143 protein-coding genes and 1 pseudogene (1 of these 144 only partly in view) are annotated in these 170,949 nt (G+C 43.8%); 94 read left to right on the plus strand and 50 right to left on the minus strand.

Going from position 1 to position 170,949, the window contains the following annotated elements; all coding sequences use genetic code 11:
• The 5 genes from AC1DV1_RS01160 to AC1DV1_RS01180 all read left to right on the plus strand — a co-directional run.
• Nucleotides 1-51 carry the 3' portion of a 50S ribosomal protein L25/general stress protein Ctc gene (locus AC1DV1_RS01160; protein ID WP_477353989.1) on the plus strand. Its footprint begins 534 nt before the window's first position, so 51 of the gene's 585 nt are visible here — the last part of the coding sequence; the start codon falls outside the window, past its left edge; the stop codon is at nucleotides 49-51.
• Nucleotides 52-324: 273 nt separating this feature from the next.
• Nucleotides 325-1,332 (plus strand): aldo/keto reductase, encoded by a 1,008-nt coding sequence (locus tag AC1DV1_RS01165; RefSeq protein ID WP_477353991.1) that lies wholly within the window; start codon nucleotides 325-327, stop codon nucleotides 1,330-1,332.
• Nucleotides 1,333-1,372: 40 nt separating this feature from the next.
• Nucleotides 1,373-1,843: an OsmC family protein gene (locus AC1DV1_RS01170; RefSeq protein WP_477353993.1), complete on the plus strand. Its 471-nt coding sequence runs from the start codon at nucleotides 1,373-1,375 to the stop codon at nucleotides 1,841-1,843.
• Nucleotides 1,844-1,874: 31 nt separating this feature from the next.
• The gene (locus AC1DV1_RS01175; RefSeq protein WP_477353995.1) at nucleotides 1,875-2,063 is read left to right on the plus strand and encodes a DUF4172 domain-containing protein; all 189 of its coding nucleotides are present in this window, start codon (nucleotides 1,875-1,877) and stop codon (nucleotides 2,061-2,063) included.
• Between the two features lie 25 nt (nucleotides 2,064-2,088).
• The gene (locus tag AC1DV1_RS01180; RefSeq protein WP_477353997.1) at nucleotides 2,089-2,988 is read left to right on the plus strand and encodes a Fic family protein; all 900 of its coding nucleotides are present in this window, start codon (nucleotides 2,089-2,091) and stop codon (nucleotides 2,986-2,988) included.
• Nucleotides 2,989-3,093: 105 nt separating this feature from the next.
• Here AC1DV1_RS01180 and AC1DV1_RS01185 read toward each other — a convergent pair whose 3' ends face one another.
• The 5 genes from AC1DV1_RS01185 to AC1DV1_RS01205 form a co-directional block, all read right to left on the minus strand.
• A complete protein-coding gene (locus AC1DV1_RS01185; protein WP_477353999.1) occupies nucleotides 3,094-4,467 on the minus strand; it encodes an alpha-amylase family glycosyl hydrolase in 1,374 nt (457 codons plus the stop codon).
• Between the two features lie 42 nt (nucleotides 4,468-4,509).
• The gene (locus AC1DV1_RS01190; protein WP_477354001.1) at nucleotides 4,510-6,963 is read right to left on the minus strand and encodes a glycoside hydrolase family 31 protein; all 2,454 of its coding nucleotides are present in this window, start codon (nucleotides 6,961-6,963) and stop codon (nucleotides 4,510-4,512) included.
• A 177-nt stretch (nucleotides 6,964-7,140) separates the two neighbouring features.
• Nucleotides 7,141-8,229, minus strand: a complete 1,089-nt coding sequence (locus tag AC1DV1_RS01195; protein ID WP_477354003.1) for a SusE domain-containing protein — start codon at nucleotides 8,227-8,229, stop codon at nucleotides 7,141-7,143.
• A gap of 14 nt (nucleotides 8,230-8,243) precedes the next feature.
• Nucleotides 8,244-9,722: a RagB/SusD family nutrient uptake outer membrane protein gene (locus AC1DV1_RS01200; protein ID WP_477354005.1), complete on the minus strand. Its 1,479-nt coding sequence runs from the start codon at nucleotides 9,720-9,722 to the stop codon at nucleotides 8,244-8,246.
• A gap of 7 nt (nucleotides 9,723-9,729) precedes the next feature.
• Nucleotides 9,730-12,687 (minus strand): SusC/RagA family TonB-linked outer membrane protein, encoded by a 2,958-nt coding sequence (locus AC1DV1_RS01205; protein ID WP_477354007.1) that lies wholly within the window; start codon nucleotides 12,685-12,687, stop codon nucleotides 9,730-9,732.
• A gap of 316 nt (nucleotides 12,688-13,003) precedes the next feature.
• On the opposite strand from AC1DV1_RS01205, the gene AC1DV1_RS01210 reads away from it, so the two are divergent.
• Both AC1DV1_RS01210 and AC1DV1_RS01215 read left to right on the plus strand, forming a co-directional pair.
• Nucleotides 13,004-14,743 carry a tetratricopeptide repeat protein gene (locus AC1DV1_RS01210; RefSeq protein WP_477354009.1) on the plus strand — a complete coding sequence of 580 codons (1,740 nt, stop codon included), beginning with the start codon at nucleotides 13,004-13,006 and terminating at the stop codon, nucleotides 14,741-14,743.
• Nucleotides 14,744-14,753: 10 nt separating this feature from the next.
• Nucleotides 14,754-15,251 (plus strand): hypothetical protein, encoded by a 498-nt coding sequence (locus AC1DV1_RS01215; protein WP_477354011.1) that lies wholly within the window; start codon nucleotides 14,754-14,756, stop codon nucleotides 15,249-15,251.
• A 16-nt stretch (nucleotides 15,252-15,267) separates the two neighbouring features.
• Here AC1DV1_RS01215 and AC1DV1_RS01220 read toward each other — a convergent pair whose 3' ends face one another.
• Nucleotides 15,268-16,896, minus strand: a complete 1,629-nt coding sequence (locus tag AC1DV1_RS01220) for a DUF6377 domain-containing protein (RefSeq protein WP_477354013.1) — start codon at nucleotides 16,894-16,896, stop codon at nucleotides 15,268-15,270.
• A gap of 161 nt (nucleotides 16,897-17,057) precedes the next feature.
• Here AC1DV1_RS01220 and AC1DV1_RS01225 point away from each other — a divergent pair, with 161 nt between their 5' ends.
• Both AC1DV1_RS01225 and AC1DV1_RS01230 read left to right on the plus strand, forming a co-directional pair.
• Nucleotides 17,058-17,909, plus strand: coding sequence for a helix-turn-helix domain-containing protein (locus AC1DV1_RS01225; RefSeq protein ID WP_274209740.1), 852 nt, complete (start codon nucleotides 17,058-17,060; stop codon nucleotides 17,907-17,909).
• Between the two features lie 155 nt (nucleotides 17,910-18,064).
• Nucleotides 18,065-18,697, plus strand: coding sequence for an SIP domain-containing protein (locus tag AC1DV1_RS01230; protein WP_477354015.1), 633 nt, complete (start codon nucleotides 18,065-18,067; stop codon nucleotides 18,695-18,697).
• Here the strand turns inward: AC1DV1_RS01230 and pdxR are convergent.
• A complete protein-coding gene (pdxR, locus tag AC1DV1_RS01235; protein WP_477354017.1) occupies nucleotides 18,672-20,171 on the minus strand; it encodes a MocR-like pyridoxine biosynthesis transcription factor PdxR in 1,500 nt (499 codons plus the stop codon). The genes AC1DV1_RS01230 and pdxR overlap by 26 nt on opposite strands.
• Before the next feature lie 83 nt (nucleotides 20,172-20,254).
• On the opposite strand from pdxR, the gene AC1DV1_RS01240 reads away from it, so the two are divergent.
• Complete coding sequence (locus tag AC1DV1_RS01240; protein ID WP_477354019.1) at nucleotides 20,255-20,701, plus strand: DoxX family membrane protein; 447 nt, start codon at nucleotides 20,255-20,257, stop codon at nucleotides 20,699-20,701.
• Nucleotides 20,702-20,708: 7 nt separating this feature from the next.
• A complete protein-coding gene (locus tag AC1DV1_RS01245) occupies nucleotides 20,709-21,704 on the plus strand; it encodes an EamA family transporter (RefSeq protein WP_477354021.1) in 996 nt (331 codons plus the stop codon).
• A 140-nt stretch (nucleotides 21,705-21,844) separates the two neighbouring features.
• On the opposite strand, the gene pgi is transcribed toward AC1DV1_RS01245, so the two are convergent.
• Entirely contained in the window at nucleotides 21,845-23,491 is a 1,647-nt protein-coding gene (pgi, locus tag AC1DV1_RS01250) for a glucose-6-phosphate isomerase (protein WP_477354024.1), read from the minus strand.
• A gap of 252 nt (nucleotides 23,492-23,743) precedes the next feature.
• On the opposite strand from pgi, the gene AC1DV1_RS01255 reads away from it, so the two are divergent.
• The 10 genes and pseudogenes from AC1DV1_RS01255 (at nucleotide 23,744) to AC1DV1_RS01300 (ending at nucleotide 33,519) form a co-directional block, all read left to right on the plus strand.
• Nucleotides 23,744-24,181: a hypothetical protein gene (locus AC1DV1_RS01255; protein WP_477354026.1), complete on the plus strand. Its 438-nt coding sequence runs from the start codon at nucleotides 23,744-23,746 to the stop codon at nucleotides 24,179-24,181.
• 99 nt (nucleotides 24,182-24,280) lie between these two features.
• Nucleotides 24,281-25,373 (plus strand): peptide chain release factor 2 gene (gene prfB, locus AC1DV1_RS01260; protein WP_143065359.1). Its coding sequence is split into 2 segments (ribosomal slippage): nucleotides 24,281-24,340 and nucleotides 24,342-25,373, totalling 1,092 coding nucleotides; the frame shifts between segments, so codons are not numbered across the junction.
• 510 nt (nucleotides 25,374-25,883) lie between these two features.
• Nucleotides 25,884-26,000 (plus strand): annotated as a pseudogene (gene prfB / locus AC1DV1_RS01265) (peptide chain release factor 2); the annotation flags it as partial.
• A gap of 182 nt (nucleotides 26,001-26,182) precedes the next feature.
• Complete coding sequence (locus tag AC1DV1_RS01270; protein ID WP_477354028.1) at nucleotides 26,183-27,196, plus strand: sensor histidine kinase; 1,014 nt, start codon at nucleotides 26,183-26,185, stop codon at nucleotides 27,194-27,196.
• Complete coding sequence (locus AC1DV1_RS01275; protein ID WP_477354030.1) at nucleotides 27,186-27,863, plus strand: LytR/AlgR family response regulator transcription factor; 678 nt, start codon at nucleotides 27,186-27,188, stop codon at nucleotides 27,861-27,863. Before AC1DV1_RS01270 ends, AC1DV1_RS01275 begins: the two co-directional genes overlap by 11 nt.
• Before the next feature lie 125 nt (nucleotides 27,864-27,988).
• A complete protein-coding gene (locus AC1DV1_RS01280) occupies nucleotides 27,989-29,677 on the plus strand; it encodes a sensor histidine kinase (RefSeq protein ID WP_477354032.1) in 1,689 nt (562 codons plus the stop codon).
• An 11-nt stretch (nucleotides 29,678-29,688) separates the two neighbouring features.
• The gene (locus AC1DV1_RS01285) at nucleotides 29,689-30,444 is read left to right on the plus strand and encodes a LytR/AlgR family response regulator transcription factor (protein ID WP_477354035.1); all 756 of its coding nucleotides are present in this window, start codon (nucleotides 29,689-29,691) and stop codon (nucleotides 30,442-30,444) included.
• A gap of 34 nt (nucleotides 30,445-30,478) precedes the next feature.
• On the plus strand, nucleotides 30,479-31,390 hold the full coding sequence (locus AC1DV1_RS01290; protein ID WP_477354038.1) for an alpha/beta hydrolase: 912 nt from the start codon (nucleotides 30,479-30,481) through the stop codon (nucleotides 31,388-31,390).
• A gap of 36 nt (nucleotides 31,391-31,426) precedes the next feature.
• Nucleotides 31,427-31,882 (plus strand): ankyrin repeat domain-containing protein, encoded by a 456-nt coding sequence (locus tag AC1DV1_RS01295; RefSeq protein WP_477354041.1) that lies wholly within the window; start codon nucleotides 31,427-31,429, stop codon nucleotides 31,880-31,882.
• Between the two features lie 89 nt (nucleotides 31,883-31,971).
• On the plus strand, nucleotides 31,972-33,519 hold the full coding sequence (locus tag AC1DV1_RS01300; protein ID WP_477354044.1) for a glycoside hydrolase family 10-like protein: 1,548 nt from the start codon (nucleotides 31,972-31,974) through the stop codon (nucleotides 33,517-33,519).
• A gap of 261 nt (nucleotides 33,520-33,780) precedes the next feature.
• Here AC1DV1_RS01300 and AC1DV1_RS01305 read toward each other — a convergent pair whose 3' ends face one another.
• Nucleotides 33,781-34,671, minus strand: a complete 891-nt coding sequence (locus AC1DV1_RS01305) for a transglutaminase family protein (RefSeq protein ID WP_477354047.1) — start codon at nucleotides 34,669-34,671, stop codon at nucleotides 33,781-33,783.
• A gap of 43 nt (nucleotides 34,672-34,714) precedes the next feature.
• Between AC1DV1_RS01305 and AC1DV1_RS01310 the strand changes: the two genes are divergently transcribed.
• Nucleotides 34,715-35,329 carry a hypothetical protein gene (locus AC1DV1_RS01310; RefSeq protein ID WP_477354050.1) on the plus strand — a complete coding sequence of 205 codons (615 nt, stop codon included), beginning with the start codon at nucleotides 34,715-34,717 and terminating at the stop codon, nucleotides 35,327-35,329.
• Between the two features lie 179 nt (nucleotides 35,330-35,508).
• Here AC1DV1_RS01310 and AC1DV1_RS01315 read toward each other — a convergent pair whose 3' ends face one another.
• Nucleotides 35,509-36,642: a BamA/TamA family outer membrane protein gene (locus tag AC1DV1_RS01315; protein ID WP_477354053.1), complete on the minus strand. Its 1,134-nt coding sequence runs from the start codon at nucleotides 36,640-36,642 to the stop codon at nucleotides 35,509-35,511.
• Nucleotides 36,643-36,852: 210 nt separating this feature from the next.
• Here AC1DV1_RS01315 and AC1DV1_RS01320 point away from each other — a divergent pair, with 210 nt between their 5' ends.
• From AC1DV1_RS01320 to AC1DV1_RS01405, 18 genes are all read left to right on the plus strand, one after another.
• Nucleotides 36,853-37,833, plus strand: a complete 981-nt coding sequence (locus tag AC1DV1_RS01320) for a deoxyhypusine synthase family protein (RefSeq protein WP_477354056.1) — start codon at nucleotides 36,853-36,855, stop codon at nucleotides 37,831-37,833.
• 251 nt (nucleotides 37,834-38,084) lie between these two features.
• Complete coding sequence (locus tag AC1DV1_RS01325) at nucleotides 38,085-39,341, plus strand: c-type cytochrome (RefSeq protein ID WP_477354059.1); 1,257 nt, start codon at nucleotides 38,085-38,087, stop codon at nucleotides 39,339-39,341.
• Nucleotides 39,342-39,378: 37 nt separating this feature from the next.
• A complete protein-coding gene (locus tag AC1DV1_RS01330; protein ID WP_477354062.1) occupies nucleotides 39,379-42,435 on the plus strand; it encodes a TAT-variant-translocated molybdopterin oxidoreductase in 3,057 nt (1,018 codons plus the stop codon).
• Between the two features lie 27 nt (nucleotides 42,436-42,462).
• Nucleotides 42,463-43,935, plus strand: a complete 1,473-nt coding sequence (gene nrfD, locus AC1DV1_RS01335) for an NrfD/PsrC family molybdoenzyme membrane anchor subunit (RefSeq protein WP_477354065.1) — start codon at nucleotides 42,463-42,465, stop codon at nucleotides 43,933-43,935.
• Between the two features lie 2 nt (nucleotides 43,936-43,937).
• The gene (locus AC1DV1_RS01340) at nucleotides 43,938-44,474 is read left to right on the plus strand and encodes a DUF3341 domain-containing protein (protein WP_477354068.1); all 537 of its coding nucleotides are present in this window, start codon (nucleotides 43,938-43,940) and stop codon (nucleotides 44,472-44,474) included.
• Nucleotides 44,467-45,042: a c-type cytochrome gene (locus AC1DV1_RS01345; RefSeq protein ID WP_477354071.1), complete on the plus strand. Its 576-nt coding sequence runs from the start codon at nucleotides 44,467-44,469 to the stop codon at nucleotides 45,040-45,042. The genes AC1DV1_RS01340 and AC1DV1_RS01345 overlap by 8 nt, the downstream gene beginning before the upstream one ends.
• Before the next feature lie 11 nt (nucleotides 45,043-45,053).
• A complete protein-coding gene (locus AC1DV1_RS01350; RefSeq protein ID WP_477354074.1) occupies nucleotides 45,054-46,316 on the plus strand; it encodes a quinol:cytochrome C oxidoreductase in 1,263 nt (420 codons plus the stop codon).
• 47 nt (nucleotides 46,317-46,363) lie between these two features.
• Complete coding sequence (locus tag AC1DV1_RS01355) at nucleotides 46,364-47,557, plus strand: cytochrome c oxidase subunit II (RefSeq protein WP_477354077.1); 1,194 nt, start codon at nucleotides 46,364-46,366, stop codon at nucleotides 47,555-47,557.
• Between the two features lie 122 nt (nucleotides 47,558-47,679).
• A complete protein-coding gene (locus tag AC1DV1_RS01360; protein WP_477354382.1) occupies nucleotides 47,680-49,479 on the plus strand; it encodes a cytochrome c oxidase subunit I in 1,800 nt (599 codons plus the stop codon).
• 132 nt (nucleotides 49,480-49,611) lie between these two features.
• Nucleotides 49,612-50,673, plus strand: coding sequence for a COX15/CtaA family protein (locus AC1DV1_RS01365; protein ID WP_477354080.1), 1,062 nt, complete (start codon nucleotides 49,612-49,614; stop codon nucleotides 50,671-50,673).
• The gene (gene cyoE, locus AC1DV1_RS01370) at nucleotides 50,670-51,551 is read left to right on the plus strand and encodes a heme o synthase (RefSeq protein ID WP_477354083.1); all 882 of its coding nucleotides are present in this window, start codon (nucleotides 50,670-50,672) and stop codon (nucleotides 51,549-51,551) included. Before AC1DV1_RS01365 ends, cyoE begins: the two co-directional genes overlap by 4 nt.
• A gap of 4 nt (nucleotides 51,552-51,555) precedes the next feature.
• Nucleotides 51,556-52,140: a cytochrome c oxidase subunit 3 gene (locus AC1DV1_RS01375; protein ID WP_225976458.1), complete on the plus strand. Its 585-nt coding sequence runs from the start codon at nucleotides 51,556-51,558 to the stop codon at nucleotides 52,138-52,140.
• 21 nt (nucleotides 52,141-52,161) lie between these two features.
• A complete protein-coding gene (locus AC1DV1_RS01380; RefSeq protein ID WP_477354086.1) occupies nucleotides 52,162-52,884 on the plus strand; it encodes a cytochrome c oxidase subunit 3 in 723 nt (240 codons plus the stop codon).
• 13 nt (nucleotides 52,885-52,897) lie between these two features.
• Nucleotides 52,898-53,242, plus strand: coding sequence for a cytochrome C oxidase subunit IV family protein (locus tag AC1DV1_RS01385; RefSeq protein WP_147053243.1), 345 nt, complete (start codon nucleotides 52,898-52,900; stop codon nucleotides 53,240-53,242).
• Nucleotides 53,242-53,940: an SCO family protein gene (locus tag AC1DV1_RS01390; protein WP_477354089.1), complete on the plus strand. Its 699-nt coding sequence runs from the start codon at nucleotides 53,242-53,244 to the stop codon at nucleotides 53,938-53,940. The genes AC1DV1_RS01385 and AC1DV1_RS01390 overlap by 1 nt, the downstream gene beginning before the upstream one ends.
• Before the next feature lie 5 nt (nucleotides 53,941-53,945).
• Nucleotides 53,946-54,521 (plus strand): DUF420 domain-containing protein, encoded by a 576-nt coding sequence (locus AC1DV1_RS01395; protein WP_477354092.1) that lies wholly within the window; start codon nucleotides 53,946-53,948, stop codon nucleotides 54,519-54,521.
• Between the two features lie 316 nt (nucleotides 54,522-54,837).
• Nucleotides 54,838-55,602, plus strand: coding sequence for a tRNA pseudouridine(38-40) synthase TruA (truA, locus tag AC1DV1_RS01400; protein ID WP_477354095.1), 765 nt, complete (start codon nucleotides 54,838-54,840; stop codon nucleotides 55,600-55,602).
• 499 nt (nucleotides 55,603-56,101) lie between these two features.
• A complete protein-coding gene (locus AC1DV1_RS01405) occupies nucleotides 56,102-57,850 on the plus strand; it encodes an ABC transporter ATP-binding protein (protein ID WP_477354385.1) in 1,749 nt (582 codons plus the stop codon).
• 83 nt (nucleotides 57,851-57,933) lie between these two features.
• Here AC1DV1_RS01405 and AC1DV1_RS01410 read toward each other — a convergent pair whose 3' ends face one another.
• Nucleotides 57,934-58,137 carry a hypothetical protein gene (locus AC1DV1_RS01410; RefSeq protein ID WP_477354098.1) on the minus strand — a complete coding sequence of 68 codons (204 nt, stop codon included), beginning with the start codon at nucleotides 58,135-58,137 and terminating at the stop codon, nucleotides 57,934-57,936.
• 355 nt (nucleotides 58,138-58,492) lie between these two features.
• Between AC1DV1_RS01410 and AC1DV1_RS01415 the strand changes: the two genes are divergently transcribed.
• From AC1DV1_RS01415 to AC1DV1_RS01465, 11 genes are all read left to right on the plus strand, one after another.
• On the plus strand, nucleotides 58,493-59,371 hold the full coding sequence (locus AC1DV1_RS01415; RefSeq protein WP_147060935.1) for a cell division protein FtsX: 879 nt from the start codon (nucleotides 58,493-58,495) through the stop codon (nucleotides 59,369-59,371).
• 128 nt (nucleotides 59,372-59,499) lie between these two features.
• Nucleotides 59,500-59,787 carry a DUF3098 domain-containing protein gene (locus tag AC1DV1_RS01420; protein WP_477354101.1) on the plus strand — a complete coding sequence of 96 codons (288 nt, stop codon included), beginning with the start codon at nucleotides 59,500-59,502 and terminating at the stop codon, nucleotides 59,785-59,787.
• A 137-nt stretch (nucleotides 59,788-59,924) separates the two neighbouring features.
• Nucleotides 59,925-60,728: an undecaprenyl-diphosphate phosphatase gene (locus AC1DV1_RS01425; RefSeq protein WP_477354104.1), complete on the plus strand. Its 804-nt coding sequence runs from the start codon at nucleotides 59,925-59,927 to the stop codon at nucleotides 60,726-60,728.
• A 111-nt stretch (nucleotides 60,729-60,839) separates the two neighbouring features.
• Nucleotides 60,840-61,568 (plus strand): tRNA pseudouridine(55) synthase TruB, encoded by a 729-nt coding sequence (gene truB, locus AC1DV1_RS01430; RefSeq protein ID WP_477354107.1) that lies wholly within the window; start codon nucleotides 60,840-60,842, stop codon nucleotides 61,566-61,568.
• 78 nt (nucleotides 61,569-61,646) lie between these two features.
• Nucleotides 61,647-62,588: a bifunctional riboflavin kinase/FAD synthetase gene (locus tag AC1DV1_RS01435; protein WP_477354110.1), complete on the plus strand. Its 942-nt coding sequence runs from the start codon at nucleotides 61,647-61,649 to the stop codon at nucleotides 62,586-62,588.
• A gap of 235 nt (nucleotides 62,589-62,823) precedes the next feature.
• On the plus strand, nucleotides 62,824-66,135 hold the full coding sequence (gene secA, locus AC1DV1_RS01440; protein WP_477354112.1) for a preprotein translocase subunit SecA: 3,312 nt from the start codon (nucleotides 62,824-62,826) through the stop codon (nucleotides 66,133-66,135).
• A 343-nt stretch (nucleotides 66,136-66,478) separates the two neighbouring features.
• Nucleotides 66,479-66,943: an SPOR domain-containing protein gene (locus AC1DV1_RS01445; RefSeq protein WP_477354115.1), complete on the plus strand. Its 465-nt coding sequence runs from the start codon at nucleotides 66,479-66,481 to the stop codon at nucleotides 66,941-66,943.
• Nucleotides 66,936-68,120: a M20 metallopeptidase family protein gene (locus AC1DV1_RS01450; RefSeq protein ID WP_477354118.1), complete on the plus strand. Its 1,185-nt coding sequence runs from the start codon at nucleotides 66,936-66,938 to the stop codon at nucleotides 68,118-68,120. Before AC1DV1_RS01445 ends, AC1DV1_RS01450 begins: the two co-directional genes overlap by 8 nt.
• 165 nt (nucleotides 68,121-68,285) lie before the next feature.
• A complete protein-coding gene (locus AC1DV1_RS01455; protein WP_477354121.1) occupies nucleotides 68,286-69,212 on the plus strand; it encodes a hypothetical protein in 927 nt (308 codons plus the stop codon).
• 186 nt (nucleotides 69,213-69,398) lie between these two features.
• A complete protein-coding gene (locus AC1DV1_RS01460; RefSeq protein ID WP_477354124.1) occupies nucleotides 69,399-69,827 on the plus strand; it encodes a GIY-YIG nuclease family protein in 429 nt (142 codons plus the stop codon).
• A 162-nt stretch (nucleotides 69,828-69,989) separates the two neighbouring features.
• Entirely contained in the window at nucleotides 69,990-71,957 is a 1,968-nt protein-coding gene (locus tag AC1DV1_RS01465) for a gliding motility-associated C-terminal domain-containing protein (protein ID WP_477354127.1), read from the plus strand.
• A gap of 129 nt (nucleotides 71,958-72,086) precedes the next feature.
• Here the strand turns inward: AC1DV1_RS01465 and AC1DV1_RS01470 are convergent, their stop codons facing one another.
• Nucleotides 72,087-72,608: an NADPH-dependent FMN reductase gene (locus tag AC1DV1_RS01470; protein WP_477354130.1), complete on the minus strand. Its 522-nt coding sequence runs from the start codon at nucleotides 72,606-72,608 to the stop codon at nucleotides 72,087-72,089.
• 312 nt (nucleotides 72,609-72,920) lie between these two features.
• Here AC1DV1_RS01470 and AC1DV1_RS01475 point away from each other — a divergent pair, with 312 nt between their 5' ends.
• The 5 genes from AC1DV1_RS01475 to lepB all read left to right on the plus strand — a co-directional run bounded on the left by AC1DV1_RS01475 (nucleotide 72,921) and on the right by lepB (nucleotide 77,934).
• Entirely contained in the window at nucleotides 72,921-73,724 is an 804-nt protein-coding gene (locus AC1DV1_RS01475; protein ID WP_090641197.1) for a ParA family protein, read from the plus strand.
• Nucleotides 73,725-73,728: 4 nt separating this feature from the next.
• Nucleotides 73,729-74,652 carry a ParB/RepB/Spo0J family partition protein gene (locus AC1DV1_RS01480; protein ID WP_477354133.1) on the plus strand — a complete coding sequence of 308 codons (924 nt, stop codon included), beginning with the start codon at nucleotides 73,729-73,731 and terminating at the stop codon, nucleotides 74,650-74,652.
• A 332-nt stretch (nucleotides 74,653-74,984) separates the two neighbouring features.
• Nucleotides 74,985-75,665, plus strand: a complete 681-nt coding sequence (locus AC1DV1_RS01485; protein ID WP_147053341.1) for a DUF5683 domain-containing protein — start codon at nucleotides 74,985-74,987, stop codon at nucleotides 75,663-75,665.
• 46 nt (nucleotides 75,666-75,711) lie between these two features.
• Nucleotides 75,712-76,461, plus strand: a complete 750-nt coding sequence (gene dapB / locus AC1DV1_RS01490) for a 4-hydroxy-tetrahydrodipicolinate reductase (protein WP_477354136.1) — start codon at nucleotides 75,712-75,714, stop codon at nucleotides 76,459-76,461.
• Nucleotides 76,462-76,476: 15 nt separating this feature from the next.
• Entirely contained in the window at nucleotides 76,477-77,934 is a 1,458-nt protein-coding gene (lepB, locus tag AC1DV1_RS01495; RefSeq protein ID WP_477354139.1) for a signal peptidase I, read from the plus strand.
• Nucleotides 77,935-78,153: 219 nt separating this feature from the next.
• Here the strand turns inward: lepB and AC1DV1_RS01500 are convergent, their stop codons facing one another.
• The 4 genes from AC1DV1_RS01500 to AC1DV1_RS01515 form a co-directional block, all read right to left on the minus strand.
• A complete protein-coding gene (locus AC1DV1_RS01500) occupies nucleotides 78,154-78,702 on the minus strand; it encodes an RBBP9/YdeN family alpha/beta hydrolase (protein WP_477354142.1) in 549 nt (182 codons plus the stop codon).
• A gap of 88 nt (nucleotides 78,703-78,790) precedes the next feature.
• Complete coding sequence (locus tag AC1DV1_RS01505; protein ID WP_477354145.1) at nucleotides 78,791-79,306, minus strand: SRPBCC family protein; 516 nt, start codon at nucleotides 79,304-79,306, stop codon at nucleotides 78,791-78,793.
• A 124-nt stretch (nucleotides 79,307-79,430) separates the two neighbouring features.
• Nucleotides 79,431-80,867: an asparagine--tRNA ligase gene (gene asnS, locus AC1DV1_RS01510; protein ID WP_477354148.1), complete on the minus strand. Its 1,437-nt coding sequence runs from the start codon at nucleotides 80,865-80,867 to the stop codon at nucleotides 79,431-79,433.
• Nucleotides 80,868-80,919: 52 nt separating this feature from the next.
• Nucleotides 80,920-81,333 carry a hypothetical protein gene (locus tag AC1DV1_RS01515; RefSeq protein ID WP_477354151.1) on the minus strand — a complete coding sequence of 138 codons (414 nt, stop codon included), beginning with the start codon at nucleotides 81,331-81,333 and terminating at the stop codon, nucleotides 80,920-80,922.
• Between the two features lie 253 nt (nucleotides 81,334-81,586).
• Between AC1DV1_RS01515 and AC1DV1_RS01520 the strand changes: the two genes are divergently transcribed.
• The 5 genes from AC1DV1_RS01520 to AC1DV1_RS01540 all read left to right on the plus strand — a co-directional run bounded on the left by AC1DV1_RS01520 (nucleotide 81,587) and on the right by AC1DV1_RS01540 (nucleotide 86,462).
• Nucleotides 81,587-82,447, plus strand: a complete 861-nt coding sequence (locus AC1DV1_RS01520; protein ID WP_477354154.1) for a DMT family transporter — start codon at nucleotides 81,587-81,589, stop codon at nucleotides 82,445-82,447.
• A 30-nt stretch (nucleotides 82,448-82,477) separates the two neighbouring features.
• The gene (locus AC1DV1_RS01525) at nucleotides 82,478-82,963 is read left to right on the plus strand and encodes a hypothetical protein (protein ID WP_477354157.1); all 486 of its coding nucleotides are present in this window, start codon (nucleotides 82,478-82,480) and stop codon (nucleotides 82,961-82,963) included.
• A gap of 105 nt (nucleotides 82,964-83,068) precedes the next feature.
• Nucleotides 83,069-85,012 carry a DNA primase gene (gene dnaG / locus AC1DV1_RS01530; RefSeq protein WP_477354160.1) on the plus strand — a complete coding sequence of 648 codons (1,944 nt, stop codon included), beginning with the start codon at nucleotides 83,069-83,071 and terminating at the stop codon, nucleotides 85,010-85,012.
• On the plus strand, nucleotides 85,012-85,383 hold the full coding sequence (locus AC1DV1_RS01535) for a YraN family protein (protein WP_090641244.1): 372 nt from the start codon (nucleotides 85,012-85,014) through the stop codon (nucleotides 85,381-85,383). The genes dnaG and AC1DV1_RS01535 overlap by 1 nt, the downstream gene beginning before the upstream one ends.
• The gene (locus AC1DV1_RS01540; protein WP_477354163.1) at nucleotides 85,380-86,462 is read left to right on the plus strand and encodes a glutaminyl-peptide cyclotransferase; all 1,083 of its coding nucleotides are present in this window, start codon (nucleotides 85,380-85,382) and stop codon (nucleotides 86,460-86,462) included. Before AC1DV1_RS01535 ends, AC1DV1_RS01540 begins: the two co-directional genes overlap by 4 nt.
• 208 nt (nucleotides 86,463-86,670) lie before the next feature.
• Here the strand turns inward: AC1DV1_RS01540 and AC1DV1_RS01545 are convergent, their stop codons facing one another.
• From AC1DV1_RS01545 to AC1DV1_RS01560, 4 genes are all read right to left on the minus strand, one after another.
• The gene (locus tag AC1DV1_RS01545) at nucleotides 86,671-87,549 is read right to left on the minus strand and encodes an SMP-30/gluconolactonase/LRE family protein (protein ID WP_477354166.1); all 879 of its coding nucleotides are present in this window, start codon (nucleotides 87,547-87,549) and stop codon (nucleotides 86,671-86,673) included.
• A gap of 9 nt (nucleotides 87,550-87,558) precedes the next feature.
• On the minus strand, nucleotides 87,559-88,329 hold the full coding sequence (locus AC1DV1_RS01550; RefSeq protein ID WP_477354169.1) for an SDR family NAD(P)-dependent oxidoreductase: 771 nt from the start codon (nucleotides 88,327-88,329) through the stop codon (nucleotides 87,559-87,561).
• Nucleotides 88,330-88,338: 9 nt separating this feature from the next.
• On the minus strand, nucleotides 88,339-90,054 hold the full coding sequence (locus AC1DV1_RS01555) for an IlvD/Edd family dehydratase (RefSeq protein WP_477354172.1): 1,716 nt from the start codon (nucleotides 90,052-90,054) through the stop codon (nucleotides 88,339-88,341).
• Between the two features lie 215 nt (nucleotides 90,055-90,269).
• Nucleotides 90,270-91,709, minus strand: a complete 1,440-nt coding sequence (locus tag AC1DV1_RS01560; protein WP_477354175.1) for an aminotransferase-like domain-containing protein — start codon at nucleotides 91,707-91,709, stop codon at nucleotides 90,270-90,272.
• Nucleotides 91,710-91,801: 92 nt separating this feature from the next.
• Here AC1DV1_RS01560 and AC1DV1_RS01565 point away from each other — a divergent pair, with 92 nt between their 5' ends.
• The 3 genes from AC1DV1_RS01565 to AC1DV1_RS01575 all read left to right on the plus strand — a co-directional run bounded on the left by AC1DV1_RS01565 (nucleotide 91,802) and on the right by AC1DV1_RS01575 (nucleotide 95,486).
• The gene (locus tag AC1DV1_RS01565; RefSeq protein WP_477354178.1) at nucleotides 91,802-92,263 is read left to right on the plus strand and encodes a GNAT family N-acetyltransferase; all 462 of its coding nucleotides are present in this window, start codon (nucleotides 91,802-91,804) and stop codon (nucleotides 92,261-92,263) included.
• 90 nt (nucleotides 92,264-92,353) lie between these two features.
• Nucleotides 92,354-93,553 (plus strand): aminotransferase class V-fold PLP-dependent enzyme, encoded by a 1,200-nt coding sequence (locus AC1DV1_RS01570; protein ID WP_477354182.1) that lies wholly within the window; start codon nucleotides 92,354-92,356, stop codon nucleotides 93,551-93,553.
• A 139-nt stretch (nucleotides 93,554-93,692) separates the two neighbouring features.
• The gene (locus tag AC1DV1_RS01575; RefSeq protein ID WP_477354185.1) at nucleotides 93,693-95,486 is read left to right on the plus strand and encodes an LTA synthase family protein; all 1,794 of its coding nucleotides are present in this window, start codon (nucleotides 93,693-93,695) and stop codon (nucleotides 95,484-95,486) included.
• A 17-nt stretch (nucleotides 95,487-95,503) separates the two neighbouring features.
• Here the strand turns inward: AC1DV1_RS01575 and AC1DV1_RS01580 are convergent, their stop codons facing one another.
• The 3 genes from AC1DV1_RS01580 to AC1DV1_RS01590 form a co-directional block, all read right to left on the minus strand.
• On the minus strand, nucleotides 95,504-95,884 hold the full coding sequence (locus AC1DV1_RS01580) for a type II toxin-antitoxin system VapC family toxin (protein WP_477354188.1): 381 nt from the start codon (nucleotides 95,882-95,884) through the stop codon (nucleotides 95,504-95,506).
• Complete coding sequence (locus tag AC1DV1_RS01585) at nucleotides 95,869-96,105, minus strand: hypothetical protein (RefSeq protein WP_477354191.1); 237 nt, start codon at nucleotides 96,103-96,105, stop codon at nucleotides 95,869-95,871. The genes AC1DV1_RS01580 and AC1DV1_RS01585 overlap by 16 nt, the downstream gene beginning before the upstream one ends.
• A gap of 78 nt (nucleotides 96,106-96,183) precedes the next feature.
• Nucleotides 96,184-97,038: a LysR family transcriptional regulator gene (locus AC1DV1_RS01590; protein WP_477354194.1), complete on the minus strand. Its 855-nt coding sequence runs from the start codon at nucleotides 97,036-97,038 to the stop codon at nucleotides 96,184-96,186.
• An 87-nt stretch (nucleotides 97,039-97,125) separates the two neighbouring features.
• Here AC1DV1_RS01590 and AC1DV1_RS01595 point away from each other — a divergent pair, with 87 nt between their 5' ends.
• Nucleotides 97,126-98,097 (plus strand): alpha/beta fold hydrolase, encoded by a 972-nt coding sequence (locus tag AC1DV1_RS01595; RefSeq protein ID WP_477354197.1) that lies wholly within the window; start codon nucleotides 97,126-97,128, stop codon nucleotides 98,095-98,097.
• An 80-nt stretch (nucleotides 98,098-98,177) separates the two neighbouring features.
• Here AC1DV1_RS01595 and AC1DV1_RS01600 read toward each other — a convergent pair whose 3' ends face one another.
• The 5 genes from AC1DV1_RS01600 to AC1DV1_RS01620 all read right to left on the minus strand — a co-directional run bounded on the left by AC1DV1_RS01600 (nucleotide 98,178) and on the right by AC1DV1_RS01620 (nucleotide 108,192).
• Nucleotides 98,178-100,478, minus strand: coding sequence for a S9 family peptidase (locus AC1DV1_RS01600; protein ID WP_477354200.1), 2,301 nt, complete (start codon nucleotides 100,476-100,478; stop codon nucleotides 98,178-98,180).
• A 66-nt stretch (nucleotides 100,479-100,544) separates the two neighbouring features.
• The gene (locus AC1DV1_RS01605; RefSeq protein ID WP_477354204.1) at nucleotides 100,545-102,344 is read right to left on the minus strand and encodes a DUF885 family protein; all 1,800 of its coding nucleotides are present in this window, start codon (nucleotides 102,342-102,344) and stop codon (nucleotides 100,545-100,547) included.
• A gap of 112 nt (nucleotides 102,345-102,456) precedes the next feature.
• Entirely contained in the window at nucleotides 102,457-103,359 is a 903-nt protein-coding gene (locus tag AC1DV1_RS01610; RefSeq protein ID WP_477354207.1) for an AraC family transcriptional regulator, read from the minus strand.
• Nucleotides 103,360-103,757: 398 nt separating this feature from the next.
• Nucleotides 103,758-105,143: a SusD/RagB family nutrient-binding outer membrane lipoprotein gene (locus AC1DV1_RS01615; RefSeq protein WP_477354211.1), complete on the minus strand. Its 1,386-nt coding sequence runs from the start codon at nucleotides 105,141-105,143 to the stop codon at nucleotides 103,758-103,760.
• Between the two features lie 25 nt (nucleotides 105,144-105,168).
• A complete protein-coding gene (locus AC1DV1_RS01620) occupies nucleotides 105,169-108,192 on the minus strand; it encodes a SusC/RagA family TonB-linked outer membrane protein (RefSeq protein ID WP_477354214.1) in 3,024 nt (1,007 codons plus the stop codon).
• 331 nt (nucleotides 108,193-108,523) lie between these two features.
• Between AC1DV1_RS01620 and AC1DV1_RS01625 the strand changes: the two genes are divergently transcribed.
• The 5 genes from AC1DV1_RS01625 (at nucleotide 108,524) to AC1DV1_RS01645 (ending at nucleotide 115,983) form a co-directional block, all read left to right on the plus strand.
• Nucleotides 108,524-110,899, plus strand: a complete 2,376-nt coding sequence (locus AC1DV1_RS01625) for a beta-L-arabinofuranosidase domain-containing protein (protein ID WP_477354217.1) — start codon at nucleotides 108,524-108,526, stop codon at nucleotides 110,897-110,899.
• A gap of 3 nt (nucleotides 110,900-110,902) precedes the next feature.
• Nucleotides 110,903-113,308: a glycoside hydrolase family 127 protein gene (locus AC1DV1_RS01630; protein ID WP_477354220.1), complete on the plus strand. Its 2,406-nt coding sequence runs from the start codon at nucleotides 110,903-110,905 to the stop codon at nucleotides 113,306-113,308.
• A 202-nt stretch (nucleotides 113,309-113,510) separates the two neighbouring features.
• The gene (locus tag AC1DV1_RS01635) at nucleotides 113,511-114,113 is read left to right on the plus strand and encodes a hypothetical protein (protein WP_477354223.1); all 603 of its coding nucleotides are present in this window, start codon (nucleotides 113,511-113,513) and stop codon (nucleotides 114,111-114,113) included.
• An 83-nt stretch (nucleotides 114,114-114,196) separates the two neighbouring features.
• Nucleotides 114,197-114,799, plus strand: a complete 603-nt coding sequence (locus tag AC1DV1_RS01640; protein ID WP_477354226.1) for a DUF1684 domain-containing protein — start codon at nucleotides 114,197-114,199, stop codon at nucleotides 114,797-114,799.
• A gap of 23 nt (nucleotides 114,800-114,822) precedes the next feature.
• A complete protein-coding gene (locus tag AC1DV1_RS01645; protein ID WP_477354229.1) occupies nucleotides 114,823-115,983 on the plus strand; it encodes a M20 aminoacylase family protein in 1,161 nt (386 codons plus the stop codon).
• A 74-nt stretch (nucleotides 115,984-116,057) separates the two neighbouring features.
• On the opposite strand, the gene AC1DV1_RS01650 is transcribed toward AC1DV1_RS01645, so the two are convergent.
• Entirely contained in the window at nucleotides 116,058-116,687 is a 630-nt protein-coding gene (locus AC1DV1_RS01650; protein WP_477354232.1) for an alpha/beta hydrolase, read from the minus strand.
• Between the two features lie 2 nt (nucleotides 116,688-116,689).
• Nucleotides 116,690-117,625, minus strand: a complete 936-nt coding sequence (locus tag AC1DV1_RS01655; RefSeq protein ID WP_477354235.1) for a ring-cleaving dioxygenase — start codon at nucleotides 117,623-117,625, stop codon at nucleotides 116,690-116,692.
• Between the two features lie 301 nt (nucleotides 117,626-117,926).
• On the opposite strand from AC1DV1_RS01655, the gene AC1DV1_RS01660 reads away from it, so the two are divergent.
• On the plus strand, nucleotides 117,927-118,499 hold the full coding sequence (locus AC1DV1_RS01660) for a GNAT family N-acetyltransferase (protein ID WP_477354238.1): 573 nt from the start codon (nucleotides 117,927-117,929) through the stop codon (nucleotides 118,497-118,499).
• A 4-nt stretch (nucleotides 118,500-118,503) separates the two neighbouring features.
• On the opposite strand, the gene AC1DV1_RS01665 is transcribed toward AC1DV1_RS01660, so the two are convergent.
• The 4 genes from AC1DV1_RS01665 to AC1DV1_RS01680 are packed head-to-tail and all read right to left on the minus strand — an operon-like array spanning nucleotide 118,504 to nucleotide 121,224.
• Nucleotides 118,504-119,307: an MBL fold metallo-hydrolase gene (locus tag AC1DV1_RS01665; RefSeq protein WP_477354242.1), complete on the minus strand. Its 804-nt coding sequence runs from the start codon at nucleotides 119,305-119,307 to the stop codon at nucleotides 118,504-118,506.
• A gap of 5 nt (nucleotides 119,308-119,312) precedes the next feature.
• Entirely contained in the window at nucleotides 119,313-119,771 is a 459-nt protein-coding gene (locus tag AC1DV1_RS01670; RefSeq protein WP_477354245.1) for a DUF6438 domain-containing protein, read from the minus strand.
• 58 nt (nucleotides 119,772-119,829) lie between these two features.
• A complete protein-coding gene (locus AC1DV1_RS01675; RefSeq protein WP_477354248.1) occupies nucleotides 119,830-120,051 on the minus strand; it encodes a YdeI/OmpD-associated family protein in 222 nt (73 codons plus the stop codon).
• Between the two features lie 30 nt (nucleotides 120,052-120,081).
• Nucleotides 120,082-121,224 (minus strand): carboxypeptidase-like regulatory domain-containing protein, encoded by a 1,143-nt coding sequence (locus AC1DV1_RS01680; protein WP_477354251.1) that lies wholly within the window; start codon nucleotides 121,222-121,224, stop codon nucleotides 120,082-120,084.
• 174 nt (nucleotides 121,225-121,398) lie between these two features.
• Between AC1DV1_RS01680 and AC1DV1_RS01685 the strand changes: the two genes are divergently transcribed.
• The 4 genes from AC1DV1_RS01685 (at nucleotide 121,399) to AC1DV1_RS01700 (ending at nucleotide 126,417) form a co-directional block, all read left to right on the plus strand.
• A complete protein-coding gene (locus AC1DV1_RS01685) occupies nucleotides 121,399-123,828 on the plus strand; it encodes a TonB-dependent receptor domain-containing protein (protein WP_477354254.1) in 2,430 nt (809 codons plus the stop codon).
• 198 nt (nucleotides 123,829-124,026) lie between these two features.
• On the plus strand, nucleotides 124,027-125,223 hold the full coding sequence (locus tag AC1DV1_RS01690) for an MFS transporter (RefSeq protein WP_477354257.1): 1,197 nt from the start codon (nucleotides 124,027-124,029) through the stop codon (nucleotides 125,221-125,223).
• A gap of 407 nt (nucleotides 125,224-125,630) precedes the next feature.
• A complete protein-coding gene (locus AC1DV1_RS01695; protein WP_477354260.1) occupies nucleotides 125,631-125,972 on the plus strand; it encodes an ArsR/SmtB family transcription factor in 342 nt (113 codons plus the stop codon).
• Complete coding sequence (locus AC1DV1_RS01700) at nucleotides 125,953-126,417, plus strand: SRPBCC family protein (protein WP_477354263.1); 465 nt, start codon at nucleotides 125,953-125,955, stop codon at nucleotides 126,415-126,417. The genes AC1DV1_RS01695 and AC1DV1_RS01700 overlap by 20 nt, the downstream gene beginning before the upstream one ends.
• 139 nt (nucleotides 126,418-126,556) lie before the next feature.
• Here the strand turns inward: AC1DV1_RS01700 and AC1DV1_RS01705 are convergent, their stop codons facing one another.
• A complete protein-coding gene (locus AC1DV1_RS01705; RefSeq protein ID WP_477354266.1) occupies nucleotides 126,557-127,474 on the minus strand; it encodes a helix-turn-helix domain-containing protein in 918 nt (305 codons plus the stop codon).
• A 598-nt stretch (nucleotides 127,475-128,072) separates the two neighbouring features.
• Here AC1DV1_RS01705 and AC1DV1_RS01710 point away from each other — a divergent pair.
• Both AC1DV1_RS01710 and AC1DV1_RS01715 read left to right on the plus strand, forming a co-directional pair.
• Nucleotides 128,073-128,672, plus strand: coding sequence for a GIN domain-containing protein (locus tag AC1DV1_RS01710; protein WP_477354269.1), 600 nt, complete (start codon nucleotides 128,073-128,075; stop codon nucleotides 128,670-128,672).
• 186 nt (nucleotides 128,673-128,858) lie between these two features.
• Nucleotides 128,859-129,746: a universal stress protein gene (locus tag AC1DV1_RS01715; RefSeq protein ID WP_477354272.1), complete on the plus strand. Its 888-nt coding sequence runs from the start codon at nucleotides 128,859-128,861 to the stop codon at nucleotides 129,744-129,746.
• Nucleotides 129,747-129,920: 174 nt separating this feature from the next.
• Here AC1DV1_RS01715 and AC1DV1_RS01720 read toward each other — a convergent pair whose 3' ends face one another.
• Entirely contained in the window at nucleotides 129,921-130,082 is a 162-nt protein-coding gene (locus AC1DV1_RS01720) for a hypothetical protein (RefSeq protein ID WP_477354275.1), read from the minus strand.
• Between the two features lie 45 nt (nucleotides 130,083-130,127).
• On the opposite strand from AC1DV1_RS01720, the gene AC1DV1_RS01725 reads away from it, so the two are divergent.
• Both AC1DV1_RS01725 and AC1DV1_RS01730 read left to right on the plus strand, forming a co-directional pair.
• On the plus strand, nucleotides 130,128-131,147 hold the full coding sequence (locus tag AC1DV1_RS01725) for a sensor histidine kinase (protein WP_477354278.1): 1,020 nt from the start codon (nucleotides 130,128-130,130) through the stop codon (nucleotides 131,145-131,147).
• Entirely contained in the window at nucleotides 131,144-131,854 is a 711-nt protein-coding gene (locus AC1DV1_RS01730) for a LytR/AlgR family response regulator transcription factor (RefSeq protein ID WP_477354282.1), read from the plus strand. The genes AC1DV1_RS01725 and AC1DV1_RS01730 overlap by 4 nt, the downstream gene beginning before the upstream one ends.
• Before the next feature lie 69 nt (nucleotides 131,855-131,923).
• Here AC1DV1_RS01730 and AC1DV1_RS01735 read toward each other — a convergent pair whose 3' ends face one another.
• Genes AC1DV1_RS01735 through AC1DV1_RS01745 form a run of 3 tightly spaced genes read right to left on the minus strand, consistent with a single transcriptional unit; the run spans nucleotide 131,924 to nucleotide 137,927 of the window.
• Entirely contained in the window at nucleotides 131,924-133,615 is a 1,692-nt protein-coding gene (locus AC1DV1_RS01735; RefSeq protein WP_477354285.1) for a glycoside hydrolase family 26 protein, read from the minus strand.
• Between the two features lie 5 nt (nucleotides 133,616-133,620).
• Nucleotides 133,621-136,605, minus strand: a complete 2,985-nt coding sequence (locus tag AC1DV1_RS01740; RefSeq protein ID WP_477354288.1) for a glycosyltransferase family 2 protein — start codon at nucleotides 136,603-136,605, stop codon at nucleotides 133,621-133,623.
• On the minus strand, nucleotides 136,602-137,927 hold the full coding sequence (locus AC1DV1_RS01745; protein WP_477354291.1) for a glycoside hydrolase family 2 TIM barrel-domain containing protein: 1,326 nt from the start codon (nucleotides 137,925-137,927) through the stop codon (nucleotides 136,602-136,604). The genes AC1DV1_RS01740 and AC1DV1_RS01745 overlap by 4 nt, the downstream gene beginning before the upstream one ends.
• Before the next feature lie 269 nt (nucleotides 137,928-138,196).
• Here AC1DV1_RS01745 and upp point away from each other — a divergent pair, with 269 nt between their 5' ends.
• The 4 genes from upp (at nucleotide 138,197) to AC1DV1_RS01765 (ending at nucleotide 145,685) form a co-directional block, all read left to right on the plus strand.
• Nucleotides 138,197-138,841, plus strand: a complete 645-nt coding sequence (gene upp, locus AC1DV1_RS01750; RefSeq protein ID WP_477354294.1) for a uracil phosphoribosyltransferase — start codon at nucleotides 138,197-138,199, stop codon at nucleotides 138,839-138,841.
• A gap of 114 nt (nucleotides 138,842-138,955) precedes the next feature.
• The gene (locus AC1DV1_RS01755) at nucleotides 138,956-139,525 is read left to right on the plus strand and encodes a hypothetical protein (RefSeq protein ID WP_477354297.1); all 570 of its coding nucleotides are present in this window, start codon (nucleotides 138,956-138,958) and stop codon (nucleotides 139,523-139,525) included.
• A 120-nt stretch (nucleotides 139,526-139,645) separates the two neighbouring features.
• Nucleotides 139,646-141,220 (plus strand): Na+/H+ antiporter, encoded by a 1,575-nt coding sequence (locus AC1DV1_RS01760; protein WP_477354300.1) that lies wholly within the window; start codon nucleotides 139,646-139,648, stop codon nucleotides 141,218-141,220.
• Between the two features lie 325 nt (nucleotides 141,221-141,545).
• Complete coding sequence (locus AC1DV1_RS01765; protein ID WP_477354303.1) at nucleotides 141,546-145,685, plus strand: two-component regulator propeller domain-containing protein; 4,140 nt, start codon at nucleotides 141,546-141,548, stop codon at nucleotides 145,683-145,685.
• A gap of 5 nt (nucleotides 145,686-145,690) precedes the next feature.
• On the opposite strand, the gene AC1DV1_RS01770 is transcribed toward AC1DV1_RS01765, so the two are convergent.
• The 5 genes from AC1DV1_RS01770 to AC1DV1_RS01790 form a co-directional block, all read right to left on the minus strand.
• A complete protein-coding gene (locus tag AC1DV1_RS01770; RefSeq protein ID WP_477354306.1) occupies nucleotides 145,691-145,984 on the minus strand; it encodes a hypothetical protein in 294 nt (97 codons plus the stop codon).
• 453 nt (nucleotides 145,985-146,437) lie between these two features.
• On the minus strand, nucleotides 146,438-147,508 hold the full coding sequence (locus AC1DV1_RS01775; protein ID WP_477354309.1) for a DNA polymerase beta superfamily protein: 1,071 nt from the start codon (nucleotides 147,506-147,508) through the stop codon (nucleotides 146,438-146,440).
• The gene (locus AC1DV1_RS01780) at nucleotides 147,505-148,257 is read right to left on the minus strand and encodes a nucleotidyltransferase domain-containing protein (protein WP_477354312.1); all 753 of its coding nucleotides are present in this window, start codon (nucleotides 148,255-148,257) and stop codon (nucleotides 147,505-147,507) included. The genes AC1DV1_RS01775 and AC1DV1_RS01780 overlap by 4 nt, the downstream gene beginning before the upstream one ends.
• 113 nt (nucleotides 148,258-148,370) lie before the next feature.
• Nucleotides 148,371-150,932 (minus strand): polynucleotide kinase-phosphatase, encoded by a 2,562-nt coding sequence (locus tag AC1DV1_RS01785; RefSeq protein WP_477354315.1) that lies wholly within the window; start codon nucleotides 150,930-150,932, stop codon nucleotides 148,371-148,373.
• Between the two features lie 18 nt (nucleotides 150,933-150,950).
• Nucleotides 150,951-152,363 (minus strand): 3' terminal RNA ribose 2'-O-methyltransferase Hen1, encoded by a 1,413-nt coding sequence (locus tag AC1DV1_RS01790; protein WP_477354318.1) that lies wholly within the window; start codon nucleotides 152,361-152,363, stop codon nucleotides 150,951-150,953.
• A gap of 437 nt (nucleotides 152,364-152,800) precedes the next feature.
• On the opposite strand from AC1DV1_RS01790, the gene AC1DV1_RS01795 reads away from it, so the two are divergent.
• Nucleotides 152,801-153,958: a glycoside hydrolase family 130 protein gene (locus AC1DV1_RS01795; RefSeq protein ID WP_477354321.1), complete on the plus strand. Its 1,158-nt coding sequence runs from the start codon at nucleotides 152,801-152,803 to the stop codon at nucleotides 153,956-153,958.
• Nucleotides 153,959-154,208: 250 nt separating this feature from the next.
• Here AC1DV1_RS01795 and AC1DV1_RS01800 read toward each other — a convergent pair whose 3' ends face one another.
• The 3 genes from AC1DV1_RS01800 to AC1DV1_RS01810 all read right to left on the minus strand — a co-directional run bounded on the left by AC1DV1_RS01800 (nucleotide 154,209) and on the right by AC1DV1_RS01810 (nucleotide 156,576).
• Entirely contained in the window at nucleotides 154,209-154,388 is a 180-nt protein-coding gene (locus AC1DV1_RS01800; RefSeq protein ID WP_477354324.1) for a hypothetical protein, read from the minus strand.
• A 155-nt stretch (nucleotides 154,389-154,543) separates the two neighbouring features.
• The gene (locus tag AC1DV1_RS01805; protein WP_477354327.1) at nucleotides 154,544-155,041 is read right to left on the minus strand and encodes a hypothetical protein; all 498 of its coding nucleotides are present in this window, start codon (nucleotides 155,039-155,041) and stop codon (nucleotides 154,544-154,546) included.
• 80 nt (nucleotides 155,042-155,121) lie between these two features.
• Nucleotides 155,122-156,576: an RtcB family protein gene (locus tag AC1DV1_RS01810; RefSeq protein WP_477354330.1), complete on the minus strand. Its 1,455-nt coding sequence runs from the start codon at nucleotides 156,574-156,576 to the stop codon at nucleotides 155,122-155,124.
• Nucleotides 156,577-157,129: 553 nt separating this feature from the next.
• On the opposite strand from AC1DV1_RS01810, the gene AC1DV1_RS01815 reads away from it, so the two are divergent.
• Both AC1DV1_RS01815 and AC1DV1_RS01820 read left to right on the plus strand, forming a co-directional pair.
• On the plus strand, nucleotides 157,130-158,173 hold the full coding sequence (locus AC1DV1_RS01815) for a helix-turn-helix transcriptional regulator (protein ID WP_477354333.1): 1,044 nt from the start codon (nucleotides 157,130-157,132) through the stop codon (nucleotides 158,171-158,173).
• Nucleotides 158,174-158,474: 301 nt separating this feature from the next.
• A complete protein-coding gene (locus AC1DV1_RS01820) occupies nucleotides 158,475-160,415 on the plus strand; it encodes a M1 family metallopeptidase (RefSeq protein ID WP_477354336.1) in 1,941 nt (646 codons plus the stop codon).
• Between the two features lie 112 nt (nucleotides 160,416-160,527).
• Here the strand turns inward: AC1DV1_RS01820 and AC1DV1_RS01825 are convergent, their stop codons facing one another.
• The 3 genes from AC1DV1_RS01825 to AC1DV1_RS01835 form a co-directional block, all read right to left on the minus strand.
• The gene (locus tag AC1DV1_RS01825) at nucleotides 160,528-160,911 is read right to left on the minus strand and encodes a TfoX/Sxy family protein (RefSeq protein ID WP_477354339.1); all 384 of its coding nucleotides are present in this window, start codon (nucleotides 160,909-160,911) and stop codon (nucleotides 160,528-160,530) included.
• Nucleotides 160,912-161,071: 160 nt separating this feature from the next.
• Nucleotides 161,072-162,301, minus strand: a complete 1,230-nt coding sequence (locus AC1DV1_RS01830; RefSeq protein WP_477354342.1) for an RNA polymerase sigma factor — start codon at nucleotides 162,299-162,301, stop codon at nucleotides 161,072-161,074.
• A 47-nt stretch (nucleotides 162,302-162,348) separates the two neighbouring features.
• Entirely contained in the window at nucleotides 162,349-162,702 is a 354-nt protein-coding gene (locus AC1DV1_RS01835) for a YciI family protein (protein WP_477354345.1), read from the minus strand.
• A 181-nt stretch (nucleotides 162,703-162,883) separates the two neighbouring features.
• On the opposite strand from AC1DV1_RS01835, the gene AC1DV1_RS01840 reads away from it, so the two are divergent.
• The 8 genes from AC1DV1_RS01840 (at nucleotide 162,884) to AC1DV1_RS01875 (ending at nucleotide 170,710) form a co-directional block, all read left to right on the plus strand.
• A complete protein-coding gene (locus AC1DV1_RS01840) occupies nucleotides 162,884-163,360 on the plus strand; it encodes an RNA polymerase sigma factor (protein WP_477354348.1) in 477 nt (158 codons plus the stop codon).
• Nucleotides 163,344-163,952: a hypothetical protein gene (locus AC1DV1_RS01845; RefSeq protein ID WP_477354351.1), complete on the plus strand. Its 609-nt coding sequence runs from the start codon at nucleotides 163,344-163,346 to the stop codon at nucleotides 163,950-163,952. The genes AC1DV1_RS01840 and AC1DV1_RS01845 overlap by 17 nt, the downstream gene beginning before the upstream one ends.
• 74 nt (nucleotides 163,953-164,026) lie before the next feature.
• On the plus strand, nucleotides 164,027-165,013 hold the full coding sequence (locus AC1DV1_RS01850; RefSeq protein ID WP_477354354.1) for a DUF6427 family protein: 987 nt from the start codon (nucleotides 164,027-164,029) through the stop codon (nucleotides 165,011-165,013).
• 126 nt (nucleotides 165,014-165,139) lie between these two features.
• The gene (purQ, locus tag AC1DV1_RS01855) at nucleotides 165,140-165,832 is read left to right on the plus strand and encodes a phosphoribosylformylglycinamidine synthase subunit PurQ (RefSeq protein ID WP_147055617.1); all 693 of its coding nucleotides are present in this window, start codon (nucleotides 165,140-165,142) and stop codon (nucleotides 165,830-165,832) included.
• A complete protein-coding gene (locus AC1DV1_RS01860) occupies nucleotides 165,832-166,575 on the plus strand; it encodes a type III pantothenate kinase (RefSeq protein WP_477354357.1) in 744 nt (247 codons plus the stop codon). The genes purQ and AC1DV1_RS01860 overlap by 1 nt, the downstream gene beginning before the upstream one ends.
• Entirely contained in the window at nucleotides 166,568-167,884 is a 1,317-nt protein-coding gene (gene bamG / locus AC1DV1_RS01865; RefSeq protein WP_477354360.1) for a BamG family beta-barrel-assembly machinery protein, read from the plus strand. Before AC1DV1_RS01860 ends, bamG begins: the two co-directional genes overlap by 8 nt.
• A complete protein-coding gene (lptC, locus tag AC1DV1_RS01870; protein ID WP_477354363.1) occupies nucleotides 167,877-168,473 on the plus strand; it encodes an LPS export ABC transporter periplasmic protein LptC in 597 nt (198 codons plus the stop codon). The genes bamG and lptC overlap by 8 nt, the downstream gene beginning before the upstream one ends.
• A gap of 95 nt (nucleotides 168,474-168,568) precedes the next feature.
• On the plus strand, nucleotides 168,569-170,710 hold the full coding sequence (locus AC1DV1_RS01875) for a peptidylprolyl isomerase (RefSeq protein WP_477354366.1): 2,142 nt from the start codon (nucleotides 168,569-168,571) through the stop codon (nucleotides 170,708-170,710).
• The last annotated feature ends 239 nt before the right edge of the window (nucleotides 170,711-170,949 follow it).

Consider the following 170,949-nt stretch of genomic DNA (forward strand, 5'->3'; position numbering starts at 1 on the left):
TCACGTGCATTACGCCAGGCTGAGCAGGAAGCTGCTTCAGGTAAAAAATAATTTTTACCTCCTGGTAAAAAAGACGCGATCGGGCTTTGCCTGGTCGCGTCTTTTTTTGAGCAAGAATTTCTGTGGCAAAAGCAAGGGTTTTAAACGAGTGTTCTATCTGGACTTACCTTTGCATGTAAAGCAAACAAAAAATGACTTTATACTTCCGGCTAAAGACTTTTGACTTAACGTTAGCTGTTTGAATTTCGTAATATTTAGTTTGATACGTATAACCGCATCGCTTTGCAGGTTGTTTAAATTTGTATCAACAAAAATATAATACCTATGAAATACAGAAATTTAGGGAATACCGGCGAGAAACTATCGGCCATTGGCTTAGGCTGTATGGGCATGAGTTTCGCCTATGGGCCGATAGATAATGACGAATCATTGGCCACGTTAAACCTGGCGCTCGACCTCGGCATTAACTTTTGGGATACTGCCGATATGTATGCCAACGGCAAAAACGAAGAGCTGATAGCCAAAGTACTGAAACAAAACCGCGATAAAGTATTTATAGCTACCAAATTTGGTTTCAGGGTGCGGGATGTAAACGCCCCTTATGCAGGTAGTGGCACCTCGAATGTTTATTTCGATGCCTCGCCGACCTATATGAAAACAGCCGTTGAGCAAAGCCTCAAACGACTAAATATTGATACCATCGATTTATACTACGCGCATCGCATTGATCCCAATGTGCCTGTGGAGGAAATGGTAGGAGCCATGGCCGAATTAGTTAAGGAAGGCAAGGTACGTTACCTTGGTTTATCAGAAGCATCGGCTGCAAGTATCCGTAAAGCACACGCTGTGCATCCTATTGCTGCCCTGCAAAGCGAGTATTCATTGCTTACCCGCGATGTAGAGAACGAAATATTACCGGTACTGCGCGAACTAAATATTTCATTGGTGCCTTATAGCCCGCTATCGCGCGGCCTGGTAACCAATACCCTAAATAAAGAAGGACTTGCCGATGGCGATTTTCGCAAAACACTGCCCCGTTTTAACGAGGACAACTGGGACAATAACCAAAAACTTGCCCACGAATTTGCTGCCCTGGCACAGCAAAAAAATGTTGCACCTGCACAATTAGCTTTAGGTTGGGTGCTGGCACAGGGCGATGATATTATCCCTATTCCCGGCACTAAAAAACGCAAATACCTGCAGGAAAACGCAGGAGCTGTTGATGTGAAACTATCGGCTGCGGATTTGCAGGAGATTGATGATCTGTTAAAAAAATATCCTGATACCGGCCAACGTTACTATGAGGCATCTTTAAAGATGACCAATCTGTAATTTTATTTAGGGGTGTTTATTTTTATGGTGATATTAGATCATGAAAGATCATCACTATAAAACCACCATCACCTGGACAGGTAATACCGGTGCCGGAACCAAAGATTATAGATCATATGAACGTGCCCACACCATCAGCATTGATGGTAAGCAGGATATTTCAGGCTCCTCAGATCCAAGTTTCAGGGGGGATAAATCCCGTTATAGTCCAGAAGACCTGTTGCTTTCATCAGTAGCTGCCTGCCACATGCTGTGGTACCTGCACTTGTGTTCGGTGGCGGGCGTGGTGGTAATCGCGTATGAAGATAACGCAGAAGGTACTATGGTTGAAACCAGCGACGGCGGCGGCTATTTTACCGAAGTAATATTAAAGCCGGTGATTACCCTTAAAGAAGCCACCATGCAGGCCAGGGCGGATGAGTTGCACCACGAGGCTAACAAATTATGCTTTATAGCCAACTCGGTTAAATTCCCGGTTTTGCACCAGGCGGAGTATCGGATGGAGGACTGAAGGGTGCCTTGAAGAATCAAATGCGGCGAATATGTATATACATCAACTAAAGGCCTGGCCAGATTTTACCTGGGATGCGGAATTTGTGCTGCCTCAACTGGGGAATGTGCGACATCGGCAGGGCCTCATACTTGGCCAGATGAACGCTTTGGGCTTTAAGTTAAAGGAGCACGCGTTGTTGGATACTTTAACGCTTGATGTAAAAATCGAGCGAAATTGAAGGGGAACTGCTTAGCACCGACCAGGTGCGGTCATCAATAGCCCGCAGGCTTGGAATTAATTTAACTCACCCCGTTAATGCAAGCAGGGATGTTGAAGGCGTGGTAGAAATGATACTTAATGCCACACAGCATTATAACGAAATTTTAACAGACGACCGGTTATACGGGTGGCATGCAGCCCTGTTCCCTACCGGGAGGACCGGCATGCACAAAATAACAGTAGGAGCCTGGCGAACACCCGATGCCGGGCCGATGCAGGTAGTATCCGGGGCAATAGGAAAAGAGAAAATTCATTTTGAAGCCCCTGACGCAACATTGCTTCCACAAGAAATGATTTTGTTTTTGAATTGGTTTAACGGGCAAAATGACCTTGATCCGGTAATTAAAGCCGCTATAGCGCATTTATTGTTTGTTACTATTCATCCATTTGACGATGGCAATGGAAGGATTGCCAGGGCGTTAACCGATATGCAGTTGGCACGTGCCGATAATAGCCCGCAACGATTTTACAGCATGTCGGCGCAGATCTTAAAAGAAAAGTCTGTTTACTATAATCTATTGGAAAAAACGCAAAAGGGAGATTTGGATATCACTGAATGGATCAGTTGGTTCCTCGATTGCCTTGACCGTGCGATGGATAGTACTGTACAAACTTTATCGGGTGTTTTTAGCCGCTTTAACTTTTGGGAGCGTCACGGAAATACGGCTTTGAATAGTCGCCAGCGGCAAATGATCGGCACATTATTGGATGATTTTTTTGGCAAGTTAACAAGTTCCAAATGGGCGAAAATGGCCAAATGTTCGGCAGACACCGCTTTAAGGGATATACAGGATTTGGTTGAAAAAGGGATACTTGAAAAAGAAACAGGCGGAGGCAGAAGTACCAGTTATATATTGTTGTTATCAGATGTGGGGGAGCTATAATACCCTTCCCCCTTTAAAAGTAAATCACCGCATCGCGCGGTGATTTACAAAACCCAAAGGGATCAGAGACCAAGCTGCCCTTTGATATAAAAAGTAAACAAGAAGTTATCTTTTGAGCGCCAGGTATTGATATGGCTGTATGGTTAATTGAGTGCCTAATGTGATGTTGGCTTTGGTAAAACCATTTGTCCAGGTGGTGCCTTGTAAGGCAGCCGGAACGGCGTAGGTAATGCTGCTGTTTTTTGAATTTACCAGCACCAATACATCATCCGCTGCCGTCTTTTTCTCGAAGGATACAATATCATTATCGTTATAGGCGATTAATGTTCCTGTTTTAACAGCCTCGTGCGCCTGGCGGAAGGCTATAATCTTTTTGTATTCGGCAATCATATCCGGGTTGGCGGTATAATCTACCTTTACGTTGTTAAAAAAGTTGATGGAATTTGGATAGCCAACTTCCTGGCTGCTGTATATCAATGGCACACCATCCATATAGGCTGCCAAAACAAACGCGGCCAGTGCACCCTGCTTGCCTTTATACTCGCTGATGGTGCTGCCATCTGACGAGGCATTATCATGGTTGGTAATATATCTTAACTTAATACCATTGGCCGGTAGCGAAGCTTTTTCGGCAGTGTTTGTTGAGAATAGGGCCGATGGGTTGGATGTGCCTGCAAATAAGGTTTTAAGTGTACCGTAATAGCTGAACGCAAAATTCATCTGGAAACCCGCGCTTATTTCGGGGCCTTTGGTGCCCTCAGCTAAATAGATCAGTTTATGGGTGGTAATTTTATTTAAAGTATCTATTGCCTGTACCCAGAAATCATTAGGGATATTATCGGCAAAATCGCAGCGGTAGCCGTCGATATTGGCAGTATACACCCAGTATTTCATGGCCTTGGTCATGGCGGCACGCATGCTGGTGTTGTTGTAATTTAAAGCGGCAACATCAGCGTAGTTTGTGCCTGGCGGAATAATGATATTACCCGATGCATCCTGCTGGTACCAGTCTTTATTCTGGATCCAGGCATTATCCCACGAGGTATGGTTGGCTACCCAATCCAATATAACGGCTATACCCAGCGTATGCGCTTTGGCCACATAAGCCCGCAAGTCATCCAGTGTGCCAAAATCGGAATTTACAGCCGTGTAATCCTTAACCGCGTAGGGCGATCCTGAAGCTTTAAGCACCCCTACCGGGTAGGTTGGCATCAGCCATACCACGTTAACGCCAAGCGCTTTGATAGAATCTAAGCGGGCCATCGCGCTACTTAAGCCAACCGGCGAGTAGGTTTTTAAATTCACCTCGTACATCACAATATCCTTGGTTGCGGGCACGCCGGTAAAAGGGGTGCCGTATTGTGCAGGGTCGGTATTGGTTGGGGGTGGGGTGGTGCCGCCGTCATCTGTTGTTGGCGATTTTTTGCCGCAGCCCAGTAGCGAGCCTATCAGCATTATAAATAGAATTAAACTGTTCATCTGGTTTTTTTTGTTACTCTTGATCATACTCACACGTCCTTTTTAATAATTTATCTGGATGTTATTTGGTGCATTACTGATGGTTACCGTTTTAACAGGGCTGCTATCGGGCCTGTTTATGCTCCCTTGCGGGTCGGTATTTGCTGCGGCACCTAAAAACGCGATGCTGCTATCCTGTAGCTTTAAATTGCGGTTGCCTGCTTTAACTGATGTTGATTGTTCAAAGCCGTGCAGCACCAGCCTGATGTATTTAAAATTGGTTTTAAAGCTCCCTTCTGCCTTATCAAATGTGATGGTTTTTTTATCGGGATCAAAACTGATCATACGTTTATAAAAATCACCTTTCTGGTAGCTGAAGCTTTTGCCATCATCCTCGTAATACACAAAATGATTGGCTTTGCTTCCCTTGTATACATCCACGGCGAGCGTATCGGTAGGTAATTCGGCAGTTGATTGGGTAAGGGACTGCATGGGGATAATGCTACCGCCTTTTACGTAAACCGGCAGTTTGCTAACCGTTAGCGGGATAGTTACCTCCTGTGCGCCTTTTTGTTCGGCCCCGGTGTACAGATCATACCAGTTGCCTTCTGGGAAATATACCTTGCCAAAAGCCGCGGTACTTTCAAAAGGGGCAACCATAAAGCCGTTACCAAACTCGTACTGGTTTTGGTAGGTGGCGTCCATTACTTTCGGGTCAAAAGTATAATTGATAGCCAGCGAGCGCATTACCGGCAAACCGTTTTGCGTCGACTCATAAAAGCTGGAGTATAAATAAGGCATTAACTGGTAGCGTAAGCTGATATAGTTTCTTGCAATGTCCAGCACATCCTCGCCAAAAGCCCATGGCTCGGCTGCGCGGCTGTTGAGGGCGGTGTGGTTACGATAGTAGGGGATAAATGCGCCAAGCTCAATCCAACGGGTATATAAAGACGTGCTGGGATTGCCTGTAAACCCGCCAATATCCATCCCTGTAAATGATACGCCGCTTAGGCCAAGGCTGTTCATTAAACGTACGCCCAACAGCATGTGGTCTTCTTCGGCACGGTTATCGCCTGTCCATATGGCCGAGTAGCGCTGCAAACCTGCATATCCCGACCGGCTCAGGATAAAAGGGCGCTCTTTAAAGTGCTCCAAAGCGCCTTCGTAGCTTGAACGTACCATTTCTAATCCATACACGTTATGCGCCTGTAAATGGGTAGTTGGGTGGCCGTCATAATCAAACAAAACATTATCCGGCATTTTTTGGCCCCAGGTAGATATTTCGTTCATGTCATTCCAAATACCGCTTACGCCCGATTTGGCAAAAAAATCGACCTGGCTGCGCCACCATGCCCGGCCTTTATCGCTGGTAAAATCGGTAAAGTTGCACCAGCCCGGCCAAACCTGGCCTGTGTAAGGTGTACCATCGGGGTATTTAATATACACATCTTGTTTCAGGCCGCTTTCGTAAGCCGGTGCACCTTTTTCAACCTTAATTCCCGGGTCTACAATAACGGTAAGCTTCAGGTTCATTTTGTTGAGCGCATCGGTCATTTTTACAGGATCGGGGAAACGGCTTTTGTTCCAGGTGAATAGTTGGTACCTATCCATGTAATGAATATCAAGAGTAATACCATCAGCCGGGATTCGCTTTTCGCGCAGGGTTTGGGCTATACGCATTACCTCGGCTTCGGGGTAATAGCTGTAACGGTTTTGCTGGTAGCCTAAAGCCCATTTTGGGGGCAGAGGCATGCGGCCGGTAAGCCAGGTGTAGGAGGCAATAATATCTGCCATTTTTTTATGGTAGATAAAATAGTAGTTCATTTCGCCGCCATGCGCGCCGAATGATGAGAAGCGGTTATTGCTGGCACCAAAGTTAAAGTCGCTTTGGTAGGTGTTATCCATAAAAATACCATAGTTTAACCCATGGTGAATGCCGGCATAAAAAGGGATGGTGGAGTAAAGTGGATCGGCCATGGTACTGTAGCCATATACATCCGAGTTCCAGTTGGTATAGGCATTGCCCTTGCGGTCAAGGTTGCCGGTTTTTTCGCCAAGGCCTACAAAATGCTCATCATCCTGCATTTTTTTATAGGTAGTTACCGCATCGTTTACCCAGGATGTGGTTAAACCAGGTTCGTCCTGGTTAATTATCTTGCCATCGATTGTATAAAATGTTACGCTGAAAGGTTTCTTTTGGATTACCGCTTTTAATGAGTCGGTGCTGATATCAATCTCATTATCCGTTTGGCTGATCTGCACTTTTACAGCCTGCGCTTTGCCAACCACAGCGTACGAAAAATCGGCACCCAATACCTTTTTATCCAACCGCACCCGAATTATGGATGGGCTGTAAACAGATACGCTGCCGTAAGCATTGGTTGTTTTTAAAGAAACTTCCTGTTGCCCTATGGTAACGGTTTCGATATTGCCGGGCGTTACTACCGGCAATTGCGCCATAACACATGGCAAGTTTAAAACGCAGGCAAGTAAAAGTGTGATCGTAGTAAATTTCATGTATAAAAAGGGGTGGTGAATTGTTATCGGGAAGGTAACTGGCAGTAAAAAATCAGGAGCCCGGCAAACCCGGTTACTCCTGAAAATCAACTAATGCACACTTTTAAATCCCGTTAACATACTCAAAGTATAATAAAAAAGGTATGATGTAAGGCAGCAAACGCGCTGCCTTACCGGTTAATTTTTCTTTAACTTAAAGTTGTAATTGTTTGGATCATGCAAATCCAGTGTAATGGTATAATTACCATTTGACGGTACAGTTAAGTTACCTAACGAGCCGTTGTACGGTAATGCAGGGTTATCGGCGTATTGAATTTTGCCATCTGCTGTGATACCAAAATCAATAGCCCACTGGTTATTGGCCCTGAACTTAAACGAACCACTGGCAAGCATATTGGCTGTAACTGTCCATACCTGTTTAGCGGCATCGTAGGTCATTTGGGTATCATTGCTCCAGCCGCCTGGTGTGGCATCGCCAATTATTCCCCAGGTAACCAGGGTGTATGACCAGGTAAGGGTTTGCGGGTTGGCAACCAGTTCATAAACACCCGGGCCAGGCAAAACCAAATCGCCTTTGGTACCATCGGTGGTTAATAAGCCCGCGCCGCCATCGCCGTAATTGATGTGGTTCCAATCGGGCGCGCTGGTAAACTTAAAGTGGTAGCTGCCGCCTGCAGGCTCATAAATATAGCCCTCATAAATGTTAGGTACCGATGCCGCTACTGTTCCAGCAGTGCCCGGCGACCAGCCCTGGTAATCGCCCGGAAGGTATAATACCGGGTAATTGTTGCTTGGTGGCAGGATAATTTTATACGGGCTTATAGTTAATGTTACCGCTTTTGAATAAGCATTTCTATCCTGGTAGGCCTGCACCCTGAACACCATTTTACCCACTTCATTTGGCGTAACGCCTAACGCAAGGGCAAGGGTGTTTAAATCGCTGCCTTTGTAGGTTTTGGTTAGTACATCGTTTCCAATCAATACCGATGTAGCGTTTTGCCAAGCGGTTGCACCTACAGTATCGGCAGGCAAATCGGCTTGCAGGGTGTAGGTTACGTGCGATTTGTAAGGGTAAACTACCGCAGGCCAGGTAAAGGTAATTACCGACTGATCGTCGGTAGTAGCAGACAGGGTGACTGTGGTTGTTGAGGCTGTCATGTTACCCGTAAAGGCAACCGGTTTCAGCGTGGTCAACTCCGCCTGCTTATGGCAGGCAACGGTCACGAAGGCCATTGCTGCAAATGTTAAGTTGATTATTTTTTTCATCACTTTATGAATAATTAATAACCTGGATTTTGTTTCAACGTGGTATTGGCGTTAAGCGCGTCGGTCGGTATCGGGAACAGCATCCTGTAGGCAGGTGTAGTTTGAACAAAACCGTGCGGCAGCAAAAACTTGCCAAACCTGATCATATCCTGCCTGCGGTGGCCTTCCATGTTCAATTCAAATCCACGCTCATCGTAAATGTTATCTAACGTAGGCGCGGCAATATCACCTAAGCCTGCACGCTCCCTAACCAGGTTAAGGAATGGGGCAGCTGCGGCGGTGTTTCCTAAACGCACATTACATTCGGCTTGCATCAGCAATACATCAGCATAACGGTAAACCGGGAAATCATTTGATTCGCCACTGCCGTCTGATGGTTTTACCGGGAAAAATTTATCATCCCTGATGCCTTCATCGGCTCCGGCACCCGGATCGATTAATGAGGATACCTCTTTGGTGTAGGTAATGCCGCCTGCCTGCGCGCCAATGAGGAATTGTTTTTTCCTGATGTCGGCGTTATCAAACTTATCATAAAACTCAGATGGGATAATGGTGCCATTCCAACCTGCAAAACCAATAAGGGCTACGCCGTTGGGGCTGTTTAAGCTCCGGATGGTATAAATGTTACCGCTTATGATGTTTTGTGTAATGTACAATGCAAATATGGTTTCGTCATTAGGGCATACATCGCCAAAAAGGTCGTAGTATGAATTGCCTAAGGCGCTGCCTGTATTTGCACCGGCAGGGTGTAATGTATAACCACCCGATGCTACTTTGGTGGCAGCCGCCAGGGCCTCGGCCCAATGCGGGGTACCGGTATACACCTGCGCGTTTAAATAAACTTTAGCTAATACCATGTAGCCGGCCCATTTGTTAAAACGACCGTAGTAAGAACCGCCCCGTGTTTCAGAAAGCAGGTCGACATTGGCTTTAAGCTCGGTTACAATAAAATTGTAAATGTCGGCCCTTTTGGCTTGCGGAATTTTTGAAACGTTGGTGTTATTGTCTGTGTAAAAAGGTACATCACCAAAATCATCTATCAACAGGTAATAAATCCAGGCGCGCATCACCTTAGCTTCGGCAATTTTTGACGGATCGGCTTTGGCAGATGTAAGCTGGGCTATAGCCAGGTTTGCACTATAGATGGTTGAATAGGCCCAGTTCCAGGTATTGTTAATAATACCCAGGTTAGGCAGTTCGGTACGGGTATACAGCTGGGCAAAATCAAGTTGCCAGTCGCCAGATTTGCGGTGAGGTATCACCTGCTCATCAGATGAGAAACTGTTTAAATCGTACCAGCAATTATCGCGGCCGGCATAGTTTGAGCCCCAGCTGCCGGTAATTTTTGAGTACACATTGGCTAACGCGTCATCAGCACCCGCCGGGGTTGAATAAAACTGGTCAGCAGCATATTTGTCATACACATGCTCATTAACCTTGGTACAGCTGGCAGCAAGGCTAATAATACAAATACTGATTAATATTTTTTTCATGATCAAATTATTTTAGAATAACATTTAAACCTAAAGAAAAGGTCCTGGTGCGCGGATAGGTACCGTAGTCGCCGCCCGATGAGCTGTCGCCGCTCACGTTTACCTCGGGATCAAGTCCTTTGTATTTAGTTATAATGGCAAGGTTTTGGCCGGTTACAGATAAGCGCAAAGCGCTTACGTATTTAACTTTGGCCAGGTTAAACCTGTATCCTAATGATAGGTTTTCCCATCTTAAAAATGATCCGCTTTCTAACCAAAGGTCAGACCCGTAAGGCGACGATTGGATATTTAATGGTACCGCGCTGGTAACCACGTTTGATTTACCAAGGTTTTCTAATAAGCTTAAGCTTTGACGAAGGCCATTGTAAATTTTATTACCGCCCGATCCGCGCCAAACCATTGATGCATCAAAGTTTTTGTAAGTAAAGCTTGGGGTAAAGGCATAAGTATATTTAGGCTGTGCCTGTCCTTCTTCATACCTGTCTTTACTTTGCGAACCCTGGTCAATGGTGCCGTTTTTATCGCGGTCAACAACGGTTTCGGCATTGTTGGCATCTTTGCCCAGGTGTTTTAAAATAAGGAAAGTACCTACAGGTTTGCCCACAACAAGGTAAGCGTTTGGTCCCCAGCCAACATAGTTGGTAGGTACATCAAACCCTTGAATATTGCCGCCTAATTTAAGCACCTTGCTTTGCAGCAATGAGCCGTTTGCAGCAAGTGTAAGCGTCATATCCTGCTTTTTGATAACCATATAGCTTAATGAAAGTTCAACACCCTGCGAGCGTAAGCTACCTACGTTTGCCAGGATATTGTTTACAAAAAACTGGCCTACAACAGGTACTGTGTAATGGTATAACAGGTTATCGGTAGTAGCCCTGTACACATCAAAAGTACCGTTTAGCCTATCGTTAAACATCGCGAAATCGAAACCGGCGTTGGCCTGTTTACGTGTTTCCCACTTTAGGTTAGGGTTGGCATTTTGTGTATAAAAATAGTTAGGGATGGTTGTGCCGCCAAAAAATACCGAACCCGCCTGGCCTACTAAAGCAATAGAGTTTTGTGGTGAAATGCCTTGCTGGTTACCGGTAACACCATAGCCCACGCGCAGTTTAAAGCTGCTGAACAGGGTTTGGTTTTTCATGAAATCTTCCTGGTCAACACGCCATGCAAGCGCGGCCGAAGGGAAGTTACCCCATTTGTTATTAACCCCAAATACGGTTGAACCATCGCGCCTGATGCTGGCGGTTAGCAGGTATTTGTTGTTGTAAGAATAATGGATTTGGCCGATGTAAGAAATTAATCTCCTGTCGTTTTTGTATGACGAAATATCATTCTGCAAAAACTTAGAAAAATCGCCAAGTTGTAAAGCATTATAAGTAGCAAAATCGTTTACAAAGCCGCGGCCTTGCGCAAAGCTGCCGTTATAAGTTTGTGCCTGCCATTCGTAAATAGCCGATGCATCAAAATGGCTTAAGCCAAATTCGTGCTTGTAGCTTAAGCTGATATCCATCAGTTTTTCGTCAACATGGTTATTGCTGATATTGGCAATACCTTTATTATCAATAGCGGTTGATATGGTTGATGTTGCCGGGGCGTAATAGCCGGTGTTGGTGTCAGATTTTCTCCAGCTGCCAAACCATCCTGCCGATATCCCTTTATATATATCAAGATCGCCCTTTAAACTGGTAAACAGGTTGTTGGTGTTCACATCGTTTTTAACGGTTTTTGCAACCGCGTATGGGTTAATGTACTGGAACACGTTAGGATCTGAATAATAGGTTCCATCAGTGTTGTACACAGGGTCGGTTGGTCTTGATATGTAGGTATTACTAATCAGGTTTGATGTAAATGCTGCGCGACCAATGCCAATAGGGCTGTACACATCATTGTTAATCCCGCTGTTAACGTTCATGGTGATGGTTAATTTATCATCCAACGCTTTTTGGGTAGCGGTAATCCGGCCTATATATTTTTTATAGTTGGAATTGATAACAATACCTGTTTGGGTAATGGCGCTTACCGAAGCACGGTAATTAAAACCATTGGTACCACCGCCAAATGCAAGGTTGTGGTTTTGGGTAACACCATTTTGCGTAAGCAGGTTAAACCAATCGGTATTTGAACCATGATTGGCCGCTGCTTCTACACCTTGTTTTTCGGCCTGGGCAGTCCATTGCGCAGCTGATAATAGTTGCAATTTGTGAGATATCACATCCAGCGAACTGTTTTCATTATATTCAACGCTGCTTTTACCGGCGGCGGTTTTCCTGGTAGTAATCAGGATTACACCCGGCGCGCCACGCGAACCGTAAATAGCTGTGGCAGAAGCGTCTTTCAAGATGTCTATTGATGCAATTTCACTTGGCGGTACCTGGTTTAACAGGTCCATATTGCCCTGGATACCATCAACAACCACCAGCGGATCATTACCACCCTGTAACGATGTTAAACCACGGATGCGCACTGTTGGCGCAACACCTGGTTCGCTGCCTACCTGGGTAATAATTACGCCGGCCGCTTTACCTGCAATTTGCTGTAAAGGGTTGGTAACCGAACCCGGGTTGAGGTCTTTGGCGCTAATAGTAGCAACCGCACCGGTCAAATCAGATTTTTTAACGGTACCGTAACCCATAACCACCACTTCGGTTAAGGCTTTCGATGAGGGAACTAATTGAAAAGTGGGATTTTCGTTGGCTTTGATTACCCGCTCCAGCACATCGTAGCCAACAAAAGTAACCTGTACGGTTAATGCCTGTTGCGCATCGCCCGTAAGCGAAAACATACCATTAGCATCTGTTACCGTTGTTTGAGATGCGCCTTTAACGTGCACTGTGGCGCCAGGTAATGGCTGGTTAAGATCATCAACCACTTTGCCCCTGAAAGCGCCTTTTTGAGCAAAAGAAGCTATCGCCGAGATTAAAAGGAGCACAGTCAGGCCGTACTTAAATAAGTAAACTTTTTTCATGTAAAATTGGTTTTAAAAATTGGTTTTTGCAGATGTACCATAGCTGGCAAATCCGAATCAAATAAAAGGAGGGAATTTTGGCTAATCAATAGCCTGAAGGTTCAATATAGAAAATATAGACAGAATAATATTGTTAATTACTTGATTATTAGATATTTGTTTTGGTGTTTTAAAGGCTGTAATATAGATTTAATATGGGGCGATATAGATGGGTTTTGAGTAGATGATTGGGGCTGTTGGGGGAAATAGTTGCAAAGCTGCCAATTATTCATCACATAAAAACTTAAATTGCAGTATCTTCAGCAATCCACAACAGATGAAAATAAAAATAGCCCTGGTCATATGCCCCGCATTGGTCGTTATTTTTTTAACCGGTCAGTCTTTTTATCACCGGTATCAAAAAAAAATCACAAAAACCGCGTTTTTGTATAAGGCTATTACACGTCCCGTGGTACTTTGCAGCGGCGGGTACAACCTGGCAGATGATTTAAAAGAAATTCCTGCTTTAAATGGCTGCGGAAATTATAAATGGAAAATCACTACCTCGTCTGACAGCGCCCAGTTTTATTTTAACCAGGGCCTGAGCATGTATTACGCTTTTCATTCTATTGAAGCCATAGCGTCATTTACCAAGGCAACCCGGTTTGATCCGGAATGCGCCATGGCCTGGTACGGCCGGTCGCTGGCTATGGGGCCAACCATCAATTACCCTAATGGTTACGCCCCGCCCACCGATGCTTACGAGGCATCAGTAAACAGCCGCAACTTTGCCAATAAATGCACGCCGTTGGAGCAAGCACTTATTGCGGCAATGCAACAGCGGTATAGTAAAGATACCACCATCACCGTGTTACAGTTACGCAGCAATTATGCCAGTGCCATGCAAAAGGTTTATGCCAGCTACCCTAAAAATGCCGAGGTGATAACATTATATGCCGATGCCCTGCTATTGCTACATCCCTGGGATTTATACACCCATGATTTTAAACCCAAACCATGGACGCCGGAGATACGCGCATTATTGGAGCAGGCTATTGCAATAAGCCCCAAACATCCGGGAGCCAATCATTTTTATATCCATACCATGGAGGCATCGGCCACGCCGCAACTGGCTTTAAAAAGCGCGCATTTGCTGGATACCTTAATGCCGCTGGTATCACATATTACACACATGCCATCGCATATTTACATACGTACGGGTAATTACCAGCAAGGTATTACAAATAATAACGCAGCGATTGCCGGTTTTAATTATTACGCGGGCCTTTACAACCCGGTGGTTAACGGGGCAGTGTTGTATCAAACGCATAACATTCACCTTAAAGTAAATTGCGCGCAAATGGGCGGTAACTATAAGGCGGCCATTAACGGGGCCAATGAAGCAAAGGCTACCATTATACCTGATTACCTGGCCGCCAAAGGGGCTGATGGTAATTTTTTTCAATACGTTTATATGCAGCCTGCGCTAACAGATGTGCGCTTTGGCAAATGGGACGATATTTTAAACACCCAGGTAGGCGATACTCTTGCCTATGCATCGGTATTGCTTCATTTTGCAAAGGGCATGGCCTGGTGCGGTAAGGGCGATGTACAAAAAGCCGCCTCAGAACTAAAATTGATGGAAGCCGGTTTAACAGCTGCATTGTTAAAAGCACCTATAGATAATTTCAGTTCGGCATTTGAGGCCGCCGGCGTGGGCCACCTGATATTGCAAGGCAATGTTGCTGCCACGCAAAAAAACTATGGTGCAGCAATCACTACTTTACAACAAGCAGTTATAGCCGAGGATAAACTCATTTATAACGAACCCCGCGACTGGCCCTTACCCGCCCGGCATTACCTGGGCAATGTTTTGCTAAAAGCAGGCCGTTACAACGAGGCCGTGGCTGTGTTAAATAAAGACCTGCAAATAAACCCCAACAATGGCTGGGCGCTTACAGGTTTGCAGTGGGCCTATCAAAATGAGGGGAATGCGCTCGCTTTAAACAAAGTAAAACAACGTTTAAAAACCGCCTGGAAAATAAAGGATGTGGAGATAGACAGACCTGTTTTTTAATGCTTCTATAATGAAAATGCTTATCAATTTGACCTTTTTCCTCTTGTTAACCTCTGCGGGCTGTTTTGCACAATCAAAACAAGAGGTCGACAAATTATTGGGTGATATTTATAAAACAGGCAACTCAAAAAATATCATTACCAATGCTTCGGCAAAAAAGTTAAAAGCTTATGGGAGCAAATTGCTGCACACGATAACAGCCTATTTTGGCGACACCTCGACCACCGGTATTCGTTCCGATTGCCAGGACAGGTTTTTAAATAAGGGAGAGGTAGCGATTATTATGGCCGACCATATAGAGCCGATGCCATATTATACAGTAACAGGTATCCAGAATTGCATACTTGACTATTGTAAAGGCAATCCCAACCTGATAGAATATTATTTATGGGCTATAAAACGTGATGGGGTATTGTTATTTCAAAAACGCTATACTATCTGGCTAAGCAGTGCCGACAGGCAAACATGGCCGCCTTATACTCATAATAAGAAGCGAAATAAAGTTTGAATTTAACAGCTTAAAACTACACCGCCTCTATTGCCATAATATGATCTTCAAACTCATCATTAGCGATAAATGATTTGTTTTTAATTCGGTTTTTGTAGGAGTAAATGGTATTTACCGAGTAGCCCAGCAGTTTGGCAATCCGGTCGTTATCGTGGATGCCCATGCGGATAAGGGCAAAGATGCGGTGCTCGGTGCTCAACAGCTGCCCGTCGGCAATGGCAATTTTATCGTCTTTGTGAAACAGGGCTTCAAACTTTTCGATAAAATCGGGGAAAAGGGAAAGAAAAACCTTATCGAAGGTATGGAACAACTGGTGCCTCTCGTTTTCCAGGTTCAGGCTTTTAATTGCTGCCTGGGCATCTTCGTAGCGTTTGCTGCTCAATTTTTTATCCAGCGATTTCTGGAAGCTTTCCAGCTTATCAATGTAGATGGAATTGATGTTGAAGTAATAGCCAATGTATTCATTCTTGATTTTATTGGCCGTACTTAAATTTCGATTTAGTGCTTCCAATGCAACGTTGCTTTCCTGTAACGATACATTGGCCTCCTTGATGAGGTTATCGGCAATGCGTAGCTTTTTAAGCTGGCGGAAGATGATGAACGCAAACATTACCACAAAAAGCACCAACACCGTAATTATAGAAGCGTAAATAATCAGCGACTTGCGTTGCTGTTCTATCGTACTGATGCGTTGCGCCTCGATGATGGGCAATATACTGCTGATGGCAACCTGCCGGTGGCGTGCCCCATAAAAGGTGGCATCGTCCATAGCTTGTTTGATATAGACGAAGGCGCTGTTCAGGTCGCCTTTTTTATACAGGAAATCGGCCAGCTTATAAATGGCGACTGTTTCTTTAGTGGCCGACTGCAAGTCGGCAATGGCCGCCTGGATCAATAATTGGGTCGATTTGTCCTGCTCGCCGAGCACTTCGTAGATGTAACTTAAAGAGCAGGCGCTTATGGCAAACTGGTTGGGCGTTAAGTTTTTTAACTTAAGCAGGGCGGTATAATCTTTTACGGCACCGGTATTATCGGCCTTGCGTAAGGCTTGCAGCCCCCTTAATGCATAATAGTTGTAGGTTCCGGGTGAGGCTAATGAAAGGGCCGAATCGATAAACTGAATGCCTTTGGGATTATACATAGCCGAGTAATCAACATTACGGTCAAAATCGGATAAGTCGAAATAGCTGCGTGCTTTCAGGAAGTAATACTCCACCTTATCGTCGGTTGATAGATATTGCAGATTGATACTGTTCAGGGTTTCCAGCGTCTCTTTAAACATGCCCGATGAAATGAGTGTAAAGCCCAGTTCCATTTTAGCAAAAGCCATGCGGTTAGGGTCGTTTAGTTTGGCGGCGGTTTCCTGTAGCTTTTTGGCGTAGTTATAGGCCGAATCGTAGCTGAAGTTTTTATACTCGTTATACAGCTGCTGATAAATATTATATTTTTTATCCAGGTCGTTGGCCTGGCTTAGCTGTTTGCCCAGCTCATCAATGCGGTTTGTTTTTTGCCTTACGTATACATCCTTATCGGCCAGTACCGCGTTGAGCTTGTTGAGCAACGAATCGGTGGCAACTGACTGTGCATAGCCCGGCCGGCTTATCGAAACAAATAAGAAAAATAAAAGATATAAGCCTGGCCTCATTTAATTAAAGGTAGTAACTGGATGTTCACCCCTAAAGATAGGCAAACATATTAAAATATGGCGTATGGTTTTTGGGGCGCGGTGTATTTCGACCACGCCCACAATTTTTCCACTCCGTTCATACACCCAATCACAATAAGCCCTAACTTGCCATCCTGAACATGAAAGACATTCCCGTACATCTTTTAAAGGAACGTGCCTCATCGGGCCTGGAGATCAATCGCTTTTTTAAGGGCGATAAACCCAAGGCCGATGAACCCCTGGGTGCGCACCGCGATGATCATTATATATTTTTTGTAATCGAGGGGGGATGGGGATCGCTGATGGTGGATTTTAACGAGATTGTGATACAGGAATCCTGTCTTTATTATGTGCTACCCGGGCAGGTGCACCATCGTATCCAAAACGAAGGCGCTTATGGATGGTTCATAGCGGTGGATACCATGCTGATACCGCCCGATTACCGTAATGTGTTTGAAAATCAATTACTGTTGCAGCAGCCTTATACCTTAAACGATGTACAAAAGCGGCAGTGCGAAAGCTTGCTTAACCTGTTATTTGAGCGGTACCGCGAGGACGAGCAGGCTGTTTTTAATTTATCTGTTGTGCATTCGCTGCTGCAATCGTTCCTGGGGATAGCTGCAGGCTGCTTTAGCCAAACGGGAAAGCCGGGTATGCTGATGTCTCGGCCGGTGCAGTTGGCGCAGGATTTTAAGAAACTGCTGGTTGAGCATGTACGTACGCTCAAAAGCCCGTCGGCCTATGCCGCTAAGCTCAACGTATCTGAAACGTACCTGAATGAGGCTTTAAAAAAGGCTACAGGACTGTCGGTAAGTTACTGGATTCAACAGGAAGTTATTTTGGAGGCTAAACGTTTGCTGTACTATAGCCAGCTGAATGTTAAAGAAATTGCACATGCGCTGGGGTATGAAGACCATGCCTATTTCTCGCGCCTGTTTAAAAAAGCAGAAGGTGTAACGCCACTCGCCTTCAAAGCCGATTACCGCAAATAGTCCAATCATTACCGCAGGTATGCCATTTTATCGCGCATAGATAAGCCTTTTCTTTGTGATAATAATTCTACATCACATGGAAACATCCACTCTGCAAAAATTAAAACAAAAAAAACGGCAAGCTATTTGAAGGCCGCCTGCAAACGGGCAATGTTTTGGAAGTAAGGTATTGGGAGCCCTGCACTTTAATTGAGGTTGACCTGCACCTGCCGCAAATAGATATGACCGGCTGGACCGAAATTCCTTACATTAAATTTAAGGTAGATAGCCTTACTTTCAGAGATTACACCCCATCGGGCTGGGATGCCGAAACCCAAACCTGCACCATTTATGTTGATGCCGCTCATAACGGCCCCGGCAGCAATTGGGCACGGTTGTTAAAAAAGGGCGATAAGGTAAATTATCTTAAAACGGGTACTACTAATCAAAGTCCCGTGGCTACATCGGCAATAGTTGCCCTTGGCGACGAAAGCAGCATGGGGCATTTACTGGCACTGCAAAAAATGGTGCTGCCCCATACCCGTTTTTCGGGCGGAATAGTAATTGGCAACGAGCATCACCGTAAATTATTCCAGGAATACTTTTGGACACCGCTGGAGCCAATAGCCCGCCGCGATGTTTATGGACATCACAGCCTCATTGAATGGGTGCTCGATCAGCGTTATAGTTTAGAGAACACCGTATTTTATTTAGCCGGCAATAATACCATGGTAGCCCAGTTACGCAAACTGCTCAAAGGGCAGGGGTATCCTTCGGGACAAATTAAGGTTCAGGGCTTTTGGGATTAAGCTTTTTAAATACGTCGGCCAATATTTTTACGGCTGTTTCCAGTTCCTTAGGGTTTAGGGATGCAAAACCTATCCTGACGTAGGGATGGGTGCCAGTGTTATGGTAAAAATAATCGCGGCCGTTATTAATGGTAAGGCCCATAGCCGATGCTTTTTCGGCCACATCGGCAGGGTTAATGCCGTCGGCATATTTAAGCCAAACGGCAAAGCCGCCATCGGGAATTTTAAAGCTTAACCAACTGTCAAGGTGCTCATTCAGCAGGGCGCAAAGTATATCGCGCCTTTCATGGTACAATTTATTGGCCTTTTTAAGGTGACGGCCTATGTCGCCATTTTTAAGCAGGTTGGCTATGGCTTCTTCCAGCAGGTGCTCGCCCTGGCGGTCAATCATTTTACGCAGCCTGGTTGCTTGCACAATCAGGTTGGCCGGTGCAACCATAAACCCAATGCGGATGCCGGGGGCTATAGTTTTACAAAACGAACCTACATATATCACACTGCCATAATAATCGGCACTGGCTAGGGGCAGTATGGGGCTGCTGGCATAATGAAAGTCGTAATCGTAATCGTCCTCAATAATGGCAAAGCGGTATTTGTGGGCCAGTTCAAGCAGGCGCATCCGGCGGTCGGCGCTCAGCGTTACCGTAGTAGGGCGATGGTGATGGGGGATAACGTATACAAGCTTTACTTTTTTCTGCTGGCAAATTTCTTCCACAGCATCCAGGTTTATGCCGTGTTCATCTACCGGTACCAGTTTTAATTTGGCCCCGGTTTGTTCAAAAACCTCGTTGGCGCCCGGGTATCCGGGGTCGGCGGCAATTACAACATCATTTTTGCTTAGCAGGATCTGGGCTGCCAGGTAAATGGCCATTTGTGCGCCCTTGGTAATCAGGATATCATCGGCGCTAACCTGCAGGCCACGGGTTTCGCCCAGGAAACGCGCCAGTTCGGTACGCAGGTTTACCGAACCCTGCTCGGGGCCGTAGGTTAAATACTTTTGGGTGAAATGGTAGTTGGCAAACCTGCGGTATTCGCGTACCAGTAACTCTACCGGGGCTACGCGGGTATCGGGGAAGCCATCGTCAAATGTTAGCAGCCCTGGCTTACCATCAGTAAACAAATCGGAGTAGGGCACTTTCTCGGTAACATCAAAATGGGTTTTTAGGGGGTAAGCATTTTGTTTTAATGTGTTGTTGATTGGCCGGGGCGATACATCGGGCAGGTTTTTGGCTACAAAAAACCCTTTACGCGCGTAAACATCTACCCAGCTTTGGGCATACAATTCATCATAGGCAGCCACAACTGTTTTTCTGTGAACTTTTATAGCGGCGGCAAGCAGTCTGCTGCTGGGCAGGGGCGATGCCGGTTTTAATGTGCCCTGCCTGATGTGCCCGATAATACTATTGGTTATCTGCAGATAAACCGCTATCTGTGCATCCTTATCAATGCTGATTAATCCTATGCTGAATTTCATACTGGACTATCTTGTTTGTATTTTCTGGACTATAAAGATAGGCCAACTGATGCGTAATTTTATACCAGTTAACAAAAAATGATATGCAACTTATTAAAAATTATGCCCTTCCGTCTGTCGCTTTGCGTGGTGCTTTGGCTACCAGCTACCTGTGGGAGGTGGCAGATCGCCTTGGTTTTTTTGGCGCCCATGGGCAACCCCATGTAGGCTGGGGCGATTGGCAGCACTTTATGGATTATGCCCGGCAGGTAATGGGCTTTTTGCCTTCCGGAATTATCCCCCCACTGGCTGTGATAGCAACCATTGGCGAGGCCGGCGTAGGGTTGTTATTGCTCGCGGGCTTGTTTACCCGTACGGCTGCATCACTTAGCTGCCTGCTTAGCCTGGCGTTTGCTTTGGCCATGGCTATATCAGGCGGTATCGAATCGCCGGTAGGTTATTCAGTTTTTACGGTGAGCGCGGCAAGCCTGCTGCTGGCCACACTGCCCGATTATAAATGGAGCATAGATTCAATCATCAACAAAAACTAAAACTATCATGACAGCAGTTAACCAACAAAAAGCACCCGCATTATTGGTGATCATAGCATTCGCTACAGTTTATATCGTTTGGGGCTCTACATACTTTTTTATCGGGATGGCGGTACACGGTTTCCCGGCTATGCTGATGGGGGCGCTCAGGTATACTACCGCAGGCCTGCTCATGCTGGGCTGGTGCGCTTACAGGGGCGATAAAATATGGGTAAAGCGGGACATCATCAATTCGGCTGTTAGCGGTATGCTGATGTTGTTTGTAGCTACCGGCATGGTAATTTGGGTTGAGCAAACTTTGCCCAGCGCCATGGTAGCCATCACAGTATCGGCCAGCCCCATTTGGTTTGTGGTGTTAGACAGGCCCAACTGGCGTGTTAACTTCAAAAGCAGATCGACCATTATCGGGCTAATTGTGGGCTTTGCCGGTGTTGTGCTGCTATTTGGCGAACAGGTAGCCAAAGCCCTTGCCGATAAACACCATACAACCAGTTTTTTGGGCATGACTTTACTGATTTTAGGCCCAATAGTTTGGGCGGCCGGCTCATTATATTCAAAGCATAACGTAAACAGCGGCCCGGCAAGGTTAAATACAGCCTGGCAAATGGTTATTGCCGGACTGGCTTTTATCCCCGCAGGTGTACTGCATCATGAGTTTAACGGTTTTAGTTTGGCACAAGTGCCTGCTTCATCATGGATTGCCATTGCCTACCTCATTATATTCGGATCCATTGGGGCATTTAGCGCATATGTTTGGCTGTTGCAGATAAGGCCGGCTACACAGGTAAGCACACACTCGTATGTAAACCCGGTAATCGCGGTGCTTTTGGGTGTATTGTTTGCGGGCGAGCAGATATCCGTTTTACAAGTTGTTGGGTTGGTTATTATCCTCATCAGCGTATTACTCATCAACCTGGTTAAATACCGTAAAGCTATGCCCCAAAAAAAGGTAGTGCCCATGCCTGGCTTATCAACTGCCGAGTTGCTGGTGAAAGCCTGTTAGCAAAGCCCCCTAACCCCCTGAAGGGGGAACGAATGTGCGGATTTTTAAACAACAAATGCCGGTTTCGAAGAAACCGGCATTTGTTGTTTATGCTAATCAAAAGCTCCCCCTTCAGGGGGCCGGGGGGCTTGGCTGCGTTCTTACCTCCATGCCTTGTACAAATTAATCAACCCGTTAGTTGACGAATCATGGCTGCTTATTTCGCTGTCGTCCTTTAATTCCGGCAGAATTTTGCCGGCTAATTGCTTGCCTAATTCAACACCCCATTGGTCAAAGCTATAAATGTTCCAGATAATGCCTTGAACGAAGATTTTGTGCTCGTACATGGCAATTAATGAACCCAGGCTGTGCGGAGTTATTTTTTTAAGCAGGAATGAGTTAGTTGGGCGGTTGCCTTCAAACACTTTAAATGGTGCAATGGCCGCAATTTCTGCTTCGGTTCTACCGGCGGCTTTTAACTCTTCAATAACTACTTCTTCTGTTTTGCCATTCATCAACGCTTCTGTTTGGGCAAAAAAGTTTGATAGTAACATGTTATGGTGCTCGCCAAGCGGATTGTGCGATTGTGCCGGAGCTATAAAATCACAAGGGATAAGTTTAGTGCCCTGGTGAATCAGCTGGTAAAAAGCGTGCTGGCCGTTGGTGCCTGGCTCGCCCCAGATGATCGGGCCGGTTGAGTACTCCACATGTTTGCCGTTACGGTCAACATGTTTACCGTTACTCTCCATATCGCCTTGTTGAAAATAGGCGGCAAAACGGTGCATGTATTGGTCGTACGGTAAAATGGCATTGGTTTCGGCTTCAAAGAAATTGTTATACCAGATGCCTAAAAGGGCAAGGGTTACCGGTATATTTTCTTCAAACGGCGCTGTTTTAAAATGATTGTCGGTAGCATGTGCGCCATCAAGCAGCTCGGCAAAATTATCAAAGCCGATGCTTAGGGCAATTGAAAGGCCGATGGCACTCCATAACGAGTAGCGGCCACCAACCCAATCCCAAAACTCAAACATGTTTTTAGTATCGATACCAAATTTTTCTACTGCGGCAGCGTTGGTTGATAAGGCAGCAAAGTGTTTGGCTACATCAGCCTCGGTAGCACCGGCGGCTAAAAACCAATCGCGGGCGCTGTGCGCGTTCCCCATGGTTTCCTGGGTAGTAAAAGTTTTTGATGCTATCAGGAACAAAGTAGTTTCGGGATCAACAATCTTCAGCGTTTCGGCTATGTGTGTGCCATCCACATTACTCACAAAATGCAGGTTGAGGTGGTTTTTGTAGGCTTTTAAAGCTTCGGTAACCATTACCGGGCCTAAATCAGAGCCTCCTATACCTATGTTTACCACATCGGTAATAGGTTTGCCGGTATAGCCCTTCCATGTGCCAGATATGATAGCTTCGCTAAACTCCTTCATATGATCAAGCACCTTATTTACATCGGGCATAACATCTTTGCCATCTACGTAAATTGGGGTATTGCTGCGATTACGCAAAGCAATGTGCAGTACCGGGCGGCCTTCGGTAACGTTAATGGTTTCGCCCGCAAACATGGCTTCTATTGCCTTATTTACTGAACATTCTTTGGCCAGTTGTATCAATAAGGCTATAGTTTCATCGTCGATGCGGTTTTTGGAATAATCCAGCAAAATCTCCTCAAACTGGATAGAGAATTTATTAAATCGCTGATCATCAGCATCGAATAGTTCTTTCAGGCTTTTTGATACAATATCAATGTAATGGTCGGCTAAGTATTTATAGCTCTGGGTGGTGGTGAAATCGATATTTGGCAACATAGTTGATGTGTTTTTGACAAAAGTAACAAGTTAATTGTTAGGTGGATATAAATTATCAAACTTACTATTCTCTGTGTTGTTTTAACACTACACACATAGTGTTTGTTTTACACCTAAAAATTACGAAAATTCAAAAAATATTTGCAAATTATTTTGATATTTAAAATTATTATTTGATATCTTTGTATTGTTGGTAATCAAATGAGTGATTTATCATCAATTTGTAAATTTCAGTATAAAATTGTTGCTACTATGTTTGGAAAACTTTTTTTGCTTGTAAAAAATAACGCCGGGACGGCAGTTATTAACAACCCTTCAATTCCTGTAAAATACCATGAAAGTGTGCTTATTGAAGCATCGAGCGCTATCATTGAGGTATTAAAAGGACAAATGGAAAACGGTAAATTGAAAGATTTAGTGAAGTATTTTCGCTCGTCGGGTATTTACAATCAATCATTAGTATCCAGTATGGTTAGTAGGTTTGCCAACAGGCTCAATACTTTTTATCATATCGACCCTGAACAGGCCATGATCGCCTCAAAAGCATTGATCCCGGCTGTGATGACCGAACTGGTAAAAGCGTCAAAAAGCGAGCAGGTTAAAGAATTTGGCCTTAAAAATATGCTTACCAAGCTAAATGGTAACCGTGCCGACTTAAGTTTGTTGGTTGACCGCGCCATGGTTGCTTAATATATTCACCTACCTTGTAAAACGGGTCTGCAGATTGTTAATACAATTTGCAGGCCTTTTTTTATTTATGCCGATAATCTAATTGCATATATTTGCCACATGACTAAAGAACAGATTCAGGATTTAAGGGATAGAGCAGCTTCCCTGAGGAGGCATCTTTGACATCGACAAGAAATTAGAGCTACTAAAAGCTGAACAGGAAATAACTATTGGTCCGCATTTTTGGGACCACCCGAAAGAGGCCGAAAAGGTACTGGCATCTATCAAAGTAAAAAAAGTTTGGACAGATGAGTTTCAAAAAGTATTGGCGGTAATTGAAGATACCGGCGTGCTGTTTGAATTTTACCAGGGCGGTGATGCTACCGAGGCCGAAATGCTGGAGCAGTATAACATGGCTATAAAGGCTGTAGAAGAGCTTGAATTTAAAAACATGCTCTCGGCCGAGGAAGATCAGTTTAACGCCGTACTGCAAATAACAGCAGGTGCAGGGGGTACCGAAAGCTGCGACTGGGCCGGAATGCTGATGCGTATGTACATTATGTGGGGCGAAAAGAACGGCTACAAAGTTACCGAGCAGGATTACCAGCCCGGCGATGTGGCCGGAGTAAAAACCGTAACCCTGCAATTGGAAGGTGATTTTGCCTACGGATACCTTAAAGGCGAAAACGGCGTACACCGTTTGGTCCGCGTATCGCCATTTGATGCCAATGCCAAGCGCCATACTTCGTTTGCTTCGGTTTATGTTTATCCGCTGGTTGATGATACCATCGAAATTGACATTAACCCAGCCGATATTGAGTTTGAGACTTTCCGCTCGGGCGGTGCCGGCGGACAAAACGTGAACAAGGTAGAAACCGCCGTGCGTTTATATCACAAACCATCGGGCATTATTATCAAAAACCAGGAGTCGCGCTCGCAGTTGCAAAATAAGGATAACGCTATCCGCTTGCTGAAATCGCAGCTATATGAAATTGAAATGCGTAAGCGCATGGAAATAAGTAATGCTATTGAGGGCAACAAAAAGAAAATAGAGTGGGGATCGCAGATCCGCAACTATGTGTTACACCCTTACAAGCTGGTGAAAGATTTGCGAACCGATCATGAAACCTCGAATGCCGCCGCCGTACTTGATGGTGAACTTAACGAGTTTTTGAAGGCCTACCTGATGGAGTTTGGCGGGCCCAAGAGTTAAAAAAATGCAGATTACAGGCAGGCAGAAAAGAGATTTATTGCTGATAGGGTATCACTTGATTTCCGCATTTGCGGTTGTCTACTTTATAAAGTCGGGCAATTTTAAAAGCGGCCCCTGTACGCTAAACTTAGATATCTTTGGTTTTTTTCTGGCGATATTGATTTCGATTGTATTAACGCTTACAGGAGCCATAATGACGATCAAAAGCAGGCAAAACAAATATTTTTTGCTCGTCAATTTGATGGCAATGCTGATATGGCTTTCCATTTTATTTTGGAATAGTTAATCATCCAATATTTAAAACAACAATAGCCACGGAATTACTCCAATCGCTGTTAAAAGGTGAAACTGAAGAGGGGTAGAGGCCGTCTCAAAAGTCCGAGAACAGCCTCTTTTTCTTTAATTTATTCGGATAGGCGGTGGAGAACGTTTTGTTATACGCGATTCTCAGACCCTCAATTTTACTTTTGAGACTGCCTCAAAAAGAGTTGAACTATTTGTCTTATTCTACTGGTGAAAGATTTGCGAACCGATCATGAAACCTCGAATGCCGCCGCCGTACTTGATGGTGAACTTAACGAGTTTTTGAAGGCCTACCTAATGGAGTTTGGCGGGCCTAAGAGTTAATATTTGATATTTTTAAATTATACCGGGGTTGTGTTATTGGGTTTTTACCGGTAACACCATTTTTATTTAATGCGCATATTTAACCCATTTTGCAGATACAAACCGGCAACTGGCAGAGTTTATTGATAAACCACGATCCTAAAAATGATTTTTGAACCATGTTTAATTTAAATAACAACAACATGAAAAAAACAGTTTGGGCAATTTCACTAAATATTGCCTATTGGTTTCCAAAACTCCTGCAAGCCTATTTTATCTTAAATTTAAATCCAGGTAATCCCCCCGGCAATTATTTAATTGTACCTGTTAGTTACGCCGGGCAGATTGTCATTTTTTATTTATTTTATTTTTTGTTTTTCTCGGTTTATTTGTCCAATCGCAAAATTTTCCTTTTTGTTGTTGCTGGTTTGCTGACTGCGGCATTAATAACGGCTGCGGAGTATTTGGGCTTGCGCGCTTTAGCGCCGGCTTCTTTCAATAATGTGGGGCTGGGTTTGGTAATTGGCAATATGATTACAGGAGTAATTTATTCGGCAGTTGCAGCCTGTTTAATCAGGGGGTTTGTAAATTGGTATGCCGATATCAGGTATAAAAAAGAGTTAGAAAGAAAAAATATCGAAACCGAGCTTGCGCTATTAAAAGCCCGGATTAATCCGCACTTTTTGTTTAACACGCTTAATAATATTGATGTGCTGATTGAAAAAGATGCCAAACAAGCCTCCATCTACTTAAAAAAACTCTCGGATATTTTGAGGTTTACACTTTATGAAAGTCCGTTGGAGCAAATTGAACTAAAGCAGGAGGTGGATTATATTGAGCAATATATCGAGTTGCAAAAAATTCGCACCGCCAACCCCGATTTTGTGAAGCTTACAGTAAATGGTAACCTGGATAACCGGCAAATTGCCCCCATGCTATTTATCCCTTATATCGAAAACGCGTTTAAGCACTCCACCAATAAAAAAATAAGTAACGCTATTGAAATTGGTATCGGTGTATTGGGCAATACCATTACTTTTACCTGTAGCAACGCCTATAATCAATCAACCGAGCTAAAGCAGCCGCATAGCGGCCTTGGGCTCGAATTGATAAACAATCGCCTTAACCTGCTTTATAAAGGAGCCTACGTGCTTAATATTACGCAGACAGATGAGCGTTTTAACGTAACATTAGCTATTAACCTGCATGGTAATTAATTGTATAATAATTGAGGACGAACCCCTGGCTATGGACCGAATCAGGGATTTTGTGCTTAAAGTGCCGTTTTTAAATTTACTGCAAAGCTTTGACAATGGTGTAGAGGCCATAGCTTTTATGCAAGCTCAAAAAGTAGAACTGCTTTTTTTAGATATACAAATGGATGGCTTTACGGGTATACAACTGCTGGAATGTTTGATAAAAAAGCCCGAGGTTATAATTACCACAGCCTTTGATAAATATGCCCTGCGCGGGTTCGATCTTAACGTGTGCGACTATCTTTTAAAACCCTTCACCTTTGAGCGTTTTATGCAGGGCGTAAATAAGGTTTATGATAAACTATCGGGCAGGGAGGAGGGTAAAACATTCATTTTTATAAAAACAGAATACCGGCTCGAAAAAATTAAGTTAGATGACCTGCTTTTTATTGAAGGCATGCGCGATTATCGCCGCCTGCATTTAAACGAAAAAAATATAATGACGCTGCAAACCTTTAGCGAGCTGGAGCTCGAACTCCCCGCCAGGCAATTTTGCAGGGTACACAAATCATTCATTGTTGCGCTTGATAAAATTGAAAGTATTGAGCGCGACCGCATCCGCATTAAAAATGAATTGATACCCGTGTCTGATACTTATAAAGAGAATTTTTATAAACAAATCAGGTAAGCATATTAGCAGTATGCTGCCAAATTCTAAGTCCCGCCTGCCACATACTCATTGGGCGTTGTTAAGGCCCGCAGGTAAATACATTTTTGTGATGTAAATAATAATTGTAAACTTAAACACGCATCATGAAAAGTAAAATTTTTGTATTAATTGGCTGGTTACTACTTGGTATGGGCAACCTTTTTAAAGCACAGGCACAACAGGACAATGAACCACCCTTTGGCAATGTGATACAGGGCGACAACGTTGGATTTTTAGACGACCAGCTTTGGTTTGGGCAAAAGGAAATTCAAAAATATAAGGATAAAAGATTTGCCAAAAAAACACTGTTTTTGGCAATAAAGCTTAACCCGAAACTGAAGTACTTTTTTGGCAGCCGGGTATACTCTATCTCCAAACAATACCAAAGCTACATTATTGCCGATAGCACAGATGCCGAACTAATGGCCCTGGGCATTAATAAAGAAAATGTTGACGATTACCGGTATCATGTTGTTGAAAATGATAGCGTGGAAGTGGTGCCATGGACCAAACCCCGGCTCGAAAAAAAATATGGGGCAAAGTATCCATACGGTTTTATGGGTAAGTTTAACAGGCCCGGTAAACAATTGCTTGTAGAGGTTGTAAATATTCACGATTACAATATCAGGGATGGGGTAGTATTTGATTGGAGGGCCAATTTTACGCCGCAGGTTGGTGGAATATTTCTGGATGTGAAAGCCCCCGATGAACATATAGATGTTACTAATTTAAAAGCCAACAGGGGCTATGTAAAAAAGATTGACCCAAAAACAGGCTTGCCGCTTGATCTGAAGTTTTTTGCAGATAGTTTAGACGGCTTTGACGTTACTTTTATGCACCATGAAACCTATGCCTATGTAGCATACCTGGTTAAAAATATTGGCGGCAAAAGGGACACTGTGTTAATAAAAGACAGGATACTTGATAATTCGGTAACAATTACGCCGGATATGTTTAAAGTTCCGGGTAGGTACGAGGTGACTGTATGGAGTTTTGGGAAACGTGGAGGCGATAGCCAGTCTGTGAAAATTCCTTTCGAGGTTTTGGCCCCGCCCGAAAAAAAGGCATCCATCACCATAAAACAAGCCTTACCTTACATCATAGCAACACTCACGGGTGTTGTTTTGCTGTTTGGGGGCTATTACAGGCGCAACCAGGTAAAGTTGTTACGTGCGGCGCAGGAGAAGCAAACGGCCGGCTTAAAACTGCAATCCATCCGTGCTCAGCTTAACCCGCATTTTATGTTTAACGCTTTAACATCTATCCAAAACCTGGTAAATAAAAATGATATCGACGGTGCAAATCATTACCTCTCTAAATTTGCGGGCTTAACCCGACAAGTATTGGATACCGGCAACGAGGAATTAATAAGCCTGGAACAAGAGCTTGCTATTTTAGATGATTACCTGCAAATGGAGCAATTGCGCTTTGGCTTTAAGTATGAGATAACAACAGATCCTGATTTGAACCAAGCCAATATCGAAATTCCGGCCATGTTGCTGCAGCCCTTTGTAGAGAACGCGGTTAAGCACGGCGTAGCCATTTTAAAGGAGCAAGGCCGGATAATAGTATCGGTGAGCCGGCAGGGGCAGGACATTGTTTTTGCCATAAAAGACAACGGCAAATGGACAGCTACTGACAATCCTGTTGAAATAAGTGGTTACGGCTTAAAATTGAGCCAGGAACGTGTAGCTTTATTAAACCAGTTATATAAAGATCAGCCGCTGAGTTTACATATTGATAAGCAAGGGCAGGGTACTGTGGTAAGTATCCGTTTATCAAACTGGATATAAAATTTATGCCGATGAGTATCAAAAGTATTATTGTTGATGATGAGTCTAATAACATTGAAAACCTGCAACAGATCATCAAAACCTGGTGTCCGCAAATTGATGTTGTGGCAACAGCTTCAAATGCGGGCGATGCGATAGCCGCCATTAAAGCCAACCAGCCCGACTTGTTGTTTCTTGATATCCAGATGCCGGGACAATCGGGCTTTGATGTGTTGAGGGCTTTTGATAAAATAGATTTTGAAGTGATATTCATCACAGCCTATGATAAGTATGGCATCCAGGCCATTAAATTTTCGGCACTGGATTACCTGCTGAAACCGATAGATATTGCCGAATTTAAACTGGCCATTGAAAAGGCAACGCGAAAAATAAGCGGCAGGCAGCAAAATCACAGCATCGAAAACCTGTTGGAGTACATTAAGGCTGGCCAAAAAGAAACACCCAAAATAACCCTGCCCACGCTAACCGAGATCAGGTACGTAAAAATTACCGACATCGTCAGGTGCGAGGCATCAAACAACTATACCACTTTTTACCTGCAAAGCGGCGAGCAGGTATTGGTATGTAAAACACTAAAAGAGTTTGCTGATATTTTAAAACCTCATCATTTTGTACGTACCCATCAATCGCATTTAGTGAATGTTCAATTTGTAAAAAGTTATCTAAAAGAAGATGGCGGAACCTTATTGCTAAACGATCAAACCAAAATCCCCATCTCCCGCCAAAACCGCGAATTGGTAAAAGATACCTTGGGTAAAAGTTTATAATAAAAAACCTATAATTGCATATACCCAATAAATTATGAAAACCATTTTATCAGCCTTTATTTTCACCATGGCAACAACCATAGCCTATAGCCAGGAAAAACCGATGCCTTTGTATCCTAAGGGTGTACCAAATTCAAAACCTACCCCGGCAACATACGTAGAGAAAACCAATGGTGACTGGATTACCGGTGTAAGTATCCCAACGCTAACCGCCTATCTGCCCGAAAAGGGTAAATCTAATGGCGCGGCTATTGTGGTTTGCCCGGGCGGAGCTTACGCTGGTTTGGCTAATGCTCACGAGGGTATGGCCATATGCAAGGAATTTAATAAGATAGGCGTCACCGCCTTTTTACTGAAATATCGCTTGCCAAGTGATGAAATAATGGTTGATAGATCGATTGGCCCCCTGCAGGATGCGCAGATGGCTATATATACCGTTCGTAAAAATGCTAAGGAATGGGGCATTAACCCTGCAAAAATAGGTATCATCGGCTTTTCGGCGGGCGGGCACCTGGCATCAACGGAGGGGACACATTTTGATAAGCCGGTGATTGACGACAAAGACAACATTAGCCTGCGTCCCGATTTTATGATGCTGATATACCCGGTGATTAGCTTTGGCGAGCAGGCCCACGTTGGCTCGCGCGAAAATCTGATAGGTAAAACACCATCGCAGGCACAACTTGATCTGTACTCTAACGAAAAACAAATTACAGCCAACACCCCGCCCTCGTTTTTGGTGCATGCCGAAGATGATAATGTAGTACCTGTACAAAACAGCCTGATGTTTTACGATGCCTTATTGAAAAATAAAGTTAAAGCCGAGATGCACCTTTTCCAGGAAGGCGGCCATGGCTTTGGGATGAATAACTCAAAAAACAAAGGCAAATGGTTTGATTGGGCAACCAACTGGCTGGAAGAGAATGGGTTTTTGAATGGGAAGTAAATATCAACATGCTATAATTTAATCTACAACCATCTCGTGATAAAATATACGCTTATTATCGGTTTCCTGCTATTGTGCACCTGTGTAAAGGCTCAAACGTTAAATGATAAATTGGCTAAAGCCATTAGTGATAAGGACACCTCCATGGTTGAAACATTGCTTAAACAAGGAGCGGATGCTAATTACAAACAAAAACTTGGCAACGTGGAGATGAGTTTGTTGATATTAGCCGTAAATAAAAAAGATTATAAATCAGTTAAATTATTGGTGGATCATAAAGCCGAAGTTGACTGGAAGGATTGGTTTAGCACTACCGCCTTAATGTATGCTGCAAATTTAGGTAAAATCAATATTATTAGATACCTGCTTAAAAATGGTGCAGATATAAACGCGCATGATAACCAGGGTAATACGGTTCTATCTGCTGCAAAGGAAGGTAACCACCCCGAAGTCATAAAGCTGATAGAAGATAAATTAAACAAAACCAATTGATATAATCACCACGTTTTGAATTAAGATTGCCTAAATCAAAGGCAAACTTATATTGCATTCCGGTGCTTTATGTGCTGTAAATATATATCATGCTTGAAAAAATTTGCGTTTTAGCTTTTTTACTCGCCTTTTGCTTTTTTAATGTACAGGCTCAACAACTTGTTGATAGTAGTTCGGTTGCTCACCCTAAACGCGAGTTCCGCGGCGTTTGGGTAGCCACTGTCGAAAATATCGATTGGCCGGCTACGCCTAATGAAACTACAGCCCAACAGCAACAGGAATTATTAACCATTTTAAATGCCCATCAAAAAACGGGTATCAATGCTATTATGCTCCAGATTCGGCCGGCGGCTGATGCTTTTTATGCCAAAAGCCGCGAGCCCTGGTCCAAATGGCTTACCGGGAAGCAAGGCCTGGCGCCCAATCCTCTTTATGATCCCCTGGAGTTTGCAGTTATCGAGGCGCACAAACGCGGGATGGAGTTGCATGCCTGGATAAACCCATACAGGGCAACCAAGGATAGTGCCTATTCGCAGCTTAGCCCGCAGCATATTACCCGTATAAAACCCGAATGGTTTTTTACTTACGGCGGTATGAAGCTATTTAACCCCGGCCTGCCCGAAGTAAGGGAATACATAGTTCAGGTGGTGTTGGATATGATAACCAATTACGATATCGACGGCATCCATATGGACGATTATTTTTACCCTTACCATGTAGCAGGCCAGCAGATAAACGATCAGCAAGCCTATCAGCAATATGGTAAAGGTTTTACCAGTATTGACGATTGGCGACGCGATAATGTAAACACCCTGATAAAAATGCTGAACGATAGCATCCATCAGCACAACCCGCGCATGAAGTTTGGCATCAGTCCGTTTAGTATTTGGGCCAACAAAACCCAGTTAGCCGATGGTTCTGATACGCATGGCAGCGATTCGTACTTTGCTCTGTATGCCGATTCGCGCAAGTGGGTGCAGGAGGGCTGGGTAGATTATATTAACCCGCAGTTATACCGCCCCATTGATGATAAACTGGTGCCTTTTAAAACGATGATTGACTGGTGGGGCAACAATGCCTATGGCCGGCATTTGTACATTGGGCAGGCGCCATACCGTATTATCGAAAACAAACTGCCCGGTTTCAGATTGCCGGGCCAGTTTCCGGGCCAAATTCAATACCTGCGTAAAAATTTAAGGGTGCAGGGTAGTGTATATTTTAGTTCCAACTCATTAATGAATAATCCGCTGGGTTTTACAGATTCGTTGCGGGTTAACTATTACCATTACCCGGCCCTGCCGCCTGTGATGCTCTGGCGCGATTCAATAGCGCCCAATGCGCCGGTAGGGCTTATTGCGAAGCCGGAGCTCAATGGGGTTAAACTGATGTGGCAAACGCCATTGATGGCAAAAGATAATGAGCCTGTTTATGGCTATGTAGTTTATCGTTTTAGCACAGGTGCTAAACTAAACTTAGATAATGCCGAAAACATATTAAGCATCCAATATAACAACAATACCCTCTATTTGGATACCACCGCGCAGAAAGGTAAAACCTATACTTACATAGTAACGGCAATTGACCGGTTAAAAAACGAAAGTGAAAAGGCGTTGCCGGTAGATGGGGCGAGGTTGTAAATATGCCAATTGAAATTTAAGATTACGTACTTGAGCAGAAAACTAATATAACGCAATGTTATTTTGAATCCTTTTAAGGGCTGGCAGGTGTGGGGAAAAGGTTAGAAATCTTATACGCCTTGTATTTCACGGGAGCAAGGCTGTATAGCAAGTCTTCAACGCCATGTATTTCATGGGAGCGCGGTCATAGCAAATCGTATAAGATTTTTCGCTACGCTTAAGAGATAGTTTCTCACTCGTGCCCCGTTTCGAAATGACAATTTATTTCATTATACGCTGATTTATTCCAGGATTATTATCCAATATCGCCAGCAATTCATTCAACTCCACCACCTTCTCGGCCGACCCTAAGTTTTCATAGGCACTTATCAGGTTACGGATAACGCGTTTAATGATATCGGTGTTGGAGCAGGGCTCGTAAAACTGCTTATCAAATTTAAGGTTAAGCTGTTTTAAAAACATATCCACATCGCGGCGGCCAAAAATAAAACCTTTATTAAATGCATTGATGTAAAACAGCACACCACCTTCAAAGTTGTTCTCCATGCTTTCATCAACATAGGCCAAAATAAAATGCTGAGGCAGGTTTACGCCATATACGGGCACATCCAGCTTTTGGGCAATGATGGAGTAGATGATGGCCAATGATATCTGGTTGCCTTTTTTTGTTTCGAGCACCTGGCTCAGATAGCTGTTTTGCGGGTCGAGGTGGTTGGATATATTACCGCTAAATCCGTAAATATTGTAAAATACATGGTTGATGAGCTTGATCTGCTCCTTGGGGCTGGCCTCGTTCATCATGTGAATCCAGATGTCGCGTTTGATTGATTCTACCTGGTTAATTACCCTTTGCTCGTCCAGGTCGGGGTATTGATAGCGGTTGATGATCAGGATGCCCTGTAGTAGGTCAAAAGCGCCGCTTTGGTGCCACAGCTGCAGGTCGGTTTTTAATGATCTAAACTGAATTTCATGTACAAGGTTAGCTATCCGTTCTTGCTGTACAGCATCAAAAGCCTGCTCAAAAGCGGTTTCAAGGTAGGCAATTACCTCGCTGCCGTAGCCAAGCAGTTTTTCGTGAACGTGATCATATATCTCGTTATCGGGGTCGTCCAGCAATCGGATCAAAGAGTTTACTTCTGTCGGATTTATCATACGCTATCATGCTAAAATACTAAACTTTTTTACTTTTGCGGCGATGTGGAATCTCAGATTTGTGCAAGATTATTTAAAACACCGGTTTACGGCCAATAACCGCCATGGTATACACTCGCCATTTGTATATAAACTGATAGACCATGTAATTTATGATTACGCCAGCCAACAAGTATACCACGAGCCCGGATTTGTGCCAGAAAAAGGAGAGGGGAGGGCTGGACTTAAGCCGAAAGTTGCTCAATTGATTTACCGGGTAACAAAGCATTTTAACCCGGCAATAGTAGTCGAGTTGGGGACAAATAACCAGCAGACAAGCTCTTATCTGCAAAAAGCAGCACCCAAAGCTAAATTCTATCTCCCTCAAAATGAAAGCGAATTTATTACATTAAATAAAATACCATCGGGCCTGGTAGTTTTCCATGGCGAAAACCTCGAAGAAAAAACACTGCCTTACTTCAATCAATACCTGGACAAAATTAACCCGGATACCATCATGATTTTTACCGGTTTGCATACCGCTAAAAACCTGAAGCAAGCCTGGAGCCAAATCAAGCTAAACCCCAAAGTTACCCTCACCATTAACCTGTTTTGGATAGGCCTGGTGTTTTTTAAGCAAGACAGGAAAGAGCGGGAACATTTTAAGGTACGATATTGAGGATTTGCAGCGCGGTTAAATTAGGTTGTACGTTTGACGTTGTACGTTTGACGTCGTACGTTTTTATTAGTAATGTGCTAAGATGAGACGATGTAGCTTGATTATTTTGGATGATCGAAACGTATAACTTACGACGTCAAACGTACAACGTCAAACCTATAACCTACCCAATGTGCCACTCAAAACGCCTGTCCCAATGCTGCATAAAACCCGCTTTGGCGTTTTTCCCCGGGATTTTTTTGGCCTATGCCGTAGTCGGCACGGATGCTTAGGCCTTTTTCAATGTCGAAAAAGTAGCGTACACCGCCGCCATAGTTGGGTTTTAGTTGTGCCCAGCTAAAGCTTTTGTTAAATACTTCGCCGGTGCCTGCAAAGGCTACAAAACCAATACGCGGACTTAGGCGATAACGCAGCTCTGTTTGACCGGCAAGCATGTTACGATCTCGGTACCTGCCGTTATAATAGCCACGCATGAGCTCATCATTCCCCAGCGCAGGCAACCAATAAAAAGGCGAACTGCGGCCGGTAAGGCTCTGTTCCTGTATGTCTACTCCTAAAACCAGCTTTTTTGTCAATGCAAAAAACTGGGAGTACTCTGTATTTAAAAAGCCACCGTTATAACCCTTGTTGCCAAATCCCTTAATTATCTCAAACGAGCTGGTAATTATCATCCCTTTTGTAGTGTAGGTATTGTTATTGCGGCTATCAAATGTTATGCTGGGCCCAAGGTATATATTACTGCCCCCGCCGTGGTTTTCTACCCGCCGGTCGGTATAAAAAATAGTATTGGTTGGTTCGGGAGGAATTCTGTATCTAATAGCCCCAGCCACTATACCTGCGTAAAGCCTGTCAGATAATTTCTTTTCGACGCCAACATACAATTTAGTCCGTTTTTGCCCAATACGCACCGCATCGGCGCTGAGGGTATTATTACCAATACCATAAAAGTTAACCGGGAAATTGATAAAACTAATACCCGCGGTGTAATGGTACCCATTATCGGGTGTCCAATAACTGGTATTTAAACTTAAGCGGCTTTGGCCTTTGGTGGTTATTGTGGCATAACCAAAGACGCTTGATACCCGGGTGCTGCTTTTTAGCGAATCGCTGTAAAAGGAATACAGGCCTGCCCCGCCCACCTCGAGGCCGGTTTCCGGTGCTGAGCTAAGCACCGGTAAAATAACAAAACTGCTTTTTTTACTGGTATCCTTATTTAAATACATTTTGCGCAAAAACTTTGGGAGAATGTGCGATTGTGAAAAAGCGGATTGCAGGAAAAATATCAGCAACAACGAGGTAAAGAATGTTTTCATATAAATTCAGCTAATATAACCCCATTTTTGTGATAAGGTTGATAGCGTAGGGACATTTTAAAGTAAAAAGTAATAAAAGACCTTTTGCTTTATTGGTATTCAGGTGCCGCGTTAAAATGATAACAAACAAGTAACATCAATAAAATTTCATTTAAAAATCATAATCCCGCAAAATTCCTACTTTTACAGCTGAATTTTTATTGATATACTATGAGCATCACACGAGGACCAATTTCGCAGTTTATTGAACGCAACTACCTGCATTTTAACTCCGCAGCATTAATGGATGCCGCCAAGGGATATGAAACCCACCTTGATGAAGGCGGTAAAATGATGGTTACCCTTGCCGGCGCAATGAGCACCGCCGAACTGGGGATTTCATTGGCCGAGATGATTCGCCAGGATAAAATAGCCATTATCTCCTGTACAGGTGCCAACCTGGAAGAGGATATCATGAACCTGGTAGCGCACTCGCACTACAAAAGGGTGCCCAATTACCGCGATTTAAGCCCGCAGGAAGAGTGGGATTTGTTAGAGAATCACTACAATCGCGTTACCGATACCTGTATTCCCGAAGAGGAAGCTTTCCGCAGGCTACAAAAACACATCCATAAAATATGGAAAGATGCTGATAACAGCGGCGAACGTTATTTTCCGCACGAATACATGTACAAGATATTGTTAAGCGGCGAGCTGGAGCAATATTATGAGATAGATCCTAAAAACTCATGGATGCTGGCTGCTGCCGAAAAAAACCTGCCTATTGTGGTACCCGGATGGGAAGATAGCACCATGGGCAACATATTTGCATCATATCTTATCAAAGGCGAGCTGAAAGCATCGACCATGAAGAGTGGTATCGAATATATGGCCTGGCTTGCCGATTGGTATACCAAAAACTCATCGGGCAAAGGCATAGGCTTTTTCCAGATAGGTGGGGGTATTGCAGGCGATTTCCCGATATGCGTTGTGCCTATGCTTTACCAGGATATGGAGATGCATGATGTACCTTTCTGGAGCTATTTTTGCCAGATATCTGATTCAACAACATCATACGGATCATACTCAGGCGCTGTGCCAAACGAGAAGATAACCTGGGGCAAGCTGGATATTCATACGCCTAAGTTTATTGTTGAGAGTGATGCCACTATTGTAGCCCCGCTTATATTTGCCTGGATATTAAAACAATAAAAAGTTTATAATCGATATTGATGGTGAAACCATCAATAAATTTTCAAAATGGCATTAATATGCTTTAAAGAGTATTTAAATGACATTTTTGTGTTTATTTAGAACGATTATAAATTATAGGTTACTGTCATTTATGTGTCAGCGATACTGTAATAAATTTTACTTTTGTGGCTGTAAAAAGCAGATGGGTTACACATCTTTACAGCAGAATAAAACATTAATATAAAAATTATTTAGCATAAATACACTTTATGAGAAGTTTCTCATTGATTTTTAAACAATTCTCAAGGTCGGTTTTACTGATTGTTGGGTTTGCTTTTTGGGGTTTTTCTGCTGCTTACGCGCAAACAGACGCTGCTAAGGGCGAAACCATTTTTAAAGCCAATTGTACGGCCTGTCACAAGATTGCAGAGCGAATGACCGGCCCTGCACTGGGTCCGCAGCTTACCTCTGAAACCGATGATAAGTACCTTATCAGTTGGATTCAGAATAACCAGGCCTTAATTGCTGCCGGTAACCCTAAGGCTCTTAAAATTGTTAAGGAGTTTGATGGTAAGGCAATGACCACTTTTACCAATCTTTCTGACGCCGACGTAAGTAATGTAATTACTTACATCCGTGCAGATTGGAAAAGAATTCAGGACGAAAATGCAAAAAAACCGGTTGGCCCTGTTGAAGCAAAAGGCCCAAGTGAACTGGTTGTTTGGGGCTTAGTTGGCATTGTCATTATCGCTTTCATCTTAATACTTGTTTTAAACAAGGCTACCAATTCGTTGGAGCGCGTATTAGCCAGCAACCCAAACATTGTAGTTGAAGATGAGGTTGTTGCCGAAGCCGATAAAAACGTACTGCTTAAAAAGATCCTTAAAAACAAAAAACTGGTATTCTTTATACTGGTTTGCGGCACCATTGCGATGGGCAGCTGGGGATGGGTTACCTTGTGGAACACCAACGTGCACACAGGTTATCAACCGGTACAGCCAATCAAATACTCACATGAACTGCATGCCGGGCAAATGAAAATTGATTGCCAGTATTGCCACGGCGGTGCTTACAAATCAAAAAATGCTTCTATCCCATCACTAAACGTGTGTATGAACTGCCACAAGGTTGTTAAAACCGAATCGGCAGAGATTCACAAAATCTACGATGCTTTGGGTTACGATCCTAAAACTGATAAATACGATAGCACCGCAGCCAAGCCAATCCAATGGATTCGTGTTCATAACCTGCCCGATCTGGCTTACTTTAACCACTCGCAACACGTAAAGGTTGCCGGTATTAAATGCCAGGCTTGCCACGGTCCTGTTGAAACCATGAAAGAGGTTTACCAATACTCGCCGCTTACCATGAAATGGTGTATTCAGTGCCACAAACGCACCGAGGTTAACGCCAAAGGCAACGCTTATTACGACAGCATACTTGCAGCACATGATAAGATTAAAAAAGGCGAAAAAGTTACTGCCGCTGTTTTAGGTGGTATCGAATGCGGTAAGTGCCACTATTAATAAATAAGAATTTAGCATTACAGTTTATATAGCTTAAATGGACAGCAATAAAAAATACTGGAAAGGTTTAGAAGAACTAAACAAAACCCCAGAATTTGTTGAGAAAAATAAAAACGAGTTTGCAGAGCCTATCCCTATCGAGGATTTGCTGAGCGGATCTGGTTTATCGGCTAAAACCCCACGCCGCGACTTTTTAAAGGCGCTTGGCTTTGGTGTTGGTGCTGTTACGCTGGCTGCTTGTCAAAAAGTGCCTGTACACAAATCAATCCCTTACCTTATAAAACCTGAGGAAGTTACACCTGGTGTAGCTAACTACTACTCTTCATCATATGAAGGGCAGGCTATTTTGGTAAAAACCCGTGAAGGCCGCCCTATTAAAGTAGAAGGTAACCCTAACGATATTTTTGCAAAAGGTGGTTTAAGCGCGCAGGGCCAGGCTTCGGTGCTTGATCTGTACGATGCAAACCGCACCCAGGACCCTAAAATTAATGGCGCAGATGCAGCATGGCCCGAAGTTGATGCGTATGTATTACGTGAGCTTGCCGCTGTTGCAGCATCAGGTAAAGGCATCCGTATAGTTACATCAACTGTACACAGCCCGTCTACCTTAGGTGTTATTGCCGATTTTATTGCAAAATACCCAACTACAAAACATATCAATTACGATGCGGTATCATACACCGGTATTATCCAGGCTAATCAAAACAGCTTCGGTAAAGCGGTATTGCCACATTACAATTTTGATAAAGCAGAAGTGATTGTAAGCTTTGGTGCCGATTTCCTTGGTTCATGGATCTCGCCTGAAGAGTTTACCCGCCAGTACGTATCAAACCGTAACAGCAAATCGCTTGAGGCAAAGAAAATGTCTCGCCACATTCAGTTTGAGGCAGGAATGAGCTTAACCGGTACCAATGCCGATAACCGTTTCCCTGTTAAACCATCTGAAGAAGGCGTCGCTTTATTAAGCTTATACAATGCTATTGCCGGCACAAGCCTGGCAGGTGCAAAAAAATTAAGCAATAAGGCTGCTGATACAGCTATCACTTTAGTTGCTAAAGAATTGTTGGCAGCAAAAGGTAAAGCGCTGGTAGTTGCAGGTTCAAATGATGTTGCTACACAAACTTTAGTAAACGCCATCAACTCCTTATTAGGCAGCTATGGCAACACTATTGATTTGGATAACCCGTCAAAACAATACGCCGGTAACGATCAGGATTTTGTTGGCTTTGTAACCGAATTGGCTGCGGGCTCAATTGGCGCGGTTTTATTCCTGAATGCCAACCCTGCTTACGATTACTTTAAAGCAAAAGAATTTACAGAAGCACTTAAAAAAGCACGTTTAACTATATCATTCTCTGATCATGGCGACGAAACCGCTTTACTATCAAAAGTAGTAGCGCCAAATCACCATTATTTAGAGTCATGGGGTGATGCCAACGCTGTTGAAGGTTATTATACAGTAATACAGCCAACTATCAACCCTGTTTACAATACCCGCCAGGCCGAGCATAGCTTATTGGTTTGGGCCGAAAACCCGGTTAAAGATTACTACACTTATGTACGTAACACCTGGGATAAAGGCTTATTAGCTAAGGGCGGTTTATCTGGTCAAAAAGGATGGGAAAGCTTATTGCAGGCAGGTTTGGTAAAAGCCGCCCCTGCAACTGCCGGAACCTACACTTTCAGCCACGATTTAAATGCGGTAGCACAAACTATTGTTGACCATAGCAACAGCCTTGTATCTGGTGATAAATTTGAATTACAGGTTTATCAATCGGTAGCGATGGGCGATGGTAAACGTGCCAACAACCCATGGTTACAGGAGTTGCCAGACCCGGTATCTAAAGTTACCTGGGATAACTTCGCGGCCATGTCGATGACTGATATTCAGAAATTGGGTTTCGAAGAAGGTGATGTAATTAAAGTAGAAGCTAACGGGTACTCAGTTGAAGTTCCGGTATTGGCACAACCAGGCCAGGCACAGGGCACTATATCAATTGCTGTTGGTTACGGTCGCGTTAGCGCAGGCCTTGTAGGTAACAACGTTGGTAAAAACGCTTTCCCTTTCTACAGTTACCGTAACGGTACTTTCCAAACTACCGCGGTTATTACCGATTTCAAAAAAACAGGTATTATATCGCCGCTTGCGCAAACACAAACCCACCATTCCTACGAAGGCAGGAGCGTTATTCGTGAAGCTTCATTCACCGCATACAAAAAGAACCCTGCTGCCGGTAGCGGTAACGAGGGCGAACATAAAGATTATAACAAAACATCGCTTTGGGATGATCATGACCGCCCTGTTTACAACTGGGTTATGGCTATTGACCTTAACGCCTGTACCGGTTGCGGCGCCTGCGTTGTAGCTTGTAGCGCCGAAAACAACATCCCGGTTGTAGGTAAAGACGAGGTAAAACGTCGTCGTGAGATGCACTGGATCCGTATTGACCGTTATTACAGCTTTAACGATCATGGCGATAGCGAAGAGGCGATAACCAAAGAGAAAGATATTGCTAAACTTACCAATTTTGATAACGTATCGGTTGTTCACCAACCAATGCTTTGCCAGCACTGCGATCACGCACCTTGCGAAACAGTTTGCCCGGTATTAGCAACCGTTCACTCATCAGAAGGGTTAAACCAAATGGCTTACAACCGTTGTATAGGTACACGTTATTGCGCAAATAACTGCCCTTACAAAGTACGCCGCTTTAACTGGTTTAATTACTGGAACGACTCGCGTTTTGATAACTACCTGAATAATGAGCACACACAATTAGTATTAAACCCTGATGTTACTACACGTTTCCGTGGGGTAATGGAAAAATGCTCCATGTGCGTTCAACGTATCCAGGCTGGTAAGTTAAAAGCCAAAATCGAAAAACGTCCGCTTAAAGATGGCGAGATCAAGGTTGCCTGTCAGCAAACCTGTTCTGCAAACGCTATTGTTTTCGGTAACGCAAATGACCCTGAGTCTGAAGTTTCAAAAGCATTGAAGAGCGAAAGAACTTATTACGTGCTTGAAGAGTTAAACGTACAGCCAGGTATTGGTTACCAGGTTAAGGTTAGAAATTTATCAGAATTAGAGGCTTAAATTTTTTATATACAGATAACAAAATATATGTCATCTCATAGTGAATCAATAATAAGGGAACCGTTAATTACGGGTGAAAACATCACCTACGGTCAGATTACTGACGATGTATTACGCCCCGTAGAAAATATGCCAGGTAAGGCCTGGTGGATCGGTTTTAGTGTAGCATCATTGGGCGCCCTGCTTTGGGTTGTTGCCATCAGCTACACATTCTGGTTTGGAATCGGCGCCTGGGGCTTAAACAAAACAGTGGGATGGGCATGGGATATTACCGGCTTCGTTTGGTGGGTAGGTATTGGTCACGCCGGTACGCTTATCTCGGCAGTATTGCTGTTGTTCCGTCAAAACTGGCGTAACTCTATCAACCGCTCGGCCGAGGCGATGACCATCTTCGCGGTAATTTGCGCCGCCACCTATATCGGTGCGCACATGGGCCGCCCATGGATGGCTGTTTATTCATTACCATTGCCAAACCAATATGGCTCATTATGGGTAAACTGGAACTCTCCGCTTATCTGGGACGTATTCGCGATATCAACTTACTTCTCGGTTTCATTGGTGTTCTGGTACACAGGTTTATTGCCTGATATCGCTACCATCCGCGACCGTGCAACCGGTTTACGCCGCCGTATATATTCTGTAATGTCATTCGGTTGGACAGGTTCGGTTAAAACCTGGCAACGTTTCGAGACCGTGTCACTAATCCTGGCCGGTATCTCAACACCACTGGTACTTTCGGTACACACCATTGTATCTATGGACTTTGCAACTTCACTGGAACCAGGATGGCACACCACCATCTTCCCTCCATACTTCGTTGCGGGTGCTATCTTCTCGGGTTTCGCCATGGTACAAACGCTGTTATTAGTAGCACGTAAAGTATTAGGGTTAGAAAACTACATCACCATGTTCCACATCGAATCGATGAATAAAATCATCCTTTTAACCGGTTCAATAGTGGGTGTGGCTTATTTAACCGAGCTTTTCATCGCATTTTACTCTCAGGCAGAATACGAGCAATACGCGTTTATGAACCGTATCTCGGGTCCGTACTGGTGGGCATACTGGAGCATGATGACTTGTAACGTAATTACGCCGCAGTTATTCTGGTTCAAAAAAATCCGTACTAATATTCCATTGGCCTGGACACTGTCAATCGTAGTAAACATCGGTATGTGGTTTGAGCGTTTCGTAATTATCGTAACCTCGCTGCACCGCGATTATATCCCTTCAAGCTGGGCTATGTTTTATCCAACCTGGGTTGATGTAAGCATCTTTATCGGGTCTATCGGTTTATTCTTTACCATGTTCCTATTGTTTGTGAGGGTGCTGCCTTCAGTGGCAATGGCCGAGGTGAAACTGATCCTGAAAAGCTCAAGCGAGCAAGCTAAGAGAAAATTACTTGAAAGTGGCCATGTTGAACCTGCCGAGGCTGAGTTCTACATCGGTTCATTAGGCAAGTTTGATAGTGTTGACCAATCATCATACGAAAAAGTATAAAAATGAGTAGCACCAAATATATATTAGGAATTTTTGATGATCCCGATGATCTGATGCACGGTATCGACAAATTACAAAAGAATAGTGTCCCTATTTACGATGTTTATTCGCCATGCCCCATTCACGGTATTGATGCTAAATTAGGCATTAAGGATTCGCGCTTAGGTTATGCAGCCTTCATGTTTGGCTGTTTAGGTGGCACCATCATGTTCAGCATGGTTTATTATATGCTTGTACACGATTGGCCAATCAACATCGGCGGTAAAAACTTTTTTGCCATCCCCGATTTTATACCGGTAACCTTTGAGTGGACCGTATTGTGGACGGCCTTTGGTATGACATTTACTTTCTTTTTTGCCACCCACCTTTTCCCGGGCCGTGCACCAAGAGTAATGGACCTGCGTGCCACCAATGATAAATTTGTTATCGCCATTGATGCAAAAGGTAATACACCACACGCAGATATTGATAGTATATTAAAAGAAGCAGGAGCTGTAGAAGTTAAGCATAACGACAGAAAATATGTTAGCTATGAATAAGATTAAAATAATAGGAACATTAGTTATGATTATCGCTGCTTCGATAGTTATAACATCATGTAAGGATAAAAGAAGTACAGGTTGGGAATATGCGCCTAACATGTACGAGCATACCGCTTACGATCCAGATCAAAAGAACAGTCAATTTAAAGATGGTAAAACCGCACAGTTACCACCGGCCGGAACGATCCCGGTAGGTTTTACAAAGTTTGATTATCCTAATACCAAAGAAGGCTATGAGCTGGCAAGTGTTGAGGTTAAAACTGTAATTGCGCAAACCCAGGCAAATTATGCTGATGGAAAATTGCTTTTTGCACACTACTGCTCGCCATGCCATGGTTTAAGTGGCCAGGGTGATGGTTTAGTGGTTGCGCATGGTTACCCGCCGCCACCATCTTATTCAAAAGGACAATCATCACGCGGTGGCGCTATGAAGGATTTAACAGACGGTAAAATTTATCATACTATTACTTACGGTGTAAACGCGATGGGCTCTTATGCTTCGCAGCTAAACCCTGAAGAACGCTGGAAAGTGATCATGTATGTTCACCATTTACAAACTTTATAAGAATATATTGAATGAGCACTCATAATAGTTTTGACGAGCAATTTCATTTTACCGGTAAGGTAAAAACACTAAGCCTGGCTGCAATAGCGGTGGGGCTGATAGTAACAGTTGCCGGGTTTTTCATTGATGGCGAGCGTACGTTTGCAAACTTATTGCTGATGGCTTATTACTTTGCCTGTGTATGTATGGCCGGTGTATTTTTCTGCGCTTTACAATATGTGGCGCAGGCAGGCTGGTCGGCATCATTGCTTCGCATCCCGCAGGCATTTGCTAAAACATTGCCAATTGCCGCTACCATATTAGTAGGTATTATAGCCGCGGGTTTATTTATAACCCATACTACAGAAATTGAAGGTAAACAAGTTGTTGCCCCTTATTTATATAAATTATGGGCCATTGCTGGTGTAGAAATTAAAGGCAATGCCAATTTCGACCCTATCATTGCAGGGAAACACGTTTTTTTAAATAAAGGTTTCTTTTTTGCCAGGTTATTTGTGTTTTTAGGTAGCTACACTATTTTTGGCCGGATGCTGGTGAGATATTCTGAAGGGGAAGACGAACTAGGTGGTATGTTCTACTACAAAAAGAGCTTTGCCATGTCGTGCCTGTTCCTGGTAATATTTGGTTTTACAACGCCAATCTTCGCTTTTGATGTTATTATGTCGTTAGAAGCACACTGGTTCTCAACTATGTTCGGCTGGTATAACTTTGCCGCCATGTGGGTAAGTACCTTGGCTATCATTACTTTAACCATTATTATTTTAAGAGAGAACGGGTACATGCAATGGATCACACAAGATCACCTGCATAACCTTGGCCAGCTGATGTTTGGTTTCTCCATCTTCTGGACATATGTTTGGTTTGCACAGTTCTTATTGATCTATTACGCCAACATTCCTGAAGAAACAGTTTACTTTTTACGCAGGTGGGAGCCTGAATTTAAGCCATGGTTCTGGTTGAATATCGTAATTAACTTTTTAGCGCCACTATTGATTATCATGGCACGTGATTCAAAACGTACCACCAGTGTATTAAAGGTTACCTGCTTTATTTTAATTATAGGTCACTGGTTAGATTATTTCCAGATGATTATGCCAGGCACAGTAGGCCCAACATCACACTGGTATACCGAGATTGTTTGGATTGAACCAGGTGTAGCGTTATTGTTTTTAGGATTGTTTGTATTTTTGACGATGAACGCTTTAAGCAAATTCAAATCACTTCTGCCTAAAAAACACCCTTTCCTACAGGAGAGCCTTCATCATCACATATAATAATTGTTATTTTTGCATCAAATACAGAATACCAAACAAACATTAAAATGGCATTCAAAAAATTAATAAATTCTAAAACCATACTATCGTTTTTTGCAGCGTTTATGCTTTTTGGCACAAACCTGCTAATGGCGCAAACTCCGGCTGCCGCAGCTGGTACAGGCGAAGATGCCAACCAGGTTGACTGGACGGGTGTTGCCTATTATGTGCTGATATTTTTTCTGATATGCCTTGGTGTAGCTGTAATAGGTAAAATTTTAAAGATCTATGATCTTACCCTTAAAATTCAGGGAAAAAAAGGCTTAAGCTGGAACAATGTAATGGGCGTTATTTGCCTTATATTCCTGATAGCAGGTATATATGGTGCTTATTGGTCGTTTACTGTTCAAGGTAGCATGACTTTGCCGGAAGCCGCCTCAATCCACGGCGTTAAAATTGATGAAATGTTCACGGTTACAACTATTTTAACCATGATCGTTTTCTTTATCACGCAGATACTGTTGTTTGGCTTCCTGTTTCAGTACCGCCATTCTGATAAACGCCGCGCGCACTTTTTACCACACAACAATACCATTGAAAAAATATGGACAATTGTGCCTGCTATAGTGCTTACTATCCTGGTTGTGTTTGGTTTCTTTACCTGGCAAAAAATTATGGATGATACTGATGCCAAAGGCGAGCCTGCTTCAATCAACATTGATATCACCGGTCATCAGTTTAAATGGGAATTACGTTACCCTGGTAAAGATGGTAAATTGGGTCCTAAAAACTTTAAGCTTACAACTGCCAACAACAGATTAGGTGTAGATTTTACCAAGAAAAGCAGCTTCGACGATTTGTCTGCCGATACCATGTACTTACCGGTAAACAGATCGATAAAATTAAACATACAGGCACAGGATGTAATTCATAGTGTTTATATGCCACATTTTAGGGTGCAGTTGAACGCAGTACCGGGATTACCAACTTTCTTCAAGTTTACCCCGACGATTACTACCGCGGAGATGCGTCACAGACTTGATGACCCGAAATTCGAATATTTAGTGTACTGTAATAAAATTTGTGGCGGTGGTCACTACAACATGCAAGTATATGTGCGTGTAGTTTCTGAAGCCGAATACCTGGAATGGTTGTCTCGCCAAAAACCTTATTTAACCGATGGTTTAAAAAAGGAGTTGCATTTCGCTGATGCGGAGCCGAAAAAAGCAGTATCAACAAACAGGTTAGCGTTAAATAATTAATATAAGATAAAAGAGCGATTATGTCAACAGTAGCAGTTCACGATCACGTAGTAGCACACCACGACGAGCACGGTCACGAACATCACCATAACGAAACTTTCGTGTCTAAATACATATTTAGCATGGATCACAAAATGATCGCCAAGCAATTCCTTATTACAGGTATTACTATGGCGGTTATCGCAATGATTTTATCAATCCTTTTCAGGATCCAACTGGCTTATCCAGATAAAACATTCCCTTTATTAACTACTTTACTGGGTCACTTTGCACCTAATGGCCGTATCAGTACCGAGTTTTACCTGTCGTTGGTTACTATTCACGGTACCATCATGGTATTCTTTGTATTAACAGCCGGCTTAAGCGGTACCTTTGCCAACTTATTGATCCCTTTGCAGATTGGTGCACGTGATATGGCTTCGCCTTTCATGAACATGCTATCGTACTGGTTTTTCTTTATGGCCAGCGTGGTTATGCTATCATCATTTTTTGTTCAAAGCGGCCCCGCAAGTGGTGGCTGGACAATTTACCCACCGTTATCTGCTTTGCCAAAAGCGATGCCAGGCTCTGGTGAAGGTATGACATTGTGGTTAATCAGTATGGTAATGTTTGTTGCATCATCATTAATGGGTGGTATCAACTACGTAAGTACTGTATTAAACATGCGTACAAAAGGTATGGACCTTTGGAAAATGCCTTTAACTATCTGGGCTTTATTCCTTACCGCTATATTGGGTATCCTTGCATTCCCTGTACTTGTTGCAGGTGTGGTGTTGCTGATATTTGACCGTAGCTTTGGTACCAGCTTCTACTTATCTGACATCGTATTGAACGGTGTGCCACAGCCTTATGAAGGTGGTAGCCCAATCCTGTTCCAGCATTTATTCTGGTTCCTTGGTCACCCAGAGGTGTATATCGTTATTATGCCTGCGATGGGTATCTCATCTGAGGTTATGTCGGTAAACTCGCGTAAACCAATCTTCGGTTATCACGCGATGGTTTACTCGCTAATAGGTATTACGGTATTGTCTTTCATCGTATGGGGTCACCACATGTTTGTAACCGGGATGAACCCGTTCCTTGGTGGTGTGTTCATGATCACTACACTGATTATCGCTGTACCATCAGCAGTAAAAACCTTTAACTGGCTGGCTACATTATGGCGCGGTAACATCAGGTTTACACCTGCTATGTTGTTCGCTATAGGTATGGTGTCATTCTTTATCTCTGGTGGTTTAACAGGTATTTTCCTTGGTAATGCTGCCTTGGATATCAACCTGCACGATACTTACTTTGTTGTTGCCCACTTCCACCTTGTAATGGGTTCGGCAGCGATATTTGGTATGCTTGCCGGTGTTTACCACTGGTTCCCTAAAATGTTTGGTAAACTGATGGACGAGAAGTTAGGTTACCTGCACTTCTGGTTAACTTTCATTGGCGCTTACCTGGTGTTCTTCCCGATGCACTTTATGGGTCTGGATGGCGTTCCCCGTCGTTACTACGCGTTCACCGAGTTTGCTTCGATGCAAAAATGGTTAACTATAAACACGTTTATTACATGGGCGGCTATCATGGCAGCTTTGGCGCAGGTGGCTTTCATATATAACTTTATCGTATCGATATTTGCTGGTAAAAAAACCACGCAAAACCCATGGCAGTCAAACACCCTGGAGTGGACCGCTCCTGTAGAGCATTTACATGGCAACTGGCCGGGCGAAATACCTACTGTTTACCGTTGGCCATATGATTACAGCAAGCCGGGTGCCGAAGAGGACTTTATACCTCAGACAGTACCTTTCTCTCAAACAATGAGTTCAAACTTGCCGCATGATTTTGAAGATAACCCTGCCGGTATGGATGAGTTGAAAAAATTTAATGATAAGCTGAACGCAAACGACAGCGAAACACCAAAAGAATCTTAATACTGATCTGATCTTTTAGGGTACCGTGTTAAGTCTTAAGTCGGGAGTCTTAAGTTCTCAGTAAAACTCAGAACTTAAGACTTAAAACTTCCGACTTGACGAGGTACCCTAAATTTTTAGAAGATATTTTAAATGAACACAGCCGCACCCAATAAACGTTTTCAAAAAACAGGCCTCATAACAATCGTTTTACTTTTTGTTTTGATACTTGCGGGCGGCGTGGTACGTAGTTCAGGTTCGGGCATGGGATGCCCTGATTGGCCTAAATGTTTTGGCCGGTATATTCCACCGACAAGCAGCGCCGATTTGCCCAAAGATTATAAGCAAACCTATGTTGAAAAGCGGCTGGCCAAAAATCAGCGTTTTGCCAAAACACTGGATGTTTTTGGTTACAGTGAGCTGGCCCGCAGGATTCGTGAAGACAGGTCGATCCTGGTGCCCGAGGAGTTTAATGCCGGCAAAACCTGGACAGAATATGTGAACCGCTTAATTGGGGCCATATCAGGAATATTTTTGCTGCTATCGGCCGTTTATTCATTTGGCTATTGGAGAATCGATAAGAAGATTACCATATTAAGCATATTTAATTTAATCCTGGTAGTTTTCCAGGCCTGGCTTGGATCTATCGTGGTATCAACTAACCTGGTGGCCTGGATAGTTACAGTACATATGTTATTGGCCCTGGCCATACTTGCCATATGTATTTATACTTATCACCTGGCCCGGGTTTATGGCAATGGTAAGTTAAATACAAGCCCGGTCATATACATTGTAACATTGGCGGCATTGGTGCTAAGCGTTTTACAAATAACATTTGGTACCGAGGTAAGGGAGAAGATAGACGCGGTTGCAGCCCATTTTCAGGGCGGTTACCGCAATAACTGGATAAAAGGGGCAGGTGAAATTTTTACACACCATCGCGATCTGGCAATTTTAGTATTTGTGATAAATGTGGTGTTGTATGCGTTAATTCGTAAAAAGTTTAACCGGCATTCAATCCATCAGCAGTTAATGAGCTTTAACTTTTTAATGATCATGCTGCAGATTGTTACCGGCATCCTGCTTTCGTATTCGGCCTTGCCGCCGGTAGCGCAGGCAGCACATATTGTATTGGCAAGTTTAATATTTGGGGCGCAGTTTTATTTGCTGTTGAATTTACATCAATCGGTTAATGTTAGGGGGGTAAGCAAATGAAATGGAGCGATTATTCAAAACTGATTAAATTACGGCTTACCTTTTTGGTTACGTTTTCTGCTTCGATATCGTTTTTGATTGGCAGTATGGCCAACAATCATGCACATTGGGTAAATGGTATTAATTGGGTTAACTGGGTAAAGCTGATCATAGGTGGGTTCCTGGTTACATCGGCAGCCAATGGTTTTAACGAGATTATTGAAAAGGACCTGGATAAGCTGATGAAACGGACAATGGACAGGCCATTACCGTCAGGTAAAATGACCAACGGGCAGGCCCTGGTTTTAAGCCTGGGCATGGGTATGGCCGGAACCTATTTGTTAGGCAGCCTTAACCTGCTCACAGGCTTGTTATCGGTATTTTCGATATTGTTATACGCATTTGTTTATACGCCGCTGAAACGTAAATCGCCCATAGCGGTATTCGTGGGTGCAATACCAGGGGCGTTGCCGCCGCTTATTGGATATGTAGCCGCGCAACAACACGGGCGTATTGATGAAATAGCGCTGATTTTATTTGCTGTTCAGTTTGTATGGCAGTTTCCACACTTTTGGGCCATTGCCTGGGTCTTGGATGACGACTATAAACTGGCCGGTTTCAGGCTGTTGCCTACGGGCAACCGCAATTTAGGAAGTGCGGTAATTACCTTTATATTTACACTGATATTGGTACCGGTAAGTTTATTGCCAACCATTTACCACTACGGCGGTTACTATGTTGGAGGAGTATCGTTAACATGCAGTATTGTTTTTTTATACCAGGCTTATAACCTGTTGCGTACACAGCAAATTGAGGCGGCCCGTAAATTAATGTTCGGCTCGTTTATGTATTTGCCCATAGTGCAATTAATGTTTTTATTTGATTTTATAGGAAAGTGAAAGTATGATGGCTTCGATTCAAAAAAATCCTGACAGGCTTGATCTGGAACCCAAAAAATTCAACATGTGGATTTTTATATTCACCTCGTTTATGTTTTTTGCGGCTTTAACCAGTGGGTTTATTGTTTATAGTGGTGGTAAAGGGCACGGGCTTAACGTAATTATGCCAAGTGCGTTTATGTACAGCACGGCGGTTATTATCATGAGTAGCGGTACCTTGTTTTTGGCACAAAGGGCAGCTAAAAATATGCAGGTTGGTGTACAGCAACTGTATTTATGGCTAACGTTTTTGTTAGGTGCAGCGTTTTTTGCCATCCAGGTTTATGGCTGGTACGTGTTAACCTACAAAATGAACGTGTATTTAACAGATCCTAATGCATCGCGCTCGTTTGTTTATATATTTACAGGTACACACCTGTTACACATTGTTGCAGCTATATTACTATTATTGAGCACCCTTTGGGGTACATACAGAAGTGTTCCGCAGGTACGTAACCTGTATAAAATGCAAATGACTTCTATTTTTTGGCATTTTCTCGGAATTATATGGATTTATCTGTATGTTTTTTTACTTTTGAACCAAAATTAACACACCATTATTTAAGTACAAATGAGTACAACAGTATCACAAATTGATGAAGTAAAAACAACTCCGTGGTCTGGAGGGAGGTCTCCCTTCAATGTTGAGTACGGAAAAATTATGATGTGGTTTTTTCTCCTTTCGGATGCATTTACCTTTTCGTCATTATTAATTTCTTACGGCTCACTGCGTTTTAGCGCAAGTGTATGGCCGGCGGCAGATAAGGTTTTCCAATCTATACCCGGATTAGTAGATAGCGGTCAACCATTAGTTTTCGTGGGTATCATGACTTTTATACTTATTCTTAGTTCAGTTACTATGGTATTGGCCGTTGAAGCCGGTCATCGTAACGCAAAGAAAGAAGTGGTTTGGTGGATGATAGCTACAGTTATTGGTGGCTTTATGTTCCTGGGTTGCCAGGCTTTAGAGTGGAGCCACTTACATCATGAAGGATTTTGGTGGGGTAGTACGCCTGCATTAGATGAGTTAGGTAAATTCTTCAATGAAGGCGGTACCGAAGCGGCAAGGCATATGACCGCGCAGGAATTTGCCAACCTGTTTTTCACCATCACCGGTTTCCATGGTTTCCACGTATTTACAGGAGTTATCATCAATATCATCATTACTGTTAATGTATTGTTGGGCACCTACGAAAAAAGAGGTAGCTATTTAATGATTGAGAAGGTTGGTCTTTACTGGCACTTTGTAGACCTTGTTTGGGTATTTGTGTTTACCTTCTTTTACTTAGTTTAAAAATATTACATATATGTCAACAGAATCACACGAAGTTCACCACGAAGCTGGCGATCATCAATCAATGACCAGGGGAAGAATAGTAAAAGTGGCCCTTATATTATCAGCTATTACGGCGGTTGAATTTATTATCGCTTTATACCTGGTACCAAAAGGTATCCTACCAATACACTTTGCTAATCCTGTGTACATTGTATTAACACTGTTTAAAGCCTTTTACATTGTGGCTTACTTTATGCACTTAAAGTTTGAGAAGCTTGGTTTGGCTTTAGCAATTATTGTCCCAATTTTATTTATAATCGGTTTAATCCTGGTGCTTACTAACGAGAGTCACCACTGGATTGATCTTCGGGGGTAATGAAAGCTGCCATCTGGAAAAAAATTACAGTCCTGGTGCTCATATTGGCAGTACCAGGATTTTTGTATTATTTACTAACCGCTAAAGGCAAAAACAGGTATAAGCCGCTTGCCCATTTTGGCCCTAAAGAGGTAGCCAAAACCAGCCACAGGTTTCACGGTAAGGATATCCCCGATACCAATTACTACCAGCTGCCCTCATTTAAACTAACCGATCAGGATGGTAAAACCTTCACAGAGGCCAACCTTAAGGGAAAGATATTTGTCGCGAGTTTTTTTTATACCCATTGCCCTACCGTTTGCAGCACCATCAATAATAACTTAAGTTACCTGGTAGGTACTTATTGGAAAAACAAGATGGTGTATTTTACATCAATCACGGTTGATCCAGACCGGGATACACCAGATGTTTTAAAAAAGTACCTGCAAAGCTTTAAGCCCGAATCAAACCGTTGGGTATTTTTAACCGGCGATACCACATCGATATATAACCTGGCCCGCAAAGGCTTTTTGGTTGATGCAGTACAAACTGGCAAAGACGATTTTATATACAGTGATAAGCTGATATTGATTGATCAGGATAAGCACATCCGTGGTTATTACTCTGGGGCCAACACCAACGATGTAAACCGCCTGAACGACGAGATAAAAGTGCTGATAGCCGAAGAGCTGCGTAAAGTTGATAAAGCCCTATATTAACAGATATGACCGATAAATTTATACTCCGTTTTGTTGCAGCCGTTACCATATTTGTAATAGCCGTGGTTGTTGTATTAAACAGGCACCTTATTCCGGGCCCGGCGGTAGCACCCGCATTTACCCCATACCTGCCTATGCTTAACGCGGTGTTAAACGGCGCCTGTACCGTACTTTTATTGTTATCCTTATACTTTATCAAGCAAGGCAATATAACCTTGCATAAAAGGCTTAATATACTGACGTTTTGTTTATCATCAACATTCCTGGTATCCTATATCCTGTTTCACTACCTTATGCGCCATGATACCTTGTATGGCGATGCCAACTTTGATGGTATCCTGTCCGATTCGGAACGTGCCCAGGTAGGGGGGATGCGTACATTGTACCTTTCTATCTTAACACCACACATCATACTGGCGGCTGGTGTATTGCCACTAATATTACTAAGCTTTTACCGCGGCCTGCAAATGCAGGTTGAAAAACATCGCAAACTGGTACGCTGGACGTTCCCGATATGGTTGTTTGTAACAATTACCGGGGTAATAGTTTATTTGATGATAAAGCCGTATTACCAGTTTTAGGGAGGATAGGGGTATGGGCGTTGTCTTGGGCCGGTCTCTTTATGCTCACCAACAGCCTTACGCTCTTTAGCCGGTATCCGCATCAATACCTACTGCATCTGTTTGAATATATAGATTTATTGTTTTTTTTGTAGCGTTACGCTTATCGAACAAAAAATAAGCGTTTAAACCTTGTGCTTACCGCTTTTAGCTTGCACCTAACATAAAAAGCAAGTGTACCACTCCGTACCGGTACACACAGTGGTACATCTTCTACGTGGCCATAGTTTGACCAAATTATGAACGGTAAGCCCGTCATAATAATTAACTTTGCGGCGTGACGGCTAAACAACGCTATTTTATTGAACTGGCTTATGATGGCACAGCCTATCATGGCTGGCAGATACAACAAAACGCCCACAGCGTTCAGGAAGCTTTGAACAAGGCGTTAAGTACCATCCTACGCCAACCCATAGAAACAACCGGCTGCGGCCGAACCGATACGGGCGTGCACGCCAAAGAGTTTTTTGCCCATTTTGATGCCCCCCAACCCCCTGAAGGGGGAGTAAGCGCGTTAGAAAGCACCCCCTTCAGGGGGCGGGGAGGGCTTAACGCTATTTTGCCACCTGATATCGCTATAAAAAACATCATCCCGGTTAGCCCCGATGCGCATGCCCGGTTTGATGCTACGCTGCGTTCATATCAATACCACGTTCATTTTAATAAAGATCCGTTTTTAAGGGGATACTCCTGGCAGTTACGCGATGTGCCGGATATGGAACTGATGAACCGGGCGGCAGCTATGATCATGGACTATATTGATTTTAGTTGTTTCAGTAAATCAAATACCCAGGTAAAAACCAATAACTGTAAAATAAGCTGCGCCGAATGGGTTCGTACCGAACAAGGCATGGTATTCCATATTTCGGCCGATAGGTTTTTACGCAACATGGTACGCGCCATTGTAGGCACCCTGATGATGGTAGGCAAAGGTGAAATACCACCCGAAGCCGTACGGCAGATTATTGAAAGCAAAAACCGATCAAACGCGGGCATGAGCGTACCGGCCTGCGGGCTGTATTTAACAGAAGTGAAGTATTAGCCCCCCTACCCCCTGAAGGGGGAACAACAGGGCAAACGCATGTAAATAGCTAATTGCAATAAGCTATGGTGTCGGAAAGATATAAACATTAAACAGTCCTTGTTTTTATCCCCTGATCCTGGTTAAGAAATCGAGGTACCTAAGGGTTTGGATTGCCAACAACAGGCACAAATATTTGGATGCACATGAATTGCACGATACATCAGTAGTGTTAACCATGTTAAAATGTAATGTATTGATTATTAAATATTTATAAAAAATATATCTAAAATGTGTTAAGTTATGTTAACCCACTTTAGATAACTTTGCCCTGAATGGGCAACAATAGATTGCTAATTTTATCTATAACTTATAACTACATTTGAAATAAGTGAATAAGAATAAACAAGATAACGAAAAAAAAGCTGGCGACTCTGCTAATCAAAAAGCACCCCCTTCAGGGGGCGGGGGGGGCTCCGTTACCGGGAAGGCGCTTGATTGGAAATTGTTAAAACGGGTAATGCGTTATGTAAAGCCCTATAATACTACATTTGTGATTGCCGCTTTTTTAACGGTGTTTTTGGCTGTTGGGGCCTTGCTGCAACCCATCTTGATTCAACGTACGCTGGATGTAAATATCTTGAATGACGATTACGACGGGCTGGTTTTTATGGTTGGCCTTATGGTTGCGCAACTGGTTATACAAACCGTGGCGCAGTATTATCAAACATATTTAACCAACACCTTAGGTCAATCTGTTATTCGCGATTTGAGGATTGACATTTTTAACCACATTACCAGTTTAAGGCTAAAGTATTTTGACAGGACACCTATCGGGATGCTCATCACCCGTACGGTATCCGACCTGGAAACCATTGCCGATATATTTTCTGAAGGGCTCATCAGCATCATGGGCGATATGCTGCTGGTATTTGCCGTTATCGGCCTGATGCTGTTCCAGGACTGGAAACTGGCATTGATTACTCTTATCCCAATGCCGTTCCTGTTTGCATCAACTTACGTGTTTAAGGAGGCTATCAAATCATCGTTCCAGGAAGTGCGTACCCAGGTAGCCCAGTTGAACACTTTTTTGGCCGAGCATATCTCGGGCATCAGCGTCATCCAGCTTTTTGCACGGGAAGACCAGGAGATGCGCAAGTTTAAAGCGGTTAATGTGAAGTACCGTGATGCCAACATCCGCAGTAACTGGTATTATTCTATATTTTTCCCGGTGGTCGAGATTTTGTTTGCTATCTGCATAGGCCTGCTGGTTTGGTACGGTTGCAAACGGATGCTTACCGATGGGCAGCTGGCCAGCTTATCTGCGTCAAAAAAGGGGATTACCCCCGGGTTGATAACCGGCTTTATTGTGCTGCTTAATATGCTTTTTAGGCCCATCCGCCAGCTGGCCGATAAGTTTAATACCTTGCAAATGGGTATGGTAGGTGCCGATAGGATTTTTAAAGTGTTGGATACAGATGAAGTTGCCATTGATAACGGTACTCTGAAAACCGGCAGGCTGCAGGGCGAAATTGAATTTGACAAAGTGTGGTTTGCCTACAACGACGAAAATTGGGTACTTAAAAACATCAGCTTCCACGTAAAACCCGGCGAAACACTGGCCCTGGTAGGTGCTACCGGAGCTGGCAAATCATCTACCATCAATATCCTTAACCGTTTTTATGAGATAGGAAAAGGCAGCGCCAAAGTTGATGGCCATGACATTCGCGATTATGAGGTTGAATTCCTCCAGTCGCAAATAGCAACGGTGATACAGGATGTATTCCTGTTTACTGATACTATTGCTAATAATATCAGCCTTAACAATCAATCCATCACCCGCGAGCAGATCATCGCAGCAGCAAAAGATGTTGGTGCCCACGAGTTTATTGAACGCCTGCCCGGCGGCTATGATTATAACGTAATGGAACGCGGGTCGACCCTTTCGGCGGGGCAATCGCAATTAATATCTTTTATCCGGGCGCTGGTATATAATCCGGCCATTTTAGTGTTGGATGAGGCTACTTCATCTGTAGACACCGAAACCGAGATCCTGATCCAGAACGCCATTAATAAATTAATGCAGGGCCGTACGGCTATAGTTATTGCCCACCGACTATCGACCATCCAAAACGCCGACAGGATCATCGTACTTGATCATGGCGAGATCATGGAAATGGGAACCCACCAGGAACTTCTTAAAATTGAGCACGGCCACTACCGCAAACTTTACGATTTACAGTTTAACTCGGCCGGGATAGCGCGGTAGGTTGTAAGTTTTACGTGCTACGTTATACGTTTTTAACTGTTCTAACTAAACGTATAACTTAAAACGTACCACGTAAAACCTCGTCAATGTTTAGGCACCGCCTTTACCGAATGTACCGGTTGCTCTTCCCTTTCGTGTTTTTTTGCAATGTTGCCGCCATGTGGTTCGTCGGCATGGTACTGCTTATCTTGGGGTTTCACTTTGCTTTTGCCGCCATTATCGTTTGGCCTGTCGGTTGGTGTATCCGAAGGCGATTGTTTTTGTTTATCGTTTGCTGGCTTTGTCATGAAGGTATAACAGGGCGGTAATGGCATTTGTTTATTCAGAACCGGAATTTTTAGGATTAAGCGAATTATTCGAATTTGATTAACCGTGGGTGAGGTAAAACCTGCGATTAAATTCTGTTAATTCTTTAATTCTGCAAATTCTGATTCAGACAATTCGTTAATAAATGTTAAAACCCGCACACTATTACATTATTAAACCATTTTTATAAACAATAAACTTTTACCTTTAACCCGTGTTTCTTAATTTCGCACGAATATAGGTGTGAGATATTAGATATGAGATGTGAGACGAGCCTCAATTTTGCGGCAGTTTTTTTCTCAAATCTCAAATCTCATGTCTCATATCTAAACAAACATGGAAGAATTTGAAGCAAGTGCATCGTCAAAAAAGGTAAAAACCATATACATTTCAACTGTATTTGGTATTGCCATGGTGTTGTTAATGGTGGGTTTGTTAGGATTACTGCTAATAGATGCCAACAACATTTCGCGCTACGTAAAGGAAAATATTGTATTGAATATTTTTGTTGACGACGCCGCGCATGAAACTGACGTACTACAGTTGCAAAAACAATTGGATGCCAACCCGATGGTGAAGCAAACCCAATATGTAAGTAAGGAACTGGCCGCCCGTAACCTGCAAAAAGATTTGGGCGAAGATTTTGTGAAATTTCTGGGCTATAACCCCTTGTCGCAATCGCTGGATATCTACATGAAGGCCGATTTTGCCAACAACAAGGATATTGAAAAATTTAAGGCCGACCTGCTGAAAAACCCCCTGGTTAAAGAAGTTAAATACCAGCAATCGTTGGTTGATAAGATGAACGAGAATGTGAAATCCATCAGTTTAATCATCCTGGCTTTTGCAGGTATATTCGTTGTTTTATCAGTTGCCTTAATTAATAATACTATCAGGCTGGCCATCTACTCGCAAAGATTTTTAATTAAATCCATGCAGCTGGTTGGGGCCACTAAAGGCTTTATCCGTAAGCCATTTTTGCTGTACGGTATTTGGCATGGCCTTTTGGGCGGTTTAATTGCTATTGTTTTGTTGGTAGGTACCTTATACCTGGCCTATCAGCAAGTTCCCGACCTGGTTTTCCTCCAAACTTATACTGAATTTGGAATGGTATTTTTAGGTGTGGTAGGGTTAGGCATATTTATATCGGCCTTTAGTACATTTCTGGCTGTTAACAAGTTTTTACGTTTAAAAATATACGACCTATATAGATAGGTTAAAGGCAAAAGGTTAAAGCCAAAAGGTTTTATCGCGTAGCCAATAAAAAAATCAATATTTAAAAAATATCGAAGCAGTAATTAAATCAATAATTCACTAAATCGATAATTCAATAATTAAAAAACATGGCACAAAAATTTAAACCAACAACGCCTTTAAAAACATCGGCAACTGTATCGGCGCCAAAAGCGGCAAAAACTATCAGTAATGAGCCTGTAGAGTTTATTTTTGATAAAGGCAATTACAAGTTTTTAATCATCAGTGTATTAATAGTAGCCTTTGGTTTTGTGCTGATGTCTGGCACTACCGATATTTACAGCAATACCAAAATTGTTATAGCCCCTATTGTAGTATTGGCTGGCTTTGCTTTAGGTTTTTACGCCATTTTAAAAAAGCCGGAAGTTAGTAAATAGTTTACTGAGTTGATTGAGTGAATGGTTGATTGGTTTTTCTTTTGAGCGATTGCGCTATATAAATCGATTAACCATTTAACCTAATCAATCTAATCTAACTTAATCAACCCCAAAATCTAACCCATCCCAACCCCTACATGGATACCGTTAAACTCATACAAATAATTGTACTTGCCGTAATAGAAGGAATAACCGAATTTTTGCCTATATCGTCAACCGGGCATATGATTATTGCCTCGTCTGTTATGGGCATCGCTGCCGATCCGTTTATTAAATTATTTACCATAGCAGTGCAATTAGGTGCTATCCTATCAGTAGTTGTATTATATTGGAAACGTTTTTTACAATCATTCAACTTTTACCTTAAGTTGTTGGTAGCATTTATACCTGCAGCGGTTTTTGGCTTACTGTTTAGCAAAAAAATAGATGCTTTGTTGGAGAGCGCACTTACCGTAGGCATTACACTTTTTGTAGGTGGTATCATTTTGCTTTTTGTAGATAAATGGTTTAATAAGCCAACTATTAAAGAAGAAAAAGATATCAATTATCTTACTGCCTTAAAAATTGGTTTTTTTCAGTGTTTGGCCATGATCCCCGGGACTTCACGTTCTGCATCAACTATTGTTGGAGGTATGAGCCAGAAACTTACCCGCACCGCGGCTGCCGAATTCTCGTTCTTTTTGGCCGTTCCTACCATGTTTGCGGCTACTGCTAAAAAACTACTTGATTTTTATAAAGAAGGGCACCGTTTTACCGGCGAGGAGATAAAATTACTTGCAATTGGCAATGTAATCGCTTTTATAGTGGCTATGCTGGCCATCAAAACATTCATTACTTTTTTAGAGCGTAAAGGCTTCGTGCTGTTTGGCTGGTATCGTATCGTTATAGGCGCGGTGATTATTGGGCTAATCATGACAGGTCATAAATTAGATGTGATCTAATTTCTACATCATTTCAGGAATAACCTATTTGTTAAAGCGACAACGGAGGGCAGAAATTAAGCCAGGCTTGTTTCTTGTTTTTCCATACCTTTGCCGCTTTAACAACATTACTTGAAAAGTACTTACCAAAATATCCAGGAGTTTGCCGATGGCCAGCTGTTGCTGGTGAACAAACCGTATCAGTGGACAAGCTTTGATGTGGTGGGCAAAATCCGCAATTCTTTTAAGCCTTTAAAACTGAAGGTTGGCCATGCCGGTACGCTCGATCCGCTGGCTACCGGGTTGCTCATTATCTGCACCGGTAAAATGACCAAGCAGATTGATACCTTCCAGGCCGAAGAAAAAGAGTACACCGGCACCATGATGCTTGGCGCAACCACGCCATCGTATGACATGGAAACCGAACCCGACAATAAGTTCGATATCAGCCAACTTACCGAACAACAGCTGCGTAGTAACTGCGTGCAGTTTACCGGCGATATACAGCAATACCCGCCGGCACATTCTGCAATTAAAATAGACGGCGAGCGTTTATACGAAAAAGCCCGCCGCGGCGAAGAAGTTGAACGCCGCCTGCGCAGCGTTACCATAAGCGAATTTGAACTTACACGCGTTGAATTGCCCGAAGTTGATTTTAGGGTGGTATGCAGTAAGGGCACTTATATCCGTAGCTTGGTGCACGATTTTGGCGCTGCTTTAAATAACGGGGCATACCTGTCTGGATTAAGGCGTACCCGCAGTGGTAACTACAAGGTAGAGGATGCCTGGGAGGTGATGGAGTTGTTTAATACCATTAAAGCCCTGAAAGCGCCGGTTGAGCCGGTTGCTGACCAGCGCTAATTACATTTGCAGGTAAAAAATAAGAGGCGGGTACAGCCCGCCGAACTAAAAAACTAAATTTGTGTTTTTACTCATCAAATGAGGATATACAACAATATTGACGAATTTACAGCGATAAACAACGCGGTTGTAACCATTGGCACATTTGACGGTGTGCATATAGGCCACCGCAAAATTATAGCAGGTATTAAGGAGCTGGCGCAGCAAACCGGCGGCGAAACCGTTATCCTTACTTTTTTTCCGCATCCGCGGATGATACTGCATCCCGAGGATGAAAGCATTAAGCTGATAACCACCATTACCGAAAAAGCTCAGTTGATGGAGCAGCTTGGTGTAGATCATTTGATAATCACCCCATTTTCTCGCGATTTTAGTAACCAAACCGCCGAAGACTATATACGCGATGTGCTGGTGAAAAAAATTGGCACAAAAAAAATTGTGATAGGGTATGATCATCGTTTTGGTAAAGACCGCCAGGGTGGCCTGGAAGATTTGTTAAAACTTGGCCCCGTTTATGGATTTGATGTAGTAGAAATTCCTGAGCAGGATATTGATGAAGTTGCCATAAGTTCAACCCGCATCCGCGCGGCTTTGTTAAACGACAAGATCGATTTAGCAAACGCTTTTCTTGGTTACCCGTTTTTTATAACCGGTAAAGTGGTGCGGGGCGACCAGATTGGAAGGCAGATAGGCTACCCTACAGCCAATATTGTGGTAGAGGAAAAATACAAGCTTATACCGGCTGATGGCATTTTTGCGGTAACGGTAATAATTGCCGGCGAAAGCTATAAAGGCATGGCTTATATTGGCAGTCGGCCAACGGTAAATGGCCTCACCCGCAACATCGAAGTGAACATCTTTGACTTTGACCAGGAGATTTATAACCAAACCATCCAAATGGAGTTTCACCATTATGTGCGCGGCGATGTAAAGTTTGCCGGCCTTGATGAACTTAAGGCGCAGCTGGCGCAAGACAAGGTGGATGTGCTGAAAAGCCTGAACCGGGATTTATCGAATTAAAGAATTATTTGAATTTTATATTGAAGCTGAATATCCCACCTTTAAATAATTCTGTAAGTTCCTTAATTCAATAAATTCCGGTTCAGACAAAAATACCCTCAAACCTCGCCCCACGCATCAAATCCCTCATAAATCCCTTAAAACTAAAAACTAAAACTGTACCTTTGCCTGTCAATATGACTTTAATTGTCGCTGTGGCGTAATTATTGAGTTTGTTGCATCATATAAAAATAATATGTTAGATTTTATAAGTAAGCTTTTTGGAAGCAAATCAGAGCGGGATGTAAAAAGTATTAAGCCTATAGTTGAAAAGATTAAGGCTGAATATGCAAAACTCGGTACCATCAGCAATGATGAGCTTAGAGCTAAAACAATAGGTTTTAAACAAACAATAGCCGAAGGCCTATCGGGCATCGACAGCGAGATACAAGCGATAAAAGACCGTACGGAATACGAGCTGGATATGGACGTAGCCGAAAAAGTTGAGTTATACACTCAGCTGGATAAGCTGGAGAAAGACCGTAATAAAGAACTTGAGGATATATTGATTAATATATTGCCCGAGGCGTTTGCCGTGGTTAAAGAAACCGCCAGCCGCCTTGCAGCTAACGAATTTATAGAAGTTACCGCAACCGATTTCGACCGTGATCTTGCCGGGCGTAAAGGTAACGTAACCATAAAAGGCGATAAAGCTTTTCACGCAAGTACCTGGCTTGCCGCAGGTAACCCGGTTACCTGGAACATGGTTCATTACGATGTACAGCTGATAGGCGGTATAGTGTTGCACCAGGGTAAAATATCTGAAATGGCTACGGGTGAAGGTAAAACGCTTGTGGCTACGCTGCCTGCATACCTTAACGCGCTTGCCGGGCAGGGTGTACACATTGTAACGGTGAATGACTACCTGGCACGCCGCGATAGCGAGTGGATGGGGCCATTGTATGAGTTTCATGGTTTATCGGTTGATTGTATTGATAAACATGAGCCAAACAGCGAGGAACGCCGCGCCGCTTACCTGGCCGATATTACTTTTGGCACAAATAACGAGTTTGGTTTCGACTACCTGCGTGACAATATGACACGTAGTCCTGAAGAATTGGTTCAGCGCAAATTGCATTACGCCATGGTGGATGAGGTGGATTCGGTTTTAATTGATGACGCCCGTACACCTTTAATTATATCTGGCCCTATCCCGCGTGGCGACGAGCACGAGTTTTACGAGCTGAAACCGCGTATTGAGCGTTTGGTTAACGCCCAAAAAGCGTATGTAAATACGGTATTGAACGAGGCCAAAAAAGCCATTAACGATGGTGACACCGATCCGGAAAAAGGTGGTTTGGCGTTACTACGAGCTTTCAGGGGGTTACCAAAAAGCAAAGCCTTAATTAAATTCCTGAGCGAAGGTGGCAACAGGAGCACACTGCAAAAGATAGAAAATTATTACATGCAGGATCAAAGTAAGAATATGCCTAAGGTAGATTCGGAGCTTTATTTTGTTATCGACGAAAAAAACAACCAGGTTGAACTGGCCGAAAAAGGTATCGAACTGATTACCTCATCGGGCGAAGACCCTCACTTTTTTGTAATGCCGGATGTAGGCACCGAGATTGCGGAGATTGAAAAATCAACCTTGAGCACTGAAGATAAAATTGCCCGCAAGGACGAATTGATGCGCGATTTCTCGATCAAGTCTGAGCGTATTCACTCGGTTAACCAATTGCTGAAAGCATATACCTTATTTGAAAAGGATACCGAATACATTTTGGACGAAGGCAAAGTGAAAATTGTAGATGAGCAAACCGGCCGTGTACTGGATGGCCGCCGTTACTCTGATGGTTTACACCAGGCAATTGAAGCTAAAGAGAATGTTAAAGTTGAGGATGCTACCCAAACTTTTGCTACCGTAACACTGCAAAACTATTTCAGGATGTACCACAAGCTTTGCGGTATGACGGGTACTGCCGTTACCGAGGCAGGTGAGTTTTGGGAAATATACAAGCTGGATGTAGTAGAGATACCAACAAATACCCCTGCAAGCCGCGAAGACAGGCAGGATTTGGTATACCGTACCATCCGCGAAAAATATAATGCCGTAGCCGATGAAATTGTAAAATTAACGCAGGCGGGCAGACCGGTACTGGTAGGTACAACATCGGTAGAGATCTCGGAATTGTTAAGCCGTATGCTTAAACTGCGCGGTATTAAACATAACGTGCTGAATGCCAAAATGCACCAGAAAGAGGCCGATATTGTGGCCGAAGCAGGGCAGGCCGGCACAGTTACCATTGCTACCAACATGGCTGGCCGTGGTACGGATATTAAATTGGGGGCAGGTGTACAGGCAGCAGGCGGTTTGGCCATTGTAGGTACCGAGCGCCACGAATCTCGCCGGGTTGACAGGCAGTTGCGCGGTCGTTCTGGTCGCCAGGGCGATCCGGGTTCTTCACAGTTCTTTGTATCGCTGGAGGATAACCTGATGCGTTTATTCGGATCGGAGAGGATCTCGAACCTGATGGTGCGTATGGGTATCGAGGAGGGCGAAGTTATCCAGCACTCCATGATCTCAAAATCAATTGAGCGTGCGCAGAAAAAGGTAGAGGAAAATAACTTTGGCATCCGTAAACGTTTGCTGGAGTATGATGATGTGATGAACTCACAACGTACCGTAGTTTACACCAAGCGCAAAAACGCCCTGTTTGGCGAACGTTTGGATGTTGATTTGAGCAATACCATTTTTGATGTGGTTGAAGACATTACAACCGAGTATAAGGAGGCTAACAACTACGACGGATTTAATTTAGAAATGATCCGGCTATTCTCGGTTGATGTGGAGGTTGATGCCGATAAATTCGCGGTAAATTCAATTAACGCCCTGGTTGATCACGTTTTCCAAACGGTGATGGATTTTTACAAACGTAAAGGCGATGCCGTAGCAGCGCAGGCTTACCCGGTATTAAAAGATGTTTACGATACCCGCGGCCAGTATGTAGAAAATATTGTGGTTCCGTTTAGCGATGGCATCCATGGTATACAGGTTTCTGTTCCGTTGAAAAAAGCGATTGATAACCATGGTCACGAAGTGTTTAAATCATTTGAGAAAAATGTTACCCTGTACCTGATAGACGATGCCTGGAAAGAGCATTTGCGCGAAATGGACGAGTTAAAACAATCTGTTCAAAACGCGGTTTATGAGCAAAAGGACCCGCTGTTGGTTTACAAATTTGAGGCTTTCAATTTGTTCCGTGGCATGTTGGCCAATGTGAATAAAGAGATTGTGAGTTTCCTGTTCCGTGGAGGTATCCCGGTTCAGCAACAGGCCGAAGAGGTAAGGGAAGCCAAACCAGAACCAAAACTGGATCTGCGTAAGCTAAAAACCACCAAAGCCGAAATGGTAAGCGAAAGCAACGGTGTGCCGATGGACGATTTTCCGCAGGAAATTCAAAAAGCCATCCCGGTAAGGGTTGAGCAAAAGATAGGCAGAAATGACCCTTGCCCTTGCGGAAGCGGTAAAAAATATAAAAACTGCCACGGGGTAGGGCAAAATTAAGAAGCCGACCCGGCCTCCCCTGAAGGGGAGGAGGAGAAAAAAATAAAAAAACAAGCGTCATTGTGGGTAAAATCCAAGGGCCTCTGAAGAGGAAAATGACGTATATCGCATAGCGGCGAGTCGACTCACCCCGACGAGGCTCCGCCCGTCCACCCCTCTATGCGACGAAGTCGGAGAGAGGGGCGGAAAAATGAAAAATTGGAGGCACCCTCTTTGCGGCTTTAGCCGGAGAGAGGGTCGGCCAGCGCAGCGTAGCCGGGGTGAGTCGTAGCCAGCGTTTAGGCGAATGGTTATGTAAATTACATACATCGTGCCTCGCAATGATGGTTTTAATAATATAAATATGAAAAAAGCAGTATTTGATCATAAAGCTAAATCCGGCCTCATCAAGTACTGCTTTTTTTTTATGCTGATAGCGGCATCCACCCAAACCTTTGCCCAAACCCGCGGCAAGGTTGAGGTAGTTAAGGATCCCCTGGTTGATACCCTGATTGCTAAGCGTTTTTCGCTGAACAAAGAAACCGGTGTAGCGCCGGCAGTAACATCATCTTATGGCTATCGGGTGCAGTTCTTCAGCGGATCGAACCGGAAGGATGCCTATAATGCGCAGGCCCGTTTGCAACGCGACTATCCTGAACTGCGTACCTACATCTTATACAGCGAGCCAAATTTTAAAGTACGGGCGGGCGATTTCAGGACTCGGTTAGAGGCCGAAAAGCTGATACAGGAATTGCGGCCTTCGTTTTCAAGCCTGTTCATCATATCCGAAAAAATAAACCTGCCCAAAGCCGACACCGACAATGATTAAAGAAAAAATACAGGAACTATCCCAAAAAATATTTGATGATGTGGTAGCTAACCGCCGCCATCTGCATACCAATCCCGAACTATCATTCCACGAGCAAAAAACATCTGCTTTTGTAGCTGGTAAACTGGAAGAACTGGGCTTAACCTACGAAAAAATGGCCGACACCGGCCTGGTGGCCCTTATCAAAGGAGATTTACCGTCAAATAACGTGGTGGCCCTGCGCGCCGATATGGATGCTTTGCCTATTACCGAGGCTAATGATGTACCCTACAAATCCCAAAATGTGGGTGTGATGCACGCTTGCGGCCACGATGCGCATACCTCATCGTTATTGGGCACGGCCCGTATTTTAACAGAACTGAAAAGCCAGTTTGGCGGTACTATAAAGCTAATCTTTCAACCGGCCGAGGAGAAACTACCTGGCGGTGCAAGCCTGATGATTAAAGAAGGCGTACTGGAAAATCCAAAACCGCAGGCTGTATTGGGGCAGCACGTGATGCCTTTGATAGAAGCCGGTAAAGTAGGTTTCCGTGCGGGCAAATATATGGCATCAACTGACGAGCTGTACGTTACAGTAAAAGGTAAAGGCGGCCACGGTGCCCAGCCACAACAAAATATCGACCCGGTAATTATCACCGCACATATATTAACTGCTTTGCAAACGGTAGTAAGCCGCTTTGCTGATCCTAAAAGCCCATCAGTATTGTCATTTGGTAAAGTGATAGCCAATGGTGCCACCAACGTAATCCCCAACGAAGTTTACCTTGAGGGTACCTTTCGTACTATGGACGAGAACTGGCGCGGCGAAGCCCACGAGCGCATGAAAAAAATGGCCGAAGGTATAGCCGAAAGTATGGGCGGCAGCTGCGATTTTAATATTATGCGTGGTTACCCTTTCCTGATTAACGAAGAGGTACTAACTCACGCCACCCGCGGCCATGCCGAAGACTACCTGGGCAAAGAAAACGTATTGGACCTGGATATCTGGATGGCGGCAGAAGATTTTGCCTATTACTCGCAGGCAGCCGATAGCTGTTTTTACCGCTTAGGTACCCGCAACGAAGCCCGCGGTATAACCTCATCAGTACATACGCCTACGTTTGATGTGGAAGAAGATGCATTTAAAATAAGCACCGGACTGATGGCCTATTTGGCTATTAAGCAGTTAGGGAATTAGCACCAGCTATGTCATTGCGATGAACGAAGCAATCTCGTAACTATGCCAGCTCGCCCTGAATAGTTACGAGATTGCCACGCTATCGCTCGCAATGACATGGTTAGTGATATTATAATAGGCATCACGATGAAACAACCACCTTCCGCAAAAGGTTAGTAGTAAGAAATGAAGAAATTATTATTATTTGTAGCGTTTACTATTTTCAGCAGTTTTGCTTTTGCCCAGCAAATACAACGTTTTAACCCCGATACCATCCGCACCATTGTTATCGATTCTGCAGTAGATATCCGTTCGCATAAACTACGGGCGCAGGATTTTATTGACGCGGTGATGGCCGATACCAGTTTTTACCGGGCTTTTCAGCATATGAAAAAATATGCCTTTACTGCCGAAAACCGCATTTACACCTACGATAAAAAAAACAAGGTTGATGGCAAGATTTACCGTAAGCTTAAGCATAGTAATATAGCCGGTCAGCATAAAATTGAGTATATAACCAGGCAGGATAGCGGTACCGTTTACAAAAAAAACGGCAAATACAATTTGTACACCGTTGAAATGTTTGATTACATTTTCATGAACGCCTACAACTCCGATTTTGTAGAGGGCGATGGCTTACCGGGCGAAAAAGGTAAAAACGAGAGTTATAAAGCAAAGCTTAAAACACTGGTGTTTACGCCGGGCCGCCGGGTTACCGGCATACCGTTCATCGGCGATAAAACCGAGATATTCAGCAGGGATATGCAGCAGTTTTACTACTATGAATTTGCCCGCGGCAAATACCTGGATACCATTCCTGTTTACCGCTTTAAGGTAAGGTGCAAGCCCAGCACATCTGATGGCGACACCATGATTAAGGAAATGACCACCATTTTTGACGAACGCACGTTCGAGATACTTGGCCGCTACATCGACCTTAAATTCAGTAATATGTTCGTCGATTTTAATGTGCAGATGAACATCGAACTCAACAACTTTAACGGGCAGCTACTGCCCATTAAAATAACCTACCAGGGCAACTGGGATATTCCTTTCCACAAACAGGAGCGCGCAAGCTTCTTGATTGTGCACAAGGATTATAAGAGGGAGTAGGGGCTATCTGACAGCCGGAAGCCGGGCCCGGAAAAAAATATGTCATTGCGAGCGCAGCGCGGCAATCGCGAACTATATAGGTCGGATGACATTTGTGGAACAAAAAGCGCCTGTATGCACGAATAATCGCTAACATCTAAGTTCCTTTTTCCCTATTTTGCATTGTGCACAACAGTGCCTTATCACATGAAAATACACCAATACTATGTTTGTATCTTAACAAATAAATTAAACACGGTTTTATATGTTGGCGTTACCAATGATATGGTTAGCCTTGTGTACCACCATAAGCAAAAGTTATTTAAAAGCTTTTCGGCTACGTATAATTGTAATAAACTGGTGTATTATGAAGAATTTCAGTGGATACGGGACGCTATAACAAGAGAAAAGCAATTGAAAGCCGGATCGAGGCAAAAAAAGATCGATTTAATTGTTGAAAATAATCTGCCGGGGGATGATTTGAGTAATGGGTGGTACGACGATGCGTCATGCCGATTTCGGAAAAAAAATATGTCGGGGCATGCTGGTGATGTACAGTTCGCGATTGCCGCGCTGTGCCGCAATGACATAATTAGCAATGTCATTATCCCTTTTCAGACGGGATATTCTTGCTGATTCTCCTTACGGTTAATTTTTTTAATAATCAATTATTTAGATAACCATCTGCTTTGTAAGTATTTCAATATAATGCTTGATGGTGTGTTATTTATACACATCGCGTCAATAAAAAGATATATTTTTGATGGATAACTTTTTAAGTTAAACCAATTGAAGCGCTTGCGTACCCTTAAATTACTTTTGCTGTTTATTGCCATTCTTGATTTTACACTGGCGCGTGGCCAGTCGGTAAATTGTACAGGCAGTTTGGGCGATCCGGTAATTACCGAAACCTTTGGATCGGGGTCAAATCCGGGGAATGCGCTTCCGGACGGAATCAGCAACATGTCGTTTAGCAGCTACTGCCCCAACGATGGCTCGTACACCATTGTAAATGCCACCAATATATATGGCGGGGTTACCGGTAATTGCCACCCGGAGGCCTGGCAAACTGTAACTCATGACCACACCGGTGATGCTAACGGCTATATGATGATGATTAATGCATCCTACACGCCAAGTATATTTTTTACTAAGACCACGCCTGCCGTGTTATGCGAAAATACTACATACGAATTTTCGGCCTATATCCTGAACCTGATTAAGGCGGGCTCATCAGCCATCCGGCCAAATATTAAATTTACTATCGAAACTACCGCTGGCATGGTATTGGATTCATTGGTTACCGGTGATATTTTGGAATCAACCAGCGGCGACGACTGGATACGTAAGAGCTTCTTTTTTACAACCCCGCCAAATACCAGCCAGGTGGTTTTAAAAATGACCAATGAGGCCCCCGGCGGCAACGGCAACGACCTGTTGCTCGATGATATCAATTTCAGGGCATGTGGCCCAATAGTGCAAACAGGTTTTACCACTGTCGATGCTAACCAGCCGCAAAATCAATGTGTGGGCGAAAGCAAAACTTATACACTTAAATCGAAGATCGGGGCCGGATACTCTAATCCTAAAATGCAGTGGCAGGTAAACAAAAACGACGGGAACGGCTGGCTCGATATTGTCGGGCAAACAGCAGATGCCTATACTTTTACACAGGGCGGAAGTGCAGCCAGTATGTATCAATACAGGCTTGCCGCAGCCGGAGGCTCAAACATAAACTCGCCTACATGCAGGGTGTTTTCGGAGCCGCTGAGTGTTAACGTAAACGCTTATCCTGTTGTGCCAGATGTATCACCTGTTCAGGAATGTGAGGGTAAAACAGTAACGTTAAATGTATTTGGAGGGGCAACTGTTGATTGGACGGGGCCTGGCATTACCGCCGCTAATAAAAATCAAAACCCACTGATACTTACAAATATAAAGCCTGCCGATGCAGGCACTTATAGCTTTATAGTAACATCGGCTGCCGGCTGCTCTACCTCAAAATCGACAACCATCACCGTTATCCCTAAGGCGGTTATTACCTTAAATACTCCAACAGTTACCATTTGTAAGGGCGCATCTACTAATTTAAGTGCGAGTGCCCTGGGTGCCATCAGCTACAAATGGACGCCTGGCAAAGGTTTATCTGATAGTACTATTGCTAATCCCGTAGCTTCGCCTGCAGACACTACAATATACAAGGTAATAGTCACCAACAATATTGGCTGTACCGATACCGCTGCTTTAACTGTTAATGTGTTGCCGCGGCCGGTTGCAATTACGCAAACCAAACAAAGCATGTTCCAGGACAGGCCAATTACCCTGGTAGCGTCGGCACAAAGCGCCGATGTTTTCAACTGGACACCCACCACCGGCCTTAGCGATGCCAATGTGTTAAACCCGGTTGCCAACCCGACCGATGATATAAAATATACATTGCATGTAAAATCGACCTATAATTGTGGCGAAGATACCAGCAGCGTTTTTGTAAAAGTTTATCATAAAGTGGTTGTGCCTAACGCTTTTTCGCCCAATGCCGATGGCGTAAATGATACCTGGGAAATTGAAGGCCTTTTTACCTACCCTGAAAGCGTAACAACGGTGTTTAACCGTTACGGACAGCAGATATTTAAAAGCATTGGCTACGCCAAACCCTGGAAGGGCACCTATAACGGCGCCAAATTACCACCCGGCACCTATTACTACATCATCGACCTTAAAACGGGCCAGCCTAAACTTACGGGATGGGTGTTGATTGTTTTATGATTTTTATATGATTTCACCGATTATTGGATGATTACATAGATTTGATTGCTGATTTAACCAAATGGATTGTTTACGATGTCATTCAGCCACATGAAAAATCGGTGAAATCAACCGCAATCGGTGAAATCATTAAAATAATATGAACTTATCTATCTGCTCATTGGTGAACTTTATCGTATCAGCGTTTAATAGCTGGCCGGTTTCATCAAACTCCTTGTTGATGCCTGATATATGGAGTTTAAGGGCCATCACATTAAGGTGTACATAGTGGCAAACACCGGTAAAATGATCAATACCCCTGATGTTGCCATATTTGCCCGATGATATGCCAACCAGCGCTGCTTTTTTATCATAAAAGCTCGCCGGAAAATCGCAGGCGTCAATAAAAACTTTTAGTACCCCGGGGTAGCTGCCATTGTACTCGGGTATCACAAATATAAACTTATGGGTTTGGGTAATTATTTTTTGAATTTCGGCAAATTCCGGGCTTCGCTTGCCGTAAAGGTCGGTTTCAATAAGGCTGGACGGCAATTGCGCCAATGATAGTACACCCGCTTCAACTCCTTTTTCCTGCAGTTTTTGCTGATAATATTTGGCCATTTTTAAGGTAGAACTGCCGGGGCGGTTAGTTGATGCGATGATAGTTATCATTTATAATTATTGAATTATTGATTTATTGAATTATCGAATTGCAATTCTTTCAGCATCTAAATTGCTGATATGTAAAGTATTAAATATAAAAGAGAAATAGCGTCATCTTGCTCATTCATCAATCAATAATTCAATAAATCGATAATTCGATAATTGCTAATTATGTTTGTAAATTGACTAAACCTGTGGATTTCGTAATTGTTTAATTCCGTATCTTTATCACCGGATAAAAACATTACGAAAGTAGAAATTTCTGACCCTACTTTACGTTTATATAAATCATTGTAACATCAAAATTTTTTATACTATAGAATGAGTAAAATTATTGCTTTAGCCAACCAGAAAGGTGGCGTAGGAAAAACTACATCATCTATAAATCTGGCTGCAAGTTTGGCTGTATTAGATTTTAAAACATTATTGGTTGATGCCGATCCGCAGGCAAACTCTACTTCGGGTATTGGTTTTGATCCCCGCAACATAAAAAACAGTATTTACGAGTGCATTATTAACCAGGTTGACCCGCACGAGGCTATTCAGAAAACGGAGACCCCTAATCTTGACCTGCTGCCCGCTCATATTGACTTGGTAGGTGCCGAGATTGAAATGATTAACCTGAGTGGCCGCGAATACAAAATGAAACAGGTATTTGAAGCCGTACGCGACGAATACGATTTTATTATTATTGATTGTTCGCCTTCGTTAGGTTTAATAACTATCAACGCTTTAACCGCCGCCGATTCGGTAATTATACCGGTACAGTGCGAGTACTTTGCATTGGAGGGTTTAGGTAAATTGTTAAACACCATCAAAATTGTACAATCGCGCCTTAACCCGCAGCTGGAAATTGAAGGTATTTTGTTAACCATGTACGATGTGCGCCTGCGCCTGAGTAACCAGGTGGTTGATGAGGTAAAAACGCATTTTGAGGATATGGTTTTTGATACCATTATACAGCGTAACACCCGCTTAAGCGAAGCGCCAAGCTTTGGTGTATCTGTTATTATGCACGATGCTACCTGTAAAGGCGCCATTAATTATTTGAACCTGGCCCGCGAAATTATCCAGAAAAATGGCCTTGTAAAAGCCGAAGCAACAACGGTAACAGCAACAGTATAAGTAAATGAGTAGTGAAAGAAGAAATGCCCTGGGCAAAGGATTAAGTGCGCTGTTGAATGACTCGGTAAACGTACAACCATACCAAAACAAAAGCACCAAAAAGGAAGAGGCATCAACTTCGGCCGCCGAGGTGAGCAGCCTTGGCTCGGTTAATGAAATCAGGCTTGATGAGATAGAAGTAAACCCTTTTCAGCCCCGTACTGACTTTGACGAGCTTGCTTTAAATGAACTGGCCGACTCCATCAAGCTGCAGGGCCTTATACAGCCTATTACCGTTAGGCGTATTAACGCGCATAAATACCAGCTGATATCCGGCGAACGCCGTTTCCGCGCATCAAAACTGGCTGGGCTTACCCAGTTGCCTGCTTATGTGCGTACTGCCAACGACCAGCAAATGCTGGAAATGGCCCTCATTGAAAACATCCAGCGCGAAAACCTGAATGCTATTGAAGTAGCCTTAAGCTTTCAGCGGATGATTGAGGAATGCAACCTGAAACAGGAAGAACTGGGCGACAGGGTGAGCAAAAACCGGTCGACGGTTACTAACTACCTGCGTTTATTAAAATTGCCGCCAAGCATCCAGGCATCCATCCGCGATGGTGCGCTTACTATGGGCCATGCCAAGGCACTCATCTCTATTGATGACCCTGCCAAGCAATTATATTTGCACCAGCATATTATTCAGCAAGGCTTATCGGTTCGTAAGGTTGAAGAATTAGTTAGGGAAATGCAGAAGGCTCCCGTAAAAAAGGAGGGCAAGCAACCCGAGCCTGTTTCATACCAATTGCAAAAAATACAAGACGATTTAGCTTCCAAATTCAGCTCGCGGGTAACGCTTAAGTTAGGCGCCAAGGGCAACGGGGTTATCGAAATTCCCTTCCTGTCAGAAGATGACCTTGGCCGTATCCTTGAGATGCTGGATTGGTAGGTAATGAGAATCAAGAGTTAAGAATCAGGAATCAAGATAGAAAAGCAAATGAATTGATCTTTTTGTGATTCGAATAAAATGTAATTAAAATACCAAAAATAAAAAGCCGGCCGCTGATAAAAACTTATCAGTGGCCGGCTTTTTTATATAATAGTTAATGTGTGCATAATAATTAGTGGCTAAACCTGTTAATGATTTGTTTAATAAGGTGTTTTTGTAACGGCGGGATATAGCTTCTTAATCCGGCTATAAAAATTACCTTTGTAATCAACTAAAAGCGGGCCTCTTATCAAGTTTTAAAAGCCTACGTTTATTTAAATTTTATCAGCTGCATGTATAAATATTTGTTAATTATTGGTTTTGTTATGCTATTTGCTTTTGCGGCCAACGCGCAGCAACAACATGCAGATACCACATCGGTAGCCAAAAAAGATACTTTTAAAAAGGCATCGGGTACGGCGCCGGGCTCTTTTGCGCCACCTATAAAAAAAGAGAAGGAATACCACCCAGATAGCACCCACAGCCCACACAAGGCGGTAATGCACTCGCTGATGATACCCGGCTGGGGGCAGTTGTACAATCACCGCTGGTGGAAAGTGCCTATTATTTATACAGGTATAGGCCTTTTGGCATCGGCAGTAATATTTAACCAGCATTACTACAACGAGTTTAATATACTTGCCCATTATTATAAAAGCGGGGTAGCACCGGTAAAAGGCGATGCCTATTACGATGAGTATATAGCCTATACCAATAATAAAGTTCCGGCCCAGAATATATATGATGCGCTTGACAGTTACCGCCGCAACCGCGATTTAAGTATCCTGGGTATTTTAGGCGCATGGGGTATTCAAACCATTGATGCCTATATTGATGCCAAATTTATTCACTCGTACACGGTTGATAACAACTTTGCTTTTAAGGTTAGTCCGGGAATGATTAACCAGCCGGTTTACGCGCAAACTGCTTTTGGTAGCTATATTCCGGCTGTAAAAGTTACCTTTACGTTTTAACAGCACATTTATAACTTAGCTGTTAATCTCAACACATACATTAAAAATGAAAATAGCGTTACTCGGCTACGGAAAAATGGGCAAAATGATTGAAAAAATTGCTCTTAGCCGCAATCATGAAATTGTTTTAACCATCGATCAGGATAACCTGCATGAACTAACTGCCGAAAACCTGCAAAAGGCCGATGCGGTTATTGAGTTTAGCATGCCCGCAACAGTGTTGGGCAATATTCAACATTGCTTTAACGCCGGCGTACCTATAGTAGTTGGCACCACCGGCTGGTATGATAAGCTTGATGAGGTAAAACAACAATGCGAGGAAAGTAACGCTTCACTAATGTATGCCACCAACTTTAGCGTAGGTGTTAACATATTTTTCCATATTAACCGGATGCTGGCTAAAGTGATGAACAACTACCCATACTATGATGTACAAGTAGAAGAGATTCACCACATGCAAAAGCTGGATGCCCCAAGTGGCACCGCCATAACCATTGCCGAAGGGATCATCGATAATCTTGACTCCAAAAAAGACTGGCTGAATGTGCTGACAACCGACGACGGGGCAGATGATCAAAACCCGCTGCCAGATCAGCTATTAATAGAATCCTTGCGGATTGACAGCGTACCCGGCACCCACACCGTTATCTACGATTCGGAAGTGGACACCATCGAATTTAAACATACTGCTCATAACCGCAGCGGCTTTGCCCTTGGCGCTGTTTTAGCTGCCGAGTGGATACAGGGTAAAAAAGGCTTTTACACGGTTGACGCCATGTTCGATTTTAAAAGCTAACCCCCTGTTTTATCAATGGATATAGCGGGTTACTTAGGCGTTTATTTACTGTTGGCCCCTGTATTGTTATTGATGCAAGTTGGGCTTTGGAAGCTGTTTCAAAAAGCCGGCCGCCATGGCTGGGAGTCCTTGATTCCGGTTTACGCTACCTATGTAATGCTGAAAATAAGCGGCAGGCCCGTGTGGTTGCTACTGTTGTTATTGATACCGGGTATTGGTGTTATTGTAGCTATTGGTATCACCATTGATTTTGTAAAAAGCTTTGGCAAAACAAAAATGCGCCAGATAGCCGGTGCGGTACTTTTGCCATTCATTTTTTTGCCCAAATGGGGTTTTGATAGAAATACCCGGTACCTGGGCCAATCGGCCAGCTATGAGTTTCGCGAAGAATATCACCACCTGTTACATAAATCCTCAGCCCGCGAATGGGCCGAGACTGTCTTTTTTGCTGTAGTTGCCGTTACGCTTATCCGTTTGCTGCTTATCGAAGCTTATACCATTCCATCTTCATCCATGGAAAGCTCGCTTATGGTGGGCGATTACCTGTTTGTGAGTAAGCTTAACTACGGTGCCCGGTTGCCTATGACACCTGTTTCATTTCCGTTTACACATAATACCATGCCCGGTATGGGTATCAAATCATATTGGGAGGGCATCAAGTTGCCTTACTTCAGGTTGCCGGGTTTTGGCGATATCAAAAGTGGCGATGTGGTGGTTTTTAACTTCCCGATGGAGTCCGATTCGCCATGGTACCGCCCGGTTGACAAGCGCGAGCATTTCATTAAACGCTGCGAGGCAATACCCGGCGATAATGTGCGGCTAATAAGCGGCCAGGTGTATATTAACGGTCGGCCTATACCGCCGCCGCCCAATGCCGAAATGGAATATGCCGTGAATACCGATAGTAACACATTTAACTTTAATCCCGAACTGATTTATAAACTTCACATATCCGATATACAACCATTTACCCGTACCAACTATTTGATGAACATGACGCGGCCATCGTCGCTTGCGGTAAAAAAAGTCGCGGGTGTTAAATACATCAGGCCCAACATCCAGTTTGGCGGTGTTTATGATCCCGAAGTATTCCCGCATAGCCCGGGCCACCGGTGGAACGTAGATAACCTTGGCCCTTTCACCGTACCCAAACGTGACCTCACCATAAAATTAGACACACTTAATCTCCCCATTTACCGCCGCGCCATCGAAGTTTATGAAAATAACAAACTGCAGGTAAACGGCGGCAGCATTAGCATCAACGGCCGCCAAACCAATTCCTATACCTTTAAAATGGACTACTACTGGATGATGGGCGATAACCGCCACAACTCCATCGACTCCCGCTTCTGGGGTTTTGTGCCCGAAGATCATATTGTAGGCAAAGCTATTTTTGTGTGGATGAGCTGGGACGCCAATGCCCCTTTTGCGGATAAAATACGCTGGGATAAAGTGATGCGGATAATCAGGTAGAGGTTGTAGATGTGCAGATTTCAAATGACAGATGTGCAGATGAAAACCCCATGTGATTTGGCGTTGTAAAATCCGGGGACTCTGAATGAGGAAGAGGGTTCAGAATAAGAACAATGTCATCATATCACCACTATCCTGATCGCCTTCTACCGCGGGCACGACTTTGATACCGCTTACCTTTGGCCTTTTACCTTTTACCTTTTACCTTTCGCCTTTCGCCTATAGTTCGTCCAATTCCCGCAGAAGCTCCAGGCCTGCCTCCCATGTTCCTAATCCCGATGAAGCGTTAATATGGCTGGCATCACCTATGCTTACCAGTTTGCTGCCCCAGGCATCGGCAAATAGTTGGGCGCGTTGGGGTGTTACGTAAAAATCATTGGTGCTCATTACCGTGGTACTTTTAAACGGCAGCTTTATTAGCGGCACAGGCGCAAAGCCGGTTGTTCCGGTTGGGTAGCTTTCGGCTTCGGTATCGCTGGGGGCAACCAGCAGGGCAGCTTTAATGGCTACATTATATTCCATTGCCCAATAGGCAATGGTGGCGCAGGCCAGGCTATGGCCTACCAATATCACATCTTTAGCATCATATTTGTCTACATAGGCCTGCAGGGTGGTTATCCAGTCGGCACAAACGGGTGTTTCCCAGTCCTGCTGTTCAACGCGGGTAAAACCAAATTGTTTTTCCCAAAGCGATTGCCAATGCTGCGGCCCCGAATTACCCAGGCCCGGGATGATGAGGATAGTTGATTTGAACATGATTTTTCGCATAGTGTTTATTTTTAAGGGTGCTCAAGAGGGCTGCGCCGTTTAAGGATTTTACAGGATTAACAGGATTTTTGAACACGATTGAAAGATTTTACAGGGTTAACAGGATTTTTTTCGAAAGTTTAATGTCGCGTCCAACTCCCCCTTCAGGGGGCCGGGGGGCTTCCGCCGCTTTTTTTATTTCCTGGTTGCGTTGTTGCAGCAAGCGGGTCATATAGCGTTCCAAAAACAGGAAGTTAGCTATAATTCCTAAAAATCCCAAGGGAGTGTCAAACATAAAAATATCCTTCATCAGGGTTTGGTTATTGATGGGATAAAAATAATGTTCGTGACGGAAGGCTTTAAATGCGCCCTTAACCATTTCGTCGGTAAAATAATTGGGATATTCCATTTCGGTAACCCTGGAGGTTAGGGTCTGCCAGATGCCGAAATGCTTTGCCCGCCAGGTAACGGTTTCACCCAGCTCAATCAGTCCGCTGGTTCGCCCGGCTACAGCAGTCTCGCCGCTTTGCCGCATCGAATCTACATGCATATCAATGCTCCTGGCCAAATCGAAACACCGGGCAACAGGGGCATTAATGTGGGTGGCTAATTCAATAATCGGCATGATTTTCAGGATTATACAGGATTAACAGGATTTTTGAAGATCGGTAAGATTAATTACAGGATTTTTTTGACAATATGAAAATCAAAAAAAATCCTGTTAATCCTGCAAAATCCTTAAATCCTGTCTAAAACTCCGCATTCTTCGGGAACCTTGGGAAAGGGATCACATCGCGGATGTTGCCCATGCCGGTAACAAACAGCACCAGGCGCTCAAAGCCTAAGCCAAAACCGGCATGCGGGCACGAGCCAAAGCGGCGGGTATCCAGGTACCACCAAAGCTCGTCCTTGGGGATGCCCATTTCGTCCATGCGTTTTTCTAACAGATCCAAACGCTCTTCACGTTGCGAACCGCCCACAATTTCGCCTATGCCCGGGAAAAGGATATCCATAGCGGCTACCGTTTTACCGTCGTCATTCTGGCGCATGTAAAACGATTTGATCTCTTTAGGGTAATCGGTCAGGATCACCGGTTTTTTAAAGTGTTTCTCAACCAGGTAGCGTTCGTGCTCGCTTTGCAGGTCGGTACCCCAGCCTTCAACGATATATTGGAATTTCTTCTTTTTATTCGGTGTCGATTCCTTTAGGATCTCGATAGCCTCGGTGTAAGTAAGGCGTTCAAAATCGTTATCTAAGCAAAAGTTCAGCTTCTCTAATAAAGTCATGTCCGATCGCTCGTTCTGTGGTTTTTGCTTTTCTTCTTCGGCCAGGCGTTGGGTTAAAAATTCAATATCATCGGGACATTTATCCAGCGCGTATTTGATCACGTATTTCAGCATGTCCTCGGCAAGGTCCATGTTGTCGCGCAGGTCGTTAAAGGCAACTTCAGGCTCAATCATCCAAAACTCGGCCAGGTGGCGGGTAGTGTTCGAGTTTTCGGCACGGAATGTTGGTCCGAAGGTATAAATATCGCTCAGGGCCATAGCACCCAGCTCGCCTTCCAGCTGGCCGGATACGGTAAGGTTGGTTGATTTACCAAAAAAATCCTGCTTGTAATCTACCTCGCCGGTATCTGTTTTAGGGATGTTGTTTAAATCGAAGTTGGTTACGTGGAAAGCTTCGCCCGCGCCTTCGGCATCCGATTGGGTGATAACCGGGGTATGCAGGTAAATAAAACCACGCTCCTGAAAAAATTGGTGCACCGCGAATGCCAGGCTGTTACGCAGGCGGAATATCGAACCAAAGGTGCTGGTACGGAAACGCAGGTGGGCGTTTTCCCTCAAAAACTCCAGGCTGTGTTTTTTGGGCTGGATAGGATATTTTTCGGGATCGCTGTCGCCTAAAATTTCGATATCCTGTGCTATAACTTCAACTGTTTGACCTTTGCCTAATGAAGCGATGAGTTTGCCCGATACGCTTAGCGCCGCGCCAACTGTTATACGTTTTAGCAAAGCAGGATCGGTGTTTTCAAAATCAACAACAATCTGGATGTTATTATTAGTTGAGCCATCATTCAAAGCAATAAAACGATTTGACCGGAAGGCACGAACCCATCCTTTAACTGTTACATCAATATCCGTTTGCTGGCTTTGCAGCAATGCTTTGATCTTTGTGCGCTGACTCATAATGTGTAATTATGTATAAAATTGTGTATTTTTTTGAGCCGCAAAAATACAATTATTTATGTAATGTAACTTTGAATTTGCCATCTAAAAAACTTATACTATCGGCCTTAGCGCCCGGCTGGCTATCATATGTTTTGATGAATTTCAGGTCGAAAAAACCTTGTATGATCATATCTGCCTGGTTAACCGATATAACGCTCACCGAGTTTAGATGGGTAGGGCTAAGGGCATACTTTTGGGTAATGGCGCCGTTTTTTTTGAGCATGTAATATCCCTGGTGATTTTTTAACGGATAGTAGCCGACGCCGCCTATGCTCAGTTTAATTGCAAAAGTTTCCTCTTCGCCGGCCTGGGTTTGGGTGCCGGCTATGGTTGTTGTATCGCCCAGTATGCTGGAGGCAGCAGGTTGTATTTCCCATTTGGCACCGTCTTTATCGGCAATAATAAAATCGGGTGTTACCGGCACTACGCAACATGATTTTTTGGCGCATGAGCCCAAGAGCAATAATGTAACGAAAAAAAATGAAAGCAGGCATTTTTTCATAACGGTGAAACAGCGGCGGGTTGGCAATAAAGGTTGTACTAAAGGTATACAAATTAAGGGACATGCATTAGGGTATTTAATTTGTGCACAAAGTTGCCCTATGATATATTCGATGGTTAAAGCGCCGGGATGAGGAGCTATTTGCTTAAGTTTGCCGCTCAATTAATTCGTTATCATGAACCCTAAAGTGAGCCTGGTTATTGGCATTTTATGCATCTCGTTTTCGCCAATATTTGTGAAGCTTGCGGGGGTATCGCCAATTGGCTGCGCATTTTATCGGGTGTTTTTTGCCTGGCTTTGTTTGCTGCCCTATTGCATTATCAAAAGCAAGCTCCGGGTTAAAAAAAAGCAATTGGTAATTGCTATCATAGCGGGTGTAATTTTTGCCGCCGATGTAGTCGTTTGGAATTTATCACTGTTAAAAATAAGCGCCACCGTATCAACGCTGATTGCCAACCTGGCGCCTGTTTGGGTTGGGCTGTTCAGTTTCCTGTTATTTAAAAAAAGTTCGGGCAAGTTGTTTTGGATAGGTACGGTAGTGGCCATAGCAGGCATGGTGGTGCTGGTAGGATATCAGCATATTTTACACCTGGAGCTTAACGCGGGTATTTTGCTTGCCGTACTGGCCAGCCTGTTTTACGCTACGTACATCATGACATCAAAAAACATCATGGGCGGCATTGATGTTTTTACCTTTATGTTTTACAGCATGATGGGGGCAAGCGTGTTCCTGCTGGTTGTTAATAATTTTATGGGCACAAGCATTTTGTATTTCCCGGTAAAAGTTTGGCTTTGCTTTTTGGGGATGGGGGTAATTTGCCAGCTTGTCGGCTGGCTTACCATTAATTATTCTTTACGCTACCTCGAATCGACCAAGGTATCTATCGCCTTGCTGAGCCAAACTGTTTTTGCCGCCATACTGGCCGCTATTTTACTGAACGAAAAACTGGAGCTGAACGAGATCATCGGCAGCGTAATTGTGCTGGCTGGTATTGCGGTAACATTTTTAAAGCGCAGGCAAGTAACCATGGTTTAGGTTAAGGATATAATTTATTATCTTCAATTAATGAATTTTCTCCCTTTCGAAAACCTTGTCATTTTAACTCCGCATCAGCCGGCCGAGGTTGAAGCGATATTGCAAAAGGCTGTAATGCCCTCCCGCTTTAATTATCAAAACTGGGTATTTTACAACAAAAGGGAACCATTATTCATTGGTGATGTATTTGACCTTCAATTCAGGTTTGAGCCGCCACATAGCCCCCGAGCGACCATGGTGCCCATAGCCAAAGGAGGTATTGCGCCGCATTTGCAGGGAAGTAAAATAAGTTTGAAGATTTTTCCGTCAATGATCATCTTCATGGTGATTGGCGTGCTTTTTTGCTGGGAAATGGCTTTTATATTTATTTCAAGGACAATTAAAGATAATTTTAGTTATTGGTTGCCTTTCGTAGCCCCAATTTTGGCTTACCTGCTACTTATCGTTTTCTATAAATATGAAGCAAGCAGTGTTAAATCATCGCTGCTTAAATTGTTAGATGGTAAGTTTGCTTAGCGTTGGCGTTTGAATTTTAAAGCCCTCGCCATCAAATAAAAGTGTAATTTAACGTTTGCGGATTTAGGGCAACGCTCATCTTTGCCTACATTTACATTTTAGCGCATGATCATAAAATCCACCATCGACCGTATTATGGAAGCCACCGACATTGTGGAGGTGATAGGGGAGTTTGTGCAGTTAAAAAAGCGCGGGGCCAACTACGTGGGTCTTTCGCCATTTGCCAATGAGCGCACACCATCGTTCACGGTATCGCCCGCTAAAGGCATTTTTAAAGATTTCTCTACGGGTAAAGGCGGCTCGGCAGTTACTTTTTTAATGGAGCTGGAAAAATTCAGCTATCCCGAAGCCTTAAAATGGCTGGCCAAAAAGTATGGCATCGAGGTAGAAGAAACCGTTGAAGCCCCCGAAAACAGGGAAGAAGACCTGCGCCGCGAAAGCCTGATGATTGTATCGGGCTACGCCGCCAAATTTTTTCACGAAAGTTTGCTTGAAACAGATGAAGGTAAAAGCATCGGCTTAAGTTATTTTAAAGAGCGCGGCTTCAGTAACGATATCATCAAAAAATTTGAGCTGGGCTACTCGCCCGATCAATGGGAGGCGTTTACCGGCAGCGCCATAAAGGAGGGTTATAAAGAACAATTCCTGGTAGATAGCGGCCTGTCTGTAAAACGGGATAACGGTACCTTGTATGACCGTTACCGTGGCAGGGTAATGTTCCCGATACATAATTTTACAGGCAGGGTTATCGCGTTTGGCGGCCGTACCTTAAAAAAAGATAAAAACGTACCCAAGTATGTAAACTCGCCCGAGAGCGAGATCTACCATAAATCAAATGTACTTTACGGCTTGTATTTTGCCAAAAAGGCCATCCGTGAGGAAGATAACTGCTACCTGGTTGAAGGCTATGCCGATGTGCTTTCGGTAGTGCAGGCCGGTATCGAAAACGTGGTGGCATCATCGGGTACATCCTTAACCGTCGAGCAGATCAAGCTAATCAGCCGGTTTACCAAAAATATTACCATTTTATATGATGGCGATGCCGCGGGTATAAAAGCGGCCATCCGCGGGTTGGATATGATCCTGGAGGAAGGCCTTAACGTAAAGGTAGTAACCTTCCTTGATGGGCACGATCCCGACTCGTACGTACAAGCCAATGGCTCAAGCGCGTTTAAAAAATACATCGAGGAAAATAAAAAGGACTTTATCCTTTTTAAGGCTAATACCCTGCTAAAAGATGCAGGGAACGACCCGATTAAAAAGGCCGGCGTCATCCGCGAGATTGTAGAAAGTATTGCCAAAATTCCAGATTCCATCAAGGCATCGGTGTTCATTAAAGAGTGCAGCTACATTTTGCAAATTGATGAACGCGCGCTGCTATCCGAGCTTAACAAAATGCGCCAGGCCAAGGCCAAAAAGGATGGCCAGCAGCAGCAAAATCATAATCGGTACCAACCGGAAATGCCGCCTGATGAGCCTCATTTTTTTGACGAGGTTGACCTGGCGCCAAGCACTCCTAAAAAAGAGTATTTCCAGGAGAAGGAGATTATCCGCCTGCTGTTGTTATACGGCAGTAAAATGATTGACTGGGATGGCATTGCCAATACCTACATTGGTCCTTTTATGATAGCCGAATTAGGCGATGTTACCTTTGAGCATGAAACCTGCAAGCTATTTGTTGAGCTTTATCAAAAAGAGGTTGAAAATGGTATTTTGCCAGAGGATGCCTATTTCATTCACCACGCAAATAAAGGCATTGTTGATATCAGTATTGATTTGCTCAGCTCCAAATATACCCTGAGCGAGAACTGGTACGATATGCACAAGATTACTATTCATGACGAACAGCATAATATGAAGGCCACCATCCTGGGCGCTATTTTTCATCTTAAAAAGCATAAGGTAGAGGGCATGCTGGATAACCTTCGGGTCGAACTCAAAAATGCATCGTCGGAAGCCGACCAGGAAATACTGCTTAACCAGTATATGCGCATGAAAAAAGTTGAAAAAAGTATCTCCGACTTTTTAGGTTCAGTAATTATCAAATAATGGCCCAACACCTTGATCTTGGTCGCGCGGGCGAAGCTTTAGCCAAAACACACCTGGAAAATGCCGGTTATGAAATACTGGACGAAAACTGGACGCACGGCAAAGCCGAAATTGACCTTATTGCATATAAAGACAAGGTTATTATATTTACCGAAGTGAAAACGCGCACCGGCACCGGTTTTGGCATGCCCGAGGATTTTGTTGATGCACGCAAGCAAAAACTATTGGCCGATGCCGCCGACGAATATATTTACATTATGAACCACCAGGGCGAGGTGCGGTTTGATATCATCGCTATTTTGTTTGACAAGGATAAAAATTATATACTAAACCATATCGAAGACGCGTTTTGGCCGTCGGGTACATTATGAAAAAGATGAATAGTAAATTAAAGATATTTTTTGCAGCCGGTTTACTGCTGGCTTTGGGCTGTAACAGTTGCAAACAAAAACCGGCTGATAACGGCGCTGATTATACTATGAGCCCGGAAGCCGGCACCACTTACAAAGCCGGTGATGTAGTGAAGGTAAAAGTGGGCCTGCCTGCCGATACCAAACCCGATTCGGTAGTGTATATGATGGAAGAAACCCGTTTAGGTGTTGCTAAAGATTCATCGGCCATCAGCGTGAAAACAGACAGCATCCCCCTGGGTATAAAACTGATAACTGCCAAAGTGTACCAGGGAGGTAAAAGCCAGGATGTAACTACCAATATTTTGCTGCTGGCTGGTAAAGCGCCCGAAGCTTACAGCTATAAAGTAGAGAAGACTTACCCGCATGACACAAGCTCATATACCGAAGGGTTAGAGTATTTGGATGGCATTATGTACGAAAGTACGGGTGATCCCGGTCATTCTACCATTCGTAAAAACAACCTGGAAACAGGTAAGGCAATACAGCTTACCAAATTAGGCGACCAATATTTTGGCGAAGGGCTATCTGTAGTGGGCGATAAAGTGGTGCAACTTACCTATCGCGAAAAAGTTGGTTTTGTGTATGATAAAAGCAATTTAAAGCTGCTAAAAACATTTACCAACAACGTAGGCGTTGAAGGATGGGGTATGTGTTTTGATGGTAAAAAACTTTACATGGATGATAGCACCAACAAGATTTGGTTTTTGGATAAGGATACCTACCGGCAAATTGGCTCTATTGAAGTTTGCGACGATGAAGCCAAGATAGATTCTGTAAACGAGCTGGAATATATTAACGGTAAGCTATATGCCAACGTTTACCAAAAGGATGAGATATTAGTAATTAACCCTAAAACAGGTGCTGTTGAGCAAAAAATTGACATGAGAAACCTGTATCCCGAATCGGAGCGCCCCGCCGGCCGCGATTGGGGGAACAACGTGCTTAACGGTATAGCCTACGATGCCGCCACCAAACGCATTTTTGTAACCGGCAAAAAATGGCCCAAAATGTACCAGGTAAGGTTTATAAAGCAATAGTGTTAAGTCGGAAGTACTAAGTCTAAAGTCTAAAATAAAAAAAACAGATCGTCATTGCGAGGTACGAAGCAATCCCCGATATGCTAAGTCCCAATTAGTTAGGGATTGCTTCGTACCTCGCAATGACGGTAGTTTAGTACATGGATTTGGCCATATCTCGTTGCGCGTCATAACGTTTTTTTATTTTTAAAAGAGCATTTTTTGTAAGTTATTGGCCCTTAATATACTCAAAAGCTCTCACTCCCTGATACCCGCAATCCTTCCAAACAAACAGCATGCCCGCAAGCGGCTGTTGCTCCAGTTCATTGGCACTAAGGCCTTTTTGGGCGGTGGTGATGTACAGGTCACTTAGGTTGGGGCAGCCAAAGGTGCAGGATGTTACATTGGCTATGGGTAGGGGTAAGGTAAATAATTTGGTTGCGGTATTCGGATTCCAGCGGCTTACCTGCCAGCCGTTCCAGTGTGCAATCCAGAGCATGCCTTCGGCGTCGATGGTCATGCCATCCGGGTAGCCATCTTTTTCGTCGATAGTGATCACCGTTTTTTTGTTGGAGATTGTGCCGCTATGTACATCAAAATCATAGGCCACCACATTCATGGTCGGTGTATCAATATAGTAAAACGTTTTGTGGTCGGGGCTCCATGCCATTCCGTTGGATATGGTGGTGCCATGTATTTTGGGTGTGATTTGCAGGTCGGCATCCAACGTATACAATTTTCCGGCGTTCGGCGTTTCGTCAATAGCCATCGACCCAATCCAGAACCTGCCTGCCGGATCGCATTTGCCATCGTTAAAACGGTTTTGGGGCAAATGAGCTTCCGGCTGGGCAAAAAATGCAGGCTCGCCACTTTCACGGTTAACCATAGCCAACCCGCTTTTTAACGCGGCAAGTAATTGTCCATCGTTGCAAACTGTTACCGCGCCAACCATCTGTTTAACATCAATGGTTCTGAAAGCCTTGTTTTCGGGATTGTATTCATGGATATGGCCGCCCATAATATCAACCCAGTATAATAGGTTACTACGCCAATCCCAAACCGGCCCTTCGCCCAAAAAGCTGGCGTGGTTAACTGCTACTTCTACCATTGTGTTATTTTATTTAATGCCATCGGGCAAAGTACTTACAGATGTCCAACCACCATCAACAATCAGGCTTTGGCCGGTAATGTGTTTAGCCTCGTCCGATACTAAAAACAGCGCCGTGTTGGCAATGTCGGTAACGTAAGCCGGCCGCCCCATTGGGGTAATGTTCGACCATACACGTTCATAATCCGCTTCTTCCATAGTTCGTTCGGTTAAGGTGGCGCCAGGCGCAACGGTATTTACATTGATGCAGTAGTGCGAAAGTTCGATCACCAGGTTTTTGGCTAGCATCTCTAACGCGGCTTTCGTCATGGCATAGGCGGCAAGGCTTTTGAGCGCCTGGTGCCCTACTACCGATGAGGTAAAAAGTATTGCCCCGCCATTTGCCTGATCTTTCATTTGTTTGGCCGCCGCCTGCGCCAGGAAGAACGAGCCGCCGAGGTTTACGTCCATTACTTTGGAGAATGACTCTTTGGTATAGGCAAAAAAATCGCCATATAAGGTAATGCCGGCATTGGCTATCACAATATCCAGCCGCCCGTATAGCTTTACGGCAGTATCAACCATGCTATTGATGAAAGCTACGTCGCTTGAATCGCCGGGCATGGCTAAACAACCACCCGGATGGTTTTGGTTGATCAGGTCTTCCGCTTTTTTCGCTAAATCGATATCTATATCATTCAATATTACGGTAGCACCTTTTTGGGCCAGCATGCGGCAAATTTCAAACCCTATGCCCTGGCCCGCGCCGGTTATTATGGCTACTTTATTTTTAAAACTCATTATATCAGCTTAATGTGAATCTCTTAAAACATTACTGCCCGAACCACCCACCAGGAAATCCATATCGGCCCCTAAGTGCGCCTGCTGCACATGGTCAATATACAGTTTTACATAACCACGATTAGTAACCGGTTCGGGCGAAATGTATTGTCGCTTTCGTTCCGCAAACTCTTCGGTACTAATAGCTACATTTAACGTGCGGTTGGGCACATCAAGCGTTATAAGGTCGCCGGTTTTGATGAGGGCAAAATTGCCGCCTGCGGCTGCCTCCGGTGATATGTGCAATACTACGGTGCCAAAGCCTGTTCCGCTCATACGTCCGTCGGATATGCGCACCATATCTGTAATTCCCTTTTCCAGTAGCTTTTTGGGGATGCCCATATTACCAACCTCGGGCATCCCAGGATAGCCTTTAGGGCCGACATTTTTTAATACCAAAACGCTGTTTTCATCAACCTCCAGCTCGGCGGTATCAATACGGGCTTTAAAGTCTTCAATGTTTTCAAACACTACGGCTTTGCCGGTATGCTGCATTAAATGCGCACTGGCAGCCGATGGCTTGATCACGGCACCCTGCTCGCACAGGTTACCTCCTAAAATAGCCAGGCCGGTAGCCGTATTAAAAGGCGCATCAACCGTAGTTATTACGTTGCTGTTATAGCCCACGGCATTGCTGTAATTATGGGCAATGGTTTTACCGTTTACCGTGATGGCATCCCTATGAAGTATGCCATCCAGTGCCTTTAAAACAACAGGCAGGCCGCCGGCATAAAACAGGTCTTCCATAAAGTATTGGCCGGATGGCTGCAGGTTGGCTATCAGCGGGATGTTTTTTGATAAGGGATCAAAATCCTTCAGTTCAAGTGGTACGCCAATGCGGCCGGCAATAGCCAGCAAATGGATCACAAAATTGGTTGATCCGCCTATGGCAGCGTTGGTCATGATGGCGTTTTCAAAAGCCTGGCGGGTAAGTATGTCGGATAATTTCAGATCTTCCTTAACCATCTCGACAATGCGTAAACCCGAGAGCTGCGCCAACACCTTCCGCCTGGAATCGGCAGCAGGAATAGCCGCGTTGCCCGGCAATGAAAGGCCCAATGACTCAACCATACAAGCCATAGACGAGGCTGTGCCCATAACCGCGCAATGCCCCTGGCTGCGGCACATCGCCGCCTCTATGGTGAGCAATTCTTCTTCCATGATCTTGCCCGAGCGTACATCATCATGATAGCGCCAAACATCGCTGGTGCCTATTTGCTTGCCACGGTGGTTACCCGTAAGCATTGGTCCGCCAGATACCACGATAGTAGGGATATTTACACTACAAGCGCCCATTACCAAAGATGGGGTTGTTTTATCGCAGCCGCACAAAAGTACCACGCCATCCAGCGGGTTGGCGCGGATAGATTCTTCTACATCCATACTGGCCAGGTTACGGTACAGCATGGCCGTGGGCTTCATTAAAGTTTCGCCAAGCGACATTACCGGGAACTCGACCGGGAACCCGCCGGCCTCTAAAATACCCCGTTTTACCGAATCGGCAAGCTCGCGAAAATGAGCGTTGCACGGGGTAAGCTCGCTCCAGGTATTGCAGATGCCTATTACCGGTTTACCTTGAAATTCATAGTCGGGGATGCCCTGGTTTTTCATCCAGGCGCGGTAAATAAAGCCATCCTTGCCTTTACGGCCAAACCATGCCCTGCTTCGTAGTTCTTGCTCGTCCATTAGTTGATATTGTTTTGCAGCCCGGGGGCGTTTATAATTGGTGCTGAAACAAATATAATCGCAATATTTAATTATGGATGCGCATTCATTGGTTGTTTTTTCTTTTGTAGAGGCGCATCACATGCGTCTTCCGTGGGATATTCAGGATTTGCATGGCCGATTTGAAGGCCGGATTTGCATGCTGGAGGGTAATTATGCGTCTTTCAGAAAAAAAATCATAAGCTACCCACCAAATCGCCCAACACCTTAATACTCTGCTCCACCACATTGTCAAAGCTTAGCCCAAAACTAATGCGGATAAAATTGGTGAACCGGGCATCGGTGCTAAAAATCTGGCCGGGGGCAATGCTGATGTTTTGTGCAATGGCAAGCTGGTAAAGTTCAAACGCGTTGATGTGTTTATCCAGCTCCACCCATAGCGCGTACCCGCCCTGCGGCCTGCTTATTTTAGTGCCCGGCGGAAAATAGGTAGCGATAGCCTGTGTATACCTGAGCGATTGCGTGTACAAAGCCTTGCGCAGGTTACGCATATGCAAATCATACCGGCCGGTTTCAAAAAAATGGGCAATGGCAGCCTGCGTTGGCGTGGCCGCACTGATGGTATGCATCATTTTTAGATTGATGATTTGCTCTTTAAACCGCCCGGGGATACACCAGCCCACCCGGTAGCCTGGCGCTATCGATTTGGAAACAGAGGAGCATAACAATACCCAGCCATCCTTATCATAGCTTTTGCAGGTACGCGGGCGGCTTTTACCAAAGTATATCTCGCCATAAATATCGTCCTCAATCAGTGGGATTTTTTGGGCGGCTAATAAAGTAACCAGTTGCTGCTTGTTTTCATCGGGCATACAGCTGCCTACCGGGTTACTAAAATTGGTAACAAACAGGCATACTTTAATATCAACCTCATTGATGGCCTGCGTTAAATAATCCAGATCGATACCTGAGTCGGGGTTAACCGGAATTTCAAGTACTTTTAAATCAAGGCTGAGCATAATATTAAAAATGCCAAAATAGGTAGGGCTTTCAATAGCGATGGTATCGCCGGGTTTGGTAAGTGCACGCAGGCAAAATATCAGCGCCTCCATGCAGCCCTGGGTGGTAACTACATCATCTTCCGTAATATTACCGCCCCAGTTAAACGCATTTTTGGCTATTTGCCTGCGCAACGAAACGTTGCCCTGCAGGTTTTCATAATTGATATTGCCAGACGGACTTTTGCGGATGGCCTCCATCATCGATTTATTGAGCTTGGCCATCGGTATCATGCTGATCGGTGGGGATGAGCGCGACAGGCGCAACACGCTATCGCTATCCATGTTTTGGTATACCATGGCTATCATATCGGTAACGCTGGCTTGCGCTATTTTTTGGATGGGCGGCTTTGTGGCCGGCACATGGTTAACTTTTGCAGGCGAAAACTTAACATAATAGCCCGATTTTGGGCGGGCCTCTATCATTCCCATATTCTCCAGCTCCACATAAGCTTTATACGATGTACTGATGCTAATGCCCTGCTCCAGGCTTAATGCCCGTACAGATAGCAGCCTGTCGCCGGTTTTTAACAGCTTTTGTTTGATTTGTTTTTCAATGCGCGACACTATCTGTGCATATAAAAAATCATCGGCCTGGGCTACTAGTTGCTTTTCCATTTCAAAATCTGTTATGGTCAAAATTAATAAAACTGAATCTGTTTTACTACGTGCAGATGCTTTTACTTTGTATTTATAAATAATTAAAAAAAATGGAACTGCAACTCATCGATTATAAGCCCGAATACCAGCCTTACTTCGAAAAGTTTAACAAGGCCTGGCTCGAAGAATTTTTTGTGGTTGAACCGCTTGACAAATGGGTTTTAGAAAACCCAAACGAAGCAATGTTAAAACAAGGCGGCAAAATATATTTCGCGGCATCCGGCGATACCATTATAGGCACTGTTGGGCTGCGTTTTATTGAAGATGGCGTTTTTGAACTTACCAAAATGGCTGTTGATAAAGCTTACCACGGCGGCGGCACCGGTAAATTTTTATGCCAGGCTGGTATTGATAAAGCAAGGGAAATGGGCGTTGAAAAACTTATCCTTTTCTCGAGCCGCGTTTTGAAAAACGCCATTCATATTTACTACAAACTGGGCTTTATCGAGATACCCGTAACTCCCGGCACTTATGGCCGCGCGGATATTATGATGGAGATAAATTTTAAATAATTGTTTCGGACAAAGGCGCTAACAAAGTAAACAAGGCAATAGAAGCTTAGCGTCTTTGAGCGAAACACTTCAACCCCTACTAAACTAACCATGAACATCACCCCAATAACCGACCAGGAAGTAGCGCAATTACGTGCCGAAACAATTGGCACAACTCAAATAATACATTTCAACAACGCGGGGTCATCTTTAAACCCCGATGTAGTGGTGGATACCGTAATTAACTACCTGCGGGAAGAAGCAACCCACGGCGGCTACGAAATTGAAGATAAATACAAACGCGAATTAAATAATACCTATGAACTGATAGCCAAACTCATTAACGCCGATGCGGACGAAATTGCCATTGTTGAAAATGCCAGTACAGCCTGGGGCATCGCCTTTAACGGTATCGGTTTTAAACCCGGCGATGAGATCATTACCTGCGAAATGGAATATGTAACCAATATTATTGGTTTTTTAAATGTTCAAAAAACATTGGGTGTAAGCCTCAAAATAATACCCAACGATGCACAGGGCAATTTCCCGCTGGATGTTTTTGAACAGGCCATATCGCCCAAAACAAAACTCATCGCCATGACGCAGATCCCGTCGACAGCGGGAGGCATGATCCCGGTTGTGGAGATTGGGAAAATAGCCAGCAGGCACAACGTTTTATATTTGGTTGACGCCTGCCAAAGTGCCGGGCAAATTCCGCTTGATGTAAAAGAGATTGGCTGCGATATGCTATCCGTAACCGGCCGCAAATACCTGCGGGCTCCGCGTGGTACAGGATTTTTGTTTGTGCGTAAAGAGATCCAGGACTCGTTGAAGCTGTCGTTTATGGATGGTTACAGCGCACCAACCGTAAGTTTGCATGATTTTAAACCACGAGGCGATGCCCGCAGGTTTGAGTTGTACGAGAAGAACCGTGCCCTCACCCTTGGGCTGGGTAAGGCAGTGGACTACGCCTTAAATATCGGCGTGGACAGGATTTGGGAGCGCATACAATACTTAGCCACCCTATTGCGCCGTGAACTGGCCGCGATTGAGGGGATTACCGTTCATGATTTTGGCGCGCAGCAATGCGGTATTATAACATTTTCGGTAAAAGGATTGGAGAATGCGTTTGTAAAAAATAAACTGGCCGATAAAAACATCAATGTATCTGTTGGCAAAGCCATATCCACCCTTATTTATATGGATAAACATCATTTGCCAAGCAACGTAAGGGCATCGGTGCATTATTATAACACGGAGGAGGAGATACAGATACTTTGCGCCGAACTAAAAAGCATGCTTGTCAGCTAAAGTCCATATTGTGTTTACCTTACATTAAGGGCTTCTTAACATCAGGTTTAAATAGTTATTTTTGAAACCGATGTTAAGGAGCCTTTTCAATTTTTGCCGATTTTTTATTTTCTGGATCATACTGGCCATCATAACGCGTGTGGTATTCGAAGTCTATTTTTGCAACAAACTTAGGGGTGCCAGTTTTTCGGAGATAGCCCAAACCTTTCAGTACGGCTTCCTGATGGATGCTTCGGTTGCTGCATATATCAGTTCAATTCCACTGCTTGTATTTTGTGTTAACTGGTTTACCAAAAAGCACATTGGCAGTAAATGGCTCAGGTTTTATGTTTACCTGGCTGTGGTTATCATCGCTATTGTAACGGTTGTTAACCTCAACATCTTCCGCGAGTGGGGTACCAAGGTGAATTTCAGGGCGTTTGACGTTTTCTTTAATGCGCCATCCGAGGCGTTTGCAGCGTCCAGTTCGTCGCCGTTGTTTTTAACTTTTGTGCTGTTTGTGGTGTTGATAGCCGGGGGTGTTTTTCTGTCGAAATACATTATCGATTTTGATTTCAAAAAGCCCAACGCACCACTGATTGTAAAGCCCATTATCGTGGTTTTATTACTGGGCATAAACCTGTTGATCATCCGGGGCGGCCTGCAGGTAGCGCCGATAGCCCAAAGCAATGCCTATTTCTCGGCAAAACCCATCCTTAACCAATCGGCATTAAACACCGAATGGAACCTGATCCAAAACGTGGTAGAAAACCTGGAATCGCCGGGTAATCCTTACGTATTTATGCCTGCCGAAAAGGCTTCGGCGATGGTTGATAGCATGTACGCTGTAAAAAAGGACAGCACTTTACACATCCTGACAACCAATCGCCCAAACGTGGTAATTTTTCAACTGGAAAGTTTTACTGCCGACCTCATTGAATCATTAGGCGGCGAAAAAGGCGACGCACCTAACTTTGAAGATTTTATAAAACAAGGCGTTTTGTTTGATAGTGTATACGCAGCCAGCGACCGTACCGACAAAGGCATTGTTGCCATTATGAGCGCTTTCCCGTCGCAAGCCACGCGCACCATCATCATTGATAACGAAAAGCAGGAACGCCTGCCGGCCCTCTCCGGTGTTTTTGCCGACCAGGGTTACCGAACATCGTACTTTTATGGCGGCGAAAGTGAGTTCATGAACTTTAAAGCCTACCTGCTAAGCCACAAAATAACCGACCTGGTAGATAAAAGAGATTTTGAGGCCAAAGAAATGAACTCCAAATGGGGCGCACACGATGATATTTTGTTCAGGCGGAATATCAGCTACCTGAACAAAGTACAAAAGCCGTTTTTTAGCTACGTTCAAACGCTAAGCAACCACGAACCCTTTGAGCTTCCAGTTTCACCGCATTTCCCCGGCGATGATATGGGCAACAAATTCAGGAGTACTGCCTACTATACCGATGCCAGCCTGAAACAATATTTTGATGCCGCAAAAAAACAAAGCTGGTATAAAAACACGCTGTTTATTTTAGTGGCCGATCATGGGCACCGCTTACCGCTGGATAAATCGGAACCTTACCAACCCCGTAAATACCATATCCCCATACTGTTTTTTGGCGACGCCATTAAACCAGAATACCGCGGTCTGAGGGTGAAAAAGCTGGGCAACCAAACAGATATAGCCGCCACCCTGCTGGCTCAGTTAAACCTGCCACATCAGCAATTCAAATGGTCGAAGGATTTACTGAACCCCTACAGCCGGGATTTCGCATTTTTTGACTGGGATAATGGCATGGGCTTTATGCTACCCAACCAGGCTGTTACTTACGATAACGCAGGCCAAACGGTTAGCTATATTCAGACTAAGAACGCACCAAAAGGTTATACTGACAAAACTTTGGACTATGCCAAAGCTTTTATGCAACAGGTGTTTACGGATTATTTGAAGTAGCTGGGTTCAGCGGCTTCTTACAGATCATAAGGATTAAAAATTTTCAATTCTACAATCCTTTTAAAATCCGAGGTGTTATTGGTGATTAAAGTAAAATCGTTGACCAATGCAGTTGCCGCGATAATAGCATCTGGTGTTTTTATTTTTATTGCTTTTTTTATCGTAATAGTCCGCTCAACCAGATCTTCAGTTAGCGGGATGATATTTGAATACTTTAAAAATTCCAGCATTTTTACCTCTTCTGCCTCATCACTGTTGTAACCAAGCAGTTCAATTTTGGTAATAACGGAAATACGAAGCGCCTCATCAAAAATAATATCCAATGATTTAAGCTGACCTTTTGTAAATCGATTAGCAATATAATCTATCAGGACATTACTATCTACAAGGTATCCCATTCAGCCCTGCTCTGGTTAACATGTTCATGCATTAATTTAGCACTTTTTTCGGATAAAAAACCACGTAGTTGAGAGGGTTTAAGCGTTGGGGGCGCTACCTTCACGTTATGCTCGTCTTCTTTTATTTCAAACGCAATTATCTCTATCATTTTGCCTACGAGTTCATCTGGCAAAGTGAGTGTGAGGTTATTTTGATCTGATTTTAAAATTGTGCGTATCATGTATAGCAAATATATGCATTTTAAATACCATTTTATTCAAAGGTGTTAAGAACAACAATTTCGCCCGCTTTATAACTATCAATACATCTCCATAAACGCCTTCAACGCCCTTGATTGCGGTACATCTCTCCGGGTTATCAGTACGGTGGTCATGGTACCTATTTCCTTATTCATGGCAAAGGTATTTATCTTGCGGCCGCTGTAGTACTGGCTAATCACTTCTTCGGGTAATATACTTACGCCAAGGCCGGCTTCTACAAAGTTGATGATGCCTTCGATGGAGTTAACCACGATGCTTTTGTAGCGGATGATGCCTTTTGAACCAAGCCACGATTCCAACCTCGACCTAAAAATACAGCCCTGGTCAAACACCACAATTTTTAAGGGACTAACGGCAATGGCGTCGTCAATATTTTTGATGCCGGCCGGTGCTAAAATAACCAGTTGCTCTTCTTTAATCATCACCTGCTCCAACTCGGGGATATTAACCGGCGCGGGCACAAAAGCTGCATCCAGTTTATAGTTCATGACGTCGCTGATAAGGCTGCCCGCCATAGCTGATCTGAACTCCAGCTCAACCTCCGGATAGGTATCTGCAAAATGGTTTATGATGCCAGGGGCTTTGAGTGCCATGGTGGTTTCAATACAACCTATTTTGATGTGTCCTTTAACCTGGTCGGCATTTTGGATGTCTTTTTTGGCTTCCTCAATCAAGTGGCCTACCTGTTTGCTGTACTGCATCAAAGTTTGCCCGGCGGCCGTCAATTCAACCTTGCGTGATGTTCGGGTAAAAAGCTCGGTGCCAAATTCTTCCTCCAAACTTTTAATGCGTGCCGTTACGTTTGATTGCACCGTAAACATGAATTCGGCAGCTTTGGTAAAACTGCCATTGGCCGCCACGGCTTCAAATATTTTAAGATCGTTGGTATTCATAAATCACAAAATATGATAATATAAATCATTATAAATCGTTTTTAACAATCAAATGTAAGGGTTAGTTTTGAATAAGCGAAACAGCAAATGAAAAACATAACAAAAACAACACTCTCGTTATTAACAGCGGTCAGCCTGGCAGGTAGCCAGTCGCACGCTTTCGCTGTTAAACATTCACAACCAAATAAAAACACCATGGAAACCACTCAAGTTCATTACCGCAACATTAAAGCTAACGGGCTGAACATATTTTACCGCGAAGCCGGATCAAAAGATGCCCCCGTAATTTTATTGCTGCACGGCTACCCAACATCATCGCACATGTTCAGGAACCTAATACCCATACTTAGCGAAAAATACCACGTGATAGCCCCCGATTTACCTGGCTTCGGCTATTCAGACGCGCCCGACCATACCCGGTTTACCTACACATTTGATAACCTGGCCAACACCATGCAGGCTTTTATAGACGAACTTAGCCTTAAACAATTTGCACTATACATATTTGATTATGGTGCGCCAACCGGGTTAAGGCTGGCAATGGCCAATCCCGAAAAAATCACCGGCATCATATCACAAAACGGCAACGCCTATGTTGAGGGCCTGGGCGACGCGTGGAACCCTATCCAGCGGTACTGGAAAGACGATTCAAAAGCAAACAGGGATGCTTTGCGGGATTTTGTGAACCTAAAAATAACCTGGTTCCAGTACCACGAAGGTGTAGCCGATTCATCATTGATAGCCCCCGAAAGCTACACTTTAGACCAATATTTTTTAGATCGTCCCGGAAACGTGGAGATTCAATTGGATTTAATGAAAGATTATAAAACCAATGTGGAACTGTATGCAAAATTTCAAGCTTATTTTAGGCAATATGAACCTAAATTCCTGGCTGTTTGGGGCAACAAAGATCCCTTCTTTTTACCAGCCGGTGCCGAAGCTTACAAACGCGATAACCCTAACGCTACCGTTAAATTTTATAATACGGGGCACTTCGCTTTAGAAACCCATGTTAACGAAATTGGCGGCGATATTTTAAATTTTATGGCGGGGCTTTAAGCTAAAAAAGCACAGGCGCACCAACAGAAAAGCACAGGGCATATCGCTCTGTGCTTTTCCATTTGTCATGCTTGCCCGAGCTAAAAACCTGTAGTTGCTGATGCAGTTTCGCCGTTATTCCGTGCCGGAGGATCAGTACCCAGTAAATGTTTTACAAAAAAATCGCGCTTCTTTTGTCGCCCGTAAACACCGCCATCGCCGTGGCCCATGCCCGGCACGGTAAGCAAATCGAAAAATTTATTATTTTTTATCAGCGCGTCGGCAAAACGATAGGTGGACTCGGGTGGTACATTGGTATCGGCCTCGCCCACTATCAGCATTAAATTGCCCTGTAGTTTTGCAGCGTTGGTGATGTTTGATTGTTCGGCATAATGCGGGCCTACGGGGTAGCCCATCCATTGCTCGTTCCACCACTGTTTATCTATGCGGTTATCGTGGCAGCCGCAAGCAGAAACCGCGGCTTTATAAAACTCGGGGTGAAACAATACCGCCCCTGCCGAATTTTGCCCGCCTGCTGATGTGCCATAAACACCCACCCTGCTAATATCAGCCTGCGGGTATTTGGCCGCCAGCGCTTTCATCCATAAAATACGGTCGGCAAAACCTGCATCGGCAAGGTTATGCCAGCATACATCATGAAAAGCTTTGGAGCGGTTGGCGGTACCCATGCCATCAATTTGTACCACAATAAAGCCAAGCTGGGCTATACTTTGCATTTCGTTAACGGCTGCAAAGTTTTTAGGTACAAATGAATCCTGCGGCCCGGCGTAAATATTTTCAATTACCGGGTAACTTTTAGCAGTGTCCATATTGGCAGGGCGATAAACTACGCCCCATATATCGGTTATCCCATCGCGCCCCTTTGCTACAAACACTTCGGGCAATTTTATGCCGGTATTTAATAAGGGCGTTAGATCAGGGTGCTCCAACTCCATAACAGTTTTCAGCGTAGCTGTATTTTTGAGCACCATACGCGGCGCAACATTTACCTCCGAGTAAGTATCTGTATAATATTTCCTGTCGGGAGAGAAAGTAAGCCGGTGATTCCCTTTTTCGGGTGTAAGCTCAACCATATTTTTACCATCCAGGCCCATACGGTAATAATGGATAAAGTAGGGGTCTTCGGCCGTGTTTTTGCCGCTGGCGGTAAACCATAGCTGCCTTTTATTTACGTCAACGCTATCAATATCCCGTACCACCCAATTGCCTTTGGTAATTAGCTTTTCTTTGCCGGTAAGCTCATCAACCAGGTAAATATGTCGCCAGCCATCTTTTTCGGTTATCCATACTACCTCATGCGTTTTGGGCAAATAATATGTATACAGCCTTTGCTCGTAAATAAAAGTATTCGTTTTCTCCTCGATGATATTGCGGGTTTTGCCTGTTTGTACATCCACCTCAATAACCCGGAACCGCTGATGCCCCCTGTCAACCTTTTCATAAGTGTAAAAGCGGCTGTTACCATTGCGCCAGTGCAGTATGGGCGCTCCAAAAAAATCAATCTTTTCGGCATCAACGGGTAGCTTGCTTTTATCGGTTATGTTAAAAATAAAAGGCTGGTACGATGTAAATTCATCGCCCGGCTGGTCGTACTCATGCGATTCGAGCTGCCCCCTTGTGGTGCCGGGTACCGAACTTAATATATAGTATACCTTCTTTGTTTTTTTAGGATCGGTAAGGTAAGCCACCAAATGCTTACTATCCGGCGACCATGAGATTTCGGCATACGGCTTATCATTTGTACCATCAGTTGTAAACTGTATTTCGGCAGAGCCCTTTAATGCCCTGGCATACAAATTCCCGTTCCTGATAAAAGCCGTCCATTGTTTATCGGGCGAAACCGAATCGGTAACATTAGCCTCCCAGCGATAGGTGCGTTTTTGCAGCGGGGCGGTCGGGTCGTAATCCTTAAAAACGGTATCGGTAGTTTTTTCGCAATGGTAGTTACTTAAATCGCATTTGAGCCAGTTTTTGCCGGTTTTAAAAGTAACCTGCTTTTCATCGGTGCCATAAAACATGGTCGCGATGCGTAGTTTATTTGCCGGTACAGGTTTACCTAACGCGGCAGCCACAGCATTGGCCATTTGTTTGGTATCAAAGGCCATTTGTTTGGTTTGTTTTTCGGCATTAACAAAGTAATATTCGGTACCATCGGCTCCTGCGCGCTTGTCATACCAAAATTGCTTGCCGTTTGCCTGCCAGTTGGGTCTGATGTTGGTTACAACCGGGATCTTTTTCCAGGCAGAATCCAACCTGTCGGCGTTGGCATAGGCCTGTAGCATTTGTTGATGGGTTGGCAAATATGGCGTAATCGCCGGTTTTTGGGCATAGCTAAAGTTAGCTGCAAAAACCAGCAACAAACAAAAACGAATGTATCGCATTTGGAGACAGATGAAATTGATGAATATTTTTAATGCAGCCCGGCGTTAAAACCGGGCGGCATTTTGTTATTTATTAAAATCGTAAAACTTCCAGCTGGTGGCAAAATCCCTGGTTAATGGCTGGTTAATAAATGTGGCCCGCATCATTTCAATAGGGATAAGGTTCTGTTTCATAAATGTATCATGAAATTGCTTGTAGCTCATTTTACCACTATCAACCATCTCTTTTTTAAGCTCCATAATTTGCAGGCCGCCCAGCAGGTAGGCTACCTGGTAAAGCGGACTGTAGCCCCCTTCAAAAGAACGCCTTACTTCGCCTGCCGCATTGGCCTTTTCGTGCCCTACACGGTCAATCAAAAAGTCGATACATTGCTGTGGTGTCCATTTACCCAGGTGATAGTTGAGCGAGAAGATGATCCTTGCGCAACGGTGCATACGCCAAAATAGCATCCCTACCCTTTCTTCGGGAGTTTTGGCAAAGCCCTTATCATACAGTAATAATTCCCAGTATAACGACCAGCCTTCTACCCCAAATGGGGTCACAAAATCCTGCCTGTAGGCTTTGTACCTGCTGTTCATAAAATATTGCAGGTTATGGCCGGGTATTAATTCATGCTGTACTGTTCCCCTCGAAAAATAAGGGTTATTGCCGCGCATGCTCATCAGTTTATCCTGCGCTTCCATACTATTGGTTGGGTACGATATCATGATCTCTTTACCACCCAAAAAGAACGGGTTAACCAATTGTCGTTCGGGCGACATCATTGTCATGCCCCAGGTTTCTTCGGCCAATGCCGGTATCGTGATCAGGTCACGCTCCTTAATAAAGCTGATAGCATCGTTATATAATTTCACAATCAGTTCCGGCTGATGGCCCACCGGCACGTAGCTATTCTTTACCTTTTCCAGCGCTTTTTTCCAATCGCTGCCGAAGCCCATTTCCTGCGATGCCTCTAACATTTCTTTATCGCACCAGGCAAATTCTTTATTGGCCAGTTGGATCAGTTCTTCAGGAGTATAGGGTATCATCTCGGCCTGTAACTGGCTTATCAGGGCATCTCGGCCAATGGGCACGCCTTTTATGCCGCTGCTATCGGGCTTTTGGCTTGTTATCACTTTGCCTTTGCTTAAAGCTATATCGCTGTACTTGCCAAGGGCAGCATCAAGGGCTTTATAGGGCGCGGGCACCCACCATGTAAAGGCAGGATCGTATGTATTGTAAAAGCTATAAAAGTCTCTTAGGCGTCCCTTAAGGCCTGCCAGCGCTTCTTTAGTAATGCGAGCCAATGGCATATCCAGGCTGGGAAGTTTATGATATGCCGCGGTATCGGCTTTTAATTGTTTCAGTATGGCGGTTAATTCGGTCGCCACTTTTTCGCCGTCCATAAAATCGCCGTGGCGGCGTTTCTTTTCCAGGGCGTAAATACCATCGGCACATGAAAGGTATTTGGCAACCTGGTTGTACTGTTCCTCTTCCTTTTTCAGATCGCCCAGGTCAAAGTTGATGCGTTTCTTTAGTAAAATATAATCTACTTTACCATAAATGCTCATCGATTCAAAATCGGCTTGTTGTAGTTGCTTCAGATAATCATTATCAATCTCAACCAGCCTTTTGCGTTGCCCGGGCGAATTAAGCACACTCATTTTATACTCATCCTCGTTATGCTCGTTGACATAATAAGGCGAGTAAAAATCTTTAATGGCATTAATATCCTGCCCGTAACGAATGATGGTGCCCGCCATTTCGCTGGTTTGCTCATAAAGGGCGTTGTTAGCGGTAGCCGTTTGCGCCTTGCCCGCCAATGAGCAGGTTGTTAAACAAATTGCAGCAAAAAAGGTGGTGGTTGTTTTTGTGATGGTAAACACAGTTTGTTTTTTTTAGATGGTAAGTTAGCTGTTTTATTTAAAAGCTTAAAGCAAAAAGTGCAAGTCTTAAAGCTTTAAGACTGTCGAATTAATTGACCCTGCCTGGGGTATGTTAGCTTGCCGCCCTGCTCAGGCTTACAAGGTTATTATTATATGAATCAAGGTAGCCGCGGGGCGAGTTGCCTATTACAAATTTAAATACCCGGTTAAAATTGGTGATACTTTTAAAACCACATTTGTAAGCTACAGTATTAATACTCTCAAACTTGTGGGCTATTAGTTTTTTGCAGGCCTCGTTTACCCGTATCTCGTTTAAAAACGATATAAAGGTATGCCCGGTATGCTTTTTGAAATACCGGCAAAACGATTCGGGCGTCATAAAGGCTACTTTGGCAACATCCTCCAGTGTTATTTGCTCGCTGTAGTGCTGCATAATAAAATTGTAAATATTGCCTATCCTGATCCCCTCATTCTCGGTAATACCGGGCAGGTTGCCATAGGTTGATAAAGGATCGAGCTTTGTTTTCATATTCACCAACGCCTTAAGCAGGTTAAAAAACTGAACTAGCTGATCTGTGCCACCTGCGTTACGTAAAGCTATCATGGTTTGTGATACCTTGTCAGAAGCACTATGGGGTAATTTAAAACCCTGTTGGTGCTGCTGCAAAAACATCTTACTCGATTTTAGCTCTGGTAAATCAAACAGCGGGGCTAAGGTTCCTTCGGGGTTAAAGAAAATAGTTATAGCCTCAATTTGTTTATCGCCGCCGCTTACAAAATATTCGGGGTTGCTTTTAAACACATGCGGTAAATTGGCGCCCAGTAAAAAAATATCGCCCGATGAATAATCGTGCATGTTGTTGCCGGCAATCAGGGTTCCTTCTCCTTTCTGGATCCAGGTAATCTGTATTTCTTTATGGCGGTGCAAATAAGGATAATGGTATGGAAGAGAAACTTTTTCTGCTATCACACTCTTATCATGGGGTACAGGGATAGTAAATTGTAAAACTTTCATATGAACGATTGTTAATGTTCCCTGAATTTACAATTACTTAACTCTAAAAACCAACAATTGACCCTAAACGGATAAAATGCTGCTATCATCTGTTAATTTCATGCAGATGAAGCTGTTAAAACCGTAACCAATAATGCCTTTTTTAACCATTTCAGCAACAATATTAAATGTTATTTATACAATAATAAAATACTCATTATAACTATCAATCATGCGTTTGCGCCATTATTGAGTAAATTAATTGTATCGCGAACAATTAAAATAAATTTGACAGAAACGGCAGTTTTTGGGAAGAAATTGAATGGGCCGGATACTTTGAGAACCAAAATAGCCAGGCACAAAAACACCCGCATCCTGTTAAGGAATACGGGTGTAATAGTTATGCTATTGTGGGCAAATTATTTAACATCCCACCAAAGCCTGTCTGTAAGCTTAGCTGTTTGCTGTGGCTGTGGGTTTGATGTAATTTCGGCCTGCGGATATAATACCCTGCGTGGTATAGCCGATAGCGCGTTTGGCACTGCCGGCAAAACAGGATATCCGGTGCGTCGGTAGTCGGTAAAATTTTCCAGCGAAAGGAAGTTGGCAATACCTTTTTCTTCGATGATCAACTGCTCGGCATTGCTGCTGGTTAATGCTCTTGAGGCCAGGTACGTATTGGCGTTAGCCGTACTTACGCCAAGCTTTGTCATGTGCGACAAAACCGCGCTTTGGTAAACAGTCGCCGCACTGGCGTAGCCCGATGTTATCAATGTAGCCTCGGCCTTTAAAAACAATGCTTCAGAATAATTTACAATATAGTTGGTGGCACCTGTTGCACCATAAAAATCGCCGGGGCGCGAGTAATCTTCCAGCTGGCCAATGGTATTTAAACCTTGCCCCAGTCCGGTATACAGGCCTGTTGCCGTAGCAGGAGCTACCATAACACTCAGGCGCGGGTCGCTACGGGTTGCAAAACCATTAACAAAGGTACTGCCCAACACAACCGTACTGGCCGATATGAAGTTTTGCTGCCATGGGTTTTCGCCGCCGGCCGCGCCGGTATAAGCCATTTTTAAATCATCGTCATTTGATTGCATGCCGTTTGTTAAAGCGGTAAGCGCCAGCTGGGCCTGTGCGGCAGCCGTGTAACCGGGTGCTTTGGTTAAATGCATGTAATAACGGGCTTTTAAGGTGTAAGCCAATTTTTTCCATTTGCTCATATCGCCGGCATAAAAAAAGTCGTCGCCAGATGGGCTTACAGTACCGTTTTTGGCAATATCGGCAATACCGGCATCCAGTAAATTTTGTATCTGGGTATAAATGTCTTTTTGGGCATCATACACCGGTGTAAAGTTAGTGCTTCCTTTAAACGCCTGCGAATAAGGAACATCTCCCCAAAGGTCGGTTCCCGTACCCAGGCAGTATGCGGTTAATATTTTGGCTATACCTGCATAATTTGATTTACCATCGGCTGTAGCTTTTTTATTTAGTGTTGCCAGGTTATTTAGGCAGGTTACGTAAAGGTTGGTCCAATCGCCATCCATATCCGAGTTATACATCAGGTAAGTGCCCGCGTTTGGCGCTACCTGGTTAAGGGCCGCCACCTGCATATACTCCTGCACAATTACGGCCACGTTGCCCGCATACAGGCTTGACGATATATCCAGTTCAACAGGTGCCAGGATCTGGGCTTCGGCTACATCAATAGGTTGATTAGGGTTTTGATTTACGTCGATATATTTTTTACACCCCGAAGCACTTATCAGGATACATGACATTAAAATCATTGATATTTTTTTCATGATACTTTTTTGTTTGATAAATGGATTAAAGTGAGAATTTTAAGCTAAAGTCGATAGAGCGGGAAGTTGGGGTAGAGAAGGAGTAAATACCCTGCGATCCGTTTGATGCACCAAATGAACTTACTTCCGGGTCGCCGCCGGTAAAGTGCGGCGAGTAAATCCACAGGTTACGACCGGTTACACTAAGATTAAGCGATTTGAAAGGCGTGCTTTTTAACCACACTGGTTTTACGGTATAGCCCACGCTCACATTTCTCAATTTAATATAGGTACCATCCTGTATTACCGATTCGGTGATACCATTTATACGCTGGTAATAAGCCTGCCCATTAACAGATATGGTATTCGGCTGACCTGTTGCTGCACTTATACCGTCAACCACCCTTGGGCCGCGGTTCTCGGTAACTTTTGGTGTTCCGTAAAAGTATCCGTAGCCATCAACATTGTTCTGGATGTCGCCGCCTTTTTTAACATCAAAAAAGAAGCTTAGGTTAAATTGCTTGTAGCGCAGGTTATTGCTAAAGCCGCCTGTCCAATCGGGGTTGGTATTGCCAATTATACCTTGTGTATCATCAGCATAAGGTAAGCCGCTGGCATCTATCAGCAATTTGCCCTGGGCGTTGCGGGCGTAACGTGTTCCATAAATAATACCATAAGGCTGGCCTACAATAAGCGATGTAAAACCATTGCCTAGTTGCTGCAAATCGCCGTACAGGTTAAGCACTTTGTTGCGGGTGCGGGTAAAGTTAAGGGTCATGGTCCAGTTAAAATCTTTAGTTTTAATTGGTACTACATTTAGCAATAACTCAATGCCCTTGTTTTGCATTACGCCCGTATTAACTGTTGTACCGCTATAACCGGTTGATGGCGCAATACTTACACCCGGGATAATACCATCGGTAGTTTTCTTGGCAAAGTAAGATGCCTCCAGGCTTATCCTGTTGTTAAAAAAGCCCGTTTCAAATCCTGCTTCAAACTCGTTTATCCTTTCGTTTTTCAGGAAAGGGTTACCCAAAGTTGAACTTAGTAAGAATCCAGACTGGCCCTGGTAAGGGAAAGTAATGTTGCGGATAGTTTGGCTATAGTAAGGTGTGGTAAGCGAATAAGCACCTACGTTACTGCCACCCACGGTAGCGTATGATACCCTGAACTTACCCAGGTTCATGATCTCTTGAAAGTCTTTAGAAAAGAACTCAGAAAATATAAAGCTGGTGGCTGCCGATCCGTAAGGGTAAAAATTATTGGATGTTGATAATACCGAGCTGCCATCGTACCTGCCGGTTAATGATAATATCAGGAATTTTTTGTAATCGATGTTCGTTTGCAGGTAAAAACCAATCCTGCGTACCAGGTAATGATTTTCTGAGTAACTAACTGTTGATGCCGAACTGATGTTATTTAAATCGGCTACGGAAAGGCCTACACCATTGGCATAAGAATCTTCGGTATACTGCGAGAAGATGTTGTTACCTAGGATGCCATCGATATTAAAATCGCCAAATTGGTGGTTAGCGGTCACAATCAGGTCGTTATTAATCTGCCTGAAATTGGCATTATTAACCACGATACGCCCATTAGGGTTTGATACCGATTGGGCCGATTCATGATAGTTATCCTGCTCGGTATACACATCGGCGCCAAAACGCTCGGTTATAGTCAGCCATTTAAGCGGTTTGTAATCTGCCGTGAAGGTTGGCATAAAGCGGTTTACGGCCGATTTGTTAGATATATTGTTAAGCACCCAGTAAGGATTATTCCTGGAGTAACGGTACAAACGCTGGGTGCCGTCGGCATTTTCGTAAGGCTGCAGGTTGTATGATATAGGCGCGGTAAAAATTGTCCATACCGGGCTTTCCAACGCATAACCTTCGGGTAACCTGTCATTTTTTGAGTTGGTATAATTTAACTGGAAAGTAGTGGTCAGGTTTGGCAGTATTTGCGCACCGTATTTGGCAAATATGCTGTTACGCAAAAACGACGTTGTTGGCACTGTACCCTGTTGGTTAAAGTTTGAATAGGAGATGTAATAATTGGAGGCCTCGCCGCCGCCATTAATGCTCACTACGTTGTTATAAGTATGGCCGGTTTTAAAAAACAGGTCCGATTGATTGTATTTTTTTGCAGCCTGACCGTTTATTTTCAGGGTATCCATCAGTGGCCCCCATGAGGTGCTGGTTTTTAGCGTTGTACCATCATAAAACTGCCCGTTTGTTCCCTGGGCATATTTACTCTGGATTTGGGGCAGTAAAGGATTTTCTGACGAAAAATCTGACGAGAAATTGATAGTGGCCTTTTGACCTGCCTTGCCGTTTTTGGTAGTAATGATGATAACACCATTGGCACCTAACGAACCATATAACGCAGTTGCTGCGGCACCTTTTAACACGTTGATGCTTTCCACAATATTAGGGTCCAAATCGGCAATCCTGCTTGTACCAGGGCCGGAGTTAAGGTTGCCTGTTTCGCTGTTATCAACCGGGATACCGTCAATAACCATCAGCGCGTTATTATCGCCATAAAATGACGATGCGCCACGTATAACAATACGTGTTGAGCTGCCGGGGTTGCCGGATGAACTGGTGATTTGCACGCCGGAAACTTTGCCCGCAATGTCATTAACAATGTTAGGATCTTTTCCCTGAACCAGCTCGGCGCCTTTTACTTCCTGGCTGCTGTAGGTTAATACCCTTTTATCGCGCTTTATGCCAAGTGCGGTAACAACCACTTCGCTAAGCGATTTGTTATCCTCGGGCAACACAACATTAATCTCGGTTTCGCCGGTAAGCTTAACTTCTTTTGGAATGTACCCAATGGCCGAAAAGATAAGCGAGCCGGTACCCGGGTAGCTAATGCTATAGGCACCATTTACATTGGTACTTACACCCTTATTGGTGCCTTTTAACCTGACAGTGACACCTGGGAGGGGTAAGCCTTTATCGTCAGATACTTTTCCTTTTACGGTAACTGTTTGGGCATTAGCGTTAATGCAAAATACAAACAGTGTTACTAAAGGCAAAATGAACTTTTTTAGTAATTGTTTCAACTTCATAAATTAAAGTTTTGGGGTTAAAATCTATTTATCTACAACCTGATTTTCAGATATGTAAATCTATTTGCCCCCAACACTGCATTTTTTACAAAATTTTGCCAAAGCTGCCCATATATTAACTCTCTTGTTACAATGGCATTAATAAATTGTAATTATTGCATAAAGCCCGCCAATTAAGGCTATTTTCTATTAACATTAATAACCCCCCCCCAAAAAAAATGTCAACGCCACATAAAAAGGGCTAATATCCGGCTAAAACCTGCCAATTATTATCCATAAACATTCATTTCATCCCGGTAATTTTATAAATTGAATTTATAGTATTAACCTTATGCTAATGTTTGTAAACAAGTATTTTAAAATAAGCTGCTGCGCTGTTGCCTGTTTTATTGCTGCCGAAAAAACGCAGGCACAATCTTATGTGCCCGAATGGAACGATACGCGCTTTAAAGTAAAACCTATTGTCCCGGTTAAAGCCTATAGCTTTGACTTAAAGGATGTACAACTTTTAGAAAGTCCCTTTAAAAAGGCTATGCAGGTTGATGCTGCTTATTTATTAACTATAGAGCCCGATCGTTTACTTTCAGGCTTCCGCTCGCACTCGGGCTTACAGCCTAAAGGGAAGATATACGATGGCTGGGAAAACTCGGGCCTGGCCGGGCATACTTTGGGGCACTACCTATCGGCCATTGCCATGCACTACGCATCAACCCGCGACCCGGAGTTTTTAAAACGGTCAAATTATATAGTTAGCCAGTTGAACGAATGCCAGGTGGCGCGTAAAACCGGTTATGTTGGCGCTATACCTAAAGAAGATACCATTTGGGCCGAAGTAGCTAAAGGCGATATCCGCTCGCGTGGGTTTGATTTAAATGGCGGCTGGTCGCCGTGGTATACGGTACATAAGGTTATGGCCGGGCTTTTGGATGCCTATTTATATACCAACAATACACAGGCGCTTAAAATATGCCAGGGCATGGCCAACTGGACAGGCCAGACCATCAAAAACCTCGACGACGACAAGCTGCAAAAAATGCTGCTTTGCGAGTATGGCGGCATGGCCGAAACCCTGACTAACTTATACGCCATAACCGGCGACAAAAAATACCTCGATCTATCGTACAAGTTTTACGACAAGCGCATATTAGATCCGCTTGCCCAAAAGAACGATATATTGCCAGGTAAGCACTCTAACACCCAGATACCTAAAATAATAGCCAGCGCCCGCAGGTATGAGCTTACCGGCGATGTAAAGGATAAAGCCATAGCCGATTTCTTTTGGGAAACCGTTACCGGCTTTCACTCTTACGCAACCGGCGGCAACAGTAACTACGAATACCTTACCGAGCCGGGTAAACTAAATGACAAGCTTACCGAAAACACTACCGAAACCTGTAACACCTATAATATGCTAAAGCTTACCCGCCATTTATTTGCGGTTGAGCCTTCGGCAAGGTTGATGGATTATTACGAAAAGGGTTTGTACAACCACATCCTGGCATCGCAAAACCACGAAACAGGCGGGGTATGTTATTTTGTGCCGCTGCGCATGGGCGGTAAAAAAAGCTACAGTACCCCCTTTGATGATTTTACCTGCTGCGTAGGCTCGGGCATGGAAAACCATGTAAAGTATAACGAAAGCATTTACTTTAGGGGAGCCGATGGCAGTGTTTATATCAACCTGTTCATTCCGTCGGTATTAAGCTGGAAACAGAAAGGCCTGAGCATTAAACAGGAAGGCAATTTGCCTTCGGCCGATCAAATGGCCTATACCATCACCCTTACAAAACCAACTACATTTGCTATCCGCATCCGCAAGCCCAAATGGGCACATAATCCCACTATCAGCATCAACGGAAAAACACAACAGTTTGCCGCCGACGCGGAAGGTTATTTTGTATTGAACCGTAAATGGGTTAACAACGATAAAATAACATTTACCACTCCCGAGAATTTATATACCGAGGCCATGCCCGATAATGCCAACAGGCGCGCCATATTTTATGGCCCGGTATTATTAGCTGGCGTTTTAGGTAACACCGAACCCGACCCATTAAAGGGGGTACCTGTTTTTGTAACCAGCGAAACCGATCCCAACAAATGGCTGCAAATGGTTGATAAAACGCAGTTAAGCTTCCGTACCGACAACGTTTCAAAACCCGGCGAAGTAAAGCTGATGCCCTTTAACCAAACGAAGGATGAATATTACTCGGTTTATTGGGATGTATTTACACCGGATGCCTGGGTAGTACAGCAAAAAGCTTATGATGAGCAAAAGAAAAAGCAACAGGAGCTGGAAGCCCACACTACCGATGTTTTACGCATAGGCGAAATGCAGCCCGAGCGCGACCATAATTTTGCCGGCGAAAACACTACCACCGGCGAGGACCATCAAAAGAAATGGCGGTCGACAGAGAACGGTGGCTATTTTACCTTTGATATGAAGGTTGATGCAAGTGTCCAAAACACACTCATTAACACCTATTGGGGCATGGATAACCGCGGCCGCACATTTGACATTATGATAGATGGCACAAAAGTAGCAACCGAGGATTTAAACAAGTATAAAGAGAGCCGTTTTTACGATATCAGTTACCTGATCCCCATCGAGTTAACCAAAGGCAAGCAAAAAGTAAGCGTTAAATTATTACCTAAAAAAGATAACAGTGCCGGCCCGGTATATGGCAGCCGCATGGTAAAAAACTAAAATATGATGACCCGTAAAATTAAAATAGCCGGCCTGCTTTCGGCATCGGTATTAGGTTTAAGCAGCAACTTATTTGCCCAGCAAAAAGATTATCCTATTCAACCTGTAGCATTTACCAGTGTGCACGTAAACGATAAATTCTGGGAGCCTAAAATGACTGTAAATGCCAATGTAACTATCCCTTACGTACTTGCGCAGTGCAAAAAGAATGGCCGAATGGACAACTTTTTACGCGCCGCCAAACAATTGGATGGCGATAAGTTAAGCGAATTCCCATTTGATGATACCGATGTGTATAAAGCCATCGAAGGAGCATCATATTCCATGCAAAATAAAAAGAACCCTGCGCTGGATAGGTACATCGATACCCTCATTGGCATTATTGGGGCCGCACAGGAGCCTGATGGTTACCTATATACCTTCCGCACCGTAAACGCCAAAAAACCACACGAGTGGATAGGCGACAAACGCTGGGTGAACGAAGAGGTGCTGAGCCACGAACTGTATGATTGCGGGCACCTGTACGAAGCCGCCGTTGCCCATTACCAGGCCACCGGCAAACGTACTTTGCTTAATATCGCGATAAAAAACGCCGATTTGCTGGTAAAAACCTTTGGACCCGGTAAAATTGAAGAGTACCCCGGCCACCAGATTGTGGAAATAGGCCTATCCAAGATGTACCGCGTTACCGGTAAAAAAGAATACCTTGACCTGGCCAAATTCTTTTTGGATGTACGCGGCCCCAAAGGCGATTCATACAATCAGGCCAATAAAAAAGTGGTTGACCAGCACGAGGCCGAAGGCCACGCTGTACGAGCGGCCTACATGTATACCGGCATGGCCGATATTGCAGCCTTAACCGGCGATACCAAATACCTGAGCGCCATTGATGATATCTGGGGCGATGTGGTTAACAAAAAATTGTACATAACCGGCGGTATTGGCGCAACCGGCAACGGCGAAGCTTTTGGCGATGCTTACCAGTTGCCCAACATGTCGGCCTATGCCGAAACCTGTGCGGCCATTGGCAATGTTTACTGGAACAACCGCATGTTTTTACTGCACGGCGATGCTAAATATATTGATGTGCTGGAGCGTACGCTGTACAACGGCCTGCTTTCGGGCGTTTCGCTTAGTGGCGACCGCTTTTTTTACCCCAACCCGCTGGCATCCATGAACCAGCACCAGCGCAGCGCCTGGATAAGTTGCGCCTGTTGCATCAGTAACATGACACGCTTTTTGCCATCGTTACCGGGCTATGTATATGCCAAAAACAAAAACGACCTGTATGTTAACCTGTTCATGAGCAACACAAGCAATATTAAACTAACATCGGGCAATGTAAACATTGTGCAAACAACTGATTACCCCTGGAAAGGCAAAGTTGATATTACCGTTAACCCGGTAAAAACAATAGCATTTACCCTAAGGATACGCATCCCCGGATGGGCTAAACAGCAGCCTGTTCCCGGCGATTTATATTCGTTTATGAATAAAGTACAGCTGCCTGTCGTGTTATCTCTCAATGGCAAAGCAACCTCATTTGTAACCGAAAAAGGTTACGCCGTACTAAAACGCAGCTGGAAAAAAGGCGATAAGGTAAGCCTTAACCTGCCTATGGAAACCGAAAAGGTGTTAGCCAACCAAAAAGTAAAAGATGACCGGGACCGTTTTGCCTTCGAGCGCGGCCCTATTGTTTATTGCCTGGAAGGTCCGGATAACCGCGATAGCCTGGTACAAAACATCATGATAGATAAAAACGCCATAGCAAACGCCAATTACCAGGCCGACCTGTTAAACGGTGTAGATGTAATTAACGCCGATGGCAAAAGCACCAAGAGACAGCTCAACAGCAATAAGCTTACCGAAACCAGCCAGCAGGTAAAAGCCATTCCCTACTATGCCTGGGCTAACCGCGGGCCAAGCGAAATGACGGTTTGGATCCCTTACGAGGCATCAGCATCCAGACCGCAACCGGCACCTACCATTGCAAGTACCAGTAAAGTAAGTGCATCATTAAAAAATAAAAAGATGTTTGCATCTATCAAAGACCAGTATGAACCGGCCAGCTCCAACGATAACAGCTTCCCCTTTATGCATTGGTGGCCCGCTAAGGATACCACTGAATTTGTACAGTACGATTTTGACGCGGCGCATACCGTAAGCGAATCAAAAGTGTATTGGTTTGATGATGGACCATGGGGCGGTTGCCGTATCCCGGCATCGTACAAAATATTGTATAAAAAAGATGGGCAATGGGTGCCGGTAAAAAACACAACGCCTTATACCATTGGCAAAGATAACTTTAACACGGTAAGTTTTGAGCCGGTAAATACTACCGCTTTGCGGATGGAAATCCAGCTTCCTGTTGATAACTCGGCCGGTATTCATGAATGGGCCGTAAAATAAAGCTGCATAATATTTCAGACATTTTTTTAACCGGTAGGAAATTTTTGTACTTAAAACAGAACGGAGCGATTGTAAATAGTTGCAATGTTCTGTTTTTGTTGCACACTTTATTTACAATTTAATCAAAAATTAACCAAAATAACGTGCCGATTAAAATTCGGTATCAAACTTGTCTCTCCATCAATACGCAAGGTGGAGAGATATGGAAAAAAGAATTTACCATAAGGCTATTTCAGGGATCAAAATAGCCCTATTTATCATTATAAGCTGCCAGTGGTTTATGGCAAATGCCCAGTCGCTTAAAACGGGCTCCATAACGTACTTAACATTAAATAACGGCCCCGGCAACAATGTTGTTTTAGGCGCTGATATTAAGGACCTCCAAACAGCTAACTTATCCTACCTTGATGGCGATGGCCGTGTTGATGCCGACAGTTGCTTAAAATATGCTTATAATGACCCCAATGTGTTGACTTTGGGCGATAGCTTAAACCTTGACATGGTAGGCATCCGCGCTTATAAAGATAAGGTTGTGAATATTTACTTGTTTTTTAAAATAACGGATGCGTATAAAGTTTTACAAAAATTCATCAGCATGTATGGCCAGTTTACCGACAAGCCCGATAACTACTCAGATATTTATAACTGGAATTCGAGCCTGCTAACTCTTTCGTTACGGTACCAGTACAAGGCCGACCTTGGGGTTGCCATATTTACCAGCAAAACGGTGCAAAACGAAATAGCCGCCGATAAACAAAAAGCAACAACCGGGGATTACAGCCAGGCATTATCCCTCAATAATTAAACTGCTTCTTTCATTTCATTCGGTATTAAGTATTGTAATTTTATATATTGCCGCTAACTATTAAGGCAATGATATACACACTTATGAGATACCTCCTGATCCTGCTTTTTATGACCGGCCTCAACTGTTTTGCGCAGGACTATAAAGCGCAAATAGACCAGTTTCGCCAGGGTTATATGAACGATTTTTTGACCGATACCCACTCGCCATTAAAAAAGGACGACCTTAAAAACCTGCGCTTTTACGATGCCGACAGCACTTACCGGGTTACCTGTAAAGTAACGCTGCTAAGCAACGAAACCAATTTTGTGATGCCCGTTTTTCATGGAACAGGCAGCCAGTACGTTAAATATGCCCTGCTGAAATTCATATTGCAGGGCAAGCCGATGGAACTTACGGTTTACAAAAGTATTTACCTGTCGCAAAATCCTATGTTCAGCAATTATTTGTTCCTGCCCTTTACCGATGATACCAACGGACAGGAAACTTATGGCGGCGGCCGGTACATCGATCTTAAGACAACTGATTTTAAAGGTGCTGCGCTGGTTGTCGATTTTAATAAAGCCTATAATCCATATTGCGCATTCAGTCCCAATTACTCCTGCCCTAAACCGCCCGATGAAAACCGGCTAACTTTAGCCGTAAAAGCCGGCGAAAAGCAGTTTGCGGGCGGCGTAAATCATTAACCTGCATTCATCAACGTCAAAAAATGAGCAGCTTAAATATGCAGGCATTGCGTACAGAAATGTGTTACTGGCGACGGGATCTACACCAATACCCCGAATTTGGTTTTGAAGAACAACAAACCGCTGCCTTTATAGCTGCCAAGCTGCGCGAATTTGGCCTGGACGACGTAACCGAAGGCATAGGCAGCACCGGTGTAGTTGGTACGCTAAAAAAAGGAACCGGTACAACATCGATAGCGTTGCGTGCCGATATGGATGCGCTGCGCATAACCGAGCAAGGCAATTATCCCTACAAATCAAAGAACGATGGCGTAATGCATGCCTGCGGACACGATGGGCACACCACTATGCTTTTAGGCGCTGCCAAATGGCTGGCAACCGAAAGCACGTTTAACGGCACCATATATTTCATTTTTCAACCAGCCGAAGAATGGGGCCAGGGGGCGCTGGCCATGCTTAACGATGGCCTGCTGCAACGCTTTCCGTTTGATGCTGTTTATGGCATCCACAACTGGCCGGGCTTGCCGGTTGGGCATTTTGCCACCTGCGCGGGGCCGCTTATGGGGGCCGAAGACCTTTTTGAAATTACACTGACCGGCCTTGGCGGCCATGCATCGCGCCCGCATACGGGGCGCGAGGTTCTGGTAGCAGCCAGCTCGCTGGTGATGGATTTGCAAACTATCGTTTCCCGGCGGGTAAACCCTGCCGATATAGCCGTTGTATCTGTCACCGAATTTATTACGAACGGCACCCGCAATGCTTTACCTGGCCAGGTAATATTAAAAGGCGACGCCCGCAGCTTTTTGCCCGAAGTGAGCCAAACCATCCAAACCGAAATGAGGCGGTTGGCAGCCGGTACCGCATTGGCTTATGATAGCATCGTGGAGGTAAAATACTCCCACGAATTTATCCCGCTTATTAACGATGACCATTGCACAAAAGCGGCGTTACGAGCAGCCGCCAGAATATTTGATCCGGGTAATATTGATAGCAGCTTTAAACCGGTAACGGTATCTGAAGATTTCGCGCAGTTTTTAAAGCATGTACCTGGCAATTTTGCCTTGATTGGCAATGGCGAAAAGTCGATGCCGCTGCATCACCCGGCTTATGATTTTAATGACGAAGCTTTAATTTATGGTGCAGAATATTTTATAGCCCTGGCCGAATCGGTATTGATTGCATAGATAAGGCTTGGTTATAGCCATGTCGCTAAACTTCCGATGTATTAAACACGGAAGTTTAACGGAGCTATTAACTATCAATAATTATTTAATACCAGCTGGTTGGCCAGGTCAATCTCCTGTTGGGTGATGGTATGCGGCCGGTCGGGGTATACTTTAAGGGTTACATCAGCACCGAGATTTTTGATGATGGCAACACTTTCCTCAACCCTTGTTAATGGTACATGCGGGTCGGGGTTACCGGTGGTTATCAGTACGGGTGTCCCGTTAAAATTACCCTGGTAGTTATTAAGGTCGAGGACCTCGCCTATCAGGCCGCCGGTGAACGCCATGGCACCGCCATATGTTTTGGCATGGCGGGTAATATAGTCCAGCGTTAAACAGGCCCCCTGCGAAAATCCGAGGAAATAAATTTTTTCTTCGGAGATGCCGTCAGTTTTAATCTGTTGCACCAGTTGATCTATTGTATCCAAAGCCGAGTTTAAAGCCGGCTGGTTCATTTTATCACCTGCCATAAAGCTGTAGGGGTACCAGCTATTATTGGTTGCCTGCGGGGCGTAAATGGCCATACCCTGCACATTTAAGCTATCGGCCAGGCTGGCAATGTTTTGGGCAGTGCCGCCACGGCCGTGAATCATGACCAGGGCGGCCCCGGCTTCGGTTGCCGGGGTGCCTGTGGTTATATAGTTTTTTTGATGTGCGTACATGATCAATATAATTGAGGTAATGTTTTCTCTAAAGTGCTGCGGAACCTTTCGTGTTGAGCAGGCAATTTTAAATGGGTACCCAATTCGTCAACCGGTTCGTCAACAGCAAAACCGGGATTATCGGTAGCCAATTCAAACAATACACCACCTGGTTCGCGGAAGTACAGCGAGTAAAAATAGTTCCTGTCTATTTTATCGGTGATATGCAAACCAAGGGCGGCAATTTTCTCGCGGTATTGCATCAACACCTCCTCGTTTTTAACGCGGAATGCAACGTGGTGAACCGATCCGCCGGCTACATGGCCAGCAACTTCGCCGGCAACCTCAACCAGGTCAACAATGGCGGCATTTTCAACTGCATCGGTAATAAAGCGGTAACGGTTTACGTGCTGCTCCAGTAAACGGTAGCCAAACACACCGGTTAAAATATCGGCAGTAGGCTGCATTTTATTGGTTGTAATGGTTACGCTGTGGAAACCTTTGGTGGCGTTTTCGGCCTTAACATCTGTAGTTTCCCATGGCAAACGGTTATCGGCAGTTTTTGAAGCTATCAGTTCCAGTTTTAAGCCGTCGGGATCTAAAACGGTAAGGTATGGCTCACCAAATTTTTCGGATACCTTGTTATATATGATATTGTTGGCATCAAAACGTTTCAGCCAAAAATCAAAACTGTTTTCAGGAACCGAGTAACCAATTTCGGTAGCCTGGCGTGCACCCCTGCGACCTGCAGTAATACCTTCCCAGGGGAAAAAAGTAAGGATAGTACCGGGCGTACCTTCTTTATCGCCATAATATAAATGGTAAGTTTCAGGATCGTCGAAGTTTACTGTTTTTTTAACCAGGCGTAAACCCAGTACATTGGCATAAAAATTATAATTGCGTTTGGCATTGCCTGCTATTGCTGTAATGTGGTGAATGCCGTTTACTGTATTTTCCATGATGTCGATTATTTTATGAGTTGCTGTTTTATTTACATCAAAAGTACGGTGACATTGGTTGGGGAAACTTGACCTACAACAAGAAATGAAAAGGTGCGCATTTTTTCCGTAGAGACGCATAATTGCGCCTCCCGCGTTCAGGTAAACGCCCTGCAATTATTTTAGTTCCCGAGAGAAGAATCGCACTTTCCCTCCCTTTTTTAACACAAAGGCAAATGTGATTTATATAACAAATATATTTATATAAGATGTTCACTCAAGCATATTACTGTACGGTGGTTATATTAACTAACTTTACGATATGATAAGGTCCGCAACAGCCGCAGACGCACCCACGCTAAGCCAACTCATTATCCTTGCCATGGGTGAACTCGCGCCGAAATTTGTAAATGGTAGGGATGTAAACGAGGCCGGTTCCCTTTTTGAGCTGTTCGCCGGTAAAACAGGCAATCAATACAGTTATGAAAATGCTTTAGTTTACCAGGATGAATCCGGCCTTTGCGGCATGATCATCGGTTATGATGGTGCTAAACTGGCCGCATTAAGGGGGCCGTTTTTGCAATACATTAAAGCAACTTACGGCTTTGAACAACCGGTGGAAGACGAAACCCAGCCCGGCGAATATTATATTGATTGCCTAAGCGTATTCCCCGGTCACCAGGGTAAGGGGATAGGCAAAAAGCTCATTAAAGCATTTGCCGAATATGCAGCTGATAAAGGGTATTTCACCACAGGCCTGCTGGTTAGCAAAAATAACCCCAAGGCAAAATCTATGTATACCAGCCTGGGTTTTACGGTGGTGGACGAGCGGCTTTTTGTGGGCGATATGTACGAGCGCCTGCAATATCGGTTTCAAAAAACAAGACTGGTTTAAAACATTATTCTTCAAAAATGCGCAGGTATCTGTTTACCGAAAAATCCATCACCGCCATAGCGTCTTTTAAAATATAACGACCAAAAGCACCATACATGGCTTGATATTTAAGGTGACTGATGGATTGCTGTATTTGCAAAATATCCTTTTTGGGCAGTGGGATAAGATTGGGATAGCTATACATAAATGATACCGATTTAAGGTCGGGACTTACCTGTATCACATCGCCAACTAACAATAAGCCGTCATTTTGCGGGCTGTACAAAACGCTGCCTCCGGGGAAGTGACCGCCGCTGCGTATCAATTTAATATCGTCCCACAAGGTAATTTCCTGCTCATCCCATAAATGTAATGGTGCATCCTTCCGGCAAAGCCACTCTTCATCCAGTGCATTAATGTAAACAGGTGCATCGCCAAAGGCTTTACTCCACTCCACTATCGTGGTAAAATAGTGCGGGTGCGATAGGGCGATGGCTTTGATGCCGCCAAGTTTATTCACTTCGGCAATAGTTTCCTGGTCAATATTGCTGATGCAATCCCATAAAATATTACCGTTTGGAGTTATCAGCAGGTGGGCACGCTGCCCTATACCAAAAGCGGGCCCGGTATAAATGGCATACAAATTTGGGGCAACCTGCTCAATTACGTTTTTATAGCGCTGATTTAAACCGGTAAGCGTTATCCAGCTTTGTCCCTTTGGGTTTACATACTGGCGGTCGTCTTCGCAAATTTTGCAGGCTAATGGCGGCGTGGCCGATGGAGGGTATTGTACGCCGCAGGTGGTGCAGATGTGGGGTATAAGTGGCATATTGGTCAGAGCTTGTAAATTATTTTATATAAGTCCTGCAAAGGATATTCTCCCTGTAATCCATAATCTTCAATTACAATTTTGTCTGTAGCGGTATAAAACGTTATTATCGATTTGGGCTGATCTGGAACGCTAACAGAATATTTATTTTTCAATTTTTTTAAATCAGTATGCTTGAGTATCCTGTCAATTTGTTGCATGTCGTTTTTATTTAACGAATAAGTAGAATCTTTGTACTTAGAGTTATCGTAGGTTTTTTTACAGCTACTTGAATTATTTGCCAGGTTTATCAGGCAATGGATTGACGGATACCATTCTGATTCTACCCCAAAATTGCTCAGATCTGATTCGATTTTAACAAAGGAACCGTTCTCAACTGACTTTTGTTGGCAACTGAATGTGAGGGCAATGATACATAGAGTAATAAAAAGGCCGCACCTTAACCAGGATCCCAAATACCACATTTGTTAATCTTTAAAGATGTTAATGGTTTTTAAACAGATTATCAAGGATGATCGCATCTTAAGTCTTCAACGTTTTTTGCTTATTCCGAAGCATGATCATTGCCTTATCGGCCCTCACTTTGCGTGTATCTTCCTGCTTTGCCGAGCCTACCCAATCGCAGTAACCCTGCTTGTATGATTTAGATAGGCTTTCAAAAAACTCCATAGCCTCGGGTTCCTGGTTAAGCAGTACCTGTAGCTCGGTTGGGGTACCTTCAATGTGTTCGCCTTTTTTTAACATTTTGGTTTATATAGAGATCTAAATATGGCTTTATTTTTCTTCCTTCCCAAATTCCAACGGCGTTAAATCGGCAATTTGTTCCCATCCCATAAAGCCTTCAAATAAAAGGCCATTGGTTGGGCTGTAATTGCCTTGGCTATCAATAGTTATGTTGTTTTCCAACAGGTTAACCATCGACATTTGCCCGTTAGGGAATTTTGCCCGTACGGGCCTCTCAATTTTAAATCCGCTGTTTTCAAACCCTGCGGGGTTGCGCTCTTTGGTGTAAACCACAAACAAGGCATCTTTAAACGTGAAGTTTTTTAAATTATCGGCAGCAGGCGTCACCAGCGAATCGACCGTTACTTGGTGGTCATCAAAGGTCATGCGGTTTTCATTGCTATATTTTGTGCCGATGGGCGGCTTATGCAGCAGTTTATAAATCTCGAAGCCGGCTTCATAAACCTTATCGTTATAAATGGCTTTCATCAAATTAATGATAGATCCGTTATAAGCTGTTTCCCTGTTCTTTTTCCATCGGGCTGCTTCCTTAACGGTTTTAGCGGGCATTTCTTCAAAAGACGGATAACCCTGGTACCGTAGAATATTATTGGTGTTATCGTACTCAAAATTGGTTAACAGGTATTTTATGCGATAGCCTAAGGCTTTATTTTGAATGATCAGGAACTCATCGGCGCTTGCCGTAAGCGTAAGGCTCTGCTTATCGTAGTGGAAAAATAATACTTTGGGATTCAAAATATCACAATCGCCGGCATTTGGGGTGGTACCCAGGAACCATTTTTTAAACTCCCGGTAATGCTCTTCCCAATTATTATCGGCAGTAATGATAACCTCTTTGAGTTTATTAGTATTGGTTTTTAAAACCAGGCCCAGTTGTACTGTGTGATTCTTAACAACAACCGGCATGGAAAGCGGCTCGAACCCAATCATTTTGGCCACCAAAACATACTGCCCCGGCGAAACATGATCAAGGTGAAATATACCATCATTATCGCAGGCTGTAATGGCTTTGGTACCCGTAAGGAAAACGGTTGCCCCCGGCAAAGGGCCGGTATCATCGCGTACGGTGCCTTTTATGGTGTAGGTTTCCTGGGCCTTTAAATGACTGCCGACAGCTAAAAATGTGAAGACCAGCAGGTATTTAAATTCCCTTAACGCGGGCAAAATTTTCATAGTGGAATTTACTAAAATAACCACGATACATTAGATATGCTAATTAGTTTCCCTTCTTATTTGTAATTAATCTAAATAAAAATAACTTTGCACAAAAAATAGCCCGGCACTTGGTCGCCAAACTTCATACCGAGCAAATAACAATCTGTTAAAATTTATTATTTAAGTAAAACTATGCATTTTACCCCTACCTGCCCCTCAACATCTATTAAATTCCGCCCCGTTTTATTAAAAGTCTTCAACGGTATAAAACTCGCCTCTTTATTTGCGCTCCTTATAATTTCTTGCCGGGTATCTGCCCAGGTTGCATCAAACGGAGCGGTAAAAGGAACAGTAAAAACAGCCGACGGTAAAGCCGCGGAATATGTAAATATTACCATTACCGAAACCAGCCAGGGCGAGGTTACCACGCAAAGTGGTCATTATATCATTAAAAATATTAAACCAGGCAACTACACATTGGTTGCCAGTTTTATTGGCCTGCAAACCCAAACCAGGCAGATAATCGTAACCGCCGGCGAAACCACTACTGTAAATTTTGTTTTGAGCGAAGGCGGGAAGCAATTGCAGGAGGTTTACATACAAAGCGCCAAGCACAACAAGTTTTTGAAAAAGGAAACCGAAGATGTTGCCCGCCTGCCCCTCAAAAACCTTGAGAACCCGCAAGTGTACAGTGTAGTTACCAGCGAACTGATGAAAGAGCAGGTGGTAACCAGTTATGTAGATGGATTTAAAAATATTCCGGGTACCGGCGTTCCGCTGGTATATAACAACGGGCGCACAACCTTGTTGTCGCGCGGTTTTGTAACCGGCAATTTTATCCGTAACAGTGTTGCCGGCTATAATTTTAACAGTATAGACCCGGCGGATATTGAAAAGATTGAGGCCATTAAAGGCCCCACCGGTACCTTATTTAACAGCAGCCTTGCATCGTTTGGCGGTTTGTTTAACCGGGTTACCAAACAACCCTTTGAAACCGCCCGCACCGAAATTGCCTACCAAACCGGTAGCTTTGACCTTAACAGGCTTACTGCCGATGTAAACCTGCCCCTAAATGCAGATAAAACCGTATTGTTTAGGGTTAATACCGCTTTGCATAACGAGCACAGCTTTCAGGATGCCGGTTTTAACCGCAGCTTTTTTGTGGCCCCCAGCATTACCTATATCGTAAACGATCGTTTATCGGTTGATTTAAATTTAGAAATAGGCAATTCAAATGCGACATCGGCCTACCGCCTGGCACCGGATACCAAAGGAAAGATTTATAATGTTAAAGACCTGGGGATTGACTACAAACGATCCTTCGCCAATAACAGTGTTGATTACCTGAGCAGGCAAATTGACGTTTACGGGCTGATAAAATACAAGATATCAGATAACTGGAAATCGCAGACCATGTTTAATAAAACCTACTCAAGCACCAAGGGGTTTGTTACCCTGTTAACCCTGGTTGATAGTGTAAAAAAGATAAAACAGCAGGCTACCAAAGAAGATTACCCGTACTACATAACCAACGTTCAGCAAAATTTTATAGGCGATTTTAAGATCGGTCAGTTCCGGAATCGTATTGTAGCTGGGGTGGAGTATTATAACCAAAAAAGCAATAATGCCAATGTTACCGTAACAATGCCCGCTATAAGCTACCTTGACCCGGGAGCGGCGTACAACAATTTTACTGCCGATAAACTTTCGGCACTGGTTGCGGCAGCTACGCCTAAAGCCAGCGATTACGTTCAGAATAACCAAAGCTCATATGCGGCCTATGTATCAGATGTGTTTAACATTACCGATAGGTTAAACGCCATGGCCAGCATCCGTATTGACAGGTTTGATAACAAAGGCGCTTATACGCCGGCCGATGGCAAAATAACGGGCAATTTTAAGCAAACGGCCTGGTCGCCCAAATTGGGTATGGTTTACGAACTGGTTAAAGGGCAGGTATCGTTATTTGGCAATTATATGAATGGGTTTAACAACGTAAGTGCCACCAGTTTTGATAATACCCCATTTAAGCCGCAATATGCCAACCAGTGGGAAGGCGGGATAAAAGTTGATGCCTGGGATCATAAAATCAGCTCGACAGTGAGTTACTACGATATTTCGGTAACCAATACCACCATGGACGACCCCGCGCACGCCGGCTTTTCGACCCAGGCAGGTACACAGCTAAGCAAAGGTATCGAAGCGGAGTTGATTGCCAATCCGTTTAAAGGCTTTAATATTGTTGCAGGCTTTGCCTATAATGATAGTAAAATAACAAACGCCGCCGCAGGTACCGGCCTGCAAGGTTTACGCCCGGCCAACGCCGGCCCCGCGCGTTTGGCAAACCTGTGGATGAGTTATCGTATTGTAAGCGGCGGGCTGCAGGGCCTGGGCGCCGGGGTAGGGGGCAACTACGGCAGCCAATCGTACCAAACCAATACACAAACATTTAAATTTGTTATCCCATCATATACTACCATTGATGCCACGGTATTTTACGATAAGCCTAAATACCGCATAGGCTTTAAGCTGGATAACCTGACCAACGAAAAATACTGGTCGTTCCGCCTGGCGCCTCAAAACCCAACCCGAGGAACGTTAAGCTTGAGTATTAAGTTTTAATGCTTTGAGGATGTGGGGCAAGTATTTAGTCGAAAGTCTTGAGTTTTAAGTCAAAAATGACAACTCAGACTTAGGACTTACGACTTAGACTTAACCTGAAAATGTTATATCAATGTAAAGTGTAAAAAATACACGATCTAAATTACCTTGCTGACTGTCATATCCTTAAATTTGCGTTATTATTAATATTGAATACGCATGGAGGCAGAAATTGGCACAGATACTACATCATCAAAGGTTAGCTTAACCATAATCGGTTTTGTAGCATTTACGTTTATCGCCTATGTGTCCATCGGGCTGTCGCTGGCTGTGCTGCCGGTATTTATCCATCAAAAACTGGGGTTTAGCGCTGTGGTAGCGGGCATCGTCATCAGCCTGCAGTATATCACTACCTTTTTATGCCGCATGTTTGCCGGTAACATGGTAGATAAACGGGGGCCAAAGCCTGCGGTTACCATGGGCATGGCTGCTTTTACCGTAAGCGGCGTAATGCTGCTTTTTGCCTGGCTGCTGCGCGATACGCCGCTGATAAGCCTGGGTATGCTGATAGTTACCCGGCTGGTAACCGGTATAGGCGAAGGCTTTGTAGGATCGAGCCCCATAAACTGGGCCATATTTGCCACCAGCGACGAGCACACAGCCAAAGCAATATCATTTAATGGTATTGCCAGCTACGGCGGTATCGCTGTGGGCGCGCCGCTTGGAGTTATCATCAGTAATAGTTTTGGTTTGGGCGCCATTAGTTTACTGATTGCGGTGCTTGCCTTTGGAGGTTTTTTATATGCCAAAAATAAAACGGCGTTGCAAGGCAGCAGTAAAGCGCCCCGCCAGGGCTTTTTGCAGGTGCTCAAAAAAGTATCACCGTACGGTATTGCTATGGGGCTTGGCGGCCTGGGTTTTGGTACTATTTCAACCTTTATAACGCTGTATTACATGGCGCTGAAATGGCAGGGAGCAGTATTGTGCCTGTCGGCCTTTAGTGGTATGTTTATTTTGGGGCGCTTGTTGTTTTCAAAAGCCATTAACAAATATGGTGGCATGAAAACAACCCTCGTTTGCCTTTCGGTAGAGGTGGTTGGTTTACTGGTGCTATGGCTGGCCCCTATGCCTTACCTGGCTGTAATAGGCGCGGGTATTGCCGGGCTTGGTTTTTCGCTGGTATTCCCGGCACTTGGTGTCGAGGCGGTTAAACTGGTGCCTGCATCTAACAAAGGGGCTGCGCTGAGCGGCTACAGCCTGTTTATCGATATGTCGTTGGGCTTAACCGGCCCACTGGTTGGTTTTGTGGCCAGCCAGTTCGGGTTGATGTATATTTTTCCGTTTAGCATGGCTATGGTAATGATAGGGTTGGGGATGGCACTGTGGCTTTATTATAGAAGTAGCTCCTATAAATAGTGTTCCCCAAAAGTCCATTTTAATTTTTGATGTCGAATATAACATTTCGATGAATTGCCAACTCCTAATTGCCTCTTATGCTATTGCTTCATGATTCTTTTAAACTTCATGGTGGCCGCCGCCACGGCTTCATTCATCAGGCCACCTAATATCCCCTTCGATAAAACTGGATTTTATCCAGCTTTTGTGAGTGCGCAGCAACCCATACGCCATTCAGCAATAAAAGTAAAATGAGTTTCCGGTACATTTTTAACGATAGTTAAAGATATGGTATTCAGCTAATTGTTTTCCTGGTAAAAAAATATTTTAACATATAACAGCCTGGTACAACGGGTGGAAACTTAAATAAAAAACATTTGCGCAAGTAAATACTTGCGTTTATATTTGCAAGTAAGTACTTGCAAATAATGAAAACCAGACGAGACGTTTACCAGGCCATAGCCGACCCTACGCGGAGAGCGATAATTAACATGATTGCTACGCAGCAGCATAATGTGAATACTATAGCCGCAAACTTTGATGTTACACGCCAGGCCATATCGTTGCATATCCAGATCCTGACCGATTGCGGCCTTATTACCGTTAAGCAACATGGACGCGACAGGTTTTGCGAAGCCCGCCTCGATCAGCTCGGCGAGGTATCGGCCTGGATAGACCAGTACCGCCAGCATTGGGAAAGTAAATTAGATAATCTTGAAAACTATGTAGTACAATTAAAAAATGAACGAAATGGAAAACACAAAAAGTAACACTGCCGACCGCGAATTACGCCTAACCCGAACATTGGATGCCCCGGTTGAACTGGTATGGGAAGTATGGACCCAGCCAGAGCATATTGCCAAATGGTGGGGCCCAAACGGTTTTACAAACACCATTAGTAAAATGGATGTTAAGCCCGAAGGCGAGTGGGACCTGGTAATGCATGGCCCCGACGGAACTGATTATAAAAACAAAAGCATATTCAAAGAGGTTATCCCGCTTAAAAAAATAGTATATGAACATGTAAGTAGCCCTAAGTTTGTTGCCACCATTGAGTTTGATGCAAAGGGCGAACAAACGGAGCTCAGCTGGCATATGCTGTTCGAGTCGCACGAGCAATTTATACAGGTTGTAAAAACCTTTAAAGCCGACGAAGGGCTGAAACAGAACTTGGAAAAACTGAACCAGTATGTAAAAGGTGTAAAACTGGGGTAGGTTGTATTTAGCCTGCGGATGACGTTGTGTGAGCGCTACGTTCCATTTTAGCGCAGATCTTGTGATCTCTTGTGCGAGGGCACTATAGGAAGAGGCAGCCTTTGCCCCTAAAGGCAGCCTCTCCCCATGTTACCGCCCGTTAATTGAACGATTGCCTGAACTCCAGCGGCGAAAAATGGGTTTTTGTTTTGAATAATTTGCTAAACGATTGGGGATGTTCGAACCCTAATTCGTAGGCAATTTCGCTTACTGATAAACTGGTAGTGGATAGTTTTTCTTTTGCCTTTTCTATCAGCTTATCGTGAATGTGCTGCTGGGTGCTTTGTCCTGTTAATATTTTTAATAAGCCGCTTAAGTAATTGGGCGATACATTTAGTGTTTCGGCAATGTAAGTAACTGTAGGCAGTCCTTTTTGTGCCAGGGCCTCGCTGCTAAAATAGGCGGCAAGAATAGCTTCCAAGCGATCAAGAACCTGGTGGTTAGCTATTTTACGGGTAATAAACTGGCGTTGATAGAACCGTTCGGAGTAGGTGAGCAATACTTCAATTTGAGCGATAATGATGTCCTGGCTAAACTTATCAATGTTTGAATGATATTCCTGCTGGATGTTTTGCATCATCGCTCCAATTATGTTTTCCTCCTTCTCCGACAGAAACAAGGCTTCTTTTACCGAATAATCAAAATACTCATAGCGCTTAATTGATTTAGCCAAAGGCGTGTTCCACAAAAAATCGGGATGAAATAATAACATCCACCCGGACTGATTTAATGCGGCATTCAAATCGGTCTCAATTTTTAACACCTGGCCGGGTGCCATAAAAAACATGATACCATCGTCAAAATCATAATCGTGCTGTCCGTATTTCATTCGCGCATTAAAATTTCTTTTTAATGCAACCGAATAAAAATCTTTTACCATGCTCATTTCGGCACCGGGTACCTGGGTAACGGTTTCTAAGTTTATAACGCTTATTAACGGATGCTCCGGCTTAGGCAAACCCCTGAACTGGTGAAATTCGCTGATTGTTTTAAACCGCCTGGGTTGCGTATTTGGCATATCACAATATACTTAATTTTAGTAAAAGGCAACGGCAATTTCCTAACTAATCATCTTCACCGCTCCTTATTTTGTCAGTTCAAAGATATGTATCCGAAGGTTCCATGGCGTAGTCAAATCTACTATTGTTGTAGCTGAATAATTAGCAGGGTCCAGTATAGGCCTGCGATTGGTGCGGTTCATGCTAACCAAGATGTATTTGTCTGCCCTACCGGTGTCATAAATGTACTATTCGCCGTAAAAAAACTCAGCACGCCACGTCATTTTACGCCGCCCGAAAACTGTTCTTGAGGGATAGGATGCTGGCATAAATAACTTTACATAGCATAGCAAGAGTCGTAGGTGTTGTATAATATATTGATAGTCAATTATATATATGATTTTTATATAATATGAAGTTCTTTTAAATCTTAGTGTAATTATTACACTAAGATGAATATTCTCATGCCAGGAAATCACACCTTTGCAGTGGAAAACAGGACACCAATATATAACCCCACAGGGCGACAATATCGGGTTAAAATTGGCCCCGTTTTTTGGTTGCATTCATAGGTAAGCAATGCAATTAATTAACAATTACAATTAAAAAAATACAAAAATGAAAACCAAAATTTTATCCGTAATCACAATGTTTGTTGTTGTGTTAGGATTAACACAATCAACCTACGCCAAGTCACTAACAATTGATGCCTTCACTGTATTAAATGATATCAGCACCATCAATAAAATAGAAGTTCATGGTAATGTAGAGTTATACATCTCTGATGCCACCCGCGACCAGGTAAAAGTTTACAATAAATACTATGCCGAACGTGCTTTGGTGCAAACCAAAAATGGCGTATTAAGCATTGCCTCTTATACCACCGAAAAACTGGTAGTTTGGGTAAGCGCTGCCGACCTGCGTTCAGTTTCGGTATTTGATAACTCATCCGTAACATCATTCGGTAAACTGTCAAAAATTGAATTTAACGTTGATTTACATAACAACGCGGTAGCTAGTTTAAACTTAGATGCTTTTAGCACTACCTTAACTGTAAAAGATAACGCGACAGCAGATTTAAAAGGCGCAACACAAGAATTAAACCTTAACAGGGCAATTCAGTCGAATGTTAAAAGCAGCAACTTTGCTGTAACCCATTTAGTTGAAAACAAAGCCATTTTAGCCGCCGGTATGGGCCGTAGCGTAATTGGCATATAAGCCCGACTTTTGCAAAAGTCCATCATATATTACGGGAGCTATCTGCTAAGCAGGTAGCTTTTTTTGTTTCAGGGCTTTTGCTTTATAGCAGATATTGATTGAGGACAAGCTTTTAAGTGACGGGGCTCATTTTTTGGCCCAACGCTTTTACCCAACTTTATAATATCTTATTAAAGTTGAGTCATCATGAAAACTATAGCCGTACTTATCGATTTTTCTGAGCGTTCAGAGCATATAGCCAAATATGCCCTGCACCTGGCCAAAAAAATAAAAGCAGATGTTTTGCTGTTTAATGCATTCCTGGTGCCGGCAGATGTACCCATGGCTGCCGCCCAGTTGGCCTGGCCCGTTTACGAGTACGAAGAAATAAAAAAAGATGCGGAAAAAACTTTAAAGAAGTTATGCGATAAGCTAAAACACGGCCTGCACGAAAGGCCTTTGCCAGGTGCGTTTATGCCCGCAATTAGCTGCCGATGCGAAGAAGGCCCGGTTGTAAACACCCTGGCAGCCCTTGAGCAAGATAAAAGCATTGTGCTGCTGGTTGCAGGTACCCATGGGGCCGACAACGTATCTACATTTGTGTTAGGTAATAATTGTCGCGAACTTATTGACGATACCAAACTCCCTTTACTGCTGATTCCTGAAAATGCCGCGATCAAACATATTGAAAGACTCATTTTTGCGAGCGACCTTGATCCCAACGATGTTAAATATATAAATGCGGTAGCCGGCCTGGCGCATCAATATGCTGCCAACATAGTGATAGGCAATGTGAACCCCGAGTTGCCTGCCGATACCAAACATAACAAAGCAGAAAATTCGTTTATGCAGGAGGTGGTACTTAAGGTTGATTATAAACGTATTAGTTACCGTAATTTTCCTAACGAAGATGTGAAAAAAGGATTGGCCGGGGTACTGGAAACCGAAAAGCCGGATATGCTGGTGATGGTTCACCGGAGAAGCAACCTGCTTGATTTCTTTCTTAAATCGAGCGTTACTAAAAAAATTGCTGCAAATACAACAGTTCCCTTGTTGGTTTATCCATACCCGATGGATTCAGTTCCTGAATTTTAGGCTTATCACGTACCTGTACAGGCATGAAAATAAATAAACAATGGCACCTGGATAATCCGATGCCTAAAAACCCAACCTTCGATGAGCGCGTGGACTGGCACCTGCAGCATCAAAAAAATTGTGCATGTAGGCCAATTCCGGCAAAATTAGCCTCGGAAATGATTGACCGGGGAATTAGATTGTAGCTCCCGGTTCCTGAATACCCACCCGGTTATCTGAATTTTTGCTGTAATTATCGTGGAAAATACCCCAACGGTGTAAAACAGTACCCGAAAACAAAAAAGGTTGGTATTTTTGAATAGAGCAACCTGCATACATTAAGAATAAGTAATTCATAATGCTGCCTGCTGGTTCCTTAATTTAAAAAAACGGGGAAATTTGATGGAAATATCCAGGTACAAACCGGGCATTATTCAGCTCCAGGTGTTGATATGGGCGGCCGTACTGCTGTTAATTTTCTTTTCGTTGTTGCCGATGGATGGTTTGCCTAAATCGGTTATCTATACGGTAGTCAACACAACATCGTATGCCATTATTATTTATGGCAACATCCTTATCTTATACCCTGTATTTTATCAGAAGGGAAAATTTGTTTGGTATGGTATCCTGGTGATAATTTTCCTGTTGTTTATGGGGATTTTGCGGGGTTACCTATTAATAACCTTGTACCAGCATTATGCATTAATGAAAACAGGGCAACTAAGTTTGCCCACACTGCTTGGCTATGTTCCCGGCGGTATACTCATCTATGTTCTCAGCCTGATTTTTCGGATATCCATTGCCTATTTTGCCCTGAAACAACAAACAGAAGAAATAATGCTGCAAAAAAGCCAGGCCGAGCTTAATTTGCTTAAATCGCAGGTGCAGCCGCACTTTCTGTTCAATACGTTAAATAACATTTATTACAAAGTGTATAAGGTTGATCCGATATCGGCCGGTTTAATAGAGCGGCTATCGGATATCATGCGCTATTTTGTTGACGAAAGCCCCAAAGATGTAGTACCTGTAAACACCGAAGTTGCGTTTATTGAAAATTATATGGAACTCGAAAAAATCCGGATAAGGCACGGCGCTACCATTAACTTCGAGAAGGCATATAACCCCGAACTGCGTATTCCGCCTATGTTGCTCATGACCTTTGTTGAAAATGTTTTCAAACATGGGATCGATAAGTCGCTCTTGCAAAATGAGGTGAATATTTCGCTGGTCCAAAAAGATGGTTATTTGATTTTTAAAACCAGCAATCGTACAATTATATCAACAGCAACCGGGCCATCAAAGGGATTTGGGATAGCCAATTTAACAAAAAGGCTCACCATGTTATATGGTGCGGATTTTGAGCTGACTATTGATACCGGTGCTGGGTTATACACCGCATTGCTAAAAATACCGCTCCAATGAATTTAAGCTGCATTATTATTGATGACGAACCAGACGCGGTTGACCTGCTGGAGTTGCTGATAAAACAAAGCACCCAGTGGCAGTTAAACGCTAAATGCTATAACGCTTTGGAAGCGCTTGCGTTTTTAAAAACAAACCAGGTTGATTTTATTTTTTTGGATATTAATATGCCGCAACTCACCGGTATGGAGTTGGCTACCCTGTTGCCAACCCGAACCAAAATTGTTTTCACCACAGCTTATTCAGAATATGCTGCGGAAAGCTACATCTTTAACACCGTCGACTACCTGCTGAAACCCATTACCCTAAAACGATTCCTGTCATCGGTACAAAAAATAGAAGCTTATTTTGCAAAACACCAACCAGAGCAAGCACAGGATGCAGCGCAGGCCCATGATTTATTTTTTGTAAAATCGGGTAAAACATTACGGAAGATAATGTTAAGAGATATCCTGTATTTTGAAGGCGAAAAGGATTATGTAAGGCTGGTAACCAGCCACGAGCAATTGCTGATATACCGCCGGTTAAAAGATATTGAAGAGCAGCTTAACCCGCCATTTATCAGGGTTCATAATTCCTATATCATCAATTATGAACAGCTTAGTAAAATTGAAGATAACCACATTTATATTGCCGATAAACGAATCCCTGTCAGCGAAAAATTTAGGGATGGGTTTATGGATATCATTAATAAAAAGAAATTCTGAAATGGCCTGAATGCCGGGCAAGCTTACGCCTGTTTTCCGGCAATAGCCTGTCAATATATCCGCTTTACATTACTGCTTCAACAGGCTGCAAAATTTGGACATAGATTTGGGTGTCATACTCCAGTCGGGGGCTTTAATGCTGCCCCAGGCTTTGGGGTTATCATACAAGTTAAAGTAGCACACGCCAAAAACATGCGGATTGGCATTTATTGTTTTGGCGGCGTCGGCAAGCCACTTGTCCTGAAAATCCTCTGATCCTTTAACGCCAAACTCAGTTATAAATAAAGGCCTATCCAAAAATCTCATCCGGAAATACTTTCGGCTAAAGATGTTGCTGAAGGCTTCCTGCTTATCCTGGTCGGTTATGTTTTTATCGGGCAGCCCATAAATGGCAATACTTATATAATCAACCACGTCGCTGCCGGGCCAAAAATCAGCCGATCCCCTGTCGCCCGCAGGGCCCCAAACTTTTTTTACATTTTTGCCCGGGCCGCCGTTAAACTGCATAAAATAACGGTAAGCAGCAATATAGGTAACCGGGTCCTGGCTTTGCCATGCATATCGGTGAATAGGGATCTCCATTTCGTGCATCCACCGCAAATAAACCGTTTGATTGGTTGCCGAAATGATGCTGAATAATTTTTTGATCTGCTGGTCAAATGTACCATTCAATATCCTCTCCAGTGTAAGCGTATCCGCTTTGTGGGCAACATCTTTCCAGGGCTCCATAGTAACAATAACATCATGGTGGCGGCCGGTAACCTCCAAAAAGCTTTTTTTAAATTCGCCGCGTTCTACTTGTCCCAAATCGGTAAATAAATGTTCAACGCTGATGGCTTTTTGATTAAGCAATCGTTTATTCGGATCGAAAACGCCAACCTGGAGTACTTTCCTGATGGGCTTTGTTTTGCAGCTATCGGCGTAATTGCTATCCGAATATACCGTTTGTCGGTATTTGTTAATGTAGGCCTTCTCCTCGGCCAGCCACGATGCATTGAAAGCGCCTTTGGTAATATTCCAAACATCCACAATTAAAACCGGCTTATTAATAAACCGCATGCGGTGCAATTTCTGCCTCATCATCTCCTGTGGTGTTTTCACCATCGGGAAATAATTAAGGCTATATTCAGATGGGCTGCCAAGGGTGATGCTTACATAATCAACATTTTTGCTTCCGGGCCAATATTCGGTATCGCCAGGATAGCCGGATGGGCTCCACACTACTTTAGCGTTGGGCGCATACTGCTTTAGCTTTTTTGCAAAATAATTGAAAGCGGTAATGTACGATGCCGGCGATTGATATTGCCAGGGATAAAAATTTGTGGGCACCTCCATATCCGGGTTCCAACGGATGTATGCCTGGTGTGGTGCTTTTACAATGATGGATGCTAATTCGCGTATCTGGTCGTCAAATTTCCCCTTTTTTAACTCTATTAAAACATCAGTATTATAGTTTACGCCCGATAGCCAGGTTTCAACAGTTAACATTACATTGTGTTTTGCCAGTTCATTTTCAATATCCCCCTTGTCCGACCATAGCGCGTTGTTTCGCCAAACTGCCTTATATGCCACCACGCTACCCGGCTGCAAATCGCTGCCCGGATTGTCAGCGTTAAAAACGGCAAGTAAACGATCATCGGCCGGGTAATAAATGTTAAGATAATAGGAGCGATACAGCGGGTTAAGCAGCCAGAGCGCCACCGCCAGCAATACAATGCCCAAACCAATAAATAAATAACGTTTTGAACGGGTACTTTTCAAGGTTGTTAATTTTTAAGTGGAGTATTTAATGTAACATAATCATCATTAACATTGGTGCCGTTTACAGCCACCATGTATAAACGGTAGCTGTTGTTATTTGGCGGTATATTAACATAAACGGTGGGGCCTTCGCCAACTTTGCTCATATTAGTAGCTGTGCCAAGCGCATTGGTTTTAACCAGGTACCATTCAAAACGCAGGTTGGTTTTTAAAAAAGTGGCAATATTCCATTTATCATACGCATATACCAACGCGCTATATGGCAATAAGGCGCCTGTGGTAGTTGTTAATGCAGGTCTTAAAATTCTTACCGGTGGTAAATCATTACCAGGTATTTTACCGTGCCAGGTTGCGCTTATTTGATACAAATAAGGCTTGTTGCGCCCCCATACATCTTTCAACCCGTCAAAAGTGGTAACCGAACCGCTTTGCTGGTCCTGCCAACTGGCATAAAAAACACCTGTTCGCGGCCATACGGCTTTTTGTAAACCTTTTGGATTTACATTACTCATAAAGTAAGGGGCGCCGATACCGGTGGTAACATATTTTAACGATTGCTTATCCTTAACAATAAGGCCAAAAGCATCTATGGCTGGTATTTGGGCGTGCAGTAAATTTACGGTGGTTGCCAATTCAGGTACCGACAATACATCAAACGTTACGGGCCGTGCCGGATCTGCAAGTTTAATATCGTTAATCAAATGTTTTAACCACCTGATGTAGCGGTACTGGGCGTAAAATAATTGCGGCGCATGATAAAAACGGTTTAATTGCTGGTAGCTGTAATTGGCCAAATTCCAGGCGGTGATACTGGTATTGGTTTTGTTTTTATTTACGGTTTTTAAAATGAGCGAGGCTACGTCGTTTAAATTGTCAGCGTCATCAATAAAGTTTTGGGCATCGGGTATCCAAAAACTATAATGAATTTTAAGCCCATGTTGCGCGGCAGCATCAAAAGTAGAGTGATCGTAAATATTGGGCCCGTATATTTTTACGGTATTTACACCAGCCTTACGCATCTCGTCAAAATCATTGACGATTATATTTTTTGTGAGCGGCGATATGTTTTTATACCAATAGTGGCCCTTTGGATAAATAACGCCCTGAACATCCGTAAATACACGGGGATTTAACAGGATGTTCTTCACTTCGGCAAGCCTGTCGTTTTCGGCTTTAACGCTATCTGTAGATGCAGCCGGCCTTGCAACGGGGGCGTACAACCTGTTTTGATTAACAACTTGCCATAAACCGGCGGTATCGGTGGTAGTATTTTTAATAATGGAGTTTTCGCCGTTATGCACTCCTTCAAAGTTGATATTACCCATGCCGGCATCATCATCGTTACCCTTACTTGATACGTAAATGCTGATGCAGATAACAAGTACCGTAAGTATCATGCTTACTTTTCGTACGCCGGTATAAATCTTTCGTCTTAGCAGCCAAAAATATTTTTTTCCGGTTTTTACGTTACTTGCAATATTGAACATGGTGCTATGGTTGCCCAAATACATCTGTAGCTTAAGCTCAGAACTGGCTATCAGCATAAATACCATAAACATGCAATTCAACAACGCAATTGCCGACATGAAAAATGTAAACGGGCTCCAGTCGGTATAAAGGCCATAAGCTATGGCCGCCAGTGACACCACCAGCACGCCAATGTTAGGCAGGTTGTTTTTTAAATTTTTCTCGTCCTTAACATCTTTAGGGGTCGGGATGTACGGAACATTTTTTCGGATGATGGTGTATACAAAACCTAATATAAAAATCCACCAGGTGCCGATGAGTAACAGCCCGCCCACTAAATGGAAGCCCCTTTCGTTATCCTCCATTACCCATTCCTGCACAAAGTGCCGTATTAAAACAACCGATGTAATAAAAGGAATGCTGATGACCAAAAATTCCGAAAAGTCCATTTTTAACGGATACACATCCATGAACAGCGATAAAACGGGGATAGAAAAATTGATTAAAAATATAAAACCCGATAAGTAAAAAAGGGGCAGCAACCCGTAATGAATTTTTTGCCGCCAGGTAAATTTTGTAAACAGCTTTACATATGAAGTAACCAGTAGTTCGAAAACCCCGCGCGACCATTTTATTTGCTGCTTATAATAAGCTGATAAGGTAGCAGGCACCAGGCCGCGGGCAAGTACCTGCGGCACATAAACAGATTTCCATTGTTTGGCGTGCAATTGCATGGCGGTATGCATATCCTCGGCCAGTCCCGCGGCATGGCCGCCTATTGACTCCAGCGCGGTACGCCTGAAGGTACAATTGGCACCGATAGCCTGGGCGGTACCATAGCTGTTCATGCACATCATCATTGGGCCGTAAAAATGGTAGGTTTGTTGCGCCGCACCCTTTGCAATCCAGCCAATGCGTTGGTTATAATACGCCTGTACTACCTGCACATATCCTATTTCGGGATTATCAAAATGCGCCACAATAGGATCAAGAAATTCGGGGAAAGGTACATGGTCGGGATCAAGCACCAGGCACAACTCGCCTGATGATTGCGCCAAAGCATTATTGATATTACCTGCCTTGGCATTTATTTTTTTAATACGGGTAACGTGGTGTACCCCCAATTCCTGGCACACCGACTTCAGGTACGGATCGTCGGCCTCATCGCATAAGTAAGTTTGATGCGGGTATGTTATATTTTGTATGGCGGTAAGCGTTTCTAAAATCATTTCGTAGGGCTCGCCCGCGCAAAATGTTGTAAAAACATCTACCGTATATTGCCTGGTAACCGGCGGCGTAGCCGGTACGCTGATAGACCAATAGTGGTACCACTCATAAATTACTTTAAAAAAGGTATAAACAAATGTTACAATAAGTAACCAGTAAAGGGGCTTATAACCAATAACCGATTCGTGAAGCAAGCTATACATGAAAAAAAACATGCAGGCCAGCCCTATCACTATCATCAGCCTTAAATTAAGCAGCTGCTTTTTTGAAGGTGGTTTTATATTACTACTATTCATGGATTATACAGCACATAAAAAGGGACATTAGCAGTTGCAAAATAGCCGTTATTGTTATAAACATACACGTATAAGCGATATGGACCCTCGGTTTCAGGTACTTTAAATTTAACTATCGGCCCGTTATTTTCTGTAATTGCGTTTTTGATATCCTTTAGCGGCTTATCTCTGAAAGTGCCATTCGGCTTAAACCAATCCTCGGCAAACAGCTGCCATTTATAAGTTAGTTTAGCAGTGCCAGGCTCATTCATATATGCAATAGCGAAAGAGGTGGTTTTGGGGCTAAGCAAAATATTATCGCGCCCGCCTTTATTCTCCACCAGCATGTATTTTATATCCGGCGCTTTTACAGGCGGTTTTTTGCCCGTCCACAAGTATTGCATGGTGTTAACTATTTCGGTTTGCCCGCCATGCTCATCAAAAAGGCTAAACCAGGTTGGTGTAAGCTCCTGTTTTTGCCCCCAATAAAAAACCATCGAACCTAAAAATCGCGGGTTATCAACCGGCATATAGTTACGATAGGTGGCTAAATATTGTTCTGCTTTTTTTGTACTGGTATTTTCTACATATGCACCCCATACATTTTGGCTGGCTGCCACCCAGGGGCCTTCAACAGACCACTCGGTTATTAAAAACGGACCGCTCCAAAGCCATTTAAAATCCTGCAGGTCCTGTTTTAAAGTTTGTATCGAACCAAAAATATTGAAAGATATAAAATCAATTTTTGTACGGTACCTGATATTAAATATGTTTGGTTTTTGGAAACTCATCACAGTTGTAGTAACCGGATGCTGTGGGTCATTATGGTGAATAATATCAACAAGGTTATTAAAAACAGTGTAAAACTGGTTAAAACGGGGGCGGTAAGGGAATGTAAGTTCGTTACCCAGGCACCAGCACAAAAGCGCCGGATGGTTTTTATATTTATTAATTAGGGCGGTAATTTTTTTTGTAAAAACAAGCGCCTGCGGGGTATTGTAAAACTCATCCATGCTCAGGCTGGGCGGCATCGGCAAACCTACTATTACCGCTAAATTGTTGGCCTGTGCCGAATCTAATATATTAGCCAGGTGTACGGTGTCCCAAACCCTGATGGTATTGCCCCCCGCTTCTTTTAAACGTTTAAGATTAGTATAGCCTGATGCCCCTTTTACTAAAAAAGGCTGGCCTTGGCGGTATAAGGTATATCTGCCGTTTTCATTTTTAATGTAAACAGTTTTGTTGGTATCGTTTACCGGTTGCGCCTTATTACAGGCAAGGGAAAAGAAACATGATATTAAAATAAAATAAGTGACGACTAATCTGAAAGAGTAAAATTTCATAAATTTTAAGCCAATTCGCTCACAAAATGGGTTTTTGGTTAGTGTTTAAGGTTGATTTTAGACGTTGTATTCTTGAAACTAAACATACAGCTTTTTACGGGATTTAACCGCTTTATGTTGTGATTGAGTTTTAGCTGCCCAATGGTTTTAAAAATTCAATGGCGGCCGGTACAAAGCCACAACCCGTTTTTAAATTAAACACTTTGTTACAAAACACTTACGCCAAAATAAATCAACCGGTTTTCATTCAAAATAACTTAAATTTAAACATGATTTTCGTCCTCAACAAAACCAACACTATTGCCAACCAGTTTTTGGCCGAATTGCGCGATACGGAAATTCAGCAGGATAAGGCCCGCTTTAGGCGCAACCAGGAAAAACTGGGCGAAATTTTGGCCTATGAGCTGAGTAAAACCCTGCATTACCAACCCAAAGAAGTACAAACCCCTTTGGGCATAGCCAACATCAATACTCCTGCCGACCAGCCCGTGTTAGGTACCATCCTGCGGGCCGGGCTGCCATTTCACCAGGGTTTTATGCATTTTTTCGATCAATCCGAATCGGCATTTATAACCGCCTATCGTAAGGTAAAAAGGGGAGGATCGTTCCTGATCCAGGTAGACCATATCTCGACCCCGAATCTGGACGGTAAAGTCCTCATCCTGTGCGATACCATGCTGGCCACCGGCCAAAGCCTGGTATCTGTTTGTAAGGAGCTGATGGCGCAATATAACATTAAAGAGCTGCACATAGCCGCCGTAATTGCCAGCACGGTAGGCATAGCGCATGTACGTGCTAACCTGCCCAAAGCCAAACTATGGGTATGTGCCATTGATGAGGAAATGACCAGCAAAGCCTATATTGTACCCGGCCTGGGCGATGCCGGCGACCTTGCGTTTGGCGAGAAGGTTTAGGGGGATTTCGGAAATAGGATTTTCGATGTCGGGTTTAATAAATTTCAGAATAATTTGCAGATACTAATTGTGGATTAAAAAGGTTTATAAGACAGGTAATTAACCCGACTTTTGATGCTACTTCGATTTTCAGAGCAAATAATAAATAACTTTTTAGTGCCGTCGTTTTCTTTGGCAAACGGCGAAATTGTTATTATTAGAATCCCAGAAGGAGAGTTTTTTTATCCGCTTAAGTTGGAGATAGTCAAAATGCTTACTGGAGAGGCTGTAAACGATAATGTTGAAATTGTTTCACCATTGCAATTTGTTGCAGATTTTGAAGAGTCTTATTTTCGATACCGCTTCTTTCCCACTACAATTGATAGCTATCACAATAAATATGCTAACAAGGCTAATCCGGTTTATAAAAATATCTATGGAACAGAAGGGATTACTCCGCAAACTAAGGTAAAAACTGTAGACAACACTTTGAGAAGACTCCTCTCACTTTATACCACATTATCGTGGACAAATAATATTGTTTTTCATTTGGCAGGCATTGGCCCCCAGGGAGGGCAGGATATTTATAGAATTGTTAAAACGATGGTAAACTCCGGAGGGGCCGCCATATTGATTGATCGTTGTGACGAATTTCAAAATGACTGCACAACGTTTATTAAGGCTAGGTCTCTTGATCGCATTTAGCTAAAGGGAGGTTGGAACAATAACTACAATGTCTATTTATTTTAATTTCTATACGGTAAACAGATTTGTAATTACATCCGCTTTTTTTATAAATTAGGCTGTAGTTTAATTCCTGTACAAATGCTGGACGATTTTCCTTTTTATTTATGCCTGGTTATCGTGATATTATTATTGATCATGCTGAGCAGGAAAATAAAAGTTGCCTACCCTGTTTTGCTGGTATTGGCCGGCTTGGGCATCAGTTTTATCCCGGGCCTGCCTACATTGCATATCGAATCGGAATTGATTTTTATTTTGTTCCTCCCTCCCTTATTATATGATGCTGCATGGCATATTTCATGGAAAGAACTTTGGCACTGGCGACGGATCATCGGAAGCTTTGCCTTCCTGGTTGTATTTTTTACTGCCCTGGCAGTAGCATTGGTTGTTAATTATTTTATCCCCGGCTTTACGCTGGCCCTCGGCTTTTTGTTAGGTGCAATAGTTTCGCCTCCGGATGCGGTAAGCGTGGGGGCTATTTTAAAATTTGTAAAGGTACCCAAGCGACTATCTTATGTTTTAGAGGGCGAAAGCCTTTTAAATGATGCATCCTCGCTCATCATTTTTCGCTTTGCGCTGATAGCGGTGGCAACCGGCAGTTTTGTTTGGCATCAGGCCGCTTTAAGCTTTGTGTGGATGCTGGCAGGCGGTACAGGCATCGGCCTTATTATAGGCTACATGTTTATGAAAACACATAAATACCTGCCAACTGATACCAATACAGATATTGCATTATCCCTGTTAACGCCCTATATCATGTACATAGCTGCCGAGGCCGTTCATAGCTCGGGCGTGCTGGCTGTAGTAAGTGGCGGTCTGCTGCTATCCAATTACCGGCTGCGTTACCTGAGCAGTAGTTCAAGGCTGGGTGGTTTAAACGTTTGGGACAGCCTTAGCTTTGTGCTCAATGGATTGGTATTTATGATCATCGGGCTCGATTTGCCCCAGATTACGGCCGGGCTCGAACGTGTGTCCATTGCTACAGCTATTGGTTATGGTTTATTGGTAACCGGGGTTTTAATTGCCGGGCGCATTTTATCAGCCTTCGCGGCCGTGCTGGTTACCCTGGTAGCCCGGAATTTTATAACTGTTGCCGATAGTAGAAATCCTGGTTTTAAGCTTCCTTTTTTGATTGGCTGGTCGGGTATGCGTGGCGTTGTGTCATTGGCATCAGCTTTATCCATACCGGTTTACCTGGCCAACGGATCGGCGTTTCCGCAACGGAACCTTATTTTGTTCATCACATTTATAGTCATATTAACCACCTTATTGCTGCAGGGTTTAACCTTGCCTTACCTGATCAGGAAACTGAATTTACCCGACCCCGATGAAGTGGCACCCGACGAAGAGGTTTACAACGATATCAGGAAACAGCTAAACCAGCATGCGCTGCTATATTTAAATTCAAACTGCTGCGAGCAAGTGAGCAGGCAGCCAATGCTTCAGCAAATGGCACTTAAGTGGCAAAATAACGATCAATCAGCTGATGGTTTATTGATGACAGAAGAATCTAAATCCGTTTACCGCGATGTGCTGAACCTGCAAAGGAAATGGCTGATCAACAAGAATAAGGAGGATGTGAACATCGACGAAGAAATCATCCGTCGGCACCTGTTATACCTTGACCTGGAGGAAGAAAAACTGCAGTTTATTTAGACTTCAATTATATCATAAAGCAGGTCGGCCTCTCCCTGCGAAAATCATTGCGTTTCTTCAGACCGCAACCATATTATACCAGTACCGGGAATCTTAAATGAGGTTACGTCTGATTGCGCGATATTCAGTTACATCGCGTCGTGACTTTTCTTTAGCCGAAATTTTTAACAAGAGATTACTTAAATGGCTTGTAAATTAAACAATTAGCAAGTTAAATAAATGGTTTTATATTACACTATATGAAACTATTCGATTTAAATCCCGTATGAGTATACGCCAAACTAACTTAAAATGATGCTGCAATAAAAAGTATTAACACAACAAAATGAGTCGAATATTTCTTTTTATTTTCTGTTTGTACCAACTTTTTGCCGGAGTATCATATTCGCAAACACCCGCCCTTAAATTTAAACAGTTAAGCACAAACCAAGGCCTTTCCCAAAGTCATGTAGTAACCATTCTAAAAGATAGCCGTGGCTTTATGTGGTTTGGAACCGAAGATGGCCTTAATAAATACGATGGCTATAAATTTACCCATTATAAGCACGACCAGAATAACAAGACAACTATTATTGATAATTATGTACAATCGATAACGGAAGATAGTTCCCACAATTTATGGATTGGAACCGAAAGCGGGCTTGATAGATTTGATCGGGCTACCAATACGTTTATCCATTACTCCAATCAATCAAGTTTTGCAGTTATGTCTGTTTTTTTGGATAGCAAAAAAAGGATGTGGCTGGGCACCAGTAAAGGCTTATACCTGTTTAATGCTGCAAATGGTTCCTTTAAAAAATTCACACATGCAGATAAAAGAAACAATATAATTAACGATTTTATATACCAGGTTACCGAAGATAATAATGGCTGGCTATGGATAGGAACTGATGACGGGCTGTATCATTTTAATCCCCAAAACGGTAAGTTTATTGGTTATTTTCATGATGCGGCAAATAACAGCAGCATAGGAGCCAGTTGGATAAAAACAGTTTATAAAGATAGCAAAGGCAATATTTGGGTAGGTACACACGGCGGTGGGCTTGCGTTATATAACCCCGCCAGCAACTCGTTTATAAATTTTAAACACGATCCAAATAACAGCAATAGTATTTGCCATAACGACATCCTTTCGATACTCGAACACAACGGGAAGCTGTGGATAGGGACCGAAAATGGCGGCATAAGTGTGCTGGACTATCCGGCCAATAAGTTTGTTGGCTACAAGTTTGACGCAAATGACCCTTACAGCCTTAGCAGTAACTCTGTTTATTGTTTATATAAGGATGATACAGGAAATATATGGATAGGCACTTACTCGGGTGGGGTTAACTTTTTGCCGGCGTTTGGCAATAAATTTACCTCTTATAGCCAAAACGCCAATAATTCAAATAGCCTGAGCAACAATAATGTGCTGGCCATATCGGGTGATGGCAGTGATGAAAATATTTGGATTGGCACCGATGGGGGAGGCCTGAATTTATTTAACAGGAAGAAAAAAACCTTTGTGCACTACCTGCATAATGATAATAACTCCAACACTATAAGTGATAATTACCCGATGGCCATAGTGCCGATAGATAAAAACACTATCGGTATTGGCTACCACATCGGCGGGTTTGATTTGTTTGATAAGACAAAGGGTACTTTTATACATCACATGCCGCAGGCAAATAACCCGCATAGCCTGTCCCTTTCAGATATCAACAACGTGTATAAAGACTATGATGGTAACATATGGCTGGGCACCTGGAAAGGGGGGCTTAATTATTTTAACGTAAAAACCGGCCGCTTTACACAATACAGGAATAACCCGCAGGACAATAACAGTATAAGCAGCAATATTGTCCCCACTGTATACCAGGATAAGCAGGGCAATATGTGGATAGGTACCGATAACGGCCTGGATATGTTAAACCCCAAAACCGGGCGCTTTACGCATTACCGGCACAATGAGGAGGACAAACACAGTTTATCAAATAATACTGTCGAATCGGTTACCGAGACTGATGACGGCGATATATGGGTAGGTACCAACGGCGGCGGCCTTAACCTGCTGAACAAGCGCCGCCAAACATTTACCATATACACCGAAAGGGAGGGCTTGCCTAATAACGTGATCTATACGATTTTGAAAGATCGTAAAGGCAACTTTTGGTTGAGCACCAACAAGGGTATTTCACGGTTTAACCCCAAAACTAAAGTCATCAGGAACTATGGTATTTCTGACGGATTGCAGGGCGATGAATTTAAAGGGCACTCCTGTTTTCAAACTGCCGATGGGGAAATGTTTTTTGGAGGCGTAAACGGATTTAGCACCTTTTACCCGGATAGTTTGAAAGATAATGACTTTATTCCTCCGGTTTATGTTACCGGGCTGCAGGTTTTTAACAAACAGGTAAGCACCGCCGATAAAAATTCGCTGCTCCAAAAAGATATCAGCGAAACAAGCTCGATAAACCTTTCCTATAAACACTCGGTACTTACCTTTGAGTTTGCGGCCCTGAATTATATCATCCCCGAAAAAAACCAATATGCTTATAAGCTGGAAAACTTTGATAAAGACTGGAACTATGTTGGCAATAAGCGAACTGCCACCTATACCAATCTTGATCCGGGTACATATACATTCAGGGTTAAGGCATCAAATAACGATGGTAAATGGAACAACAAAGGCACGGCTATCACTATTTATATTGCACCCCCTTTTTGGCTCACCTGGTGGTTTAAGCTAATTGTAGCTTTAACTTTTATGATAAGCGGCCCGGCATTTTATGTTATCCGTACGCGTGCCATATTAAATCAAAAGGCCGAGCTTGAGCGCCAGGTAAAAGAACGTACCGAACAACTGGCACGGGCAATAGAGGTGGAGAAAAAATTAGCACTTGAAGCCGAGGAAGCCAACCGGGCCAAAAGTATATTTTTAGCTACCATGAGCCACGAGATTCGTACACCCATGAATGGGGTAATAGGGATGGCCTCTTTACTTGCCGAAACACCGTTGAATGAAGAACAGTTAACCTTTACCGAATCTATACAAACCTGTGGCGAAGACCTGCTGGCAGTTATTAACGACATTTTAGATTTTTCTAAAATAGAATCGGGCAATATGGAACTGGAGGAAAAGGATTTTAGCCTGCGCACCTGTATTGAAGAAGTTTTTGATGTTTTTGCTTTAAAAGCAGCCCACTTAAAGCTCGATTTGGTTTACCAGATTGACTATGATGTACCGGCGCAAATTATTGGCGATGGTTTAAGGCTTCGCCAGATCCTGATCAACTTAATAAGTAACGCTATCAAGTTTACAAAAAAAGGTGAAATTTATGTAGCTGTACATTTGCTCAGTACGTCAGAGGATAATCACATCGAATTAAGCTTCGAGATAAAAGATACCGGCATTGGTATTTCTGCCGACAAGCTGCACCGGTTATTTAAAGCGTTTTCGCAGGTCGATTCATCAACCACCCGCCAGTATGGTGGTACCGGCCTTGGCTTGGTTATAAGCGAGCAGCTGGTGAAGCTAATGGGCGGTAAAATTAGCGTGGAGAGTGAAATTGATAAAGGGAGTACTTTCAGGTTTAATATTCATACGCAAAGGAGTTTGCTGCAAGATGCCGTGCAAATAAACCATAGTATGAATGGTTTTGAAAAAAGCGGAATTTTGATTGTTGATGATAACGATACCAATTGCCGGATTTTAAAAGGCCAGATGGAGCAATGGCAGTTAAGCCCGGTGGTAGCCAATTCGGGCGAGCAGGCCCTTGATATTTTATCGCAGCAGCACGATTTTAAACTGGTTATTACCGATATGCAAATGCCGTTTATGGATGGGATAGAGCTTGCCAATTTAATACGGGCTAAATATCCCGATTTGCCGATAATGCTTTTAAGTTCGATAAGCTATATTTTCCATAAAGATAATCCCGGTCTTTTTTGTGCGATATTGACCAAACCTGCCAAACAAAATAATTTATACAAGCATATTATAAAAGAGCTTGCCAGGCATGTAAACGGGCCCGGAAACGAGCCGGTGCCAACTGATGCCGTTAAACATAAACTGCCTGATAATTTCTCGGAAAGGTACCCATTGCATATTTTGGTTGCCGAAGACAACCAGATGAACCAGAAATTAATTATGAAGGTTTTGAGTAAACTGGGGTATGAAGCCGAATTGGCCGCCGATGGATTGGAAGCCCTGGAGCTGGTTAATAAGAAAATATTCGACGTTATTTTGATGGATGTGCAAATGCCCAAAATGGATGGCCTGGAAGCCACGCGAATAATAAAAAAACGTTTCCCCGAACGTCCTTTTATTATTGCGATGACAGCAAACGCACTGCAAACCGACCTGCAAATTTGTATGGATGCAGGTATGGACGATTATATAAGCAAGCCATTTAAACTGGATGACCTGGTGAACAAGCTGGAAAAATGGGCGTTGAAAGGTAGTGTGCGCATTAGTTAGGCAGGTTAATCGCCTTCCGTTAAAAATCCCTCATCAACGGTTTTAAACTTTAGTATAGTTTCAGACAGGATTTTTCTCTTGTTCGAAGCCGATTCTTTCATGCTTTCAGTCATAAAAGAAACAAGCAGTTCAACATGGTTCCTGTAAATTCTGCCTTTGCCGTAAGGATCTATATACATGCCTGTTTTTTTCCTGAGGTGCGAAAAAACAAATTCAATTTCATCAAAATCATCCTGGCTGATTTCAAATAACACCTTTTTTTTATTTGCATCCAACAAGTCGTAAAAATCTATAGCCATATTTTTGAATTCGGTAAAATAATGATTTGATCTCGTTCTATAACGCTTTGTATGGGTTGTTCGATTTCAATTAGTTTATAAATAACCCTTCCTAAGGGCCATCGGCCCGACACATCTTGTAGCCACGGGTTTCAACCCGTGGACTATTGGCCAAAGCACAACAAGAGTGCCATCGGCACGGCACATATTCGGGTGTAAATCCAGATATTTTCAATTTGTCCAAACGATATATATACGTGTTGCCCATATGGATCGAACCTACGGCTCGCCATCTTTTTCTCCGTTTTTTTCCACGGGTTTTAACCCGTGGCTACAAGATTGGCCGACGCTACGCCTCTAAGTCGTGTTGAACAAGCACCGATGTGTCAACAAAAAATATCTTTAGAAACTGATCTGTAGCCACATAGACGTTGCCCATACAAAGCGTTATAGAACCGTACTTTTTTATTAAACTCAGCCTGTATAAAAAGCTTCCCTTATCTGCACCAAAAGCAATCCGGCATTACCCACATCAGGCCTTTCGGGCAGGGCTGATGTTTCATAGGCCGCTTTTACGCTTTCCATTTTTTCTTCCACCATTTTCATCAGCTCGTCAAACTCAAAATCGCCGTTGCGGATTTTGAGTAAAAAATCACGGTCGTGGCGTTTTACTATTAACTCTTGATGTACAGCTATTTCTTCGGCCATATTGAGCAACCGGAAGGTGTGCATCATATTTTTGGCATCGTAGCTTTTGCCGTGTGCCAACGTGCTTTGGTAGCGTAAATCGTTCCGTTTATCTTCCCACTCCTGGTACTCCTTATATTCCCGGCAGTAAATGGAATAGCTGTCTTTATTAAAATTCATCACTGCCAGGTTTTCAATCCCCTTGGGTACCTGGCTTAGCTGTACATCATCAGCCCCGGCGCCAGAGATAAGCCCTTTTAACCGGCCTTCTGTCAGCTGGTTTTGATGGTATAACAAATATACATTCCTGAAATGGTCCAGGTTAATAAGGCCGCATTGCTCCTGGGTGTAGCTATTTTCCCTGAGCCATTCCTTTAGCGGGATACTGCCGTTGTTGTGTATCACATAGCAAAAATCCAATACCGATTTACGGTTGCTATCCATCGGCCGGTTTATTTTTTTGTTGAGGCCCTGCGCCTTTTTTATTTGTGTTTGCGCATAACCGGCAAAGGTATCCATACACAGTTTTGATAAAAAATCGACAGGTTTAACTAAATCCATCAGCGGATGGCGGTACAATACATGTTCGGCCGGGGTGTTTAGCAGCTCCAGGATATTGGGATTATTTTTAACCAGCAGATCAAGAAACCGGCCTACCTCAAAATAAACCTCATCATTGGTGGCATTGGCTATCTGCTCCTGCCGTTCAAACCCGTATAGTTGTTTTTGCGGCATCATGAAGATGCCCTTCTTGTCCACGTCCGACCCGGCCACGTTGAGGTTATACGCGGTACTGCCGCTTACACAATCCAGCAGGATAAGTTCTTTGCGTAGTTTTAATTCCTTGTAGTCCATCATTGTATATGCCTCCTGAACAACTCATTTAATGGCTGCGCCGGTTGCTGTTCTGATGTAAATTGTTGTAGTTGCTCTTTGCATCTATTCAGTGTATCAGCCAGCCATTCGTTTAACAGATCAACCGGCTTTATCATCGCCTTTTCATCGGCCATTTGTTTTTGTGCCAATAACCCGTTTATTGCATCCTGTATTTTATTCTCGGTTAGCAATACCCGCAGCTTATCAAATTCCATGGGCGGTACGGTTTGTTTCTCCACTATCCACCGGCAGGCAAGCGCCGGGCGCAATGCGTAAAAATATCGCTTAAGTTTTATCTCTTTGCCCTGCAAATCATCCCGAAGGGTGTTGTGCGCCATAGATAAATAGTGGTTTCCGGCAGATCTTAAGGAAAAATAGCCTGGCATCAAACTGCGCAGTTCATCAACAAAAGCATCATCCTGCCGGTATACTATCGGCGATTGCAGCCACTCGTACAAAGGCGCATTTGATTTCATGAACAGCTTTAACGTTTTCTTTAAATCCCAGCCGCCTATGTCCAATACCTCGTTAACCGGCAGGCCAACCACATCGGGCATTTCAACAATGCTCAAATAATCGTTGGCAGGGCGGGAGTAGATAAACCGTACATCAAAATCACTATCGGGCGAGGCAAAGCCCCATGCCCGGCTGCCCGATTCGCAGGCGTACAGGATTTTTATATTTTCCGACTGCTCCAGTTCGAGCAGTTTTTGGAGGATGGTTTGTTTCATGTTAAAATATTTTTCAAATGTAGAGACGCATAATTGCGTCTCCCGCAGGACAGTCTCAATTGCAAATCTTACACTTAAACGCGGGAGACGCAATTGTGCGTCTCTACAAAAAATTACAACCTTGGGTCAACCGGCTCGCTTTCCATGGCCAGTACACCAAACACGCACTGGTGCACACGCCTTAACGGCTCCTTATCGGTAAAACGCTGCAGTCCTTCAACGCCGAGTAAAAACTCGCGCAGGGCCAGGCCCCGTTTGGCGTTTAGCCCACGTGATTTTAGCCGTTCCATATTTTCGGGCGCGGTATATTCCGGGCCGTAAATAATGCGCAGGTATTCCCTGCCCCGTATTTTGATAGCTGGCTGTATCAGTCCCTTTTTATCTTTTTCGATAAAATGATAGGGCTTAACTACCATGCCCTCGCCGCCTTTAGCTGTTAAAGCTAACCACCATTCTGTTGCCCCGTTTATGCTGGCAGCATCATTCAGGTTTACAACCTTGTAAGGCGTTGCCAGTAATATGGCCGGGTCATGCGTGCAGATTTTCGCAATCTGCTCCATATGCCACTCATGGTTTTCGTCCGTCCATAACTTGCCTTCGGATGCCATGATGTGGAAGGGCGCCAGCTTGTAATCGTCCAAACTGTTTACCGGCCAGCAATAGCGTTGGTAGGCGGCAGTGAATTGTTCTGCCTCCTGTTGCCTTTCACCGTATTCGGCCAAAAGAGTTTCGCCATTGGCATCTCTGGCGGCCAGTTGCTTTAAAGCGTCGGTCACTTCGGCTAAAGCATGCGTGGCGGCGGTACCCACAGCAGCATACTGCGTTTGCAATAAAGCCTGCGCTTTGGCGCTCCAGGGCATTAGTTCGGTATCCAGACAAACCCAATCGGTATCAAAACGCTCGTAAAATTCCGAATTTATCAACGCCTCATTCAGCCTGCTCAATAAAGCCTGTTCGGTATTTTTATCATTAAAAAAGGCCCGGCCTGTACGGGTATAAATAGTACCAATACCCTCATTGCTGATGCCAAAGGCTTTGCTGATAGCAGCCTCGTTTTTACCCACAATAACCACTGCCCTTGACCCCATATGTTTTTCCTGGCAAACTACCTGGCCAATTTCTGCAGCCTGGTAATAATCAAAAGCCTCGGTCGGGAACTCCAGGTAGTCATCCAAAATGCTGGTTTTGCTTGGGCTCATGGTTGGCGGCAAATAAATGAGCCATTTTGGGTTGATAGCAAAGCGGCTCATCACTTCCAAAGCTGCAATGGCATTCTCTTCCCTGATGGTGATATTGTTGCCCAGCCGTGTTTCTACAATTTGTTTCCCCATAAAATCGGCAATATCCAGCACCTGGTCGTTTTCCTGTTGCAGGGTTAAGCTTTCTGTCGAGGGCTTAACATAGTTTAAAGGCTTTGCCGGTTCGCAGTAAACCTCCTTGGCCTTTACAGCAACCAGTTCCCGTTCGGGATAACGCAACGCTGTAAGCGAACCGCCAAATACGCAGCCGGTATCAATATCGATGGTGTTGTTTAACCATTGCGCCAGCGGTACAGGTGTATGCCCGTAAACCACCATGGCCTTGCCGGTGTATTCGGCAGCCCAGTTAAGCCTTACGGGTAAACCAAATTCATCTATCTCGCCCGTTGTATCGCCATATAAACAAAACTCGCGTACTGCGCCAGATCCCCGGCCCTGCATGCTTTCTTTTAATCCCGCATGGGCAACCACCAGTTTGCCATCGTCAAATACGTAATGGCTTATCAAGTCATCAATGAATTTGCTAACCTTATTCTTAAACTCAGGTGTTTCCGTGCTCAACTGCTCAATTGATTTTTCTAAGCCGTGTTTAGCCTGTACATTTTTACCATTAAGCCAGCGCATCAGTTTAACATCGTGGTTGCCGGGTACGCAGTAAGCCGTGCCGGCTGCTGTCATCGCCATTACCAATTTTAACACTTCGGGCGTTTTTGGGCCTCGGTCAACCAGGTCGCCTGCAAATACGGCTTTTCTGCCTTCGGGATGCACCCAGGTTTCTGTATTGTTTACATAACCTAATTTGCCCAACAGCATTACCAGTTCGTCATAGCATCCATGTATATCACCTATAATATCCAGCGGACCGTTTTCGTGCTTTTTGTTATTATACAATGGGTCGCGGACGATGCCGGTTATGGCATCCACCTCCTCTGGCGACCGTAATTCGATGATATTGCGAAAACCTTCATACTTCAGCTTTTTAAAACTGCGCTTTAACTGCGAGATATGCTGCGGGATAACATGAGCGCCAAAATTACGGTCGGGCCGCAGAGCGTTCCTGGTGGCGCAAACTTTTTCGGGCATGTTCAGGATGATGGCCACCGGCAGGCAATGGTACTCTTTGGCCAGTTTCACCCAGTCGCGGCGTGCTTCTTCCTGTACGTTGGTAGCGTCTATCACCGTAAGCATGCCGTTTTTTAAACGCAGGCCGGTAATGTACCTTGCCAGCGCAAAAGCATCTGCCGATGCAGCCTGGTTATTTTCGTCATCGCTCACCATGCCGCGGCAGGTATCTGACGATATGATTTCCGTTGGTTTAAAATGCTTCCGGGCAAAGCTCGATTTCCCCGAGCCGGTTGCACCTATCAGCACTACTAAAGCCAATTCGGGTATTTTTATATTTTTATCTCTTGACATTGTTTCTTTCTTTTTGGGTTATAACCCACTTTCCTCTTGCTTAAATACCGCCATCTGGCTTAATGCACCTACCTCGGGATCAACCTCGCCAACGGGTTTAAATGATACGGTGTAGCCAAACTGTGCGGCCACCCGGTTTGCCCATGCTTCAAATTCGGGCCTTGTCCATTCAAAGCGATGATCGTTATGGCGCATTTTACCTGCTTCATGATTGGCAAAGCGTACGTTATATTCGGCGTTGGGCGTGGTTATTACTACCATTTCTGGTTTGGCATATCCAAACACCGATATTTCCAGCGCGGTTAAACGCTGCTCGTCCAGGTGTTCAATTACTTCTACCAGGGCAGCACCGTCAAAGCCTTGCAGGCGTTTATCGCGGTAGGTTAATGAGCCCTGGATCAGCTGCACCCTTTGCAGCTGTCTTTCGGTCATCCGGTCCAGCTTCAGCCTTTCTTTGGCAATTTCCAGCGAGCGGTAGCTTACATCCATCCCCAAAACAAACTCAAATTGCTTTTCGGCTAATAACAGCTTTATGAGGCGGCCCTCGCCACAACCCAAATCAACCACTCGTTTGGCGCCTATAGATAGTAATTCATGTTTAGCAGCCAGTAAGCGCAGGTCATGAATGCGCAACTGCGGCTCTTCCGCATCATTTATTCCGGGGGTTTCAATTTCAGCAGCATCGGGGTCAGCCTGATCTTTACTCAGTAACACATCCAGTGTTTGGTTTGCCAGTGAACGCTGGCCTTTCATGTACCGGCGAACGATGAGTTCCCTTGCGGGATGTGTTTCCAGCCAGCCCTTGCCTTTGGCCAGCAACTTTTCTATTTCTTCCTGGTTTACCCAATAGTGCTTATCATTATCACATACCGGGATTAACACATACAGCTGCGATAACAATTGCTGTAGCGTTACCTGGTTGTTTAACTCCACTGTAAAATAACGGCTATTGCCCCAATCAGGGTACGTTGTATCCAGTGGATGCTGTACCGCATTAATGGTATATCCCAAAGGTTCAAAAAGCGCTTTCAATAGTACTTCGCCTCCCTTAACAGGCAATACGGCCAGCTTTGCGGTAAAGGGCATGGCTATATCAACCAGTTCGGGCTTGTCTTTACAACGGCCGTTAAGGGCCGATGAATAAGCCTTGGCAATGGCTGCGCTCATGAACGAACTGGCTACATAAGGCCTGTCGTTCACGTATTGCTCCAGTGCAAAATCGTTACCTTTTGGGCCTGCGCTGCGTACCAGCCCTACAGGATCTATATCAAGCAGCAAAGCGGCAGTACATTTTTGCGCGCTTACCTCCGGATAAAATATATGGGCCTTGCCCGAAGAAATATCGACAGACTGGATCTTCGCCGGATGCTTGTGCAGCAAAAAGCTCAGATCATCGGCCGGGAAATGGGTGGTGGATATAGTGAGTAACATAAATTGATAGCTGCGCTTAATGTATAATTATTTATTGATGTTTTGTAACAGGATACAAAGTAAGGAGGAGAGTGCGCAGTCTTTTTGCGTAGTGGGGGAGGGAAAGTTGTGAAATGTGATTTTATTAGTGGCTGTGAATGGTGCATTTAGTATGGCGGCGGCGACTCACCCCGACGAGGCTACGCCCGTCTGCCCCTCTCTCCGACTGCGTCGCATAGAGGGGCAATAAAACAAAAATGATGTTCACCCTCTTTGCGGCGTAAGCCGGAGAGAGGGTCGGCCAGCATAGCGTAGCCGGGGTGAGTATTAGCCGGCGTTCAAAGCCAATGCTTCAATAAAACCATACACATCAAGATTACCCATTAGCTATCCCCTCAAACATTTAATTTTTATTCCCCGCAATACCCCGTACTATTGTAAACCAATATAATCCGTTTATGAAACCAATTTTTAAAATAGCCAGGGCTTTTGTGTTGTTGCTGTTAAGCCAGGCATGTTTTGGGCAGACTACAACCAATGTGCTGCCCGACTGGGCTTTTGGCGGTTTTGCACGCCCGGCAAAGTTGAACCCTATTATTTCGCCCGATACCAGCCTCACGTTTATTGACCCGATGAGCAAAAAGCCCGTAGCCTGGGAGGCTAACGATACTTTTAACCCGGGCGCGGCAGTTAAAAATGGCAAGGTGGTGGTTTTATACCGTGCCGAAGATAAGTTTGGTATTGGCATTGGTTTCCGCACATCGCGGCTGGGCTATGCCGAAAGCAGCGACGGTTTGCATTTTGCCAGGCGAAAAGCCCCGGTGCTTTACCCGGCCAACGATGCGGCCAAACCCTATGAATGGCCCGGTGGCTGTGAAGACCCGCGAGTGGCCGTTACCGCAGGTGGCACTTACGTTGTGTTTTATACCGAATGGAACCGTAAACTGCCCCGCCTGGGTGTGGCTACTTCAACCGACCTTATCCACTGGAAAAAGCACGGGCCTATTTTTGAAAAGGCTTATCATGGCCAATTTTTTAACATCGCCAGTAAATCGGCATCGATACTCACCAAAGTAGTGAATGGCAAACAGGTGATCATTAAAATAAACGGGAAATACTGGCTGTATTGGGGCGAGCAGCATGTATATGCAGCAACATCAACCAATTTGGTTGACTGGGCACCTGTGGTAGATAAAAACATGGAATTGAAACAACTAATATCGCCACGCCCAGGCTATTTTGACAGCGACCTTACCGAGTGCGGCCCGCCCGCGTTGATGACCGATAAGGGCATCATCTTATTTTATAACGGCAAAAACAAACCTGCCGAAGGCCGGGATACCAGGTTTAACCCAAACTCGTACTGCGCGGGGCAGGCCTTGTTTGATAGTAAAGACCCGGCGAAGAACATCACCCGGCTTGATCTGCCTTTTTTGCGGCCGATGGAACCCTTCGAAAAAAGCGGGCAGTATGTTAACGGAACGGTGTTTATTGAGGGGATGGCTTACTTTAAAAAGAAATGGTACCTGTACTATGGCTGCGCCGATTCGAGGGTAGGGGTGGCGGTTTATGATCCGGCCAGTCCGGCTAAGCCCGATCCGGTTGGAGGGAATTAGGGCTAAGTCTTAAGCCTTAAGTTCTAAGTCAATTTATTCTTGTTGATGTAGAATTTGAAGGTTTCGATGAAAGGCAGCCCGCTTAATAGTATTAAAGTGTATAATCAAAAGTTAAGTCAATTCTTTTCTGACTTAGAGCTTAAGGCTAAAAATTTAAGGGCGCATACTTTTTAAGCACTAAGTGTGCACCCTTAAACACACAGGCCAAGGGGTGGCCTGCCTGCGCAAAGAGGTCGTTATAAAATTCTCTCTAAAACGATAACGGTCCGTGGCTGCTGCCGAACGGAAACTTATTAACCCGCCCATGCGAATGGTCGCAACGCGTATGATCGCGATACATTTTGGGGTTAAAACTTTGGCAGGGTACTGATTCAGATTTTGTAGCCTCCGCCTTCTCGGGCTGATTAACTACAGTGACATTTTTCTTCATGACGACTTCTCCTGTATGTTTGGTTTATTTGAAATTGGTAGTATGAAGTTAAGCACAAAATAGCTCATTTACAATAGGGTTAGGAAGAAAAAAATAGTATTAAATAATATGGCTTTCCGGCTTACAAAAGTCAATCTACAATAAACGGGCTGGACTCACTTAACAGGATTTTGTAACAGCCATTGAACAAAGTAATCGTGAATGACAGAATCGATATTTGTACTATCTGCACCAACCCAATACCACTGCATTTCACCATCCGCCAAGTCTTCTTTAGCCGAACATAAAGAATCAAAATCATAAAGATAGCTCTCATAGCCCAGTTCGATATAAATTTTGCGCAGAATACGTAACGCCTTTAACGTGGCGATGCTTTCACTTAAGGCCAAGCCTATTAGATAATGTGCATAGTTCTTAATGATTTGGTTTTTATCATTGTAACCTAAACCTAATTCCATTAGAGCCTTTGTCGCTAATGCCTGCAATTCAAACTGATTATCGTTAAGACTCGCGCCCGCGAGTTCCACTACGTATTCCGCATCAAACCCCGCTGTCAACATGTCGACAGCCCAGTTGATAAATGTTTTGTCAACACTTCTGTTAAGTACTTTGTAAGCCAATATTTCGGCAGTTGATGGGATAGGTTTCATCATAAATAAAATTAGCGCTGGCCCGTAAAACGAACCAACGCAGGTTTAGGAATTAATTTGTTAATAAATGTACAGGATATGCATCAATCCTCGGGTTTCTCCCTTGCATCGGCCATCCTTACAATCCTTGGCTCAAATTTGGCCAGCACCTCAACCAGGTCGCTTTGGGCGGCCATTACAGTGTGGATATCCTTGTAGGCCATCGGGGCTTCGTCCATATCGCTCCCCATCAGGGTGATGCGTTTATCAATTAGGTTGGCGGCAATGGCTGCTTTATCAAGTGTTTTAAAAGCCGCGCTCCGGCTCATTAACCGGCCCGCGCCGTGCGATGCCGAGTTGATGCTGGCCGCATCGCCTTTACCACGTACCACAAAACCGGGCGTACTCATAGATCCGGGGATGATACCCAACACACCTTCGCCTGCCGGCGTTGCCCCTTTACGGTGAACCATTACGTCGGTACCATCGGCCAGCTTTTCTTTCCAGGCAAAATTATGGTGGTTTTCAATCATCATAACGGGTTGCTGGTTAAGCGCACGGGCTATTTTGTTATGTATCTCGTGGTGGTTGGCGCTGGCATACTCGCCGGCCAGGTTCATGGCAATCCAGTATTCCTGTCCCTCATCCTTATCCAAATCCAGCCAGGCCAGGTGTTTGGCTTCGGCAGGCAGCCTGGCTTTGTCCATGGCTATTTTAGAATAATGATTGGCCACGCTACCCCCAAAGCCCCGCGAACCGGAGTGCGACAACAAAGCCAGGTAATTACCGGCTGGTATCCCGTCCAAAACACCATCGGCAATGCTTAGCTCGCCCCACTCCACAAAATGGTTACCTGTTCCGCTGGTACCCAACTGCGCGTAAGCCTTGTTTTTTAACGAACGGATCACCCTGGTTTCACCCCAGGTATTGCTATCAAACAATGAGCTGTCAAAATGCGATTTTGTAGTACATCCCATGCCAAAAAAGGTATGGTCGCCCAGCATGGTTTTTAATTTATCCGTTTCGGTATCTATCATTTGGGCAGGTAAATCAAAAATGCTCAGGCACATCCGGCAGGCAATATCCACGCCCACCGCGAAAGGTATAATGGTATTGGCTGTTGTAGCCAGCACACCGCCAATAGGCAGGCCATAGCCTTGATGGGCATCGGGCATTAAAGCGCCTGCAACAGCAACCGGCAACTGCACAGCCGAACGCATTTGGGCCATTGCGCCTGCATGAATATGCTCTGCTCCCCAAACCGGAAAATCGGTAACTGTCTCTTTTAGCTTAAACTCGTCCTGTAGCTGTTTTAAAAAACGGCCCTGTTTACGCAAAGCGATAACATTTTCGGCAAGGTTTTTAAATTTGCCATCGTTGTTAAACAAGTAAGGTGTAGGGTCGTTAATTAAAGCTTCCAGGTTGACCAGTATATCGGTTTTGCTCATTACCTCGTTTTTCAATAAGCCCGATGCCACGCGGCCAAAGCTTACCAATATATCCACGTCATTAATACCCAGGTCTTTTAAGTTGTTGTTGCTGATCTTTTCTTTTTCCATGATCATTATTATCTTTTTGATGATACAAAATAAAACAGCCACTGCGCAGTCTTTTTGCGTAGTAAAAAAATAATTGATTTAATGACGGATTTTATTGACTAACCATTTTCAATTATTTTATCGGCATCGTTTAATTTACCGCAACCACAAGGACGGCGCGGCGGCTAGCCTGTCAGTTTTAGTGCAAAAGATATCCGATTTTTGGAGTTGTACTTTTTGAATTTTTGTGTAAAAAATCCCTTTTTTCTATTGTGTAAATAAATGCACCATTTGTATCAATAAATAGTGCATTTGTTGCTGAAAAGTGTAAAGTAATTACCTCTTTGTAACTATTTATACATGAATAAAGCGCGGTTTTAAAATGTAAAAAGAAGCATGTAACTTTGTACAGTTTGCTCACAAAGAAAAGCGAGTTTTGTGTTGTTTTGCAAGCATTTGATTTGTGGAATTCGCCTTAATTTGTGTGAATTAGTGAATGTCCATTTTGCCCACCCACACCATACTTTGCTTTAATAATTTATAAATTCGAAGATTCGAATTCCGAAATCAAAACATGCCTGTAAACCGCAATGCCCTTATCCGCTACCGCACCATTGACAATTGCCTGCAAAACCGCTATAAAAAATGGACGCTTGATGATTTAATTGATGCCTGCTCAGATGCCTTATACGAATTTGAAGGCATTGATAAAGGCGTGAGCCGCCGATCGGTACAGGCAGATATAGAGATGATGCGCAGCAATAAGCTGGGCTATGAGGCTCCCATTATAGTGGTTGATAAAAAATACTACACCTATGCCGATAAAAACTACAGCATTACCAACAGCCCTATCAACCAGCAGGATTTAAAAGTGTTGGGCGAGGTATCAAGCCTGCTAAAACAATTTAAAGGCTTTAACCACTTTACCGATCTGAACGAGATGGTGAGCAAGCTGGAGGATAAAATCTATTCTCAAAAAACGCACAGCGCGCCGGTTATCGATTTTGAAAAAAACGACAACCTGAAGGGGCTGGAGTATATCGAGGTTATCCGCAAGGCCATCGTAGCTAAAAAAACCATGTGCATTACTTACCAATCATTCAAAGCGCGCGAGGCTAACACCTTTTGCTTTAGCGGGTACCTGCTAAAGGAATACCGCAACCGTTGGTTTGTATTGGGCATGCCGCATAAAAGAAACGCCCAAATGCTAAACCTGGCGCTCGACAGGATTCAAACCATAGAAGGGCATGCCGATGAGTACCGCGAAAATAAATCGATAGATTTTGGCACCTATTATAATGATGTTATCGGCGTAACCAAATCGCCGGGGCAGCGCGATACGCAGGTGGTGTTCTGGATTGATGATGCCAACGCGCCTTACGTGATTACCAAGCCCCTGCACCATACCCAAAAAGTAGTAAGCGAAGAAAATGGAGGCAAAGTTTTTACCATCCGCGTGATCATGAATTTTGAACTGGAGCGCGAACTGCTGGGCTTCGGGCCAAAAATAAAAGTGTTGGGCCCCAGGATTTTGGTAAAACAGATGAAAATGTTATTGCAAAAATCATTGAACAGGTATGATACACCATCGGCTATTGATGAAGGCACCGAAGGCTAAGTTTATTTTAACCCCGTTCACTTTTTTTATATCACGCAAACGTTTGACAGGGCGTTGTTTAGCATCTGTTTGGTTGGCTTCCTGCCGGGAAGTTAACCCGATTGCTTTAACAGGATAGCTTATTTTTGAGACAAGGGGTTCATTACCTTCAAAATCGATATCAAAACAGGTCGCCAACGCCAATTAGTCAAACGTTTGCGTTGTGCCCGGCAATGTAAAAGCCAACCTTAATCAATAATTTCAGGGATTGATAATTATGGCGGCCAAAACTGTCCGCGCTTTCCAAATCAAAGTATTAAGCATGATAAAAAAACATACCTACCTGTGGCTGTTAGCCGCGTTGTTGATGCCGGTTTCTGTAATGGCGCAAAGCAAATCAAACTATGATCCGTTGCAGGTTTTTGACTATAGTTTTTTTAAACACAATGGCAACGATATCCGTAATGCCAATGGTGCGCCCGGCCCCAAATACTGGCAAAACCGGGCCGATTATCTAATTCATGCCGCGCTGGTAGAAAAAGATACCGCTATAACCGGCGATGTAACCATCAGCTATACCAACAACAGTACCGATAGCCTGAATTATTTGTGGCTGCAACTGGATCAGAATTTGTTTAAATCCGATTCGCGTGGCGTGGCAACCACGCCGGTTAAGGGCGACAGGTTTGATTCAAACGGTTTTAAAGGCGGATACCAGGTTACGGCAACAACAGTAGTATACAACGGTAAAAGCTATACCATTACCCCATCTATTACTGACACCCGGATGCAGTTGCGCTTGCCTTTTGTAGTAAAGCCTCATGGCGATAAAATCAGCATCAAAGTAAATTACACTTTTGCGATACCCGAGCATGGTGCCGACCGCATGGGTCGGCTGGCTACCAAAAATGGTATTATCTTCCAGCTGGCGCAATGGTTTCCGCGCATGTGTGTTTACGATGATGTAATGGGTTGGAACACTTTGCCCTACATGGGTACCGGCGAATTTTACTGTGAGTATGGCAATGTTGATTATTACATTACCACCCCTGCCGATATGATTGTGGCCGCATCCGGCGATCTGCAAAACCCGCGCGAAGTATTGACCGCTACCCAGGTAAGCCGCCTGGCCAATGCCGCCAAAAGCGACAGCACCGTTAGCATTATTAAACAGCAGGAAGTACTTACTACCCGCATCCGTCCAAAACAAACGGGTACTTTAACCTGGCATTATAAAATGCAAAATACCAGGGATGTTGCCTGGTCGGCATCAAGGGCGTTTATGTGGGATGCAGCAAGAGTAAATTATCCATCGGGCAAAAAGGGGCTGGTCATGGCCGTTTACCCGGTAGAGAGTGTGGCACCCAACAAATACAACCGGGCTGTGCAGTATTTAAAACACAGCATGGAGTTTTATTCAGAAACCTATTTTGAATATCCATGGCACTCGGCAACCGTAGTGGCCGGTGTGGCTTTGGGCATGGAATACCCGGGCATTGTGTTTTGCAGCTATAGTATTAAGGACGATGACCTGTTCCGGGATATTACGCACGAGATGGGGCACAACTGGTTCCCGATGATTGTGGGCAGTAACGAGCGCCGCTTTGCCTGGATGGATGAAGGCTTTGATACATTTATAAATGGTTACGCATGGTCGCATTTTAACAATGGCGAGTATGCCGATAAAAGTAACCCGGCGGTTGGTATTACCCCGCAAATGCTGAAAGCTAAAGATGCCCTGATGGTAGCACCCGAGGTGAATAACGAAGGAGGGATGTATTATTACAAAACTGCCTTCGCCCTTAATTTATTACGCAATACTGTTTTGGGTGCCGATAGGTTTGATTACGCTTTCAAAACATATATAAAACGCTGGGCTTACAAACACCCCCAACCCGACGATTTTTTCCGTACCATGAACGATGCCGCAGGCGAAGATCTTACCTGGTTTTGGAAAGAGTGGTTTTACACCACCTGGAATATCGACCAGGCTGTTACCGATATTAAGTATGATAAAAACGGCGCGGCATCGGGCGCCATCATCACCATAGAAAACCTGCGCGAAATGGTAATGCCTGTTACCGTAAAAATTGTGGAGCAAAACGGTAAAACGCAAATTGTAAAATTACCGGTGGAGGTATGGCAGCGTGGTCCTAAATGGAGCTTTAAGTGTAATACAACTTCTAAAATTGCCAGGGTAATCGTCGATCCTGATAATTTACTACCGGATGTCGACAGGAGCAATAATACGTTGAGGGATTAAGAGTTACGTCTCATTGGGCCATATGTGTCCTCACAAGTCGCTCTTCATCATACTTCTCGTAAACCATATGACATGTCGGGAAGATGACTGTGGGGACACAGTCATCGGGAAGCTATGGATTACCTTTTGCCTTTAATCTTTCGCCTTTAACCTTCTCTCCCCGTTTTTTAGATGCCTTAGCTACCTTATTAAACTCCAAAGCCAATGCCATCCAATGGCTAAATTTTTTGTTGGCGTTAATGTCGTTGCCATCAACCCAAACATAGTCCTTCATTACACGGCTGCCGTTTATCATCTGGCGGCAATCGCCTTTTTCTAATTCCACGGCTGCCTGGTCTTGGCCAATGCGGAAAAGCAGGCCGGTATCGCGCACGCAAACACACATTTTATCATCAACCATAAAGCACAAACCCTGGAACATTTTTATCTCGTCAATTTTGGGCTGTTCGCTTAATGCTTCGCGTACGCGGTTGGTCAATTGTTCGTCGTAGGCCATGTGGTGTTAAGTTAATAGTACTAAGTATTGAGTTAACAGTCAGATTTATCCTTTTTTATTGAGAGCTTAAGACTTTCGGTTAAAGACTATCCGTAATTGCATGATAAACAAAGTTGTAGATATTATTATACATGTAGGGATAAAATTAACGAAAATCAGGTCACTTTAATTGTTCTAAATCTTTTTTGATGCGGCTTTTCTCGCTTGCTGTTTTGGCCAGGTTTAGCGCGGTTTTCAAATGGGCTATGGCCAATGTGTTATCTGCATCTTTATACAAATGACCCAATAACACATGGTACAGGTGATTATCGTTCAGCTTTAATTTTTCGGCTTCAACAATGGCATCCCGCTTACCACGGGCTTTATACAAGGCATAGGTACGGTTAAGGGCGGCCACCGGCGAATAAGCAATTTGCAGCAGGCGGTTGTATAATTGCAGAATGCTTTCCCATTTATCTATGGTATCCTCCTTTACGGTATGCCAATAGGCAATGGCCGCTTCCAGGTGGTATTTGTTTACCTGGTTACCTTTGGAGGCCAGTTCCAGGTAGTGTTTTCCTTTGTGTATCAGTTCATCAACCCAAAGGCTGGTATCCTGGTCGTCATACCGTACCATTTCGCCATGTTCGTCGGTACGCGCATCAAAACGTGAGGAGTGGAAACACATCAGTGCCATTAGGGCATAAGTTTCGGGCAGGTTGGTCAACTCATTTTCGATGAGCAGGTAGGTAAGGCGCATAGCCTCTAAACAAAGGTCTTTACGTAAAGTGGTGTCCTGGCTGGTTGAGTAATAACCTTCGTTAAACAGTAAATATAGCGTAGTTAAAACAGCCTGCAGCCTTTTGCTAATTTGCGAGGTTGCCGGGAACTCAATCTTCACTTTTTCTTCCCGCAGTTTTTCCTTCGCCCTGAACAGGCGTTTATTGATGGTGGCTTTGTTGGATAAAAAAGCGTCGGCAATTTCATCAATCCCAAACCCGCAAAGAATTCTTAACGCCAGGCTCACCTGTGCTTCGGCAGGCAACACTGGCTGGCATATGGCAAACATCAGCTGTAGCTGGCTGTCGTTAATGTGTTTGTCCGAAAGGTCTATTTCAAATTCAGCATAATCCGTCTGTGCTGACTGCAGGATGGGGGTAACCTTTTGATCGAAGATTTTATTGCGCTTTAAATAGTCTTTGGCCCTGTTGCGGGCTACGGCGTAAAGCCAGGCTACGGGGTTTTCGGGCAGGCCCTTAAGCCCCCAGGTTTCGGCGGCACTTAAAAAAGTCTCGCTGGCAATATCTTCGGCAATTTCGGGATGCTCAAAACCAAAGTGCTTGTACAGTACAGATACTATTTTGCGGTACTCGGTACGGAATAAATGCGGCAGCAGTTCGGTTTTGTTCATGGCGGTATAAAGCCACCTCCCCGGTACAGGGAGGTAGCAGCATAAAATTACATATTCATGGGCACAACCTGGCGTACCTCAACATTGCCGCCAACCAGCAAAATGGGGCAGCCTTTTGAAATTTCGGTAGCCTCTTCCAACGTATCGCACTTGATCATGGAATAGCCGCCTATTAATTCTTTTATTTCAACGTAAGGGCCGTTGGTAACTATCCCATCGGGCCTTACCACCGATCCTGTGCCGTTATACAGGCGGTTGCCATTGCTAACCAGTTTGTTTTGCGCGGCAATACCGCCCAGCCAGTCCATCCATAATTTCATGGTTTCCTGCATCTGCTCTGGCGACCGCGACTCAGTTGCGGTTTCTTCAACTTGTCTGAAGATCAATAAGAATTCGTTCATGATGATTTAAATTTTGGTGATTAAAGCTATAGGACGATCAGGTTTTATGGAATAGGACAGCAAGCTAAAAATAATTTATATATTTCAATTACCGGTTCAAGATACGCCAAATTTGCAATCGGAAAATAAATGTAGCATTTTAAAAAATCCGGTATCTAAACAATCGAAACAAAACAAGGGCATGTCGTTTGAAGAAATTTACGATACATATTACGGCAAGATCTTCCGCGTATGCATGGGCTACATGAACGATCATGGCCGTGCCCGCGATGTTACGCAGGATACATTTATTACCGTTTGGCAAAAGCTGGATCAGTTCCGGAACGAATCGGCCATAGGTACCTGGATTTTCCGGATAGCATCAAACCATTGCCTGCGCCAGTTGGAGAAACAAAACCGAATGCCACCAGGCGAGATGCCGGCCGAACTGGAAGATAAACCGCCACCTGATACGGAAGGCCAGGTGCAACTGCTGTATAGATGTATAGCTGAACTGCCCGAGATTGACCGCATCATCATTTCGTTGGAACTGGAGGATGTAAAGCAAGCCGAAATAGCCGCTATTACTGGTCTTTCCGAAACCAACATCAGGGTAAAGGTTTATAGGATTAAAGAAAAACTATCTCAAAAATTTAAAAAGTATGAGCAGCAATATTGATTTAAAAGCGCTTTGGCAGCAACAGCCAGCCGGCGACAAACCCGATATTAAAGCGGTAATAAAAAAAGCGATGGGCATAAAAAATAAAACAAGGAATAAACTGATATGGACCAACCTGGTATTGCTCGCAACAGTAGTTTTGATAATATACGTTGGGGTGAATTTAGATACCCGTGTGCTTACTACTACCATTGGTGTTGTGCTCATTGTATTTGCCATAGTTGCTTTTATGATCGTCAGCAATGGCCTGTATATGGGCCTCTTTAAAAGCCACCCCGAAACGGATACCTTTACTTACCTGGCCGAATTAATGTCGATACAAAAAAAACAGCAGTTCATTCAAACCAGGGTATTAAAATTATATTTCCTGTTTTTGGGACTGGGCTTGTTTTTATATATGATAGAGTTTGAAAGAAAAATGAGTTTTTTTTGGGCGATAGTATCCTGTGTATGTTCATTGGGGTGGTTAGCCTTTGCCTACTTTTATATAACACCCCGTGAGTTTAAAAGACAGCAGGCCGACATGAATGCTACCATAGCAAAATTACAGGCTATAAATAAGCAATTGCACGAATCTGAAGGAGCGCAGTAAACAGATCGCCTTAAATCTATTACCACTCTTTTGGCTTTTTGTGCTAATTTTACCGCCGCAAAATATCGCCCGCTATGATCCAGGTTTTCCGGTCTTTTAATCCTTTGAATGTATTGTGGCTGGTGGTTGTATTGTTCCTTACCCGGTTGGGTTATATAATACAGGTGCCTGGTAAACTGGAGTTTGTGTTTGTTGAGCCATTTGCACGCCTGCTGGTGCCGGTTGCTTATGAGTACGCATTGTCGCCCGGGTTGAATGTTTTTCTTGCAGCGGTGTTGATACTAATACAAGCGTTGCTGCTTAACTATTTAATAAATCACTATAATTTATTAAGCAAGCCCTCTTTTTTGCCAGCTTTAATGTATGTAACGCTATCGGGGTTGTTTTCGCCTTTTTTGATATTGAGCGCACCACTCATCTGTAATTTTTTGCTGATATGGATGTTGTTTAAGTTGTTTAGCCTGTACAAAGGCGATAGCGCCAAATCAATATCTTATGATGCAGGTATGATTGTGGCGCTTGGCTCGCTTATTTACTTCCCGTTTATTTACCTGTTTTTGATCATTTGGATATCACTTATATTATTTAAACCATTCAACTGGCGCGAGTGGGTGTCGGGCGTTTTGGGGTATGCTACTATCTTTTTCTTTTTGGCTGTGTTTTACTATCTGAACGATAAAATTGCCGTTTTTTACAATATCTGGTTGCCGCTGGGTAAAAAGTTTCCTGATCACATCAGCATCAATTCCTATAATTACCTGCTGCTGATACCTGTTTTACTGATATTGGTGCTTTGCATTTTTAAATTACAGCAAAATTTCTTTAAAAGTTACGTGCAAACCCGTAAATCTTTCCAGCTTTTATTTTTCATTTTTTTGATTGCCGGCTTTTCATTTTACGTGAACGCCTCCTTTCAACTTAACCATTTTTTGTTGTGTATAGCACCCGCCGCGGTGTTTTTTGCCTATTATTTTTTATATGCAACCAAAAAATGGTTTTACGAAAGCCTGTTTTTATTGCTGTTAATCAGTATTATCTACTTTCAGTTTAACAAATTTTAACTTTTACATTCGTCCAAATTTCAGCGGTTATATTAGTTTTGTAGCGTGAAACTATTATTGGCTGCTGTTTAAACAAACAACAAGGCGATTGTAGTATCATAAAAACTTACACAAAAAACAAATCAGATGAAATTTGGCGTAGTTATATTCCCCGGCTCTAACTGTGATGAAGACATCATATATGTATTAGAAAAAATAATGGGTCAGCAGGTTGTGAGGTTATGGCATAAAGACCATGATTTACAAGGTGTAGACTTTGTTGTTTTACCCGGTGGTTTCTCCTTTGGCGATTATCTTCGTTCGGGTGCTATCTCCCGTTTTTCGCCAATTATGCAGGAAGTTATCCAGTTTGCTGCAAAAGGCGGTTACGTAATGGGTATTTGTAACGGTTTCCAGATATTGGCCGAAGCCGGTTTGCTGGATGGCGCTTTGTTGCATAACGAAAATCGTAAATTCATTTGCCGTAACATTTATCTTAAACCGCAAACAACCCAATCGTTGCTTACCGTTGGTTTGGAGCAGAACCAGGCATACAAAATTCCTATCGCCCATGGTGAAGGTAACTTTTTTGCCAGTGCCGACGTGATAAAACGCTTAAATGATAACGACCAGGTAATGTTCCGCTATTGCGACGAGGCAGGTAATATTACAGCTGATGCCAACCCTAACGGATCATTGGAAAATATTGCCGGTATCACCAATGCTGCCCGCAACGTATTTGGTTTAATGCCTCACCCTGAACGTGCTGCCGATTCATTATTGGCTAACGAAGACGGACTGGCCATTTTTGAATCAATATTATCAGTAGTTAGGGCCTGATGACCAGCCTGGTTATCGATATTGGTAACACATTTACAAAGATTGCCGTATTTGAGCTTGATGAGTTACTTACGGTTGAACAATTTGAAGATGTACCCATAACCAGGCCGGATGAACTGATCAGTGAGTATAAGGTTGACAGGGGGATAGTATCGTCGGTAAAAAAAAATGTAGAGCCCTGGCAAACAAGCTTAACATCAAAAATACCGCTGGTTACATTTAATAACACCATGACCAGTGGAATACAAAACCACTACCTAACCCCCGAAACACTTGGTACAGATAGAATGGCTGCCGTAATAGGGGCAAGCCATATATACCCAGGGCAAAATACCCTGGTAATAGCAGGCGGCACCTGCATAACGTACGACTATGTTGACGCCAACCGGAATTATTTTGGAGGCAGCATATCACCGGGTTTAAATATGCGTTATAAGGCAGTAAATTATTATACTGCCGGTTTGCCGCTTATAAATGCCGATGCCGGGTTTACGCCAGGTTACGGAAACAATACCGAAACTGCTATACGTTCGGGTGTGCAAAACGGTATAAAACATGAGTTAACCGGGTTTATTGAAAGCTATAAAGCCATTGATAACCAACTAAATATTGTGCTAAGTGGGGGCGACAGTATTTTTTTTGATACGCTGTTAAAAAACAGCATCTTTGCCCCCTATATAAAAATTGAACCTTATTTGGTTTTAAAAGGATTAAACGCAGCTATACAAAAGCATAATGATTAAATATACCAGGTTTCTTTTAACACTTCTATTTTCTGCAGTAATTGTATTTGCAGCAAACGCGCAGTCTACCACCAGCTCTCCATATTCAAGGTTCGGTTTGGGCGATATGACCCCACAATCAACTGCTCAAAGCCTTGGCACAGGCGGCATTGGCGTTGCTACCAACAGGATCAGCCTGTTTAATAACATCAACTTCCTTAACCCGGCATCATACGCGGCTATCAATTTAACTACTATTGATATAGGTATTTACAGCAACTTTTCAACCCTGAGCCAAACCGGGCAAACCAGCCAAAGCAATAAAAACTTCAGGTTAAGCCACATCGCTTTTGGTATTCCTGTTAGTAAGCATTCGGCATTTAGTTTTGGCTTGTTGCCCTATAGCGAACGTGGATATAACTACAAAAAATCGGTTAGCAGTTTAGGCACTTCTTCGCCGGCCGATACCAATACTACCAACTATACTTATAATGGCGACGGTGGCTTATCAAAAGCGTATATCGGTTATGGCTTTACAATTGCCAAACATTTATTAATAGGTGGTAATGTATCCTATATATTTGGTAATTTAAAAGATAATACAACCACCGAAACGCCCGGACTTGCAGGATTTTTGAACACAAAAATTGAGCAAACCAATGCTATTGGCGGTTTAAATTATGATTATGGTTTACAATATTCCATTGACCTTTCCGAAACCAAACATGTTATCCTGGGTTACTCGGCATCAGCGGGATCAAAACTCAACTCACAATCGAGCTTCATTGTAAGCCACTATACCAACGATGCTAACGGTAACCCCAACATCGCGGTTGATAGTGTGATAAATAAACAAGGGTCATCAGTAAAACTGAAGCTGCCGCAAATAAACAGGTTTGGGGTGTCGTTCCAAAATGATGGTAAATTTTTAATTGGAGCCGATTACTCGATGGGGCAATGGTCAAACTACACTATTGATGGTCAAAACCAAGGTTTGGTAAATAGCCGCACCATTAATGTTGGCGCGCAAATTACACCAAACATTGGTACTATACGCAACTACCTGGCTACTGTTGATTACCGTATAGGTGGTATTTACGATGAAACTTACATGGTTGTTAATAACACCCGAATAAAAAGGGTAGCTGTAACCGCCGGCTTTGGCTTGCCTTTACGCCCTAACAATGGCAGCTTTTACAAGATCAATTTCTCGGCCGAGGTTGGTAAAAGAGGTACGCTGGCCAATGGCCTGGTTAAAGAAAACTACGTTAACCTGCACTTAGGCTTTACGCTTAACGACAGGTGGTTTACCAAATATAAATTTGATTAATAACAGCATGTACAGCGGGGCAAAATATATGAAGGGCGCAAGCCTGCTGTTATTGCCTTTATTTGGCTTGTTTATAGCCTCATGCGAAAACGACCTGAACAAGGTTAAAGAGATTGCATCTACCGAAATGGGCGTAGTGGTTGAACCAACAACCGGGGTTGACTTGATTATGAGCGATTCGGCAAGGGTTAAATTGCACCTGTTGGCGCCGCTTATGCTGCAGTACCAAACAAAAGAACCCTATAAGCTGATGCCCAAAGGCGTAAAGGTTATACTTTACGATAAGCAAACCCAGCAGGAATCGGGTAACATTGTTGCAGATACGGGTATTTCCCGCGATACTAAAAAACTTATTGAGTTTCACAAAAACGTAGTGGCAACCAATGCCAAAGGCGAAACCTATAAATCTGACGAACTTTACTGGGACCAGACCACAAAAAAAGTTTATTCGCACAAACCAGTACAGGTAACCATGAACGGCGGCAACGTGATGAACGGCGATAGTTTTGAAAGCGATGACGCTTTCCTGCACCCAACATTAAAAAGCAGTACGGGCATATTTCACGTAGACGAAAAAGTGACACAATAATGTTGTTTTTTTCAGGAAAATTTTGTGTTATAGAATTTTACTAAAAATTGTATCTTGCGCCCTCTTTTAAAAGAATATAATAATTACAGAAGTATATGGGTATAATGGGTTTCTTGCGCGAACGGATGGGAAAAATCCTGGCAATCTTTATTGGGGTTGCACTTTTTGCATTCATCGTGAGCGAGGTAGTAAGATCAGGTGGGTCCTTTTTTAAAGACGACCGCAACGAACTTGCCGAAGTAAACGGCGAAAAAGTTCAATTAGATGAGTTTAACAAAAAACTCGACCAAAACACAAACCAGTTTAGGCAACAGTCGGGGCAAAGTATTTCGCCCCAGATATTAAACTATGTTCAGGAAACTACCTGGAACCAGGTGATAAGCGAACTGTTGCTTAACAAAGAGATTGAAAAATTAGGCTTAACTGTAGGCGGCGATGAAGCTGCTGCCATGGTAACCGGTAACAACCCAGACCAGCAGATAACCCGCGTGCCCCAGTTTGCTGATCAGCAAACCGGCCAGTTTGATAAAAACAAACTGAACCAGTATTTAGCTTTTATATCATCTGCAAAAGCCGATACCACTGCAAAACGTCAGTGGGGTGATTTTTTGACGCAGGTATTTGAAGCTAAACAAAAAACCAAATACATGGCTATTGTTACCAATGGCTTATATGTAAACTCGTTAGAGGCTAATGATGATTACCAGGCAAAAAACAAATTGGTTAGCTTTAAATACGCTACACTTGATTACGCGTCTATTCCCGATGCCAAGGTAACTTTAACCGATGCCGATTACAGCACATACTATGATGCCCACAAAGCTGAGTTTAAAAATCAGCAGGAAACCAGGTCATTTGATTATGTAGCTTTTAATGGCGCCCCTTCTAAAGAGGATAGCGCTGCTATTAAGACCGAAGTAAACAAACTGGTTGATAGTATTAAAGTAAGCACCAACGATTCGCTTTTTGTACAGATTAACTCTGAAACAAAAACTCCGCTGGTATTCCAGAAAAAGGGCGCGTTTGAGCCTAAGTTAGATACTTTGATGTTTAACGCTGCCAAAGGTTTTGTTTATGGCCCTTACGTATCAAACGGAAGCTATAAAATTGCCAAGCTAAGCGATGTTAAAACAACCTTCGACTCGGTGCGGACCAGGCATATTTTGATTAGCCCTCAAATTGAAGGTGGTATCGAAAAAGCAACGGCTAAAGCAGATTCACTTAAAAAATTAATTGAAGGCGGCAGGCCGTTTACAGATTTTGTTGCCAATTTTTCGACAGATAAAGGCAGCGCTGTTAAAGGTGGCGAAATACCTTCATTTGATGTTAATGGCTTAATGGCTGGTGGCCAGGGTCAAATTGCCGCCGAATATGCCAACGCGGCTTTTAAAGCAAGCAAAGGCAGCCTGATTGTGGTTACCTCACAGTTTGGTGTTCACCTAATACAGGTGGAGGATCAAAAAGGATCGGTAAAAGTTATTAAAGTGGCTGTTGTTGATAAACCGATTGTTGCCAGCAGTAAAACACAAACTGTTGCTTACAGTAAAGCCCAGGGATTTTTAGCTGCTTTAACAAAAGATAATTTTGATGCCGAAGCAAAAAAAGAAGGTATTAAAAAGCTAAGTGCTGACGATGTTGCCGGTACAGCTGCAGGCCTGCCAGGCTTGGATAATGCCCGTGAAGTTGTAAGATGGGCGTTTAAAGCCGACAAAGGCGACCTGTCCGATAAAGTATTTACGGTTGGCGATCAATACATCATCCCTCGTTTAACTCAAATTAAACCTAAGGGCATTTTACCGCTTGACGTTGTTAAAAAGCAAATTGAACCTGCTGTGCGTAACGAAGTAAAAGCAAAACAACTGAACGAAAAATTTGCTTCTGCGCTGAACGGATCATCATCAATTGATCAGGTTGCTCAAAAGGTAGGCTCCAAAGCCGTTCCGGTACAAAATATTGTTTTTGCTAACCCGATTATACCGGGCCAGGCAGGCGCCGAATACAAAGTTGTGGGTTCTATTTTCGGTTCTCAGCCTAATAAGCTTTCAAAACCGGTTAACGGCCAACAAGGCGTATTTGTTTATATTGTTGAGGGCTTTACCAATCCGGCACCGCTCACCAACAACTTAAGGCAAAAGCAACAAATAGCGCAAACCTTAATACAACGTGCAGATGGACAGGTATTGGATGCGCTGAAAGATAATGCCAATGTAAAAGATAACAGGGCTAAACTGTTATAATATAAATTAAAGTAATTTTACATCCGGGAACAGCGTTAAACCTGTCGCCCGGATTTTTTTTGCCTGGAGATTTTTTTAAAATCGCCTAAAAAACATCGGCGAAAGACTTGCGGAGTTTTAAAAACTTCGCAAGTCTGGGATTTTCCAACATGTCATGAGTAGGGACGGAGGATCTATTCGAGAGCTTTTCTATCGGTAGGAACGAAGATTTACAAGGCAAATCAAACTCAGCCTACATG

Source organism: Mucilaginibacter sp. P4_D1, assembly GCF_056401935.1.

Excerpts from the sequence above, each read along its gene's own strand:
- AC1DV1_RS01165 (WP_477353991.1), top strand. The coding sequence starts at position 325 with ATGAAATACAGAAATTTAGGGAATACCGGCGAGAAACTATCGGCCATT.
- AC1DV1_RS01170 (WP_477353993.1), top strand. The coding sequence starts at position 1,373 with ATGAAAGATCATCACTATAAAACCACCATCACCTGGACAGGTAATACC.
- AC1DV1_RS01175 (WP_477353995.1), top strand. The coding sequence starts at position 1,875 with ATGTATATACATCAACTAAAGGCCTGGCCAGATTTTACCTGGGATGCG.
- AC1DV1_RS01185 (WP_477353999.1), bottom strand. The coding sequence starts at position 4,467 with ATGAACAGTTTAATTCTATTTATAATGCTGATAGGCTCGCTACTGGGC.
- AC1DV1_RS01190 (WP_477354001.1), bottom strand. The coding sequence starts at position 6,963 with ATGAAATTTACTACGATCACACTTTTACTTGCCTGCGTTTTAAACTTG.
- AC1DV1_RS01195 (WP_477354003.1), bottom strand. The coding sequence starts at position 8,229 with ATGAAAAAAATAATCAACTTAACATTTGCAGCAATGGCCTTCGTGACC.
- AC1DV1_RS01200 (WP_477354005.1), bottom strand. The coding sequence starts at position 9,722 with ATGAAAAAAATATTAATCAGTATTTGTATTATTAGCCTTGCTGCCAGC.
- AC1DV1_RS01205 (WP_477354007.1), bottom strand. The coding sequence starts at position 12,687 with ATGAAAAAAGTTTACTTATTTAAGTACGGCCTGACTGTGCTCCTTTTA.
- AC1DV1_RS01210 (WP_477354009.1), top strand. The coding sequence starts at position 13,004 with ATGAAAATAAAAATAGCCCTGGTCATATGCCCCGCATTGGTCGTTATT.
- AC1DV1_RS01215 (WP_477354011.1), top strand. The coding sequence starts at position 14,754 with ATGAAAATGCTTATCAATTTGACCTTTTTCCTCTTGTTAACCTCTGCG.
- AC1DV1_RS01220 (WP_477354013.1), bottom strand. The coding sequence starts at position 16,896 with ATGAGGCCAGGCTTATATCTTTTATTTTTCTTATTTGTTTCGATAAGC.
- AC1DV1_RS01225 (WP_274209740.1), top strand. The coding sequence starts at position 17,058 with ATGAAAGACATTCCCGTACATCTTTTAAAGGAACGTGCCTCATCGGGC.
- pdxR (WP_477354017.1), bottom strand. The coding sequence starts at position 20,171 with ATGAAATTCAGCATAGGATTAATCAGCATTGATAAGGATGCACAGATA.
- AC1DV1_RS01240 (WP_477354019.1), top strand. The coding sequence starts at position 20,255 with ATGCAACTTATTAAAAATTATGCCCTTCCGTCTGTCGCTTTGCGTGGT.
- AC1DV1_RS01245 (WP_477354021.1), top strand. The coding sequence starts at position 20,709 with ATGACAGCAGTTAACCAACAAAAAGCACCCGCATTATTGGTGATCATA.
- pgi (WP_477354024.1), bottom strand. The coding sequence starts at position 23,491 with ATGTTGCCAAATATCGATTTCACCACCACCCAGAGCTATAAATACTTA.
- AC1DV1_RS01255 (WP_477354026.1), top strand. The coding sequence starts at position 23,744 with ATGTTTGGAAAACTTTTTTTGCTTGTAAAAAATAACGCCGGGACGGCA.
- AC1DV1_RS01270 (WP_477354028.1), top strand. The coding sequence starts at position 26,183 with ATGAAAAAAACAGTTTGGGCAATTTCACTAAATATTGCCTATTGGTTT.
- AC1DV1_RS01275 (WP_477354030.1), top strand. The coding sequence starts at position 27,186 with ATGGTAATTAATTGTATAATAATTGAGGACGAACCCCTGGCTATGGAC.
- AC1DV1_RS01280 (WP_477354032.1), top strand. The coding sequence starts at position 27,989 with ATGAAAAGTAAAATTTTTGTATTAATTGGCTGGTTACTACTTGGTATG.
- AC1DV1_RS01285 (WP_477354035.1), top strand. The coding sequence starts at position 29,689 with ATGAGTATCAAAAGTATTATTGTTGATGATGAGTCTAATAACATTGAA.
- AC1DV1_RS01290 (WP_477354038.1), top strand. The coding sequence starts at position 30,479 with ATGAAAACCATTTTATCAGCCTTTATTTTCACCATGGCAACAACCATA.
- AC1DV1_RS01300 (WP_477354044.1), top strand. The coding sequence starts at position 31,972 with ATGCTTGAAAAAATTTGCGTTTTAGCTTTTTTACTCGCCTTTTGCTTT.
- AC1DV1_RS01305 (WP_477354047.1), bottom strand. The coding sequence starts at position 34,671 with ATGATAAATCCGACAGAAGTAAACTCTTTGATCCGATTGCTGGACGAC.
- AC1DV1_RS01310 (WP_477354050.1), top strand. The coding sequence starts at position 34,715 with ATGTGGAATCTCAGATTTGTGCAAGATTATTTAAAACACCGGTTTACG.
- AC1DV1_RS01315 (WP_477354053.1), bottom strand. The coding sequence starts at position 36,642 with ATGAAAACATTCTTTACCTCGTTGTTGCTGATATTTTTCCTGCAATCC.
- AC1DV1_RS01320 (WP_477354056.1), top strand. The coding sequence starts at position 36,853 with ATGAGCATCACACGAGGACCAATTTCGCAGTTTATTGAACGCAACTAC.
- AC1DV1_RS01325 (WP_477354059.1), top strand. The coding sequence starts at position 38,085 with ATGAGAAGTTTCTCATTGATTTTTAAACAATTCTCAAGGTCGGTTTTA.
- AC1DV1_RS01330 (WP_477354062.1), top strand. The coding sequence starts at position 39,379 with ATGGACAGCAATAAAAAATACTGGAAAGGTTTAGAAGAACTAAACAAA.
- nrfD (WP_477354065.1), top strand. The coding sequence starts at position 42,463 with ATGTCATCTCATAGTGAATCAATAATAAGGGAACCGTTAATTACGGGT.
- AC1DV1_RS01340 (WP_477354068.1), top strand. The coding sequence starts at position 43,938 with ATGAGTAGCACCAAATATATATTAGGAATTTTTGATGATCCCGATGAT.
- AC1DV1_RS01345 (WP_477354071.1), top strand. The coding sequence starts at position 44,467 with ATGAATAAGATTAAAATAATAGGAACATTAGTTATGATTATCGCTGCT.
- AC1DV1_RS01350 (WP_477354074.1), top strand. The coding sequence starts at position 45,054 with ATGAGCACTCATAATAGTTTTGACGAGCAATTTCATTTTACCGGTAAG.
- AC1DV1_RS01355 (WP_477354077.1), top strand. The coding sequence starts at position 46,364 with ATGGCATTCAAAAAATTAATAAATTCTAAAACCATACTATCGTTTTTT.
- AC1DV1_RS01360 (WP_477354382.1), top strand. The coding sequence starts at position 47,680 with ATGGATCACAAAATGATCGCCAAGCAATTCCTTATTACAGGTATTACT.
- AC1DV1_RS01365 (WP_477354080.1), top strand. The coding sequence starts at position 49,612 with ATGAACACAGCCGCACCCAATAAACGTTTTCAAAAAACAGGCCTCATA.
- cyoE (WP_477354083.1), top strand. The coding sequence starts at position 50,670 with ATGAAATGGAGCGATTATTCAAAACTGATTAAATTACGGCTTACCTTT.
- AC1DV1_RS01375 (WP_225976458.1), top strand. The coding sequence starts at position 51,556 with ATGATGGCTTCGATTCAAAAAAATCCTGACAGGCTTGATCTGGAACCC.
- AC1DV1_RS01380 (WP_477354086.1), top strand. The coding sequence starts at position 52,162 with ATGAGTACAACAGTATCACAAATTGATGAAGTAAAAACAACTCCGTGG.
- AC1DV1_RS01385 (WP_147053243.1), top strand. The coding sequence starts at position 52,898 with ATGTCAACAGAATCACACGAAGTTCACCACGAAGCTGGCGATCATCAA.
- AC1DV1_RS01390 (WP_477354089.1), top strand. The coding sequence starts at position 53,242 with ATGAAAGCTGCCATCTGGAAAAAAATTACAGTCCTGGTGCTCATATTG.
- AC1DV1_RS01395 (WP_477354092.1), top strand. The coding sequence starts at position 53,946 with ATGACCGATAAATTTATACTCCGTTTTGTTGCAGCCGTTACCATATTT.
- AC1DV1_RS01405 (WP_477354385.1), top strand. The coding sequence starts at position 56,102 with ATGCGTTATGTAAAGCCCTATAATACTACATTTGTGATTGCCGCTTTT.
- AC1DV1_RS01410 (WP_477354098.1), bottom strand. The coding sequence starts at position 58,137 with ATGACAAAGCCAGCAAACGATAAACAAAAACAATCGCCTTCGGATACA.
- AC1DV1_RS01415 (WP_147060935.1), top strand. The coding sequence starts at position 58,493 with ATGGAAGAATTTGAAGCAAGTGCATCGTCAAAAAAGGTAAAAACCATA.
- AC1DV1_RS01420 (WP_477354101.1), top strand. The coding sequence starts at position 59,500 with ATGGCACAAAAATTTAAACCAACAACGCCTTTAAAAACATCGGCAACT.
- AC1DV1_RS01425 (WP_477354104.1), top strand. The coding sequence starts at position 59,925 with ATGGATACCGTTAAACTCATACAAATAATTGTACTTGCCGTAATAGAA.
- AC1DV1_RS01435 (WP_477354110.1), top strand. The coding sequence starts at position 61,647 with ATGAGGATATACAACAATATTGACGAATTTACAGCGATAAACAACGCG.
- secA (WP_477354112.1), top strand. The coding sequence starts at position 62,824 with ATGTTAGATTTTATAAGTAAGCTTTTTGGAAGCAAATCAGAGCGGGAT.
- AC1DV1_RS01445 (WP_477354115.1), top strand. The coding sequence starts at position 66,479 with ATGAAAAAAGCAGTATTTGATCATAAAGCTAAATCCGGCCTCATCAAG.
- AC1DV1_RS01450 (WP_477354118.1), top strand. The coding sequence starts at position 66,936 with ATGATTAAAGAAAAAATACAGGAACTATCCCAAAAAATATTTGATGAT.
- AC1DV1_RS01455 (WP_477354121.1), top strand. The coding sequence starts at position 68,286 with ATGAAGAAATTATTATTATTTGTAGCGTTTACTATTTTCAGCAGTTTT.
- AC1DV1_RS01460 (WP_477354124.1), top strand. The coding sequence starts at position 69,399 with ATGAAAATACACCAATACTATGTTTGTATCTTAACAAATAAATTAAAC.
- AC1DV1_RS01470 (WP_477354130.1), bottom strand. The coding sequence starts at position 72,608 with ATGATAACTATCATCGCATCAACTAACCGCCCCGGCAGTTCTACCTTA.
- AC1DV1_RS01475 (WP_090641197.1), top strand. The coding sequence starts at position 72,921 with ATGAGTAAAATTATTGCTTTAGCCAACCAGAAAGGTGGCGTAGGAAAA.
- AC1DV1_RS01480 (WP_477354133.1), top strand. The coding sequence starts at position 73,729 with ATGAGTAGTGAAAGAAGAAATGCCCTGGGCAAAGGATTAAGTGCGCTG.
- AC1DV1_RS01485 (WP_147053341.1), top strand. The coding sequence starts at position 74,985 with ATGTATAAATATTTGTTAATTATTGGTTTTGTTATGCTATTTGCTTTT.
- dapB (WP_477354136.1), top strand. The coding sequence starts at position 75,712 with ATGAAAATAGCGTTACTCGGCTACGGAAAAATGGGCAAAATGATTGAA.
- lepB (WP_477354139.1), top strand. The coding sequence starts at position 76,477 with ATGGATATAGCGGGTTACTTAGGCGTTTATTTACTGTTGGCCCCTGTA.
- AC1DV1_RS01500 (WP_477354142.1), bottom strand. The coding sequence starts at position 78,702 with ATGCGAAAAATCATGTTCAAATCAACTATCCTCATCATCCCGGGCCTG.
- AC1DV1_RS01505 (WP_477354145.1), bottom strand. The coding sequence starts at position 79,306 with ATGCCGATTATTGAATTAGCCACCCACATTAATGCCCCTGTTGCCCGG.
- asnS (WP_477354148.1), bottom strand. The coding sequence starts at position 80,867 with ATGAGTCAGCGCACAAAGATCAAAGCATTGCTGCAAAGCCAGCAAACG.
- AC1DV1_RS01520 (WP_477354154.1), top strand. The coding sequence starts at position 81,587 with ATGAACCCTAAAGTGAGCCTGGTTATTGGCATTTTATGCATCTCGTTT.
- AC1DV1_RS01525 (WP_477354157.1), top strand. The coding sequence starts at position 82,478 with ATGAATTTTCTCCCTTTCGAAAACCTTGTCATTTTAACTCCGCATCAG.
- dnaG (WP_477354160.1), top strand. The coding sequence starts at position 83,069 with ATGATCATAAAATCCACCATCGACCGTATTATGGAAGCCACCGACATT.
- AC1DV1_RS01535 (WP_090641244.1), top strand. The coding sequence starts at position 85,012 with ATGGCCCAACACCTTGATCTTGGTCGCGCGGGCGAAGCTTTAGCCAAA.
- AC1DV1_RS01540 (WP_477354163.1), top strand. The coding sequence starts at position 85,380 with ATGAAAAAGATGAATAGTAAATTAAAGATATTTTTTGCAGCCGGTTTA.
- AC1DV1_RS01545 (WP_477354166.1), bottom strand. The coding sequence starts at position 87,549 with ATGGTAGAAGTAGCAGTTAACCACGCCAGCTTTTTGGGCGAAGGGCCG.
- AC1DV1_RS01550 (WP_477354169.1), bottom strand. The coding sequence starts at position 88,329 with ATGAGTTTTAAAAATAAAGTAGCCATAATAACCGGCGCGGGCCAGGGC.
- AC1DV1_RS01555 (WP_477354172.1), bottom strand. The coding sequence starts at position 90,054 with ATGGACGAGCAAGAACTACGAAGCAGGGCATGGTTTGGCCGTAAAGGC.
- AC1DV1_RS01560 (WP_477354175.1), bottom strand. The coding sequence starts at position 91,709 with ATGGAAAAGCAACTAGTAGCCCAGGCCGATGATTTTTTATATGCACAG.
- AC1DV1_RS01565 (WP_477354178.1), top strand. The coding sequence starts at position 91,802 with ATGGAACTGCAACTCATCGATTATAAGCCCGAATACCAGCCTTACTTC.
- AC1DV1_RS01570 (WP_477354182.1), top strand. The coding sequence starts at position 92,354 with ATGAACATCACCCCAATAACCGACCAGGAAGTAGCGCAATTACGTGCC.
- AC1DV1_RS01580 (WP_477354188.1), bottom strand. The coding sequence starts at position 95,884 with ATGGGATACCTTGTAGATAGTAATGTCCTGATAGATTATATTGCTAAT.
- AC1DV1_RS01585 (WP_477354191.1), bottom strand. The coding sequence starts at position 96,105 with ATGATACGCACAATTTTAAAATCAGATCAAAATAACCTCACACTCACT.
- AC1DV1_RS01590 (WP_477354194.1), bottom strand. The coding sequence starts at position 97,038 with ATGAATACCAACGATCTTAAAATATTTGAAGCCGTGGCGGCCAATGGC.
- AC1DV1_RS01595 (WP_477354197.1), top strand. The coding sequence starts at position 97,126 with ATGAAAAACATAACAAAAACAACACTCTCGTTATTAACAGCGGTCAGC.
- AC1DV1_RS01600 (WP_477354200.1), bottom strand. The coding sequence starts at position 100,478 with ATGCGATACATTCGTTTTTGTTTGTTGCTGGTTTTTGCAGCTAACTTT.
- AC1DV1_RS01610 (WP_477354207.1), bottom strand. The coding sequence starts at position 103,359 with ATGAAAGTTTTACAATTTACTATCCCTGTACCCCATGATAAGAGTGTG.
- AC1DV1_RS01615 (WP_477354211.1), bottom strand. The coding sequence starts at position 105,143 with ATGAAAAAAATATCAATGATTTTAATGTCATGTATCCTGATAAGTGCT.
- AC1DV1_RS01620 (WP_477354214.1), bottom strand. The coding sequence starts at position 108,192 with ATGAAGTTGAAACAATTACTAAAAAAGTTCATTTTGCCTTTAGTAACA.
- AC1DV1_RS01625 (WP_477354217.1), top strand. The coding sequence starts at position 108,524 with ATGCTAATGTTTGTAAACAAGTATTTTAAAATAAGCTGCTGCGCTGTT.
- AC1DV1_RS01630 (WP_477354220.1), top strand. The coding sequence starts at position 110,903 with ATGATGACCCGTAAAATTAAAATAGCCGGCCTGCTTTCGGCATCGGTA.
- AC1DV1_RS01635 (WP_477354223.1), top strand. The coding sequence starts at position 113,511 with ATGGAAAAAAGAATTTACCATAAGGCTATTTCAGGGATCAAAATAGCC.
- AC1DV1_RS01640 (WP_477354226.1), top strand. The coding sequence starts at position 114,197 with ATGAGATACCTCCTGATCCTGCTTTTTATGACCGGCCTCAACTGTTTT.
- AC1DV1_RS01645 (WP_477354229.1), top strand. The coding sequence starts at position 114,823 with ATGAGCAGCTTAAATATGCAGGCATTGCGTACAGAAATGTGTTACTGG.
- AC1DV1_RS01650 (WP_477354232.1), bottom strand. The coding sequence starts at position 116,687 with ATGTACGCACATCAAAAAAACTATATAACCACAGGCACCCCGGCAACC.
- AC1DV1_RS01655 (WP_477354235.1), bottom strand. The coding sequence starts at position 117,625 with ATGGAAAATACAGTAAACGGCATTCACCACATTACAGCAATAGCAGGC.
- AC1DV1_RS01660 (WP_477354238.1), top strand. The coding sequence starts at position 117,927 with ATGATAAGGTCCGCAACAGCCGCAGACGCACCCACGCTAAGCCAACTC.
- AC1DV1_RS01665 (WP_477354242.1), bottom strand. The coding sequence starts at position 119,307 with ATGCCACTTATACCCCACATCTGCACCACCTGCGGCGTACAATACCCT.
- AC1DV1_RS01670 (WP_477354245.1), bottom strand. The coding sequence starts at position 119,771 with ATGTGGTATTTGGGATCCTGGTTAAGGTGCGGCCTTTTTATTACTCTA.
- AC1DV1_RS01675 (WP_477354248.1), bottom strand. The coding sequence starts at position 120,051 with ATGTTAAAAAAAGGCGAACACATTGAAGGTACCCCAACCGAGCTACAG.
- AC1DV1_RS01680 (WP_477354251.1), bottom strand. The coding sequence starts at position 121,224 with ATGAAAATTTTGCCCGCGTTAAGGGAATTTAAATACCTGCTGGTCTTC.
- AC1DV1_RS01685 (WP_477354254.1), top strand. The coding sequence starts at position 121,399 with ATGCATTTTACCCCTACCTGCCCCTCAACATCTATTAAATTCCGCCCC.
- AC1DV1_RS01690 (WP_477354257.1), top strand. The coding sequence starts at position 124,027 with ATGGAGGCAGAAATTGGCACAGATACTACATCATCAAAGGTTAGCTTA.
- AC1DV1_RS01695 (WP_477354260.1), top strand. The coding sequence starts at position 125,631 with ATGAAAACCAGACGAGACGTTTACCAGGCCATAGCCGACCCTACGCGG.
- AC1DV1_RS01700 (WP_477354263.1), top strand. The coding sequence starts at position 125,953 with ATGGAAAACACAAAAAGTAACACTGCCGACCGCGAATTACGCCTAACC.
- AC1DV1_RS01705 (WP_477354266.1), bottom strand. The coding sequence starts at position 127,474 with ATGCCAAATACGCAACCCAGGCGGTTTAAAACAATCAGCGAATTTCAC.
- AC1DV1_RS01710 (WP_477354269.1), top strand. The coding sequence starts at position 128,073 with ATGAAAACCAAAATTTTATCCGTAATCACAATGTTTGTTGTTGTGTTA.
- AC1DV1_RS01715 (WP_477354272.1), top strand. The coding sequence starts at position 128,859 with ATGAAAACTATAGCCGTACTTATCGATTTTTCTGAGCGTTCAGAGCAT.
- AC1DV1_RS01720 (WP_477354275.1), bottom strand. The coding sequence starts at position 130,082 with ATGAATTACTTATTCTTAATGTATGCAGGTTGCTCTATTCAAAAATAC.
- AC1DV1_RS01725 (WP_477354278.1), top strand. The coding sequence starts at position 130,128 with ATGGAAATATCCAGGTACAAACCGGGCATTATTCAGCTCCAGGTGTTG.
- AC1DV1_RS01730 (WP_477354282.1), top strand. The coding sequence starts at position 131,144 with ATGAATTTAAGCTGCATTATTATTGATGACGAACCAGACGCGGTTGAC.
- AC1DV1_RS01740 (WP_477354288.1), bottom strand. The coding sequence starts at position 136,605 with ATGAATAGTAGTAATATAAAACCACCTTCAAAAAAGCAGCTGCTTAAT.
- AC1DV1_RS01745 (WP_477354291.1), bottom strand. The coding sequence starts at position 137,927 with ATGAAATTTTACTCTTTCAGATTAGTCGTCACTTATTTTATTTTAATA.
- upp (WP_477354294.1), top strand. The coding sequence starts at position 138,197 with ATGATTTTCGTCCTCAACAAAACCAACACTATTGCCAACCAGTTTTTG.
- AC1DV1_RS01755 (WP_477354297.1), top strand. The coding sequence starts at position 138,956 with ATGCTACTTCGATTTTCAGAGCAAATAATAAATAACTTTTTAGTGCCG.
- AC1DV1_RS01760 (WP_477354300.1), top strand. The coding sequence starts at position 139,646 with ATGCTGGACGATTTTCCTTTTTATTTATGCCTGGTTATCGTGATATTA.
- AC1DV1_RS01765 (WP_477354303.1), top strand. The coding sequence starts at position 141,546 with ATGAGTCGAATATTTCTTTTTATTTTCTGTTTGTACCAACTTTTTGCC.
- AC1DV1_RS01770 (WP_477354306.1), bottom strand. The coding sequence starts at position 145,984 with ATGGCTATAGATTTTTACGACTTGTTGGATGCAAATAAAAAAAAGGTG.
- AC1DV1_RS01775 (WP_477354309.1), bottom strand. The coding sequence starts at position 147,508 with ATGATGGACTACAAGGAATTAAAACTACGCAAAGAACTTATCCTGCTG.
- AC1DV1_RS01780 (WP_477354312.1), bottom strand. The coding sequence starts at position 148,257 with ATGAAACAAACCATCCTCCAAAAACTGCTCGAACTGGAGCAGTCGGAA.
- AC1DV1_RS01785 (WP_477354315.1), bottom strand. The coding sequence starts at position 150,932 with ATGTCAAGAGATAAAAATATAAAAATACCCGAATTGGCTTTAGTAGTG.
- AC1DV1_RS01790 (WP_477354318.1), bottom strand. The coding sequence starts at position 152,363 with ATGTTACTCACTATATCCACCACCCATTTCCCGGCCGATGATCTGAGC.
- AC1DV1_RS01795 (WP_477354321.1), top strand. The coding sequence starts at position 152,801 with ATGAAACCAATTTTTAAAATAGCCAGGGCTTTTGTGTTGTTGCTGTTA.
- AC1DV1_RS01800 (WP_477354324.1), bottom strand. The coding sequence starts at position 154,388 with ATGAAGAAAAATGTCACTGTAGTTAATCAGCCCGAGAAGGCGGAGGCT.
- AC1DV1_RS01805 (WP_477354327.1), bottom strand. The coding sequence starts at position 155,041 with ATGATGAAACCTATCCCATCAACTGCCGAAATATTGGCTTACAAAGTA.
- AC1DV1_RS01810 (WP_477354330.1), bottom strand. The coding sequence starts at position 156,576 with ATGGAAAAAGAAAAGATCAGCAACAACAACTTAAAAGACCTGGGTATT.
- AC1DV1_RS01815 (WP_477354333.1), top strand. The coding sequence starts at position 157,130 with ATGCCTGTAAACCGCAATGCCCTTATCCGCTACCGCACCATTGACAAT.
- AC1DV1_RS01820 (WP_477354336.1), top strand. The coding sequence starts at position 158,475 with ATGATAAAAAAACATACCTACCTGTGGCTGTTAGCCGCGTTGTTGATG.
- AC1DV1_RS01825 (WP_477354339.1), bottom strand. The coding sequence starts at position 160,911 with ATGGCCTACGACGAACAATTGACCAACCGCGTACGCGAAGCATTAAGC.
- AC1DV1_RS01830 (WP_477354342.1), bottom strand. The coding sequence starts at position 162,301 with ATGAACAAAACCGAACTGCTGCCGCATTTATTCCGTACCGAGTACCGC.
- AC1DV1_RS01835 (WP_477354345.1), bottom strand. The coding sequence starts at position 162,702 with ATGAACGAATTCTTATTGATCTTCAGACAAGTTGAAGAAACCGCAACT.
- AC1DV1_RS01840 (WP_477354348.1), top strand. The coding sequence starts at position 162,884 with ATGTCGTTTGAAGAAATTTACGATACATATTACGGCAAGATCTTCCGC.
- AC1DV1_RS01845 (WP_477354351.1), top strand. The coding sequence starts at position 163,344 with ATGAGCAGCAATATTGATTTAAAAGCGCTTTGGCAGCAACAGCCAGCC.
- AC1DV1_RS01850 (WP_477354354.1), top strand. The coding sequence starts at position 164,027 with ATGATCCAGGTTTTCCGGTCTTTTAATCCTTTGAATGTATTGTGGCTG.
- purQ (WP_147055617.1), top strand. The coding sequence starts at position 165,140 with ATGAAATTTGGCGTAGTTATATTCCCCGGCTCTAACTGTGATGAAGAC.
- AC1DV1_RS01860 (WP_477354357.1), top strand. The coding sequence starts at position 165,832 with ATGACCAGCCTGGTTATCGATATTGGTAACACATTTACAAAGATTGCC.
- bamG (WP_477354360.1), top strand. The coding sequence starts at position 166,568 with ATGATTAAATATACCAGGTTTCTTTTAACACTTCTATTTTCTGCAGTA.
- AC1DV1_RS01875 (WP_477354366.1), top strand. The coding sequence starts at position 168,569 with ATGGGTATAATGGGTTTCTTGCGCGAACGGATGGGAAAAATCCTGGCA.